221 protein-coding genes, 3 tRNA genes, 1 other RNA gene and 2 pseudogenes (1 of these 227 running past the window's edge) are annotated in these 228,725 nt (G+C 59.2%); 114 read left to right on the plus strand and 113 right to left on the minus strand.

The window, feature by feature from the left end; genetic code table 11:
• The 4 genes and pseudogenes from HGHM_RS21175 to nth all read left to right on the plus strand — a co-directional run.
• Nucleotides 1-199: pseudogene (locus HGHM_RS21175) on the plus strand (ferredoxin--NADP(+) reductase); the annotation flags it as partial.
• A 661-nt stretch (nt 200-860) separates the two neighbouring features.
• Nucleotides 861-2,096: a polyhydroxyalkanoate depolymerase gene (locus HGHM_RS11185; protein ID WP_019141619.1), complete on the plus strand. Its 1,236-nt coding sequence runs from the start codon at nt 861-863 to the stop codon at nt 2,094-2,096.
• A gap of 114 nt (nt 2,097-2,210) precedes the next feature.
• Entirely contained in the window at nt 2,211-2,915 is a 705-nt protein-coding gene (gene rsxB, locus HGHM_RS11190) for an electron transport complex subunit RsxB (protein WP_026075930.1), read from the plus strand.
• A complete protein-coding gene (gene nth, locus HGHM_RS11195) occupies nt 2,912-3,562 on the plus strand; it encodes an endonuclease III (protein ID WP_019141621.1) in 651 nt (216 codons plus the stop codon). The genes rsxB and nth overlap by 4 nt, the downstream gene beginning before the upstream one ends.
• A 34-nt stretch (nt 3,563-3,596) precedes the next feature.
• On the opposite strand, the gene HGHM_RS11200 is transcribed toward nth, so the two are convergent.
• Nucleotides 3,597-4,184 carry a malonic semialdehyde reductase gene (locus HGHM_RS11200; protein WP_019141622.1) on the minus strand — a complete coding sequence of 196 codons (588 nt, stop codon included), beginning with the start codon at nt 4,182-4,184 and terminating at the stop codon, nt 3,597-3,599.
• A gap of 109 nt (nt 4,185-4,293) precedes the next feature.
• Between HGHM_RS11200 and HGHM_RS11205 the strand changes: the two genes are divergently transcribed.
• A complete protein-coding gene (locus tag HGHM_RS11205; protein WP_019141623.1) occupies nt 4,294-4,719 on the plus strand; it encodes a DUF1841 family protein in 426 nt (141 codons plus the stop codon).
• A gap of 69 nt (nt 4,720-4,788) precedes the next feature.
• Here HGHM_RS11205 and HGHM_RS11210 read toward each other — a convergent pair whose 3' ends face one another.
• Together HGHM_RS11210 and HGHM_RS11215 are read right to left on the minus strand one after the other, a co-directional pair.
• Complete coding sequence (locus HGHM_RS11210) at nt 4,789-5,142, minus strand: c-type cytochrome (RefSeq protein ID WP_019141624.1); 354 nt, start codon at nt 5,140-5,142, stop codon at nt 4,789-4,791.
• Between the two features lie 10 nt (nt 5,143-5,152).
• Nucleotides 5,153-5,473 (minus strand): c-type cytochrome, encoded by a 321-nt coding sequence (locus tag HGHM_RS11215; RefSeq protein WP_019141625.1) that lies wholly within the window; start codon nt 5,471-5,473, stop codon nt 5,153-5,155.
• A gap of 278 nt (nt 5,474-5,751) precedes the next feature.
• Between HGHM_RS11215 and HGHM_RS11220 the strand changes: the two genes are divergently transcribed.
• The 5 genes from HGHM_RS11220 to parC all read left to right on the plus strand — a co-directional run bounded on the left by HGHM_RS11220 (nt 5,752) and on the right by parC (nt 13,015).
• The gene (locus tag HGHM_RS11220; RefSeq protein ID WP_019141626.1) at nt 5,752-6,606 is read left to right on the plus strand and encodes an AAA family ATPase; all 855 of its coding nucleotides are present in this window, start codon (nt 5,752-5,754) and stop codon (nt 6,604-6,606) included.
• 25 nt (nt 6,607-6,631) lie between these two features.
• Nucleotides 6,632-7,219, plus strand: a complete 588-nt coding sequence (locus HGHM_RS11225; protein ID WP_019141627.1) for a GNAT family N-acetyltransferase — start codon at nt 6,632-6,634, stop codon at nt 7,217-7,219.
• A gap of 9 nt (nt 7,220-7,228) precedes the next feature.
• Nucleotides 7,229-8,398: a vWA domain-containing protein gene (locus HGHM_RS11230; protein ID WP_019141628.1), complete on the plus strand. Its 1,170-nt coding sequence runs from the start codon at nt 7,229-7,231 to the stop codon at nt 8,396-8,398.
• A gap of 282 nt (nt 8,399-8,680) precedes the next feature.
• A complete protein-coding gene (locus HGHM_RS11235) occupies nt 8,681-10,669 on the plus strand; it encodes a DNA topoisomerase IV subunit B (protein ID WP_019141629.1) in 1,989 nt (662 codons plus the stop codon).
• A gap of 33 nt (nt 10,670-10,702) precedes the next feature.
• Entirely contained in the window at nt 10,703-13,015 is a 2,313-nt protein-coding gene (gene parC, locus HGHM_RS11240; RefSeq protein ID WP_019141630.1) for a DNA topoisomerase IV subunit A, read from the plus strand.
• A gap of 162 nt (nt 13,016-13,177) precedes the next feature.
• Here parC and HGHM_RS21180 read toward each other — a convergent pair whose 3' ends face one another.
• The 5 genes from HGHM_RS21180 to HGHM_RS11265 all read right to left on the minus strand — a co-directional run bounded on the left by HGHM_RS21180 (nt 13,178) and on the right by HGHM_RS11265 (nt 16,860).
• Nucleotides 13,178-13,477, minus strand: coding sequence for a DUF1272 domain-containing protein (locus tag HGHM_RS21180; protein ID WP_019141631.1), 300 nt, complete (start codon nt 13,475-13,477; stop codon nt 13,178-13,180).
• A 12-nt stretch (nt 13,478-13,489) separates the two neighbouring features.
• On the minus strand, nt 13,490-14,683 hold the full coding sequence (locus HGHM_RS11250) for an aminotransferase-like domain-containing protein (RefSeq protein ID WP_026075931.1): 1,194 nt from the start codon (nt 14,681-14,683) through the stop codon (nt 13,490-13,492).
• A 123-nt stretch (nt 14,684-14,806) separates the two neighbouring features.
• Nucleotides 14,807-15,265: a RidA family protein gene (locus HGHM_RS11255; protein ID WP_019141633.1), complete on the minus strand. Its 459-nt coding sequence runs from the start codon at nt 15,263-15,265 to the stop codon at nt 14,807-14,809.
• Nucleotides 15,266-15,359: 94 nt separating this feature from the next.
• Entirely contained in the window at nt 15,360-16,229 is an 870-nt protein-coding gene (locus HGHM_RS11260; RefSeq protein ID WP_020693842.1) for a DMT family transporter, read from the minus strand.
• Between the two features lie 40 nt (nt 16,230-16,269).
• Nucleotides 16,270-16,860, minus strand: a complete 591-nt coding sequence (locus HGHM_RS11265; RefSeq protein WP_019141635.1) for a LysE family translocator — start codon at nt 16,858-16,860, stop codon at nt 16,270-16,272.
• Nucleotides 16,861-16,967: 107 nt separating this feature from the next.
• On the opposite strand from HGHM_RS11265, the gene HGHM_RS11270 reads away from it, so the two are divergent.
• Both HGHM_RS11270 and htpG read left to right on the plus strand, forming a co-directional pair.
• Nucleotides 16,968-18,431: an aminotransferase-like domain-containing protein gene (locus tag HGHM_RS11270; RefSeq protein WP_019141636.1), complete on the plus strand. Its 1,464-nt coding sequence runs from the start codon at nt 16,968-16,970 to the stop codon at nt 18,429-18,431.
• A gap of 117 nt (nt 18,432-18,548) precedes the next feature.
• Nucleotides 18,549-20,459 carry a molecular chaperone HtpG gene (htpG, locus tag HGHM_RS11275; RefSeq protein ID WP_019141637.1) on the plus strand — a complete coding sequence of 637 codons (1,911 nt, stop codon included), beginning with the start codon at nt 18,549-18,551 and terminating at the stop codon, nt 20,457-20,459.
• 54 nt (nt 20,460-20,513) lie between these two features.
• Here the strand turns inward: htpG and HGHM_RS11280 are convergent, their stop codons facing one another.
• Nucleotides 20,514-21,422 carry an alpha/beta hydrolase family protein gene (locus HGHM_RS11280; RefSeq protein WP_019141638.1) on the minus strand — a complete coding sequence of 303 codons (909 nt, stop codon included), beginning with the start codon at nt 21,420-21,422 and terminating at the stop codon, nt 20,514-20,516.
• A gap of 66 nt (nt 21,423-21,488) precedes the next feature.
• On the minus strand, nt 21,489-21,806 hold the full coding sequence (locus HGHM_RS11285) for a DUF1330 domain-containing protein (RefSeq protein ID WP_019141639.1): 318 nt from the start codon (nt 21,804-21,806) through the stop codon (nt 21,489-21,491).
• A gap of 110 nt (nt 21,807-21,916) precedes the next feature.
• Here HGHM_RS11285 and HGHM_RS11290 point away from each other — a divergent pair, with 110 nt between their 5' ends.
• Nucleotides 21,917-22,501: a TetR/AcrR family transcriptional regulator gene (locus tag HGHM_RS11290; protein WP_019141640.1), complete on the plus strand. Its 585-nt coding sequence runs from the start codon at nt 21,917-21,919 to the stop codon at nt 22,499-22,501.
• A gap of 94 nt (nt 22,502-22,595) precedes the next feature.
• On the opposite strand, the gene HGHM_RS11295 is transcribed toward HGHM_RS11290, so the two are convergent.
• Nucleotides 22,596-23,633 (minus strand): 2-dehydropantoate 2-reductase, encoded by a 1,038-nt coding sequence (locus HGHM_RS11295; protein WP_026075932.1) that lies wholly within the window; start codon nt 23,631-23,633, stop codon nt 22,596-22,598.
• 38 nt (nt 23,634-23,671) lie between these two features.
• A complete protein-coding gene (locus HGHM_RS11300; protein WP_019141642.1) occupies nt 23,672-24,430 on the minus strand; it encodes an SDR family oxidoreductase in 759 nt (252 codons plus the stop codon).
• Nucleotides 24,431-24,652: 222 nt separating this feature from the next.
• Here HGHM_RS11300 and HGHM_RS11310 point away from each other — a divergent pair, with 222 nt between their 5' ends.
• The 5 genes from HGHM_RS11310 to HGHM_RS11330 all read left to right on the plus strand — a co-directional run bounded on the left by HGHM_RS11310 (nt 24,653) and on the right by HGHM_RS11330 (nt 30,165).
• Complete coding sequence (locus HGHM_RS11310) at nt 24,653-25,480, plus strand: spermine/spermidine synthase domain-containing protein (protein ID WP_019141644.1); 828 nt, start codon at nt 24,653-24,655, stop codon at nt 25,478-25,480.
• A 67-nt stretch (nt 25,481-25,547) separates the two neighbouring features.
• Entirely contained in the window at nt 25,548-27,335 is a 1,788-nt protein-coding gene (locus HGHM_RS11315) for a GspE/PulE family protein (protein ID WP_019141645.1), read from the plus strand.
• A 184-nt stretch (nt 27,336-27,519) separates the two neighbouring features.
• Entirely contained in the window at nt 27,520-28,980 is a 1,461-nt protein-coding gene (locus HGHM_RS11320; RefSeq protein WP_019141646.1) for an alpha/beta hydrolase family protein, read from the plus strand.
• A 120-nt stretch (nt 28,981-29,100) separates the two neighbouring features.
• Nucleotides 29,101-29,173: transfer RNA gene (locus tag HGHM_RS11325), tRNA-Lys, on the plus strand.
• A 116-nt stretch (nt 29,174-29,289) separates the two neighbouring features.
• Nucleotides 29,290-30,165, plus strand: coding sequence for a metal-dependent hydrolase (locus HGHM_RS11330; RefSeq protein WP_019141647.1), 876 nt, complete (start codon nt 29,290-29,292; stop codon nt 30,163-30,165).
• 539 nt (nt 30,166-30,704) lie between these two features.
• Here the strand turns inward: HGHM_RS11330 and HGHM_RS11335 are convergent.
• The 7 genes from HGHM_RS11335 to HGHM_RS11365 all read right to left on the minus strand — a co-directional run bounded on the left by HGHM_RS11335 (nt 30,705) and on the right by HGHM_RS11365 (nt 37,658).
• Nucleotides 30,705-31,670, minus strand: coding sequence for an NHL repeat-containing protein (locus HGHM_RS11335; RefSeq protein WP_019141648.1), 966 nt, complete (start codon nt 31,668-31,670; stop codon nt 30,705-30,707).
• A 555-nt stretch (nt 31,671-32,225) separates the two neighbouring features.
• Nucleotides 32,226-32,531, minus strand: a complete 306-nt coding sequence (locus HGHM_RS11340; protein WP_019141649.1) for a hypothetical protein — start codon at nt 32,529-32,531, stop codon at nt 32,226-32,228.
• Between the two features lie 131 nt (nt 32,532-32,662).
• On the minus strand, nt 32,663-33,055 hold the full coding sequence (locus tag HGHM_RS11345) for a TssQ family T6SS-associated lipoprotein (RefSeq protein ID WP_019141650.1): 393 nt from the start codon (nt 33,053-33,055) through the stop codon (nt 32,663-32,665).
• Between the two features lie 70 nt (nt 33,056-33,125).
• Nucleotides 33,126-34,793 carry a serine/threonine-protein kinase gene (locus tag HGHM_RS11350; RefSeq protein WP_148415483.1) on the minus strand — a complete coding sequence of 556 codons (1,668 nt, stop codon included), beginning with the start codon at nt 34,791-34,793 and terminating at the stop codon, nt 33,126-33,128.
• A gap of 74 nt (nt 34,794-34,867) precedes the next feature.
• Complete coding sequence (locus HGHM_RS11355; RefSeq protein WP_019141652.1) at nt 34,868-35,653, minus strand: PP2C family protein-serine/threonine phosphatase; 786 nt, start codon at nt 35,651-35,653, stop codon at nt 34,868-34,870.
• Nucleotides 35,646-36,473: a type VI secretion system-associated FHA domain protein TagH gene (gene tagH, locus HGHM_RS11360; RefSeq protein WP_075111711.1), complete on the minus strand. Its 828-nt coding sequence runs from the start codon at nt 36,471-36,473 to the stop codon at nt 35,646-35,648. Before tagH ends, HGHM_RS11355 begins: the two co-directional genes overlap by 8 nt.
• A 279-nt stretch (nt 36,474-36,752) precedes the next feature.
• Nucleotides 36,753-37,658 (minus strand): SDR family oxidoreductase, encoded by a 906-nt coding sequence (locus tag HGHM_RS11365; RefSeq protein WP_051155292.1) that lies wholly within the window; start codon nt 37,656-37,658, stop codon nt 36,753-36,755.
• 12 nt (nt 37,659-37,670) lie between these two features.
• On the opposite strand from HGHM_RS11365, the gene HGHM_RS11370 reads away from it, so the two are divergent.
• Nucleotides 37,671-38,699: a CDP-6-deoxy-delta-3,4-glucoseen reductase gene (locus HGHM_RS11370; RefSeq protein ID WP_019141655.1), complete on the plus strand. Its 1,029-nt coding sequence runs from the start codon at nt 37,671-37,673 to the stop codon at nt 38,697-38,699.
• Between the two features lie 240 nt (nt 38,700-38,939).
• The gene (locus HGHM_RS11375; RefSeq protein ID WP_019141656.1) at nt 38,940-40,142 is read left to right on the plus strand and encodes an acetylornithine transaminase; all 1,203 of its coding nucleotides are present in this window, start codon (nt 38,940-38,942) and stop codon (nt 40,140-40,142) included.
• Nucleotides 40,143-40,207: 65 nt separating this feature from the next.
• Here the strand turns inward: HGHM_RS11375 and lpdA are convergent, their stop codons facing one another.
• From lpdA to aceE, 4 genes are all read right to left on the minus strand, one after another.
• Nucleotides 40,208-41,983 carry a dihydrolipoyl dehydrogenase gene (gene lpdA, locus HGHM_RS11380; RefSeq protein ID WP_019141657.1) on the minus strand — a complete coding sequence of 592 codons (1,776 nt, stop codon included), beginning with the start codon at nt 41,981-41,983 and terminating at the stop codon, nt 40,208-40,210.
• A 44-nt stretch (nt 41,984-42,027) separates the two neighbouring features.
• Nucleotides 42,028-42,594: an Ntn hydrolase family protein gene (locus HGHM_RS11385; RefSeq protein WP_019141658.1), complete on the minus strand. Its 567-nt coding sequence runs from the start codon at nt 42,592-42,594 to the stop codon at nt 42,028-42,030.
• Nucleotides 42,595-42,702: 108 nt separating this feature from the next.
• A complete protein-coding gene (gene aceF, locus HGHM_RS11390) occupies nt 42,703-44,358 on the minus strand; it encodes a dihydrolipoyllysine-residue acetyltransferase (protein WP_019141659.1) in 1,656 nt (551 codons plus the stop codon).
• Nucleotides 44,359-44,500: 142 nt separating this feature from the next.
• Nucleotides 44,501-47,197: a pyruvate dehydrogenase (acetyl-transferring), homodimeric type gene (aceE, locus tag HGHM_RS11395; RefSeq protein WP_026075934.1), complete on the minus strand. Its 2,697-nt coding sequence runs from the start codon at nt 47,195-47,197 to the stop codon at nt 44,501-44,503.
• Between the two features lie 242 nt (nt 47,198-47,439).
• Between aceE and folD the strand changes: the two genes are divergently transcribed.
• The 6 genes from folD to HGHM_RS21185 all read left to right on the plus strand — a co-directional run bounded on the left by folD (nt 47,440) and on the right by HGHM_RS21185 (nt 53,370).
• Nucleotides 47,440-48,285 (plus strand): bifunctional methylenetetrahydrofolate dehydrogenase/methenyltetrahydrofolate cyclohydrolase FolD, encoded by an 846-nt coding sequence (gene folD, locus HGHM_RS11400; protein ID WP_019141661.1) that lies wholly within the window; start codon nt 47,440-47,442, stop codon nt 48,283-48,285.
• 4 nt (nt 48,286-48,289) lie between these two features.
• Complete coding sequence (locus tag HGHM_RS11405) at nt 48,290-50,359, plus strand: M3 family metallopeptidase (RefSeq protein ID WP_019141662.1); 2,070 nt, start codon at nt 48,290-48,292, stop codon at nt 50,357-50,359.
• Between the two features lie 23 nt (nt 50,360-50,382).
• Complete coding sequence (locus HGHM_RS11410; RefSeq protein ID WP_026075935.1) at nt 50,383-51,015, plus strand: glutaredoxin family protein; 633 nt, start codon at nt 50,383-50,385, stop codon at nt 51,013-51,015.
• An 84-nt stretch (nt 51,016-51,099) separates the two neighbouring features.
• Nucleotides 51,100-51,525 (plus strand): DNA polymerase III subunit chi, encoded by a 426-nt coding sequence (locus HGHM_RS11415; protein WP_019141664.1) that lies wholly within the window; start codon nt 51,100-51,102, stop codon nt 51,523-51,525.
• Complete coding sequence (locus HGHM_RS11420) at nt 51,522-51,917, plus strand: hypothetical protein (protein WP_019141665.1); 396 nt, start codon at nt 51,522-51,524, stop codon at nt 51,915-51,917. Before HGHM_RS11415 ends, HGHM_RS11420 begins: the two co-directional genes overlap by 4 nt.
• A gap of 136 nt (nt 51,918-52,053) precedes the next feature.
• Entirely contained in the window at nt 52,054-53,370 is a 1,317-nt protein-coding gene (locus tag HGHM_RS21185) for a D-amino acid dehydrogenase (protein WP_019141666.1), read from the plus strand.
• A gap of 135 nt (nt 53,371-53,505) precedes the next feature.
• On the opposite strand, the gene HGHM_RS11430 is transcribed toward HGHM_RS21185, so the two are convergent.
• Nucleotides 53,506-54,015, minus strand: a complete 510-nt coding sequence (locus HGHM_RS11430; RefSeq protein ID WP_019141667.1) for an Lrp/AsnC family transcriptional regulator — start codon at nt 54,013-54,015, stop codon at nt 53,506-53,508.
• 143 nt (nt 54,016-54,158) lie between these two features.
• Between HGHM_RS11430 and HGHM_RS11435 the strand changes: the two genes are divergently transcribed.
• Nucleotides 54,159-55,304 carry a branched-chain amino acid ABC transporter substrate-binding protein gene (locus HGHM_RS11435; RefSeq protein ID WP_019141668.1) on the plus strand — a complete coding sequence of 382 codons (1,146 nt, stop codon included), beginning with the start codon at nt 54,159-54,161 and terminating at the stop codon, nt 55,302-55,304.
• A gap of 142 nt (nt 55,305-55,446) precedes the next feature.
• Here HGHM_RS11435 and HGHM_RS11440 read toward each other — a convergent pair whose 3' ends face one another.
• Nucleotides 55,447-55,755, minus strand: a complete 309-nt coding sequence (locus tag HGHM_RS11440; protein ID WP_026075936.1) for a c-type cytochrome — start codon at nt 55,753-55,755, stop codon at nt 55,447-55,449.
• Between the two features lie 153 nt (nt 55,756-55,908).
• Between HGHM_RS11440 and HGHM_RS11445 the strand changes: the two genes are divergently transcribed.
• A complete protein-coding gene (locus tag HGHM_RS11445; protein WP_019141670.1) occupies nt 55,909-56,130 on the plus strand; it encodes a TIGR04438 family Trp-rich protein in 222 nt (73 codons plus the stop codon).
• A gap of 54 nt (nt 56,131-56,184) precedes the next feature.
• Here HGHM_RS11445 and ilvD read toward each other — a convergent pair whose 3' ends face one another.
• A complete protein-coding gene (gene ilvD / locus HGHM_RS11450; RefSeq protein ID WP_026075937.1) occupies nt 56,185-57,858 on the minus strand; it encodes a dihydroxy-acid dehydratase in 1,674 nt (557 codons plus the stop codon).
• A gap of 140 nt (nt 57,859-57,998) precedes the next feature.
• Here ilvD and HGHM_RS11455 point away from each other — a divergent pair, with 140 nt between their 5' ends.
• The 3 genes from HGHM_RS11455 to HGHM_RS11465 all read left to right on the plus strand — a co-directional run bounded on the left by HGHM_RS11455 (nt 57,999) and on the right by HGHM_RS11465 (nt 61,317).
• Complete coding sequence (locus tag HGHM_RS11455) at nt 57,999-58,895, plus strand: LysR substrate-binding domain-containing protein (RefSeq protein WP_019141672.1); 897 nt, start codon at nt 57,999-58,001, stop codon at nt 58,893-58,895.
• On the plus strand, nt 58,896-59,693 hold the full coding sequence (gene lgt / locus HGHM_RS11460; protein WP_019141673.1) for a prolipoprotein diacylglyceryl transferase: 798 nt from the start codon (nt 58,896-58,898) through the stop codon (nt 59,691-59,693).
• 97 nt (nt 59,694-59,790) lie between these two features.
• Nucleotides 59,791-61,317 carry a malonate--CoA ligase gene (locus tag HGHM_RS11465; protein ID WP_019141674.1) on the plus strand — a complete coding sequence of 509 codons (1,527 nt, stop codon included), beginning with the start codon at nt 59,791-59,793 and terminating at the stop codon, nt 61,315-61,317.
• Here the strand turns inward: HGHM_RS11465 and HGHM_RS11470 are convergent.
• The 5 genes from HGHM_RS11470 to HGHM_RS11485 all read right to left on the minus strand — a co-directional run bounded on the left by HGHM_RS11470 (nt 61,310) and on the right by HGHM_RS11485 (nt 63,503).
• Complete coding sequence (locus HGHM_RS11470) at nt 61,310-62,113, minus strand: sulfite exporter TauE/SafE family protein (RefSeq protein WP_019141675.1); 804 nt, start codon at nt 62,111-62,113, stop codon at nt 61,310-61,312. The two genes, HGHM_RS11465 and HGHM_RS11470, sit on opposite strands and share 8 nt — an antisense overlap.
• A gap of 15 nt (nt 62,114-62,128) precedes the next feature.
• The gene (locus HGHM_RS11475) at nt 62,129-62,590 is read right to left on the minus strand and encodes an EVE domain-containing protein (RefSeq protein ID WP_051155293.1); all 462 of its coding nucleotides are present in this window, start codon (nt 62,588-62,590) and stop codon (nt 62,129-62,131) included.
• A 71-nt stretch (nt 62,591-62,661) separates the two neighbouring features.
• Nucleotides 62,662-62,842, minus strand: a non-coding RNA gene (gene ssrS / locus HGHM_RS22650) — 6S RNA.
• A gap of 46 nt (nt 62,843-62,888) precedes the next feature.
• Complete coding sequence (locus HGHM_RS11480; protein ID WP_019141678.1) at nt 62,889-63,200, minus strand: cell division protein ZapA; 312 nt, start codon at nt 63,198-63,200, stop codon at nt 62,889-62,891.
• A 15-nt stretch (nt 63,201-63,215) separates the two neighbouring features.
• Nucleotides 63,216-63,503 carry a DUF904 domain-containing protein gene (locus tag HGHM_RS11485; RefSeq protein WP_322785770.1) on the minus strand — a complete coding sequence of 96 codons (288 nt, stop codon included), beginning with the start codon at nt 63,501-63,503 and terminating at the stop codon, nt 63,216-63,218.
• Nucleotides 63,504-63,592: 89 nt separating this feature from the next.
• On the opposite strand from HGHM_RS11485, the gene HGHM_RS11490 reads away from it, so the two are divergent.
• Together HGHM_RS11490 and HGHM_RS11495 are read left to right on the plus strand one after the other, a co-directional pair.
• A tRNA-Ala gene (locus tag HGHM_RS11490) sits at nt 63,593-63,668 on the plus strand.
• 126 nt (nt 63,669-63,794) lie between these two features.
• A complete protein-coding gene (locus HGHM_RS11495; protein WP_051155294.1) occupies nt 63,795-64,436 on the plus strand; it encodes a YitT family protein in 642 nt (213 codons plus the stop codon).
• Between the two features lie 183 nt (nt 64,437-64,619).
• Here the strand turns inward: HGHM_RS11495 and trhA are convergent, their stop codons facing one another.
• Nucleotides 64,620-65,237 (minus strand): PAQR family membrane homeostasis protein TrhA, encoded by a 618-nt coding sequence (trhA, locus tag HGHM_RS11500; protein WP_026075939.1) that lies wholly within the window; start codon nt 65,235-65,237, stop codon nt 64,620-64,622.
• Nucleotides 65,238-65,424: 187 nt separating this feature from the next.
• Nucleotides 65,425-66,613, minus strand: a pseudogene (locus tag HGHM_RS21190) (NAD(P)H-dependent flavin oxidoreductase).
• Between the two features lie 210 nt (nt 66,614-66,823).
• On the opposite strand from HGHM_RS21190, the gene HGHM_RS21195 reads away from it, so the two are divergent.
• Nucleotides 66,824-67,303 (plus strand): hemerythrin domain-containing protein, encoded by a 480-nt coding sequence (locus HGHM_RS21195; RefSeq protein WP_019141682.1) that lies wholly within the window; start codon nt 66,824-66,826, stop codon nt 67,301-67,303.
• 340 nt (nt 67,304-67,643) lie between these two features.
• Here HGHM_RS21195 and HGHM_RS11525 read toward each other — a convergent pair whose 3' ends face one another.
• Both HGHM_RS11525 and HGHM_RS11530 read right to left on the minus strand, forming a co-directional pair.
• Nucleotides 67,644-70,964: a UvrD-helicase domain-containing protein gene (locus HGHM_RS11525; protein ID WP_019141683.1), complete on the minus strand. Its 3,321-nt coding sequence runs from the start codon at nt 70,962-70,964 to the stop codon at nt 67,644-67,646.
• Complete coding sequence (locus HGHM_RS11530) at nt 70,964-73,666, minus strand: PD-(D/E)XK nuclease family protein (protein ID WP_026075942.1); 2,703 nt, start codon at nt 73,664-73,666, stop codon at nt 70,964-70,966. The genes HGHM_RS11525 and HGHM_RS11530 overlap by 1 nt, the downstream gene beginning before the upstream one ends.
• 437 nt (nt 73,667-74,103) lie before the next feature.
• On the opposite strand from HGHM_RS11530, the gene trxA reads away from it, so the two are divergent.
• The 6 genes from trxA to HGHM_RS11560 all read left to right on the plus strand — a co-directional run bounded on the left by trxA (nt 74,104) and on the right by HGHM_RS11560 (nt 80,180).
• Entirely contained in the window at nt 74,104-74,430 is a 327-nt protein-coding gene (trxA, locus tag HGHM_RS11535; RefSeq protein WP_019141685.1) for a thioredoxin TrxA, read from the plus strand.
• Nucleotides 74,431-74,528: 98 nt separating this feature from the next.
• Nucleotides 74,529-75,794 (plus strand): transcription termination factor Rho, encoded by a 1,266-nt coding sequence (rho, locus tag HGHM_RS11540; RefSeq protein ID WP_034348502.1) that lies wholly within the window; start codon nt 74,529-74,531, stop codon nt 75,792-75,794.
• A 203-nt stretch (nt 75,795-75,997) separates the two neighbouring features.
• Nucleotides 75,998-76,264, plus strand: coding sequence for a type B 50S ribosomal protein L31 (locus HGHM_RS11545; protein WP_019141687.1), 267 nt, complete (start codon nt 75,998-76,000; stop codon nt 76,262-76,264).
• Between the two features lie 126 nt (nt 76,265-76,390).
• Nucleotides 76,391-78,103 carry an ArnT family glycosyltransferase gene (locus tag HGHM_RS11550; RefSeq protein WP_019141688.1) on the plus strand — a complete coding sequence of 571 codons (1,713 nt, stop codon included), beginning with the start codon at nt 76,391-76,393 and terminating at the stop codon, nt 78,101-78,103.
• An 11-nt stretch (nt 78,104-78,114) separates the two neighbouring features.
• Nucleotides 78,115-79,482, plus strand: coding sequence for an MATE family efflux transporter (locus tag HGHM_RS11555; RefSeq protein WP_019141689.1), 1,368 nt, complete (start codon nt 78,115-78,117; stop codon nt 79,480-79,482).
• A 479-nt stretch (nt 79,483-79,961) separates the two neighbouring features.
• Nucleotides 79,962-80,180: a hypothetical protein gene (locus HGHM_RS11560; RefSeq protein ID WP_019141690.1), complete on the plus strand. Its 219-nt coding sequence runs from the start codon at nt 79,962-79,964 to the stop codon at nt 80,178-80,180.
• A 482-nt stretch (nt 80,181-80,662) separates the two neighbouring features.
• Here HGHM_RS11560 and HGHM_RS11570 read toward each other — a convergent pair whose 3' ends face one another.
• The 3 genes from HGHM_RS11570 to HGHM_RS11580 form a co-directional block, all read right to left on the minus strand.
• Nucleotides 80,663-80,911 (minus strand): hypothetical protein, encoded by a 249-nt coding sequence (locus HGHM_RS11570; RefSeq protein ID WP_019141692.1) that lies wholly within the window; start codon nt 80,909-80,911, stop codon nt 80,663-80,665.
• A 65-nt stretch (nt 80,912-80,976) separates the two neighbouring features.
• Nucleotides 80,977-82,875: a hypothetical protein gene (locus HGHM_RS11575; protein ID WP_148415489.1), complete on the minus strand. Its 1,899-nt coding sequence runs from the start codon at nt 82,873-82,875 to the stop codon at nt 80,977-80,979.
• Nucleotides 82,876-83,061: 186 nt separating this feature from the next.
• Entirely contained in the window at nt 83,062-85,023 is a 1,962-nt protein-coding gene (locus tag HGHM_RS11580) for an APC family permease (RefSeq protein WP_019141694.1), read from the minus strand.
• A gap of 130 nt (nt 85,024-85,153) precedes the next feature.
• On the opposite strand from HGHM_RS11580, the gene HGHM_RS11585 reads away from it, so the two are divergent.
• From HGHM_RS11585 to HGHM_RS21210, 4 genes are all read left to right on the plus strand, one after another.
• Nucleotides 85,154-85,240: transfer RNA gene (locus HGHM_RS11585), tRNA-Leu, on the plus strand.
• Between the two features lie 161 nt (nt 85,241-85,401).
• Nucleotides 85,402-86,316: a 5'-nucleotidase gene (locus HGHM_RS11590; protein WP_019141695.1), complete on the plus strand. Its 915-nt coding sequence runs from the start codon at nt 85,402-85,404 to the stop codon at nt 86,314-86,316.
• A 241-nt stretch (nt 86,317-86,557) separates the two neighbouring features.
• Nucleotides 86,558-87,688, plus strand: a complete 1,131-nt coding sequence (locus HGHM_RS22310) for a PEGA domain-containing protein (RefSeq protein WP_026075943.1) — start codon at nt 86,558-86,560, stop codon at nt 87,686-87,688.
• A gap of 15 nt (nt 87,689-87,703) precedes the next feature.
• Nucleotides 87,704-88,474 (plus strand): TssQ family T6SS-associated lipoprotein, encoded by a 771-nt coding sequence (locus HGHM_RS21210; RefSeq protein WP_019141696.1) that lies wholly within the window; start codon nt 87,704-87,706, stop codon nt 88,472-88,474.
• Nucleotides 88,475-88,574: 100 nt separating this feature from the next.
• Here HGHM_RS21210 and HGHM_RS11605 read toward each other — a convergent pair whose 3' ends face one another.
• A complete protein-coding gene (locus HGHM_RS11605) occupies nt 88,575-90,887 on the minus strand; it encodes an NADP-dependent malic enzyme (protein WP_019141697.1) in 2,313 nt (770 codons plus the stop codon).
• A gap of 273 nt (nt 90,888-91,160) precedes the next feature.
• Between HGHM_RS11605 and HGHM_RS11610 the strand changes: the two genes are divergently transcribed.
• The 6 genes from HGHM_RS11610 (at nt 91,161) to HGHM_RS11635 (ending at nt 95,262) form a co-directional block, all read left to right on the plus strand.
• Nucleotides 91,161-91,637 carry a rubrerythrin family protein gene (locus tag HGHM_RS11610; RefSeq protein WP_019141698.1) on the plus strand — a complete coding sequence of 159 codons (477 nt, stop codon included), beginning with the start codon at nt 91,161-91,163 and terminating at the stop codon, nt 91,635-91,637.
• A gap of 51 nt (nt 91,638-91,688) precedes the next feature.
• A complete protein-coding gene (locus HGHM_RS11615) occupies nt 91,689-91,853 on the plus strand; it encodes a rubredoxin (RefSeq protein ID WP_019141699.1) in 165 nt (54 codons plus the stop codon).
• A 76-nt stretch (nt 91,854-91,929) separates the two neighbouring features.
• Nucleotides 91,930-93,126, plus strand: coding sequence for an FAD-dependent oxidoreductase (locus HGHM_RS21215; protein ID WP_019141700.1), 1,197 nt, complete (start codon nt 91,930-91,932; stop codon nt 93,124-93,126).
• A gap of 49 nt (nt 93,127-93,175) precedes the next feature.
• The gene (gene thiL / locus HGHM_RS11625; protein ID WP_019141701.1) at nt 93,176-94,144 is read left to right on the plus strand and encodes a thiamine-phosphate kinase; all 969 of its coding nucleotides are present in this window, start codon (nt 93,176-93,178) and stop codon (nt 94,142-94,144) included.
• The gene (locus HGHM_RS11630; RefSeq protein WP_019141702.1) at nt 94,141-94,665 is read left to right on the plus strand and encodes a phosphatidylglycerophosphatase A family protein; all 525 of its coding nucleotides are present in this window, start codon (nt 94,141-94,143) and stop codon (nt 94,663-94,665) included. Before thiL ends, HGHM_RS11630 begins: the two co-directional genes overlap by 4 nt.
• A 111-nt stretch (nt 94,666-94,776) precedes the next feature.
• Entirely contained in the window at nt 94,777-95,262 is a 486-nt protein-coding gene (locus HGHM_RS11635) for a CinA family protein (RefSeq protein ID WP_019141703.1), read from the plus strand.
• Nucleotides 95,263-95,330: 68 nt separating this feature from the next.
• Here HGHM_RS11635 and pyrF read toward each other — a convergent pair whose 3' ends face one another.
• The gene (gene pyrF / locus HGHM_RS11640) at nt 95,331-96,158 is read right to left on the minus strand and encodes an orotidine-5'-phosphate decarboxylase (RefSeq protein WP_019141704.1); all 828 of its coding nucleotides are present in this window, start codon (nt 96,156-96,158) and stop codon (nt 95,331-95,333) included.
• A gap of 186 nt (nt 96,159-96,344) precedes the next feature.
• On the opposite strand from pyrF, the gene HGHM_RS11645 reads away from it, so the two are divergent.
• From HGHM_RS11645 to HGHM_RS11655, 3 genes are read left to right on the plus strand one after another with little or no spacing between them, the layout of a single operon-like run.
• Nucleotides 96,345-96,938 (plus strand): LemA family protein, encoded by a 594-nt coding sequence (locus HGHM_RS11645; RefSeq protein ID WP_019141705.1) that lies wholly within the window; start codon nt 96,345-96,347, stop codon nt 96,936-96,938.
• Between the two features lie 15 nt (nt 96,939-96,953).
• Nucleotides 96,954-97,769: a TPM domain-containing protein gene (locus HGHM_RS11650; protein WP_019141706.1), complete on the plus strand. Its 816-nt coding sequence runs from the start codon at nt 96,954-96,956 to the stop codon at nt 97,767-97,769.
• A complete protein-coding gene (locus tag HGHM_RS11655) occupies nt 97,769-98,269 on the plus strand; it encodes a TPM domain-containing protein (protein ID WP_019141707.1) in 501 nt (166 codons plus the stop codon). Before HGHM_RS11650 ends, HGHM_RS11655 begins: the two co-directional genes overlap by 1 nt.
• A gap of 40 nt (nt 98,270-98,309) precedes the next feature.
• On the opposite strand, the gene HGHM_RS21220 is transcribed toward HGHM_RS11655, so the two are convergent.
• The 5 genes from HGHM_RS21220 to dacB form a co-directional block, all read right to left on the minus strand.
• Entirely contained in the window at nt 98,310-99,398 is a 1,089-nt protein-coding gene (locus HGHM_RS21220; RefSeq protein ID WP_019141708.1) for a M48 family metallopeptidase, read from the minus strand.
• Nucleotides 99,395-100,636, minus strand: a complete 1,242-nt coding sequence (locus tag HGHM_RS11665; RefSeq protein ID WP_019141709.1) for a YjgN family protein — start codon at nt 100,634-100,636, stop codon at nt 99,395-99,397. Before HGHM_RS11665 ends, HGHM_RS21220 begins: the two co-directional genes overlap by 4 nt.
• Before the next feature lie 32 nt (nt 100,637-100,668).
• On the minus strand, nt 100,669-101,391 hold the full coding sequence (locus tag HGHM_RS11670; protein ID WP_019141710.1) for a site-2 protease family protein: 723 nt from the start codon (nt 101,389-101,391) through the stop codon (nt 100,669-100,671).
• 23 nt (nt 101,392-101,414) lie between these two features.
• Nucleotides 101,415-102,380 (minus strand): DUF2167 domain-containing protein, encoded by a 966-nt coding sequence (locus HGHM_RS11675; RefSeq protein WP_019141711.1) that lies wholly within the window; start codon nt 102,378-102,380, stop codon nt 101,415-101,417.
• 151 nt (nt 102,381-102,531) lie between these two features.
• Entirely contained in the window at nt 102,532-103,782 is a 1,251-nt protein-coding gene (dacB, locus tag HGHM_RS11680) for a D-alanyl-D-alanine carboxypeptidase/D-alanyl-D-alanine endopeptidase (RefSeq protein WP_020693844.1), read from the minus strand.
• 468 nt (nt 103,783-104,250) lie between these two features.
• Between dacB and HGHM_RS11685 the strand changes: the two genes are divergently transcribed.
• The gene (locus HGHM_RS11685) at nt 104,251-104,871 is read left to right on the plus strand and encodes a phosphatase PAP2 family protein (RefSeq protein ID WP_245549204.1); all 621 of its coding nucleotides are present in this window, start codon (nt 104,251-104,253) and stop codon (nt 104,869-104,871) included.
• Nucleotides 104,872-104,974: 103 nt separating this feature from the next.
• Here HGHM_RS11685 and HGHM_RS11690 read toward each other — a convergent pair whose 3' ends face one another.
• A complete protein-coding gene (locus HGHM_RS11690; protein WP_019141714.1) occupies nt 104,975-105,844 on the minus strand; it encodes a Kdo hydroxylase family protein in 870 nt (289 codons plus the stop codon).
• Nucleotides 105,845-106,116: 272 nt separating this feature from the next.
• Between HGHM_RS11690 and groES the strand changes: the two genes are divergently transcribed.
• Both groES and groL read left to right on the plus strand, forming a co-directional pair.
• Nucleotides 106,117-106,407 carry a co-chaperone GroES gene (groES, locus tag HGHM_RS11695; protein ID WP_019141715.1) on the plus strand — a complete coding sequence of 97 codons (291 nt, stop codon included), beginning with the start codon at nt 106,117-106,119 and terminating at the stop codon, nt 106,405-106,407.
• Nucleotides 106,408-106,440: 33 nt separating this feature from the next.
• The gene (gene groL / locus HGHM_RS11700) at nt 106,441-108,090 is read left to right on the plus strand and encodes a chaperonin GroEL (RefSeq protein WP_019141716.1); all 1,650 of its coding nucleotides are present in this window, start codon (nt 106,441-106,443) and stop codon (nt 108,088-108,090) included.
• A 143-nt stretch (nt 108,091-108,233) separates the two neighbouring features.
• Here the strand turns inward: groL and ylqF are convergent, their stop codons facing one another.
• The gene (gene ylqF, locus HGHM_RS11705) at nt 108,234-109,151 is read right to left on the minus strand and encodes a ribosome biogenesis GTPase YlqF (protein ID WP_026075945.1); all 918 of its coding nucleotides are present in this window, start codon (nt 109,149-109,151) and stop codon (nt 108,234-108,236) included.
• A 106-nt stretch (nt 109,152-109,257) separates the two neighbouring features.
• Complete coding sequence (locus HGHM_RS11710) at nt 109,258-110,199, minus strand: histone deacetylase family protein (RefSeq protein WP_019141718.1); 942 nt, start codon at nt 110,197-110,199, stop codon at nt 109,258-109,260.
• A 281-nt stretch (nt 110,200-110,480) separates the two neighbouring features.
• Between HGHM_RS11710 and HGHM_RS11715 the strand changes: the two genes are divergently transcribed.
• From HGHM_RS11715 to mltB, 4 genes are read left to right on the plus strand one after another with little or no spacing between them, the layout of a single operon-like run.
• Entirely contained in the window at nt 110,481-111,401 is a 921-nt protein-coding gene (locus HGHM_RS11715) for an AAA family ATPase (RefSeq protein ID WP_019141719.1), read from the plus strand.
• Nucleotides 111,402-111,405: 4 nt separating this feature from the next.
• Nucleotides 111,406-112,395: a DUF58 domain-containing protein gene (locus HGHM_RS11720; RefSeq protein WP_019141720.1), complete on the plus strand. Its 990-nt coding sequence runs from the start codon at nt 111,406-111,408 to the stop codon at nt 112,393-112,395.
• Nucleotides 112,392-114,434, plus strand: coding sequence for a transglutaminase TgpA family protein (locus HGHM_RS11725; RefSeq protein WP_019141721.1), 2,043 nt, complete (start codon nt 112,392-112,394; stop codon nt 114,432-114,434). The genes HGHM_RS11720 and HGHM_RS11725 overlap by 4 nt, the downstream gene beginning before the upstream one ends.
• A complete protein-coding gene (gene mltB, locus HGHM_RS11730) occupies nt 114,425-115,537 on the plus strand; it encodes a lytic murein transglycosylase B (RefSeq protein WP_019141722.1) in 1,113 nt (370 codons plus the stop codon). The genes HGHM_RS11725 and mltB overlap by 10 nt, the downstream gene beginning before the upstream one ends.
• A gap of 234 nt (nt 115,538-115,771) precedes the next feature.
• On the opposite strand, the gene HGHM_RS11740 is transcribed toward mltB, so the two are convergent.
• Nucleotides 115,772-116,320 (minus strand): YaeQ family protein, encoded by a 549-nt coding sequence (locus tag HGHM_RS11740; protein WP_019141724.1) that lies wholly within the window; start codon nt 116,318-116,320, stop codon nt 115,772-115,774.
• Between the two features lie 141 nt (nt 116,321-116,461).
• Here HGHM_RS11740 and HGHM_RS21225 point away from each other — a divergent pair, with 141 nt between their 5' ends.
• Nucleotides 116,462-117,097: a DUF1415 domain-containing protein gene (locus tag HGHM_RS21225; RefSeq protein ID WP_051155336.1), complete on the plus strand. Its 636-nt coding sequence runs from the start codon at nt 116,462-116,464 to the stop codon at nt 117,095-117,097.
• A gap of 382 nt (nt 117,098-117,479) precedes the next feature.
• The gene (locus HGHM_RS11750) at nt 117,480-117,824 is read left to right on the plus strand and encodes a hypothetical protein (protein ID WP_245549205.1); all 345 of its coding nucleotides are present in this window, start codon (nt 117,480-117,482) and stop codon (nt 117,822-117,824) included.
• 32 nt (nt 117,825-117,856) lie between these two features.
• Here HGHM_RS11750 and cysM read toward each other — a convergent pair whose 3' ends face one another.
• From cysM to gyrA, 15 genes are all read right to left on the minus strand, one after another.
• Nucleotides 117,857-118,759: a cysteine synthase CysM gene (gene cysM, locus HGHM_RS11755; RefSeq protein WP_019141727.1), complete on the minus strand. Its 903-nt coding sequence runs from the start codon at nt 118,757-118,759 to the stop codon at nt 117,857-117,859.
• Between the two features lie 146 nt (nt 118,760-118,905).
• Nucleotides 118,906-119,361: a ComEA family DNA-binding protein gene (locus HGHM_RS11760; RefSeq protein WP_034348508.1), complete on the minus strand. Its 456-nt coding sequence runs from the start codon at nt 119,359-119,361 to the stop codon at nt 118,906-118,908.
• Between the two features lie 110 nt (nt 119,362-119,471).
• Nucleotides 119,472-120,401, minus strand: a complete 930-nt coding sequence (rfaE1, locus tag HGHM_RS21230) for a D-glycero-beta-D-manno-heptose-7-phosphate kinase (RefSeq protein WP_019141729.1) — start codon at nt 120,399-120,401, stop codon at nt 119,472-119,474.
• Nucleotides 120,402-120,403: 2 nt separating this feature from the next.
• Entirely contained in the window at nt 120,404-121,777 is a 1,374-nt protein-coding gene (locus tag HGHM_RS11770) for a UDP-glucose dehydrogenase family protein (protein ID WP_019141730.1), read from the minus strand.
• A gap of 46 nt (nt 121,778-121,823) precedes the next feature.
• Nucleotides 121,824-122,999, minus strand: a complete 1,176-nt coding sequence (lapB, locus tag HGHM_RS11775; RefSeq protein ID WP_019141731.1) for a lipopolysaccharide assembly protein LapB — start codon at nt 122,997-122,999, stop codon at nt 121,824-121,826.
• A 22-nt stretch (nt 123,000-123,021) separates the two neighbouring features.
• Complete coding sequence (locus HGHM_RS11780) at nt 123,022-123,342, minus strand: LapA family protein (RefSeq protein ID WP_019141732.1); 321 nt, start codon at nt 123,340-123,342, stop codon at nt 123,022-123,024.
• 222 nt (nt 123,343-123,564) lie between these two features.
• A complete protein-coding gene (locus HGHM_RS11785) occupies nt 123,565-123,870 on the minus strand; it encodes an integration host factor subunit beta (protein WP_019141733.1) in 306 nt (101 codons plus the stop codon).
• A gap of 12 nt (nt 123,871-123,882) precedes the next feature.
• Nucleotides 123,883-125,592, minus strand: coding sequence for a 30S ribosomal protein S1 (rpsA, locus tag HGHM_RS11790; protein ID WP_075111712.1), 1,710 nt, complete (start codon nt 125,590-125,592; stop codon nt 123,883-123,885).
• Between the two features lie 140 nt (nt 125,593-125,732).
• Nucleotides 125,733-126,410, minus strand: coding sequence for a (d)CMP kinase (gene cmk / locus HGHM_RS11795; RefSeq protein ID WP_019141735.1), 678 nt, complete (start codon nt 126,408-126,410; stop codon nt 125,733-125,735).
• 94 nt (nt 126,411-126,504) lie between these two features.
• Entirely contained in the window at nt 126,505-127,824 is a 1,320-nt protein-coding gene (gene aroA, locus HGHM_RS11800; RefSeq protein WP_019141736.1) for a 3-phosphoshikimate 1-carboxyvinyltransferase, read from the minus strand.
• Complete coding sequence (locus tag HGHM_RS11805) at nt 127,824-128,720, minus strand: prephenate dehydrogenase (RefSeq protein ID WP_019141737.1); 897 nt, start codon at nt 128,718-128,720, stop codon at nt 127,824-127,826. The genes aroA and HGHM_RS11805 overlap by 1 nt, the downstream gene beginning before the upstream one ends.
• 10 nt (nt 128,721-128,730) lie before the next feature.
• Nucleotides 128,731-129,837: a histidinol-phosphate transaminase gene (gene hisC / locus HGHM_RS11810; RefSeq protein ID WP_019141738.1), complete on the minus strand. Its 1,107-nt coding sequence runs from the start codon at nt 129,835-129,837 to the stop codon at nt 128,731-128,733.
• 68 nt (nt 129,838-129,905) lie between these two features.
• The gene (gene pheA / locus HGHM_RS11815; protein WP_019141739.1) at nt 129,906-130,979 is read right to left on the minus strand and encodes a prephenate dehydratase; all 1,074 of its coding nucleotides are present in this window, start codon (nt 130,977-130,979) and stop codon (nt 129,906-129,908) included.
• 195 nt (nt 130,980-131,174) lie between these two features.
• Nucleotides 131,175-132,281, minus strand: coding sequence for a 3-phosphoserine/phosphohydroxythreonine transaminase (serC, locus tag HGHM_RS11825; RefSeq protein WP_019141741.1), 1,107 nt, complete (start codon nt 132,279-132,281; stop codon nt 131,175-131,177).
• Complete coding sequence (gyrA, locus tag HGHM_RS11830; RefSeq protein WP_019141742.1) at nt 132,278-134,890, minus strand: DNA gyrase subunit A; 2,613 nt, start codon at nt 134,888-134,890, stop codon at nt 132,278-132,280. Before gyrA ends, serC begins: the two co-directional genes overlap by 4 nt.
• A gap of 236 nt (nt 134,891-135,126) precedes the next feature.
• Here gyrA and HGHM_RS11835 point away from each other — a divergent pair, with 236 nt between their 5' ends.
• The 4 genes from HGHM_RS11835 (at nt 135,127) to HGHM_RS11850 (ending at nt 138,313) form a co-directional block, all read left to right on the plus strand.
• Nucleotides 135,127-135,804: an OmpA family protein gene (locus HGHM_RS11835; protein WP_019141743.1), complete on the plus strand. Its 678-nt coding sequence runs from the start codon at nt 135,127-135,129 to the stop codon at nt 135,802-135,804.
• 293 nt (nt 135,805-136,097) lie between these two features.
• Nucleotides 136,098-136,766 (plus strand): outer membrane protein OmpA, encoded by a 669-nt coding sequence (gene ompA, locus HGHM_RS11840; protein ID WP_019141744.1) that lies wholly within the window; start codon nt 136,098-136,100, stop codon nt 136,764-136,766.
• Between the two features lie 112 nt (nt 136,767-136,878).
• A complete protein-coding gene (gene ubiG, locus HGHM_RS11845; RefSeq protein WP_019141745.1) occupies nt 136,879-137,574 on the plus strand; it encodes a bifunctional 2-polyprenyl-6-hydroxyphenol methylase/3-demethylubiquinol 3-O-methyltransferase UbiG in 696 nt (231 codons plus the stop codon).
• A 70-nt stretch (nt 137,575-137,644) separates the two neighbouring features.
• Entirely contained in the window at nt 137,645-138,313 is a 669-nt protein-coding gene (locus tag HGHM_RS11850) for an HAD family hydrolase (protein ID WP_019141746.1), read from the plus strand.
• A gap of 176 nt (nt 138,314-138,489) precedes the next feature.
• Here the strand turns inward: HGHM_RS11850 and selD are convergent, their stop codons facing one another.
• On the minus strand, nt 138,490-139,548 hold the full coding sequence (gene selD, locus HGHM_RS11855; RefSeq protein ID WP_019141747.1) for a selenide, water dikinase SelD: 1,059 nt from the start codon (nt 139,546-139,548) through the stop codon (nt 138,490-138,492).
• 62 nt (nt 139,549-139,610) lie between these two features.
• Nucleotides 139,611-140,576 (minus strand): selenoneine biosynthesis selenosugar synthase SenB, encoded by a 966-nt coding sequence (senB, locus tag HGHM_RS11860; protein WP_245549261.1) that lies wholly within the window; start codon nt 140,574-140,576, stop codon nt 139,611-139,613.
• Between the two features lie 165 nt (nt 140,577-140,741).
• Here senB and senA point away from each other — a divergent pair, with 165 nt between their 5' ends.
• Together senA and mnmH are read left to right on the plus strand one after the other, a co-directional pair.
• On the plus strand, nt 140,742-141,929 hold the full coding sequence (senA, locus tag HGHM_RS11865) for a selenoneine synthase SenA (RefSeq protein ID WP_019141749.1): 1,188 nt from the start codon (nt 140,742-140,744) through the stop codon (nt 141,927-141,929).
• Between the two features lie 51 nt (nt 141,930-141,980).
• Nucleotides 141,981-143,090 carry a tRNA 2-selenouridine(34) synthase MnmH gene (gene mnmH / locus HGHM_RS21235; RefSeq protein ID WP_019141750.1) on the plus strand — a complete coding sequence of 370 codons (1,110 nt, stop codon included), beginning with the start codon at nt 141,981-141,983 and terminating at the stop codon, nt 143,088-143,090.
• Here mnmH and HGHM_RS11875 read toward each other — a convergent pair.
• From HGHM_RS11875 to HGHM_RS11885, 3 genes are read right to left on the minus strand one after another with little or no spacing between them, the layout of a single operon-like run.
• Entirely contained in the window at nt 143,056-143,655 is a 600-nt protein-coding gene (locus tag HGHM_RS11875) for a histidine phosphatase family protein (RefSeq protein WP_019141751.1), read from the minus strand. The genes mnmH and HGHM_RS11875 overlap by 35 nt on opposite strands.
• Before the next feature lie 32 nt (nt 143,656-143,687).
• A complete protein-coding gene (locus HGHM_RS11880; RefSeq protein WP_019141752.1) occupies nt 143,688-144,692 on the minus strand; it encodes an aldo/keto reductase in 1,005 nt (334 codons plus the stop codon).
• A complete protein-coding gene (locus tag HGHM_RS11885) occupies nt 144,693-146,108 on the minus strand; it encodes an NTP/NDP exchange transporter (protein ID WP_019141753.1) in 1,416 nt (471 codons plus the stop codon).
• A 99-nt stretch (nt 146,109-146,207) separates the two neighbouring features.
• Between HGHM_RS11885 and pncB the strand changes: the two genes are divergently transcribed.
• Nucleotides 146,208-147,395: a nicotinate phosphoribosyltransferase gene (gene pncB, locus HGHM_RS11890; protein WP_019141754.1), complete on the plus strand. Its 1,188-nt coding sequence runs from the start codon at nt 146,208-146,210 to the stop codon at nt 147,393-147,395.
• Nucleotides 147,396-147,428: 33 nt separating this feature from the next.
• Here the strand turns inward: pncB and trxC are convergent, their stop codons facing one another.
• Nucleotides 147,429-147,863: a thioredoxin TrxC gene (trxC, locus tag HGHM_RS11895; RefSeq protein WP_019141755.1), complete on the minus strand. Its 435-nt coding sequence runs from the start codon at nt 147,861-147,863 to the stop codon at nt 147,429-147,431.
• A 331-nt stretch (nt 147,864-148,194) separates the two neighbouring features.
• On the opposite strand from trxC, the gene HGHM_RS11905 reads away from it, so the two are divergent.
• Nucleotides 148,195-149,262, plus strand: coding sequence for an NAD(P)-dependent alcohol dehydrogenase (locus HGHM_RS11905; protein ID WP_019141757.1), 1,068 nt, complete (start codon nt 148,195-148,197; stop codon nt 149,260-149,262).
• Nucleotides 149,263-149,408: 146 nt separating this feature from the next.
• Here the strand turns inward: HGHM_RS11905 and HGHM_RS21240 are convergent, their stop codons facing one another.
• Nucleotides 149,409-149,657 (minus strand): hypothetical protein, encoded by a 249-nt coding sequence (locus HGHM_RS21240; protein WP_148415493.1) that lies wholly within the window; start codon nt 149,655-149,657, stop codon nt 149,409-149,411.
• 180 nt (nt 149,658-149,837) lie between these two features.
• Here HGHM_RS21240 and HGHM_RS11915 point away from each other — a divergent pair, with 180 nt between their 5' ends.
• Nucleotides 149,838-151,031, plus strand: a complete 1,194-nt coding sequence (locus HGHM_RS11915; protein ID WP_019141759.1) for an HPP family protein — start codon at nt 149,838-149,840, stop codon at nt 151,029-151,031.
• A gap of 37 nt (nt 151,032-151,068) precedes the next feature.
• Here HGHM_RS11915 and HGHM_RS11920 read toward each other — a convergent pair whose 3' ends face one another.
• Nucleotides 151,069-151,263 carry a hypothetical protein gene (locus HGHM_RS11920; RefSeq protein ID WP_148415495.1) on the minus strand — a complete coding sequence of 65 codons (195 nt, stop codon included), beginning with the start codon at nt 151,261-151,263 and terminating at the stop codon, nt 151,069-151,071.
• 75 nt (nt 151,264-151,338) lie between these two features.
• Nucleotides 151,339-151,512 carry a hypothetical protein gene (locus HGHM_RS23185; RefSeq protein ID WP_019141761.1) on the minus strand — a complete coding sequence of 58 codons (174 nt, stop codon included), beginning with the start codon at nt 151,510-151,512 and terminating at the stop codon, nt 151,339-151,341.
• A 358-nt stretch (nt 151,513-151,870) separates the two neighbouring features.
• Here HGHM_RS23185 and HGHM_RS23725 point away from each other — a divergent pair, with 358 nt between their 5' ends.
• The 3 genes from HGHM_RS23725 to thpR all read left to right on the plus strand — a co-directional run bounded on the left by HGHM_RS23725 (nt 151,871) and on the right by thpR (nt 154,088).
• A complete protein-coding gene (locus HGHM_RS23725) occupies nt 151,871-152,326 on the plus strand; it encodes a hypothetical protein (protein ID WP_245549207.1) in 456 nt (151 codons plus the stop codon).
• A gap of 112 nt (nt 152,327-152,438) precedes the next feature.
• Entirely contained in the window at nt 152,439-153,392 is a 954-nt protein-coding gene (locus HGHM_RS11935) for a metallophosphoesterase family protein (protein WP_019141763.1), read from the plus strand.
• Nucleotides 153,393-153,524: 132 nt separating this feature from the next.
• Complete coding sequence (thpR, locus tag HGHM_RS22320; protein ID WP_019141764.1) at nt 153,525-154,088, plus strand: RNA 2',3'-cyclic phosphodiesterase; 564 nt, start codon at nt 153,525-153,527, stop codon at nt 154,086-154,088.
• Between the two features lie 129 nt (nt 154,089-154,217).
• On the opposite strand, the gene tcdA is transcribed toward thpR, so the two are convergent.
• The gene (gene tcdA / locus HGHM_RS11945; protein WP_019141765.1) at nt 154,218-155,108 is read right to left on the minus strand and encodes a tRNA cyclic N6-threonylcarbamoyladenosine(37) synthase TcdA; all 891 of its coding nucleotides are present in this window, start codon (nt 155,106-155,108) and stop codon (nt 154,218-154,220) included.
• A 96-nt stretch (nt 155,109-155,204) separates the two neighbouring features.
• On the opposite strand from tcdA, the gene HGHM_RS21250 reads away from it, so the two are divergent.
• The 4 genes from HGHM_RS21250 to HGHM_RS11965 all read left to right on the plus strand — a co-directional run bounded on the left by HGHM_RS21250 (nt 155,205) and on the right by HGHM_RS11965 (nt 158,815).
• Nucleotides 155,205-156,356: an MFS transporter gene (locus HGHM_RS21250; RefSeq protein ID WP_161603779.1), complete on the plus strand. Its 1,152-nt coding sequence runs from the start codon at nt 155,205-155,207 to the stop codon at nt 156,354-156,356.
• Nucleotides 156,357-156,363: 7 nt separating this feature from the next.
• A complete protein-coding gene (locus HGHM_RS11955) occupies nt 156,364-156,897 on the plus strand; it encodes a hemerythrin domain-containing protein (RefSeq protein WP_019141767.1) in 534 nt (177 codons plus the stop codon).
• A gap of 12 nt (nt 156,898-156,909) precedes the next feature.
• Entirely contained in the window at nt 156,910-157,545 is a 636-nt protein-coding gene (pdxH, locus tag HGHM_RS11960; RefSeq protein WP_019141768.1) for a pyridoxamine 5'-phosphate oxidase, read from the plus strand.
• A 70-nt stretch (nt 157,546-157,615) separates the two neighbouring features.
• Complete coding sequence (locus tag HGHM_RS11965; RefSeq protein WP_019141769.1) at nt 157,616-158,815, plus strand: SAM-dependent methyltransferase; 1,200 nt, start codon at nt 157,616-157,618, stop codon at nt 158,813-158,815.
• A 45-nt stretch (nt 158,816-158,860) separates the two neighbouring features.
• Here HGHM_RS11965 and msrA read toward each other — a convergent pair whose 3' ends face one another.
• Nucleotides 158,861-159,397: a peptide-methionine (S)-S-oxide reductase MsrA gene (gene msrA, locus HGHM_RS11970; RefSeq protein WP_019141770.1), complete on the minus strand. Its 537-nt coding sequence runs from the start codon at nt 159,395-159,397 to the stop codon at nt 158,861-158,863.
• A gap of 242 nt (nt 159,398-159,639) precedes the next feature.
• Here msrA and HGHM_RS11975 point away from each other — a divergent pair, with 242 nt between their 5' ends.
• The 4 genes from HGHM_RS11975 (at nt 159,640) to HGHM_RS11995 (ending at nt 163,603) form a co-directional block, all read left to right on the plus strand.
• A complete protein-coding gene (locus HGHM_RS11975; RefSeq protein ID WP_245549208.1) occupies nt 159,640-160,422 on the plus strand; it encodes a helix-turn-helix domain-containing protein in 783 nt (260 codons plus the stop codon).
• 108 nt (nt 160,423-160,530) lie between these two features.
• Nucleotides 160,531-161,040 (plus strand): flavin reductase family protein, encoded by a 510-nt coding sequence (locus tag HGHM_RS11980; RefSeq protein WP_019141772.1) that lies wholly within the window; start codon nt 160,531-160,533, stop codon nt 161,038-161,040.
• A gap of 180 nt (nt 161,041-161,220) precedes the next feature.
• Nucleotides 161,221-161,493 carry a SemiSWEET family sugar transporter gene (locus HGHM_RS11985; RefSeq protein ID WP_019141773.1) on the plus strand — a complete coding sequence of 91 codons (273 nt, stop codon included), beginning with the start codon at nt 161,221-161,223 and terminating at the stop codon, nt 161,491-161,493.
• 406 nt (nt 161,494-161,899) lie between these two features.
• Nucleotides 161,900-163,603, plus strand: a complete 1,704-nt coding sequence (locus HGHM_RS11995; RefSeq protein WP_019141775.1) for an ArnT family glycosyltransferase — start codon at nt 161,900-161,902, stop codon at nt 163,601-163,603.
• Nucleotides 163,604-163,649: 46 nt separating this feature from the next.
• Here HGHM_RS11995 and HGHM_RS12000 read toward each other — a convergent pair whose 3' ends face one another.
• From HGHM_RS12000 to HGHM_RS12045, 10 genes are all read right to left on the minus strand, one after another.
• Nucleotides 163,650-164,969 (minus strand): alpha/beta hydrolase family protein, encoded by a 1,320-nt coding sequence (locus HGHM_RS12000; protein ID WP_019141776.1) that lies wholly within the window; start codon nt 164,967-164,969, stop codon nt 163,650-163,652.
• Nucleotides 164,970-165,133: 164 nt separating this feature from the next.
• Nucleotides 165,134-166,171, minus strand: a complete 1,038-nt coding sequence (locus HGHM_RS12005) for an L-threonylcarbamoyladenylate synthase (protein WP_019141777.1) — start codon at nt 166,169-166,171, stop codon at nt 165,134-165,136.
• Nucleotides 166,172-166,187: 16 nt separating this feature from the next.
• Nucleotides 166,188-167,381: a 5-(carboxyamino)imidazole ribonucleotide synthase gene (locus HGHM_RS12010; RefSeq protein WP_019141778.1), complete on the minus strand. Its 1,194-nt coding sequence runs from the start codon at nt 167,379-167,381 to the stop codon at nt 166,188-166,190.
• Nucleotides 167,378-167,884 (minus strand): 5-(carboxyamino)imidazole ribonucleotide mutase, encoded by a 507-nt coding sequence (purE, locus tag HGHM_RS12015; RefSeq protein WP_019141779.1) that lies wholly within the window; start codon nt 167,882-167,884, stop codon nt 167,378-167,380. The genes HGHM_RS12010 and purE overlap by 4 nt, the downstream gene beginning before the upstream one ends.
• Before the next feature lies 1 nt (nt 167,885).
• Entirely contained in the window at nt 167,886-168,782 is an 897-nt protein-coding gene (locus HGHM_RS12020) for a phosphoribosylaminoimidazolesuccinocarboxamide synthase (RefSeq protein ID WP_019141780.1), read from the minus strand.
• A 156-nt stretch (nt 168,783-168,938) separates the two neighbouring features.
• Nucleotides 168,939-170,003, minus strand: coding sequence for a class II fructose-bisphosphate aldolase (gene fba, locus HGHM_RS12025; RefSeq protein WP_026075951.1), 1,065 nt, complete (start codon nt 170,001-170,003; stop codon nt 168,939-168,941).
• A gap of 76 nt (nt 170,004-170,079) precedes the next feature.
• A complete protein-coding gene (gene pyk, locus HGHM_RS12030; RefSeq protein WP_019141782.1) occupies nt 170,080-171,513 on the minus strand; it encodes a pyruvate kinase in 1,434 nt (477 codons plus the stop codon).
• Between the two features lie 78 nt (nt 171,514-171,591).
• A complete protein-coding gene (locus HGHM_RS12035; protein ID WP_019141783.1) occupies nt 171,592-172,782 on the minus strand; it encodes a phosphoglycerate kinase in 1,191 nt (396 codons plus the stop codon).
• Nucleotides 172,783-172,868: 86 nt separating this feature from the next.
• Nucleotides 172,869-173,192, minus strand: a complete 324-nt coding sequence (locus tag HGHM_RS12040) for an AzlD domain-containing protein (protein WP_019141784.1) — start codon at nt 173,190-173,192, stop codon at nt 172,869-172,871.
• On the minus strand, nt 173,189-174,202 hold the full coding sequence (locus HGHM_RS12045; RefSeq protein ID WP_322785771.1) for an AzlC family ABC transporter permease: 1,014 nt from the start codon (nt 174,200-174,202) through the stop codon (nt 173,189-173,191). Before HGHM_RS12045 ends, HGHM_RS12040 begins: the two co-directional genes overlap by 4 nt.
• Here HGHM_RS12045 and HGHM_RS12050 point away from each other — a divergent pair.
• The 5 genes from HGHM_RS12050 (at nt 174,135) to HGHM_RS12070 (ending at nt 177,529) form a co-directional block, all read left to right on the plus strand.
• A complete protein-coding gene (locus HGHM_RS12050) occupies nt 174,135-175,055 on the plus strand; it encodes a branched-chain amino acid transaminase (protein WP_019141786.1) in 921 nt (306 codons plus the stop codon). The genes HGHM_RS12045 and HGHM_RS12050 overlap by 68 nt on opposite strands.
• A 17-nt stretch (nt 175,056-175,072) precedes the next feature.
• Complete coding sequence (locus HGHM_RS12055) at nt 175,073-175,279, plus strand: zinc-finger domain-containing protein (protein WP_026075952.1); 207 nt, start codon at nt 175,073-175,075, stop codon at nt 175,277-175,279.
• A gap of 237 nt (nt 175,280-175,516) precedes the next feature.
• Nucleotides 175,517-175,948: a YybH family protein gene (locus HGHM_RS12060; RefSeq protein ID WP_019141788.1), complete on the plus strand. Its 432-nt coding sequence runs from the start codon at nt 175,517-175,519 to the stop codon at nt 175,946-175,948.
• Between the two features lie 11 nt (nt 175,949-175,959).
• On the plus strand, nt 175,960-176,934 hold the full coding sequence (locus HGHM_RS12065) for a YheT family hydrolase (RefSeq protein WP_019141789.1): 975 nt from the start codon (nt 175,960-175,962) through the stop codon (nt 176,932-176,934).
• The gene (locus HGHM_RS12070) at nt 176,927-177,529 is read left to right on the plus strand and encodes a DUF2946 family protein (RefSeq protein WP_019141790.1); all 603 of its coding nucleotides are present in this window, start codon (nt 176,927-176,929) and stop codon (nt 177,527-177,529) included. Before HGHM_RS12065 ends, HGHM_RS12070 begins: the two co-directional genes overlap by 8 nt.
• A gap of 11 nt (nt 177,530-177,540) precedes the next feature.
• Here HGHM_RS12070 and HGHM_RS12075 read toward each other — a convergent pair whose 3' ends face one another.
• Nucleotides 177,541-179,115 carry a M48 family metalloprotease gene (locus tag HGHM_RS12075; protein WP_148415497.1) on the minus strand — a complete coding sequence of 525 codons (1,575 nt, stop codon included), beginning with the start codon at nt 179,113-179,115 and terminating at the stop codon, nt 177,541-177,543.
• Nucleotides 179,116-179,140: 25 nt separating this feature from the next.
• On the opposite strand from HGHM_RS12075, the gene moaC reads away from it, so the two are divergent.
• Nucleotides 179,141-179,647, plus strand: a complete 507-nt coding sequence (gene moaC / locus HGHM_RS12080; RefSeq protein WP_019141792.1) for a cyclic pyranopterin monophosphate synthase MoaC — start codon at nt 179,141-179,143, stop codon at nt 179,645-179,647.
• Nucleotides 179,648-179,651: 4 nt separating this feature from the next.
• Here moaC and HGHM_RS12085 read toward each other — a convergent pair whose 3' ends face one another.
• The 10 genes from HGHM_RS12085 to recA all read right to left on the minus strand — a co-directional run bounded on the left by HGHM_RS12085 (nt 179,652) and on the right by recA (nt 188,697).
• Nucleotides 179,652-181,379, minus strand: a complete 1,728-nt coding sequence (locus HGHM_RS12085; RefSeq protein ID WP_187370974.1) for a PglL family O-oligosaccharyltransferase — start codon at nt 181,377-181,379, stop codon at nt 179,652-179,654.
• A gap of 80 nt (nt 181,380-181,459) precedes the next feature.
• On the minus strand, nt 181,460-181,963 hold the full coding sequence (locus HGHM_RS12090) for a pilin (protein ID WP_019141794.1): 504 nt from the start codon (nt 181,961-181,963) through the stop codon (nt 181,460-181,462).
• 304 nt (nt 181,964-182,267) lie between these two features.
• Nucleotides 182,268-183,110 (minus strand): Stp1/IreP family PP2C-type Ser/Thr phosphatase, encoded by an 843-nt coding sequence (locus tag HGHM_RS12100; protein WP_026075954.1) that lies wholly within the window; start codon nt 183,108-183,110, stop codon nt 182,268-182,270.
• Between the two features lie 166 nt (nt 183,111-183,276).
• Complete coding sequence (locus tag HGHM_RS12105) at nt 183,277-184,014, minus strand: TerC family protein (protein WP_019141797.1); 738 nt, start codon at nt 184,012-184,014, stop codon at nt 183,277-183,279.
• Nucleotides 184,015-184,110: 96 nt separating this feature from the next.
• A complete protein-coding gene (sucD, locus tag HGHM_RS12110; protein WP_019141798.1) occupies nt 184,111-184,992 on the minus strand; it encodes a succinate--CoA ligase subunit alpha in 882 nt (293 codons plus the stop codon).
• A gap of 15 nt (nt 184,993-185,007) precedes the next feature.
• Nucleotides 185,008-186,174, minus strand: coding sequence for an ADP-forming succinate--CoA ligase subunit beta (sucC, locus tag HGHM_RS12115; protein WP_019141799.1), 1,167 nt, complete (start codon nt 186,172-186,174; stop codon nt 185,008-185,010).
• A 44-nt stretch (nt 186,175-186,218) separates the two neighbouring features.
• Nucleotides 186,219-186,794: a DUF2889 domain-containing protein gene (locus HGHM_RS12120; RefSeq protein WP_019141800.1), complete on the minus strand. Its 576-nt coding sequence runs from the start codon at nt 186,792-186,794 to the stop codon at nt 186,219-186,221.
• 157 nt (nt 186,795-186,951) lie between these two features.
• Entirely contained in the window at nt 186,952-187,146 is a 195-nt protein-coding gene (locus tag HGHM_RS23190; protein WP_148415499.1) for a hypothetical protein, read from the minus strand.
• Nucleotides 187,133-187,588: a recombination regulator RecX gene (recX, locus tag HGHM_RS12125; protein WP_026075955.1), complete on the minus strand. Its 456-nt coding sequence runs from the start codon at nt 187,586-187,588 to the stop codon at nt 187,133-187,135. Before recX ends, HGHM_RS23190 begins: the two co-directional genes overlap by 14 nt.
• A gap of 65 nt (nt 187,589-187,653) precedes the next feature.
• Nucleotides 187,654-188,697: a recombinase RecA gene (gene recA / locus HGHM_RS12130; RefSeq protein WP_019141802.1), complete on the minus strand. Its 1,044-nt coding sequence runs from the start codon at nt 188,695-188,697 to the stop codon at nt 187,654-187,656.
• Between the two features lie 210 nt (nt 188,698-188,907).
• Here recA and HGHM_RS12135 point away from each other — a divergent pair, with 210 nt between their 5' ends.
• The 4 genes from HGHM_RS12135 to HGHM_RS12150 are packed head-to-tail and all read left to right on the plus strand — an operon-like array spanning nt 188,908 to nt 193,472.
• Nucleotides 188,908-189,609, plus strand: a complete 702-nt coding sequence (locus HGHM_RS12135; RefSeq protein WP_019141803.1) for a response regulator — start codon at nt 188,908-188,910, stop codon at nt 189,607-189,609.
• 5 nt (nt 189,610-189,614) lie between these two features.
• Nucleotides 189,615-191,174 (plus strand): sensor histidine kinase, encoded by a 1,560-nt coding sequence (locus HGHM_RS12140; RefSeq protein WP_019141804.1) that lies wholly within the window; start codon nt 189,615-189,617, stop codon nt 191,172-191,174.
• A gap of 23 nt (nt 191,175-191,197) precedes the next feature.
• Nucleotides 191,198-191,458 (plus strand): DUF4212 domain-containing protein, encoded by a 261-nt coding sequence (locus HGHM_RS12145; protein WP_034348511.1) that lies wholly within the window; start codon nt 191,198-191,200, stop codon nt 191,456-191,458.
• Entirely contained in the window at nt 191,448-193,472 is a 2,025-nt protein-coding gene (locus HGHM_RS12150; RefSeq protein ID WP_019141806.1) for a sodium:solute symporter family protein, read from the plus strand. Before HGHM_RS12145 ends, HGHM_RS12150 begins: the two co-directional genes overlap by 11 nt.
• A gap of 31 nt (nt 193,473-193,503) precedes the next feature.
• Here the strand turns inward: HGHM_RS12150 and purM are convergent, their stop codons facing one another.
• The gene (purM, locus tag HGHM_RS12155) at nt 193,504-194,547 is read right to left on the minus strand and encodes a phosphoribosylformylglycinamidine cyclo-ligase (protein ID WP_019141807.1); all 1,044 of its coding nucleotides are present in this window, start codon (nt 194,545-194,547) and stop codon (nt 193,504-193,506) included.
• Nucleotides 194,531-194,725: a hypothetical protein gene (locus tag HGHM_RS12160; RefSeq protein WP_019141808.1), complete on the minus strand. Its 195-nt coding sequence runs from the start codon at nt 194,723-194,725 to the stop codon at nt 194,531-194,533. Before HGHM_RS12160 ends, purM begins: the two co-directional genes overlap by 17 nt.
• Nucleotides 194,726-194,797: 72 nt before the next feature.
• On the opposite strand from HGHM_RS12160, the gene hda reads away from it, so the two are divergent.
• The 7 genes from hda to panB are packed head-to-tail and all read left to right on the plus strand — an operon-like array spanning nt 194,798 to nt 199,801.
• Nucleotides 194,798-195,481, plus strand: coding sequence for a DnaA regulatory inactivator Hda (gene hda, locus HGHM_RS12165; RefSeq protein ID WP_026075957.1), 684 nt, complete (start codon nt 194,798-194,800; stop codon nt 195,479-195,481).
• On the plus strand, nt 195,481-196,152 hold the full coding sequence (locus tag HGHM_RS12170) for a histidinol-phosphatase (RefSeq protein WP_019141810.1): 672 nt from the start codon (nt 195,481-195,483) through the stop codon (nt 196,150-196,152). The genes hda and HGHM_RS12170 overlap by 1 nt, the downstream gene beginning before the upstream one ends.
• Nucleotides 196,145-197,509 carry a polynucleotide adenylyltransferase PcnB gene (pcnB, locus tag HGHM_RS12175; RefSeq protein WP_019141811.1) on the plus strand — a complete coding sequence of 455 codons (1,365 nt, stop codon included), beginning with the start codon at nt 196,145-196,147 and terminating at the stop codon, nt 197,507-197,509. The genes HGHM_RS12170 and pcnB overlap by 8 nt, the downstream gene beginning before the upstream one ends.
• Entirely contained in the window at nt 197,506-197,991 is a 486-nt protein-coding gene (gene folK, locus HGHM_RS12180; RefSeq protein ID WP_019141812.1) for a 2-amino-4-hydroxy-6-hydroxymethyldihydropteridine diphosphokinase, read from the plus strand. Before pcnB ends, folK begins: the two co-directional genes overlap by 4 nt.
• 3 nt (nt 197,992-197,994) lie before the next feature.
• Nucleotides 197,995-198,342, plus strand: a complete 348-nt coding sequence (locus HGHM_RS12185; RefSeq protein ID WP_019141813.1) for a DMT family protein — start codon at nt 197,995-197,997, stop codon at nt 198,340-198,342.
• Nucleotides 198,339-198,980 (plus strand): deoxynucleoside kinase, encoded by a 642-nt coding sequence (locus tag HGHM_RS12190; protein WP_026075958.1) that lies wholly within the window; start codon nt 198,339-198,341, stop codon nt 198,978-198,980. Before HGHM_RS12185 ends, HGHM_RS12190 begins: the two co-directional genes overlap by 4 nt.
• A 2-nt stretch (nt 198,981-198,982) precedes the next feature.
• On the plus strand, nt 198,983-199,801 hold the full coding sequence (gene panB, locus HGHM_RS12195) for a 3-methyl-2-oxobutanoate hydroxymethyltransferase (protein ID WP_019141815.1): 819 nt from the start codon (nt 198,983-198,985) through the stop codon (nt 199,799-199,801).
• A 3-nt stretch (nt 199,802-199,804) separates the two neighbouring features.
• Here panB and can read toward each other — a convergent pair whose 3' ends face one another.
• The 8 genes from can to HGHM_RS12245 form a co-directional block, all read right to left on the minus strand.
• The gene (gene can, locus HGHM_RS12200) at nt 199,805-200,476 is read right to left on the minus strand and encodes a carbonate dehydratase (protein WP_019141816.1); all 672 of its coding nucleotides are present in this window, start codon (nt 200,474-200,476) and stop codon (nt 199,805-199,807) included.
• Nucleotides 200,477-201,491: 1,015 nt separating this feature from the next.
• On the minus strand, nt 201,492-202,100 hold the full coding sequence (locus tag HGHM_RS12210; RefSeq protein ID WP_034348514.1) for a chalcone isomerase family protein: 609 nt from the start codon (nt 202,098-202,100) through the stop codon (nt 201,492-201,494).
• A 186-nt stretch (nt 202,101-202,286) separates the two neighbouring features.
• Nucleotides 202,287-203,417 carry a molecular chaperone DnaJ gene (dnaJ, locus tag HGHM_RS12215; protein ID WP_019141819.1) on the minus strand — a complete coding sequence of 377 codons (1,131 nt, stop codon included), beginning with the start codon at nt 203,415-203,417 and terminating at the stop codon, nt 202,287-202,289.
• Nucleotides 203,418-203,517: 100 nt separating this feature from the next.
• Nucleotides 203,518-205,452 (minus strand): molecular chaperone DnaK, encoded by a 1,935-nt coding sequence (dnaK, locus tag HGHM_RS12220; RefSeq protein ID WP_019141820.1) that lies wholly within the window; start codon nt 205,450-205,452, stop codon nt 203,518-203,520.
• Nucleotides 205,453-205,536: 84 nt separating this feature from the next.
• Entirely contained in the window at nt 205,537-206,094 is a 558-nt protein-coding gene (gene grpE / locus HGHM_RS12225) for a nucleotide exchange factor GrpE (RefSeq protein ID WP_026075960.1), read from the minus strand.
• Between the two features lie 445 nt (nt 206,095-206,539).
• A complete protein-coding gene (gene hemH / locus HGHM_RS12235; RefSeq protein WP_019141823.1) occupies nt 206,540-207,646 on the minus strand; it encodes a ferrochelatase in 1,107 nt (368 codons plus the stop codon).
• A gap of 78 nt (nt 207,647-207,724) precedes the next feature.
• A complete protein-coding gene (gene recN / locus HGHM_RS12240; RefSeq protein WP_019141824.1) occupies nt 207,725-209,374 on the minus strand; it encodes a DNA repair protein RecN in 1,650 nt (549 codons plus the stop codon).
• A gap of 69 nt (nt 209,375-209,443) precedes the next feature.
• Nucleotides 209,444-210,361 carry an NAD kinase gene (locus HGHM_RS12245; RefSeq protein WP_019141825.1) on the minus strand — a complete coding sequence of 306 codons (918 nt, stop codon included), beginning with the start codon at nt 210,359-210,361 and terminating at the stop codon, nt 209,444-209,446.
• 82 nt (nt 210,362-210,443) lie between these two features.
• Between HGHM_RS12245 and HGHM_RS12250 the strand changes: the two genes are divergently transcribed.
• Complete coding sequence (locus HGHM_RS12250) at nt 210,444-211,154, plus strand: HAD family hydrolase (RefSeq protein WP_019141826.1); 711 nt, start codon at nt 210,444-210,446, stop codon at nt 211,152-211,154.
• Nucleotides 211,155-211,231: 77 nt separating this feature from the next.
• A complete protein-coding gene (hrcA, locus tag HGHM_RS12255) occupies nt 211,232-212,251 on the plus strand; it encodes a heat-inducible transcriptional repressor HrcA (RefSeq protein WP_026075962.1) in 1,020 nt (339 codons plus the stop codon).
• Between the two features lie 30 nt (nt 212,252-212,281).
• Here the strand turns inward: hrcA and fur are convergent, their stop codons facing one another.
• Entirely contained in the window at nt 212,282-212,710 is a 429-nt protein-coding gene (gene fur, locus HGHM_RS12260) for a ferric iron uptake transcriptional regulator (RefSeq protein ID WP_019141828.1), read from the minus strand.
• A 76-nt stretch (nt 212,711-212,786) separates the two neighbouring features.
• Between fur and HGHM_RS21255 the strand changes: the two genes are divergently transcribed.
• From HGHM_RS21255 to HGHM_RS12325, 13 genes are all read left to right on the plus strand, one after another.
• Nucleotides 212,787-213,359, plus strand: a complete 573-nt coding sequence (locus HGHM_RS21255; RefSeq protein ID WP_245549210.1) for an outer membrane protein assembly factor BamE — start codon at nt 212,787-212,789, stop codon at nt 213,357-213,359.
• A 15-nt stretch (nt 213,360-213,374) separates the two neighbouring features.
• The gene (gene dapB / locus HGHM_RS12270) at nt 213,375-214,181 is read left to right on the plus strand and encodes a 4-hydroxy-tetrahydrodipicolinate reductase (RefSeq protein ID WP_026075963.1); all 807 of its coding nucleotides are present in this window, start codon (nt 213,375-213,377) and stop codon (nt 214,179-214,181) included.
• 35 nt (nt 214,182-214,216) lie between these two features.
• Nucleotides 214,217-214,954 (plus strand): energy transducer TonB, encoded by a 738-nt coding sequence (locus HGHM_RS12275; protein ID WP_019141831.1) that lies wholly within the window; start codon nt 214,217-214,219, stop codon nt 214,952-214,954.
• Between the two features lie 19 nt (nt 214,955-214,973).
• Complete coding sequence (locus HGHM_RS12280; RefSeq protein ID WP_019141832.1) at nt 214,974-215,651, plus strand: MotA/TolQ/ExbB proton channel family protein; 678 nt, start codon at nt 214,974-214,976, stop codon at nt 215,649-215,651.
• Nucleotides 215,652-215,672: 21 nt separating this feature from the next.
• Complete coding sequence (locus tag HGHM_RS12285) at nt 215,673-216,104, plus strand: ExbD/TolR family protein (RefSeq protein ID WP_019141833.1); 432 nt, start codon at nt 215,673-215,675, stop codon at nt 216,102-216,104.
• A gap of 10 nt (nt 216,105-216,114) precedes the next feature.
• Nucleotides 216,115-216,441, plus strand: coding sequence for a barstar family protein (locus tag HGHM_RS12290; RefSeq protein ID WP_019141834.1), 327 nt, complete (start codon nt 216,115-216,117; stop codon nt 216,439-216,441).
• Nucleotides 216,442-216,534: 93 nt separating this feature from the next.
• On the plus strand, nt 216,535-219,183 hold the full coding sequence (gene leuS / locus HGHM_RS12295; protein WP_019141835.1) for a leucine--tRNA ligase: 2,649 nt from the start codon (nt 216,535-216,537) through the stop codon (nt 219,181-219,183).
• Between the two features lie 18 nt (nt 219,184-219,201).
• A complete protein-coding gene (locus HGHM_RS12300) occupies nt 219,202-219,711 on the plus strand; it encodes an LPS-assembly lipoprotein LptE (RefSeq protein WP_019141836.1) in 510 nt (169 codons plus the stop codon).
• Between the two features lie 9 nt (nt 219,712-219,720).
• Nucleotides 219,721-220,737: a DNA polymerase III subunit delta gene (gene holA, locus HGHM_RS12305; protein ID WP_019141837.1), complete on the plus strand. Its 1,017-nt coding sequence runs from the start codon at nt 219,721-219,723 to the stop codon at nt 220,735-220,737.
• Nucleotides 220,738-220,775: 38 nt separating this feature from the next.
• On the plus strand, nt 220,776-222,041 hold the full coding sequence (locus tag HGHM_RS12310; RefSeq protein ID WP_019141838.1) for a glutamate-5-semialdehyde dehydrogenase: 1,266 nt from the start codon (nt 220,776-220,778) through the stop codon (nt 222,039-222,041).
• Nucleotides 222,042-222,094: 53 nt separating this feature from the next.
• Nucleotides 222,095-222,517, plus strand: coding sequence for a CopD family protein (locus tag HGHM_RS12315; RefSeq protein WP_019141839.1), 423 nt, complete (start codon nt 222,095-222,097; stop codon nt 222,515-222,517).
• Nucleotides 222,518-222,537: 20 nt separating this feature from the next.
• A complete protein-coding gene (locus HGHM_RS12320; protein ID WP_019141840.1) occupies nt 222,538-223,140 on the plus strand; it encodes a 2-hydroxychromene-2-carboxylate isomerase in 603 nt (200 codons plus the stop codon).
• Nucleotides 223,141-223,213: 73 nt separating this feature from the next.
• A complete protein-coding gene (locus HGHM_RS12325; protein WP_019141841.1) occupies nt 223,214-224,419 on the plus strand; it encodes a THUMP domain-containing class I SAM-dependent RNA methyltransferase in 1,206 nt (401 codons plus the stop codon).
• A gap of 37 nt (nt 224,420-224,456) precedes the next feature.
• Here HGHM_RS12325 and HGHM_RS12330 read toward each other — a convergent pair whose 3' ends face one another.
• The 6 genes in view from HGHM_RS12330 to cyoB are tightly spaced (at most 42 nt apart) and all read right to left on the minus strand, a layout consistent with a single transcriptional unit that may run on beyond the window.
• Nucleotides 224,457-224,993: a response regulator transcription factor gene (locus HGHM_RS12330; protein WP_019141842.1), complete on the minus strand. Its 537-nt coding sequence runs from the start codon at nt 224,991-224,993 to the stop codon at nt 224,457-224,459.
• Nucleotides 224,983-226,332, minus strand: a complete 1,350-nt coding sequence (locus tag HGHM_RS12335; RefSeq protein ID WP_019141843.1) for an ATP-binding protein — start codon at nt 226,330-226,332, stop codon at nt 224,983-224,985. The genes HGHM_RS12330 and HGHM_RS12335 overlap by 11 nt, the downstream gene beginning before the upstream one ends.
• Before the next feature lie 42 nt (nt 226,333-226,374).
• Entirely contained in the window at nt 226,375-227,199 is an 825-nt protein-coding gene (locus tag HGHM_RS12340) for an SURF1 family protein (protein WP_019141844.1), read from the minus strand.
• Nucleotides 227,196-227,606 carry a cytochrome o ubiquinol oxidase subunit IV gene (gene cyoD / locus HGHM_RS12345; RefSeq protein WP_019141845.1) on the minus strand — a complete coding sequence of 137 codons (411 nt, stop codon included), beginning with the start codon at nt 227,604-227,606 and terminating at the stop codon, nt 227,196-227,198. The genes HGHM_RS12340 and cyoD overlap by 4 nt, the downstream gene beginning before the upstream one ends.
• The gene (gene cyoC, locus HGHM_RS12350) at nt 227,603-228,238 is read right to left on the minus strand and encodes a cytochrome o ubiquinol oxidase subunit III (protein WP_019141846.1); all 636 of its coding nucleotides are present in this window, start codon (nt 228,236-228,238) and stop codon (nt 227,603-227,605) included. The genes cyoD and cyoC overlap by 4 nt, the downstream gene beginning before the upstream one ends.
• Nucleotides 228,231-228,725 carry the final stretch of a cytochrome o ubiquinol oxidase subunit I gene (gene cyoB / locus HGHM_RS12355; protein ID WP_019141847.1) on the minus strand. 1,509 nt of this gene lie beyond the right edge of the window, so only the last 495 of its 2,004 coding nucleotides appear in the window; the start codon falls outside the window, past its right edge — the gene reads right to left on this strand; the stop codon is at nt 228,231-228,233. Before cyoB ends, cyoC begins: the two co-directional genes overlap by 8 nt.

Consider the following 228,725-nt stretch of genomic DNA (forward strand, 5'->3'; position numbering starts at 1 on the left):
GGGTATTTTTGCCGTTGGCGATATCAATACCTATCCGGGCAAGAAGAAACTCATCCTTTCCGGCTTCCATGAAGCTGCACTGGCTGCGTTTGGTGCCGCACCATACATCTTCCCGGAAAAGAAAATCCACATGCAATACACCACCACTTCGCCGAAGCTGCACAAGATTCTTGGCGTGGAAACTCCGGTGTTCGACTGAAACCAACACCGGCTTTCTGAAAAGCGCTTCTTGCCAACAGGCAGAAGCGCTTTTTTGTTGCTATTCATAATTTTCCCGCCTCCCCCGTCCTTTTGATTTCTTCCTTTAGCCAGCCTGCAGTCTCCGCCTGAACGCAAGGCATTGATGAACAGGAAAAATTCAGCTGGAATCCCCGGTAAAAATTACAAGGCACTCTTGGGCGGTTTGCAGTTTCTGGCGTTTTTGACAATCCACCAAGCTGGTACACGACCGCGGTCGCCCGCCATTCCCGCCTCTAGCCGCCATTGGAATGTGTGGCATGCTTCCTGCATTCTATGAAAGCACGTGCGTCATGGAATTTTGAGCCTGGCGCAAGAGGAACCGATGTCTCGTAATCGCGACGTTTCAAACTTCACGACATAAGGAGATTCTGCAAGCGCTCAATCCAAGTACTTCTTCGAAGAAAAGTTTTATGGCTGGAAAATCAAGGCATTGTCATGACATATTTCATGTAAAACCCATGCAGGTTCAGAAATAGACATAAGGGGAGCACGGATCAGTCGAGCTTTGTTGAAGTAAATATTTTTCGGTTTGGTACTGAAAATTGCATTTGATGCATTGCAGCAATTAGTTTTTATCAGGAAAATCTGCTGGTCGCGATGCCACTTGAAAGAACACGAACATGCTTTATCAATTTCATGAACTGAACCGCACCTTTCTCGGCCCCTTCGTCCAATGGGCCGAGGCTTCCGCCAAATTGTTTTCCAATCCGGTATCGCCACTCGCCCACACGCCATTTTCCCAGCGGATTGCGGCAGGATATGAATTGATGTACCGGCTTGGCAAGAATTATGAAAAGCCGGAATTCGGAATCAAGGCCGTAAACGTGCAGGGCAAATCCGTAAGCGTATTCGAGGAAGTCGCGGAAAAAAGGCCCTTCTGCACCCTGCTGCATTTCAAGAAAGACTTGAGCGATCCGCAATTCGCCGGCACGAAGCAGCCAACCGTCCTGCTGGTCGCTCCGCTTTCCGGCCACCATGCCACCCTGCTGCGCGACACCGTACGCAGCATGCTGGAAGAGCATGATGTGTACATCACGGACTGGACCGATGCACGCATGGTGCCGGCATCGAAAGGCGCGTTCCACCTGCATGACTACATCTATTACGTGCAGGATTTCATTCGCCGCCTGGGGCCCGACGTGCATGTGATCTCGGTTTGCCAGCCGACCGTGCCGGTGCTGGCTGCGATTTCGCTGATGGCGACTGCCAACGACCCGAAATTGCCGAAAACCATGACCATGATGGGCGGCCCCATCGATCCGCGCAGATCCCCGACCCAAGTCAACGACCTGGCCACGACCAAACCTTTTTCCTGGTTCGAGAATACGGTGATTTACAGTGTGCCGGCGAACTATCCGGGCTTCGGCCGCAAGGTGTATCCCGGCTTCTTGCAGCACGCCGGATTTGTCGCCATGAACCCGCGCCGCCATGCACAGAGCCACTGGGATTTCTACATGCACCTGCGCGAAGGCGACAACGAGTCCGCGGAAGAACATCGCAAGTTTTACGACGAATACAATGCGGTGCTCGACATGCCCGCAGAGTATTACCTGGAAACCATCAAGATCGTGTTCCAGGAATTCCGCCTGCCGCGTGGCACATGGGAAGTGGAAGGCAAGCCGGTGCGTCCGCAGGACATCAAGGGCGTCGCCCTGTTTACCATCGAAGGCGAACTGGATGACATCTCGGGAGCCGGCCAGACCCAGGCGGCACAGGATCTGTGTCCGAACATCCCAGCCTCGAAAAAGCAGCATTTCACTGCGCCGAAATGCGGCCATTACGGCATCTTTTCGGGACGCCGCTGGCGTGAAGTCATCTGCCCAAAGATCGGTGAATTCATCAAGGCGAATTCCTGATCGTCTTCATTCGGCATGACAAAGCCGTTCTCTCGGTAGGGAGAACGGCTTTTTTCATTTGAAGCAGGGCCGGTTTCCCCGGATAATCCTCCTTTTCCCCGTCATATTCCCGTTGTGTCCAGTTCCACACTTAAAACTCTGGCCGACCAGATAGAAGATCTGCTGCCGCAGACCCAGTGCACGAAATGTGGTTATCCAGCTTGCCGTCCCTACGCCGAAGCGGTGGCGAATGGAACGGCCAGCTACAACCAGTGCCCGCCTGGAGGGGCGGAAGGCGTTGCGCGACTGGCAAAGCTGCTTGGCAAACCGGTCATTCCGCTCAATCCCGTCAATGGCGTTGAGCGCGCGCGTCCGGTGGCGGTGATCGATGAATCGGCCTGCATCGGTTGCACGCTCTGCATCCAGGCTTGCCCGGTGGATGCGATCGTGGGTGCAGCAAAGCAGATGCACACGGTGCTGCCGGAGTTGTGTACCGGCTGCGACTTGTGCGTTGCGCCCTGCCCGGTCGACTGCATCTCCATGGTCGAAGTCACGCCCGGCAAGACTGGCTGGGCCGCATGGTCGCAGGAACAGGCAGATGCGGCACGCGAACGTCATGAATTCCGCACTATGCGGCTGCGTCGCGAACAACAGGAGAATGAAGCCCGCCTGGCGGCCAAGGCGGCGGCCAAACTGAAGCAGGTCGAAGCCGAAGCAGCGTCGTCGCCGGAAGCAAGAGCCGAACAGGAACGCAAGAAAGCCATCATCCAGGCTGCGCTCGAACGGGCACGCCAGAAGCGGGAACAGATGGCCGCAAAGGAAGGCGGCAAGCAAGCATGAACGCCGAGAAACGTATCGAGATATTCCGAAGGTTCCATTCGGCCAATCCGCACCCGACCACCGAACTGGAATACACCACGCCTTTCGAATTGCTGGTCGCAGTGATCCTGTCGGCGCAAGCGACCGATGTCTCCGTCAACAAGGCCACACGCAAGCTGTTCCCGGTAGCGAATACGCCGGCGGCGATATATGCGCTCGGAGTCGAGGGATTGATGCAGTACGTCAGCACGATCAACCTGTACCGCAACAAGGCGAAATACGTCATCGAAACCTGCCGCATCCTGCTTGAGCAGCATGAAGGCAAAGTCCCGCGCTCCCGCGAGGCTTTGCAAGCCCTGCCCGGCGTCGGTCGCAAGACGGCGAATGTCGTGCTCAATACCGCGTTCGGCGAGCCGACCATCGCCGTCGACACGCATATCTTCCGCGTCGCCAACCGGACCAATATCGCGCCGGGGAAAACCGTCGAGGAAGTGGAAAGCAAGCTGCTGAAGGTCGTGCCGCAGGAGTACCGGCACGATGCCCATCACTGGCTAATCCTGCACGGGCGCTACACCTGCATCGCCCGCAAGCCGCTGTGCTGGAACTGCATCATCGCCGACCTGTGCGAATTCCAGCCCAAGACACCCCTGCCCGAGAAAGGCGTGTAATCCATCTGCGGGCGGGACTTGCTTCCGCTGGCGCTCAGATAATCCTGCAGGCTTCGTCGAAGGATAGCCGCGGGGAACGCGGATTCATTTGGCTCTTGTCGCCGTAGCCGAGGTTGCAGACGAAGTTGGCCCGAATGGAAGTGCCGGCAAAAAATGCCGCGTTGATCTTGTCCGCATCGAAGCCCGACATCGGGCCGCAATCCAATCCAAGGGCGCGGGCTGCCATGATGAAGTAGGCGCCCTGCAGCGATGAATTGCGCAATGCGGTTGCTTCGATCAGCGCCTGCTTTCCCACAAACCAGGAACGCGCATCGGTATGCGGGAACAACTGCGGCAGCTTGTCATAGAACTGCATGTCCATGCCGATGATCGCGGTCACTGGTGCAGCCCTGGTCTTGTCAACATTCCCGGGCCCCATGCAGGCAAGCAGCTTTTCCTTGGCTTCGCCCGATTTGACGAACACGATGCGGGCGGGACTGCTGTTGGCCGAAGTCGGTCCCCATTTCATCACTTCATAAATCCGGTGCAATTGCTCATCGGAGATTTCTTTGTCGAGCCAGGCACTGTGGGTCCGGGCCTGATTGAACAGGATATCGAGTGCAGCATTGTCCAGCATGATCATTCCGTCTTTGTTGGTGGGATAAAATTGAAAAACACAGCCAGCAAGTTTAATCCACTCTGTCTTTTCCTTCCGGACAGCTGCCTATCCTGATTCTTCTTTAGCCGATACGATGTTTTCTCCATCCCAACATGATGTCCGCAGGTTCTTCTGTGAAACTCACCGCAAATCCAATGCAAATGAGATCCTGACTCCGCTGGAAGCGATCGCGCGCGACTGGATCGTCCAGCACCCCGAATACGCGGAAGCATTACGCGATCAGGATGCGGCTCTTGCCGCCGATTACTCCGTCAAGCGGGGGCAAAGCAATCCCTTTCTTCACCTGTCCATGCACCTGTCGATCGCGGAACAAATCTCGATTGACCAGCCGCCCGGCATCCGGGCGGCGTTCCTCAGTCTCGCGCAACGGCTGAACTCCGAACATGAAGCGCACCATCAGATCATGGAATGCCTGGGGCAGATGATCTGGAATTCGCAGCGCAGCGGCCTGCCCCCTGATGGAGAGGCCTATATCGAATGCATCAAGCGCCGGGGATGACGACCTGGACGGCCCCAAAAAAAAGCCACGGCGGCCCGTGGCTTTTCATGACTCGAAAATCCCGAGGGATTATTTGCGCAATACCAGCGAGCCAGGCAGGCTGTGCAGATAAGCGGCGATATCCTTGATTTCGGTCTGGGAGAGAGGTTTGGCCTGCGCACCCATGATCGCATTGCCGCGACCATTCGGGCCATCGCCACCACGCTGATAGGCGACCAGCGCATGCTCCAGATAATCCTCATGTTGTCCAGCCAGTTTCGGATAGCTGGGATCGATCGGAGTATTGAAATCCTTGCCGTGGCAGGCGGCGCAATTGTATTTTTCCGCCGCTTTCTTGCCGGTGTCGACATTGCCGCCAGCCACCGCATTCAAGGAAACTGCCGAGGCAAACAGGACCACAGCCGCTGCGAAAATCTTCTTCATTTCGTATCCCTTATTTTTGCTGTGAGTAATAGGCAGCAAGGTCAGCGATATCCTGATCCGACAAACCGGCTGCAATGCCGCGCATGCTCGGATGCTTGCGTTCGCCCTTCTGATACGCCTTGAGCGCATTCTCGATGTACTTCGCCGATTGGCCGCCGATCATCGGCACCTGATACACCTCGGGGAAAGAAGCTTTGTAACCGGGGATGGCATGACAACCGATACACATCGAAGTCTTGTTTTCGGCCGCCTTGGCGTTGCCGACGATGTCCGCAGCAGCGGCAAGGTTGGCACTACCCGCAAGTGCGATAAGCACGAATATTTTTTTCATGATGGCTAGGATAAGTAATGCGAAACTGGCTTAATGCGAAACTTGGCTGCTACGGTAGCGGGCGATCTTTCGTGACGTATTCAGATTGTTGCCTCGCCGCACCAAAAGCGATTAATTCTAACCCAAGACTCCCTGGCAGTCCACGACGGGGCAGAAACCGAAATCGACGGCATGTGTAGACATCCCGCCCGTACAGGACGTTCCAGTTTTCTGGCAAAGCGGCAGCCTGTGAATTTGTTCTCGCTTATACTTGATTTTATTTTTCAATGACAAGAGCCATGCAACAGCAAACACGATTTGAAGGATCCCGGGAGTATGTCGCCACCGATGACTTGAAGCTTGCAGTCAACGCTGCTCTGACGCTGCAACGCCCGCTTTTGATCAAGGGCGAGCCCGGCACCGGCAAAACGATGCTGGCCGAACAGGTTGCTGCGGCGCTCGGCATGCCCCTGTTGCAGTGGCACATCAAGTCCACCACCAAGGCCCAGCAAGGCTTGTATGAATATGACGCCGTGTCGCGCCTGCGCGATTCCCAGCTCGGCGACGAGCGCGTCAAGGACATCCACAACTACATCGTCAAGGGTGTGCTCTGGCAGGCATTCCAGGCCGATCAGCAGGTGGTGCTGCTGATCGATGAAATCGACAAGGCCGATATCGAATTCCCGAACGACCTGCTGCGCGAACTCGACCGCATGGAATTTTATGTCTACGAGACGCGTGAAATGGTGCGCGCAAAGCACCGGCCGCTCGTCATCATCACCTCGAACAACGAGAAGGAGCTGCCAGACGCCTTCCTGCGTCGCTGCTTCTTCCACTACATCAAGTTTCCTGACAGAGACACGATGTCGCAGATCGTCGGTGTTCACTTCCCAAGCCTGAAAAAGGATTTGCTGGCGCAGGCGCTGCAAACCTTTTATGAAGTGCGTGAGGTGCCCGGCCTGAAGAAGAAGCCGTCGACTTCCGAATTGCTGGACTGGCTGAAATTGCTGCTGGCGGAAGACATTCCGCCGGAAGCGCTGCGCAGCAAGGACGCGAAGGCCGTGGTGCCGCCCCTGCATGGCGCCCTGCTGAAAAATGAACAGGACGTTCACCTGTTCGAGCGGCTGGTATTCATGTCGCGCACAAATCGTTAGTCTTTACGAACAAGGCTGGAGCAAGATGGCTTTCATCGAACCAGTCACGCTCAAGGGACGGCTCGCCGTCCTTGAACCGCTGACAGCTACGCACCATGATGCCCTGGTTGCGGCAGCTTCGGATGGCGAATTGTGGAAGCTGTGGTACACCTCGGTGCCCGCGCCGGCGAAAACCCGCGATTACATTGAGACCGCGCTCGACATGCGCGATCGGCATGGCGCCATGCCATTCGTCATTCGCGACAACCGCAATGGCGATGTCGTCGGCAGCACCCGCTACTTCAATGTCGACGCCGCCAACCGCCGCCTCGAGATCGGCCATACCTGGCATGCCCGGAGCGCACAGCGGACCGGCATCAACACTGAATGCAAATTGATGCTGCTTGCGCATGCCTTCGAGACGCTCAAGTGCATTGCGGTCGAATTCCGTACCCATTGGATGAACCAGCAGTCGCGCGCAGCGATTGCCCGCCTCGGCGCGAAGCAGGATGGCATCCTGCGCAATCATCAGATTGCGTCGGATGGCTCATACCGGGACACCGTAGTGTTTTCGATCATCGAATCCGAATGGCCGGCAGTAAAGCGCCACCTGCAATTCAAACTCGAACGCTGAGAATTTGCCGTGTTAATCGATTTCTTTTTTACGCTCAAGGACGCCAAGATTCCAGTTTCGATCAAGGAATTCCTGATCCTGCTCGAAGCCATGCAGAAGAACGTCATCAGCCCTTCGCTTGACGACTTCTATTACCTTGCACGCACGACGCTCGTCAAGGACGAAGCGCATTACGACAAGTTCGACAAGGCGTTCGGCCTGTACTTCAAGGGAATCGATGCAATTTTCGAGAAAACTCCCGAGATTCCGCTCGAATGGCTGATGAAGCGCATGGAGCGCGAACTGACGCCGGAGCAGAAGGCCGCCATCGAAAAGCTCGGCTACGACAAGCTGATGGATCGCCTGAAGGAATTGCTGAAGGAGCAGAAGGAACGCCACGAGGGCGGCAACAAATGGATAGGCACCGGCGGCACCTCCCCCTTCGGCCACGGCGGCTACAATCCGGAAGGTATCCGCATCGGTGGCGAAGGCGGCAATCGCTCAGCAGTGAAAGTCTGGGAAGAGCGCAGCTACCGGGACTATGACGACGAACGCGAGCTCGGCACGCGCAACATCAAGGTGGCATTGCGCCGGCTGCGCAAGTTCGCGCGCGAAGGCGCAGAAGAAGAGCTGGCGCTCGACGACACCATTCGCGCCACAGCCAACAACGCCGGCTACCTCGACATCAAGATGCAGCCGGAGCGCAAGAACAACATCAAGGTGCTGATGCTGCTGGACGTGGGCGGCACGATGGACGACCATATTGCGCAGACAGAGGAATTGTTTTCGGCGGCGAAGTCCGAATTCAAGAATATGGAATTCTTTTATTTCCATAACTGCGTCTACGATTATCTCTGGAAGAACAACCGGCGCCGCCATGCCGAGCGCTTCCCGACCTGGGATATCCTGCGCAAGTACACGCCCGATACCAAGCTGATCTTCGTCGGCGACGCCACCATGAGCCCCTATGAAATCCTGCAGCCCGGCGGTTCAGTGGAGTACAACAACGAGGAAGCGGGCGCGGTGTGGCTGCAGCGCTTCACTTCCACCTTCCCGAGCTTCATCTGGCTTAATCCCGAGCCGGAAGGCCTGTGGCAGTATCGCCAGTCGATTTCAGTGATCCGGCAGATCATGAACAACCGGATGTTCCCGGTGACGATAGAAGGACTGGAACGCGCCATGCGCCTACTCAGCAAGTAATGCGTCCCGCCCTTGTCTTGCCGATTCTACAAGACACTGTTTTTCGCCTGACCCATTGTTGAAATGCGTGCTGGCCCCCATATTCAAAGAACACGACTAGGAGCCAGCAGCAATCGAAATTCTCCGAACAGCAACGCCGGACTTGCAAAGTCAATCAGTTTTCGGGCAATCTCCCCGGACCAGAGGCTTAACCCATCGATTCCCCTGTTTTTTCATTAGAATGCAAAAAATTTTGGTCTGAACGCATTTCAACAAGCATTCATTACTGGCATCTCCAACCGAATGGCAACTAGAAAATCCTCCGTCTCCGATTACAGCGAAGCCTCAATCCGCGTCCTCAAGGGACTGGAACCGGTCAAGCAGCGCCCGGGCATGTACACCCGCACCGAGAATCCGCTGCACATCATTCAGGAAGTGATCGATAACGCTTCCGATGAAGCGCTCGGCGGCCACGGCAAGAACATCCTGGTCACGCTCAATACCGATGGCAGCGTCAGTGTGGAAGACGATGGCCGCGGCATTCCGGTCGGCCTGCATCCGGAAGAAAAGGTGCCAACGGTGGAAATCGTGTTCACCCGCCTGCATGCCGGCGGCAAGTTCGACAAGGGCTCGGGCGGAGCGTATTCCTTCTCCGGCGGCCTGCACGGGGTAGGCGTGTCGGTCACCAATGCGTTGTCGTCGCGACTCGAAATCACGGTATGGCGCGAAGGCGGCATGCACCAGATCGCCTTTGCTGACGGCGACGTAGTACAAAAGCTGAAGTCGCGGCCGCTGGCACGCGACGAAAAGAAGTCCGGCACCCGCGTCACTGTCTGGCCGAATCCGAAATACTTCGACTCCGCCACCATTCCGCAGGCGGAACTGCAGCGTCTGCTGCGCTCCAAGGCGGTGCTGCTGCCGGGCGTGAAAGTCACCCTGGTCAACGCGAAGAATGGCGACACGCAGACCTGGCAGTACGACCAGGGCTTGCGCGGCTATCTGGTGGAATCACTGGCGCAGGCTTCCCATGCGGAGCCCCTGATCCCTCTGTTCGAAGGCCAGCAGTATGCGAGTGCCGATACCGAAGGATTTGCCGAAGGCGAAGGCGCGGCATGGGTGGTTGCCTGGACCGAGGAAGGCAACGTGGTGCGCGAGTCCTACGTCAACCTGATCCCCACTCCGGCAGGCGGCACGCATGAAGCGGGTTTGCGCGAAGGCTTGTTCGGCGCGGTCAAGAGCTTCGTTGAGATGCATGCGCTGCTGCCGAAAGGTGTCAAGCTGCTGCCTGAAGACGTGTTTGCACGCGTGTCTTTCGTGCTGTCGGCCAAGGTGCTCGACCCGCAGTTCCAGGGCCAGATCAAGGAACGCCTGAATTCGCGCGATGCAGTGCGGCTGGTGGCCAGCTTCACCAGGCCGGCGCTCGAACTGTGGCTGCACCAGCATGTGGACTTTGGCAAGAAGCTGGCGGAACTGGTGATCAAGCAGGCCCAGTCGCGCCTGCGTTCGGCGCAGAAAGTCGAGAAGAAGAAATCCTCCGGCGTTGCGGTATTGCCGGGCAAGCTGACCGATTGCGAATCGGACGATATTTCCCGCAACGAGCTGTTCCTGGTCGAGGGCGATTCGGCCGGCGGCTCGGCGAAGATGGGACGCGACAAGGAATTCCAGGCGATCCTGCCCCTGCGCGGCAAGGTGCTGAACTCGTGGGAAACCGACCGTGACCGCCTGTTCGCCAACAATGAAATCCATGATATCGCGGTAGCAGTCGGCGTCGATCCGCACGGACCGAACGATACGCCGGACCTGAGCGGTCTGCGCTACGGCAAGATCTGCATCCTGTCCGATGCCGACGTGGACGGCTCGCACATCCAGGTCTTGTTGCTGACCCTGTTCTTCAAGCATTTCCCGCAACTGATCGCGCGCGGCCATATTTACGTCGCGCGGCCACCGCTGTACCGCGTGGATGCGCCGGCCCGCGGCAAGAAGCACGCGCAGAAGCTTTATGCGCTGGACGATGGTGAACTGGAAGCCATCGAGGACAAGCTGCGCAAGGATGGCGTCAAGGATGGCGGCTGGACCATTTCCCGCTTCAAGGGTCTGGGCGAAATGAATGCGGAGCAGCTGTGGGAAACCACCATGAACCCGGATACCCGCCGCCTGCTGCCCGTCTCGCTCGGAGACTTCGACCTCACCGCTTCCGAGAACCGCTTCAACATGCTGATGGGCAAAGGCGAAGCCGCAGCGCGGCGCGCCTGGCTGGAAGAGCATGGCAACGAAGCGGAAGCCGATATCTGAGATCGCTCACACCGGACAATTTGCTGAACCACGATGACTGAACAAGCCAATCTTTTCGAAGCCATGCCCGCCGGTGACGGCGAATCCCTGACGCTTGCGACCTTCGCCGAGCGCGCTTATCTCGACTACGCGATTTCAGTAGTCAAGGGCCGGGCCTTGCCCGATGTCTGCGACGGACAAAAGCCGGTGCAGCGCCGCATCCTGTATGCGATGCATGAGCTCGGCCTGAACTCTACCGCCAAGCCGCGCAAGTCGGCGGCCGTGGTCGGCGACGTGCTCGGCAAACTGCATCCGCACGGCGACCAGTCGGTGTATGACGCACTGGTGCGGATGGCCCAGGATTTTTCCCTACGCTATCCGCTGATCGACGGCCAGGGCAATTTCGGCTCGCGCGACGGCGATGGCGCAGCCGCGATGCGATATACCGAAGCGCGCCTGACGCCGATCTCCAAGCTGCTGCTGGACGAGATCGACATGGGCACGGTCGATTTCCAGCCGAACTACGATGGATCCACGCAGGAGCCGAAGCTGCTGCCGGCGCGCCTGCCCTTCGTGCTGCTGAACGGCGCATCGGGCATTGCGGTCGGCCTGGCCACGGAAATCCCTTCGCACAACCTGCAGGAAGTCGCCAAGGCAGCGGTAGCACTGATCCGCAATCCGAAGCTTACGCATGACGAACTGATGGCCATGATTCCCGGACCGGATTTCCCGGGCGGCGGGCAGATCATCACGCCGGCTTCGGCCATCGCGGAAATGTACGAGAACGGCCGCGGTACCATGAAGGTGCGTGCGCGCTGGAAGATCGAAGACCTGGCACGCGGCCAGTGGCAGGCGGTCATCACCGAGCTCCCGCCTGGGACGTCGTCGCAGAAGGTGCTGGAAGAGATCGAGGAGCTGACCAATCCGAAGGTCAAGCTCGGCAAGAAATCGTTGGCGCAGGAACAGCTGGCATTGAAGCAGGCGGTCCTCACGGTGCTCGACAAGGCGCGCGACGAATCGGACAAGGATGCGCCGGTGCGGCTGGTGCTGGAGCCCAAGTCGAAGAACGTGGACCAGGACGAGTTCATGAACACCCTGCTGGCCCATACTTCACTGGAAACCGGCGCCCCAGTCAACCTGGTGATGATCGGCCGAGACGGCCGGCCGCGCCAGAAGGGATTGGGCGACATCCTGCGCGAGTGGATCGACTTCCGCTTCGCCACCGTCACCCGCAGGACGCAGTTCCGCCTGCAGAAGGTGGACGACCGCATCCATATTCTCGAGGGGCGGGAAGCGGTCCTGCTCAACATCGACAAGGTGATCAAGATCATCCGCGAATCGGATGAACCGAAGCCGGCCCTGATCAAGGCCTTCCGGCTGTCCGACCGCCAGGCGGAAGACATCCTGGAAATCCGCCTGCGCCAGTTGGCGCGCCTGGAAGCGATCAAGATCCAGCAGGAGCTCGACGAGCTGCGCAAGGAAAAGACCGTACTGCAGGACCTTCTCGACAACCCTGCCTCGATGAAGAAGCTGGTGATCAGGGAAATCGAGACGGATGCGAAACAGTATGGCGATGCGCGCCGCACGCTGATCGAGGAAGCCGAGAGGGCCGTAGTCGAGCAGAAGGTGATCAACGAGCCGGTCACCGTCGTGATCTCTCAGAAAGGCTGGGTGCGTGCACGTACCGGCCACGGCCACGACGCGGCGCAATTCACCTTCAAGGCGGGCGACAGCCTGTACGGCGCCTTCGAATGCCGTACCGTCGACACCCTCCTCGCCTTCGGTTCGAATGGCCGCATCTATTCAGTGCCGGTATCGGCCCTGCCCGGCGCGCGCGGCGACGGTGTACCGGTCACCACCCTGGTCGAGCTTGCGAGCGGCACACATTTGCTGCATTTCTTCGTCGGACCGGCCGACACGATGTTGATGCTCGCCTCCACCTCGGGATATGGCTTTACCGCGAAAGCAGGCGATATGGTGAGCCGCGTCAAGGCGGGCAAGGCGTTCATCACGGTTGACGAAGGCGCCGAGCCGATCGTGCCGCGCGTAGTGCCCGCGAATGCCAGCTCACTGGCCTGCCTGTCCGAGAAAGGCCGCCTGCTGGTCTTCAGCCTCAGCGAAGTCAAGACCCAGTCCGGCGGCGGCCGCGGCGTGATCCTGATGGAGCTGGAAAAGAATGAAAGGCTGATTGCAACGCAGCCGATCGGCAAGAGCGGGCTGACCATCATTGGCACAGGTCGCGGTGGAAAAATCCAGGAGCTTGCTTTTGGTGCAGCGGACTTGAAGCCGCACGTCGGTAAACGTGCACGCAAAGGCACGGCGCTGGACGCGAAGATCAAGCCTTACGGTTTGATGGCAAAGGAGTAGGAAGCGCCAGAGCAGTTTCCAAAAGTCTGGAAGGAAAGGAAGTGGAGTGTGCTGCACGCGCCATGCGGTTCCGGTGCGCATGGCACACCCTACTTTTCTTTGGCAATTTGAAATTCTCTAAGCATTTCACCCTGCCATGCATGGTGAAATGCTTTTATGGTTTCAGCGCTTGGCCGGGTCTATACCGCGATAGCGGCTCACATATGCGGCATGTTTCTCCAGCCGTGCTCCCGTCAGCGGCTTGTAGACGCGCTCGGTCGATGCGGGAGAGTTGACACGCTTCTCTGCAGGACGAACCGGCCGCCGCACCAGCTCGCCGCCGCAATTCGGGCAGGTGTTCTGCAATACGCCCTCGGCACAATCCCTGCAAAAAGTGCATTCGAAGCTGCAGATCATCGCGTCGGCAGAATCCGGTGCCAGATCCCTGTTGCAGCATTCGCAGTTTGGTCGCAGTGCAAGCATGCGCTCTCCCTCTCAAAGCTTGGAAGCGATCAGCTTCCCCAGTTTCGCAATCCCCTCGCGTATCCGTTCCGGCGGCACCGTCACGAAACTCAGGCGGAGCGTATTGTGCTCGACCGCATTGGCGTAAAACGGCGCTCCCGGAACAAACGCGACGTTTTGCGCAATCGCTTCTTCCAGCAGCTTCATGCTGTCGATGTGCTTGGACAAAGTCACCCAGATGAACATGCCGCCTTCCGGCCGGGTCCAGCTCGTGCCGGCAGGGAAATGCTCGGCGAGCGCAGCCAGCATGGCCTCGCACTGATTCGCATACAGGCGACGTATGGTCGGCATATGCTCATCCAGGAAGCCATCCTTCACCACTTCATGCACCACCATCTGGGTCAGCTGCGCGGTGTGAAGATCGGCTGCCTGCTTTGCCTGCTCCAGCTTGCCGACCAACTGCAGCGGCGCCACCACGTAGCCGAGCCGGATGCCGGGCGTCAGCACCTTGGAAAACGATCCCATGTAAATCACGCCGCTCGGGTTCATCGTAAGCATCTTCGGCAAGGGTTCGCCACGATAGCTGAGCGCGCCGTAAGGGTCGTCCTCGACCAGCGGCAATCCGAGGCGGGCGCAGGTTTCAACCAGTGCAGCGCGGCGCTCAATTGGCAACGTGCGTCCTGTCGGATTCTGGAAGTTGGGCAAGGCATATAGCAAGCGCGCGCCCTGGCGCAGCGGCGCAATCGCCTCCGGCACCAGCCCATGCTCGTCGGTGGGTACCGACATGAATTCCGGCCGGTACAAGGAGAACGCCTGCAGCGCGCCGAGATAGCTGGGTGTTTCGACCAGTACCCTGCTGCCTTCATCGATCAGCACCTTGCCGAGCAAGTCCAGCGCCTGCTGCGAGCCCGATGTCATCAGCACCTGCTCGGGCAGGATCCTCGCGCCATCCGATGACAGCGAATCCGCAATCCACGCGCGCAGCGGTGCGTAGCCATCGCTCGGCCCGTATTGCAGCGCCACTTTCCCCTGGCGCGACAGCACGGCGTCGAATGCCGAGCGCATACGTTCCACCGGGAAGGCTTCCGGCGAAGGCAAGCCACCTGCGAAGGAAATGACTTCCGGGCGCACCGTGACTTTCAGGATTTCGCGGATGACGGAGCTTTGCAATTGTCCGGCGCGTTCGGCGCACTGCCATTGCATGGGACTAGGGTTTTCAATTTTCATGGTTGGTTCGCTTAACTCGATTCTGCGCCACGTTTTCGCCCGGCCTTCCAGCCGGCTCCGAATTACATCTGCCACTTGCATTCCCGGTCGCAAAGTCCCGCGCAGCAGAGACTGCGCCGGCGCTTACGCGATCTCGGCGATCAATTCAATTTCCACGCAGGATCCCATCGGAAGCTGTGCCACGCCGAAAGCGGAACGCGCATGCTTGCCCTGCTCGCCGAACACCTCGCCGAACAATTCGGAAGCGCCATTGGTAACGAGGTGCTGCTCGGTGAAATCGCTGGTCGAGTTCACCAGGCTCATGACCTTGACGATGCGCTTGACCCGGTTCAGGTCGCCGCCGCAAGCCGCCTGCAGGGTTGCCATCAGGTCGATCGCCACTGCTCGCGCCGCCTGCTTGCCTTCGTCAGTCGTCATATCCTTGCCAAACTGCCCCACCCAGGGCTTGCCATCCTTTTTCGCGATATGGCCGGAGAGGAAGACGGTATTGCCGATTTGCGCATGCATCACATAGGCGGCGGCCGGCGCGGATACGGCGGGCAATGTGATATTCAGTTCCTTGAGCTTCTGATAGAAAGACATGGCTTGCTCCAAAAAAAATTAGTTAGTCCGGGAAAAATCGGGAAAGGCCGTGAATCGACGGGCCGGCCGATTTTACCCTTATCGACTCCTAGGCTTAACGGCGGATTGCAGCACGGCGGCCGACCACGACAACGATCAGGACAGCTGCCGCGAACAACAGGTTGCGCAATTCCAGCGACTCGCCCAGGAGGAGGGCCGCCCCGACCAGGGTCAGGAAAGGCTGCAGCAGCTGCACCTGCCCTACGCGAGCGATGCCGCCCAGCGCCAGGCCCTTGTACCAGAAGAAGAAGCCGATGAACATGGAAAACAGCGACACATAGGCGAACCCGAGCCAGGCGCGGGGCGAGGCACTCATGCCGTAGCGCCAGCCCAGCCAGGCAGTGATCGGGATGAGCAAAGGCATGGACAGCACCAGTGCCCATGAAATCACCTGCTGCCCGCCCATGGACTGCGACAGACGCGCGCCTTCCGCATATCCCATGGCGGCCGCCAGCACCGCGACAAACAAGGCGAGATCGGCCAGCTGCAACTCCCCTCCCCCCTGCCATAGCGCAAATCCGATCACGATCACGCTGCCGCATACGGCTGAAATCCAGAACCCCGTCGACGGCCGCTCGCCGAAGCGCAGCGCACCGACCATCGCGGTGGCAAGCGGCAGAATGCCGAGCACAATCGCGCCATGCGAAGCAGGCACATAGCGCATGGCGATCGAGGAAAACACCGGGAACCCGACCACCACGCCGAGCGATGTGATCATCAACGCCTTCATCTGGGCCGGCGTCGGACGGGCCGCGCCGCTCCACCAGAGCAGGAGCGCCGAGGCTCCGGCAGCCACCACGGCACGTCCCAGCGCGACCAGCACCGGATTCAGCTCCGCTACCGCCATGCGGGTAAATGGCAAGGTCAGGCTGAACATGGCAACGCCGATCAAGCCCAGCCACATACCCTTGGTTTCCTGCGTCATCGTTCCGCTCACTTTTTCTGCCCGGGTTGATTGCTTGCGGCTACAGCCAGATGGCGATTGCCGAATACACCGTCAGCAGCACCATCACGGCACTGAACAGGCGCTGCCACGCCGATTGCGTCAGGTAGCGGCGCAGCGCGGCGCCGGTACCGGCCCACACGCTGATGCAGGGCAGATTGACGAGGCAGAACACGAAGCAGAACAAGGCAATCGACAGCCAGACCGGCTGCACCACCGGCAGGAAAGCCGAGGCACCGGTCACGGCCATGATCCATGCCTTGGGATTGGCGAACTGGAAGGCTGCCGCGCCGAGAAAGGACATCGGCCGGGCGCGCCCGCCCTCGTCCTGTCCGAATGCCATGCTGCGCAGCTGCCAGGCCAGATAAAGCAGATAGGCGGAACCGGCGATCTTCAGGATCGCGTGCATCGCCGGCACGGCAAGAATCAGGCTGCCTATTCCTGCGGCGCACAAGGCCAGCAGCACACCGAAGCCGATCGTGATGCCGAGCATGTGCGGGATCGAGCGCATGAATCCGAACAGGATGCCGGATGAGGTCAGCATGATGTTGTTCGGCCCGGGCGTGATCGACGCCACGAATGCAAACAATGCCAATGGCAGCAGGGATTCCATACGTTTTTGAAATTTGTTAGGTATTGATGGATGAGCTATGCTAATCGACGAAACCAGTACAGTACCAGTACAATTCCACAAATAATCTGACTTACTGTCATGGCAATATGACCAATACAGCCTTGCGAAAAAACGGCGCCCGCCCCGCGCTTGCCTCAGTGCCCCAGGTCCTGTCGCGCGATTCGGGCCAGTCCCTCGTCGAGCAGATCGTGCGTTCGGTGCAGGCGCGCATCGACGACCGGCTCCTGCGCAGCGGCACGCGCATGCCTTCGATCCGCCAGTTTGCCGACCTGCACGGCGTGTCGCGCTTCACGGTGGTGGAAGCCTACGACCGGCTCGTGGCACAAGGATTCCTGGAATCGCGGCGCGGCTCGGGTTTCTATGTGCGCGAGCGCTCGTCCATGACAGCCGCCACCGATCGGCAAGCGGCCGATTCCAAGCCGCAGCAAATCGATGTGGTCTGGCTGGTGCGCAACATGTTCCGCCAGTATCCGGCGGAGAAGATGCCGGGCTCCGGCCTGCTGCCGAACAGCTGGCTCGACGGTGAACTAGTGGCGAACGGATTGCGCGCCATCAGCCGGCAGAACCAGAACCTGCTGCTGGGATATGGCAATCCGCAAGGCTTCCTGCCCTTGCGCCAGCAGCTGCAGCTGAAGCTCGCCGAGATGGAGATTGCGGCCGCGCCCGGCCAGTTCGTGACGACATCCGGCGTGACGCATGCGCTGGACCTGATCGCGCGCCATTTCACCCAGCCGGGCGACACGATATTCGTCGACGATCCGGCGTGGTTCCTGATGTTCGGTTCGTTTGCCACCCTGGGCGCGAAAGTAGTTGGCATCCCGCGCCTGCCGGACGGGCCGGATATCGCGAAGCTGGCCGAACTGGCGGCAGTGCACAAGCCCAAGCTGTTCGTGATCAATTCGGTGCTGCACAATCCGACCTCCACCTCGCTGTCGGCAGCCAAGGCCTTCCAAGTGCTCAAGATCGCCGAGCAGCACGGCTTCACCATCGTGGAAGACGACATCTACTGCGATATGCATCCCGGCAGCGCGATCCAGCCCGCCACCCGCATCGCCGCGCTCGACCAGCTGAACCGCGTGATCTACCTCGGCGGCTTTTCCAAGACGCTGGCGGCAAACCTTCGCGTCGGCTTCATCGCCACCTCGGAAGAGCTGGCCAAGCAGCTGTCCGACCGCAAGATGCTGTCGGCCCTGACGACCACCGAAATCGGTGAACGCGTGGTGTACAAGATCCTGTCCGAAGGCCATTACCGCAAGCATGTCGAGCGCCTGCGCGGCAAGCTCGATCACGTGCGCGACAAGACTGTCAAGCAGCTGGAACGCATCGGCCTGAACGCCGATCTCGCCACGCCGGCCGGCATGTTCCTCTGGCTCGACACCGGCCGTGATACCAATGTGCTGACGGAAAAGGCGATGGAACAGGATATCCTGCTCGCGCCGGGCAGCCTGTTTTCGCCCAGCCAGCTGCCGTCAACCCGCATGCGCGTCAATATCGCCAATATGGCGGACCCGGGCGTGCTGCGCTTCCTGGAACGGGAAATCCGGGGCTGAACCGGCGCGGCGAGGACTTGAAAAAGTTTTTCCTGATCCCCATTTATTCGCGAGTTGCCAATCCGACCAGCCGGTCGCCGGCATAAATTCCTGCCCTTATTCATTCTTGAGGTAAAAATGGCCGTATCCGAAAAGCAAACCCTGGGTTTTCAGGCAGAAGTCAAACAGCTCCTGCAGCTGATGATTCATTCCTTGTATTCCAACAAGGAGATTTTCCTCCGGGAACTGATTTCCAATGCTTCTGATGCCGCGGACAAAATGCGCTTCGAAGCCATCAACAACACTTCGCTGTTCGAAAACGATCCGGACTTGAAGATCAGGGTCACCTTCGACAAGGCAGCGCGCACCATCACCATTGCCGACAACGGCATCGGCATGAGCCGCGACGAAGCCGTCGAACACCTCGGCACGATCGCCAAGTCCGGCACCAAGGAATTCTTTTCCAAGCTGTCCGGCGACCAGCAGAAGGATGCGGCCCTGATCGGCCAGTTCGGCGTCGGCTTCTATTCCGCCTTCATCGTCGCCGACCGGATCACCGTCGAAAGCCGCCGCGCCGGCCTTCCCGCAGGTGAAGGTGTGCGCTGGGAATCGACCGGCGAAGGCGATTTCACCGTCGAGACCATCAATAAGCTCGGCCGCGGCACCGACATCATCCTGCACCTGCGCGAGGGCGAGGATGAATTCCTGTCGACCTGGAAGCTGAAGTCCATCATCCGCAAGTACTCCGACCACATCTCCCTCCCCATCCTGATGAAGAAGGAAGAATGGGATGAAGAGAAGAAGGAGACGGTGGTCAAGGATGAATTCGAAACCGTCAACCAGGCAAGCGCACTGTGGGCGCGCAGCAAGGCCGACATCACGCCCGAGCAGTACAACGAGTTCTACAAGCATGTCGCGCACGATTTCGAGGACCCGCTCGCCTACACCCACAACCGCGTCGAAGGCCGCAGCGAATACACCCAGCTGCTGTACATTCCCTCGCGTGCCCCGTTCGACCTGTGGGACCGCAACAAGCGTGGCGGCATCAAGCTGTACGTGAAGCGCGTGTTCATCATGGACGATGCCGAGCAGCTGATGCCGGTCTACCTGCGCTTCGTCAAGGGCGTGATCGATTCCGCCGACCTGCCGCTGAACGTCTCGCGTGAAATCCTGCAGGAGTCGCGCGACGTGAAGGTGATCCGCGAAGGATCGACCAAGCGCGTGCTCGGCCTGCTGGAAGAACTGGCCAACAGCGACGATCAGGCGCAGAAGGACAAGTATGCGACCTTCTGGAAGGAATTCGGCCAGGTGCTGAAGGAAGGCATAGGCGAAGACCCGACCAACAAGGACCGCATCGCCAAGCTGCTGCGCTTTGCTTCAACCCAGAACGACAGCGACGCCCAGAACGTGTCCTTCACCGACTACATCGGCCGCATGAAGGAAGGCCAGGACAAGATTTACTACATCACCGCAGAGTCCTACGCCGCGGCAAAGAACAGCCCGCACCTGGAAATCTTCCGCAAGAAGGGCGTGGAAGTCCTGCTGATGACCGACCGTGTCGACGAGTGGATGCTGTCCTTCCTGCATGAAGTGGAAGGCAAGGAACTGGTCTCGGTAGCCAAGGGCGATCTCGACCTCGGCAAGCTGGAAGATGAAGCCGAGAAGAAGCAGCATGAGGAAACCGAGGCGCAGTACAAGGACCTGGTGGAAAGGATGAAAGGCGCGCTGAACGACAAGGCCAAGGATGTGCGCGTGACCTTCCGCCTGACCGACTCGCCTGCCTGCCTCGTCGCGGATGAAAACGAGCTTTCCGGCAACCTGCTGCGCATGCTGAAAGCCGCGGGCCAGAATGCGCCGGAGGCCAAGCCCATCCTGGAAATCAATCCGGATCATCCGCTGGTGCAGCGCCTGAAGAAGGAAGACGCGAAGTTCGACGACTGGTCGCATATCCTGTTCGACCAGGCAATGCTGGCCGAAGGCGGCTCGCTGAACGATCCGGCAGGTTTCGTGAAGCGGCTGAATGACATGCTGCTGGGAATGGCGGGATAAGACTTTTCGCCAAATTGAAGACCGCTGCGTTGCCCCTGGCCCGCAGCGTTTTTTTTATAGGCCCCCGGCGCCTGCCATGGCAGGAAGCGGCGCATTTTCAGGCTGAGCGCATTGCTCCAGCCAATCCGCTGCCTGCCTCCACAAGCTCGGCTGAAACTCCGGGCGGAAGAATCCGAAGTGGCCGATACGCTTGGCCTGTACCTCCTGCGGCGCGATATGCCTGCGCTCAACCTGCGCATTCCTGTAGTAATCGTGCAGGCAGTCGGTGCCGCGCCGGCTCATCATTTCATCGTCCGTAAAGCTCATCGAGAGCAGCGGAACGCGGATCTTCTCGAAGCCGTCTCGCATCGGCCTGCCCGCGCGATCGACGACATAGTGCGGGTTCCTGCACCATTGCGCCCACTGGTAGATCACGCCCTTCGGCAGATCGCCGACCATGTTGAGCTTCTTGCCCGGGAAATAGCCGAACAGGGGCGTGAACAAGGGCACGAAGACGTACCACATGAGCCAGACGATGCGCTTCAATTGCGGCGCATTGTCGCGCCAGTAGCCGGTGCCGGCGGCGACGGTGAGAATGCCGTCGATCAGATGGCTGTCCGCCAACAGGCCCGGCAACTGGGCGCCGAGGGAATGTCCGACGACCAGCAGCGGCAGGTGACGCTGCCATGCGCGGGTTGCGCGTACGGCAGCGTTGTAGTCCGCGGCCCAGTCGAACAGATCAGCCTTGAAACCGCGCAGGGAACGATTAAACTTTTGCGGCACCGAGGTGCCCGATCCGCGATAGTCGAAGGTCAGTACTGCAAAGCCTTGCTGCGCGAGGAACTGCGCGAATGGGAAATAGAAGCTCTGCTTCACGCCCATCGCGGGCGCCATCACGACCACCGCTTTTGCCTTTCCCGGCGGAGCGAATCGATTGGCGACCAGTCGGTAGCCGTCCTTTGCATTGATTGTGATCTGTTCCATTGTCTGTCCCGGAAAAAGGGTTAAGCACATGTCGGCGGGCCGCACAGCCAGCCTTCAAACAAGCATTCAGGAAATGCGGGCCAGCTTGCTGACATCCTCGCCTGCAATGAGGGCGAAGTCGTTTCGGGCGCCCTGCATGCGGCTGTCGCGGTACGGCCGGTATTCCTCGCTTTCATAAAAGGCCATCGCCGCAATCCTCGACGGCCATTCGATGATCAGGAAGATACCGGGCGCCTTTCGTTCGCCTTCGATCTTTTCGATATTCGATGTGCGGGCCAGATAGCGGCCGCCATGCTGTTCAACCAGCCGGGTTACGTTCTGCACATAGGCCGGAACCCAGCTTTTGTCGGTGATATCGACTTCGGCAACTGAGTAATACTTCATGTAACGCTCCTGAACGATGGTGGAAACACGTCCTACTCGGCCAAGCCTTCGCGACAGCTTACTAGAATATTATTCTAGAATATAATTCTAGTCAAACAGGATGAACCGACATGGCCACGAACAGGAAAAGCAGGAAACAGGAAATCCTCGATGCAGCATTGAGTTGCTTCACGGAACACGGCGTCGAGGCCACTACCATCGACATGATTCGGGAGCGCTCCGGATCCAGCGTGGGCAGCATGTATCACCACTTCGGCAGCAAGGAAAGCATCGCCGCTGCGCTCTATGTCGATGCGCTCGCCGGCTATCACGCCTACCAGCAGGAACTGCTGTCGGCTGCAAACGGCGCGGAAGAAGGCGTGAAAGCGATTGCCTGCGCCTACATCGACTGGATCGCGGCCAATCCGGACAAGGCGCGCTTCGTGCTGTACGGCCGTGGCGTGCTGGCGAAAAGCGAATTGGCGGGCGAACTGAAGGAGCGCACCCGGCGCAGCATGGCTGAATTGCAGGCTTGGTTCCGCCCGCATATCGAGGCCGGCCGGCTGAAAACGCTGCCGATGGAGGTAGTTGGTTCGCTGATCACCGGCCCCGCGCACGACTATGCGCGACTATGGTTGTCAGGCCGCGTCAAAACCAATATCAGGACTTACCGGGAAATCTTCGCGGAAGCGGCGTGGAATGCGCTGAAAGCCTGAAGTGGCAAGGAGCTACAAAATTCGGCCGTCAGCAAGGCTGGTGCTGCACCTGAAAAGGTGCAACAACGGCGCACTTTGAAGGTTCAGCCGTTCGTCATCCCGCTCCGCGCTCCGCATGCATGCCTGCCGCCGGGGCTGACAGCAGCCGGTACAGCGCCTCCCCTTTCATTCCTGCAGGCCTGTTCCATTCCGCGAGATGGATCAGGTCGAGAATGCGCTGGTTGGCCGGTGCCTGCCTACCGATCGAGCGCGCCAGGTCGACCACTGCGCCATTCAGGTAATCGACTTCGGTACGCCGTCCCGCCTGCAGGTCTTCCCACATCGACGAACGTGCTTCCGGATCGATGCGCAGCATCGATGCCGCAAGTCGCGTGAACAGTGGATCGGGCAGGCGCAGCAGGAAAGGCAGCAGGCGCGGTGCGACACGTGCAATCTTTGCCGGCGCAATCCCGGCAGCGTGCAAGACTGCAAGCGCCTCTTCCATCAGCAAGGCGAGACAGCGGCGGTAGGCGCGCTGCGACAACTCGGTCTTCAGCGGCAGGTCGGATAAGGCATTGACCGGATTGTTCAGGTTCAGCAGCAGCTTGCCCCACTGCACCGCGGCAAAGTCCGACCGTTCCACCAACGGCAGGTGCGCGGCTTCGAAGCTTGCACGCCAGCGATCGATTCCGGGCGTCGCCTCTACCATCAACTCGCCTTCCGTCCCGCGATGAAAGCGCCCTTCTTCCATCTGCACCACATTGAAGGGCACCATTCCGGCTGCCACTGTCCATCCGGGCAGCCGCGCCCGCAACGCTTCTGCATTGCCGACGCCATTCTGCAGGCTCAGTACCAGCGCCGTTGGCTTGGCATGAGCATGGATCGCCTCCGCTGCAGCAGCGGTATCGGCGCTCTTGACGGTGACAAGAATCAGGTCGGCATCGGAGAGCGCGGCAGGATCCTGCGTGTACGGCACGCTTGCGGCATCGAGCCGCAAACGCCGGCCGTACAGATCGGTGAGCGAGAGACCGTGGCGCGCGATCCGCTCGCCCATCCGCGCCCTGCCGATCAGACGCACGTCGGCACCCGCCGCAAGCAGCGAACCGCCGACAAACACACCGATCGATCCGGCGCCGAAAACAGTGATGGTCATGGTCATATTCAATTCAGCAGGCAAGCTTCACGCCGCCCTCATCGTCCGCCCGTCACATCGAGCAGCGCACCGGTGGCGTACGAAGCCTGATCCGACAGCAGCCAGAGGATTGCACGCGCGACTTCGATCGCCTCTCCGCCGCGCTGCATCGGCACCGCATGTCTGACGCGCTCCACGCGGCCCGGCTCGCCACCACTTGCATGAATCTCTGTATCGATTACCCCGGGACGTACCGCATTCACGCGGATGCCTTCCGCAGCCACTTCCTTCGCCAGGCCAATCGTCATCGAATCGATCGCGCCCTTGGATGCGGCGTAATCCACATACTCGCTAGGTGCACCGAGGCGGGACGCGATCGAGGACACGTTGACGATCGCGCCGCCGCTTCCGCCATTCTTGGTCGACATGCGCCGCACCGCTTCGCGCGCACACAGAAAGCTGCCGGTGATGTTGGTGGCGAACATGCGGTTCAGCCGCTCCACATCCATATCCTCGACCCGTGACTGGCGCTGGACGATACCGGCATTGTTGACGAGCGCATCTATCCGTCCGAAGCGGCGATCCACCGTTTCGAACAGCGTGAGTACATCCTTTTCCAGGGCGACATCGCCCTGCACCGCGATCGCTTCTCCACCTTCCCCGCAGATCTCGTCGACCACTGCATCTGCCGCCACCCGATTGTGCAGGTAATTGATGCAAACGACATAGCCATCTTTGGCAGCAAGCCGGGCTGTGGCGGCGCCGATGCCGCGTCCGCCGCCGGTAATGATCATCACTTTTCTGTTATTCGCGTTCATGTATTTCTCCTCCCGCACATTGAGCCATGGCTTCGCGCATCGCCGACGGATTGCAGCAGTACTTGCACGTCCGCAAAAATATAGCATGCGAGGCTACTTGCCTGAACCGCAACTGCAGCCACGTAGCCTGCAATCCGCATTTCGTCACTGGCTGCAAAGCCATTCTGTAGAATTGCGGAAATCCGGCAAGCACCGGGTCCATACTCACTTTCGTAGATCCTCATGCTCATCAAGCGCAAATCCATCGAAGCCCAAGCCAACCGAAAATCAGGCCCGGGCAATCCCCGGTCCTCCAGCCCCCAAAAGCCCGCACGCAAGCCGAAGTTTGCTCCAGTCACATTGTCCGAGCAGGATGGCGTGCGCTTCCTGCATTTCGGGACCGAATGGGTACAGGGCGCGATGCGCATCAGGAAGCCCGACTGGATCGAACTGGAATATGCGCAGCAGATGATGGCCTGGATGCTATTCCTGCAACAGCCGCGCCACATCGTGCAGCTCGGCCTCGGAACCGGCGCCCTGACCAAGTTCTGCTATCGCCAGTTTCCGCAGGCACGGGTAACGGCGGTGGAATTGAACCCGTCGGTCATCGCCATCTGCGAATCGATGTTCAAGCTGCCGCCCAATGACGAACGCCTGTCCGTGCTCGAAATGGATGCCATGGATTTTGTCAGCGACGACGCCTACCGGCAATCCTTCGATGTGCTGCAGGTGGATTTGTATGATGCCACCGCGCGCGGCCCGGTGCTGGACACGCCGGAATTCTACGAAGCCTGCGCGGCATGCCTCGCCCCCGGTGGCATCATGACGGTCAACCTGTTCGGCGACCATCCCAGTTATGCAAAGAACCTGAAGGCGATGCGCCCTGCCTTCGCCAAAGTGCTCTGCCTGCCCGAAGTCCATGAAGGCAATATCGTCGCGATCGCCTTCCGCGACGCGCCGGACCTGGATGTCGCCGCCCTCTATGAGCGCGCTGCCCTGATCACCGAAGCCACGCGTCTGCCCGCCAAAACCTGGGTCAATGGCTTGAAAGCCGCGCAGCAGAATCGATAGACAGGGGTTGCGCTGTGTTAACATCGGCGCCTATGTCCACCCGCATCCCCGACCGAGGCTGCCTGCAATGAACACGAACAAAGCCGCGCCCAAGGCGCTCGACCTGCATCAGATCTTCACCTGGCTGCTGGCAGACGGGATTGTCGACAAGGCGGACGTGAAGGCGCATTACAACCAGGCGCAGGCGATTATCAGGAATGCAACGATCCAGATCCATCCGCTGACGGCAGTAGCCCAGTGCAAGCTGCATTCAGCCAAACCGCCGCAAAAGCTGCTGACGCTCGACTGGCTCTCCGAATGGCTGGCCGCCAAGGCCAGGATGCCTTTCCTGCGGATCGATCCGCTCAAGGTGGACTTCACCAAGGTGGCCGATGTGATGTCGGCCACTTATGCCGCGCGCTTCAACATCCTGCCGATCGAGTTGACACCCACCGAGATCGTGATCGCAACGGCGGAACCCTTCATCACCGAATGGGAAGCGGAAATTTCCAAGGTGGCGCGGCGCAACGTGAAGCTGGTATTCGCCAATCCGCTCGACATTGCGCAATACACCTCGCAATTCTTTTCGCTGGCAAAGTCGATCAAGGGCGCGCACAAGGTGAACGGCCAGGACCTGTCGCTGCGCAACAATTTCGAGCAACTGGTCGAGCTTGGCAACAGCAACAAGCAGGTCGATGCCAACGACCAGCACATCATCAACATTGTCGACTGGCTGTGGCAATACGCATTCGATCAGCGCGCGTCCGACATCCACCTGGAGCCCAAGCGTGACTTCGGCGTGATCCGCTTCCGCATCGACGGCATCCTGCACCAGGTGTACCAAGTGCCGGCCGTGGTGATGATCGCGATGACGGCGCGCATCAAGCTTCTGGGCCGCATGGACGTGATCGAAAAGCGCCGCCCCCAGGATGGGCGTATCAAGACGCGCACCACCGGCGGGCAGGAAATCGAACTGCGTCTGTCGACCCTGCCGACCGCCTTCGGCGAAAAGCTGGTGATGCGTATCTTCGACCCGGAAGTCGTGGTCAAGACCCTGCCGGAACTCGGCTTTCCGCCCGACGACGCAGCGCGTTGGGATGCACTGGTTGCGCGCCCGCACGGCATCATCCTGGTCACCGGTCCGACCGGCTCCGGCAAGACCACCACCCTCTACACCACGCTGAAAGCGCTCGCGACTTCGGAAGTCAATGTCTGTACCGTCGAAGATCCGATCGAGATGGTGGAAGCCTCGTTCAATCAGATGCAGGTACAGCACGGCATCGACCTGTCATTCGCCGACGGCGTGCGGGCGCTGATGCGGCAAGACCCGGACATCATCATGATCGGCGAAATCCGCGACCTGGAGACGGCGGAAATGGCGATCCAGGCCGCCCTGACCGGTCACCTGGTGCTGTCGACCCTGCATACCAACGACGCGCCTTCCGCCGTCATGCGCCTGCTGGAACTCGGCGTTCCCTACTATCTGCTGGAAGCGACGCTGATCGGCATCATGGCCCAACGCCTGGTGCGCACCTTGTGCCCGGCATGCAAGGCGCCGGGCGCGGAAATGCACGACGATATCTGGAACAGCCTGGTCGAAGGCTGGCAGATTCCGAAGCCGGGGTCACCATATCGTCCGGTCGGCTGCCCGGAATGCCGCCAGACGGGCTATCGCGGCCGCGTCGGCATCTATGAACTGTTGACCGTCACCCAATCGTTTTCGAAGCTGATGCAGCCTGAGATCGATCTCCACGCGCTGAAGCAGCAGAGCATCGCGGACGGCATGAAACCCCTGCGTGTGGCAGGCGCGCTCAAAGTCGCAGAAGGCGTGACGACCGTCGATGAAGTACTGAAGGTGACATCGGCGCTGACCTGAGCTGCGTCCGCGCATCGGCGTTCGCATCTGCGAAAGCCATTCCTGCCCCTCCGTTCCTTTCCATTTGGACAGATCAATACTCTGCGGTTTGATCTAGATCGAGAGGCATGCATTTAGTCATGCCCGTTGCCCGAACGGGACCCCGCAATGCGAATCAAAAGGAGCAACTCGTATCGGGGAAAACATGACGAAAATCAAACCGGGCATCGCACTCCTCCTAGCCCTTGCAAGCCTGCTTCTGTCCGCATGTGGCGGCGGTTCGGATTCCGGCGACAAAGTTGCGGCGAGCGGCGATCCGGCGGTGAGCACAAACGTCCCAGCGCGTATCCAGGACACCCGCACCTTCTCGCTCGACCCGGCCTCGCTCCCGTTCACCGCCCTTTCCGGAACCACAGTCGAAACCGATCGCTGGACAGGTATCCTCAATGGCGCCGGCTACCGGATTGAAGTGCCGAAGAACTGGAACGGCGTGCTCGTGATGTATGCGCACGGCTATAACGGCCCCGATGCGAAGCTCGAACTCATGAATCCGCCATTCCGCCGCTATCTCATCGAAAACGGCTATGCATGGGCGGCATCCACCTTCAGCAGGAATTACTACGATGTGCGCGCGGGCGTGGAAGACACGAATGCGCTCGCCTTGTCCTTCAACCGGATCGCAGCCCAGAACCAGAGGCCGCTGCCCGCTCCATCCAGGGTCTACATCGTCGGCGCTTCGATGGGCGGCCATGTCGCCGCTGCAGCCGTCGAACAGGAGACCCTCGCGACCGCTGCGAACAAGATGCGCTACAACGGGGCGGTTCCGATGTGCGGCGTTGTGGGAGATACCGAACTCTTCAACTATTTCAGGGCATACGAATCAGCCGCCGAGTATTACGCCGGCGTCCCGGTAACTACAGCACCAACCGATTTCACCGCCAACCGCGGCAAGATGGAGGATGAACTATGGAGGATCTACCCGCTTGTCACCACTTCGCGCGGCGACAAGGTGAAATCCATCGTCATGCACCTGACCGGCGGCCCGCGTCCGATCTTTGATGAAGGCTTCGCGATCAAACCTATCCAGGATGCGATCTGGGATACCTTCGATGACGATGGCACGCTCTATGGCATCGTGGCCAAAAACATCGTCGACACTACGCAAATCGTCTACCAGCTCGATGACGATCCAGCCTTGTCCCCGGAAGAAGTGGCCCTGAACAATGCCATTCCACGCGTCAGCGCGGCAGCGGATGCCAACCCCTTGCGTGCCGACGGCGTGCGCTGGGTGCCGAGAGTCAATGGGCAGTTCAACGTTCCGGTCGTCACCCTGCATACGCTCGGCGACTTGTACGTACCTTTCAAGATGGAACAGATTTATCGGCAGAGGGCGATCGCCAACGGCAGTGATGCATGGCTGGTGCAGCGCATGGTCCGTTCGCCTGCACACTGCGATATCACCATTGCCGAACAGATTGCGGCATTCCAGGCCATGGTCGATTGGGAACAACGCGGAATCAAGCCTGCGGGGGATGACGTCCTCACGCCTGCCGTGGTCGCTGACCGGGATTACGGATGTGCATTTACCGACAACACCGTTGGTCAGGATGATCAGTCGGGCCTTGCCGCCATTCGGGCGATCATGCCATCCTGCTCGGGCAGCTGAAGCACGAACATCGCCGCAGGAATTTTTTGAGTCATGAAAGGGTCTTAGGAACATCGTTGACCGAGTGGATGGCCCGTGCAAGTCGGGCAGATTACGCTCGAGAACACGAAATTGCCTGGCGGGTCGTTAGCTCAGCTGGTAGAGCAGCGGACTCTTAATCCGACGGTCGTAGGTTCGATCCCTACACGGCCCATCCTTCCGGCAACCGCGTTACCCGGTAGCGGAAGTGTTTGTTCTTTCCTGACTGCTTCAGGCTTGGCCTGGGCAGACGCAATAAACAAGACTAACTGGATCAGAAAGAACCACAGTATGGCGAACAAGAAAATTTTCCAGGCATTGACTTCAACGGTAGCCGTCTTGATGCTTGCAGCATGCGCAAGCAAGCCTCCGGCCCCGCCCGCTCCTGCGCCCGCCGTCATCGCGCCCGATCCGCAAAACCGGCAAGTTCTGGTGCAATGGCTGGGCCAGTCGGCAACCAAGATCGTGACGCCCGGCGGCAAGGTGATCATCATTGATCCCTGGCTGACCACCAATCCGAAGACACCGGAACAATTCAAGCGGCTGGAAGCCCTGGGCAAGGTAGATCTGATCCTGGTCAGCCACGCCCACCCGGACCATGCTGCCGACGCCCCGGCGCTTGCCAAGTTGAACAATGCGCCGGTGTACGGACCGGCGGGAATGAACCAGTCGATGATCACGCTCGGCATCCTGCCGTCCTCGCTTTCGCAACGTTTCGGCAAGGGCGGCACCATCATGCCTCTCGGGCCGGGCATCAAGATTACCGCCACCCATGCCGAGCACAGCTCGGAACTGGTATGGCACAACCCGGCCACCGGCAAGGATGAAACCCATGTCGGCGGCGAACCAGTCGGCTTCATCATTGAAATGGAGAACGGCTTCAAGATCTACCACATGGGCGACACTGCATTGTTCGGGGACATGAAGCTCATCGCCGAACGCTACAAGCCGGACCTGATCATGATCCCTATCGGCGGCTATTTCGTGATGGATCCGCAAGATGCAGCCCTTGCCACCCGTGATTTCCTGAAGCCGAAATATGCGATCCCGATCCATTACGGCACCTCGCCCCAGCTCAAGGGCACACCGCAGGAATTCATTTCCGCCCTCGGCAATGCGCCGATCAGGGTGGTGCCAATGAAACCGGGGGAGGCATTCAGGTTTTGATGTGTCTTTCCGACAGTACTCTTCGAGATGTGTGGCGGAGAAAAACCTAAACTGGCCAGCTTGAACCCGCGCAGGTCGCTTTCTATACTGAATTTAAAGTCGACTTGCCGGGGGTGTTATGAAGCAACTTTCCCTCGCCGCATTGCTCATTTCTCTGTTGTTGCCGGGATGCGCAATCGTTCCCTATGATGATCCCTATGCGGGGTCTTACGGCACGTATACTGGCGCACCTCCGTTGACAACCGCCTATCCGGCGTACCCGGTCCCAATCGTCCCCATGTATGGCGCGCCTCCGCCTTGGTACCTTGGCCCTCCGACTCTGGGGCTGGGGTTGGGCTTCGGCTACCATCCTTGGCGGCATCACTACTGGGACCGAGGCAACTGGGGAAGGAGGGGATATCCCGGCCACCATCGTTGAAAGCTTTCAGCAAGCTGTAAAACAGAAAGCCCAGCGTCTGTCCGCTGGGCTTTCCTTTAACCGCACTGAAGTTGAACGAGCATGGTCGACAAGATCACGCTCATTCAGACCAACAAGTTTCTTACGGGGTTACCTTAAGAACATTGTTGCCGGTAGCGTCAGTGACATACAGGTCGTTACCAGTAAGGGCAGTTGTCACGCCGCTCAATTGCTTGGCCGCGACCGACTTGGTCGTCTTCGCACCGGTATTGGTCAGCGTAGTCACACGCTGAGGCTCAATCACGTACAGGTTGCTGCTAGCGCTGCCTGCAACGATACCTGTTGCATTGGTGAACCCGGAACCGCCGCTGACGTCAGCTGCAGGAGCAGCAGTGGTCAGGTTCGCTGCGCCGGCAATCTTCTTGACTGTCGTTGCACCGTTTGCACCAACTTCCGTAACGAACAAATTGCCCTCGCTGTCTACTGCCAGGGAAGTCGGGTTGTTGAGGCCGGTAGCAATGACTGCCGTATGGCTTTCCGTGTCGAACCATCCCCTTGTGATCGTGCCGGAACCGGCAGTGCCGTCGCCTGCGTCAGCAACGAATACATTGAAACCTGCATCGACAGCAAGGCCTTTCGGGTTTTGCAGGCCGGGAATAACAACGACCACACTGCCATCGTTGATCAGGCGAACGGACGTGCCGTCGACCACATAAACCGCGTTTCCTGCCGCAGCAATGCTGCGCAGATCAGAGAAGGTGGCTGCAGTCCGAGGTTCGACATCCGCAGGTGCGCCATTACCCTGGACACCTTCGGTGCCGGCGTACAGGGTAGCTGCCCCCCCAGCTGCGTCGATCTTGCGAACGGTGAAGGTGCCGGCATCTGCAACGTAGAAGCTGCCGTCTTCGGCACGTGCGATACCTACGGGCTTGTTCAGGCCGGTCGCAAATACGCTGGACGCTGCTTGGCTAACATTCGTGTTATTGGTCGGGGACTGTGTTCCAGTCGAGTCGTGTCCGCCGCCGCCACCGCCGCAGGCAGCAAGAGCTACGCACAGCAGTGCAGCGGTAAGAGCAGCCAGAGGAAAGCGGGCATTAGCTTTTGACATTGTCATACTCCTTGAAATAATAATCATCGTGTGACTTGCTTATGGCTTTTCAGAACGATTAACCACGCCCACATCTTTCCTTAACGACGCATTCGAATTCTTGAGCACCGTCAATTTCATCCGGGCGTTCGCACGCTCTTTTGAGAGCTATCAATGGGGCACGCCTCAGGAATATTTCCCATGCGTCAGAGATGAAATGCTTTGTCACACTTTCAGCAGTAAATCGTCGTGTGGAAAGATTGAAAGGCAGCCAAGCGCCGGGAAAGTGCGCCCTGGATTCACTTGCGAGCTCGGGGCTGCATGAGGCGGCCGCAAGAAAAAGCGGAGCGAGTTCACATACGCTGCGAACTCGTTCGATTTACAGGATGGAATAGTTGATCGACGAATAAAAAACGCTCCACCAAGGGAGCGTTTTTACGGGGACAGAAAGTCCCTCGTTACGGATGCGATTTGCAACTCATGTGAAGTGAAACCGGCGGATGCAGGCTCGCAGGAATGCGGGCAGGCGCATGCATGGGAACATGGCATGCGGAGATGCAAGGCATGATGAGCGGATCAGAAATATTTTCGGTTTTCAAAACGTATGATGGTATTGGCTTCCATGCTTCTCCTCCTCAGCGTGCGCTTCCACAGCCTGTAGACGATGGCCAGCACAAATAGGCTGATGGCAAGCCGGATATATATCGGCTCACCAATGAAAGCCAGGCAGGCAATGACGGCGATCACACCTGCGATTGCATGAGCTAACCCAAGCCGCGTGCGCAAACCTGGAATGATCCTGAAACCAAGCAGCCACACGATGACAGGCAACAGTGCCATCCCGAACTGGCCCGCCAGCCTGCTGAAGTCGTCAGTTAGCATATCCCCTCCCTCTTCTGCCTTTCCCTTGTGATGCCATCGATGCACGTTCAGTCCAAGCAGTCTGATATTGGCGTGCACCTAAGCCGCGTGTCATTCACGCTTTTGCGGCCAGCCTCATCACTGGGGCCGGATCATTTCGATCTTTTCGCGCTCTCGAAGATGCGCCCCCACAGCGGGTGCCCTTTTTCGCCCGGTTCGAGATCAAAATCCGGGTCCAGCCTCAAGGCCTTTTCAAACTGCTGCTTGCACAATGCCTGTCTTGAAGTCACGCAGTAGCTGAAGGCCATGTATTTCAGGGCCTTGGTCTGCACGGGAATATTCCGCTCCGGCGACCAGATTTCCGGGCTGTTGGAAAGATGCTTGATCGCGCCGTTGAAGTCGCCTTTCTCGTACAAGTCGACGCCTTCCTTCAAGGCGGTCTGGGCAGGGCTGCGCGAGGAACTGGAATTCAGCGGATGGTTGGCTATCGCTTTCTGGATATCGGTTTTTACCCGTTCAATGACTTCGCAACCTGCGAGAAGCATCACGCAAGCAGCAACGCATGCATAGGAAATGCGGCAAGGGGAAAAGCGGGTCCATCCATCTCGGCCGTGTTTATTTCTTGCGCGGAGAAAAATCATATTCAATCTTGACTGCCTTATTTTTCTTTACATCAACCTCGATTATATAGTTAGGAGAACTCGGGTTCGTAAGTTTGATGTAATGCTTCCCTTCCGGCAGAACCAGTTGCTTCAAAGGCGGGCTGACCCCTTTCGATACGCCATCCACATCGACCGTGCCCCAGGGCTTGACGTTCAGCTTCACCACGCCACTTGCCGGCTTGGCAGCGGAAGGCTTCGAACGCATTGGCTGGGCCTGCTTCACCGCGGCTGGAGCAGCAGCCCGGGCGACCGGTTGGGCCGCTGTCGCTGTGCTCTGAAAGGCTGCCAGTCTTGCGCGCGCGGCCTCGGCATGTTTGCCTTCCGGGTATTTCCCGATGAAAGCGGTGAAGTCGTCGGCTTTGGCATTCGGATTGTTCGCCAATGCCACCCATGCAGCGGTTTCCTCATCCGGCTGAGCTTCCGCCACTGCAGCGGGCAGGCCCGCACCGGGTTCACTTGATGCGGAATTTGACTCGGATGCGCCGGTAACCACTGCAACGGGCTGTGCCGGCTTTTGCTTGAAGAGGAAATAACCGACAGCACCAAGGCCGCACACGACGCCGGCGATCGAAATCGCCAGCAGAACATTTGCTGGTTTCCTGTTTGTCCGTGCCTTAACACGTGCAGGCTTCGCATCCACCGTGCCGCCGGAAGATGGGGACCTGAACATGTCGGGCGCAATCGCGATGGGGATCGGCATTGCCCCCTCCAGCTTCAGCAACTGACGGAATTCTTCTATCGACTGCGGCCGGTCTTCCGGCTTGACCGACAAGCCCTTGTCGATGGCAGCCAGGAATTCCTTGCTGAATCCCGGGTAATCGCCATTTTGCAAAAGCTCGATCGGATCCTTGATCGACCGTGCTACCGAAGTCGGCGGCAGCTTTTTTGCAATCACCGAATAGATCACGGCGCATAGCGAATAGATGTCAGTCCACGGCCCCTGCTTCATCCCGGCATCGTCGGCGTACTGCTCAATCGGCGCATAACCGGGCTTCAGTATCACGGTGAAGGCATGTGCCATGTCGCCGATGATCTGGCGCGCAGCGCCAAAATCCAGCAGCACTGCTTCGCCGGTGTTCTGGATCATGATGTTGTCCGGCGAGATGTCCCGGTGCAGGACGTTCACGCGATACAAGGTCTCGAGTGCTTCGAGGATAGGCTTCAACACGCTTTTCAGCCAGGCTTCGGTGACACGCGCAGGGTCCTTTTTGACGACGTTCTTGAGGGTCTGCCCTTCGTAATACCGCATCGCCATGTAGCCGGTATTGTTCTCTTCCCAGAACCGGTAAACCTTGATCAGGGCAGGATGGTCGAACTGCGCCAGCAGGCGTGCTTCATTGATGAAGCTTTTCAAACCGGTGCCGAAGGTTTCCTGGTCGCGCTGCGAGCGGACGATGACGCTCTTGTCGGCACCGCGGCTGGCGAACATGCCGGGCATGTATTCCTTGATGGCGACCGTGCGCTGCAGCGAGTGGTCGAATGCGAGATAGACGATGCCGAATCCGCCTTCGCCGATGATGCCAGTGATTTCGAAGTCGGCCAGGCGGGTTCCTACAGGCAGGCAATTCTCGGAGCCGGCGCTGATCGTGTCCTGTTGCAGAAGCGGCAGGGTATTTTGCATGGTCAATGACGGCTCTGTGTTAGTGGGATCGTGCGGCTATGCCTCGCGCACTCTTGTCGCGAATCGCAATCCCGCTACTGTTTTGTATCCTCGACATAAATCGTGAACGCAGTATAGTTATCGGGCGCTACAGATGAAAGCGTGCCGTTTCTGTCAACAATGGCGACCATGGCTGCCAGCCACTGCTCGGCGGAAGTTGACGATTCGAGGACCTTCTCCATCTCCTGTTCGGTGATCCACTCCCAGAATCCATCGGTACAGATCAACACGGCATCGCCCGTCTGGAGCAATACCGGCGCAGCGCTCACCTCCGCCTTGTGCTCCCCCGCGACACCGAGTGCCGCACACAAGGTGCTGCGTTGCGGATGTCCGCGCAACTGGCCAGCTTCGCAATAACCCGCGTCGACCAGCTGCTGCACGAGACTATGGTCCTTTGTAACATGCCGCACCTGATTCTCGCGGAACAGGTAGACCCGGGTATCGCCGACGTGGCCCCACAAAGCCGAGCGGCTCGCGCAATCGATCAGCAGCAGCGCCACTGTCGCGCTCATCCCATCCAGTTCTTGCTGCTCCGACTGGCGCCGCGCCAGTTCGGCCGCTGCGTTCTCGATATAGGAATGCAGTGCCTGCGGGCCGAAAGCGGCTTCCCGAACAAAGCTGCCGATAACTGCCTCAATCACAGTCTGCGACGCGATCTCCCCGCCCTGCAATCCGCCGACGCCATCCGACACCACGAAGCAGGCCAGCTGGCCTGCATAGCTGCTGCCGAGGGCATCCTGATTGGACGGGCGGCCGCCGGCATGGGTAAGCTGGGCAACATCCAGGAGGAGATTGCCACAGGCAGCCGCGACGTCAGCCATTTTGCGGCTTGTTCTTGAAGCGTTCGATTTCCTTTTCATAGGCCTGGAGGAAAGCCGGGCCAAACAGCATCTGGAAATCGTCCTGCGCTTCCACATTGACCTTTTTGAAAAGACCGATATAGGTATCCCAGAGTCTGGCCTTGCGCCGCGACGGGATCAGCGAATCGAGGAATCCCCCGGCTTTCACACGCCTTTCCACCCGCTCGGGATTGAACCGACGCAGCACATCCGCCATGGCTGCGCGAACGCCGGCGACAACACCGAGCTGATGTGCATGCAAATCTTCATAGGCATCCTGCATCGCTTCGACCGGCCCCATGAAACCGGGCATCTTCTTCCGGAACATCTGCGTCAGGACGGTTTCCCCATCCTGGAAGAACTTCAGAGGGTTGTTGTTCCTGACGACTACCATCGTCACGTCTGCATTGACCTCGCGCTTGACCAGCGCCCGCAATGCATTCAATCCTATCGTCCCCTGCACTGAGGTCGCCAGCATCATGCCGATCATTTCCATGACTTCCGGCGTCAACCCCTGCGGGAGCGCCGCAGGCGGAAGTCCTACGCCTCTCAGGAAAGCGTGAATAAGCGCTTCAGGGTCGGAATTCTGCATTGCCGGAACGGCATCCGCCTGGGCATGCTCGGCAGACGGTTTATGCGCTGCCTGCGGCAGGAGGTCTGCAGATGAGCGATCTGTTGTACTTGTCATAGGCTTGGGTGAATCTGGATTTGAACTGAAATTAAGCCGCTGGGGTGCTGTCTTTCGTAAAGAGCTATCGCGAGATGCAGACGTGTGATTGTCTTTGCTTTCCGGGTCGAGGATTCATGGAAGGCTTGCAGGAGCGTCCGGCAACGAGCATCGAGTCTCTCATGCAGCCATGCAAAACATGCCAGAAGGCATTTTAGCGAATCTCCATAGGCGAGAGAGTTTATTTATCAACATTCAACAGATTCCCGTTGTCTATGTTGCCGACAGAAGACAGGATTGCCTTTATGCTGACGTTTTGTAATCAAACGTTACGGGAGAAGAAATACAGGAAGAAAAGTTTGCGACTGCATCATGAACATGTGTCGGCGTTTCGTGCCTGTTCACCCAAATCCTTCAGCCAGTATTCCTGATACGTTCCAGCGCATCGCTCACCCGCGGATAAAGCAATTCGACGCCGAGTTCCGACTTCATGCGCTGATTCGAAAGCCTGCGCGATTCGGACATGAACGACAGCTGCAGTGGCGAGGCCTGCTGCTCCAGTTCTCTGCGTGACAGACGCGGCGGTCGCGGCAGACCGAGTGCGTCCGCCACCGCATCGAAATACTCGCCCATCTTCATTTCGGAGTCGTCCACGGCATGATAGATGCGACCGGGCAAACTCCTGAAGAGCGCTGCAGCCACTATCCGCGCCAAATCATCGGCGTGGATATGGTTGGTGAAGACGTCATCCTCTTCGCTCAAGGCCGGTGTAGCCTTGTTCAGGCGCTCGACGGGCAGGCGGTCCTGGGCATAGATGCCCGGCACGCGCAGAATGGCGAGGCGCGAACCCGACCGCCTGGCCCAGGCGCGCAACGCCCGTTCGGCATCGACCCGCCTCCTCGCCCTAGCATTCATTGGGCTGACAGGCGCGGTTTCATCTATCAGCGCGCCGGCACGGTTTCCGTACACTCCGCTCGTGCTGACATAAACGAGTGTGGCATGGTCGGGTAAAATGGCGGTCAGATTGCGGGTACGCCGGTCTTTGAGGCCTTCCGGCTGCGGCGGCGCAAGATGCACGATGCATTCCGCCAGTCGCGCAAGCCGGCCCAGGCTGGCAGGCCGGTCGAGATCGGCAATGATGGGAATCGCACCGGCGCCCCGCAATTCGGCACAGCGCGATTCCTGGCTGGTCACGGCGAATACGCGAAAGCGTTCCCGCACAAGAGGCAGGAGGCGCATGCCGACATCTCCGCAACCAATGATCAACAGCCGCCGCCTGGCAAATCGATTGGCGCAATTTTTCAACTGTCTATTTTTCATCTTCGGGATTGTATGAGTTTCCAAGTAACTGTCCAGCCGAGCGGTCGGCAATTCACCTGCGAGGAAGGCGAGACCATTCTGACTGCCGCCATCCGTTCCGGCGTCGGCCTGCCCTACGGATGCAAGAACGGTGCTTGCGGTTCCTGCAAAGGCAAGCTGCTGGAAGGCAGTGTCACGCACGGCGTGCATCAGGAAAAGGCCCTGAGCGCGGCGGAAGAGGACAAGGGCCTGTCGCTGTTCTGCTGCGCGACGCCGCATTCGGATGTGGTGATCGAAGCGCGCGAAGTGCTCGGCGTTGGAGAGTTCCCGGTGAAGAAGCTGCCTACCCGTGTCGCGAAGATCGACCGGGTCGCCGATGATGTCGTGGTCGTTTCTCTGCAGCTGCCGGCCAACGAGCGCCTGCAATACCGCGCAGGACAATATCTCGAATTCATCCTGAGGGATGGCCGGCGTCGCAGCTACAGCATGGCCAATGCCCCGCACATGGACGACCATATCACCCTGCACATCCGCCACATGCCCGGCGGCCTGTTCACCGATCATGTCTTCGCCAACTTGAAAGAGCGCGACATCCTGCGCTTCGAGGGTCCGTTCGGCACATTCTTCCTGCGCGAAGACTCCGACAAGCCGATGGTGCTGCTGGCTTCCGGCACGGGCTTTGCCCCGATCAAGGCCATCGTCGAGCATGCCGCATCGACGAAATCCGAACAGCCAATGGTGCTGTACTGGGGCGGACGGCGTCCGAAGGATTTGTACATGCATGCACTGTGCGAGGAATGGACGCGCAGCCTGCCGAACTTCCGCTACGTGCCAGTGATCTCGGAGGCGCTGCCGGAAGACAACTGGAGCGGGCGCACCGGCTTCGTGCACCGGGCGGTCATGGAAGATCTGCCCGACCTGTCCGGCTATCAGGTCTATGCCTGCGGCGCGCCGGTCATGGTAGATGCCGCCAAGCGTGACTTTACTGCGCAGTGCAAGCTTCCGGAGCAGGAATTTTATGCGGATGCCTTTACTTCGGAAGCGGATCTGGCAAAGACTTGACCTGATATGACAGGCAGCGTTGATAAAACCTTTTGACGCACTGCGCAAAAAATCATAATATTGTTTGCATGAATACGACAGCTATCAGACTCTTGCGACGCCGCACTCCGCTGCCCCAGCCTGCGGAGCCCTGCTTGTAAGCGTCAGCTGATCATCAAGCCACAGGCCCGCCCTGTGGCTTTTTTTTTAATCGCCCTTCGCGGACATCATTCATCAACCGCCCTTGCCAGGAGTTTCGACATGGAATTCAGCCAGTACGACACCAATGCCCTCATGCGCATCACCAATCGCCCGCCGCTCGTCTTTGTTGAAGGACGCGGAATGTGGCTGACTGATCATGCCGGCAAGCGCTACCTGGATTATCTGCAAGGATGGGCGGTGAACTGCCTCGGCCATTCGCCGCAATGCATCGTGGATGCGTTGACCGCACAGGCCGGCAAGCTGATCAATCCTTCCCCCGCCTTCTATAACGCGCCTTCCATCGAACTGGCTTCGCTGCTGACGAAGAATTCCTGCTTCGACCGGGTTTTCTTTGCCAACAGCGGCGCCGAGGCGAACGAGGGCGCGATCAAGCTGGCGCGCAAATGGGGCAAGGTCAACAAGAACCAGGCCGGAGCGGATCGGTACGAGATCATCACCTTCAACCACGGCTTCCACGGTCGCACCATCGCCACCATGTCCGCCAGCGGCAAGGCCGGCTGGGACAGCATGTTCGCGCCGCAGGTGCCGGGCTTCCCGAAGGCCGAGCTGAATGATCTTGCCAGCGTCGAAAGGCTGATCACCGACAAGACCGTCGCCGTGATGCTCGAGCCGGTGCAGGGCGAAAGTGGCGTGCTGCCGGCAACTCGCGAGTTCATGCAGGGCTTGCGCGAACTTACCAGGAAGCGCGGCCTGCTGCTGATCGTCGACGAGGTGCAGGCCGGAATGGGCCGCACGGGTACCCTGTTCGCCTACCAGTTGTCGGACATCGAGCCGGATATCATGACGCTCGGGAAAGGCATCGGTGGCGGCGTGCCGTTGGCTGCCCTGCTCTGCCGTGAAGAGGTCGCGGTATTCGAAGCGGGCGAACAAGGCGGCACCTACAACGGCAACCCGGTGATGACGGCAGTGGGTGTTGCAGTCATCAAGGAACTGCTGAAACCGGGATTCCTGCAATCGGTGAAGGACAAAGGCGCCTACATGCGCGGCGAACTGCTCAAGCTGTGCGCCAAGCATGGCCTCGAAACCGAACGCGGCGAAGGCTTGCTGCGCGCCCTGAAGCTGGGCAAGGATATCGGTCCGCAAATCGTGGATGCGGCACGCGACATGAACCCGGTCGGCCTGCTGCTCAATTCGCCGCGCCCGGACCTGCTGCGCTTCATGCCGGCCCTGAATGTGACGACCGAGGAAATCGATCAGATGATTTCCATGCTCTCGGACATACTGAAAAAGCTGGGAAATTAATACAATCCCGCCAATGAAAAAGGGGCGACGCCCTTAAGCGTCGCCCCTTTTTTATGCTGCCCGAATTATTTCTTGCGCGCCGGCGGAAGATCCGTGCAGACGCCTTCAAACACTTCGGCCGCCATGCCCACCGATTCGCCAAGCGTCGGATGCGGATGGATGGTTCTGCCGATATCAACTGCATCGGCACCCATCTCGATCGCCAGCGCGATTTCGCTGATCAGGTTGCCGGCATCGGTACCGACGATACCGCCACCTACAATGCGGTGCGTCTCGGCATCGAACAGGAGCTTGGTGAAGCCTTCCTCGCGGCCATTGGCCACCGCGCGTCCGCTTGCTGCCCAAGGGAACAGGCCTTTTTCCACCTTGATGCCCTTGGCTTTCGCCTCGTCTTCCGTGATGCCGGCCCAGGCTACTTCGGGATCGGTATAGGCGACGGACGGAATGACGCTCGCATCGAAGTGCGACTTCTGTCCCGCCGCGGCTTCCGCCGCGACATGTCCTTCGTGCACCGCCTTGTGCGCCAGCATGGGCTGGCCGACGATGTCGCCGATGGCAAAGATGTGGGGGACATTGGTGCGCATCTGCGAATCGACATTGATGAAGCCGCGATCGGTTACCGCAACACCCGCCTTGTCAGCGCCAATCTTCTTGCCGTTGGGGCTGCGCCCCACTGCCACCAGCACCATATCGTAAAGCTGCGGTTCGGGAGCCGTGCCGCCGGGCTCGGCGCTTTCGAAAGTCACCTTGACGCCTTCCTTCAGTGCCTCGACCCCGACCGTCTTGGTCTTGGTCATGATCCTGTCGAAACGCTTCTCGTTGACCTTCTGCCAGACCCTGACCAGATCGCGGTCGGCGCCCTGCATCAATCCATCCAGCATTTCGACCACATCGATGCGTGCGCCCAGCGTCGAATACACCGTCGCCATTTCCAGGCCGATGATGCCGCCCCCGATCACCAGCATGCGCTTCGGAATGAACCGCAATTCGAGCGCGCCGGTGGAATCGACGATGCGCGGATCTTCCGGAACGAAAGGCAGCTTCACCGCTGCCGAACCGGCCGCAATGATCGCCTGCTTGAAGCGCACGGTCTTCTTGTTGCCGTCGGCTGCGGCGACTTCCATGTGGTTGGGGCTCAGGAACTGTCCCACGCCCTGTATCACGTTCACCTTGCGCGCCTTCGCCATGCCGGACAAGCCGCCCGTCATCTTGCCGACCACCTTTTCTTTCCAGCCACGCAGCTTGTCGATGTCGACTTCCGGCTTGCCGAAACTGATGCCATGGGCCGCCATCGCTGCCGTCTCATCGATCACGGCAGCCACGTGCAGCAGCGCCTTGGAAGGAATGCAGCCGACATTCAGGCAGACACCACCCAGTGTCGCGTAGCGCTCGACGAGCACGGTTGACATGCCTAGGTCGGCCGCGCGGAATGCCGCAGAATAACCGCCCGGTCCCGCGCCCAGCACCAGCATGTCACACTCGACGTCGCTGCCGCCGCCATAGCTTGCGGCAGCCGGTGCAACGGCGGGAGCCGCAGGCGCAGGAGAAGCCTTGGGTGCAGCGGCCGGCGCGGGCGCTGCGGGAGCGCTCGCTGCGGCGTCTTCCGATGTTTCCAGCGACAGGAGCACGGAGCCTTCCGATACCTTGTCGCCCACCTTGATTTTCAATTCCTTGACCACGCCCGCATGGCTGGAAGGAATCTCCATGCTGGCCTTGTCGGACTCCACCGTAATCAGCGACTGGTCGACTTTGACCGTGTCGCCCGGCTTGACCAGCAACTCGATGACTTCCACATCCTTGAAGTCGCCGATGTCCGGGACTTTGACTTCTGTTAAGCTCATAGCTTTAGCTCCGTTCTCCCCTTTCCCTTCACGGGAATGGTTATTCACTTCATTGGGAAACTGTAAATCCGGAACGGCCCCGACGAACTCTTGTCGAATTCCGCTCCGGCCCGTACGCCGATTTCCGCCACATCTCGCGCGCTTTCTGCGCGTTCATATACGGCATACATGGCGCCAAGCGCGAAATTGCGGCCGCTGCCGATACCCCAGAAACGATCGAAACTGAATACCTCGCGATAGGAATACACGCCGAAAATTCCATAGGGGTTGGCGATCAGGGAAGTGATCTGCGAAGACTCATAGGGATCGTCTTCGTCTTCCTTCGTATTCAGGAAATATTTTTCCTTGAGGATTTCGTGCACTTTCGAGTAAGTCTCGAAGACTTCCTCGCGGTTGCGCAGCTTGCACTCTTCGCCCATCTCGGTAAGCAGCTTGCGCATGACCGGAAAATGGGCGGCGGTGCCGGCCAGCGTGATGTACGACTCACCGACCTGGAAGATCTTCTCGTTGACTTCGTAGGCATGCGACAGGCGGGTGTCGCCGAAGGTGACCAGGGAATCGGACGCTATAGCGACCTCGTAGTTCTTCTTGACGACAACACAGGTAGTCATTGCGAATCTCCGTGGACTAAGCTGGGAAGCGGCGATGCCCGCAGCATGACTTCATCGTCCTGCACGGCATCGCCTGCGCCTGTTGTCCGATCCTCTGGCCGCCAGGCTTCACAGCAGGGACTTGCGCATGTCGCCCAGCACTTCGGCCAGATAAGCGGCGAAGCGCGCACCCATCGCGCCATCGATCACCCGATGGTCGTACGACAGGGACAAGGGCAGCATCAGGCGCGGCGCAAACTGCTTGCCATCCCAGACCGGCTTGATGGACGACTTGGACAAGCCGAGGATCGCCACTTCCGGTGCATTGATGATCGGGGTAAAGGCGGTGCCGCCGATGCCGCCGAGCGAGGAAATCGTGAAGCTTGCGCCCTGCATGTCGGCCGGCTTCAGCTTGCCCTCGCGTGCCTGAGAGGAGAGCTCGCTCATTTCCTTCGCGATCTGCGCGATGCCCTTCTTGTCGGCGTCCTTGATCACCGGCACCACCAGGCCTTGCGGCGTATCGGCGGCAAAACCGATGTGGTAATACTGCTTGAGGATCAGGTTCTCGCCCTTTTCATCGAGCGAGGCGTTAAACGCCGGGAATTTCTTCAGCGCGACGACACTGGCCTTGATCACGAAGGCGAGCATGGTCAGCTTGACGCCGGATTTTGCCAGTGCCTCGTTGGATTCCTTGCGGAAGGTTTCCAGGTCGGTCACATCAGCTTCGTCGAACTGCGTCACATGCGGAATCATGACCCAGTTGCGGTGCAGATTCGGTCCGCTGATCTTCTTGATGCGCGAGAGCGGCTGCAGTTCGGTCGGCCCGAACTTGGAGAAATCGAGCGACGGCCAGGGCAAGAGATCGAGCCCGCCACCGCCTCCCCGGGTTCCGCCTGCTGCCGCCGGAGCACCCGTGGCGCCCGACATTACGGCCTTCACGAAACTCTGGACATCCTGATGCAGGATGCGACCTTTCGGACCGCTGCCTTTCACGCGGACGAGATCCACGCCCAGCTCGCGTGCAAGCTTGCGGACAGAAGGCGACGCATGAGGCTTGCTGCCTTGCGGTTCCACCGGCTCCAGCGCGGCAGTCGGGGACACCCTGGCAGGTGCTGCAGCCGGCGCGGCTGGAGCTGCGGCTGGCGCAGCGGCCGGAGTTTGGGCTGCCGGCGCCGGTGCGGCGGGTGCAGCTGCCGGTGCCGCGCTTTCCGCGCCTGCCGACGCAAGTGTCAGCAGCAAGGATCCTTCGGAAACCTTGTCACCTACCTTGATTTTCAATTCCTTGACCACGCCTGCATGGCTGGACGGAATCTCCATGCTGGCCTTGTCGGACTCTACCGTGACCAGCGACTGGTCGACCTTGACCGTGTCGCCCGGCTTGACCATGACTTCGATGACTTCCACCTCTTTGAAGTCGCCGATGTCCGGCACCTTGACTTCCACAGTAGAAGCCGTTGCAGCGGCAGGTGCTGCCTGCGGTGCAGCAGCGGCTGCCGGTGCAGCTGGCTTGGCGGCGGCCGGTTCATGCACGACGGGAGCGGCAGCGCCTTCGTCTTCCACGAGCAACAGCAAGGAACCTTCACCGACCTTGTCGCCCACCTTGATTTTCAATTCCTTGACTATGCCCGCATGGCTGGAAGGAATTTCCATGCTGGCCTTGTCGGATTCCACCGTGACCAGTGACTGATCAACCTTGATCCGGTCCCCCGGCTTGACCATGACTTCGATGACTTCCACTTCCTTGAAATCGCCGATATCCGGGACTTTGACTTCCGTTAAGCTCATAGCTTTAGCTCCGTTCATTCCCTTCCCTCTCCCGGGAGGACGAGCCAGGAATGGGGGTCCGGGTCGTGCCCGAGGCCCCCATCGTCATTCCTGGCCCTTCGCCTGAGAGAGAAGGGAAATTGTTAGTCTTGTTTATCGAGAGTTACAGCGTAACCGGATTCGGCTTGTTCGGATCAATGCCGTACTTGGCAATTGCCTCCGCGACCTTGGACGCCGGGATGGCGCCTTCGTCAGCCAGTGACTTGAGCGCAGCGACAGTCACATAATAGCGATTGACCTCGAAAAATTCGCGTAGTTTCGCGCGAGTATCCGAGCGGCCAAAGCCATCCGTACCCAGGACTTTATAGCTGCGGCCCTTCGGCATGAATGCACGGATCTGCTCGGCAAAGGTGCGCATGTAATCGCTCGATGCCACGATCGGACCTTTCGTGCCTTCCAGGCATTTCGTGACATGCGCCACGCGCGGCTGTTCGGTCGGATGCAGCATGTTCCAGCGCTCCACATCCTGGCCGTCACGCGCCAGCAAGGTGAACGACGGTGCCGACCAGACATCGGCGCCGATACCCCAGTCGCTCTTGAGCAAGTCGGCCGCGGCGATCACTTCACGCAGGATCGTGCCCGAACCCATCAGCTGCACGCGCTGCTTCGCTTTCTTTTCGCCTTCCTGCAGCAGGTACAGTCCCTTCAGGATACCTTCTTCCTGTCCGGGCTTGATTCCCGGATGGCTGTAGTTCTCATTCATCAGGGTGAGGTAATAGAACACATCTTCCTGCTTCTCGACCATGCGCTTCAAGCCATCGTGCATGATGACGGCGACTTCGTGGGCGAAGGTCGGATCGTAAGGCACGCAGTTCGGGATGGTCGAGGCGAGCACATGGCTGTGGCCGTCTTCATGCTGCAGGCCCTCGCCGTTCAGCGTGGTCCGGCCGGCGGTGCCGCCGAGCAGGAAGCCGCGTGCCCGCATGTCGCCCGCAGCCCAGGCGAGATCGCCGACACGCTGCAGGCCGAACATCGAGTAATAAATGAAGAACGGAATCATGATGCGGTTGTTCGTCGAGTACGACGTCGCCGCCGCAATCCACGAGCTCATGCCGCCCGCTTCGTTGATGCCTTCCTGCAGGATCTGGCCCGACTTGTCTTCACGGTAGTACATCACCTGGTCCTTGTCGACTGGCTCGTACAACTGACCCTGCTGGCTGAAAATGCCGATCTGGCGGAACAGGCCTTCCATGCCGAAGGTACGGGTCTCATCGACCAGGATAGGCACGACGCGCTTGCCGAGATTCTGGTCGCGCAGCAGCGTGGTGATAATGCGCACGAAGGCCTGGGTGGTCGAGATTTCGCGGCCCTCGGCAGTCGGATCGAGCACCGCCTTGAACGCATCCAGTTCCGGCACCGGCAGGTGTTCATCCGCCTTCACGCGGCGCTGCGGCAGGTAACCACCCAGAGCCTTGCGGCGCTCGTGCAGATACTTGATTTCCGGTGCATCGTCGGACGGCTTGAAGAACGGGACTTCTGCCAGCTTGTCGTCCGGAATCGGAATATTGAAGCGGTCGCGCATTTCGCGGATCGCCTCGTCGTCCAGCTTCTTGGTCTGGTGAGCGGTATTGCGCGCTTCGCCGGAGCGGCCCATGCCGAAGCCCTTGATGGTCTTGGCCAGGATCACCGTCGGCTGGCCCTTGTGCTCCTGGGCCTGCTTGAATGCAGCATAGATCTTGTGCGGGTCATGGCCGCCGCGGTTCAGGCGCCAGATGTCATCGTCCGACATCTTGGAAACCATTTCCAGCAGTTTCGGATGCTTGCCGAAGAAATGCTTGCGCACATAGGCGCCGTCCTTGGCCTTGTAGTTCTGGTACTCGCCGTCGACGGTTTCCATCATGACGCGCTGCAGGATGCCTTCCTTGTCACGCGCCAGCAGTTCATCCCAGTAGGAACCCCAGATCACCTTGATCACATTCCAGCCGGCGCCGCGGAAATCGGCTTCCAGTTCCTGGATGATCTTGCCGTTGCCACGCACCGGTCCGTCGAGGCGCTGCAGGTTGCAGTTGACCACAAAGACGAGGTTGTCGAGCTTTTCGCGGCCGGCCATCCCGATCGCGCCCATCGATTCCGGCTCATCCATTTCGCCGTCGCCACAGAATGCCCACACTTTCCGCTTTTCGGTGTCGGCGATGCCACGCGCATGCAGATATTTCAGGAAACGCGCCTGGTAGATCGCCATGATCGGGCCAAGACCCATGGATACCGTCGGGAATTGCCAGAAATCCGGCATCAGCTTCGGGTGCGGATAGGAAGACAGGCCCTTGCCATCGACTTCGCGGCGGAAATTCAGCAATTGCTCTTCGGTGAGACGGCCTTCGAGGAAGGCGCGCGCATAAATGCCGGGAGAGGAATGGCCCTGCAGGTAAAGCAGGTCACCGCCATGGTTTTCGCTCGGCGCATGCCAGAAATGGTTGAAACCGGTGCCCAGCATGTTGGCCAGCGAGGCAAAGCTGGAAATATGACCACCGAGGTCGCCGTCAGCCCGGTTGGCCTTGACCACCATCGCCATCGCATTCCAGCGCATCCAGGAGCGCAGGCGTTCTTCATATTCGAGATTGCCCGGGCTGTGTTCGCCAAGGTGGGCAGGAATGGTGTTGACGTAGGCGGTATTGCTGGAAAACGGAATATGGGCACCACGGCGGCGGGCGAGGTCAACCATGCGTTCCAGCAGATAGTGCGCCCGTTCCGGACCTTCCGCTTCAATCACGGCTTCAAGGGCATCAAGCCACTCTTGCGTTTCCATTACGTCTGGATCATTGGCGGCTTGGGCCAAAACCTGGTCAAGTTGGGCTGACATGTTGCGTCTCCTAATGGGGTACCTGCCGCTTTGACATCACAACAGGCGATTTGTGACAAAACTGAAGCTTATTTACTTCGAAAAACATTCTAGCAACAGTTTCGGTATTTTCAAAATACGAGATTTGATTTTGCAATATGAAATTTGAAAACAAATGTAATTCCTGGCACCTCCGGTCCGGCGGACTGTGCCAGGCGGGCGACTTATAATCCGGTTTTACCCCACTCTTCGATGCTTTTCCCATGTCCGCACAACTCATCAATGGAACCGAACTTTCCCGTCAACTGCGCGCCGAAGTCGCGCAACGCGCTGCAAAACTCACGGCCCTAGGCAAGCAGCCGGGACTGGCAGTAATTCTGGTAGGAACAGATCCGGCATCGCAGGTCTATGTGCGCAACAAGGTAAAAGCCTGCGAAGACAATGGCCTGTATTCGGTGATGGAAAAATATGATGCGGACATGAGCGAGCAGGAATTGCTGGCCCGCATCGACGCCTTGAACAAGGATCCGAAAATCCACGGCATCCTGGTGCAACTTCCCTTGCCGGCGCATATCAATGCACACAGGGTGATTGAAGCGATTGCCCCCGAAAAGGATGTCGATGGCTTCCACATCAGCAATGCCGGACTGCTGATGACCGGCCAGCCTCTGTTCCGCCCATGCACGCCCTACGGCGTGATGAAAATGCTGGAATCGATCGACTATCCGGTTCGCGGCGCGCACGCAGTCATCGTTGGTGCATCGAATATCGTCGGCAAGCCGCAAGCCATGCTGCTCTTGCAGGCGGGAGCGACCGTCACCATCTGCAACTCGAAGACGCGTGATCTTGGTCATCACACGCGGCAGGCAGACATCCTGGTGGTTGCCACCGGCAAGCGCAATCTCGTCACCGCCGACATGATCAAGCCGGGCGCAGTCGTGATCGATGTCGGCATGAACCGCGACGACAATGGCAAGCTGTGCGGCGACGTCGATTTTGCCCACGCCAGGGAAGTCGCCGGCTATATCACGCCGGTGCCGGGCGGTGTGGGGCCGATGACGATTACGATGCTGCTGGTAAACACCATTGAAGCTGCAGAAAGAGCGTAAATCCATGACTACCGACTTGAACAACCCCTTGCTCGATTTTTTCGACCTGCCTCGTTTCGATGCGTTCAAGCCCGAAAACGTCACTCCCGCAATTGACGCGCTGCTCGATGAAAACCGTGCAGTCGTTTCCCGGCTTGAAGCGCCGATGCCTTCGGTGACCTGGGAAAGCTTCGTTGCACCGCTCGAAAACGCTACCGAAAAGCTGGGCCGGGCATGGGGCATCGTCGGTCACTTGCATGCAGTCGACGACACGCCGGAATTGCGCGCCGCATACAACGAAAACCTGCCAAAGGTGACCGAGTTCTGGACTTCTCTGGGCCAGAATCTCGCGCTGTTTGAAAAGTACAAGGCCTTGCGCGCGAGCGCCGGGTTTGAAAGCCTGTCGCCGGAACGGAAGAAAATCGTCGAAAACGCCTTGCGCGATTTTCGCCTGGGCGGCGCCGAACTGCCGCAAGAAAAGAAGACGCGCTTTGCCGAGATCCAGGAAAGGCTGGCCGCGCTTTCCACCAGGTTTTCCGAAAACGTGCTGGATGCCACCAATGATTATGCGTTGTTCGTCGACGATGAATCCGAGCTGGCCGGCTTGCCGGAGGACGTCAAGCAAGCTGCGCGCACGGCGGCAGAGCAGGACGGCAAGCCGGGCTACAAGTTCACCCTGCACTTCCCCTCCTACTTCCCGCTGCTGCAATATGCGGACAAGCGCTCCCTGCGTGAAACGATCTACCGTGCCAATGCGACCAAGGCATCGGAACTGGGCGGCAAGCCGGAATGGGACAATACCCAGATCATCATCGAAATTCTGAAGCTGCGTGCCGAAGAATCGAAACTGCTCGGGTTCAAGAATTTTGCGGAAGTCTCGCTCGTGCCGAAAATGGCGAAGACGCCCCAGGAAGTAATCAGCTTCCTGGAAGACTTGGGACGGCGCGCGCGACCGTTTGCCGAAAACGATCTGGCGGAACTGACTACCTTCGCCAAGAAGCAGCTTGGCATCGACAGACTGGAAGCATGGGACGTCGCTTATGCCTCAGAAAAGCTGCGCCAGCAGCGCTATGCATTTTCCGATCAGGAAGTGAAGCAATACTTCCCTGAGCCGAAAGTCATCGAAGGCTTGTTCCGCCTGGTGCAGAATCTGTTCTCCATCGAGATCAAGCCGGACAGCGCGCCCACCTGGCACAAGGATGTGAAATTCTTCCGCATCGAAAAGAATGGCCAGCTGGTCGGCCAGTTCTACCTCGACCTCTATGCACGCAAGGGCAAGCGGGGCGGCGCCTGGATGGACGATGCCCGCGGCCGCCGGCGCAAGGATGGCAGCGTGCAGACGCCGGTCGCCTACCTCACTTGCAATTTCTCCGAACCAGTGGTCGCCGATGGCAGGGCCCGTCCTGCCCTGTTCACCCATGATGAGGTCATCACCCTGTTCCACGAATTCGGGCATGGCTTGCATCACATGCTGACCCAGGTCGAAGAGCTCGGTGTATCCGGCATTTCCGGCGTCGAGTGGGATGCTGTGGAATTGCCCTCGCAATTCATGGAAAACTTTTGTTGGGAATGGGATGTTCTGCAGCACATGACTTCCCATGCGGAGACCGGCGAGCCCTTGCCGCGCGCTCTGTATGACAAGATGGTCGCTGCCAAGAACTTCCAGTCCGGACTGCAGACTTTGCGACAGGTGGAGTTCGCTTTGTTCGACATGCACCTGCACTTTGACTATGATCCCTATGGCAGCAAGACCGTGCAGGCGTTGCTGGACGAAGTGCGCCACAAGGTGGCGGTGCTGATTCCGCCCTCATTCAACCGGTTCCAGCATTCTTTCAGCCATATCTTTGCCGGCGGCTATGCAGCCGGTTACTACAGCTACAAATGGGCTGAAGTCCTGTCCGCGGATGCTTACAGCGCCTTCGAAGAAGCGGCTGCGGCGACCGGCAATGTGGTATCCGCCGATGCCGGATTGCGCTTTCAGACGGAAATCCTGGCCATGGGCGGTTCCCGCCCTGCGCTGGAGTCGTTCAAGGCCTTCCGCGGCCGCGAACCGAGCATCGATGCCTTGCTGCGCCATAGCGGAATGACGTCGTGAACGAACGAAGGGAGAGACACAACATGCAACGACCCGGCTTTTCATTATTGCCCCTGTTTGCCCTGCTGCTGGCGGCAAGTGCCCACGCCCAGCTCTACAAGTGGGTCGGACCGGATGGCAAGGTGACCTACAGCGACACGCCTCCACCGAGTTCGGCCAAGCGCGTCGAAACCAAATCCTTGTCGGACAATACGGCAAATACCAGCGATTTCCCCTTCGAGTTGGCTCAGGCCACCAAGGGCAATCCGGTCACGCTCTACACCACCAGCAATTGCGCGCCCTGCGATGAAGGCCGCCAACTGCTCACGGGGCGTGGCATCCCCTTCTCGGAAAAAACCGTGACCAGCAAGGACGATATTGCGAAATTCCGCCAACTCGACAGCGAAGGCCGGATGCCTGTGCTCATGATCGGCCGCAGCAAGGAGCGCGGCTTCGAGGCAGGCGCATGGAATACCGCCCTGACCGCAGCCGGCTATCCCCAGACCAGCAAACTGCCTCCAAGCTATCGCCAGCCGGCAGCCCAGGCGCTCGTACCGAACAGCCCGGTTGCCACAGCCCAGAATGGCTCCACTTCGGCTGACAAGCCGACATCCGAGGCAAGGGACAACGACCTGCCGCCGGCAGTCGGCAACGCGCCTCCAGGATTTCGCTTCTGATGCGGGCCTGAACCCGGCTTCTTCATTTGCCCTGCCTGCAGCATGGGACCACCAGCTGCGGCAGGTTACGCTTTTCGGTATGCCATGACCCGGATCGATTTTCACAGCGACGTCTCCAACAAGATTGCCTACGCATGCCGGCTGGTGCGCAAGGCCTATGCCGCCAACTGCCGTATCGTCCTGCTTACCCAGGACCACGCAGACCTGGCAGCGCTCGATCAGGCGCTCTGGACATTTTCCGATCGGGATTTCCTGCCCCATGTGACGGCCGACGATCCGCTGGCAGCAGTTACTCCGGTGATCCTGACCGACGCCGACCATGCGGAATTGCCGCACCACCAGATACTCGTCAACCTGTCGACAAGGACTCCGGCCCATTTCGCCCGGTTCGAGCGCATGTTCGAAATCATTTCCACGGACGAGGCGGATAAATCGGCCGGCCGTGAACGCTTTCGCTTTTACAAGCAGCGCGGCTACCCGCTGAGCCACTTTGTCGCAGAAAAAGCATGAACAATTCCACTCCCGACGCCGGCATCCCGGTATTGACCGAGGTCATTCCGGACTACCAGCCGCTGCAAGATCCGTCTCCGCCAGCCATGGATGCCGCACCCGAAGCGGCAAGGCATGAAACCCCGCTTGAAGCGCGCGCACGCACGGAATGGACGGAAGAACAATGGAGCCGGCTTGAGTCCGAAATCAGGGAACGCATCCTGTATCAGGTGCTCGAGCGAGTCGATTACATGCTGGAGCAGCACGTTCGTGACAGCCTGGCCGACGTCCTGCAAGTCGCAGTCTCCGGACTTGCCGAAGAAATCAGGGGTGGTCTGCGCCATACGATCAAAGACGTGATCACACGCGCGGTTTCACAGGAAATCACGAAACTCAAAACTACAAAAACTTAAATTTTTCGTGCTTTTTTTGTTTTTTCAAACATTTCTCCTTACCTGTCGGCGATTTTATAAATTTCAGCCAACCCGATTGAATACATAAACAAGCGATAACTTTCTACAATTCCGCTATCAAATAACGGAGATCCTCATGAAAGTCATCGTATTGGGTTCGGGCATCATCGGCACCGCTTCTGCGTGGTTCTTGCACAAGGCGGGACATGAAGTCACCGTCCTTGAGCGCCAGCCAGGGCCGGCACAGGAAACCAGTTTTGCCAATGGCTGCCAGATTTCCGTATCACATGCGGAGCCCTGGGCGAATCCTTCGGCACCGATGAAAATCCTGAAATGGCTGGGCCAGGAAGATGCCCCCCTGCTGTTCCGCTTGCGGCCGGAATGGCTCCAGTGGAAATGGGGTCTGAACTTCCTGCGCGAATGCACGCCGGCGCGCACCGCCGACAATATTCGTCAGATCGTGGCCATTTGCGAATACAGCCGCCAGACATTGCAGGCAGTCCGCGCAGAGACGGGCATCTCGTATGACCACCTGACTCGCGGCATCCTGCATTTCTACACCGATGCCAAGGAATTCGAAGACTCCCTGCCTGCAGCCAAGCTGATGCGTGACCTCGGTTGCCCGCGCGAGTCGATCGGCGCTGATGAAGTGGTGAGGATCGAACCGGCTCTGGCCAAGATCCGCGACAAGATCGTCGGCGGCGACTTCACAGAAACCGATGAATCGGGCGACGTCTACAAATTCACGACCGGCCTGGCCAGGAAAGCCGCAGAAGGCGGCGTGGATTTCCGGTTCAACACCACGATCACCCGCCTGCTCACCGAGGGTACCGGTGCTGCGGCCAAAGTCACGGGAGTGGAAATCATCAATCCGGACGGCCGGCACCAGGTGCTGCGCGCCGATGCCTTCGTGATGGCGATGGGAAGCTTCTCCGTACCGCTCCTGAAACCGCTTGGCATTGACCTGATGATCTATCCAGGCAAGGGTTATTCGGCGACTTACAAAGTGCTCGATCCGGATGCGGCCCCGAGCGTTTCCCTGACTGACGATGGCTACAAGCTGGTGGTATCGCGCCTGGGTGACCGTCTGCGCGTGGCAGGCACCTGCGAATTGAATGGCTACACCCGGGAACTGAACACTACCCGCTGCGAAGCCATCACCCGCCGCACCCGGGAATTGTTCCCGGACGCCTGCGACTATGAAAATCCGGTCTACTGGACCGGCCTGCGCCCCCTGACCCCGTCCAATGTGCCGTACATTGGCAAGACCAGGTTCAGCAACCTGTTCCTGAATGCGGGCCACGGCACGCTCGGCTGGACCATGGGCTGCGGTTCCGGCCGCGCTATCGCGGAAATCGTGTCCGGACGCCAGCCGGAAGTGGATTTCGCCTTCACCGGCATGCCGCGCCATGTACGGAATCCGCATCCTGTCACCACTCCGGCCCAGGTATAAGCAGACGCGATCGCAGAACCGCCCGATTAGTCCGCCCCGCCCCGCATTTGCGCTGCTCGCTTCCGCGACGCCGCAGATGCGGGGCGTTTTTCATCGTCGTCCCGCATATATAAGGCTTACACAGGCAGGGTGGCCTTACTTGGAAACCCGCACCGCGAGTTCCGGAACCTTTTCGTCGAAAGCAACATGGGTGGAGAACTTGGCGCGCTTCATCGGAAAACGGGACTGGAAATGGCGGACATTGCCGGAACCCGAGATGACCCGCCGCACAAACTGATAGTAGGCATCCATGTCGATCACATGCACGACGAGGAAGTAGTCGAAATCCCCGGAGACGAAATAGCACTGCATGACTTCGGCTTCCTTCGCCATGCGCGCTTCGAATTCCTGCATATGCTCGTCTGACTGGTTGTTGAGGGACACCTCGAGAAAGGCCATCATGCCGTACCCCAGCGCAAACGGATCCACCATTGCCACCTCGGCGCTGATGATGCCGGATTCCCGCAGTTCGCGGATCCGGCGCAGGCAAGTCGGCTGGGAGATATGCACCTTTTCGGCCAGGACACGCGTCGGGATCTGATTATCCTTTTGCAAAAGATTGAGGATCTTGCGGTCGACCTTGTCTAAGGCATGAAATTTCGGCATATGTAAATCAAGGAAAATTGAAAAAAATACCAGAATCCCTCTTTGCGAAAGGTTGTTTCTGTTGTACCGTCTGCCTGTTCAGAATTCTGAATAGGTGAGTTTTGCAGTAACCCTGTCTTTTTTCAATCTTCGGAGGTGACTTTATGCAAAGCACGATCAAAATGCTGCCGCTGGCCGGAGCAGTGCTGTGGGTGATCGCAGGAGGGGTGCAGGCGCAAGAGCAAGTGGTGAAAATTGGCCATGTGGCGCCGATTTCCGGGCCGATTGCGCACCTGGGCAAGGACAATGAATATGGCGCGCGCATGGCCATCGATGAATTGAATGCCAAAGGTGTCACCATCGGCGGCAAGAAAGTCAAGTTTGAACTGCTGGCTGAAGACGATGCGGCTGACCCCAAGCAAGGCACGGCAGCAGCGCAAAAGCTGGTCGATGCCAAAGTCAACGGCGTCATTGGGCACTTGAATTCCGGCACCACCATTCCCGCCTCGCGCATTTACCACGATGCCGGCATTCCGCAAATCTCGCCCTCGGCGACCAATCCGAAATATACTCAGCAAGGCTTCAAGACCGCGTTCCGTGTGGTCGCCAACGATGGCCAGCTGGGCGGCACCCTGGGTCGTTATGCAGTGCAAACCCTGCATGCCAAGAAGATTGCAGTGATCGATGACCGCACCGCGTATGGTCAAGGAGTGGCGGAAGAATTTGCCAAGGGCGCGAAAAAGAGCGGCGCGACCATCGTGGCCCAGCAATACACCAATGACAAGGCCACCGATTTCAATGCCATCCTGACCGCGATTAAATCCAAGAACCCGGACGTGGTGTTCTTTGGCGGCATGGATGCAGTGGCCGGGCCGATGCTGCGCCAGATGAAAGCCCTGGGCATCAATGCCAAGTTCATGGGTGGCGATGGCGTGTGCACCGAAGCCTTGGGCAAACTGGCCGGTGACGCCGTCGGTGAAGACAAGGTGGTGTGCGCCGAAGCCGGCGGTGTGGAAGAAGCTCAAAAGAAAGGCATGGATGAGTTCCGCGCTGCGTTCAAGAAGAAGTTTGGGGTAGAGGTTCAGCTGTATGCCCCGTACGTCTATGACGCCACCATGGTGATGGCCACCGCCATGCAAAAGGCCGGCTCGGCCGATCCGGAAAAGTATCTGCCGGAATTGGCCAAGATCCAGTACAAGGGCGTGACCGGCCCGATCGCCTTCGACTCCAAGGGCGACATCAAGGATGGCACCCTGACCCTGTACACGTTCAAGGGCGGCAAACGTACTCAGATCGCCGTAACGAAGTAAGTCTCTTTCTGAGTCAGGGAAACGCCCGGTTCAACGAACCGGGCGTTTTTCATTGGGGGCATACTTAATGCGGCCCAAATCTAAATGGCCAAAAAAAAAGCGCTCTTGGGAGCGCTTTTTGTATCCGATCGAAGAAGCCAGCTTATTTTTGGGACAGGACCCACTTCACCAGCGTACGGGCTTCCGCCTCGCTGACCTGCGCATTCGCGGGCATGGGCACTGCGCCCCATACCCCGCTACCACCCTTCAGAACCTTTTGCGTCAATTTGTCTTCCGCATCCTTCTGGCCGGCATATTTTGCCGCCACATCCTTGAATGCAGGGCCAACGACCTTGTTCGAGACCGAGTGGCAGGCCATGCAATTCTTCGCCTTGGCCAAGTCGGCATTTGCCATCGCAGCATTGGAAACAAGACCGCCCACCATCAAACAAACCAGCAAAGCACGTTTCATTGTTTTCTCCAAAATGATAACTACCCGATTCTACCTGCTATTGCTGCAAAATTATTGCAGCATGCTTCTACAACACTCGGCCATCAAAATCGTTGACACCCCTTGCCGGCCATTACAATCTTTCACCGGATCTCAACAAACAGGAAAGCTGCCATGCCCTTAATCATTGTCATTGTCTTGCTGTCTCTGCTGCGTTACCTGGAAATCGGACCGTTTGCATCGATTTCCTGGGGCTGGATCGCAGGCCTTTTTATAGTGGCATTCGTCTGGTTCGAATTCCTTGAAAAAATGTTCGGACTCGACAAGCGCAAAGCCCATGAGCAGCTGGAAGAAATGCGCAAGGAGCGCGTCAGGAAAACATTCAACAAGAAATAAGACTGTCTTCCCGCGCAAGAAAAAGGCCGGATCCACTCCGGCCTTTTTTGCGTCTTAACCAGTCACCGCGCCTTTATTGGCAGGCAGAGCCAATGCCGCGAATTTGGCCAGCACGCCACGGGTATACCGCGGTTCAGGCGCCTTCCAGTTTGCACGTCTGCGCGCAATCTCTTCATCCGGCACGTTCAACTGGATCAACTGATTGTGCGCGTCGATCGTGATGCTGTCGCCCTCCTGCACCAATGCGATGGTGCCGCCGACATAGGCTTCCGGCGCCACGTGACCGACCACCATGCCCCAGGTCCCGCCGGAGAAGCGGCCATCGGTAATCAGGCCGACCGATTCGCCCAGGCCCTTGCCGATGATCGCGGACGTCGGCGCCAGCATTTCCGGCATGCCGGGCCCACCCTTCGGGCCGAGATAGCGCAAGACCAGTACATCACCCGCCTTGATCTTGTCGGCGAGGATGGCATCCATGGCGGAATACTCGTCGTCGAACACCCGTGCCGGGCCGGTAATCACCGGGTTCTTCAGGCCGGTAATCTTGGCGACGCAGCCGTCCGTCGCGAGATTTCCCTTCAGGATGGCCAGGTGGCCCTGGTCGTACAAAGCCTTGTCGATGGTACGAATGACGTCCTGGTCTGCGCGCGGCACGTCAGGCACATGCGCCAGTTCTTCGGCGAGGGTGCGGCCGGTGATCGTGATGCAGTCACCGTGCAGCAGGCCTGCGTTCAGCAGGACTTTCATCACTTGCGGAATGCCGCCCGCGCGGTGCAAATCGGTCGCGACGTATTTGCCGGAAGGCTTCAGGTCGCAGATCACCGGCACCTTGCGGCGCATCCGTTCGAAATCGTCGATGGTCCATTCCACTTCAGCCGCATGCGCGATGGCCAGGTAATGCAGGATCGCGTTGGTCGACCCGCCGGTTGCCATGATGACGGCGACCGCATTTTCGATCGACTTGCGGGTGATGATGTCACGCGGCTTCAGGTCGTGCTTGACTGCCTCGACCAGCACGCGCGCCGACTGGGCAGCGGAGCCAACCTTTTCGTCGTCCGGATTCGCCATCGTCGAGGAGTACAGCAGGGCCATGCCGAGTGCCTCGAACGAAGACGCCATGGTATTGGCGGTGTACATGCCGCCGCAGGAACCCGACGAGGGGCAGGCATTGCGCTCGATTCCTTCGAAATCTTCTTCCGACATGCGTCCGGCGGTGAATTCGCCGACGGCTTCAAATGCGGACACGATGGTCAGGTCCTTGCCTTTCCACTTGCCCGGCTTGATCGTGCCGCCATAGACATAGATGCTCGGCACGTTGGTGCGCGCCATCGCCATCATCCCGCCCGGCATGTTCTTGTCACAGCCGCCGATCACGACGCAGCCATCCATCCATTGGCCGTTGACGGCGGTTTCGATGCAGTCGGCGATCACCTCTCGCGAAATCAGCGAATACTTCATGCCTTCGGTGCCCATCGACATGCCGTCGGAAATCGTCGGCGTGCCAAAGACCTGCGGATTGGCGCCGGATTCCTTGATGGTGGCGATGGCGATGTCGGCCAGCTTCTGCAGTCCGGAATTACAAGGGGTGATGGTCGAGTGCCCGTTGGCGATGCCGATCATCGGCTTGTCGAAATCTTCCTTCTGATAGCCCATCGCGTAATACATCGAGCGGTTCGGGCTGCGGGCAACGCCCTGGGTGACGTTTTTCGAGCGGCGGTTGAATGACATGTTGACTCCGGAGTACAGGGATACGGGATAGGCGGCGCACAGGTGAAAGGCAGATTGCGCCATGTTCAAGGACGCTACAGTGCCTTGCACCAAGCCGTATGTCAAATATATGATTTATTCTTCAGTAATATGAATTGCATATGAATATTGAACTGCGGCAATTACGCTATTTCGTCGCCGTCGCCGAGGAAAGCCACTTCGGGCGGGCGGCGGCCCGCCTGCACATGACCCAGCCGCCGCTGTCGCAGACCATACAGTCACTGGAGGCGGCGCTCGGCACGCCTCTCTTCATCCGCACCAAGCGCAGCGTCAGCCTGACGCCGGCCGGCACGGCCCTTCTGCCGGAAGCGCGCCGCATCCTGCAGCAGGCCGGCAACCTGCCCGATCTGGCGCGGCGCGCCGCCTCCGGGGAATCGGGCTTGCTGGCCCTGTCCTTCGTCTCCACCGCCGATTACAGCGTGCTGCCGCCGCTGCTGCGCGAATTCCGGGAGCGCTATCCACAAGTGCAGATCGACCTGCGCGAAGCGACTACCGATGTGCAACTGGAACTCTTGCTGCAGGGCCGGACTGATGCCGGCCTGCTGATTCCGCCCTTGCCCGACAAGTCCAGGACAGACTTCGACTACATGACGGTGCTGTCGGAACCGCTGATCCTGGCCGCCCCCAGGGGCATGAAGGCATTGCAAGGAAATAGCCCCGTCGACCTGAGGCTGCTGGCCGACATGCCGCTGATCGTTTTCCCGCGCCGGATCGCTCCCGCTTTCCACGATGCCATCCTGGCATGCTTTCGCGACGCCGGCCTGACGCCACGCATCGGGCAGGAAGCGATTCAGATGCAGACTATCGTCGGCCTGGTGTCAGCGGGCATGGGCATCGCGCTTGTGCCACAATCTGTCTCGAATTTAAAACGCCCCGGCGTCGACTACAAGCCGCTGGCCGGCAAACCGCCTCTGGTCGAGACCGGCCTGGCCTGGCGGCGTGACAATCAGTCACCGGTATTGCACGCCTTCCTGGAACTACTGCGAAAGAAAAAATAAATGCTGATCCATCCTCTTCCGGACCCGATCGCCATCTCGCTCGGTCCTGTCAAGATTCACTGGTATGGCCTGATGTATCTCCTGGCCTTCATCCAGTTTCTCCTGCTGGGCCGGGTACGGATCCGGCAGCCGCATATTGCAGCTGCCGGGTGGAAGAACGAAGACCTCGACGACATGCTGTTCTATGGCGTGCTTGGCGTGGTAATCGGAGGACGGCTGGGCGAAGTACTGTTCTACAACCCGGCGTTTTATTTCAGCCATCCTCTGGAAATCTTCGCGGTCTGGAAGGGCGGCATGTCCTTTCACGGCGGTTTCCTGGGCGTGCTGATTGCCATGTCGCTGTGGGCACGCAAGCGAGGGCGCAACATCCTGGATGTCTACGACTTCATCGCGCCGATGGTGCCGCTTGGTTATGCCGCCGGCCGCATTGGGAATTTCATCAACGCTGAACTGCCGGGCCGGGTTGCCGATCCCTCATTGCCCTGGGCGATGATCTGGCCGAACGTCGACCAGTTGCCGCGCCATCCTTCCCCGATTTACCAGGCGCTGGTTGACGGTGTGCTGCTGTTCATCATTCTCTGGCTGTTTGCGCGCAAGCCGCGTCCGCGCTTTGCGGTGGGTGCAATGTTCGCCATGTTGTATGGCATGGCACGCTTTTTCACCGAGTATTTCCGCACGCCGGATTACAACGTATCATTTGCCGGCATCACCATTTCGGCTGGCCAGATGCTGTCGCTTCCGATGATTGCATTCGGTGCAATTACGTTGATCATTATTTACACGAAGCGCGCCCGCTAGCTGCCAACGCGCCGCCTCATCCGACAAGGCAGGCGGCGCATGATGCCTATTCCTCCAAGCTTCCAAGAACTCATTTGCAAATCCCGCAGCAATCAAGATGAACGCCAATCTGTACGCTCTTTTCGCTTCACGCTTCCCGCAAGACCGCAGCGCCTGCTGCATCGAAACCCACGACGGACTGTTTTACACCTGGGATGACATTGATCGCGCCTCCGCCAGGATTGCCAACCTGCTGGCAGGACTGAACTTGCCTTCCGACTCGCGCATCGCGGTTCAAGTCGAGAAGTCGCCGGAAGCACTGATCCTCTACCTGGCCACGATCCGTGCCGGCTATGTCTACCTCCCTCTAAATACCGCGTACCGCGTCTCCGAGATGGAATACTTCATCGGCGATGCCGAGCCCGCAGTCGTGGTCTGCTCGCCGGCCAATTTCGGTTGGGTCTCGAAGATTGCTTTTCAGTCCGGCACCCGCCATGTATTCACCCTGGGCGAGCGGCGCGACGGCTCCCTGCTGGCGCGCGCGGCGCACCAGTCGGACAGTTTCGAGCCCGTGGAAAAGCAGCCCGACGACCTGGCGGTCATCCTCTACACCTCCGGCACCACCGGCCGCAGCAAGGGCGCCATGCTCACCCATGGCAATCTCGCATCGAATGCCAAGGTATTGCAGGAATACTGGCGCTGGCAGGATGGCGATGTCCTGCTGCACGCCCTGCCGCTGTTTCACATCCACGGCCTGCTGGTCGCGTCGCATGGCGCGCTGCTGAATGGCAGCAAGATGATCTTCCTGCCGAAATTCGATGCCGGACAAGTGATGCAGTACCTTCCACGCTCGACCATCTTCATGGGCGTCCCGACCTACTATGTGCGCCTGCTTGCCGACCCGGCATTCGGCAAGGAAGTCTGTGCCAACATGCGCTTGTTCGTATCCGGCTCCGCGCCCCTTCTGCTGGACACTTTCAATGAATTCATCCGCCGCACCGGACACACCATCCTGGAGCGCTATGGCATGAGTGAAACCGTGATGCTGGTGTCCAATCCCTATGACGGCCCTCGGGTCGGTGGCACCGTGGGCCTGCCTTTGCCCGGCGTGTCGGTGCGCGTGACGAAGGATGGCCGGGAATGCGCTACCGGGGACATCGGCAATATCGAGGTGCGCGGGCCGAACGTGTTCAAGGGTTACTGGCGGATGCCGGAAAAGACCGCCGAAGAATTTACCGCCGATGGCTATTTCAAGACCGGAGATGTGGGCAGATTCGATGCAAACGGCTACCTGAGCATTGTCGGACGCAGCAAGGACCTGATCATTTCCGGCGGCTACAACGTCTATCCCAAGGAAATCGAATCCCTGCTCGATGACGTGGATGGGGTGGCTGAATCCGCGGTGATCGGACTGCCGCATCCGGATTTTGGAGAAGCAGTCGTTGCAGCGGTGGTTGTTCGGCTGGGAGCCGTTCTGACGGAAGCTGCCCTGATTGCTCATGCCAAGGCCAGCATCGCCAACTACAAGGTGCCGAAGCGGATTTTCTTCGTGTCGGAGCTACCCCGCAACACGATGGGAAAAGTCCAGAAAAACCTGCTCCGCGAGCAATTCAAGGATACATTCCAGGCATTAGCTGCTATCTGAAACCCTTGTAAAGCATGTAGGCTGCCAGGGCATACAGCACGATGGCGAAAATTTTCTTCAGCGTCTGTACCGGCAGCTTGTGGGCCGTTCTCGCGCCGAGCGGGGCAGTAGCAACACTGGCCACTGCGATCACGACCAGCGCGGGAACATAAATGAAGCCGAGCGATCCGGGCGGCAGATCCGGCAGCTTCATGCCGTTGTAGATGTTCGAAAGCGTCCCGGCAAAGGCGATCGGAAATCCGAGTGCCGCGCTGGTTGCAACCGCATTGCGGATGTTCACGTTACACCATGTCATGAACGGCACCGAAACGAAGCCCCCGCCCGCCCCTACCAGGCCGGACAAGACGCCAATGACGCCGCCGGCGGCAAACATCCCGGTCGCCCCCGGCAGGTTGCGGGATGCGGCTGGCTTTTTATTCAGCAGCATCTGGGTGGCGGAAAAGGTGATGAAAATGGCGAAGAACAGGGCAAGCGCGGATGAACTCATTTTTGCGCCGATCCAAGGTCCGATCCAGGAACCGACCAGGATGCCGGGCGCCAGCAGCTTGACGACCGGCCACAAGACGGCTTTGTGCGCATGATGCGCGCGCACGGAGGAAATCGAGGTGAACATGATCGTCGCCAGCGACGTGGCGATCGCCATGTGCACGATATACTCCTGCGGAAAGCTCTTCGCCGTCAGGATCATCGTCATGAACGGCACCATCAGCATGCCTCCTCCGATGCCCAGCAATCCGGCCGCAAATCCGACGACCGCCCCCAAGGCCAACAGGCCGATGATCAAGCTGATGTCCATGTACTGACTTCTTTCTTATTTACGCAAATGCGTAATGATACAGCGCCATTCTCCGGGCGTGACCGGGGTGATGGACAGCCGGTTGCCGCGCTTGAGGATAAGCATGTCGGAGAGTTCCGGCAGGTCGCGCAACTCGGGCAATGTCATCAGCCGCGTCTTTTCGGTGGCTCGCACATCCACCAGCATCCAGCGCGGATTTTCGCGGCCTGCTTTCGGATCGTAGTATCTGCTCGTCGGGTCGAACTGGGTGGGATCCGGATATGGCGTGCTCGCGACCTCCGCAAGGCCCGCTATGCCGGGTTCGGCGCAACTCGAATGGTAGAACAGCACGCCGTCGCCCACGCGCATTGCATCGCGCATGAAATTGCGCGCCTGGTAATTGCGCACACCAGTCCAGGGCACGGTTTGATCGGGAGCGGCGAGAGCATCATCGATGCTGACCTCGTCCGGCTCGGATTTCATCAGCCAATATCGCATGGAATCCAAACAGGCAGCATGCGCTCAAACTGCGCATAAAAAAGCGGCTGCATGAATGCAGCCGCTTTGGAGTTAGTCCCGCCTGTGCCGTCTTTGCCGGCATCCCGAACCTTGCGGTTCAAGGTGGTCACAGTTAGTTCAATTTCGGGTTCATCGGACTAGCGACGCTCACTCCCATCGAACGAATTTCCGCGACCTATGCTCAACAATGGTTCAAGGAATATATGGCAATCGCGAACACGGCAGGAAGCTTTAGTGTACCCCAATCGAGTCACATGTCAAAGACTTTGAGTCGAATTTAAAAAAGGTTTTCCTGAGGAGCCAGCGCTTCATCGAGGATCGAATGCATCGAAGAAATTTTTTGCCTGATTTCGGCAATGCTCATGTCGCCAAACGGACCATCCGTCATTCTGGTCGCAAGAAGTTCTGCCGCGATGCTCAGCGCCGCCATCACCGCGATCCTGTCATTTCCCTTGACCTTGCCGGTATCCCGGATTGCGCTCATCTTCTCGTCCAGGTAGGCGACGGCTTCCTTCAGCGCTGCTTCCTCGCCTTCCTTGCATGCGAGTCGAAACGCTTGCCCCATGATCGTGACGTCAAGCTGAGTCATGCTTTTCCTTGATTTTCATTCCACGGCGGGAATTTTTTCGAGCAGCGCGGAGACGCGTTTTTGGGCCTCCTGCATACGTGCGGCCAACTCTGCATTTTCGCTGCTCAGGGCTGCCAGATTCATGCGCAACTCGGCGTTCTCGCGGCGCAGCGCCTGCGCAAGCTCAGCCAGCTGGCTGACCTTTTCGACAAGTTGGTGAAATTCGGAAATCATCTTGCAACTATAGTGGGCCAATCGAATTTCCGTCAACAGATTCAAAAGCTGGCCGAGGTCTTTTGGACGCGATGCTGATTTTGGCGACATTTGATGCCACAGCGCCCACGTCAGGGCAGGCTTTTCATCCCTCCCGGGCCTTGCGTAGAATCGCGCCAGTCAATAAAATCACTGCGAATGGGGCGGTAGCTCAGCTGGGAGAGCGTCGCGTTCGCAATGCGAAGGTCGGGAGTTCGATCCTCCTCCGCTCCACCATCAACACCGCCGGCGAAGTTTCTGGATTCCCCTCATAGGAACAGGTAACTTGACGGGCCCGGCCTGATTCCCATCCTGAACCAGCTGCGTACCTGCCTTGCTGCGAACTCCGTGACGCCTAGATCCATGTCCTCGAACCCTGAAGTGCTTGTCCAGGAAAGATCAGTGCCTGCAACCCAGCGGCATACACTGCTGGAAGACTTGCAGGCAATCGTCGCCGGAACCATGCTGATGTCGCTCGGCGTGACGCTGTTCGGCAAAGCAGGACTGATCACCGGCGGCGTGGTCGGCCTCGGCTTCCTGCTGCATTACGCGACGGGGATCGGTTTCGGCAAGCTCTTCTTCATCATCAACCTTCCGTTCTATATCCTGGCCTTCAGGAAGATGGGCTGGCAATTTGTACTCAAAACGTTCAGCGCCGTGCTGCTGTTGTCCATCTTTTCTGAACTGATGCCCCTGGTCTTGCGAATTGAAAGCCTGACACCCCTGTATGCCGCGGCCATGGGCGGGCTGTTGACGGGCGTTGCGCTGCTGGTGCTGTTTCGGCACAAGGCAAGTCTTGGTGGATTCAACATCCTCGTGCTCTATCTTCAGGAACGCTTCGGCTGGCGTGTAGGACTGGTTCAACTGGTCCTGGACAGCATGATCCTCCTGCTGTCTACCCTGACGATCCCCTTTTCCGCCGTAGCCATCTCGCTCGCCGGTGCCGCTGTCCTCAACCTCACGCTGGCAATCAATCATCGCCCCGGCCGCTACATCGCAATGTAATCGTCCGCACAGTGGCAATTGCTTGCCGAGGACCTGAAGCAGGGTGACGATGTTTTGCGCGGGCAAGCATGAGCAAGGCAAACAGGCCGACCACGAACATGGTGCACCGGTTGCCGGATCACTTATTAAGGACTGTCACCCCTTTGCGGCTTTTATCTTGATGCGAATTGCGCCAGGTGCGATTCAGGCAACGTAGAACAGGACAGTGAAATAATGGCAGGCGCTGCCACCGAGCACGAACAGATGCCATACACCATGGGCATGCTTCAGGCGCTCGTCCAGCGCATAGAAGACAATGCCCAGGGTATACACCAGTCCGCCTGCAGCCAGCCAGGCAAATCCGTCTTCGCCCAGCGCTGACTTCAGTGGCATGATGGCGACCAATCCCAGCCAGCCCATCACCACATAGATCACCAGCGACAGGATGCGTGCGCCCTTCGCAATCCATATCTCCTGCAGTATGCCGAGCAGGGCCAGTCCCCACACCGTGCCGAACAGCGCCCAGCCAAGCGCGCCGCGCAATGTCACCAGGGTGAATGGCGTATAGCTGCCGGCGATCAGGAGATAGATGGCGCAATGGTCGAACTTGCGCATCACATCCTTGGCCCGGCCGCGCACGCTGTGATAGACGGTGGAAATCACGTACAGACCCAGCAGCATCGTGCCATAGATGCTGAAGCTGACGATCTTCCACGGGTCGCCGAGCCGCGCGGCAAACACGATCAGCAGGACCGCACCGGTCGCTGCCAGTGCCGCGCCAGCAAGATGGCTGATGCTGTTGAAGCGCTCGCCGTAGTACATCAGGCCGACATTGCGCGCATTGTTCGTCTTCCGAAAGCCAGAATCGACGCAGTCCGTGACAATGCCCGCTGCCGCCTGCAACGCGGGCCGGCCGCAGACGCGCACACCAGTTCCTTCATGGCGGCATCGGCTGTGGAAGCGGACTTGTTCATGATATTTCGAAGTTTCCCTGGAGGGCGGCAGGTATTTACGCCACGAGTGCAGCTTGCGGCGCAACCGGGCGGACGCCGGTCAAAAGGTATTCTATCAGTTCACTCACCCGCCGGATCTGATTCCCGAATGGCAGCGGCTCCGATCCGCGGAAGAACAGGCCACGCTTCACGTCGCCCTCGAGCGCGAAGGCGAGCGGAGTATCGATGCAGAACTGGCCATGCTTTGCGATGCCGTCACGCAGGCCACATTCATGCAGGCAGTCGAAGCCGACCGTGCATTGCCTTGTTCTGGCCAGACGTTGCAGCTTGGCCTCCTTGGAGAGCTAGTTGTCCAGCCAGGGCGTGCGTACTGCGCTTGCAGGCAAGCCGGCAACGGTCATGAAAGTCATCGTGTCTTCCGGCTTTGCATCGGCCACCACCTTCTTGAAGTTGAGATGGGCATCGCCCTCCTCGCTGACCGCAAAGGCAGTCCCCAGCTGCACCGCGCTCGCGCCGAGCGTGAACATGTCGCGCAGCACCTGCTCATTATTTTTGATGCCGCCGGCGACGATCAGAGGTATGCGCTCGCGCTCGATGCCCATCTGCTTGAACAATTCCTGCACGCCTTCCAGCACGACGGGGAAAGCAAAGTGCGCCTGATACACATCCTCAGCCTTTGCGGCACGGAGATGGCCGCTGCATAGCGCGGATTTTCGATCACGATGGCATCCGGCAGGCGGTTCTTGCGCATCCATTTCTTCAGGATGAGTGCGATTACGCGTACATCGGACAGAATCGGGATGAGAGCCACTTCCGGATATCAGGCGGCGAGTTCCGGCAATCCAGCGGCAGGCCGGCGCCGACCACCACAGCATCCGCGCTACTGGCGCAGGCCTGGCGGACATAGGAGGCGTATTCGGATACGGCGCGCATGACGTTAACGCCGTTCTGCCCCTTGCCTTCCGCGATCTTTTTAGCAGCCTGGATCTCGCGGTCCAGCGCGACCAGGTTGAGACGGTTAATCAGCTCCTTGTCGCGTAAACATTTTGATTGCGCCATCAAGTCCGCATGATGGCGGCGCAGGTCGACGCTCGAAATGGTGCCAACCGCACCTGCCCGCGCGACATTGCCGGCCAGTCGATGCGCCGAAATGCCGACGCCCATGCCACTCTGAACGATCGGCAGACTTGTCTCGTCCTTAATCTTCAATAATGGATACGCTGCCTTGGGCACACTATTCCTCATTGTTTGTCTTGCAATGAAAGCAGCGTTTGCTTGCGACGCTGCACTTTCACCACCGGGCTCCCCGCATACCAGCGAGTAAAAATTGTGTTTTCCCTGTGAGAAACGTGGGCACTGTAGCTTAGGGGCGATCTGGAAATCCTTGACCTGTATCAAAGATCGCCAACTCCCTGGGGCCAGAATGAGCCAGCGTCAAGCGAGAAAGAGAGCATCATGAATACCATTACCACCTATCTCAGTGGCGACCATAAGCGCTGCGGCGAGTTCTTCACTGAAGCGCAAACATGCGTAAGCAGCAACCACTGGGTACGAGCGGAAGAGCGTTTCCGGCAATTCTGCGAAGCACTGGAACAGCATTTCACAATGGAAGAACAGATCCTGTTCCAGGCCTTCGAACATGCAACCTGCAGCAGTACCGGCGCGACTTCCGTCATGCGCAACGAGCACGAGCAGATCCAAAGCATCGTGCGCCTGCTGCAGGATGCGCTGACGCGCCGCGACAGTGATGCCTTCCTCCGCCATTCGGAAACACTCAACAGCATGCTGCGGCAGCACAACAACAGGGAAGAAAGCCTGCTCTACCTGATGACCGACCGTATCCTTTCGGGCCAGGCAACCGACATCATCGAAGCGATGCAGGACATCGCCGTCACCAACAGAACGCAATGGAACAGGACATCAGTCTCGACTTAACCCGACTGGAGCCGTCCAGCCCCTGGAACGGGTGCTGGAAGCTTGGGTCGCCTGAACACCACCGAACGGCTGTGCAGTTTGATCAATTGAGAGCCGCGTCCGCTGCATGCCATCCTCAAGCGCAACGGATTCGACCACGAGATACGCAATCGGCCCGATTACCGGTACGAAGTCCTGATCTCACATAAACATTGGACTGTGGCGCAAAGGTGCGAGTGCAAGCTTGAGTGCGATCCACCTTCCGCTCGCAGCGCTCGGCGATGTATGGCCGCAAACTCATTGACGCAATGTGCCGGGCCCGTGAAGGCGGGACTGCCCTCCTAGCCGAGGACAATGCCCGTCAGACCATTTCCCGCAGCTGGCCGTCGGCGGTAATCAATGCCGTCCTGAGCTTCTTGCCCGGGAAAACCGCTGCCGCCGCCAACCGGTAACGTGCCAGCTGGGTCTGGTAGGCGAGCCGCTCGCTGTCGAGCAGATCGCGCTTGTAATCGAGGATCCACACCTCGTCGCCGGTGATCACTGCGCGGTCGAAGCGCAGCAATTCGTTGCCGGCCATGACTTCCAGCTCATTGTGCGCAAGCTGGAAATGCGCGGGATTGAAGAAGCGCTCCAGCTGCGGCGCCGACAGTATCGACTGCGCATACTCACGCGCTGCCGCTGCCACATCCTGCGGGCAGGCCAGCCAGCGTGCCAGTGTCGGCACATCGGGTAACTGAACCGGCCAGCGGCGCTCCTGGGTGACGTGTTCCAGCAGCGTGTGCAGGGCAATGCCCTCATCCATAGCATGCGTGCGGAACTGCGTCAGGAATGCGGGTTCAACCGGCGCGAGCGGCGGCGGCATGAATACCGGGAGGCTGAAGCTGTCATCGCCGGCGGCTGTGCTCACCGCGATACCCTCTTCCAGCGCATCCGGCACCAGCTCCGGCGCGGCCAGCAGGCGGTGATACCAGCTGCCTTCCACGCAGCCGTCTTCCAGCGTACCACGCGACCCGGCAACACCGCTGAGGATCAGGACTTCCTTGGCGCGAGTCATCGCGACATACAGCAAATTCCAGTCTTCCTGCCGGCGGAAACCTTCTTCCGCCTCGAACAGGTGATCGCGCGCCGCGCCACGTTCCTGGCTGCGACCGAAAGCCGAAAAATGCGTCGGCGCATGGGCGTCCTGGGGCCAGTCGCACAGGATGCCAAAATCGTCGCGCGCCGGTTCGCTGTGGTTGGCGTCGAGCAGTATCACGATCGGCGCTTCCAGACCCTTGGCGCTATGGATGGTGAGGATGCGCACCGCATCCAGCGCAGCATCGACGGCGGCTTCATCCGGCGCGTCATTGTCCGCACCATCCTTCAACAGCCGCAAGGCATCGATGAATTTCGGCAGACTGGGATAGCGCCCCGCGTCCAGGTTCAGCGCCAGCTCGATGAAAGCTTCGATGTTGCCCACGACCTGGTTGCGCAACAGCGGCGGCGAAGCCTGCGCATAGCGGGCAATCAGGTCGCCCTGATGCAGGATCACGTCCAGCAAGTCGTGTACTGGCAGGCGCGGCGCTGCCTGCAGCCATTGCTCCAGCAGGCCGGCGATGCGCCGCACTGCCTCGGATGCGCCCTCTTTCGCGGCCGCCCGCATGCGTGGCCACCAGGCGCCTTCGCTGCGCTGCGCCAGCATGATCAGGTCTTCGTCGCTGGCACCGGCAATCGGCGACTTCAGCACATGTGCGAGCGCGCGGTTGTCACCGGGCGTGATCAGGAAATTCAGCAGGGCGATCAGGTCCGCCACTTCCAGCGATTCCAGCAAGCCTCCCCTCTTGTCGGACACGAAGGGGATGCCGGCATCGCGCAATGCACTTTCGTACGCCGTGAGATGGCTGCGTTTCCGGACTAGCAGCATCACATCCGACCACGGCACGTCTACGCCGCGCCGCAACTTCAGGTCGTTTCTCGCGTGGATGATGGCCCGCGCCACCGCAGCGCCCTCGTCGCGGCGGCGCGCATCCTGTTCCTCCTCGCGAGGTGCCGTCAGCGGGTCGCGCAGTGTGAACACCGAGGGCGCGTCTCGCTCGCCCTCTTCCTGCCAAATCAGGGGCAAGCGCCAGATTGAACCGCTGCCTGATGCAAGCGTGGTCTGCGGCGCGAACAGCGGATTTGCGGTGAAGCTCGCGTTGAGCGCCTGCACAATGTCTGTCGCATTGCGGCGCGTCTGGTTGGTCCGCAGGACAGCCGCACCGCTGGCTGCAAGCATGTCGCGCGCAGCGGTGAACACGCGCGGCTCGGCGCGGCGGAAACGATAGATAGACTGCTTCGGATCACCGACCACGAACACGCTTGGCGGCTCCACATCGTCGCCATAGGCATCCAGCCAGGCGCGCACGATGCTCCATTGCAGCGGATTGGTGTCCTGGAACTCGTCGAGCAGAATATGCTTGTAGCGGGCGTCGAGCCGGCTTTGCAGATAGGCCGCATGTTCTTCATTGGACAGCAGCCGGTATGCATGCCATTCCAGGTCGCTGAAATCGAATACCCGCTGTTCAGCCTTTACCGCCTGGTAATGATCGAGATAGGCGGCGCCGACCTTGAACAGGGCCTGGTTGAGCGCCAGCACTGCCGGTTCAAAGCTGCGGCGCTGCAATTCCTGCAGGACTTCCGCAACCGCGCCGAACTCCCGTTCGAACACATCGCATCCATCGTCGCCCCACTGCTTCTGCAGCGCCGCCAGCAGCTTGCCGCGCCGATGGTCATTGCCACGGACGGCGCCTTTTTCATCGCAGAACTGCATCAGCAAGCGCGTGAAGTTGTCCGGGCTTGCGCCAGCCGTCAAGGCGCTTTCAATCGCCGTTGCCCGGGCCTGGTTGCGGCTTGCGCCCTGGCCCAGCAGCCGCGCGATATCGAGGATGCGCGCCTTCAGTTCCTCTTCCTCCCAGAGCGACAGTCGCGCGTCGCGCTCGCCATCCTCCCCGCACAGCTCCAGCAGCCATTGCAGCGGCAGGCAAGGTTCCGCGTCCGGCGCACCTTGCATGGCAGCCCACCACTCCGCTCGCTTGGCCGCGAAGGCCTGGATCATTCTGTTGGCATTCCAGTCCCCGACCATTTCATACATCGTGAGCAGTGCAGCACGCAAATCCTCATCGTCGCCTACCGCCTGCATGAAGCGGCCATAGGCTTCCCGTTCTAGTTCGCCGGTCGTCTCCGTCAGTGCATAGCCATGCGGCACGCCGGATGTCAGCGGCGCAATCTGCAGCAGGCGCGCGAACCAGCTGTGGAAAGTATCGATCGACAGGCTTTGCGCACTCGACAGTACCCGGTCGTACAAGCCGCGCGCCGCCGGCAGCAATTCCGGCAGCTCAGATTCCGGCACACCGCGCTCGATCAGCAGTTGACGGACCTCCGGGTCTGGCCGCAGCGCGAGGTCACGCAGCAACTGCAGCAGGCGCTCGCGCATTTCCTGCGCGGCCTTGCGGGTGAAGGTGATTGCAAGGAGTTCCGACGGCTCGGCTCCGGCCAGGAGCAGGCGCAGCATGCGCGCCACCAGCAGCCAGGTCTTGCCGCTTCCGGCACAGGCCTCGACCACGACCGAGCGATACGGGTCGCAGGCGATGCGGGTGAATTCCGGTGCTTCGACAGCCCGGCCGTCGACTTCATAGGCGCGCGGCATGCCGGAAAGCGCCGTCATCACCAGGCCCCCTTGCGGCACAGGCCGCGCACTTCGCAATACACGCAGATCTTCTCGATGCCGGTCGCGCGCAAGGCCGCTCCCCCGGCGATCGCCTGCATGGTGGCGACCAGTTGGGTTTCGAGCGCCTGCTGCCATTCCTCGTAGTTCTGCGCCGGCACGTCGCCAGTCTTGTCCTTGCTCGCTTCCAGCGCCACATAATGCGCAGCCGCAACCGGAAGATCTGACAGCAGCCCATAGAAAGCCAGCTGATGATCCTCGCCCTCCTTCAGCTTGTCGCGCAGCGCCTGCAGGTTTTTCGTCTTGTAATCGAGCACCGCGCGTTCGCCTTCGGCGTTGTGGTCGATGCGGTCGATGCGGCCATGCAGAGTGATCTTTCCGTCAGACCAGTTGATGGTCTTCTCGAAGGAATGCTCGCCGGAGAAGAATTGCCATCCCTGGCTTTCGCGTTCGTTGGCCCAAGCGACATAGGCGGGAATCACCTTGCGCCAGCGGGCGTAATAGCCGAGCGCGGCAGCGCTGCGCTCCAGGGCTTCGCCGAAAATCCTTTCCGAAATTTCCTGCAACAGGAATTCCCGGTCACCCGTCTTTATCCCGCAGTCGCGCACGGTTTCATGGTATTCGGTGAGTATGCGGTGCAGCCAGTCGCCGTAGTCGCGCTTTTCCGGCATGTCCGAAAATTCTTCCAGTCCGGCGAGATTGAGCATGCGTGTCGCGAAGAACTGGTAGGGACAGGCTACCAGGCTGTTGTAGGCACTGGCGGACAGCCGCAGTGGCAGAAGTTGCGGCGCGGACGGCGCCGGCATGCTCACCGGGGTGCGCATCATCTGGCGTGGCTGGATGCAGGTCGCATGTGCCGGAATCCTTCCCGCGCCTGCCCGTTCCAGCGCCAGCTGCAGGCGCTCGATCCAGGGGCTGGGCGGATTGGGTTCGCCATTTTTGTGCGCCTGCCATGACAGGACGACTTCGGTATTGGATTGCAGCACTTCGGCGAAATCGCGCATTTGCGCGCGCTGGCGCATTTCCCGCGTCGCCAGGCCAAGCTCGCGGCGCACGGCATTTGCGAAAAACAGGGTTTCATTGGATTGCGACGGCAGGTGATCGGCGTCGGCGCCTACCATCAGCACGGCGTCGAAGGACCGCAGGCGCGCGCCGTTCAGCTGCAGCATGACCACGCGGTGATCGAAATCCGCCGGCAGGAAGGAAGTCGATTCCAGCTGCAGGTTAAGGAACACGCGCCATTCGGCAAACGAAAACGCCTGACCGAGCATTTGGCAATCCTGCGCCAGCATGTCGAACAGGGCGATTACCTGCGCTCCGGCTGCATCCATCTCCAGCGCGTCGCGCATGCCTACAGCGGCCAATACAGTATTGGTCGCAGCGACCCAATCCTGCAGAGTCTTGCGCCCTGTGAACACGCCTGCCTGTTGCGCGATCCGCTGCAGCAGTTCCTGTGCCGCAGGCTGGTCGCGCAGCACGCCGATGCAGGCATCCCATCCGCCCGGCACATTGGCCTTACGCAGGGCATGTTCAATTGCCATCACGAGATCGGATTTCTCTTCGATCTCGGGAAACAGGAAAGGTGATTTCAGCAGGTCGAGCAGCGCAATCGTTTCGGCGCGGCTAGCGAATACTTCCAGGAGTGCGGCAATGGCTGCAGCGCTGCGCGTGGTGGACAGCTTCCAGCCGGTTTCGTCAGCGACGAACACCTGGGCACGCTCCAGCAATGCACGGATGCGACGCGCGACAACCCGGTCCTGAGCAATGATTGCGACACAGGACTTGCCGGCCTGCAGCCAGTCGATCACGGTTTGTGCGCCGCGCAGCGCTTCTTCTTCCAGGCTGCTGGTCGAGCACAGTGCCAGGCCTGTGGGAGTGGAAACGGCAGCCGCAGGCGCATCGGCAGTCGACGACATGCCCTCGTCGAGCAGCTCCGGCCAGGCGGCAGCATAAGCAGGATGGATCTTACTCGCCTGCCATGACAGCGTAATCGGCAATACCGGCTGATGTTGCGCATACTCTTCGAGGAAAGCCTTTTCCGGCGTATCCGGTTCGGTCGCGCTGATCCATATCAGAGGATCCGCCGCATAGCGTGCCAGGCGCAGCATGCCGGAAAAGCGCTGTGCGATTGCGTCGCTGGTATCGAGCTGCGTTTTCCAGATCGACCAGACCAGTTGCGCCTCGTCCGACAGCATGCTGCGCGCCGGCGCGGACAATTGCTCGAGGGCGGCCTGCCAGCGTTCCTCGGCGGCGTCCGGGCCAGCCTGCATGGTGGGCAGCAGGGCCTGGGTCAGTTCGTCGAACAGCGTCAGCAGGGTTTGCGCCAGTGGCATCAGGTCGGTATTGCGACGCGCAGTGAACAGTTTTTTCAGCCATGCATGCTGGCGCAATTCCGCATACAGCGACATCATGCGCTCGCTGCTCGAGGGCGCAGGGCGTGCCTGCGGGTCGGGCGGCAGGCTGCCGAGCCAGGCGGAGAGTGTGGTGATGCGAGGAGGAATGAAGGCGCTTCCGAGTTCGCGAGCCAATGCGGCTTTCAGTTGTTGAGCATTGGCAAAATTCGGCATCAGCACCCGCACCGCCGAAAAATCATGCGCGCTCATCGCTCCCAGCTCGGCCAGCAGCCCTTGCCTGACCAGGGCGCGCGCGACGCCAGGCCAGAACTCGGAGGAAGGCGGAATCGGCAGCGGGCTATATAGCATGGGAATCAGGAAAACGTGAATGCGGCCGGATTTACGATAGCGCAAAGGAACAGAAGCGCATTCCACCAATACCAGCGCGATGCATTTCTGTCAAACGCCTGCAGCCATGCTGCGTCACAGGCAAGGGGGGCAGCGCATATCGGCTCTGGTCGGCCTTGCCGTTTTCATGTTCGCTGGTGGAAAGCGCATTCGGCAATGCGTTCCGCATTTTATGCGAGCAATACTGAAAATTTGGCGGAGCGCTACACTTTTTTTTAAAATCGGTTATGATTTATCCAATCCCCCGCCGCATTACCTCTTGTTGTCCCAATTAACAATACCTTGAAATGCATGCAATGCACCGGTCTGCCTGACAAACCGGGCATTACCGGCAGGGACACGGCAAAGCAAGCCGTCTCACGCAACGATTGATCCTTTTCCCCTCTGTTGAGGCATCCATGAGCGAAAACATTAAATACGTCACTGATGCATCCTTTGATGCTGATGTCCTGAAATCCGACAAGCCAGTGCTGGTTGACTTCTGGGCGGAGTGGTGCGGTCCATGCAAGATGATCGCCCCGATCCTGGAAGAAGTAGCCAAGGAATACGACGGCAAGCTGCAAATCGCGAAGATGGATGTGGATGCCAACCAGGCAGTGCCGGCCAAATTCGGCATCCGCGGCATCCCGACCCTGATCCTGTTCAAGAACGGCACAGCTGCCGCGCAAAAAGTTGGCGCAATGGCCAAGGGCCAGCTGACTTCGTTCATTGACAGCAATATCTGATTCCGGCATGGCGGCACGTTCGTGCCGCCATCGCCAGGTTGAATTTCTCCACGTAACTCCCTCCCCCACCTGATTTTTCCCGTCCCGGGACACTCACTATGCATTTATCTGAACTGAAGGCCTTACACGTCTCGGCCTTGTTGGACATGGCCATCGGACTTGAAATCGAGAATGCGGCACGCCTGCGCAAGCAGGAACTGATGTTCGCCATTCTGAAGAAGCGCGCCAAGGCGGGCGAACAGATTTTCGGCGATGGCGCCCTTGAAGTCCTGCCCGACGGCTTCGGCTTCCTGCGCTCGCCGGACGCCAGCTACATGGCATCCACGGACGACATCTATATCTCGCCCTCGCAGATCCGCCGCTTCAACCTGCATACCGGCGATTCGATCGAAGGCGAGGTGCGTACACCGAAAGATGGCGAACGCTATTTCGCATTAGTGAAGGTGGACAAGGTCAACGGCGAATCGCCGGAAGCTTCCAAGCACCGCATACTGTTCGAGAACCTGACGCCGCTGCACCCGAACAAGCTGCTGCACCTGGAACGGGAAATGCGCGGCGAGGAAAACATCACCGGCCGCATCATCGACATGATCGCGCCGATCGGCAAGGGGCAGCGCGGTCTGCTCGTTGCGTCGCCGAAGTCCGGCAAGACCGTGATGCTGCAGCACATCGCGCATTCGATCACCACCAATCATCCCGACACCACCCTGATCGTGCTGCTGATCGACGAGCGGCCGGAGGAAGTGACGGAAATGCAGCGCTCGGTGCGCGGCGAAGTGGTCGCCTCGACCTTCGACGAGCCGGCCACCCGCCACGTGCAGGTTGCGGAAATGGTGCTGGAAAAGGCCAAGCGCCTGGTGGAAATGAAGCGCGACGTGGTGATTCTGCTCGACTCCATTACCCGCCTGGCACGCGCCTACAATACCGTGATCCCGGCTTCCGGCAAGGTGCTGACCGGCGGCGTCGACGCGAACGCGCTGCAGCGTCCGAAGCGCTTCTTCGGTGCGGCGCGTAATGTTGAGGAAGGCGGCTCGCTGACCATCATCGCAACCGCCCTGATCGAAACCGGCAGCCGCATGGATGACGTGATCTACGAAGAATTCAAGGGCACCGGCAACATGGAAGTGCACCTCGAGCGCCGCCTTGCCGAAAAGCGTGTCTATCCTGCCATTAACCTGAACAAGTCCGGCACACGTCGCGAGGAATTGCTGATCAAACCCGACCAGTTGCAGAAAATCTGGATCCTGCGCAAGCTTCTGTACGGCATGGATGAGATCGAGGCAATGGAATTCATCCTCGACAAGATGAAGGCGACCAAGAACAATGCCGAATTCTTCGAACTGATGCGGCGCGGCGGCAGCTGAGCCGGTTCCTCTGCGAGGTAGATGGAAAAAGGGCATGTCAGGCGGAACATGCCCCTTGTTTTTTCGTCAGCCGCGGAACTGGCCCAAGCATCTGATTTCATTGTATAATCCGCGTCTTTCCACCGGCAAGTGATTGGCAATCGGGTCAAGAAGCAGGCGGACCGACGAAGTGCTGATTGGCTACCCAACTATCAGAGGCAAACATGAAAGAAGGCATTCACCCGAATTATCGTGAAGTCGTGTTCCACGACCTGTCCAACGACTTCAAATTCATTACCCGTTCGACCATCCAGACCAAGGAAACCATCAATTTCGAAGGCAAGGAATACCCCCTCGTCAAGATTGAAGTTTCTGCCGAATCGCACCCGTTCTATACTGGCAAACACAAGATCGTCGACACCGCTGGCCGCGTCGAGAAGTTCCGCCAGAAGTTCGGCAACCGTGGTTCCAAGACTCAGGCCGCAGGCTGATCCTGCCGCGTTCCTTGCAAAAGGCAGCTACGGCTGCCTTTTTTTTATCCGGCAACTGCGTCCATACCGGATTTTATTGCACAATATCGCCGGTCCGCACAATAAGAAGCCCGCTCTCCCGTCTCCATGAAGCCTGTCCGTCTCCCCGCTTCCGCCACGCTTGCACTTCCGCGCTGGGCCCTGTTTGGCCTGTGCCTGTTGTATATCATCCCAGGCTTGCTGGGGCGCGATCCCTGGAAAACCGATGATGCCACCTCGTTCGGGATCATGTGGACCATGGCGCATGGCGGACTGGACGACTGGCTCTGGCCGAATATCGTCGGTCTGCCGATGGCGGAGAAAGGGCCACTGACGCTCTGGATCGGCGCCATCTGCATCAAGCTCTTCGGCTGGCTGATCAGCGATGCACTGGCCGCGCGCGTGGCCACGGTCGGATTCTTCCTGCTAGGTTCGCTGGCAGTCTGGTACACAACCTATCTGCTTGGCCGGCGGCCTGAAGCCCAGCCGCTCAAGCTTGCGTTCGGCGGGCAGCCCGGACCGAAAGACTACGGCCGCACCCTGGCTGACGGCGCCCTGCTCATTTATCTCGGCTCCCTGGGCTTGTTGCTGCATAGCCATAGCACCAGCACCGAAGCTTTGCTGGTATCCCTGGTGGCGCTTCCCCTGTACGGTGCGGCGCGCCTGTTCGAATCGCATTCGCTGCGGGCTGCAGCCGTGCTTGGCATTGTGTTGGGCTTGTTGACCCTGACCCATGGCTGGGTAGTGCCGCTGGCTCTGTGGCTGAGCCTGATCGTCCTGGCTTCGTTCCGGGAGCGGGCGCTGATTACGCGCCTGCTCCTCGTCACCCTGCCGCTAGCCCTGATTCCCGCGCTGGCCTGGGTAATGGTCAATCACTTCGTGCGTCCGTACAACAGCTCGCCCTACCCGGCCTGGATGCTGTGGAATTACAGCGAGCTTGGCTTTCCTACATGGCAATCACTGGTTTATCTGGTCAAAAACGGCATCTGGTTTGCCTGGCCGGCGTGGCCATTTGCGGGGTGGGCGGTTTATGCCTGGCGCCGCCAGCACCAGGCGCCCCATATCACCCTGCCGCTGACATTTTTCATCGCCTGCGTGGTGCTCGCGATCCTGAATCCCGATCCTTCGGAGAGTAACCTGCTGCCGCTATTGCCGCCCCTGGCAGTACTCGCCGCATTTGGCCTGCCGACCATGAAGCGCGGGGCAATCAATGCGGTGGACTGGTTCTCGGTGATGACGCTGACAACCTGCGCAGCATTCATATGGCTTGGCTGGATTGCCAAGCAGACCGGATGGCCGGCATGGCTTGCCAAAAATGCATTCAAGCTCGCGCCCGGATTCAAACCCGAGTTCAATCTCGTCGCCTTCCTCGTCGCAGCCTGCGCGAGCATCGGTTGGATCGTGCTGGTGCACTGGCGGATTGCTCGCCGCCCTTCGGTCCTGTGGCGCGCAGTCGTCCTGTCGTCGGGCGGCATCATCCTGTGCTGGCTGCTGCTCATGAGCTTGTGGCTGCCCTGGATCAATTACGGCAAGAGCTATGCCGGCGTGGCGCAGCAGCTGGCCAGCAAGCTGCCCTCTTCCGGATATTGCGTCGACGCGAGAATCGGTGCAGCGCAGCGGGCATCGTTCGCCTATTTCGGCAAGATTCCGTTCTCCGGCTTCGGCGGCGAGCGTTGCGATTATCTTCTGCTGCAAGATCATAACAGGCAGCCTGGCGAAAAATTCATCAAGCACAGCAACAGCCAGTGGCAGCTCCTCTGGGAAGGCCGGCGCCCGTCCGACCGGGATGAACGCTACCGGCTCTACCACCGCATCGATTAGAGATCGCAAGAGTGCAACAGCAATCCACGCGTCACGCCTTTCGTATCGCAGCTCTGGCCTGGCCCATTCTTGTCGGTCAGCTGGCAGTGATCGCGAATGGCGTGATCGACACGGCGATGACTTCGCGCTTCTCGGCCACGGACCTGGCTGCACTGGCGGTGGGCGCTTCCATCTATGTCAGCGTCTTCGTCGGCCTGAACGGCGTGTTGCAGGCACTGTCGCCCGTCATCGGGCAATTGTTCGGAGCGCGGCGCTACACAGACATTGCCATGGAGGTAAAGCAGGGCACCTGGCTTGCCCTGTTCCTGTCGGTCGCGGGCTGTGTGTTCCTCCTGTTTCCCCAGCCGCTCCTGTCCCTCGCGCAGGCATCACCGGAACTCACCGAAAAGGCCACCCTGTACCTGCGCATTCTCGCCCTGGCCCTGCCTGCCACTCTCGGCTTCCGGGTCTATGCGTCGCTCAATACGGCAATTGCACGGCCAAAGATGGTGATGGCGATCCAGATCGTTTCCCTCGTGCTGAAGTTGCCGCTCAATGCCCTGTTCATCTTCGGAGGCCTTGGCATTCCGGCATTCGGTGGTCCCGGATGTGCGATGGCAACCGCCATCATTGCATGGCTCGACCTTCTGATCGGCTTGCTCATCCTGCGCTACGGCCCTTCCTACCGGCCATTCCAGTTGTTCGGTACCGGCTTTGTTGCCCCGGCATGGAAGGCGCAACGTGAACTGCTCAAGCTCGGCATCCCGATGGGTTTGAGCTATCTGATCGAGGTCACTGCATTCACTTTTATGGCGCTGTTTATCGCAAGACTGGGCGACACCGTGGTGGCGGGGCACCAGATCACGGCGAATTTCGGCACTGTGCTTTACATGCTGCCGCTGTCGATTGCCAGTGCAACCGGCACCCTGGTCGCGCAGGCAATTGGTGCCCGGCAGATGGAGAATGCGCGCCGCATCGGACGCGCCGGCATCCTCCTGGCCGCGATATCGTCGGTTACCATCGGCTGTATTGTGTGGCTGACGCGCGGACTGATCGTACGCGCCTATACGCCAGATGAAAGCATCATCGGGGCAGCGCTGCCGCTTTTCGTATTCATTGCTTTCTACCAGCTGTTCGATTCTGTCCAGGTCACCGCCGCATTCATATTGCGCGCTTACAAAATCGCCGTCGTCCCCACGCTGATCTATGCATTCGCCTTGTGGGGCATCGGCTTGGGCGGCGGCTATGTCCTCGGCCTCGATCCCTTCGGCGTGGCGCCTGCCGCATTGCGCGGTGCCGCCGGCTTCTGGTTCGGCAACAGCGCAAGCCTCGGCATCGTCGCTGCCGGGCTGCTTTGGTACTTGCGCCGGGTACAGCAGCGCACAAGCCGTCAGAACTGATTCCGCCACACCACTCGCGTATCCAGCAAGGTTTCCCTGCTTAGGCTGGATCAATCAGGGTAGCCAGCAAATACCGAAAGCCTATTTGTACCGGCCCGGCAGCATGCCTATATTGATTGACACACTATATTTTTGTGGGATCGATCGATGAAAATTGTTATTGCTGCAACCATGTTTGCACTCCTCGCCGGCTGTGCCGGCATGAGCAACAGCTCGGGACATAGCCAGAGCGATTCCGCTGCTCAGCAGGACCGTATATTTCAGTCCTACAAAAACTGACAGGCCCAGACCTTGTGGCCTATGCGGGTTTAAGTCTGGCTTAAGTTTCTTTGGCCATAATGTTTTTCGAGGTGAACGTCAGTCATCTCCTCCCCGCCCCCTTCCGGGGAGCAAGCCCGCAGCTGCAAAGCATGCGGGCTTGTTGTTTTTGGGCGTCGATCGTACTGCATGAACAGGACTGAAAGCGCGAAGGAGACGTAATGGAAGACGTCAAGAAAGACGGAATGCGCTTCTTTATCGAGGACGGTCAACTGATCGCGCAAGCGCTGCACGGCGACCAACCGTTAGCGATTGCCAGCGATGTCCTGCGCATCCTCGATGTCACGCATACGGCGGCATCAGACAATTTCTACACTGTCCGGTTTGAGCGGCTCAACGGTGAAATAGCCGTAGAAGACGTGTTGGCGACAGCGATCTGAGACTTGCGCCATCCTTCCAAGCATGAGCATTGCTCTCTCACGCCCGATTGCGCGTCTGCCGTTCCAGACCAAATAAAAAGCCCGCGTGCCTTTCGGCAGCGGGCTAAATTCATCCCCTTGGATGCGTCATGAGTGCTCATAGTTACATATCTGCCATGAATTTGGGATGCCATATTCATGGGATACTGCACAGAGCTTGATTCTCAGCAAATTTCAATACCTTACGAGCCAGCGGACGCGCGCCTTATAGCCGTGCGCGACTCTTCGGTCAGGTCAGCTTGCGGTCCTGCTCGCGCAAATCTTCGCCCCCGGATCGTCCTCGCAGCGCTGGTCAATTACCGCCTTAACGACAAGGGAAAGCACAATGCCGAGGATTAGCAAGAACACCATGACGGTTACGATCGTGAAGCCTTTTGACCACTTCATCAAATCCCTCCCCCTTCAGTATTCCTCAAGACCGCAGTGACTCAGGCATGAGACGGTCATTTCCTGCGCCTCTTTCCCGTCGCCCCGAAGCCTAGAAGAACGGCTCCAGCAACGGATAACAAGCCCGCATAAATCAAATAATTTTGCCGCTTCGCCAGCAGGTCGGGATCCGCGATGGATACTGCAGGCGTGCTGATGCCGAAACCAAGGTTCTTGCTGGGCAGTTCCAGGCCGGTTTTCATGGTGAAGGCGTATATGCCCAGCCCGAGTCCGAGCGCCAGTATGATCGTGCCTATCAATTTCATTTTTTCTCCCTTGCGCCATGCAGGCGTGTCTCGATAGTGACCCGGCATTCTACATGGCGTCGAGATCAATCTTCCCAGAAAACCTCTGATCGTATGCGGGTTCCGAACTGGTTGATGCTGGTGAGCTGCAGGCTGCGGGTCGTGTAACCGGCAAAGCCGAGGAAAGGGCCGATGAGATCGTGATGCGTCGACGGAACGACGCTTGAATTTTTGCTGGATGACGTTGTACCGTCGCTTAATGAAAGAGACGCCTCATAAACCGGCGACGCATCCAGCGGATAGGACCAGTCAATCGGAAAGCTTGGGCCGCCCGCAAACGGCGATGGACCTTTCAGAAGATTCTCCGTCGCTGAGGAGATTACCGGAAACGGCACCTGGTCTAATTCCGCAACTGTGGGCGGGCGACTTCTCAGGCGTTCGTAGTAGGTGACAGAGGGCGAACCATCGGCTTTAGTAAGTTCGATTTTATAGACAGCAAACGGGGAAATGCTCTCTATGCCGCTATCCGACAGCAGCGGCTCACCAATATCGTCAGTCGGTGACACCGGATAGTTTTCCGAATTGAGGTATTTCCCGCTCAGAATGAAGCCGGACGTGCAAGCGCCGGATACAGTGGACAGAAAGGCGCAGTCGGATGTATTGAAAAGATCGACTCCTCCATCCGGCAAGCCCGGGCCAGTGACTTTCGCGAATAGGATCTCGACATTCTCATTAAATTTGGTATCGACATGCACCGTCAGTCCAGTCGCAAGACTACTGTAGCCTTTTTCCCCTGCAACTGATTGATTGAGCGCCTTCCGGCTGCGCGCATCTGCACTCACGAAAATCTTCAGCGGGCGCTGGTTGCCGGTCAAAATCCATTCGTCGCCTGCCGTTCTTTCCGCAACGGTGATCAGCCCCCGGATCTGGCCGTTGGTCTGGCGCGCGACCAACTGCACCAGCAGCTTGTCCTTCGTGTACATCCGCTGCACGGTGGGAAGCATGAACGCTGCCCCGTCCATGTTTGCATCTCCCAGCATTCCGTCGAACTCGTCCGCAGCTTTCTTACCATCATTGAGGTAGGTGCCTGATATGAAGCTGCCGCATGCAGGGAAACTAGTTCGTGGAGCTGAAGCTTGTGCAAAACACGCATTCAGATCTTCCTGCAACTCAGTCAGCACTGTCCGGTCAATATATGCCGTTGAACGCGGCAGCGTTTTTTCGGACGACACCAGATTGCCCTTCCAGAATACGACAGGAGCCGAAGGCTGCGAAGGCTCATCAATACCTGTCCCCGTATCGTCTCCCGCAACCTGCGCCACACTTGCCAAAATTACCTTCCCGCCGGGCTGCACGTCCACTGATATGTTGTCGAGCAGCCTGTCCATCCCCTTTCCATTGGCAGCAAACGCGGTATTGATCAGATTTGATGTGACGGGTACATCGAGATCGGTCATTATCCCGGCCAGCGTAGAACGGATGGCACTTTCGCTGGCATTGATCGCTTCTGGCGTCAGGTTCGCCCTTTCAACGGCGACATTGGCAAACAAATCAATAGGCCTGCCGCTGCTTGCAAGCATGGCGGCGATGGCATGAGTCAGGGGGGTAATGTTGACCGTCGTGGTCTCCACTCTGGGATGAACACTGATGAAGCTTGCGACGCTTGCGCCGACATTGCCATCAACCTTGAAAACCAGTGGCGCGCGAAGGCCGGACACGTTCAACACATAGTTGCCGTAAACGTCGGTTGTCGTCGCCTTAGTTGTGGCATTCGCATCGATGACCGTGACAACGGCATTGACGATTGGCGCTCCAGTCGCCGCGGTGCCAAAGACTATTGCGGTCTGCACATCTCCTGATCCTCCGCCGCCTGCCGACCCACCGCCACCACCTCCGCCTCCTCCGCATGCTGCAAGCAATCCTGCAAGGATGACCGGACCAAGGTACTTCGATACGCGGCTGAACAGAATCTGCGCTGAACTCATCAACGTGTCTCCCTGTTTGTGACCCCGCACGGGCTTCTGCATGAAGCTCTATTCAGCAGTGCGGTTTCCAAGAATGGTTAGCGGACTAAGCCTACAGCAGGCAATATATCACGTTGACAGTTCTTCAACTTTCTGCAGGCAAGCAGCCTGAGGACAAATAAGCGAACAGACAGATAGGTGGGGGCTTCAGACCTTCATCGGCAGAATCACCATCTGAAGGCTTTCGAAATGCAGGCGCCGCTGAATGGCCAGCGCCGCCTGGTTGTGCAGCAGGCGGATGAACCAGTTGTCCTGCTCGAAAATCAGCTTGCTGGTGAAGAAAATCGAATTCGGATATTCCTTGCTGATTTCCTCGCAAAGGCGGGTGACCTCATCCACCACGTCGGTGCCGAAACCGAGATAGGCCGATGACGCCATGCCGTGGCTGTGGCAGAAGTCGACAAAGAATTTCAGGGTTGCGTTGGCTTCCGCGCGCATCTGCTCGACTGCGCCTTCGCCGCCATAGGCATGGGCGTCGACCGTGCGGGCATTGACGAAGATGAAGTTCTTGAAATGTCCCGGGAACATGCGCTGCACCCATAGCAAGGCATGGAGACCGCCGCCGCGCGAACTGCCGACGATGAATACGGCAGTCTGGTCCTGCGGATTGGGCAGGACGGGGCCGACGTGCGGGCCGAAAGGCTGGTTGGCGAAAACCTGGTCGACCAGGTGGATCGCATTCTTCGTTTCACGATAATGGTTGCGGATGTAGATGCACAGGCCGGCAATGACACCAATGATCAGCACTGCCGCCCAGCCGCCGTCGGCAAATTTTTCCACCAGGAGGATGGCCAGGATGCCGGCACAAATCACGAAACCCAGCAGCGACAACAAGAAGCGCCGCAGCCAGTAGTTTTGCCCGTTGCGGTGCTGCCACCAGTAAAGACACAGGCCGAACAGGGAGATGGCGAAGGTGAGGAAGACGGAGATCGAATAAAAGACAACCAGCAGGGTGACGCTGCCGCCGGTCCAGAACAGGATGGCCAGCGCTGCCACGCCCAGGACCAGGATGCCGTTCTGCGTAACCAGGCGAGTCGACAGGTAGCGGAATTTATGCGGCACCCAAGAATCGGCCGCCATGTTCGACAACACTGCAGGTCCGCCAAGGAAGCCGGTATTGGCCGCCACGAACAACAGCCCTGCCTCGAAAACCAGCACCACCGTCAACATCGCTTTGTTCAGCCATGGGCTGCCGAGCCCCATGCTTTCGATGATTGCTCCGAATGTGGATGCGTTAAGAGTCTGCCCTTCCACCGGCTTCGCCTCCCACAGCAGGTACAGCAGGATGATGCCACTGGCGGTGAACGCGAGGGACAGGGCCATGTACAGCATGGTCATTTTCCCGGTATGGACCCGCGGTTCCTTCAGAATATTGACGTTGTTCGACACCGCCTCCAGGCCGGTATAGGTACCGCCACCTTGCGAATACGCCAGCAACAGCATGCCGGAGACCCCAATCCAGCCGATGTTGCTCGCCAGCTGACCGGTTTCATCCAGGGTATTCGGGATCAGTTGCGGCAGGTAAGCGGCATGCGCAAAGATTCCATACACGATCAGCACAAAATGGGTGGCGACGAAGCCGAGGAAAATCGGCAAAAGCACCTGTATCGCTTCCTTCAGGCCACGCAAGTTGAGGATGATCAGCACACCGATGAAGAAGGCTTCGGCCCACAACTTGTAGTGATGAAATCCGAGCGGCAGCAGCGAAGCCAGGGCTTCGACGCCGGCCGCAATTGAAATCGCAATCGTGAGGACATAATCCAGGATCAGCGCGCAGCCCGCTACCAGACCGAGATAAGGTCCGACCAGCTTGCTCGCCACGCGGTATCCGCCTCCGCCCGTCGGGAACAGTTCGATGACCTGGTTATATGCGAGCGCAATGATGAAGACGGTGACGGCCGTGGCGATCGCCATGTACAGGCCGAGGTGGGTATGCTCCCCGAGCGCGCGAAAGGTTTCTTCCGGACCATAAGCGGATGATGACAAGCCGTCCGCGCCCAATCCCACCCACGCCAGGAACGCGACCAGCGCCAGGGAATGGCGCGTCTCGGACTTCATCGGATCCAGCGCTTTCCCTAGGACGATTTCGCGAATTTTTCCGGATTTCATTGTTGCGTTTTTATGCGGCTCGTTTTTGCGAAGTTAGCGATGATACGCTTCCCCTTAATTGAAAGCCAATGCGAACCGGTCCGCCTTTGTTGCCTGGATGGCGCAAATCGGCCATAATAGCGGCTGTGTCGCCGAGATGGCGGAATAGGTAGACGCACGGGACTCAAAATCCCGCGGTGGTGACACCGTGCCGGTTCGATTCCGGCTCTCGGCACCAATCTTGAACACGCACCCTGCAAGGTGCGTTTTTCATTTGCGGCGCATTTTTCTCCCGCATGTCCGATTGCTTATAATGCAAGCGCCCGTGCCATCCGTGCGATAGAGCGTGTTTGAGTGCAATCAGAGCGGATGTTCGGTTCCTCAGAAATAGTCCGAGCCATGCCCGCTTCACTTGATAATCTCCTCGTCGTTGGCATTTCATCCCGCGCCCTGTTCGACCTCGAGGCGGAAGAACAGATATTCCGGACACAGGGCCTGGAAGCCTACCGCCAGCACCAGCTCGACAATGAAAACGAGATCCTGAAGCTGGGTGCCGGGTTTGCCTTGGTGCGCGCCCTGCTCAAGCTGAATGCCCTGACGCCCAATCAGCGCTTCGTCGAAGTCGTCATCATGTCTCGCAATTCGTCTGAGACATCGATGCGCATATTTAATTCCATTCAACATTACGGCCTCGATATCACCCGCGCCGTCCTGTCGGGTGGTGCCCCGCTTGCTCCATACCTGCAGGCATTTAATGTCAGCCTGTTCCTGTCGCTCCATGAAGACGACGTGCAGGCGGCAATCAATTCCGGCGTGGCCTCCGCTCTGCTCTATCAGAAGCCGGGAAATGCATTCGAAGAGCTCGAACAGATCAGGATCGCCTTCGATGGAGACGCAGTAATCTTTTCCGATGAGTCGGAGCGGATTTTCCAGACGCAGGGCATCGAAGCCTTCGAAAACCACGAACGCGAGAATGCGCTCAAGCCGCTGCCGGAAGGCCCGTTTGCGCGGTTGCTCAAGGCTTTGTCCTTTATCCAGAAGAATTTCAGGAATACGGATGGCCGCGCCGCCCCTATCCGTACCGCCCTGGTGACTGCACGTTCCTCCCCGGCACACGAGCGGGTCATCCGGACCCTGCGCGCCTGGGATGTCGCGATCGACGAAACCTTCTTCATGGGCGGCCTGGCGAAATCGGACGTGCTTGCCGCCTTCAAGCCCCACATTTTCTTCGACGACCATCCGGGGCACTGCGACCGGGCGGCACCGCTGGTGCAAACCGGGCGTGTGCCGCTGATTCACAGGCCTGAAGCCTGATCATCCGGCAAGGCAGAGCTCGCGAAGCCTTTATCGCCTCCGCTCAACTTGGCGAAAAAGCGGCAAAAGTCAGCCGCTGTTGGAATTCGCCTATACATTTCTTGTGGAAAATCAAAATTAGCCTGTATAAGTATGGCCTTACATCAATAAAATGCTTCCACAAGGTAAAATTGCATCTTCTCAATAACCAAACTTTCTTTCGAAAAATCCGAATATGAAAGTTGCGTCCTCCTTGCAGTCCATGAATCGCACCTTCATAGGTAGCGTGCTGTTCATCGACATCGTCGGCTATTCACTTCGGACGGTGCCGGATCAGCTCGCAATGAAGGAGCTGTTCAATGAACTGCTCGGCGAGGCCATCCAGAATGTCGCCCCCAGCGACCGCATCATGGTCGATACCGGCGATGGCGCCGCGATCGCTTTCATCGGCGATCCGGAAGATGCCCTGTTCGCCGCTCTGTCCCTTAGAGATGCGATTGCTAGCGGCCGCGCAAGCCACTTGGGCGAACCGGGTTTCGTCCGCATGGGCATCAACCTGGGCCCGTTGAAAGCGGTGCGCGACATCAATGGGCACACCAACATGATCGGCGACGGCGTCAACGACGCCCAGCGCGTGATGAGTTTTGCCGAGCCCGGCCAGGTCATGGTGTCTCATTCCTACTACGACATCATTTCGCGCTTTTCGCACGACTACACGAAGCTGTTCGTGTATGAAGGCACGCGCCACGACAAGCATGTGCGCGAGCACGAGGTATATCGTTTCGGCCCGCTGGAAGATACAGAGGACCTGGCGGAAAAATTGCGGGACAGGTCGCGCGCGCGCCACACCGATATACCTGCCGAACCTTTGCGCGCAAAAGCCCGGCGTCTCATTTCTCCGCAGACCAACGCCGCTGCGGAAATACGCAAGAACAAGGGCTTTCGGATCGGATTGATCAGCCTGCTGGTCGGCGCAGCCACGATGGTCGGCGCAGTTTGGTCATGGACCAGCAAGCCGGAAAAGAAAGCTGCCGCCGTAGCGCCAGAGATCGCTGCACCGGCAGTTTCCCAGCCCACGGCCTCCGCCGCGGACGTCAAGACGGCAAGCACCGCCAGTGCATCCGCCGTTACAACGAAACCGGCAGAGACGGCGGAAAAGGCGGGCAGCGACGAAGCCACTGCAGTCAAGCCGGGCAAGGTGAAGCTTTCCATTCAGCCTTGGGGCGAGATTTATGTCGACGGCAGCAAGCGCGGCATCAGCCCGCCCTTGAAATCCCTGACACTTCCGCCGGGCGAGCACAAGATTGAAGTCCGCAATGGACAATTCGTCCCCTACAGGCAGACCATCGAAGTGAAAAGCGGCGGCGAAGCGACCGTGAAATATGCATTCTGACGCAGAGCATCCTCCATGCAAGATCGCACCAAGAATTCCCTGATCATTCTGGCCGCATTCTCGCTGGCAGCCTGTTCGTTCCTTCCAAGCCAGCCGGGAAATGGCCAGCCCGCCCTATCCGCCACCGAAGTCCAGACGCATTATCAGCAAGGCCTGTCCAACTATCGCGCAAGCCGCTTTGATGCCGCCCTCGCCGACCTCAATGCAGCCGTTGCGAGCGGCCGCCTGAAGTCGTCGGAGGAAATCAATGCGCGCAAGCACATGGCTTTCATTCATTGCGTCAGTAACCGTGAGCTGCAGTGCCGCGAACAGTTCCAGGCCATCCTGAAAAGCGAGCCGAAGTTCGACCTTGCCGCGAATGAAGCGGAGCATCCGATGTGGGGGCCAGTCTGGCGGTCGGTGAAAGGATCGGCGGAAGAGCGGCGCGCTGTCAGTCAAGCGAGCGGCTTCCTGGCCAGCTCGGCACAGAACAAGCTGGCCGACGGCATCAAGGCATACGACGACGGCCGTTTCCAGGAAGCGCTCGATACCCTGCAATCCGCGCTCAAGCTCGGCCTGAAGGCGCCAGCCGACGAAATCCGCGCACGCAAATATTCGGCCTTCATCTACTGTCTTGATCAAAAAACCAGGCTGTGCCGCGGCGAATTCCGCAAGATATTCACCCTCGACCCAAGCTTTGAAATGCTGCCTTCCGAGGTTGGGCATCCCGCATGGACTCCTGCTTATCGCAGAGAAAAAGCGGCTGCCGCAAAACGTGCTGCGAAAAAAGCCGGCAAGGCTGGCTGACGCCCCACCTCGGCAGCAGTCCTAGTCCACTGTCATTCCCCAAATAAAAAAAGCTGTTCGCCCCTCAAGGCGAACAGCTTTTTCAGTAACGCTTGCGCTTTTAGCGATCCGCGACGGCATCCATCACGCACAGCGCGGTCATGTTCACGATCCGGCGCACGGTGGCCGAAGGGGTGAGCACATGGACCGGCTTTGCGCATCCCAGCAGGATGGGGCCGATTGCAATGCCGTTGCCGGCTGCCGTTTTCAACAGGTTGTAGGAAATGTTGGCGGCATCGATGTTCGGCAGGACCAGCAGGTTGGCATCGCGCTTGAGCGGTGAATCCGGCATCTGCGATTTCAGCAGCGCAGGGTCGAGCGCGGTGTCGCCATGCATCTCGCCATCGATTTCCAGCTCGGGAGCCCGTGCACGGATGATCTCGAGCGCAGCGCGCATCTTTTTCGCCGACTCATTATTGGTCGTGCCGAAATTCGAATGTGAAAGCAGTGCAATCCTGGGCGGCACGCCAAAGCGACGCATCTCTTCGGCTGCCAAGATCGTGATCTCTGCCAGTTGCTCGGCCGTTGGATTCTCGTTGACGTGCGTATCAACCAGCACAATCTGGCGATCCGGCAGGATCAGCACATTCATGGCGGCATACACGTTCACGCCTTCGCGCTTGCCGATCACCTGGTCGATGTATTTCAGGTGCAGTTCGGTCGTGCCGTAGGTGCCGCAAATCATGCCGTCGGCATCGCCCTTCTGAATCATCATCGCACCGATCAGGGTATGGCGGCGGCGCATTTCCAGCTTCGCATACTGCTCGCTGATGCCCTTGCGCCGGGTCATCGCCGCGTAAGTCTGCCAGTAATCGCGATAGCGCGGATCGAATTCCGGATTGATAACCGTGAAGTCAACGTCGGGTTTCAGACGCAAGCCGAATTTTTCGATGCGCTTGGCCAGTACTGCCGGCCGACCGACCAGGATGGGTGTGGCGAGCCGTTCATCAACCACCACCTGGACTGCGCGCAGCACGCGCTCTTCTTCCGCTTCGGCGAAGACGATGCGTTTCCGTTCAGGCGCGGCCTTTTTGGCGATCTGGAACACCGGCCGCATGAAGCTGCCGCTGCGGTAGACGAATTGCTGCAGGTGATCGACATAGGCTTCCATGTCCGGGATCGGACGCAATGCGACGCCGGACTCCTGTGCGGCTTTAGCGACCGCAGGTGCGATCTTGCTCATCAGGCGCGGATCGAAAGGCTTCGGAATGATGTATTCAGGGCCGAACGACAGATTACTGATGCCATATGCGGTGGCGACGATGTCGGATTGCTCCGCCTGCGCCAGGTCGGCAATCGCATGCACGGTGGCGATTTCCATCTGGCGCGTGATGGTGGTAGCACCGGAATCGAGCGCACCGCGGAAAATGTAGGGGAAGCACAGGACATTGTTGACCTGGTTCGGATAGTCGGTGCGGCCGGTCGCGATCACGGCATCGTCGCGCACCGCCCTGACCTCTTCCGGCAGGATTTCCGGTGTCGGGTTTGCCAGCGCGAGAATCAGTGGACGGGCTGCCATGGTCTTGACCATTTCGGGTTTCAGCACGCCGCCGGCGGACAAGCCAAGGAAAATATCGGCATTGGGAATCACTTCAGCCAGTGTGCGGGCAGCGGTGTCCTGCGCAAAGCGTTCCTTGTCCGGATCCATCAGTTCGGCGCGGCCCTTGTACACGACGCCAGCCAGGTCGGTGACGAAAATGTTCTCGATCGGGAAGCCAAGGTCGACGATCAGGTCCAGGCAGGCGAGTGCCGCTGCACCCGCGCCGGATACCACCAGCTTGCATTCCTTGATGTTCTTGCCGACGACCTTCAGGCCGTTGAGGATGGCTGCGCCGACGATGATCGCCGTGCCATGCTGGTCATCGTGGAAGACCGGGATTTTCATCCGCTCGCGCAGCTTGCGCTCGATGTAGAAGCATTCCGGCGCCTTGATGTCTTCCAGGTTGATGCCGCCGAAGGTCGGCTCCAGCGAAGCGATGATGTCGCACAGCTTGTCCGGATCGTTTTCGTTGATCTCGATATCGAATACGTCGATGCCGGCGAATTTCTTGAACAGGACGCCCTTGCCTTCCATGACCGGCTTGGATGCCAGCGAACCGATATTGCCAAGGCCGAGTACAGCGGTGCCGTTGGTAATGACACCGATCAGGTTGCCTCGGGCGGTGTAGCGGAAGGCATTGGCGGGGTCGGTGACGATTTCTTCACAGGCAGCGGCTACGCCCGGCGAATAGGCCAGGGCAAGGTCGCGCTGGTGGGTAAGCTGCTTGGTGGGAGTGACGCTGATTTTCCCCGGCGTCGGAAACTCGTGGTATTCAAGCGCCGCCTGGCGCAATTGCTGCCGAATTTCTTCTTTTCGGTCGATAGGGGATTTCATTTCTGCGGCCCTCCTCAATCACTTGCGGGAAAGCCTCGGATTCTAGCAGAGCGAAAAAGTGGCAATCGTAAGTATTTGTTCTAGGTGCAGGTGACTAAAAATATTAAATCTTGGAAATAAATAAACTATTTCATATTTTTTCAGATTAAATTCATCATGAAATCTATTGATTTCATTTAATCAATCAATTTATTCGATTTATGAATGAAGACTATGATTTCTTCCAAATCGATTTACTAAATAGATAGACATTCTCAATAACAGGAGCGAAACATGGCAGACAAGAATTCCGTGACCATCGAAAACATTGAATCCGCTTTTGCCGGCGAGGCGATGGCCCACATCAAATACCGTTATTTCGCGAAGATCGCGCGGGAAGCAGGCGCTGAAGAAGTCGCGAAGATTTTCGAGGAAACCGCGGAACAGGAAGTGATGCATGCCTTCGGCCATCTCGACCTGCTGTATCCGAAAGCGAAAATGACCCCGGCCAAAGCACTCGAGATCGCGATCGAAGGCGAGACCTACGAATACACGGAAATGTATCCGAAGTTCCGCCACCTTGCGGTTCAGGAAGGCAATCAGGCCGCAGTTGCCGAGTTCGACGGACAGATCGCCGAATCGAAAGAACATGCCGCCGCCTTCAAGCGCACTCTGGAAATGGCCGCCAAGCGCTTTGCCGCCCTCACCAAGGTGGAAGAGCGTCACGCCAACCAGTATCGCGCCGTGCTAGCCGCAACCCAGAAGGCGTGATCGCATTCGCACGCGTTTGGCAAGAATCAACCAACAAGGAAAAGGAACACCATGAAGACCTATCAATGCGTCGTTTGCGGTTTCATCTATGACGAGGCGGCAGGCATGCCGGAAGAAGGCATCGTCGCCGCCACGAAATGGGAAGACATTCCCGACGACTGGTCATGCCCTGACTGCGGTGTCGCCAAGGCAGATTTCGAGATGGTGGAAATCTGATTGACCATGACCGGCGGCTGCTTCCTTCGAAACGCGGCCGTCGATACGTCAATACAACCCCAATGAAGGGAGCACCATGAAACCCGTCATCATCATCGGCAGCGGGCAGGCCGGCTACACCGTTGCGCGCGAATTTCGCAAGCTCGACAAGACGACGCCCATGTTCATCATCACGGCCGATGACGGCGGCTTCTATGCGAAGCCGATGCTGTCCAATGCGTTCGCGCAAAACAAGCAGCCTGATCAGCTCGTCAACCAGACCGCCCTACAGATAGCCGTGCAGCTGGATGCACACATCATGACGGGAACGCGCGCCACCGGCATCGATACCAAAGACCAGCTGGTTGCGACCAGTGCCGGTTCATTCGCATATGGCAAGCTGGTCATCGCCGTCGGCGCCCAGCCGATTCGTCTCGCGATCGACGGCGATGCCGCCAGCGAAGTACTTTCGATCAATCACATTGCAGACTACGCGCACTTCCGCTCCCGCCTTACCGGGCAATCCCGCGTAACCATTCTCGGCGCAGGCCTGATCGGCTGCGAATTCGCGGATGACCTTGCCGGCGCGGGTCACGCCGTGACGCTGGTCGACCCAGGTCCGCTGCCGCTTTCTTCCCTAGCGGCTCCTGCACTTGCGCAGGGATTGCGCCATGCTTTGGAAGACAGGGGCGTGGCAATGCACCTCGGCACCACGGCAGCCCGCATCGACCGCAATACCGGCGGAATCAGGGTAGCGCTGGCCGACGGCTCGGTACTGGAAACCGACATCGTGCTGTCCGCCGTGAGACTGCGGCCGGACCTGCGGGTAGCACAGCAGGCAGGGCTTTCGACCAATCGCGGCATCCTCATTGATGCATTCGGCCGCACAAGCGCAGCAAACGTGTATGCATTGGGCGACTGCGCGGAATACACGCTGCACGGCGAAACCCGCCCCATGCCATACATTGCGCCCCTGATGGCCGCCGCACGTGCAATCGCCCGCGCCCTCGCGGGCGAACATACCGCGATCGAGCTGAAGCCTTCGCCCGTCATTGTGAAAACACCGAGCTTTCCGCTGGCACTGCTGCCGCCCCCACCACATGCCCTGGCATCCGGATACTGGGAGACCAGCCTGGAAGAAGAGCGAATGATTTGCCGCTTCTACGACCCTCGGGAAGTGATGACCGGATTCGGGCTGGCGCCGCAGGAAGCCACCCTGCGCCAGGAATTGCTTGCTGCCCTAGGAAAACCAAGGATTTCCGACTTGCAAAATCCGCAGACCCTGGCAGCGTAGGTAATGCATCATCCCGCTACGCGCTGTTGTCATTCGGTACAATCGCGGGATGCTGTCCGAATTCGACCTGATCGCACGTTACTTTACCCGCCCCGCGCGCAATACCGAGCGTGTGGCACTGGGGGTGGGCGACGACTGCGCCCTGCTCATGCCGGCTGCCGGAATGCAGCTGGCGATTTCCACTGACATGCTGGTCGAGGGCCGGCACTTCTTTCCGAATGCCGATCCAGCCAAGCTGGGCCACAAATGCCTGGCGGTCAACCTGTCGGATCTGGCAGCAATGGGCGCGAAGCCGCTGGCTTTCACGCTCGCCCTTTCGCTGCCGGCGGCCGACCGCGAATGGCTGGCCGCTTTTTCGCAAGGCATGCTGCGCCTTGCCGATGCCCATCAGTGCGAACTGATAGGCGGTGACACCACCAAAGGTCCGCTCAACATCTGCATCACCATATTCGGCGAAGTCCCCGCCGGACAGGCTTTGCGCCGCGATGGGGCGCAGGCCGGGGACGATATCTGGGTATCCGGAACCTTGGGCGACGCGCGGCTGGCGCTTGCCGGCTACCGCCATGAAACCGCGCTCGACCAGGCCAGCCAGGAGGCCGCCAGCAAACGCATGCATGCGCCGACGCCGCGCGTCGAACTCGGCTTGGCGCTGCGCGGCATTGCCCATAGCGCAATCGATATCTCGGATGGCCTGGTTGGTGACCTCGGACATATCCTCGATCGCTCCCGCGTCGGCGCAAGGCTCGAAGCAGACCGGCTTCCCGCCGGCACGATACTGGCACGGCAGGAACAGGACCTGCGGCGCCGCTTCACGCTTGCCGGTGGCGACGACTATGAATTGTGCTTCACTGCATCCCCTGCACGGCGGGACCAAGTGCTCGCCGCCGCGGCATCATGCGCAACGACCGTGACCCGTGTCGGACGCATCGAGCGGGGAAGTGGCTTGCGCATCGTGGATGCCAGCGGCAAGCCCATCGATTTGCAACTTGCTTCCTTCGACCACTTCAAATCTTCATGAACACACCCGAACCCGGACAAGCCGCCCGCATCGGCCGGCCGAGCGCACGTTTCATGCTGGCCCAGCCCGCGCATCTGATCGCGCAAGGATTCGGCAGCGGCCTGTCGCCGATCGCGCCGGGCACCGCCGGCACGCTTCTCGCATGGCTGATCTTCAACACTCTGTCAGTGCGCTGGCCGAGCGTATTTACCTCACTGAACTGGGCAATCATCATTGCGGCAGGCTTTGCCATCGGCATCTGGGCTTGCCACGAAACCGGACGCGATCTCGGTGTTCCGGACCATGGCAGCATGGTCTGGGATGAAATTGTCGCGTTCTGGCTGGTCCTTCTGTTTCTGATGCCTGCCAGCTTCAGCACGCAGCTCTGGGCATTTTTTTGGTTCCGCTTTTTCGATATGGTGAAGCCGCCGCCCATCCGGCATGTCGACCGCCGCTTCAAGGGCGGATTCGGCGTGATGGCTGACGACATCGTTGCCGCGTTTTTCACGCTCCTGCTGTTTGCACTGTGGCGCGCGATTTGACGCCCGGCCGGCATGACTCCTGAGTGGCGTCAAATCCAGGCGGAAAATCATCTCCCGTCCGGACTGGAATTGGTTTAGTGTTGCTTCATGCAACCATAATCGGGGAAAGACATGGAAGACATCCTTGAACTGGCGAGGCGCGCAGGCCGTGCACTGCAGGAAAGAGGCTTGCTGCTGGCAACCGCGGAATCCTGTACCGGTGGCGGGGTGGCCCACGCCATCACGGAAATCGCCGGCTCGTCGGAATGGTTCGACTGCGGTTTCGTCACTTATTCCAATGCATCGAAAACCGAGCTGCTGGATGTACCGGCTGCGATGATCGCGCAGTTCGGCGCCGTCAGCGAAGAAGTGGCTGGGGCGATGGCGGAAGGCGCGCTCGCCAACAGCAACGCGCATGTCGCGCTGTCGACCACCGGCATCGCCGGCCCCGGTGGCGCTGTCCCGGGAAAGCCGGTGGGCACCGTGTGCTTCGGCTGGTCCCGCGACGAGCGCACCTATACCGAACGCCTCGTATTTTCCGGCGACCGCCAGGCAGTGCGGGAGCAAACCGTGGTTCATGCATTGCAAGGCTTGCTGCGCCTGCTGGAGCACGCCTGAGACCGCACCCGCGCGTGCACCGTTCGTCCTTCAGTATGCGGGGCGGCCGGGCATAAGCGCCCTATTCCTCATCCGCGGAAGCGATTGATCGCATCACGCGTTTCAATCGCCGCGCGCCGCGCTGCGGCAGCAAAATCCTCGCCTTTCTGCTCATCGGTCTTCGCGTACAGGATGGCTCGCGATGAATTGATCATCATGCCGCTGCCATTGGCGGTCCTGCCTGCGGCCACGGTTGCCTGCACATCGCCTCCCTGTGCGCCGATTCCCGGAATCAGCAGAGGCATGTCGCCGACGATGGCGCGCACCTGTGCGATCTCGGCAGGAAAAGTCGCCCCGACCACCAGGCCGCACTGGCCATTCGTGTTCCATTTTTCGGCAACCAGCCGCGCCACATGCTGGTATAGCGGCTTGCCCTCGACGTTCAGGAACTGCAGGTCCGACCCGCCAGGATTGGAAGTGCGACACAAGACGATTGCACCGCGATCTTTCCACTCCAGATAAGGCGCCACCGAATCGAAACCCATGTAGGGATTGACCGTCACCGCATCGGCGCCATAACGCTCGAAGGCTTCGCGCGCATATTGCTCAGCGGTGGCGCCAATGTCACCGCGCTTTGCGTCGAGCACGACCGGGAGCGCCGGGTAAGTTTCGCGCAGATAGCGGCAAATGGCTTCGAGCTGGTCTTCGGCGCGCAGCGCGGCAAAATAGGCGATCTGCGGCTTGAAAGCGCAGGCAATGTCGGCAGTCGCATCGATGATCGACTTGCAAAAGCGGAAGATAGCGTCCGGCTGGCCTTGCAGATGGGCAGGAAATCTTGCGATGTCGGGATCCAGCCCCACGCACAGCAGCGAATTACTTGCCTTCCAGGCGGCGGCCAGCTTGTCGATGAAAGTCACGAAAAATAACCTCTAGATGTCAGACAAGACGCATTGTAACTTGCCATGCTATCGTCCCGGCGGAGCTTCTGCAGCCTCGGATACTGATTCGAGTTAGAGCGACAGTTGAAAGCGGTGATATGCGTCCATAGATAATTTGCACCTCGTGCTTAGTCTTCGGGAACATCTTTATCAAAGGAAATTCTGATGAAAACATGGCTGAAATGGTTTTCAATCGTCGCATTTGTATCGATGCTGAGCGCCTGCGGCTACAACGAATTCCAGGCAAAGGATGAACAGGTCAAGGCCGCCTGGAGCGAAGTCGTCAACCAGTATCAGCGCCGCGCCGATCTGATTCCCAACCTGGTCAATACCGTAAAGGGTTATGCCTCCCACGAAAGAGAAACCCTGGAAGCGGTGACCCGAGCCCGCGCTGCGGCGACCAGTTTCCAGATTACGCCGGAAGTGCTGAACAATCCGGAAGCATTCCAGAAATTCCAGCAGGTGCAGGGCGAGTTGACTTCCGCCCTCTCGCGCCTGATGGCGGTATCGGAAAATTATCCGCAACTGAAGGCCGACACCAGCTTCCGCGATCTCCAGTCGCAACTTGAAGGGACGGAAAACCGGATTACCGTTGCCCGCCAGCGCTATATCAAGGCGGTCCAGGAGTACAACGTCCTCGCGCGCAGCTTTCCGACCAACCTGACAGCCATGGTGTTTCATTATGAAGTGAAACCTTCCTTCACGGTGGAGAATGAGCGAGGGATTTCGAACGCGCCCACAGTCAATTTCGGCAAGTAAGCTGCCGTCCGCGGGATGAACATCGTGCGCAGCCTGATCACCCTGCTTGCGGCGCTGTGGCTTGCAACTGCCGGCGCACAGGATTTCGTTCCGGTACCGAAGTTGAACGCGCGTGTAACCGACCTCGCCGGCATGCTCGCCCCTGCCCAGCGCGCAACGCTGGAAAACGTTCTAAAGGATTACGAAGCGCGCACCGGGAACCAGATTGCCATCCTCCTCGTCAACAGCACCGCGCCGGAAGCGATCGAGCAGTACAGCATCCGCGTGACCGATGAATGGAAGCTCGGCCGCCAGGGCATCGATGACGGAGTGCTGCTGCTGGTGGCCAAGGACAATCCTCCTGCGCTACGCCGCCTGCGCATTGAAGCGGGACGCGGCGTGCAGGGCGTGCTCACCGATGCTCAGTCCAAGCGCATCCTGCAGGACGTGATCGCCCCGCATTTCCGCCAGAATGATTTTTATGGCGGATTGAGCGCCGGTGTGTCGGCCATTACCACCCTCCTCGACAGGGAACAGTTCCCGGCACCCGGGCGCAAGCCCGAGCCACAGGAGGAGCCGGATACGGCCGGCGCCTCGCTCTTTCCCTTCCTGGTGTTCGCCCTGATTTTCATCTTCATCCTCGCGTCGCGTGCCCGCTCGCCGCGCAACCGGCTTGGCCATGCTGGCTGGGGCCGTTCCGCCCCCGGCGTCATCCTTGGCGGTGGTTTCGGCAGTGGCGGCTTCGGGAGCGGATACGGAGGATTCGGTGGGTCGCGCGGGGGGGGATTTGGCGGAGGATTCTCCGGCGGTGGCGGCAGTTTCGATGGCGGCGGCGCATCGGGGAACTGGTGATGAAAACGATATCCCGTCTGCTCAGGCATCTCTGCACGAACTCCCGCTCCGGACAGCGGGCCTTTCCTGCACCAACGCTGAAGGCCATCGAAGCCGCTATCGCCGAAGGCGAAACGCGACACCGCGCTGAAGTTCGTCTGATCATTGAAGCCGCGCTGAATGCCCAGGCCGTACTGGGCGGCATGACAGCACGCGAACGCGCGCGCGAGCTCTTTGCACATTACCGGATCTGGGATACCGAGGAAAACTGCGGCGTGCTCGTCTACATCAATCTTGCAGACCATCAGGTGGAAATTGTGGCCGACCGCGGAGTCGGGCGGGCAATCGCGGCCAACGACTGGCAGGGGATCTGCCGAATGATGACAGCCGGATTCGCCCGCGGCGACTTTCACCACAGCGTGCTTTCGGCGCTCGGCCATCTGCACGATTTGCTGGCGGCTCATTTTCCGGATGACGGATCAAGCCGCAACCAGCTTCCTGATCGGCCTGTGATCCTGTAGCGTCCCGCAGTGCGGGACCAGTTGGAAGCAGGCTTTCCGTCTACTTTCCGTCATCCGCCGCCTTGAGCCGGGCGATACGCTCGTCGTCACTCGGATGGGAACTCATGTAATCGAGCCAGGTATTGCGCTGCTTGCTGCCGCGTCGGTTGACCGGTGCTTCTTCCTCATCCTCGTCGTCTGCGTCGTCCTCGCCAGCTTCTGCCGACGCATGTCGATTTGCGCTGCGCGCTTCGCCCATTTTCACGAACAGGTCCGCCATCGGCGATAGCGGGACCTCGTTAGCCTGCATCATCTCGATCGCATACTGGTCCGCTTCACGCTCGAAATCACGTGAATATTTCTGATCGATCAGGAAAGTTGGCAGCGCCGCAAGCGCACTCGATACGTCGCCAATGAACATGTGCATGACCACGCCAACACCGGCGGCCTGCAGCAGCCGGCGCAGGGAATGCCTGCGATGAAGATGGCCAAGTTCATGTCCGAGCACAGCCATCACCGCACGGTCATCCTGTGCGAGCTGGACCAGCTGGTCGGTCATCACGATCACGCCGTTAGGCAAGGCAAAGGCATTGGGGCCGATGCGGCTGTCACGGAACTCGAGTCGATAGTCAACCTTCTCGCCATACGGCTGCTGCAGCTTGGCAAACATCCGGCGCAAGCGCACCTGCTCAGCCGGGTCCAGCTTCGAGGCTTGCATGTAGCGCTCATCAATCAGCGTCATTTGCCCCTCGCCAATTTTCTTTTCGATCGATGCCGGCAGATGCTGAGCGAAATTGTCCGCTGCCCACGGCAATCCCCACTGGTACCCGGCAATCAGAGCGGCCAGGAGCGACACCAGGGCAAACAATGAAAGCGGCCAGTTCTGCTGCCAGCGGACCACCCAGGGGTCTCGATAGCCATTTGCACGCAGCAACCGGTCGAGCCCGGGATCATTCACTTCGAGGCAAGCGCCATCCGGCATGCGCAGCAGGCGCGGCGCATGGGCCAGCCTTTCAGAGATATCGAGCCGGGAAAGCTTGATGCTGCGACGCACCTCCTCACCATGGAATGCCGCAACCCCCTTGTGCAGCATCAGCGTGACCGGATGGCGTCGCGCCGAGATTCCGTCAAAATAAATGGCGTCTATCATAGGGCTATGTCGATGTCGAACAGGTCACCGGCTTCCTGCCCGATGGCACCTGCATTGTCGGCGGATTGGTCCGCGAGGAATTCTTCCAGGCTGCCGGCAGGGATCAGAGTCATGCTCTCGACCCGGTACTTCGCGAGACGGACTGCGCCGAAGGGCTTGTACAGCCCGAAGGTCAGCGTAATCAACGTCAGGTTCGATGCATGAATCCACAATAACCGGCGTGCCCTCACCCCGCTCTCGAAGCGGTGCTCTCCCAGTTCGGTGTGGTTCCAAACCAGGTTCTGTATCCGGCTCTCAAGGTAGGGCCGCACGAACAGGTAAAACGCGTAAGAGAACAGCAGGCCATAGATGATCGCAAACAGCCAGCCGAACATGGTCGACGCCAGCCACTTGTATGCCTTCGTAGTCAGGAAGGCGAACAGTGCCGCCGGAATCGTGCCAAGGATGACCATGGCAATCGCCTTGCCATAGACCTTGAAGAACTGCGTGCCGCGTGCATGGAAGAAGAACGGCGTGTGCCCGAAATCGGCATTGTCATGCTGATAGCGCTTGAGAAAGTAATGCGCAAGCGGCACTGCGCTGCCCATGACTCCTATCGGCAGCAGCACGGCCAGCAAGACGACGCCCATGCTGGGCGCACGCGAGAACGAAGTCACCAGGGTCCAAACAAACAAACCGGTCGTTGCAAGAATGATCGGAAACAGAACCAGCATTCGGTAGGCTTGCCCTACCGTGCCGCGAAAATGAAAACGCACGCCGCGGTAACTCGAATTTGCCAGCTTGAAGCGGAAGGCGCGCGCGAGCAGCCAGGGCATGATTGCGGCAAGAACGAGGGCGACGATGATTGCAGCCACTGCTGAGACGTCGTAGGAGATCTTGTACGCGGCAACCAGGACCAGGGCCAGGATGCGGCCCTTGAGGATCGCTTTCGGATTGCCGTGATAATCGAAGACCGAACCGGCCACGCGGGTATTGCGATAGAAATATTGCAGCCGGCGCACCTTGGCCCATGCAGAATAGATGCCGAAGGTCAGAATGGTGAATAGCAGATTGACCACCCAGATTCGGAAATATTCCGCGCCCGTACCCGTGAATTCGAAACGCTGCGGACCGATATCCTCCGGGTCAGGCGATGTCTGAACCGATGTCGCATGCGACGAATTGCGGTTCACGGATGCCTTGTTCGCATGGCCGATTCGTTGCGTGCCCGCCTTGTCTTCAATGATGGCCCCGGCCATGTCCTGTCCCCGCTCGTATGATTCACTGTTGCTTATTTAAAGGCCGCAAGCTGTTCGTGCAAATCGAAACTCAGTAGCGCCAGGAATGCCACCAGCACTAGGTAGTACAAGCCGTACTCGACCCGCGTGCTCAGCGGCGCCCTGTAATAGTCCGCACCGTTCCCCTCATGCCGGTTGCGCCATACTGCCCACACCTGAGGCGCTGCCAGGACGCCGATCAGGATCAGCATCGGGCTTGGACGATAGACAAAGAGCGCAATCAGTATCGGCATTCCCAGCAGCCAGATGCGCGGGGACAGGATGGCTGTTATGCGCCCGCCATCGAGTGGCGATAACGGTATCAGGTTGAACAGATTCAGCATGAATCCTGCATAGGCGAGCGCAAGCAGCAAGGTGCTGCCGTAATTCTTCGCGAGGAAGAAACATGCGAGCGCCCCGGCTGTTCCGGCAACCGGGCCGGCAATCCCGACGTAGGCCTCCGTCTCGACATCCATCGGTTGTTGCTTGAGTTCGACCCATGCGCCCACAAACGGAATGAAAGTCGGCAAACCGACATCCAGCCCGCGCTGCCGCGCCGCCAGATAATGTCCGGCTTCATGAATCATCAGCAGCCCGACAAAACCGGCGGCATAGCGCCAGCCAAAGACCAGAGAATAGGCGAACACCGACAGGATCATGCTTCCGCCGGAGAACAATAGCTTCGATAGCTTCGCGAATTTCAGGCCGCTGAACAGCAGCAGAAGCAGCTTGGTCATTCAGAAATGCCTGGGCCGGATTGTCAGGAGGAGCTGCCCGGCTGCTGGTCGGAAGCCGCAACAGCGACAGGAGCCGTAGCATCCTTTTTGCGCTTGAAGAATTTTCCGAGGAACGCAAATGCACCGGCGCCTGCCAGGATGATCACCTTGGCGAATTTCGCGAAAAATGCCGCCGCCACCGCGAGCAGTCCCACTTTCTTTGCAGCGGCGCCGGCAATCAGGGCGGTCAGGCCATAGGCGGCCACGTTGTCGGTTGAAGCGTTGAAATCCTTGTAGGCCTTGCCCTCCCTGTATTCCAGTGCAGAGAGGAGTTTCAGTGCATGCGGCTTGTGCTGTTCGATCTCATTCAGACCAGTGACCAGGTTGAGACTGAAGTAGCCTTCCCGGCCCAGGGCGTAAGTGTTGTAGTTGATGCCCTGGTCGGCGGATGATGTACTGCCCTTGTCCTTGGAAGAGATGGCCCAGACCAGGCGGTGCGCAGCAGCGTCGTAATGAGGCTTTTCGACCCAACCAACGATTTCCATTTCGGGTATGCCCTGCTCGCGGCGAAAACTGTTAGATGCTTCCGTGCCTTCCTTGATGGACTCGAACAGCTCGTCGGCTTTCCAGTCCTTTGCATCGTCGTCCTTGATGTAGCCCGCCTTTTCAAAGCGCACCGTGGTGAACCAGTTCCCATCCGGCCCGACGACGAGGCCCATCACGTCATCGACATGGGGATTGCCGAACTTGCGCAGCAGATCGCGCGCCTCCTCGCCTTCAAGATAGGCGTAATTCTGCGGCAGTTTGAGTACAGCCTGTTCGAGCAAGGTGATGTCGCGCGGGCCTTCCTGCCAATTGAGGCGTCCCGCCTTCTTTTCCCCGTCCTTGCCGGCCTGGGATGCCGAGTCGGCGTTAACTGAGGGAGCTGCATTGTCTTGAGCAAGAACCGGTACGGTGGCCGTCATAGCGGCAAACATCACGGAAAGCAGGAAGGTGCGCGGGAAAGGCATCGGAAGGCTCCCTTTGATTTTTATCAAGAAAAGGCATCATACCAACAATCGGTTATCGCCCCTGAAAAAAACCAGGCTCAGAACCTGCAAATTTGCTAATCCACCACAGTAGATTGCCGTGCCTGCGGGAGCGCGTGCCGGCAGTTCTGCCCTACCCCTTCTCGAATATCCATTGCAGGAGTACGTCCAGCGCTTCCTGCGAGCGGGACGCATTCGCATGATTGATCATGCACACCACCACGTAGCTCTTTCCGGAAGCGGCCAGGACATAGCCGGCGATTGCGCGCGCATCGTTGAGCATCCCGGTCTTGATATGGCCGCGGCCGGTCACCGGCTGGTTTCTCAGGCGCTGCCGCATGGTCCCGTCCAGACCGATCAGCGGCATGGAAGACAGGAATTCCGGCATCAGCGGCGACCGGTAGACGTTCGCCAGCAGACGCGCCATGGTCAAGGCGGGGATGCGCTCCACACGCGACAGTCCGACGCCGTTGTCCATGACGAGTCTGGATGTATCGATACCCTTCTTGTTTGCGAGCCACATGTGGACGATGGCAGCACCCCGGTCCGGCGTTGCCGGAAGCTGCAAGGCTTCGGCTCCGATCGTCAGCAGCAGCTGACGTGCCATCACGTTGTTGCTGAACTTGTTGATATCCCGAATCACTTGCGGCAAGGGCGCTGATTCCCATTCCGCCACCATTCGCGCATCGGGAGGAACAATGCCGTCCACAACTTCGCCCTTCAGGCATCCGCCCAACTCTTTCCAGATTTGCCGAAACACCATGGCGAAATATTGCGTTTGCGAGATCTGGTACGGATGTAGATACAACGTCCGCTCGCCGCACAACGCGGAGTAGCTGCCGCCGAAGCGGGCACCGCTTGCGTCGATCACCGGCTGCAGCCGCCCGCGCCAGTCACCGCATTCGTCATTGGTCATGGACGGAGCGAGGATGGGATATCCGGCAAGCGGCGGGTCGGTCGCCACCGTCACCCTGCCCTCTGCCGCGTCGGGCAGGAAGCGAAAGCCGAGCACCTTGTAATTGAGGAGCAAGGCATCCGCTCCCACGTTGTACGGCTTTGCCGGATCGCCATCGAAACCGGCCGGATCAAAAACCGCTTGTTCGAACACGCTGCGATCCAGCACGAGATCCCCCTTGATTTCCCGTATGCCTCTGGCGCGTATGCGGCGCAGGAGTTGCCACAGGTGTTCCACCATGAAGGCCGGATCACCGCTGCCCTTGATGACCAGGTTGCCGCGCAATACGTCACCCTGCTGGATGCCGTCGACGTACGCCCGTGTTTTCCATGTATAGGTCGGCCCCAGGAGCTCCAGTGCTGCGCTGGTGGTGACAAGCTTCATCGTCGATGCCGGAGCAAGCGGGATGTCCTGGTTCATCTCTGCCATGACTGGTCCGCCTATCTCCTGTACGTATGCGCCGACTGCAAAGGGGGGAATTTCTGCGCGAGACAGGGCATCGACTACTTGAGGAGGCAAGCCTTCGGCGCGTGCGGCAACGAGGAATAAGAACAGGAAACAGACAGTGAAAACCGATTGCAGAATGCGCATGGCGAGCGGAATTTGTATCAAGTTGTGTCGGTGCGGCGCATTATCCCATGTCGCGCGATAGGCACATGGCCGTGCTTCTCATTCGCTTTTCGCACCACGAATGAATTAGAAATCGCAGAGGAACTTTGAAACCCCGAGCTGTTTGAATTTAATCAACCGGCCTATTTTCAAACTGGACTTTAATAAGAACAGACACGCGGAACTGCCGCACTTGCGATTGCTCTTCCATCAACTTGCAGCACAGGCAGAAGAAAAAACTGAAGAGCATGCAATCTACCAAACCGACGGAGTTCTATGATTCCCTGGATGACAATAACGAATCTTGCCGATACCTTTGTAACCGTTCCTGCCGCAATTGCAATCATTATCTGGCTCATCGCCGGCCGCGCGTGGCGCATGGCATTCTGGTGGACACTCTTGTTCAGCTTCGGGCTGCTACTGGTCGCGGCTACGAAGATCGCCTTCGTTGGCTGGGGCATCGGCATTCGATCACTGGATTTCACTGGAATAAGCGGCCATGCCATGCGTGCAAGCGCCGTGGTGCCAGTGCTTTTTTATCTCATGCTGCAGCAATCCTCACTGCCCAAACGGGCGGCAGGCGTTGTACTGGGCCTTCTGTTCGGCGTGCTGGTCGCAATTTCCCGGCTTGCGATTCATGTCCACTCGGTTTCGGAAGTAATGTTCGGATTCTTCCTGGGTGCGGCAATCAGCCTGGGATTCATCCGGATCGCCAGTACGTCATGCATTCCAGTGAGCCGGCGGCTTATCGCGGCCGGCTTGATTGCCCTGCTGCCGACTGCCTATGCAAATCCGGCACCGACGAGCCGCTGGATCGATGAGCTGGCGCTTTATCTTTCCGGGCATGACAAGCCATATGTACGCACTGCCTGGCGAATGCCGCACTCATCCCGGACCGGAAATTTGTAAGCAGGGACGGCGTTATGCCGTCCCCGATATAAATGAATAATGAGACCCAGGCTTACCTATGGCTCCCCGACTGTGCGAGCAATCGATGCGAGCCTGCCCGGATTCAAACCAGCTTGTGCCCCTTCAATCGGGTCAGAATCGCCAGCGGGCTGGACTGCGGATCGTACTGGTCATCGACCGAAATGTGCAGGGTCTGCTCCATCATGAATTGGCCTGACATCGCTGCATGCGAGGCCTGATCGGAAAAGCATACCCAGGTACTACCGGAAGCAAACGGAATCGTGACCTGCTTCGCGGTTTTCTGATACTCCGGGTCGGCTTTCATGCAGTCATGCAATTGCAACATCAGGTGGTCGTATTCGCTACGCACTTTCTTGGTCTTGAATTGCGCCCGCAACCAATATGCATGCCATCTGCTGTAAGGTTCCGTGCGCGGGAGGAAGCGGCGTGCAACTTCTTCAAAGGGTTCCCCAACGCGCCAAACGCGCGGAATGCCGTTCGGATTAATGTTGGTAAATACGCGCAAGATGCGCTCGCCATGATTCGGCCGCCCGGCAAATGCGTCCACATGCAGCCGCTTGTCATCGGAACGCCAAGATTGCACCCGGGTTTCCACTTGCAACGGGCGGTAGCTGGTGGTCGCCATCTTCAGTGTGTTCTTGTAGGCGGGCAAAAGGCTGTGCACCAAGTCTTGCGCTTGTGCACGAAAACGCCCGATCATTCCCGCAATGACTGCCTGTTGTCCAGGATCACCTGCCGCACCCTTGAAACGGCCGCGCGCGTCGAGGGTGATGCTGCGGGTACCCGGTGCTTGCGCCGCCGGGGTCAGAATTTGCTTTTCCGCTTCGTCCAATGCAAATTCCATCTGCGGAAAATGCAGCACCTTGCCTGCTTCCAGAGCGGCAATCCACTTGGCATCGGTGGAGTCGAGCCGCCAAGTCCGCGCTTCGATATCGATGATCTGCTGATCCATTTCAAATCCAACTTACTTTAAAGACGTATTGTAAAAGTTTCGTCTTGGCGGGCGCCATTACAGCAGCGAATCGAATAATTAACAAGTAAATACCCCTGCCGCCTTGAAAAATGCAATATGCATCCATATACTTAGCACTCGCTAGGGGAGAGTGCTAATAATTCTCTCTGGCCATCAACTATTTCCCATGTTGCAGTGTTGCACTTTGGAATTAACCATACGGGCGCAACATTGCCTAAAAAATATAACCCATTGAATATAAAGGAGTTTGTATGAACCTTCGTCCTTTGCACGATCGCGTCATCGTCAAGCGCCTCGACCAGGAAACCAAAACTGCGTCCGGCATCGTCCTTCCCGAAGCTGCTGCGGAAAAACCGGATCAGGGCGAAATCCTGGCGGTCGGCAATGGCAAGATCCTTGAGGATGGCAAAGTACGCCCGCTCGAAGTAAAAGTCGGCGATCGCGTTCTGTTCGGCAAATATTCTGGCCAAACCGTCAAGGTCAGTGGCGAAGAACTGCTCGTCATGCGCGAAGAAGACATCATGGCAGTCGTCCAGAAGTAATACGAATATCCAACGAACTAAGGAGTAACAAACATGGCAGCTAAAGAAGTCATTTTTGGCGATAACGCCCGTGCCAAGATGGTTGAAGGCGTGAACATTCTCGCCAACGCCGTCAAAGTCACCCTGGGCCCGAAAGGCCGCAACGTAGTCCTCGAGCGCTCCTTCGGCGCCCCGACCGTCACTAAGGACGGCGTATCTGTCGCCAAGGAAATCGAACTGAAAGACAAGCTCATGAACATGGGCGCGCAAATGGTCAAGGAAGTCGCTTCCAAGACTTCCGACAACGCCGGTGACGGTACCACTACCGCAACCGTGCTGGCCCAGGCCATCGTGCGCGAAGGCATGAAGTACGTTGCCGCCGGCATGAACCCGATGGACCTGAAGCGCGGCATCGACAAGGCCGTGACCGCCACCGTCGAGGAACTGAAGAAGATCGCCAAGCCCTGCACCACTTCCAAGGAAATCGCCCAGGTTGGCGCCATTTCTGCCAACTCCGACCAGTCCATTGGCGAGCGCATTGCTGAAGCCATGGAAAAAGTCGGCAAGGAAGGCGTAATCACCGTGGAAGACGGCAAGTCGCTGAACGATGAACTCGAAATCGTCGAAGGCATGCAGTTCGATCGCGGTTACCTGTCGCCGTACTTCATCAACAACCCGGACCGTCAGGTTGCCATTCTGGAAAACCCGTTCGTCCTGCTGTTCGACAAGAAGATCTCCAACATCCGTGATCTGCTGCCGGTTCTCGAGCAAGTTGCCAAGGCTGGCCGTCCGCTCCTGATCATCGCCGAAGACATCGAAGGCGAAGCGCTGGCTACCCTGGTGGTCAACAACATCCGCGGCATCCTGAAGACCTGCGCAGTGAAAGCTCCGGGCTTCGGCGACCGTCGCAAGGCCATGCTGGAAGACATCGCTATCCTGACTGGCGGCCAGGTGATCGCTGAAGAAGTCGGCCTGACCCTCGAGAAGGCAACCCTGAACGACCTCGGCCAGGCCAAGCGCGTCGAGATCGGCAAGGAAAACACCACCATCATCGATGGCGCTGGTCAGGCTTCCGCAATCGAAGCGCGCGTCAAGCAGATCCGCGTGCAGATCGAAGAAGCGACTTCCGACTACGACCGTGAAAAGCTGCAGGAACGCGTGGCAAAGCTGGCCGGCGGTGTGGCAGTGATCAAGGTCGGCGCCGCAACCGAAGTCGAAATGAAAGAGAAGAAGGCCCGCGTGGAAGACGCCCTGCACGCAACCCGCGCTGCAGTTGAAGAAGGCATCGTCCCGGGCGGCGGCGTGGCACTGTTGCGCGCTCGCGCCAGCCTGAACCTGAAAGGCGACAATCCTGACCAGGACGCCGGTATCAAGATCGTGCTGCGCGCGATCGAAGAGCCGCTGCGCATGATCGTCACCAACGCCGGCGAAGAAGCTTCCGTCGTCGTCAACAAGGTCCTGGAAGGCAAGGGCAACTTCGGCTACAACGCCGCCAACGACACCTATGGCGACATGGTTGAAATGGGCGTGCTGGATCCGGCCAAGGTCACCCGTTCGGCTCTGCAGAATGCAGCGTCGATCGCCGGCCTGATGCTGACCACCGACTGCATGGTGGCAGAGCTGGTTGAAGAGAAACCGGCTGCTGCTGGCATGGGCGGTATGGGTGGCATGGGCGGTATGGGCGGCATGGACGGCATGATGTAATTGCCGTTCGGTGGAATGCCTTCGCATTCCGCTACCAAGGTCCACAAATAAAGAGGCCCGCTTCGGCGGGCCTCTTTGCATTTCAAGCTTCCTGCATGAATCCCTGCGCGGGTCGTCATGCCGGATACACAAAACTGCCGGATTCAGTGCTCGTCCAGATCTTCCTGCTCTTCCCGCGGCTCGCCCAGTGAAGGTTCGGGCTGATAGCTTGCCAGCAGCTGTTCGCGGCTCTCCGGCGTTTCCAGACTGATGCGTCCCAGCGCGCCGCTGCGGTAATCCTGCAGCAGGGTGTGGGCCGCCTTCTCCAAGTCCCAGTCTCCGCCCTTCAGCCTGAATCCGCGGCGCTGGGCGATGGCTTCGATCACGCCGATGCCGTCCATGCCTGCTGTCGCCAGGCCATAGCGGGCGGCGAGCAGTTGCGGGTAGCGCACAAGCAGCTGGTCCGCGAGGAAGCTCGCGACCTCTTCCTCGATGATCGCGTTCACGCCGATCGCATGGCTGGCGGCCAGCATCAGGCCGTCGGTAGGATGCTCGATCTTCGGCCACAGCATGCCGGGCGTATCGATCAGGACGATGTTGTTGCCGAGATAGAGACGCTGCTGCGTCTTGGTGACCGCCGGTTCGTCCCCCACTGCCGCCACCCGCTTTTTCAGCAGTGCGTTCATCAGGGTCGACTTGCCGACGTTGGGAATCCCCATGATCATCATGCGCAGCGGCTTCAATGCCGTGCCCCGATGCGGCACCAGCTTCATTGCGAGAGCCGGGATCTTGGCGACATCCGCCGGCTTCTTGCAGCTCAGGGCGATCGCATGCACGCCTTTTTGCCGGTTGTAATGCTCGATCCAGGCCTTGGTCGCAACCGGATCGGCCAGGTCACCCTTGTTGAGGATTTTCAGACAGGGGCGCTGCCGATGCTTGCGCAATTGTTCGATCATCGGATTGCAGCTGGCCTCGGGCAGGCGCGCATCCAGCACCTCGATCACCAGGTCGGTCTTCTCCATGGATTCCGCCGCCTTCTTGCGGGCGGCGTTCATGTGACCGGGGAACCATTGTATGGACATGCGTGACTTCATTTTGAAAAGAAGGCGCTATTTTACCCGGTGCACGGACAGACTCCGGGAAGAAAGCCAAGGCGCAGCGCCTCTGCAGAAACGGCTTGTGTGCAGCTCAATCCAGCTGTGCCAACGCTTTCAGATGGGCAACGACGCTTCGTCCGAGCGCCGAGAGGTTGTAGCCGCCCTCGAGGCAGCTCACGATGCGGCCCTTCGCATGCTGGCTGGCGACTTCCATGACTCTCTGCGTGATCCAGGCATAGTCCGCTTCGACCAGGCCCAGCTGGCCGAGGTCGTCTTCACGATGCGCGTCGAACCCGGCTGAAATGAAGATCATTTCCGGGCGGTGCGCATGCAGGGCGGGCAGCCACTTCTCGCTCACCAGCCGTCGAATTTCATCGCCCTTGGTATAGGCGGGCACCGGCAGGTTCACCATGTTCGGCAGATCGGTGCGCACTTCGCTGTAGGGATAGAAGGGATGCTGGAAAAAGCTGACCATCAGTACCCGATCATCACCGATGAATGCCTCTTCCGTACCATTGCCATGATGAACATCGAAGTCGACAATCGCCACGCGTTGCAATCCATGCACTTCCAGCGCATGCTTGACCGCGATCGCGATATTGCCAAACAGGCAAAATCCCATCGGCTCCGATGGCCGTGCATGGTGTCCCGGAGGACGTATTGCACAGAATGCATTGTCGATTTCGCCGGCGATCACCGCATCGGTCGCCGCGATTGCCGCGCCGGCGGCACGCAGCGCGGCCTCCCAGCTGTGGCAATTCAGCAGCGTATCGGGATCGAGGGGATAGTAGGCTGTAACGCCCTCCTGCATGAGCGGCACATTGGCGCGCACCCGCTCGATGGCGTCAAGCGTATGGACGCGCGCGATTTGCGTCACGCTGGCCTGGGGCGCTTCCCTGCGTTCGAGCAGGCCGTCGATGCGGCTTGCGATCATCTGGTCTTCGATTGCCTGCAGACGTTCTGGGCATTCGGGATGCCATCCTCCCATTTCATGGCGCATGCAATCGGGGTGGGTGTAGATGGCAGTCGTCATTTCTTTCCACTAAGCAGAGTAGACGGTCAAGTTCTCGAATAGAATCTCGATAGTTTAGAGCGTCTAATAAAAAGGTGCCCGCAATGCGTCTTCTTCTCCTGCCACCGGCACGGTCTGCATTGATGCCTAGCCGGCGGCCGCGACTCCGCTCATCTTGCCAGACGTTCCAGATGAAATATGCACGGTACCGTTGTCATTTTGCCGGCGCTTTCCGATAACCAGATTTGATGTTCCTCAAGCAGGAAATACCAGCAACACCCATCCTAACTCACGGAAGATCCATGTTCTCGAAAGTCCATGCTGTTGCCCAACAAGTCAGCCAGATCGTCGTCGGCAAGGAACTGCAAATCCGGCAATCGCTTGCCTGCCTCTTGGCAGGCGGCCACTTGCTGATCGAGGATGTGCCGGGCGTCGGCAAGACCACGCTGGCGCATGCGCTGGCGATCTCGCTCGGCCTGAGATTCAATCGGCTCCAGTTCACCAGCGACCTGCTGCCGGCGGATGTGGTCGGCGTGTCGATTTTCAATCGGGAAAAGAACGGCTTCGTGTTCCATCCCGGCCCGGTGTTTACCCAGGTCCTGCTCGCGGATGAGATCAACCGCGCGACGCCGAAGACGCAATCGGCGCTGCTGGAAGCGATGGAAGAACGCCAGGTCACGGCCGATGGCATTACCCGCGAGCTGCCGCAACCGTATTTCGTCATCGCCACGCAAAACCCGACGCACCAGATCGGCACTTTCCAGCTCCCCGAATCGCAGCTCGACCGCTTCCTGATGTGCCTGTCGCTCGGCTATCCGGATGCGCAGGCCGAACGCGCCTTGCTGATGGGCGAAGACCGCCGCACCATGCTGAAGTCACTGCCTACCGCGATGCAACCGGAAGAATTGCTGGAAGCGCAAACAGCCCTGAAGCGGGTGCATGCCTCGCCTTCCCTGATCGATTACGTGCAGGCATTGGCGCAGGCTTCGCGCCAGAGCGGCCTGTTTGCGGAAGGTTTGAGCCCGCGCGCCACGATTGCGCTGCTGCATGCTGCGCGTGCATGGGCCGCGCTTGAAGGCCGCAATCATGTGATCCCGGAAGATGTGCAGGCGGTACTGGTGCCGGTCGCGGCGCATCGTCTGCGGCCGCTGAAGTCCACCGCTGGCTCGGCGCTGGGCAGCCGCGACCTCGTGCTGCAGCTGATGCAATCGGTGGCGGTATAGAAAAATGTTGAGCAGGATCGAACACGCTTTGCGCAGGAAAGCCAGCAAATGGCTGTTCCGTCTGCGCGACAGCGAGCCGGGTGAAGTGTTCCTGCACCAGCGGCGCGTGTTCATCATGCCCACCCACCCGGGCATGGGCTTTTGCGTAATGCTGCTCGCTCTGTTCATCGCTTCGGTGAACTACAACCTCAGCCTCGGTTTCGGCCTCACCTTCCTGATCGCCGCCTGCGCTCTGATCGACATGCACCTTACCTTCCGCAACTTGGCTCACCTGCATCTGGCAGCCGGCCGCTCGACGCCGGTGTTCGCCGGGGAAGAGGCACGCTTTGAACTGCACCTGATCAACCGGCGCCGCCACGACCGTTATGCGCTCTGGGTAGACTTTGTGGGTGAAGGCCTGCCCGAAGTGATCCATCACGCCGACGTGGCCGCGCAATCGACGACCACGATCACGCTGTCTGCATTGGCGCAACAACGTGGGTGGATGCCGGCACCGCGGGTACGCCTGCAAACCCGTTTTCCGCTGGGTCTGCTTCGCGCATGGAGCTACTGGCAGCCGGATGCGCGTGCCCTCGTCTACCCGCAGCCGGAACAGAATGCACCGCCGCTGCCGGTGGCGGGCATCGAAGCGAATGAAGGTGAAGGCGGCGCGGGTGAAGAAGATTTTGCCGGCATCCGTGGTTACCAGGCGGGCGATTCGCTGAAGCGCCTCGCCTGGCGCCAAATCGCCAAGGTCGACGTCGACCTTGGCGGCGCCCTCGTCACCAAGCATTTCGAAGGTGGTGCGGCGACCGAGATTGCCCTCGACTTCGCCCAGCTTCCGCGTCTGATGGATGTGGAAGCGAAACTGTCGCGGCTGACGCGCTGGGTGATCGAAGCCGAAGCACGCGGCCTGCCCTATTCCTTCCACCTCGGCGGCACGCATCTCCCCGCGGCTCTCGGCCCGGCACACCGCGAAGCCTGCCTGCGCGCATTGGCGCTGTATCAGCCATGAAGACGTCGCGCCTGCCCCTGCCTTCGCTCACCGGCTCCGCCCGGCGACCGATGTCGCGCGACAAGGCCGACACGCTGCTGCTGCTGGTGTCCTGCGCCATCGTGCTGGTGCCGCATGCCGGACATCTGCCCGGCTGGATCATTCCCGCCTGCATAGGCCTGCTGCTGTGGCGCGGCTGGGTCACCTTCCATGGCATGCAGATGCCGCCGCGCTGGCTGCTGCTGCCGGTAGCCGCGTTGACCATGGGCGGCGTGTACTGGACGCATCGCACTCTCTTCGGCCAGGAAGCTGGGGTGTCGATGCTGGCACTGCTGCTGACGCTCAAGCTGCTGGAAATGCATGCCAAGCGTGACCTGTTCGTGGTGCTGTTCCTCAGCTTCTTCCTGATCCTGGCCAGCTTCTTTTATTCGCAAAGCATCGCTACCGCATGCATGACGATCGTTGCCGTCATCGCGATGCTGACCACACAGCTGTCCTTCCAGTACACCGGCGTGGTGCCACCTCTGCGAAAACGACTGCGGCTGGGCGCGATGATCCTCGGGCTGGCCGTGCCGCTGACGCTGGTGTTGTTCATGCTGTTCCCGCGCATCCAGGGCCCGCTGTGGGGTCTGCCGCAGGATACGGGCTCGGGCCGGACCGGCTTGTCCGACTCCATGTCTCCCGGGAATATCTCCAGGCTCGCGCAATCGGAAGAAATCGCATTCCGCGCAAAATTTGACGGCACGCCGCCACCGAAATCGAAGCTGTATTGGCGCGGTCCGGTACTCGGCAACTACGACGGCCGTACCTGGACCGCTCTTCAGGCGCATGCCCCGTCGCGTCAGCCGATCCGTATTCATCCGCACGGTGCCCCGGTACGCTACCAGGTGACGCTGGAGCCGCATGGACGGCGCTGGCTGTTCGCCCTCGACGTGCCCCAAACTAGGCCCGAAGTGGACAATTTCCAGGTCACCGTTTCGCCCGACCTGGAAATCCTGGCAACGCGGCCTTTGAACGAGCGGGTCCGCTACGATGCCGCGTCCTTTCTCGATTACGCCTTGCAGCCGGAAGAAAGCCGTCATGCCCTGCAAGCATGGCTGGCACTGCCGCCAGGCTTCAATCCGCGCACGCTGGAATTCGGTGCGCAACTGCGCCGGCAACATGGCAGCGACAATGCGGTGATCGATGCCGTCCTGCGCTACTTCCGCAAGGAGAATTTCCGCTACACGCTCGAGCCGCCCCCGCTTGGCAGGGATGTGGCGGATGAATTCCTGTTCTCGACGCGGGCCGGATTCTGCGAACACTATTCCAATGCCTTCGTGATCCTGATGCGTGCCGCCGGCATTCCGGCGCGGGTAGTGACCGGCTATCAGGGCGGGGAGGTCAACCCGGATGACGGCTTCCTGACGGTGCGCCAGTCCGATGCTCATGCCTGGGCCGAAGTATGGCTGGAACATCTTGGCTGGACCCGGGTCGATCCGACTGCGGCGGTTGCGCCCGAGCGCATCGAAACGAATCTCGGCAACGTGCTTCCGCGCCGCGTGCTGGGTGGCCTGGTGACCTTCGATGCCGGGAAGGAATCCTGGCTAAGCAGCCTGTACCGGCTGAGATACAGCTGGGAAGCCCTGAACAATGCGTGGAATCAATGGGTCCTGAGCTACACGCCCGAGCGCCAAAGGAATTTCCTCAAGTGGCTCGGCTTCGAGGATGTCAGCTGGCGCACCCTGGCCATATTGATGACGGCCCTCGGCTGCGCCGTGCTGGCACTGACGATGCTGCCCCTGCTGTTCCAGCGACGGAAGACGGACCCGGTCGATGCCCTGTTTCAGACGCTCTGCAAAAACATGGCGCGACGAGGCATTGCCAGAGCGGTCCACGAAGGGCCGCGCGCCTATGCGGCTCGCCTGACGGCGCAGGAATCCCCCCTGCCGCCGAACCAGAAAGCCGCTGCCGCAGGCTTTCTGACGTTGTATGAACATCTGCGCTACGGTTTGCCGGACGAGAAGGCAACCGACGGCGCGCTCACCCAACTCAAATCCTTGTTAGCGGAATGCCGATGACATTTTTCACTTTCACCAAATACTGCGCATGCCTGCCCCCGCTCCTGCTCGCATTGACAGCCTGCGTATCGGATGCCAAACAGACGAGCCATGCTCCAGCGGGAATCAAGGCGAAGAAGGCCGTCGATACGCAGGAGACGGGCGAATTCGCCAACTTCAACCAATGGAAGGATGTCTCCGATTTCATCGACGAGATGGTTGCGAAGCACGGCTTCGACCGGAGCGAACTGGAAGCGATTTTCCGACAGGCGCGCTATGTAGATACGACGATCCAGCTGATCAAACCGGCGCCGCCCGGCAAGCCGAAGAACTGGCAAGCCTATCGCGCGCGCTTCGTCGAACCGGTGCGCATCAACGCCGGCGTCGCTTTCTGGGATAGTTATGCGGATGCACTCGCGCGGGCTGAGGCGGAATATGGCGTTCCTGCCGAAATCATCGTCGGCATTCTCGGCGTTGAAACCATTTATGGCCGCAATACCGGCAATTTCCGCGTACTGGACGCGCTGACGACGCTCGCGTTCAGTTATCCCGACACGCCTAACCGTGCGGCACGCATGAGCTTCTTCCGTGGCGAGATAGCGAACACGCTGCTGTTTGCGCGTGATGCGAAAATCGATCCCTTCTCGCTGCTCGGGTCCTATGCAGGAGCGATCGGCTGGCCGCAGTTCATGCCGGGCAGCATACGCAGGTACGCCGTCGATTTCGACGGCGACGGCAAGGTCGACCTGCGCAATTCGCCGGTGGACGCCATTGGCAGCGTCGCCAGCTTCCTCGTGCAGCATGGCTGGAAACGCGGCGAGCCCATAGTCTTTCCCGCAAGCGTTGCGTCGGCCGGAAACACCGGCTGGGAAATGTTCATCGGCCAGGGACTGGAAGCGAAATTCAGCCTGGAAGAACTGAAAACGGCCGGCGTGACATCGAGCGCCGAACCGCCGGCGGACATGCTGTATGGCCTGGTCGACTTACAGAATGGCACGGACCCGACGGAATACTGGCTGGGTACCGGCAATTTCTTTGCCATTACCAAATACAACCGCAGTTTCTTCTACGCGATGTCGGTCATCGACCTTGGCCGCGCAGTACGCACTGCGCGTGGGCAGTAATTCGCAAGCAAGACTTCGCCGTGTGGCCTGCTGAAGCTGGTGGGCTTTCTGGTACTGCTGATGGTCATCATCATTGCTTTTGCAGGCTGCATATTGGTTAAACTCGGGGACCAGCATCGGCGCAGAGAGGGAAAGACGCGTCGCGCCGGCCTGTCCCATTCGGAACTGGTACCCACTGTTCTGCTCGATTGGATGACACACCTTATTGCGGCGTGACTTCTTCCCGCAATCTGATCAGACGGGATCGGCCTGCTTGAGAATTTCCGGTTCCAGTTCCACGGTCTGTTCGCCGCTGCTTATCCATACCTGGCCTTCCTGCACGGTGCATTGCAGTTGCATGCCGCGCTCGGCCAGCTTTGCCAGTGCGAGCGTGGCACTGACCGGCAGGCGAATCACGCTCACATTCCGGGCACGATCGAGCTTGTTCTTGATCTGTTCCCACCATACCGTGCTGACGCCGCCGTAGCTGTACACCAGCACCTGGCGCGCGCGGCCACAAGCCTTGAGGATGCGCTTTTCGTCGGGCTGTCCGACCTCAATCCACGACTCGATCGCGCCGGTCAGATCTCTGCGCCACAAGTCGGGCTCATCTTCCGTGCTCAAACCCTTTCCGAATGCGAGTGCCTCATCTGCATTGAGCGCAAAGGCCAGCAGCCGTACCATCATGCGCTCATCGGTTTCGGACGGATGGCGCGCTATGGTCAGGCTGTGTTCCGCGTAGTAATGGCGATCCATGTCAGCGACATGCAAATCCGCCTTGAAAATCGTTGCCTTGAGGGCCATGGCTGTCCTGCTCTTAGTTTTGCAGGTCGTGATTATAAGAGGATGAGCGCGAATGATTGCCGGCAGAAGCATGTGCTTGCAGCGCGGGCACCCTGGAACGGCGGCATAATGAATACTTTGCCTCATCCTCCATTCCGCTTCATGACTCCAGCACTCCCTCCCGATGAGCCCAGCAAGGCGAACGCTCACCCGTCCCACGATCCTGATGAAGTAATTGTCACGACCAGAGCCTGGCTGGAGAAGGCCGTGATCGGCCTGAACCTGTGCCCGTTCGCAAAAGCGGTTCATGTCAAGCAACAAGTCCGCTATGTGGTCAGCAACGCCCAGACTCCCGAGGCGCTGCGAGAAGACCTGGTACGGGAACTGGAAACATTGGCGCAGGCGAATGCAAAAGACATCGACACCACCCTGCTGATTCATCCTTCCGTCCTGCTCGATTTCCTCGACTACAACGACTTCCTCGATATTGCGGATGAGACTCTCAGTGAGCTTGGACTGGAAGGCCAGTTGCAAGTCGCAAGCTTCCATCCCCGCTACCAGTTCGCAGGTACCGCACAAGATGACATTGAAAACTACACCAACCGCTCTCCGTATCCGATCCTGCATTTATTGCGCGAAGACAGCATCGAGCGTGCGGTCGAGAGTTTTCCGGATGCCAGCGAGATTTATGAAAAGAACATTGCCACCATGCGCCGGTTGGGACATGAAGGTTGGCGTCGCCTCAACATAAGCTCAGTAGAAACCTCTTCCGAGGAGCCGGGGATGAAAAAGAAATAAGAAAAAAACCTGCTAAGGCAATCCTTCCATCCCCACCAAGTCCGAAAGACGTTGCCTAGCTTTTCATATGGCTTCCATCGGAAGCGTATACCGCGCGAAGATGTTGGTCATTAAAAGAATTTAGCCTGCTTTAGCTTCAGTTTTGTGGCCTTTTCTTTTTGGCCCGTATGGAAGCCGAATGTTAGTAAGCGTTCACAGAAAAAGATTGAAACAAATTTAACATTGCATTTCTGAAATTTTTTTAATATATTTCTTAAGTGCAAAAAATTGCATGTTAGTCAAATAAATTGAGTCGGCATGCAATCTAAATAAATCGCTCCAATCACGGCCATTATTGGCATTTTCACAAGTTTCACTGCTTATTCAGCAAGGGAATCGCAACATGGAATATCAATCAATGAATGAGGAATCAGGTAATGCCAGCAGCAACCGTCTCGCCGATCAGGTTGCTTATGATCCCAACAATTTGCTGGATGCCTTGATTGAAAAGCTGAATCTGAAAAATGACGCGGCGCTCTCGCGTGCGCTGGAAGTAGCGCCGCCGGTGATCAGCAAGATCCGCCACCGCAGGTTGCCGGTGGGCGCATCCCTGCTGATTCGCATGCACGAAGTGAGCGACTTGAGCATCAAGGAACTGCGCATGCTGATGGGCGACCGGCGCGACAAATTCCGAATCAGCGACAAGCAGTTCAAACCCAAGGACAAAGTTTCCGGCAAGGACGAATAAGTCCTCCTCCCGCCTTGCTTCCCTGTCTGAGCTCAGGCAGGGAAGACGCCAGTGGAGAGGTAGCGGTCGCCGCGATCGCAGACAATAAAGACTATCGTCGCGTTTTCCACGGTTTCGGAAATGCGGAGCGCCACTTCGCATGCGCCACCGGAGGAAATGCCGCAAAAAATCCCTTCTTCCTTCGCCATGCGCCGTGCCATCTGTTCGGCAGCAGCCTGGCTTACAGGCTCGACCTGATCCACTCTGGCGCGGTCGAATATCTTCGGTAGATAAGCTTCCGGCCATTTCCGGATGCCAGGGATCTGCGATCCCTCTTCCGGCTGGGCGCCGACAATCCGGATGTTTTCATTCTGTTCCTTCAGGTACTGTGATACACCCATGATAGTGCCGGTCGTTCCCATGGCGCTCACGAAATGTGTCACCCTGCCCTGGGTGTCGCGCCAGATTTCCGGTCCCGTTCCTTCGTAATGGGAGCGCGGGTTGTCCGGATTGGCAAACTGGTCGAGGATGGTGCCTTCCCCATTCTTTTGCATCTGCTCGGCCAGATCGCGCGCATACTCCATGCCCCCGGTTTTTGGGGTCAAAATGATCTTGGCACCATAGGCCGCCATGCTTTGCCGACGTTCCTCGCTCAGGTTTTCCGGCATCAGCAGAACCATCTTGTAACCGCGCATGGAAGCCGCCATTGCGAGAGCAATTCCGGTATTGCCGCTGGTCGCTTCGATCAAAGTATCGCCAGGCTTGATCACGCCACGCTCTTCAGCACCCTTGATCATGGACAACGCAGGCCGGTCCTTGACCGACCCGGCAGGGTTATTCCCCTCGAGCTTGCCCAAAATAATATTATTGCGACGGCGTGCGCTTTCGCTGGGAATCCGCTTCAGCTGAACCAAAGGTGTATTGCCGACTGTGTCTTCGATAGTGAGATAAGGCATGACGTAAGTGAGGAGCTTCAATCAAAACATCATTTTAATCGGAGACGCAGTTGGGCGTACGAGCCCGTTTGATGGCAGGTAGGGCATTCTGGAAATAAAAAACCCCGCGGCGTGTGCCAGCGGGGTTGAGTCGAAAGGAAGACAGCTTACTTCGAGGCCTTGTCTTTCTTGGCGTCTTTTGCGTCGGAAGCCTTCGTGCTCCTATCAGCAGATTTGGCGTCTGCCGCCTTGGACTCCTTCTTGCCCGCGTCGGCTGTCGGCTGCGCTTCCTTCGTGTCCTTGGCTGCGGCGGCCTTCTGCTTGTCCTTGGCGGCTGATGCCGAAGTGCCGGGCTTGGATTGCCCATTGACGGTCAATCCGGACTCAGACAGCTTGGCTGCATTCTTGTCACCGATGCCCTTTACCCGCTTTTCGAAATCGGCCCAGTCCTTGAAATCCCCGCCCTTCTTGCGTTCATCGAGAATGGCTTTGGACGTTTTCGGTCCGATGCCCTTGACGCTGTCTAAGGCTGCCTGGTCCGCCTTGTTGACGTCGACTTGCGCGAATGCAAAACCCATTGTCGCAACCAACGTCGCAACTGCCAGCAAGAGTTTCCTGAACATTGATCTCTCCTAAAGTAGTTAGGGATGCGTTTCAAGCGCGGAGAAAACCGACGCTAAGATCTCTAACGGCCTGATGCTGTAGCGGTTGACAACGAGGCGTGACATCCATATCAGCCGAATAATTCCTCCCGGGTAACAGTTGCCGTACCCAGCTTGCCCACCACGATACCACCGGCACGATTGGCGATCGAAACTGCTTCCTTCAGATCCATACCCGTACCCAGCATGGTCGCCAAGGTTGCGATCACGGTATCGCCGGCACCTGACACGTCGTAGACTTCGCGAGCCATCGTGGGGAAATGGTGCACTTCCTCCGCCGTGTACAGCGTCATGCCTTCTTCGGAACGCGTCAGCAGCAAGGCTTCGAGCTCGAGTTCCGCCCGCAGCCGCTGCGCCTTTTCCGTCAACTCCTGTTCGCTTTTCCATGAACCCACGACCTGCTTGAGTTCCGACTTGTTCGGGGTCAGGATCGATGCGCCCTTGTAGCGCAGGAAATCATCACCCTTCGGATCGACCAGTATGCGTTTTCCAAGCTGCCTTGCCGCTTCGATCATGTGCACCACATTCACCAGGCTGCCCTTGGCATAGTCCGACAGCACGATCACTTCATACTCAGGCAACAGGGCATTGAACTGCGTCAGCTTGTCCCGCAACACGGTGTCGGTAGGAGGCGCTTCAAAATCAATGCGCAGCAATTGCTGCTGCCTGCCGATCACGCGCAGCTTGATGATGGTCGATACCAACGCATCCCGGTTCAGGTAGCTGTTGACATTCAGTGCGGCGAGCAATTGCTCCACCGTATCGCCTGCCTCATCCTTGCCGACGACGCCGAGCAGGCCGGCACGCGCGCCGAGCGCGACCGCGTTGCGCGCAACGTTCGCAGCGCCGCCAAGGCGCTCTTCGCGCCGCTCGATGCGTACCACAGGCACCGGCGCCTCCGGCGAGATCCGGCTTACATCACCGAACCAGTAGCGGTCGAGCATCACATCCCCGACGACCAGGATGCGCGGCGCATTCTTCGAATTTTCGGAGGTGGTCATGTTCAAACCCTGGTCAGCACCGAGCGGCCGATACCGTGATATTCGAACCCGGCATCCGCCATGAATTCCGGTTCGAACAAATTGCGGCCGTCGAATACGATCGGAGTCTTGAGCAGGGATTTGACACGGTCGAAATCGGGGCTGCGGAAAGCCTTCCATTCGGTCACGATTACCAGCGCATCGGCATCATGCAGTGCATCCATCGGACTCTCGCTGAAGCGGATGCGCTCAAGCGCATCAGGCTTGTCCGCAAAGTCGAGGGCAAGCACCCGCCTTGCTTCGTCCATCGCAACCGGATCATGCACTGCCACCGTGGCGCCGCGGCGCAGCAACTGGCTCAGCAGGACGCGGGACGAGGCTTCTCGCATGTCGTCGGTATTCGGTTTGAAAGCCAGGCCCCAGACAGCGACGTGCCGACCCGACAAATCTTCGCCGAAGCGGGCAACGATCTTCTTGCCGAGTACCTGCTTCTGATGATGATTGACGGCTTCCACCGCGCGCAGGATCAGGAGTTCCTGATCATATTCGCGCGCAGTGCGCTCCAGCGCCTGCACATCCTTCGGGAAGCAGGAGCCGCCGTAGCCGCAGCCTGCGTACAGGAAGCTGTAACCGATGCGCGGATCCGAGCCGATGCCCTGACGCACCGCTTCGATGTCGGCCCCGACCCGGTCGGCCAGATTGGCAAGCTCGTTCATGAACGAAATGCGGGTCGCCAGCATGGCATTTGCCGCGTACTTGGTGAACTCGGCGGAGCGCACGTCCATCCAGAAGGTACGCTCATGGTTTCGGTTGAAGGGCTTGTAGAGCTTCTTCATCAGCTCCTGCGCCTGGTGACCTTCCGGCGTTTCCTCGCAACCGATGACGATGCGGTCGGGCCGCATGAAGTCCTCAACTGCTGCGCCCTCCTTCAGGAATTCCGGATTCGAGACGACAGAGAACGGCAGCTCTTTGCCGCGCGCCTGCAATTCCTCGCGGACGGCTGCACGCACCTTGTCCGCGGTCCCCACCGGAACCGTGGATTTGTCCACGACCACCTTGAATCCGCTCATATGCTTGCCGATGTTGCGGGCTGCGGCCAGCACATATTTCAAGTCGGCCGAACCGTCTTCGTCGGGCGGCGTGCCTACGGCGATGAACTGGATATCGCCATGGGCCACGCTGGCAGCGATATCCGTCGAAAATTTCAGGCGGCCGGCTGCGTGGTTGCGCGCGACAATATCGGACAAGCCTGGCTCATGGATCGGAATTCCTCCGCTGTTCAGAATATCGATCTTGGCCTGATCGACGTCGAGGCAAAAGACATCGTTGCCCACTTCCGCCAGGCAGGCGCCTGTGACTAGACCGACATAACCTGTGCCGATAATCGTTATCTTCATGATGGTAGTTTGATTGAATGCCGGCACCCGTGAGCGCCGGACGGGTTTAAGTCATGACGTTGAGTTCTTCGGTGCGTCGCGGCGGATAGGTTTCCCACTGGCTGCAGCCCGGGCATTGCCAATAGAACTGGCGTGCCTTGAAGCCACAGTGGCTGCACTGGTAGCGCGCCAGCTTCTGGGTATAGCCGTGCACCAGGTCTTTCACCAGCGAGAGTTCCGGCCGCACTTCCGGCGAGGCATTCAGCAGACGCCCTTCCAGCATCTTGTCGAGTCCGAGCAGGGTCGGGGTCCGCCGCAATTCATTGCTGACCAGCTGGTTCGCGGCTTCGACACCGTCCATTTCCAGCACGGCCTTGAAAACCACTTCGAGCAGGTCGATGGACGGTGCCTCCGTCAGATAGAACTTGAGCAGGTTCACGCCTTCCAAGGGCCGGCCGACTGCCCGGTATCCATCCATGAGGCGCTGGGCGACCAGCGCCACATGCGGCACGCTCTGGTGCTCGACGCGCCGCCATGCCAGCAAGGCTGCTTCGATGTCGCCCCTGGCAAGTTGGGCATCGCCCATGAGGATGCTGGCACGGGCATTCTTGCGGTCGGCGTGCAGCGCCTTTTCCAGCAAGTCCAGAGCCGCGTCTGGATGCGTATGCACCAGTTCGTCCTGAGCCAGCTCGCAGTAGAACTGGGATATTTCCTTTTGCCGCCCGCCGGCACCGGATTCCTGCAGGGCACGGGCAGCGTCGATGGCGCGGGTCCAGTCCTTTTCGCGCTGGTAGATTTCGAGCAGAGCCCTGCGCGCCTGCGCGCCATACTGAGTGTCGACCAGCAGGTTGAAAGTTTCCTCGGCCCTGTCGAGCAAACCGGCTTTCAGGTAATCCTGCCCGAGTTCGTATTGGGAATGGACTTGGTATTCCAGCGGCAGGTCGGGCCGGGCCAGCAGATTCTGGTGCACGCGGATGGCGCGCTCGATCTCGCCACGGCGGCGAAACAGATTGCCGAGCGCGAAATGCAGCTCGACGGTTTCCGGATCCAGCGTGACGATTTCGATAAAGGCGTCGATCGCTTTGTCGGGCTGCTCGTTCAACAGGAAATTCAATCCCTTGAAATATCCTTTAGGGAGACTGCGCGATTCGGATACCAGCTGCTTGATATCAATGCGCGCTGCAATCCAGCCAAGGCTGAAAAAGATAGGGATGCTGAGCAGCCACCAGGTTTCGAATTCCATGCAGTTGTATAAATCGTTGCAGTTACTTGTTGATATTGATGATGCTATCGGGCGGCGGGGGCTGGAGGCGGGACATGCGCTCGGCTTCGGTTTCTTTTTGCATCGTCTCGATGGTTTTCTTGTGCCGGTTCAGGTTGCGCCGGTGACGGAATACGGTTGGCATCATGCCAAGCACCCCGAGCGCTGCGCCAGCGACAAAGAAGCCGAGCAGCAGCAGCACCAGAGGCCCACGCAGTTCGTAGTCAAAGAAGAACCTGAGCGCGACTTCCTGCGTATTCTTCAAGGCAAAGCCAAAGAACACGAGAAAAAGGATGACCGCAACAATTCTCGAAATGATTTTCATGGCTCCGATTCCTTATCGATCGTTTTGCCTGTGCATTGCATGCTCCCTCCAGCAGGCAGGACGTGCCGGATGACAGAAGGTGAAATTGTACGTGAAACGAAGTTCGGGTGACGAATGGTGTTGCCCCAATTCAAGCGGTGTGCGTACGATTCGCCATCAAAAATGCAGCTCAAAAAAAACGGCATCCGTAGCGGATGCCGTTCCGATTTGCGCAGCAACGACTCAATCTTCCTTGATTGGCTGCCCGACCATGGCGTCGACGCGCTCCCGCAATTCCTTGCCAGGCTTGAAATGTGGCACCCGCTTTTCGGGAACCATCACCTTGTCGCCTGATTTCGGATTGCGACCGATGCGCGGCGGACGGCTGTTCAGGGCAAAGCTGCCAAAGCCACGAATCTCGATGCGCTGGCCGCTTGCCAGCGCATCGGCCATTGCATCGAGAATTGTCTTGACCGCGTAATCCGCATCTTTTGCCACCAGTTGCGGATAACGCTCGGCCAGACGGGCAATCAGCTCCGACTTAGTCATTTGACGCTCGACTTACTGCTTGTTGTCGAGCTTCGCCTTCAACAGCGCGCCCAGGCTGGTGGTGCCGGAAGCCGCATTGGCATCAGCCGACATCTTCTGCATGGCTTCCTGGGTTTCGACGTTGTCTTTGGCCTTGATCGACAACTGGATGCTGCGCGACTTGCGGTCGATGTTGATGATCATTGCCTCAACCTTGTCGCCAACCTTCAGGTGAGTGCCGGCATCTTCCACGCGGTCGCGGGAGATTTCGGACGCACGCAGATAGCCTTCGACTTCGTCGGTCAACTGGATCACTGCGCCCTTCGGCTCGACCGACTTGACGGTGCCGGAAACGACCGCACCCTTGTCATTCATTGCAGTGAAGTTGTTGAACGGATCGCCTTCGAGCTGCTTGACGCCCAGCGAAACGCGCTCGCGCTCCACGTCGATGGCCAGCACGACAGCTTCCAGTTCGTCGCCCTTCTTGAACTTGCGCACGGCTTCTTCGCCAGCTTCCGTCCAGGACAGGTCGGACAGATGCACCAGGCCGTCGATATTGCCCGGCAGGCCGATGAACACGCCGAAGTCGGTGATCGACTTGATCGCGCCCTTGACCTTGTCGCCCTTCTTGTGGGTGGCGGCGAAGTCTTCCCACGGATTCGGCTTGCACTGCTTCATGCCGAGGGAGATACGGCGACGCTCTTCGTCGATTTCCAGAACCATGACTTCGACTTCGTCGCCCAGCTGGACAACCTTGCTCGGAGCCACGTTCTTGTTGGTCCAATCCATTTCGGATACGTGCACCAGGCCTTCGATGCCCTGCTCGACTTCAACGAATGCGCCGTAGTCGGTCAGGTTGGTCACCTTGCCGAACAGACGGGTGCCCGGCGGATAGCGACGGGACAGGCCGGTCCAGGGATCGTCACCCAATTGCTTGACGCCCAGCGAAACGCGGTTCTTTTCCTGATCGTACTTGAGGACCTTGGCAGTGATTTCCTGGCCGACGGACAGCACTTCGGACGGGTGACGGACACGGCGCCACGCGAGGTCGGTGATGTGCAGCAGGCCGTCGATGCCACCGAGGTCGACGAACGCGCCGTAGTCGGTAATGTTCTTGACGACGCCGGTCACCACGGTGCCTTCCTTCAGGGTTTCCATCAGCTTGGCGCGCTCTTCGCCCATTGATGCTTCGATAACGGCGCGACGCGACAGCACAACGTTGTTGCGCTTGCGGTCAAGCTTGATGACCTTGAATTCCAGGGTCTTGCCTTCGTACGGCGTGGTGTCCTTGACCGGACGGGTATCGACCAGCGAACCCGGCAGGAAGGCGCGGATGCCGTTGGTCAGGACGGTCAGGCCGCCCTTGACTTTGCCATTCACTGTACCGGTGACCAGCTCGCCGGACTCCATCGCCTTTTCCAGCGAGAGCCACGATGCGAGGCGCTTGGCCTTGTCGCGCGACAGGATGGTGTCGCCGAAGCCGTTTTCGAGTGATTCGATGGCAACGGTGACGAAATCCCCTACGTTGACTTCGAGTTCGCCGTTATCATTCTTGAATTCGTCGATTGGAATGAACGCTTCGGATTTCAGGCCGGCGTTGACGACGACGAAGTTGTAGTCGACGCGAACGACCTCAGCCGAAATCACTTCGCCGGAACGCATATCCTGGCGCGACAGCGATTCCTCGAAGAGAGCGGCAAAACTTTCGTTACCAGAGGTAGAGGAAGCAGGAACTGTAGACATAAAAGTAAAAGGGTTAGCCAATTTGCCAGCGGGATGTGGCAAACATTGGGTTAGGTTAATCAACACCCGGCGGGATGCTGCGCGCATCTACCGGGCACCAACGGCACAACTGACAACAAATCGAATGACACTCTTGCGCATCAACGCGCGCCATGCCTCGCAGCGGTGAACCAACTGAGCACTTGTTCGACTGCCTCGTCGGCAGTCATCGCGGAAGTATCCAGCACGAGCGCCCCTTCTGCGGGCTTGAGCGGGGCAACAGCACGATTGGCGTCGCGCGCGTCACGCTCCTTCAAATCTTTTAGAAGGTCGTCCATATTAGCAGGAAAACCCTTGTCAATCAATTGCTTATAGCGCCTGTCGGCACGTGCTTCGACGCTTGCTGTAAGAAAAACCTTGAGCAGTGCGTTCGGGAAAATCACAGTGCCCATATCCCGCCCGTCCGCGACCAGTCCCGGCGCCTTGCGAAAGCCGAGTTGCAAGCCATACAAGGCTTGGCGCACGGCGGGCAGGGCTGCAATCCTGCTCGCGGCATTCCCGACGTCTTCCGCCCGGATGGCATTCGTCACGTTTTCATGAGCAAGCCAGACCTCATCGCCTATGAACTGGCATGGCAGGCTGGCTGCCAGCTTTGCGAGACCATGTTCGTCATTCAGCAGGACGTTCTTCCGCAATGCCGACAGGGCCGTGAGCCGGTACAGCGCTCCGGAATCCAGGTAGTGAAAGCCGAGACGCAGCGCGACGCGCTGCGCAACCGTACCCTTGCCGGAAGCGGTCGGACCATCAATGGCGATTACGGCAATATTGGAAGTATTCATTTCTTTAATATCAATGGTTGGCCTGCTGCCGGCTGCGTGCCAGTCGGCACACATCCCGGCAATCGTTCCGGTCCATCACCCGCTTGCCGAAATGTCAGCCCTTGCCGGCGATTTTTGTGAAAACCTCGAAATACTCCGGGAAAGTCTTGGCAACGCATTTCGGATCGTTGATGCGGACCGCCGTCCCCTTGCGCGCTGCACCATTAAGCGCGGCAAGCGAAAAGCACATCGCCATGCGGTGGTCGTCATAGGTATCGATGGCGGCCGGACGCAACTGTGCGGGTGGGGTGATGCGCAAATAATCCTCGCCCTCTTCCACGTGCGCGCCCAGCTTGCGCAATTCGATAGCCATGGCTGCAATCCGGTCGGTTTCCTTGACCCGCCAGCTTCCGATGTTGCGCAAGGTGCTGGTGCCTTCCGCGTACAGCGCAGCAACCGCGATCGTCATCGCCGCATCCGGAATATGGTTGAAATCAGCGTCGATGGCTTTCAGGGCGCCACTGGACGACGCCTCGATCCAGGTGTCTCCCATGCTGATGTTTGCGCCCATCTGCTCCAGTGCCTCGACGAAGCGCACATCGCCCTGGATGCTGTCGCGCCCGACGCCTTCCACCCGCACCGGTCCGCCGGCAATGGCGCCCGCCGCGAGGAAATAGGAAGCGGAGGAGGCATCGCCTTCGACATGAATGGTGCCCGGGCTCGCATATTGCTGGCCGGCTCGTACGGTAAAGGATTGCCAGCCATTGCGCTCGACCTGGACGCCGAAGCGCTGAATCAGGTTGAGCGTGATTTCAATATAGGGCTTCGAGATCAGCTCGCCGATCACATCGATGACAACAGCTTGCTCCCTTGCCATCAGGGGTGCAGCCATCAGCAAGGCAGTGAGGAACTGGCTGGAGACATTGCCGCGCACCTGCATGCGTTCGGCATGGATCTGTCCGCGTTGTATGTGCAGGGGCGGATAACCGGGCTCGCCGGTGTACGCAATCCGGGTGCCTACTGCATTCAATGCATCGACCAAGTCGCCGATCGGGCGTTCATGCATGCGCGCCACGCCGTGCAGCGTGTAGTCGCCGCCGGTGACCGCAAGCGCCGCCGTCAGGGGCCGGATGGCGGTGCCGGCATTTCCCATGAACAGGTCCGCATGATGTACCGGAAAAGCGCCACCCGCACCATGCACGATATATTCCTGGCTCGCGTCCACCTGTTCCCATTGCACGCCCAGCTTTTGCAATGCCATCAGCATCACGTGCGTATCGTCGGAAGCCAGCAATTCCATAATCCGCGTCGTGCCTTGCGCCAGCGCGGCGAGCAGCAGAGTGCGATTGGAAATGCTCTTCGATCCCGGAAGGCGCACCGTGCCCTGCACATGGCTGACCGGCTTCAGGTCGAGATGATGGGGATAGTGTTTCATCAGTCGCCGCCTAGCTTGTTAGGTTTTTCCGCTGTCTCGATGGTTCGGATCCAGCTCTGCCGCGCCCGCTGCGCATTGGCATACACGCCTTCCAGCGCGCCGCCGTCTCCAGCTGCCAGCATGCCGCGCAAACGTGTCAGCTGAGCGAGGTAGGCATCGAGTTCGGCCAGCAATGCCGCCTGATTGGCCAGGGAGATATCACGCCACATTTCCGGGGACGAGCCGGCAATTCGGGTGAAGTCGCGAAACCCACTGGCGGCATACTGGAACAGCAGGTCGGCATGCGGCTTGTTCGCAATGTCATCGACCAGGGCGTAGGCAAGCAGGTGAGGCAGATGGCTGACCGCCGCGAACACCCGGTCGTGCTCCTCGGCAGTGAGGGTGTGAATGACGGCGCCGCAATCCCGCCAGGCCTGCGCCACCCGTGCCACATACGCTTCCGGATTTTCCGGCAGAGGCGCCAGCACGACCTTCTTGCCGATATACAAATCGGGAATCGCCGCATCCGGCCCGTTCCTCTCACGCCCCGCAATCGGATGGCCGGGTACGAACTGTGCGATCTTGTCACCAAGCGCCTTGCGCGCGGCCCGCACCACATCCGACTTCGTGCTGCCGGCATCGGTCACCACAGTACCCGGCTGCAAATGGGGCTTGATCGATGTGAGTATCGCTTCCGTTTGTGCCACGGGGGCGGCGATCAGAACCAGGTCCGCATCGCTCACCGCGTCAGCCGGCGTCGCATTGATCTGGTCGATGATGCCAAGTTCCTTGGCACGCACCAGGGAAGCGGCGCTGCGCCCGAAACCCGCGATCTGCTCTACCGCTTCCGCATTGCGCAGGGCCAGGGCGAACGACCCGCCGATCAGGCCGACACCGAATATGCTGACTTTCTTCAACACGGAAATCTCAGGCCAAGGCTTTTTTCAAGGCGTCGATGAACGCGGCATTTTCCTCGGGCAAGCCGATGGAAATGCGCAGCCATTGCGGCAAGCCATAATTGCCAACCGGCCGCACGATCACGCCCTGCTTCAGCAAGGCCAGGTTCACCCGTGCACCAGCGCCGTCATCGTTCCCGACGCGAACCAGCACGAAATTGCCGAACGAAGGCACATATTCCAGATCCATCGCCTCGAAAGCCTGAGTCAGCTGGCGATAGCCCTCGGCGTTCACGCGTGCGCTTTTCTTCAGGAATTCCTCGTCGTTCAATGCGGCGATCGCTGCGGCCTGCGCCAGCGAATTGACATTGAATGGCTGGCGAATGCGGTTGAGCAGATCGGTGACGTGCGGCTGAGCGATCCCGAAGCCGACGCGCAGACCGGCCAGCCCGTAAGCTTTCGACAGCGTGCGCGACACCAGCAGGTTCGGATATTTCCGGACCCAGGCAATCGAATCGTATTGCAATTCCGGCGCCAGATATTCGTTGTACGCCTCGTCCAGCACCACGACCACGTTCTGCGGCACGGTTTGCAGGAAGGCTTCGATTTCCTTCGCCGGCAGGAAGGTGCCGGTCGGGTTGTTCGGATTGGCGATGAACACCAGCCGGGTATCTTCCGCGATCGCCTTCGACATCGCTGCCAGGTCATGGCCGAAATTCTTCGCGGGCACCACGATGGCGCGGGCGCCGACCGCCTGGGTAGCGAGCGGATATACCGCGAATGAATACTGGGCGAAAACCACCGACTGTGCCGGCTGCACGAATGCGTGGGCCGCGAGTTCCAGGATATCGTTGCTGCCGTTGCCGAGCGTGATCCAGTCCTGCGGCACGGCGTACTTTGCGGTGATCGCTGCCTTCAGTTCAAAACCGTTGGAATCCGGGTAACGCCCGATATCGCTCATCGCCTTGAGCATCGCCTGCTTGGCCGAGTCCGGCATGCCAAGCGGATTTTCATTCGAGGCAAGCTTGGTAATTTTCGCCTCGTCGAGGCCGAATTCACGAGCGACTTCCGCGATCGGCTTGCCGCCCTGGTAAGGGGCAATGGCGCGCACGTAATCGGGTCCGAATTGATTAGACATAGTGGAGTTCCAAAGCTAGACCGCCATGCAGCAATAGGCGACAGACACCCGGCTGCAGACGTTGTTAATCACAAACTGAACGGGTATGACCCCAGCAACTTGAAGAAGGCAGCGTTTTCCTTCAGCTCGGCCAGCGCCTTTGCCACCTTCTCATCCCTGGCATGGCCTTCGATGTCGACGTAGAAGTAATACTCCCACGTGCCCATGCGCGCGGGGCGCGATTCGAAGCGGGTCATCGATACGCCGTGCCTGGCCAGGGGTGCAAGCATGCTGTAGACCGCGCCAGCCTTGTTGGGCACCGACAAGATCAATGACGTCTGGTCCTTGCCGCTCGGCGCCGTCTGCAGACGGCCGATGACGGCAAAACGCGTGCGGTTATGCGGATCGTCCTGCACATGCGCCTTGACGACCTGCAGGTTGTATTTCTCGCCTGCCACCTCGCCGGCGATCGCGGCCACGCCTGCATCCTCGCTCGCCATGCGGGCGGCTTCACCATTGGAAGCCACTGCCTGCCGCTCGATGTTCGGGTAATTCTGATTCAGCCAGGCCTGGCACTGGGCAAGCGCTTGCGAATGGGCGCAGATGCGATGCACGCCATCCATCGATCCGCTTTTCGTCATCAGGCTGTGGTGCACGGGAATGGACACTTCACCGCTGATGACAAGCGTGGTTTGCAGCAGCAGGTCGAGAGTGCGGTTGACCGCGCCTTCGGAGGAATTTTCGACCGGGACCACGCCGAATTCCGCGGTGCCGGCTTCGGCTGCGCGGAATACTTCATCGATCGAGCTGCAGGGCAAGACTTCGACCGCATGGCCGAACTGCTGGTATACCGCCTGCTCGCTGAAGGTACCGGCCGGCCCGAGATAGGCAACCGTTACCCTCCTTTCCAGTGCACGGCAAGCGGACATGATTTCCCGGAAGATGGTTTGCACGTCGGTACCGTGCAAGGGGCCCGGATTCCTGTTGGCGACGCCAAGCAAGACCTGCGCCTCGCGCTCGGGGCGGAACACCGGCGCATTGGTTTCCGCTTTCACATGGCCGACCTGCTCGGCGATGAGGGCGCGGCGATTCAGCAAATCGAGGATTTGTGCATCGATTGCATCGATTTGCTCGCGCAGGGATTTAAGTTTGTCGTCCGTCATATCTTCTTCACGCGCTCACTCTTTGATTCTCCCTCTTCGGGAGATGAGGCAAGGATTTCGCAAAGCACCGCTGCCTCGCGCTTGCCGTCGCGTTGCCCTGCAAGGCGCAACGCGGAAAATCCGGAATGGGGAATACGGCCGGTCTGGAAGCTGTCGCATTTCGAATGCAGCATCCCTGCCGGCCGAGAATCGCCTTCAACCGTACTTCTTCTCAAACTCTTTCAGGAAATCGATCAATGCTTGCACACCTTCCATCGGCATGGCGTTATAGATCGATGCCCGCATGCCGCCGACCGACTTGTGTCCCTTCAACTGCAGCAGGCCACGCGCCTTCGCCTCCGCCAGGAAAGTATCGTTGAGGCTTTCATCGCCCAGGAAGAAAGGTACGTTCATGCGCGAACGCGATTCCTTCGCGATGTTGTTGCTGTAGAAATCGGTGGAGTCCAGATAGTCGTACAGCAGCGTCGCCTTTTCGACATTGCGCCGTTCCATCGCAGCGACACCACCCTGCTTCTTCAGCCACTGGAACACCAGTCCGGCAATGTAGATGCCATAGGTTGGCGGCGTGTTGTACATCGAGTTGTTGTCGGCGACCAGTTTCCAGTCGAAAGCCGACGGGCAGATCGGCAAGGCGTGACCGAGCAGGTCGTCGCGCACGAGCACCAGGGTCACTCCGGCGGGGCCGATGTTCTTCTGCGCACCCGCAAATATCACGCCATATTTCGAGACATCGACCGGGCGCGAGAGGATATGCGAGGACATGTCGGCAACCAGCGGCGCATTGCCGGTGTCGACAGCCACGTCCGGCGTGTATTGGAATTCCACGCCGTCGATGGTTTCGTTGGTGCAGATGTGCACATATGCGGCGTCCTTCGACAGCTTCCAGCTGTCGCGCGGCGGGATCGCCTTGAATTTCACCTCTTCGGAAGACGCTGCGACATTGACCTTGCAATACTTTTTCGCTTCCTTGATCGATTTCCCCGACCAGGAACCGGTATGCACGAAGTCGACGACGGCCGGCTGCGGCTTCCTGCCGATCAGGTTCAGGGGAACGATGGCATTCTCGCCGATGCCGCCGCCCTGCATGAACAGGATTCTGTAATTGGATGGAACCGCCAATAGCTCGCGCAAGTCGCGCTCTGCTGCTTCATAGATGGAGATGAATTCCTTGCCGCGATGGCTCATTTCCATTACGGACATGCCGCTGCCATGCCAGTCGAGCATTTCGGCCGCGGCCTGCTGCAGCACCTCTTCCGGCAGCACCGCCGGGCCGGCGGAAAAATTGTAGACGCGTCGTGTCACTCTTCCTCCGAGCCGTTGGTTTCCTCTTCGACGTCGGATTCGACGATGCGCTGCAAGCCCGAAAGGCGGGTTCCGTCTTCCACCGCGATCAATGTCACGCCCTGGGTGGCGCGGCCCATTTCGCGGATCTCCGAAACACGGGTACGGATCAGCACGCCGCCGGTCGTAATCATCATGATTTCATCGGCCGGCTCGACCAGGGTTGCGGCGACCACCTTGCCATTGCGCTCGCTGGTCTGGATCGCGATCATGCCCTTGGTGCCACGGCCATGACGTGTGTATTCGGTGATCGGCGTGCGCTTGCCGTAACCGTTTTCGGTTGCGGTCAGCACCGACTGCTGTTCGTTCTCGGCCACCAGCAAGGCAATCACCTGCTGGCCTTCTTCCAGGTTCATGCCGCGCACGCCGCGCGCCGTGCGGCCCATCGGACGCACATCGTTTTCGTCGAAACGCACCGCCTTGCCGGCGTCGGAGAACAGCATCACGTCATGCTTGCCATCGGTCAGCGCCGCGCCGATCAGGAAGTCGCCCTCATCGAGGTCGACCGCGATGATGCCGGCCTTGCGCGGATTGCTGAATTCGGTCAGCGGCGTCTTCTTCACGGTACCAAGGGAAGTCGCCATGAAGACATAATGGTCTTCCGGGAAGCTGCTGTTTTCGCCGGACAGCGGCAGCACGACGGTAATCTTCTCGCCGTCCTGCAGCGGGAACATGTTGACGATGGGCTTGCCGCGCGAATTGCGCGAACCTTGCGGCACTTCCCATACCTTCAGCCAGTACATGCGACCGCGGTTGGAGAAGCACAGGATGTAATCGTGCGTATTGGCGATGAACAGCTGGTCGATCCAATCGTCTTCCTTGGTCGCCATAGCCTGCTTGCCGCGGCCGCCACGCTTTTGCGCACGGTATTCGGATACCGGCTGCGATTTCATGTAGCCGGTATGCGAGAGCGTCACCACCATGTCCTGCGGCGTGATGAGATCTTCGGTGCCGAGATCGGTCGGATTCAGTTCAATCTGCGAACGACGCTCGTCCTTCGCACCCGTGCCGTACTCATTCTTTGCCGCGGTCAGTTCGTCATGGATGATGGCAGTGACGCGCTCCGGCTTGGCCAGGATATCGAGCAAGTCCGCAATCTGCGCCATGACGTCCTTGTACTCGTTGACGATCTTGTCCTGTTCCAGACCGGTCAGGCGCTGCAGACGCATCTGCAGGATTTCCTGCGCCTGGTCGTCGGACAGCTTGTACAGGCCGTCGGTCTGCAGGCCGTAATGCTTGGGCAGATTCTCGGGGCGGAAGGCTTCGATGCCGCCGGCGCTTTCAGCGCCCGTGCGCGCCAGCATTTCCCGCACCACGGACGAATCCCAGGCGCGCGCCATCAATTCCGCCTTGGCGATCGGCGGCGTCGGCGCAGCCTTGATGATCGCGATGAAATCGTCGATATTCGCCAGCGCAACTGCCAGGCCTTCGAGCACGTGGCCGCGCTCGCGCGCCTTGCGCAGCTCGAACACGGTGCGACGCGTGACCACTTCCCGCCGGTGCGACAGGAAGCAGTCCAGCATCTCCTTCAGGTTCAGCAGCTTCGGCTGGCCGTCGACCAGGGCCACCATGTTCATGCCGAAGGTATCCTGCAGCTGGGTCTGCTTGTACAGGTTGTTGAGCACCACTTCCGGCACTTCGCCGCGCTTGAGCTCGATCACCACCCGCATGCCGGACTTGTCGGACTCGTCGCGAATGTCGGAAATGCCTTCCAGCTTCTTGTCGCGCACCAGCTCGGCGATCCGCTCCAGCAGCGACTTCTTGTTAACCTGATACGGAAGTTCATCGATGATGATAGCCGTGCGGCCTTCCTTGCCGAATTCCTCGAAATGCGTCTTGGCGCGCATCACGACGCGGCCGCGGCCGGTGCGATAGCCGTCGCGCACGCCGGAGACGCCGTAAATGATGCCGCCGGTCGGGAAATCCGGAGCCGGAATGATTTCGATAAGCTCGTCGACCGAGCATGCCGGGCTGCGCAGCACATGCAGCGCGCCGTCGATCACTTCACTGATGTTGTGCGGCGGGATATTGGTCGCCATGCCGACCGCGATGCCGGACGAGCCGTTGATCAGCAGGTTGGGGATCCTGGTCGGCAGGACGGACGGCTCCTTTTCCTTGCCGTCGTAGTTCGGAACGAAATCGACCGTTTCCTTGTCAATGTCGGCCAGGATTTCGCCCGCGATCTTGTCCATGCGGCACTCGGTGTAACGCATCGCGGCAGCATTGTCGCCGTCGATCGATCCGAAGTTGCCCTGCCCGTCCACCAGTGTATAGCGCAGCGAAAAATCCTGCGCCATGCGCACCAGGGTGTCGTAGATAGCCTGGTCGCCGTGCGGGTGGTACTTACCCATGACCTCGCCGACTACGCGTGCGCACTTGACGTATGGGCGGTTCCATACGTTGTTCATCTCGTGCATGGCATAGAGAACCCGGCGATGCACCGGCTTCAAGCCATCGCGCACGTCCGGCAGCGCACGCCCCACGATCACGCTCATCGCGTAATCGAGATAGCTCTTGCGCATCTCTTCTTCGAGTGAAATCGGGATGGTTTCTTTTGCGAATTGATCCATGGGCGAGCGGCCTGTTCAGACTGGAGTTGGCTGATTAGCGATGAACGACACAGCAGCTCTGCATCATTCACCAAACCCTGTATTTTACCATGCCACCCCCTACCCTTCCCGGGCTTCTCAAGGCTTCCTCAGGTTATGCAACTTGTAAAACTGGTGCTGAAAGCACTTGAAAGTATGATTAAATCCTTCCCCTTGCCCACTGCAATTCCGTTTTACAAACCCAATCAAGTGTCAAGATGTCAAACAAACTGGCCCTGGGCCTTATTCTGGGCCTGACCGCCGCCGGCGCAGTTGCCCAAACCTTCCCGAGCATTCAAGCCGATCCCGTTTCCAGCGCTTACCTGCAAGACTCACGCGGTGTCATTCTGCGCAGCGAGACCGGCCTGTGCTGGCGCACTGGGAGCTGGGCATCAGCTGATGCAGCGCCCGGTTGCGACGGCGAACTGATTCCGCCGGTTGCAAAACCGACAGCCCCCGCAATCGTTGCGCCGCCACTGGCACAAATACCCGCTGCGCCCGCAGCTCCGAAGCGCTGCGACTTCACCGTGACTTTAAGCGGCGACCAGGCTTTCGCCTCCGGCAAGGCGGTCTTGAATCGTGCAGCGAAAAAGCGGCTTGACGAAGATGTCATCCCGGGCATTGCCGGCTGCAGGAAAGTGGAGGCCGTTCTCGTGACCGGCCATACCGACCATCTCGGCTCAAGGCAGCAGAATCAGCGCCTGTCGGAACAGCGTGCCAATGCGGTAGCCGCTTATCTGAAAGACAAAGGAATCACCGCGCCGGTCACCACCACCGGAGCAGGGCCTGCGCAGGCACTTTCTCAATGCAGCGGCAAGCGACCACGCTCAAAGCTGGTGGATTGCTTGGCACCGAATCGCCGGGTAGTCATCGAAATCCGCGGGATTTCCGGATGAATTCGCTCAAGCAATAAAATTCCATTTCCGCAAGATTTTTCTGCAAAAACGCGGATTTTTCTGATTTTTTTGCAGACTAATTACAACAAAACGGGCTAAAAGGACGCAGCAGCATTTGGCGACATTCGCGCTAAATCAAGCATATGGCAAAATATAGTTAACAAATGAGCATTGCAAAGGAACAACCTCGTAAAATGGCCATCTAACGGCGTGTAGTGATGTCTACATGAAATTTAGACAACCATTTTTTGTTGCGCAGTTCATCTGCGGATCTATCAACCAAGAGGAAAAATATGAATAACTTAGCAAAACTCATCTTTGCTGCGTCCGCAGTCGCTTCATTTTCTGCATCAGCACAGCAAGCCGTCCAGGCACCACCGAGCACCGCATACTTGACGGACAGCCGCGGCGTTGTCGTGATGAGCGGATCCGGCAACTGCGTGCATAGTGGTTACTGGACTCCGGCCGATGCCACCGTTGTCGGCTGTGATGGCGTGGTAGCAAAAGCTCCGGCCCCGGTAGCAGCTCCGGCGCCTGCCGAACCGCCGCCTCCGCCCCCCGCTCCGGCCCCGGCTCCGACTTCCGAGAAGGTCTCGCTCTCCACGGATACCCTGTTCGATTTCGACAAGGCTGTCCTGAAGCCTGAGGGCAGGGAAAAGCTGGATGACCTCGTTTCCAGACTGCAAGGCATGAATCTGGAAGTGATCATTGCTGTCGGCCACACCGACTCCATCGGCTCGACGGCATACAACCAGAAACTGTCGATGCGCCGCGCAGAAGCGGTGAAGGCATACCTGGTATCCAAGGGTATCGAAGCCAACCGTGTCTACACCGAAGGCAAGGGTGAAAGCCAGCCGGTGAAAACCGATTGCAATCCGAAGCAGGCGCGCAAGCAACTGATCGAGTGCCTGGCACCGAACCGTCGTGTCGAAGTTGAAGTCGTCGGCACCCGTACCCGGTAATCGGTGTCAATCAAGGCCAACCCCGCTTCGGCGGGGTTTTTTTATGGAGCCTTACATCACGATTGGAGATTAGTCGCAGCGCGGCGCCTCCTTTACCGTTATCATTCGACCTATGAATGCCGACCCATTAGAACTTCAGAAATTCAGTGATCTTGCCCACCGCTGGTGGGACCCGACCTCCGAATTCCGCCCGCTTCATGAAATCAATCCATTGCGTCTGGAATGGATCAATTCGCGTGCTCCGCTGGAAGGAAAGACCGTAGCCGATATCGGTTGCGGCGGCGGCATACTTGCCGAATCGATGGCGAAAAAGGGAGCCGAGGTTACCGGGATCGACCTCTCGGAAAAGGCGCTGAAGGTTGCCGATCTTCATAGCCTGGAATCCGGAGTCCAGGTTCGATACGAGCTGATCTCGGCTGAGGAGCTGGCGGCACGCGAGCCTGCCCGCTACGACGTCGTCACCTGCATGGAAATGCTGGAGCACGTGCCCGACCCCGCAGCGGTTGTAAAGGCTTGCGCAACCCTGGTGAAACCCGGTGGCCACGTCTTCTTTTCGACCATCAATCGCAATCCGAAGTCCTACCTGTTCGCCGTCATCGGTGCCGAATACCTGCTGCGCCTGCTGCCGAAGGGCACGCATGACTATGCCAAGTTCATCACGCCCGCCGAACTTGCCCAATTCATCCGCAACGCCGGATTGACGCTCGATGCCCTCAAAGGCATGGGCTACAACCCGCTGACGAAAATGTATTCCCTGAACCGGGATACCGACGTCAATTACCTGGCCGCCTGCACCCGCCCGGCCTGATTTCTGCCTCTGCACGGCCTGCACACGCAGGCCGTGCAGAGGCCTTTTGCAAGAACAACGACTGGATTTCATGAAGCTGACTGCTCCCCGCGCCATACTCTTCGACCTTGACGGCACGCTGGCCGATACTGCACCCGACCTGGCTGCAGCCGTCAACCAGTTGCGCGTTGCGCGCGGCCTCCCGGAAGCGCCTTACGAGTCCCTGCGGCCGGTCGCCTCTGCCGGCGCGCGCGGCCTGATCGGCGCCGCCTTCGGCCTCAAGCCGGGGGACGAGGAATATGAAACCCTGCGCGTCGCCTTCCTCAACAATTACGAAGCGGCGCTGGCTGTGAAAAGCCGGCTGTTCGACGGCATTCCCGAGCTTCTGCACAAACTGGAGGAAGCCGGCATGCAATGGGGGATCGTGACCAACAAGGCTGCGCGATTTACCGAACCGCTGGTGCCGCAAATCGGTCTGCTGCATGCGCGGTGCGTCATTTCCGGAGACACCACGCCGCATCCCAAGCCGCACCCGACGCCGCTGCTGGAAGCGGCGCGCCGCCTTGGCCTGCCGCCGGCCGACTGCTGGTATGTCGGCGACGATGTGCGCGACATCCAGGCAGGAAGCGCCGCCGGCATGCCGACGATAGGCGCGGCGTGGGGCTATTGCGGCCATGCCGAACCGGTCACCTGGGGTGCCGACGCATTGGCCGAAACGCCGCGCCATCTGCTCGAACTGATCGCACACGCCAGATCCTGAGCCGTCATCTGGTCTGCATGCAGGGACTGGTCGCCAAGACTGCGGGCAGCGCGGACATGACGGTATAGCAAGAGAAGGAAACGTCGCCACATGACTAGCGCTGTGCCTGCCCGACAAGCTCGACGAAACAGCGGTTCCGGCAACGCGTCGTCGATTACGATGCGTTGCGCATTTTCTCAGGCAGTCACTTCCACCCGGGCCGGGCCGTTCACCATTTCGCCGATGACCGCAGCATGCACGAAGCCTTCGCGCTTGAACAAGGCCAGCACTTCATCCACGGCGCTCGCCGCGCAAGAAACCAGCAGGCCGCCCGAGGTCTGGGGATCCGTCAGCAAGGCCTGCTGCACCGGGGTGATGCCATCGGCCAGCACAACCTCATGGCCGTAGCCCGCCCAGTTGCGGCCCGAGGCACCGGTGACGAAGCCACGCTCGGCGAACTGCTGCACATTCGGCAACAGCGGAATGCGCGGCATCTCCAGCCTCGCAGTCAGGCCGGCACCGCGGGCCAGTTCGAGCAGATGCCCAAGGAGTCCGAAGCCCGTCACATCCGTCAGCGCGTGAACGCCCGGCAGATCCGACAGTGACTTGCCGGGCTTGTTGAGTTTGGTGGTGTTTTCGATCATCGCCGCATAGCCGCTGGCATCGAGCGCATCCTTTTTCAATGCGGCGGACAGGATGCCGACGCCCAGCGGTTTTCCGAGGATGAACTTGTCGCCGGCGCGTGCATCCGCATTGCGCTTGACTTTCGACGGATGCACCAGGCCCATCACCACCAGGCCGTAGATCGGCTCGACCGAATCAATCGTATGGCCGCCGGCAATCGGGATGCCGGCTTCGGCGCAGACCGATTCGCCGCCCTGCAGGATCTTGCCGATCACGTCCAGCGGCAATTTGTTGATCGGCATGCCGACCAGCGCCAGCGCCATGATGGGCGTGCCACCCATCGCATACACATCCGAGATCGCATTGGTCGCGGCGATGCGGCCGAAATCGTAGGGATCGTCGACGATGGGCATGAAGAAATCGGTAGTCGCGATCAGCGCCTGTTCATCGTTCAGCTTGTAGACCGCCGCATCGTCGGCAGTCTCGATACCGACCATCAATTCCTTCGGCACCGGGAAGCCGCTCGATTTTTTCAGGATCTCGGCCAGCACGCCGGGCGCGATCTTGCAGCCACAGCCGCCGCCATGGGAAAACGAAGTCAGCTTGATATTCAGGTCGGTTGGTGCATTCATGTTGGCTTGTCGGTGTAAGACGAGGATGGGTGCGGGACCGTCGGCACGGATGCTGCTTGGGCTCAACGTGTTTTAGGGGCTAAATTATCCAACAATTGCAGCACTGCCGCTTGCTCGCGCTCGGGAGCAAACAGCGCCGCCCTCGCCTTGCACTGGTCCTGGAGGAGCGCATGAAACGCCGAATCCGCCAGCGCCTTGTCGATCAGGGCAGCCAGTGCCTTGCTGTCGCCCACTGGGAAGTAGCCTGCGTAATCCGCGCCCAGCATGCCACGGTTGCCCGGTATGTCGCTGGCCAGCACCGGCACGACGCTGGTGACGGCTTCGATGATGACATTCGCGCCTCCTTCGATTTTCGAGGCGATCACCATCAGCCGGCTGCGTCGCAGACGCTCCCGCGTGGCGTCATGCGGCAGGCTGCCAAGCCAGCGGTAATGCGGCACCGCCTGCTGTGTCGCCATGGCCTGTTCGCCCAGCGCCGGATCGAGCGCGCCGCCGATATGGGTCATGCGCAAACCGGGAGCTTTCACCATAGCAGCCGCATGCATGAAGACGAGCGGATCCTTTTCATCACGCAGATGGCCGATCATCACCACCTCGGCATCGCCGGGCTCGTGGCAGACGACGGGCGCGAGCGCTGGAGCGGACTGGTAAATGACGCGAGCCTTGGCACGTCCCTCTTCAGGCAATTCCTGCAGGCCGGCTTCCTGCAGGACAACCAGGCGTGTCGCAAATTGCAGGGAACGCTGCGCTTCGGCATCGGCATGGATGTCGCGATACAGGTCGGTGCCGGTCAGGACCAGGATGCAGGGACGTTCGGGAAAGGCAGCGGCGAATGAAGCGATCGAGGAAGCCGAGCGCCGGGCGTGCAAGGCTATCACGGCGTCGCAGGCGATGCCGTTCCAGCGTTCAAGAAGCGTAACCCGGTAGCGTTCGCCGAGGAACCGCGCCCAGCGCCGGGCAGTCTGCCAGTTGCCATTGTTGGCTTTTGCCATGGCCGGGCTGATAATGACGACATGCCTTTTGGCCAACACTGCTTCTCCACGCATCTTTAGAGCGACTATCAAAATGCCGCTGGCGACCATGCGTCTTCTTGCCTTACCTCATGGACTGTCGACACGCCTTGCCAGCGACCGCAAACCTGTCAGTTTGCCCATTTTGCCAGACGCTCTTGACACCATAGCCGGACAAAGCCGATGAATTTTTCCTTTCGAAATGCCAACCGGCATGAACTTGCCGGCGCCCTGCAGGATGCGCGGGATTATACGCTTGCCCTGTTCAACTGCTTTGCCGAAGCCGGCCTGGACGATCCCGCCAAAGTGCCCAGGCTTTCCATCCTGAATCCGCCCTTGTGGGAGCTTGGCCATATCGCCTGGTTTGCGGAGTGGTACATCCTGCGGGAGGCGCGATCGAGCACACCGGATGCTGCGCAGCAGCCTTCCATGCTGACGAAAGGTGACGACTGGTTCGATTCGAACACGGTGGCGCATCGCGCGCGCTGGACCCTCGGTTTGCCATCCGCCGGCGCACTCAAGACTTATTGCCATGAAGTGCTCGACCGCGTGCTGGACAAATTGAACAGGACGGAACAAAGCGACGCAGCGCTGTATCCCTATCGCCTCGCGCTCGCACATGAAGACATGCATGGCGAAGCATTCGCTTACACCTTGCAGACCCTCGGGCTGCCCCTGCCCCAGCGATTCCACGGTCGCGCGATCCGGCCCTGGGCCCAGGGCGAAATCCGCTTCGCCGGCGGCACCATCGAAATGGGCAGCCGGCCTGGGGAAGGATTCGTGTTCGACAATGAAAAATGGGCGCATGCAGTGTACGTCCCGCCTTTCGTGATGGATTCAACCCTGGTGTCGAATGCGCAATACCGGGAATTCATCGCCGATGGCGGTTATCAGCGTCCCGAATTCTGGAGCACGGCCGGGCGCATCTGGCTGATGCGGCAGGAACGCTCTGCGCCCGAGGGCTGGCAGCGCGAAGACCATGCCTGGCGCGCCTGGCGCTTCGGCAGACCGGTGGTGCTGACTCCACTGGAACCGGTGCGGCACGTCAGCTTGTATGAAGCGCAAGCCTATTGCCAGTGGGCCGGTCGCCGGCTGCCGACCGAAGCCGAATGGGAGTATGCGGCCCTGTCCGGCCATCCCGCCTTGCGCTGGGGCGATTTGTGGGAATGGACCTGCACCCCGTTCGAGCCCTATCCCGGCTTCGCGCCCGATGCTTACCGGGAATACTCCAAGCCGTATTTCCAGACCCATCAGGCGGTGCGGGGCGCCTCGTTTGCCACTCGGCTGCGCCTGCAGTCACCGAAATTCCGCAACTTTTATCTGCCCGAACGGGATGACCTGTTCATCGGTTTCCGCACCTGCGCGCTGTGACTGCGCGGCCTTTTGCGGTGCCGCCGGCTGGAAAGAACGTACAATGTGCGCATGTACGATTTCCATTCTTATGACTTGATCATCGATGCGCGCAGCCCGCGCGAATTCGAAGAAGATCATATTCCCGGCGCGGTCAATCTGCCGGTCGTCGACAATGAAGAATATGCCGAGGTCGGGACGCTGCACCGTACCGACCCGATGGGCGCCTACCTCATTGGCGTGCAGTATTCATTGAAGAACATCGCACGCCACCTCGACGAATATGTTTCGCAATATGGCCGGAAAAGCAAAATCCTGGTGTACTGCTTCCGCGGCGGCAAGCGCAGCCGGCTCTGGTTCGATGCGCTCGATACCATCGGCTACCGCGTCGAAAAACTGAAAGGCGGCTGGAAAGGCTATCGCCGCTGGGTCAATGATCAATTGCAGACTGCTCCCGGTGATTACCGCTATCTCGTGCTCTCCGGCCCCACCGGCTGCGGCAAGACGCGCGTGCTGACCGCATTGGAAAAAGCAGGCGCGCAGGTGCTGGACCTCGAAGGCATTGCAGTGCACCGCGGTTCGGTAATCGGCGCGGTTCCGGGCAGGGAGCAGCCGACCCAGAAACTGTTCGACAGCCAGTTGCTGCAGCGGCTGAGGGAATTCGATCCGGCCAAACCCGTCTGGATCGAAGCCGAGAGCAAGAAGATCGGCAATGTCCAGTTGCCGGATGCGCTCTTGGCCGGCATGCGCAAGGGCGTGACGATTGCCGTCGATGCACCGATGCCGCAACGGGTGCTGTTGTGGCGCGAGGATTATCGCCATTTCGAGGAAGACCCGGAAGCGCTGATCGGGCGACTGTCCCACCTGCGCTCGCTGGTCGGCGGCGAAGAGTTTGCCGAGTGGGAGAAGCTGGCGCAAGCCCGGCAAGTGGTGGAACTGTTCGAACGCCTGATGCGCAAGCATTACGACCCTGCATACCGGCGCTCGATCCTGCGCAACTATCCGGCGATTGATTCTTCGCCGAAGGTCGTTCTGGAAGACCTCTCCGCAGACGCCTTGTTGCCGGTGGCGCAACGCATGCGCTCGGAGTTCGAGACGGCTATGCCCCCCGCATGTACCGATGCACCTGGCGAGTCCGGCGCACTCGTCATCGAGGGACAGTCAAGCGCCCGACCGGCTTGAGCGTGCCGTCCTTCTGAGCCGACACGATCACCATTTCACCGGCACCGGGTGAAATGCCGGTCAGCGTGCGGATGTTCACATTGTGGGTCACCCAGATTCGATTGCCCGCAGCCGGCCTCTCTCGTGCGGCGGCGGATACGGCGCGGACCTTTGCCTGGATGCGATCGTCGTCATCATCGAACATGGAATCGAGCATGGCAGCCGGCCTGGCCGTACCGAAAGCGAGCCGGGCCGTGTCGATGCACCGGCACCAGCGGCTCGACAGCACGTCGGCAACCGGAATCCGCTGCTTGCGGAAGGCTTCGCCGAGGCGTTGCGCATGGCTGCGTCCCTCGGCCGAGAGATTGCGCTGCGTGCTGCAGTTGTCCAGAACGAATCCAGGCGGATCGCCGGTTCCGGGTTCCGTCTCGGCATGCCGAATCAGCACGATATAGCCGCCGGACTGCAAGGCGGACCACAGCGATTCGTTGGAAGCCGTGTCGGCAGCATGCACGGCTTGCGATACCAGCAGCATGGCAAGCGCAAAGAGCCGCACCGCATGCCGAATCAGATGGTCAGGTTTCATGCTCTCGAGCCCGGACTAAAGCATTTGCAGGATCAGCGCTTGTCCCAGAACGCCGCCATTCGCTTTCGCATGGCTTCATCCGGCAGCACGCCCAGGCCGGCGCGGCAATTCTCCTGCATGTGCTGCGGGCGGCTGGTGCCGGGAATGGCGCAGGTGACGGCCGGATGGCTGACTACATACTTCAGCAGGATTTGCGCCCAGCTTTCGCAACCGATGTCGCCCGCCCATGGCGGCAGCGGCGCCTGGGCCAACCGGCGCAGCAAGCCGCCGCCGCCGAAAGGCTGGTTCACCAGCACCGCAATGCCGCGGTCGGCGGCAAGCGGCAGCAGGCTGCGCTCGGCCTCGCGCTCATCGAGTGAATAATTCAGCTGGACGAAATCCAGCTGCTCGTTGCGCATGATGGCTTCGAGCTCATCGTAGGCGCTGGCCGTGTAATGGGTAATGCCGAGATAGCGGATGCGCCCTTCTTCCTTCCACGCGCGCAGCGTCTGCAAGTGAGTGCGCCAGTCGATGAGGTTATGGATCTGCATCAGTTCGATGCGAGGATCCTGCAGCAGGCGCATCGATTCCTGCATCTGCCGGATCCCTTCCTGCCGGCCGCGGGTCCATACCTTGGTGGCGACGAAGGCCTTGTCATGCGCCTTCAGCTCCGTCAGCAAATCGCCCACCACCGCTTCCGAACGGCCGTACATCGGTGAACTGTCGATCACCGACCCGCCGGAAGCAAACAGGATGCGCAACACGTCCAGCAAGGGTGCGCGCTCTTCCTGACCCGGCCCCACGTCGAAAGTCTGCCAGGTGCCGCAGCCGATGACGGCCAGGAGTTCACCGCTCGACGGAATGGCGCGTGTGTGCATGCGTTCGCTCCTGCCGGGCTCAGGGTTTGGCCCCGAAACCGCTTGCGTCGTGCCGCCAAAGCTCAGCGTGACGGCGGTGGCCATTGCAAGCCGCAGGAATTCGGCGCGGCTCATTGCATTGCCTGCCGCATGGAGGCGACGTGCGCCCCCGTCCTGATGCTGATGGGTACCCTGTCTCATTCAACATTCCTCCTGTCTCGTTCCCGATTGTCCGTTGCGCTGCGCGAGCTCATGCGTGATGACGCCTGCATTGCCACCGGCTCGCGCTCCGGCTTTCTTCGCCCGGCCTTCCTGTTGCCGGGCAAGCCAGGCTGACAACCAGATCCAGCATGCCGTCAACGGCAGGGAAAGCGCGGCCACGCCCGCAAAGCCGATGCCGGCTGCGGCCAGTCCCGTAAAGACCCAAGCGCTCACCGCGTCGCCGCCACGATACACCACGGTTTCGATCACGCTTTTCGCCTTGTATTTTGCTTCCCGGCTAATCACGGTAAACAGCACTTCGCGCCCGGGCCGGGAAACCGCAAAGTCGACAGCGCGCCTCATGCTCTGCGCCGCCACCAGCATGAAAAGCGTCGGCCACGCGGCGATGCCGACAAAGGCGAACATGCCGGCAACAGGCAGCAAGGCGAGTGCTGTGCTCACGCCAAACCGGCGAATCAGCCGCCCGGTGACGAACAGCTGCAAGGCGATCGTGAGGCAGGATGTGGCGAAATCGGCGATCGCGAACAGCCGGGTGCGCGAAGCGGTATCGGCAAGCGTCGACGCAACGATGCGGCCCTGCTCGAAATACAGGAAGGTCGAAGCGAAGGTGTGCAGCAGCAGGTACAACACGATGCCCAGCAGATAGCGTTCCTTCAGGATCAGCATGATCCCACCGAGGACACTGCCGCCTATTGCATCGTCCCGCGCCACAGGCTTTCTCGCAAGCGGCAGCGCCTGCTGCCCGGCATTGCCTGCATCAGCTGCAAGCGCAATTCCGCGGAAGCATCGCACGGCGAGTTCGAGCAAGCCGGCCGCCAGCACCGTCAGCGTCGCCACACCGAGCTGCACCGACAGCACCGCAGCCAGTGCGGGGCCGGCAAGCGCGCCTGCCGTGCCGCCAGCGGCAATGAAGCCGAACAGGCGCCGCCCCTGCTCGCTGCTGAAATGGTCGGCAAGCACGCTCCAGAAAATGCTGACGACGAACAGGTTGAACACGCTGATCCAGACGAAGAAGATGCGCGACACCCAGAGTTCCTGCACCCCGGTCGCAAACAGCGCACCGAAGCCCAGGATGTTCAAGGCGAAGAAGCGATAGATGAGAGGAACGAAGCGGTGCGGTGGCCAGCGTGCAGCGAGCATGCCGAAGACCGGGACCAGTGCCAGCATCGTGATGAAAGTGGCGGTGAACAGCCATTGCAGCCGGTTCGCGCCGCCCACGAGGCCAAGCGCATCGCGCAATGGACGCATCAGATAATAGCTGCACAGCAGGCAGAAGAAATAGGCAAAGCCGCATGCCACCGCAAGCGTTTCTTCGGAACGCAGGTCGACCACCCGCGCCAGCACGCGGTGCAGCCCGGAAAGTGCATCGGACCGTATTTTTGCGGGAACAGGCATGGTCGGCGTGAATTAGTGCAGAGAGTTATCATCTGTTCGACTGATGGCGTCGCAATGCGTTTCGATGTCAGCATGTCGCCCGCCTTTTGAGGAGACTGGATGGAACCGATCGTGCGCAGCCTGCTGGAAACCGACCTGTACAAATTCACCATGTGGCAGGCGCTGCTGCACAGCCATCCGGGCGCACAGACGGAATATGTCTTTACCTGCCGCAATACTCCGGCCTATCCGCTCGCGGAACTCGCCAGCGAGGTGGAGCGGGAACTGGATCATCTCTGCTCGCTGTCCTTTCGCGACGAAGAACTGGCTTACCTGCGCAGCCTGCGCTACATCAAGAGCGACTTCGTCGATTTCCTGACCATCTTCCGCTTCCAGCGCAAATTCATTACGGTCAGCACCGAGGGCCTGGAGCTGCGCATCCGTGCATGCGGGCCGCAGGTGCACGTGATGGGCTTTGAAATTTTTGTGCTGTACATCGTCAATGAACTGTATTTCCGGCGGTTCGACCGGGAAGCCGCACTGAGCGAAGCGCGCAAGCGGCTGGCCGGCAAGATCGCCATGCTGCGCGAATTCGCGAACGAACCGCCGAAACGCAATCCCTTTGAGTTCTCCGACTTCGGCACGCGCCGCCGCTTTTCCGGCGACTGGCAGGATGAAGTGGTTTCCACGCTCGCGCGCGAAGTGCCGCAATGGTTCAAGGGGACGTCGAATGTCTACCTGGCATGGAAGCATGGCTTGGTGCCGATGGGAACCATGGCGCATGAATACCTGCAGTCCTACCAGGCCTTCGGCGTGCGCCTGCGCGACTTCCAGAAGGCGGCGCTGGAGGACTGGGTGCAGGAGTACCGCGGCGATCTTGGGACAGCCCTGACCGACGTGGTGGGCATGGATGCCTTCCTGGCGGATTTCGACTTGTATTTCGCCAAGCTCTTTGATGGCTTGCGGCATGACTCGGGCGATCCGGTGGCATGGGGTGAAAAGGCCCTCGCCCATTACGCGAAGCTGCGCATCGATGCCAACACCAAGCGCCTGGTGTTTTCCGATGCGCTCGATTTTCCGCGCGCCTTTTCCCTGTACCGCCATTTCGCCGACCGCGCCACGACGGTGTTCGGCATCGGTACCAATCTGACCAACGACACCGGCATACCGGCCCTGAACATCGTGATGAAACTGGTTGCTTGCAACGGCCAGCCGGTGGCCAAGCTGTCCGACACACCGGGCAAGACCCAGAGCACCGATCCCACTTTCATTGCCTACCTGCGCCAGGTCTTCCACCACAGCAGCTGAGCTTTCGGTTCGGAAAATACCTGCTGAACGCGCTCAGGCTCGCGTCTCTGCCCATGCAACGATGTGGGGCGCATCCATTGCGCCCGCCTGGCGCGCGACTTCGCTGCCGCCTCTGAACAACGCGAGCGTGGGAATGCTGCGGATGGCATAACGCGCCGCCACGTCCTGCGCCTCCTCGGTATTCACTTTGACCACGCGCACGGCAGGCTCCAGATGTTGCGCCGCCTGTTCATAGGCAGGCGCCATCATGCGACAGGGGCCGCACCACGGCGCCCAGAAATCCACCAGTACGGGAATGCCGCTGCGCGCGATGTGTTTCATGAAGCGAGGGCCGTTCAATTCCACTGGATGGCCAGTGAACAAAGCGTGCTTGCACTTGCCGCAGGTCGGTTTGTCATTGAGTTTGCCGTCCGGAACACGATTGACCGCATCGCAATGCGGGCAGACAACATGCAGGGAGTCTTCCATGGGATTCCTTCATGAAAATGCACAGCTGATTCCTTCGAATCGTTCGACAACCAGCAAGCGGGAATTTTCCTTTTGCTGCAAAACGAAGCCCGGCACGCCTCCGGCATCGACTGCTTGCCGAGGAATAGGAAAGGATCACGCCGGGAAGTTGAACATCGTTGCCCGAAGGCCTTCTAAACCAGTCATGAATTAACGAAGCCCGTCCCGGGACTTCTCCCGATGCGAAAGCAAGCGCATCAAGCTCCCGCGGACTTCTGCACCGGCACAGGGCAAGGAACCGCGACTTCCCCTTTCAGTCAACAGGATTTCCATCTTCGACAGGAGCACCATCATGCTGCGTTCATTCGGTTACGGCGCCACTTCTGCAACATCGCCACTTGCCATGCTGCGCTTCGAGCGCCGCGAACCCGGGCCGCAGGATGTGCAGATCGAGATCCTGTACTGCGGCGTCTGCCATTCCGACCTGCACACCGCGCGCAATGAATGGGGCAACACGCTCTATCCCGTTGTTCCCGGCCATGAAATCATCGGGCGCGTGACCAAGGTCGGCAGTGAAGTCACGCGCTTCAAGGAAGGCGATATGGCGGGCGTGGGCTGCATCGTCGATTCCTGCCAGCACTGCAGCGCCTGTGCCGAAGGCCTGGAGCAATACTGCGAAAACGGTTTCGTCGGCACCTACAACGGTGAAGAAATGCATACCGGCGGCATGACTTACGGCGGCTATGCCAACAATATCGTGGTCAAGGAACACTTCGTGCTGAAGGTGTCCGACAAGCTGGACCCGGCCGCGGCGGCGCCGCTGCTGTGCGCCGGCATCACCACCTATTCCCCCCTGCGTCACTGGCAAGTCGGCAAGGGCAAGAAGGTCGGCATCGTCGGCCTTGGCGGACTTGGCCACATGGGTCTCAAGCTTGCGCATGCGATGGGCGCGCATGTCGTGTTGTTCACCACTTCGCCGGACAAGCGGGAAGATGCGCGGCGGCTCGGCGCAGACGAAGTCGTGGTATCGAAGAATGCGCAGGAAATGGCTGCACATGAAAACAGCTTCGATTTCATCCTGGATACGGTAGCGGCAGCGCACAGCCTGGATGCCTACCTGGTGCTGCTGAAGCGCGAAGGCACGCTGACCCTGGTCGGCGCGCCCGAACATCCGCATCCCTCGCCGCAAGTATTCAACCTGATCATGAAGCGGCGCAGCCTTGCCGGCTCGCTGATCGGCGGTATCCGGGAAACCCAGGAAATGCTCGACTTCTGCGCGGAGCGCGGCATCGTCTCCGACATCGAATTGATCCCGATCCAGAAAATCAACGAAGCCTACGAGCGCATGCTCAAGAGCGACGTGAAATATCGCTTCGTGATCGACATGGCCTCCCTGAACAACGAAGCCAAGGCAGCCTAGCGCCTGCTCGTACCATCTCCGCATGCCTGTTCCGCTTACCCACATTTATTGTGGCCAATTCTGTGGATAACCGAGAACAAGCTTGCTTATCTACATGATCCGAAAGGAAATTTCACCCTTGATGAAAATCAAGGCATTGTTCTCGCTCATGGCCAGGGCATGGGGTTGGTAGGGATGAATGGCTCCGATTCGTTGGGGGCTGGCGGCGCTTCGGCTTCGCCGTCACCCAGTTTCGGTCCCAGGATTTCGCCCAGTTCGCGCCGGGATTGGCGGAAATCGGAATCGAGCAAGGGGAATTCCGGTTTCGGCCAGTTTTCGATTGCCCATCTGACCATGTCGTCGAAACGTTGCGTCAGTTCGGCTGCATATTTATCGCATTCCTCTTTTGTTGCCATTGCATTCATCCTGTTTCAAAACGGATAAGTAGGACTGCGTTTTGCGTGCCACGTTCGCGTGAAATTTGCACATCAGCGGTGTCGGTCGGTCGCCACGCCGTACCGGCTCTCCGACATGGAAAGTCTTAATGCGTGTAAACTCCTGCATCTTTTATTTCGGCGATCCCGTCGAATTTCAGCATGCAAGTATTTCGCACAAAACCGCTTGCCCATTGGCTGCAAGGATTCCTGCCCCATTCAATCTCAGTTGGCATCACTGAAAGAATCCGCGCCGGCTGCGGCGCATTAATTGGCATTTTCTTGACAGGACTGCTCAGCGCACTGGTTTTCGGTCCTTCGACAGCCCTGCCCTTGCTGATTGCCCCGATCGGCGCGTCCGCCGTCCTCCTGTTTGCCGTGCCGACAAGCCCATTGGCCCAGCCTTGGTCCATCATCGGCGGCAACATGGTTTCGGCCGCGGTCGGCGTGACTTGTGCCAGCCTGATCCATGACCCGAGTTTTGCCGCAGCGGCGGCGGTTGCATGCGCCATTGCGGCGATGTTTGCCCTGCGCTGCCTGCACCCGCCGGGCGGTGCCATCGCACTGAGTGCCGTCCTGGGGGGACCGGCAATCCACTCCATGGGTTACCGCTTCATTATTTCTCCGGTAGGAATCAATTCCCTGCTGCTGCTGACTGTGGCGATCCTGTTCAACAATGGCACCCGTCGGCGTTATCCCCATGCACCGCATCTCGACCACAAGAATACGCACGGCACTGCCGATGCCAAGTCCGCTGACCGCATCGGCTTTACGCCTGCCGACCTGGAAGACGTGCTCAAGCAATACAACCAGGTCCTGGATGTAAGCCGCGACGAACTCGAATCATTGTTCATGCAGACGGAAATGCATGCCTACCGCCGCCGCTTCGGCGAAATCACCTGCGGCGACATCATGTCGCGCGACCTGGTTGCGGTCGAATTCGGCACCCCGCTCGCGGAAACCTGGTCGCTGATGCGCAAGCATCATCTCAAGGTGCTGCCAGTGATCGATCAGGCGCGCAGGGTCATAGGCATGATTGGCATCGACAATTTCCTGAGCCATGCCAGTCTGGACATGTACGACGGCTTCGAAGCGAAGCTGCGCCGCTTCATCCGAGGCAGCAGGCGCTTGAAGGCGGTCAAGCCGCAAGTGGCGGGCCAGATCATGACGAAGCCGGTCATCACCGCCGGCATCAACATGCATGTCGTGGAGCTGGTGCCGATATTGACGGATACCGGCCTGCACCACATTCCCATCATTGACGAGGAAAGGCGGCTTGCAGGAATGGTGTCGCAATCGGATCTGATTTCCGCCCTCTACCGAGGTCCCCTGCTCGACTCCCGCAAGGCAGCCTGAGCGGAACTGGAAGGAACGGCAGACCGGCTGGTGCGGGTCAGGGCTTATTGCCTTGCGGCTTCTGTTCCAGCTTGCCCGGATCGGGCCTGATCTCGTTGAGCTGGCTCACTTCATTGGCTGGCATGCCGGAGGGCATGCCGATATCGTCGATGCCGATCGGATTGTCTTCAGTCCGGGCGGCTTGCTGGTCCGCCTTGCCCAGTTCCTCGATAGGCTTGTGGTGCTGATTCATGCCCGTCTCCAAAAAATGTCGATGCATTGCCGCCACGATGTTCCGGCCCTTTTTTCCGGCACTTGCACCGGACAATCAGACTGGCTCTTCCGCAGGCATCCGGATCTGCTCGCAGATGACCGGATCGGGATGCGGCGGAGGTTCCTCGTCAGGCTCCTCGGGATCTTCTCCCGGCAGCGGCTCTTCTTCCGGAATGGGTGCCTTGTGTCCACGCAAGACATCTGCCGGCTTGATCCATCCTGTGCTCATTGGCTTGCTCCTTCCAGCTGTGCGGAAAACATGCGCAGACGTACCTATGTGAGTGCCGCGCCCGGGCGGGAGTTCAATCCGCCCTGACCGACATCTGCTTGCACGACCCGCGCAGATTTCAGTTCCGACTTGCAAGTGCTGCCACCGCACATCTTGCGCAAGGGAACATGTCGGGCGGACTGATTGCTTTACGGGTTTTGAAACCTTGCCAGAACTATCGGAGGCACGGCCTATCATATTGATACATCCTTTTCCACAATGGACATCAGGCCCGACTGTCGATAAACGCACATCCCGGGAGACGGCCTTCTGCATGAAGAATGGCCGCATCGATATGCAACGCCGAAAGGAGATTGGCATGGCACAGGAACCAAGACACTTAATGGAAGAAGCCGATATCGGAAGCGGAGAAAAATCACCTGGACAACGAGATATCGAGCAAGCGGAACAATCCCTCAGCAAACCGCCCGAAGAGCCGCCGCTGGACGGCAGCCATCTTCACCAGGTGATCGAGGAACAGAAATATGCTGACCAGCGGCCGACGCAGGAAGAACAGCGGCCAAGGCGCGCAGGTGCAGGCGATGGGGAATCGAATCTGCCGGGGCGCATCTTGCAGAGCGGGACGCATATCGCGCGCATTCTTGCCATGAAGCAGCCGGACGAAACGTATGAAGCCCAGGTATTCGTGCGCCTCACGCGCGAACCCGAGGTCGCGGAAACTTATATTCCTGCCGGCACCTTCGGTTCGGAATCCGATGCATGGGCAGCTGCCGAACAAAGGGCGAGACGCGCCTTCGCCGAACATGAATTCTGACGCGAAGCCAGGATCAGACACCCATTCCTATTGAAAAGATGCCGGTCATCAGCCGCCGCATTGCCAGAGGCCGCTGAAGCTTCTATCCTTTTGGCAAAAAAGGAGAACAAGCATGACCGGCATCGACTGGCGCGGCTTCCCTCGCACTTCCTCGGTTTTTCTAACTGCTGCAGCCGCCCTGCTGACGCTGGGCCTTGCCGCCTGTGTCGGCGGCCGGCCCGGGCATACCGATTCGGCTTCCCTGCCGGGCCCGGGCATCACGATCTACGCCGCCGGCGATATCGCCGATTGCAAGAAGGTGCCGCCGGAACACAGCGGGGCGGCAAAGACTGCAAAACTGATCGAGGCCGGACTGGCGAAGGACAGGGACGCCGCAGTGCTGTCACTCGGCGACCATACCTATCCGGTGGGCCTGGCGGCGGAATTCGAGGATTGCTACGAACCCACCTGGGGCCGATTCAAGTCCCGCACCTATCCGACGCCCGGCAACCACGAGTACTACACGCCGCAGGCGGTAGGCTATTACGACTATTTCGGCGACCGTGCCGGGCCGGACCGGCGCGGTTATTACAGCTTCAATCTTGGCTCCTGGCACATCGTCTCCCTCAACAGCAATCTCAAGCCGCAGGCAAATGCCGCGCAACTCGCGTGGCTGAAGGCCGACCTGGAACAGAACAGGACGCAATGCACGCTCGCCTTCTGGCATCACCCGGTATTCAGCTCCGGCGGTCACGGCAGCAATCCGAACATGGCCGAGGCATGGAAGCTGCTGCAGGCAGCCGGTGTCGAGGTGGTGCTGGCGGCACATGACCATGACTATGAGCGGTTCGCGCTGCAGGATGGCGGCGGCAGGCGTGATGACGAACACGGCATGCGGCAGTTCGTGGTGGGCACCGGCGGCGCCCAGCTGACACCCTTCCGGTTTCCCAAGTCGAACAGCGAGGCCGCCCATAATTTCACCCATGGGGTGCTGAAAATGGTGCTGAAGGAAAAGGGTTACGAATGGGAATTCCTGCCCGTGAATGAGAATGCATTTGCCGACCGCGGCGCGACGCTTTGCCATTGACCTTGAGGAATCATTCCGCGGTTTCGCTGTCTGTCATTGGCGTCCGCTGGCCGCAGGAGCGCGAATATCGCTCTGGTATCCGGCGCATATGCTTGCCGGACAAGCCGCAGCAAACGGAGAGACGGGACATTCATGGAAACCAAGCAGGCAGAACAGCTGCGCCTGTTTTACGCACTATGGCCGGACGATGCCGTGCGTTCGGCTGTGATGAAAGTTCAGGCGCCCATGCGCGGCCGGCTCATCCCCTATGCCAACCTGCATGTGACGCTGGCTTTTCTGGGATCGCAGCCCGCCGATCTGCTGCCCGCCCTCGAATCGATACTGATGCATCTTCCGAAAGCGGACATTTCTCTGAGTCTCGACCGGGTCGGTTATTTCACCCGCAAGCGCATTGCATGGATCGGGACGCATCAGATGCCGGAGACCCTGGCCGTGCTGCACAAGCGGCTGAGCGAAGCGCTAGCGCAACAGGGCATCAGCTTCGACAACCAGCTCAGCTTCAAGCCTCACATCACGCTTGCGCGAGATGCGCCGCCCCCGCCTGACACGCCCTTCACGCCGATTCCATGGCGGGCAAACCAGGTGGCACTGGTGCAATCCAAGACCGGACCGGATGGCGCTGCGTACCAGGTGCTGGCAATGCGCAGCCTGGATGAGGATGTATGGCTGCCGGATGCATCCGGTATCGGGAATTAAGAGCGCCTGGCAATATGCCGCTGGCGGCGTTGCATCTCCTTGTCGCACGTCATGTACTGCCTGCGCCGATGCGCCTTGCCAGCGACCGCAAACCTGTCGGTTTGCTCAGTTTGTTAGACGCTCTAAGGCTCAGGCAGCGACGGCAGCAGGCTCGTCTGCGCCAACCGGTTCCGGCTGTTTCACGTCGTCCTGTGCAAGCTTGCGCAACACCTGCGCTGCCGCCACCAGCCCGAAGGATGCCGTCACCGCCATCGACGATCCGAAACCGGCACAATTCAGGCCGCTTATGCCGGATGCATCCCCGCCATTCACCGCACAGGATTCTGCCGTTTCCGGAAAGCGCAAGGGTTCGGTGGAAAACACCGCATCGATGCCGAACTTGTTTTTCGGACCGCGCGGAAAACCGTGATGGGCACGCAAGCGCTTGCGCACCTTGGCCAGCAGCGGCTCCTGCTCTGTGCGCGACAGGTCGCGGATCTCGATCCTGGTCGGATCGATCTGGCCGCCGGCTCCGCCTATGGTGATCAGCCTGATGCCCTTGTCGCGGCAATAGGCGATCAGGGCCGTCTTGGCGCGCACATCGTCGATGGCATCGACCACATAGTCAAAATTGCGCGCGCCGATCATTGCATCGAGATTGTCCGCCGTCAGGAAATCCTCGACTTCGGTCACGCGGCAAAAGGGATTGATCTGCGCGATGCGTTCCGCCAGCGCCGTCACCTTGGCCTTGCCCAGCGTGTCGCTCAAGGCATGGATCTGCCGATTGATGTTCGATTCCGCCACGTTGTCGAGATCAATCATGGTGATGTTGCCAATGGCGCTGCGCGCCAGGGCTTCCACGATCCAGGAACCGACGCCGCCCACGCCCACGACGCATACATCCGCAGAGCGAAAGCGCGCGAGCGCGGTACTGCCGTACAGGCGCGCGATACCGCCGAAACGCCGATCGAAATCGATCTCGTCTTCGGCACGAGACAGGGAGGAATTCAGGGAAGGATTCAGGGAAATAACCGTGCTCATCCCCTTATTTTAACGGAGAGCAATGGGGTATGTTTTCCTCTAGAATCTTTTTATCAGTCATGCATGTTGCCGAACTGTTTCCCGGATGGCCTTCTTGTGTTTCCTTCATTTCTCCTGCTGCAACTCATCCTGCTGTCGGTATGTGCCCATATTGCATTGGCCGGCGCGCGCATCACGACTTCGCTTTATGCCCTGTCCCTGCATGCCCCCGAATCCACGATCGGCGTCCTGATCGCGCTGTTTTCCCTGTTTCCCATGCTGTTCGGCGTGACGGCCGGACGCCTGGTCGACCGGATCGGCATCGCCACACCAGTCACCTGCGCCTGTGTCGCCATCACTGCCGGCTGCGCCCTGCCCGTTTTTATCAGCGGCCTGCCTGTGCTTTATCTCGCCACCCTCTTCATCGGCACCGGCTTCATGGTGACCCAGGTCGCCTCCCAGCATACGGTGGGCGCAATGAGCACACTCGAAAACCGCTCGTCGAACTTCAGCTGGCTCGCGCTGGGTTACTCGGTCTCGGGATTCTGCGGACCGGTCATCGCCGGATTCGTCATCGATCATGCCCGGCACCGCATTTCCTACCTGGTGTTCTGCGGCTTTGCACTGGCCGCGCTGTCGGTGGCGGTATTCGGCCGCCTGCGCACCATCCAGCCTGCAGCTCACGCCCAACCCAGGCAAAAAGGAGGCATGCTGGAACTGCTGCGCGATGCGGAGCTGCGGCGCATCTATCTGATCGGCATCCTGCTCTCCGGCGCCTGGGACCTGTTTACCTTCGTCACCCCCATCCACGGCTCGCATCTTGGCCTGTCCGCTTCGGCCATCGGGCTGATCCTCGGCTGCTTTGCAGTCGCCACCTTCTCGGTCAGGCTGGCCATGCCGTGGATTTCGCGACGCTGCACCGAATGGCAAGTGCTCTCCGGTGCGCTGATACTGGCGGTATGCTGTTATGCGATCTTTCCCTTCATGCGACAGCCGGCCGCGCTGATGGCGGTTGCCGCCGTGCTGGGCCTGGCGGTAGGCTCGAGCCAGCCAAACATGCTAGCCTTGCTCCATCATTGCGCGCCTCCCGGCCGGGCCGGCGAAGCAGTCGGTATCCGCGTGACCATGGGCAATGCGGGCCAGGTGATATTGCCTCTGGTATTTGGCGCAGCCGGTGCAACGCTCGGCTTGCCGGTCGTGTTCCTCGCCATGAGCGCGATGATCGGTTCGGGCGTGCCCATCGCCTGGCGCAAGGCATCAACCAAGTGAGACCATCATGAAGAATCTCTTACCCGATCCGGTTCCCGGATTCGACCAGCCCATTGCAGTGCTGAAGCATTGCCATGACCGGATACGCAAGCAGCTCAATACGCTGCACAAATTGCTCACCCATCTGCCGGTATCCGGTACGGATCTTGATGCAAAACAAGCAGCAAATGCGGTGATGAAGTATTTTAATCAGGCTGCCGGCAATCACCACGCCGACGAAGAGCAGGACTTGCTGCCCATGCTGCAAGCCACGGCGCGCGGCGACGATGCGGCCCTGCTCCATGCGCTGCTTCCAGACATCCTGCGCGAGCACGGAGAGATGGAAGCGCTGTGGCAAGCCCTCGACCGGCAATTGCATGAGATCGCTTCGGGCACGTCGGCGCAGCTCTCGGCAGATGACGTCGCACGGTTTTCGGCCCTGTACCTCGCACACATGAAAAAGGAAGAATCCCATATCGCGCCGATGGCAAAGCGTCTGTTCAGCGATGCCCAGATGGCACAATTGGGGGATGCCATGCGTGCACGACGCAATGTTCAATAAGCAGGGAACGACATGCTGATAGCCGATCTGCGAAAAGAATACAGCCGCGCCAACCTGTCCGAAGAGGGCATCCAGCCCGATCCGATTGCCCAGTTCGGCAAATGGTTCGACGAAGCGCTCAAGGCACAGGTGCCGGAAGCGAATGCAATGAGCCTCGCCACCGTGTCCGCCGACGGCAGGCCGTCCTGCCGCATTGTGCTGATCAAGGATTTCGATCAGCGCGGCTTCACCTGGTTTACCAACTACGACAGTCGCAAGGGCCGCGAGCTGCAACACAATCCGCATGCAGCCCTGCTGTTCCACTGGATCGAGCTGGAACGGCAGGTGCGCATCGAAGGCAGGGTGGAACGGATTTCCGCGGGAGAAAGCGAGCGCTATTTCCAGAGCCGCCCGCTGAAGAGCCGCATCGGCGCGATCGCCTCGGCACAGAGCCGGCCGATCGACAGCCGCATCAGCCTGGAAGCGCAATACATGCAGGCGGAACAACAGTACGGCGAGCATCCGCCGCGTCCCGACCACTGGGGCGGATACCGGCTCGTCCCGGATTACCTGGAATTCTGGCAAGGCCGCAATTCGCGGCTGCATGACCGCATCGCATACCTCTTGCAGGCGGACGGCAGCTGGCGGCGGCAGAGGCTGCAACCTTAAGCCTTGTTCGGCCCGCAGCCATCCGGAAGTTTCCAGAACTCGTTTATTCGCAGGCAATGGAGGATATATCGTGTTTTGGGAAAAGAAGCTTGGAGAGTGGGCCAACGAGGTTCGCGAACGCAGCGCCCTGCCGCTGCGACTGGAACTCTGGAACGGGCAGCAGCTGGATTTCGGCGCCTCTCCGGAGGTAACCGTCAAGGTGCCGCAAGCCTCCGCGCTGAGCTACCTGCTTTCGCCTTCGCTCGACAGCCTCGGCGAAGCCTATGTCGAAGGCAAGATCGAGGTCGAAGGCGGCGTCAAGGACATCATTTCGATCGGCACCACGCTTGCCGCCAACATGCCGAAGGCAGATGGCAAGCTGGAGCGCATTGCGCGCGTCTTCAACCACACCAAGGAGAAGGACGAGGAGGCGATACGCTACCACTACGACGTGTCGAACGCCTTCTACCAGGCGTGGCTGGACGAGAACATGGTGTATTCCTGCGCCTATTTCGAGAATGGCGATGAAGACCTCGGCACTGCGCAGCTCAAGAAGATCGACCACATCCTGAAGAAGATCCAGGTGCGTCCGGGCGATTCCCTGCTCGACATCGGTTGCGGCTGGGGCGCCCTGGTGATCCGTGCTGCGCAGAAATTCGGCGCCAGATGCGTGGGCATCACGCTCTCGCAGAATCAGTACGAACTCGCGAAGGAGCGCGTGCAGCGCGCTGGCCTCGCGGACCGCGTGGAAATCCGCCTGGAAGACTATCGCGATGTCAGCGGAACGTTCGACCGCATCACCAGCGTCGGCATGTTCGAACACGTCGGCATGAAGAACCTGCCCATCTATTTCCGCAAGATCCATTCGCTGCTCGCGGACGACGGCATGGTGATGAATCATGGCATCACGACCACCGACATCAACAACGGCGAAAGCGCCTATGGTGGCGGCAAGTTCATCGACCGCTATGTCTTCCCGCACGGAGAACTGGAACACATCAGTCTCGTGCTGAGAACGATGGAAGAAGGCGGGCTGGAAGCGCTGGATGTGGAAAACCTGCGCCGCCATTATGCAAAGACTTGCGCGACCTGGGCCGAGAATTTCGAAGCGCGTGCTGACGAAATCAGGCAGTTGGTCGACCCCAGGCGCTTCCGCATCTGGCGCGTGTACCTGGCCGGCTGTTCCTATGCCTTCGAGCAGGACTGGGTATCGCTGCACCAGGTCTTGTGCACCAAGGCCAGACCCGGCGTGTCGCACCTGCCCTGGTCGCGCCGCTACATGTACGAATGATGCGGCGGACGGCCCCGTCTTATTGCGAGACTTCGGCGGCGCAACTCATTGCGCCGCATTCACCTTATCCGTAAACATCTTCCTGAACTTCGCGACCTTTGGCGCGACGATGAAGGCGCAGTAGCCCTGCAGCGGATGCTGACGGAAATAGTTCTGGTGATAATCTTCCGCCTTGTAATATTCCTGCAGCGGTTTCAATTCCGTCACGATGGGCGCATCCCAGACGTTCGCCATTTCGGCGATCACATGCTTGGCCGTCTCCTGCTGCTCCGGCGTCTGATAGAAGATTACCGAACGGTATTGGGTACCGACGTCATTGCCCTGACGGTTGAGCGTCGTGGGATCGTGGATGGTGAAAAAGATCTCCAGGATTTCACGGTAGCTGACCACTTCCGGATCAAATGTCAGCTTCACCACTTCCGCATGACCGGTCGTGCCTTCGCACACCTGCTCATAGGTCGGGTTCGCTACATGTCCTCCGCTGTAGCCGGATTCAACCTGCTGCACGCCATTGAGTTCCTGATAGACGGCTTCCAGGCACCAGAAGCAACCGCCGCCCAGTGTCGCTGTTTCAGTCGCCACGATTCATCTCCTGTGGATGTGATGCTATTACTTTAGCGGAAAGGGGCAAGGATGCCTATGCGGTTTGCATGACCCCCTGCCCGCCGTTGAGAGAAGTCAATGCAAATACTGTCCCGCGTTTCGGCAAATGCACACGCATATTGCACAGAAGCAGCCAGAATGCTTCGCGTTGCGCGACACATGCAGCAATACTTCATGACGAAGCAAGTGCAGCCTGGTGTATCATTTTTGACACTTTTTCCGTGACGACATTTATGGCCGCGAGCACTCTTCTCATCGATTCCCTCAAGCGCGAACTCAAGGCGCGCGGCATTACCTATGCCGACCTCGCATTACGCATCAACATGTCCGAGGCCAGCGTCAAGCGGATGTTCTCCCAGAAGAATTTCACCTTGCAGCGCCTCGATGACATCCTGCAGGCAGCCGACATCGATTTCCGGGATATTGCGCTGGCCGGTCATGATGAATCGAAGCTTGTTTCGGAACTGACATTTGCGCAGGAAAAGGAAATCATCAGCGATGCCAAACTGCTGGTGGTCGCAGTATCCGCGCTGAACCTGCTCAGCGTCGAGCAGATCGTCGATATCTATGCACTCACCGACGCCGAAGTCGTGAAGTACCTGGTGCAGCTGGACAGGATCGGCTTCCTGGAACTGCTGCCGAACAATCGCATCAAGCTGCGGGTGTCACGCACCTTCCGCTGGATTCCGGATGGACCGATCCAGACTTATTTCCGGGAACTTGCCCTGCGCGATTACCTTGAATCGAAATTCGACGGCGAGCATGAACTGATGCAGGTGGTGAACGTAATGCTGTCGAAGCAATCGATCATCGTTCTGCTCAGCCGCCTCAAGCAGCTGGCAAGGGAGTTGTCGCAGCAGCACCAGGAAGATGCGAAGCTGCCCTATGCGGAAAAATTTTCCATCAGCTTCATGCTCGCCGCGCGTCCCTGGATGCCTAAGGCATTCGAAGCTTTGCTACGCCAAAAACCGCAAGCCGCGATCCGTACCATACGAAGAAAATAACAGGCTGCCGGTACTTGGAATAATGGCGGGCACGAGCTTGCCGCATACCAGCCAATCGCGCCTCTCTGCGGTTTTTTCGGCATAATTGTCAAAAATTCCGGATTTTCGATGTCACTACCAATTTCGCGCGCGGAACCGCCCAGCTTCGATACGCGCCATTTCCGAGATGCCCTGTCGCAGTTTGCCACCGGGGTTACGGTCATCACCACCCGCCTGCCCAACGGCTCTTTCCTGGGCCTGACAGCCAGTTCCTTCAATTCGGTTTCGCTCGATCCGCCGCTGGTGCTGTGGAGCTTGTCACAAACCGCCAGCAGTCTACCGGTATTTACCGGAAACTCGCATTACGTGATCAATGTGCTGGCAGGCGATCAGGCGCCGCTTGCAGAGCGTTTTGCCATGCGCATCGAGAATCGATTCGAAGGCGTGGAGTTCGAGCTGTCGCGCACCGGACTGCCCATCATCAAGGGCGTGGCCGCCTGGTTCGAATGCCATAACCGCAGCCGCTATCCGGAAGGCGACCATGTGATTTTCGTTGGCGAAGTGGAGCGCTGCGAAGTGCTGCCGCGCCCGGCTCTGGTATTCCACGCCGGGCAATTCGTCTCGACCCATCCGCGCTGAAGCCTTGCATTGCCGTACCTTGCTGCTGCTTGCAGCAATTCTTCCGGCTTGCCAATACTGCCAGACGCAAGAAGGCCGCTTAGTTTTGTGCGGCTGAGCAAAACTTTTTCTGCAGCAAACTTGTCCTCAGACACTCCTTTCCGGGCATTCATTTTCACTCCCCTTCATGAGGAATGTTTAATGGCTTCAAGCTTCCTGCAACACTTCGAGGCACTGATCGGCGCCATTGCTGCCATGCTGACCACCGCCGCCTGTATTCCGCAAGCCTGGCTTACCCGGAAAGCGCGCCGCGCCGACGAGGTGTCCCTTGGCATGTACACCATCTTCACTACCGCCGTCGGCCTTTGGCTGGCATACAGACCGATGATCAGCGCATGGCCGGTCATCATTGCGAACGGACTCACGCTGGCGCTTGCGCTGTTCATCCTTTCAATGAAGCTGCGTTTCGGCTAAATACGCCAGCGCCATCCACTCTTTGCCGCGGCAACTGGCCAATCCCTCCATTGGCCACATCGCCCGGCCGATGCATTCACGCTCCAACCGCACATCCTCAACTCAAGGCGGGACTGAACCATGACCTGGCTCAGTCCCCGCGTCAAACTTTTTCAAGCTGAAGTGCTCAATCTGAATTGAAGTGGAACTTCGGCTGGCGTCATGCCGCTGCTATTGTCGTGGAAAACTTTGTTGTTCTATTGCTCCTTATCATCGGAGCCGCAATTGTTGCCGGACTAATCATTGCGCGAATCATTCGCTGGATGAACCTGGACGACTGGGACAGATAAGCTCCCACCAAGGCGGGCTCGAATTTCCTTGCTCTGGGACCTCTGGCAGGGTTTGCAACTGCTGAAGGGTTCCTTTCATGGCCGATACCGCTTCCGCCGCACCCCGAACCGGTCATCCGAAGATCGCTTCCGCCGTACTGCCGCATGCCCTCGTCACAGTCTTCGTTGCCAATTTCTGCTTTCTCTATGGTCTGGGCGGACGTCCGCTATTCGATACCAACGAAGGCTTGTACGCGGAAGTCGCACGGGAAATGCTGGAAACCGGCAACTATCTCGTGCCGCATCTGCTCGGCGTGCCCTACCTCGAAAAGCCCCCGCTACTCTACTGGCTGATGGCGGCCTCGTTCCGGGTGCTTGGCCGCTCCGAGGCAAGCGCCCGGCTGGCCTGCGCTCTTCCCATGCTATGCCTGACGATGGGATTGCTCGTGTTCCTGGCAAGGCACGGCCGGCCTCGTGCAGGGTGGCTTGCAGCACTGATCCTGTCGACAATGCTGCCTGTTGCATTGCTGTCCCATTCCATTCTGTTTGATCCCTTGCTGACCGCATTGCTAAGCGGGTCGCTTCTCGCCTTTCTGCACGCCTGTCTGACAGGGAGCCGGAACTGGGTCAGGACCGGCATGGTATTGCTCGCATTCGCGACTCTCGGAAAGGGGTTGGTTGCCGTGATTCTGGCAACAGGCATCGGCGGATTGTTCATCCTGTTCATGCGCGAGCGGCGGTTCATCCGCATGCTGACGGACCCGGCAGGCCTGCTGCTGTTTGCGCTCGTTGCCGTGCCATGGCATGTCGCCGCCAGCTTGCAGCAGCAAGGTTTTGCCTGGTTCTACCTGATCAATGAACATATCCTGCGCTTTCTTGGCTTGCGCGAACCGCATGATTACCATTCTGGCCCCGCGTACTACTACATACTGCGCCTGCTTGTCATGCTGCTTCCCTGGGCTCCGCTGCTGGCCTTGTTCTTCCGGCGAAACGGTGCAGCCGAAAGCAGCGCCGATACGCTACGGAACTTTTGCAAAGCATGGATACTGTTCCCCTTGCTGTTCTTCTCTGCCTCCCAGGCAAAAGCCCATTATTACCTGATCGTGGTTGCGCCTGCGGTGGCGCTCTGGGCCGGCGTGGAAATCGATTCATGCATGCAAAGGCATGCACACCGGCTGCTGGCCCAATGCCTCGGTGCATCGCTGGGCCTGGCCATGCTGGGAACAGGCCTGATCTGGCTGGTACCGCGTCTGGCCTGGTTGTCGCCATCCGAGTCATTGGCTGTCGGCCTGGCGACATTGCTGGTCTCCAGCATCGGATGGCATCTGGCAGTGCGCGGGTGTCGCTCGCCCCGGTTCCGGCAGAACTGGCCGGAGCGGATTGTCATCATGGTCGGAATATTGTCAGTGCCGGCCTTGATGGGCGCGTTGACCACGATGCATGCGCGCTCGTCGCGCGACAGCAGCCAGGCCATCGCCCAACTTATCGTGGCCCTGAACATCGGGGATCGGCCCGTCTTTGCCTATCGGGATTTCGAAGACGTTTTTTCTTCACTGCCCTTCTACATGGGAAAACGCATCCGCATCATAGACAGCGCCAGCAGGGATTTACATTTTGGATGCGAGCACGCTGCTCAGGGAAAGAATGCCTGCCTTTCCATGAGCGAGTTCGCGACACAAAACCTGCAGGATAAGGTCGTCGTGGTAAGCACGCAGGCACGGCTGGAGCAGTTCCAGCAAAGTACGTCAGAGGTGCACTGGCATCTGCAACAGGCCGGCAGCAGATGGGTCCTGTTCAATTAGCCGGGGAGCTGTTACGCGACGGTCCGAGTGCTGCCGATCTCCGCCCTCACCTGAGTGGATTGAATAACTGATCGCGCAAGGCCGTCATGCACAGTGGCGGCACCAGCGTTCCGTGATAGGCGGCAAGGTCTACCGGTTTATTTGCGAGATCGGCGGCACTCTGGATGATCGGATCCACGTCGATCGCCTGCACCGTAATGCTACGCGCCGCGAAATCGGCCTGGGCCTGCCTGGTGTTGATCGAATAATTGACGGTCGGATCTTGCGAGCCGCCGCACAGGGCCATCCTGGCCCTGGGATTCCAGCCGAGCAGATCGTTTCTCCTGGCATCGATCACTGTCGGGCTGTTGGGATTAGTCTGGATATCCTGCAGAAAGGCCGGCTGGAACAGCACCGGCAGGTAATTCGTATCAGCCGGCAGCTTGCCATTTTGAATCGCCGTGGTGAAGGTGAAAGGCCCGGGGAACAGGCTTTCGATGCCAGTGGCAAATGGCTCCCTGAACACCTGGGTCGGCGTGCTGTAGATATTGCCGTACACTTTTTGCCAGGCAGTGATGAAGAATGGCACGAAGAACTGGCCGTTAACGATTGGCAAGCTGGCTTCACTGACAATGGACTGTGAAAGATTGTAGGGGCCGGACATGTGGCCGCCGGCCACCAGGTTGAATTCCACCGGATTGTCGCGCTCGATGGCGCGCTGGGTTGCCATCGATGCATGGCCGCCCTCCGAATAGCCGGCGACCATCACCTTGCCGGATAAGACAACGCCCCTGCCGGTGGCGGCGGCACGGGCAGCGCGGATCGAATCGATGACCGTGCTTGCTTCGGAATCGGCATGCAGATAGGGATGGAAGGAATACTGCGAACCTGCAAAGCCGAGGTAATCGGTCGCCACGACCGCATACCCCTGCGCCGCAAATATCGCAGCCAGCGACAGGGTTTCCGGGTCGACCGGGTTGGCGCTGGCCAGGCTGCGCGCCTTGAAGATATCGGTTCCCCGCGCATAGGCCAGCAAAGGAAGCGGGCCTGCCGGGCAGGTGGTGCCCGAGGGAAGCAAAAGGACGCCGGTCGCGTTCGTCACTTCATTCGCCCGCGCCCCGATGGTCTGGTAATCCACGCTGACCAGAGTCACATCGCATTTCGCTGGCCCGCTGAGGAGAAGCAGCCCCGATGACCGTGCCGCATCATCTATGGCGGCAGTGGAGAGCGTCCGTACCGTGCTCGCGCTCCTGAGGGCGCCGCGCTGCACGCTTGCATTGTTCTGGACGGTAGCGGTTCCGGCCGGAGTGGAATCTCCACCACCGCCGCCACAGCTCGCCAGGCCGATTATCGCAAGCATGGCAGCTGCAAATTTGATCCGGTCCATGTCGTCTCCTCTTGAAATCCATTTTTTGAAATTAAAAGAATGCCTTTTTATCGGCTTGACAAGTTAGGGAGCCTAAACGGCAACTAGTTGCCGGATTTGCGCGGCATCAAAGCATGACGCGCATAGCCGCCGTGCAGGCAGCCATGGCGAAGAAAGAACTCGGGCTATTGGCCTCTCTTGAGCAGGCGCGAAAGTATGCCTGCGGAATCATGCGCCGCACGGCGCAGACGGTCATTGACGCCCTGCCAGGCGCCTTCGGCAGGAAGCGTTTCGACCAGGATGACGTCCGCCCCGGCTGCATCCATCGCGCGCAGTGCGGCATACAGGCCATGCGCATAGCCGGCGGGCGATTGTGGCAGCGATAACTGCGCCGCCGCTTCGGCCTGGGCGGGAGCGAGGCGGCCGATGATGGCGGCACGCTGCCCGGCAGTGGCGAGCTGGCGCACCGTGGCAGGCAGTTGCTCGAGTGTGACCAGGGCCACCGGCGTGCGGGGAGCATAGTGTGCATCCAGCGTGCCGGATGCGCGCGGCGCCGCTGCATCCGGCAGCCTCGGCGCGGCACCGATCACATCGGCAATTTCCTTCACGCCGATGTGCCCGGGGCGCAGCAGCACCGGACCGTGCGTCGCGATCCGCGACAGGTCGATGATGGTCGATTCGATGCCGACTTCGCTCTGTCCTCCATCGAGCACGCAGGCCAACGGGCTGCCGGGTCCGGTGCCGAATTCATCGCGCACGTGCTGGGCTGTCGTTGGACTGACGTGGCCGAACTTGTTGGCGGAAGGCGCGGCCACGCCACCCTTTCCATTCTTGAAGGCGCCGAGCAAGGCTCGGGCTACCGGATGCGAAGGACAGCGCAGGCCGATCGAATCCTGTCCGCCCGACACGGAGTCAGGAATATGCTGCGCGCGCTTGAGGATCAGCGTCAGTGGGCCGGGCCAGAAGGCCTCGATCAGTTGTCGTGCTTCCTGCGGAATCGATTGCGCCCAATAGGCGATGTCGGCGCCGGGCGCGAGATGCACGATCACGGGGTGGTTGGAAGGACGTCCCTTGGCCGCATAGATCCTGGCGACCGCCGCCGGATTTTCCGCGTCCGCGCCCAATCCGTACACCGTCTCGGTCGGGAATGCGACCAGCTCGCCCTGCTCCAGCAGGCGTGCCGCCGCCTGGATGGCGGGCAAGTCGAGGTTCAGTTCCGGCATGGCAGGTTCGATGGCCTCACAAGGCAATGCCGAGGATGGCACAGGCCGCATGCAGGCTGGCTTGCGCCTGTTCCAGGGTGGGCGCGACGAAGGTGACATGGCCCATCTTGCGGCCGCGCCGCGGGTCGTCCTTGCCGTACAGGTGCAGGTTTGCGCCGGGCAGCGCCAGCACCTTGTTCCAGGCCGGCTCACGCGCCTTGTCGGAATCGCCGTCGAACCAGATGTCGCCGAGGATATTGAGCATGACCGCCGGCGAATGCTGGCGCACGTCGCCCAAAGGCAGCCGCGCCATGGCCCGCACCTGCTGGGCGAACTGGCTGGTCACGCAGGCGTCGATGGTGTAATGCCCGCTGTTGTGCGGACGCGGCGCCATTTCGTTGACCACGAGAGAGCCGTCCTGCAGGACGAAGAATTCGATGCAGAGCACGCCGACGTATTCCATCCGGGCGATGACGGCCAGCGCCGCATCCTGGGCCTTGTGTGCGCATTCTGCGGAAACGTTTGGCCCGGGCACGGTCGTGGTGAACAGGATGCCGTCGCGGTGGACGTTTTCGGCAATCGGATACACCACCGACTGTCCGTCGGCGCCACGTGCAGCCAGCACCGAGATTTCATAGGCCAGCGGCAGCATCTTTTCCAGTACGCAGGCGACACCTTTCATGGCAGCAAACGCAGCACGCGCCTCTTCCCGCGTGCGCACCCGCACTTGTCCCTTGCCGTCATAGCCAAGGCGCGCCGTTTTCAGAATGCCCGGCAACAAGTCGTCCGGAATGGCTTCGATATCCGCTTCCGAGGCGATCACCTTGTGCGGCGCCGGCAGCACGCCGGAGGTCGCCGCGCATTCGGTGAAGAACCGCTTTTCCAGCATGCGGTCCTGTGCGATCGACACGCAATTGGCCGAGGGCGCAACGAAACTGCGCTCGGCCAGGAAGGCAAGGCTTTGCGCCGGAACGTTTTCGAATTCGGTGGTGACTGCCGCGCATTGCAAGGCAAGCTCGTCGAGCGCCGCTTCATCGGTATAAGCGGCGCTCAGCAAATGGTCAGCCGCATGGCCCGCCGGGCAATCGCGCGCCGGCTCCAGCACGGCGACCTTGTAACCCATGGCCTGTGCGGCATGGGCAAACATGCGGCCGAGCTGGCCGCCGCCCATCACGCCGAGCCAGGTCGGCGGCACTGCGGAGGGTATGGAGGAAGACCGCTTCTCGCTCATGCCGGCAAACTCATTGCGAGGGCCGCCTCGGTCTGGCGGGCTCGGAAATCCTGCAGGCGCGCCGCCAACACGTCGTCGGTGGCGGCCAGCATGGCAATCGCGGTCAATGCCGCATTCGCCGCACCCGCTTCGCCGATCGCAAAGGTGGAGACCGGTATGCCCTTGGGCATCTGCACGATCGACAGCAGCGAGTCTTCGCCGCGCAGGTATTTCGACGGCACCGGCACGCCCAGCACCGGGACGATGGTTTTCGCCGCCAGCATGCCCGGCAGGTGAGCCGCGCCGCCGGCGCCGGCGATAATGGCACGCAAGCCGCGCTGGCGCGCCGATTCCGCATAGGCGAACATCTGGTCCGGCATGCGGTGCGCCGAAATCACCTTGGCCTCGTACGGGACGCCGAAATCCTTCAGCATCGCGACTGCATGCTGCATCACTTCCCAGTCAGACGAGGAACCCATCACCACGCCTACCAGGGGCGTGCCTGCAAGCGCTTGCTCTGCCATGTCAGTCCTTCAGGTCCTTGCCCGTCAGGCGCGTCAGCGCTTCGCGGTATTTCGCGCCGGTCTTTTCAATCACGTCGGGCGGCAAGGCCGGAGCCGGGGCGGTCTTGTTCCAGCCGGTCACGGTTTCGAGATAATCGCGCACGAACTGCTTGTCGAACGACGGTGGCGACATGCCGGGCGCATAGGAATCGGCCGGCCAGAAGCGCGAGGAATCGGCGGTCAGCACCTCATCCATCAGATGCAGGGTGCCCTGCTCGTCCAGTCCGAATTCGAACTTGGTGTCGGCGATGATGATGCCGCGCGTAGCCGCATAATCAGCCGCGGTCTGGTACAGCTTGATGCTGACGTCGCGGATCTTGGCTGCCAGTTCCTTGCCGATGCGTTTTTCCATCTCGGCGAAGCTGATGTTTTCATCATGTTCGCCAAGATCAGCCTTCGCTGCCGGCGTGAAGATCGGCTGTTCCAGCTTGTCGGCCTGGCGCAGGCCCGGCGGCAGGGCAATGCCGCAAATCGTGCCGGTCGCCTGATAATCCTTCCAGCCGGAGCCGCTGATATAGCCGCGTACCACTGCTTCCACCAGGATAGGCTTGAGCCGCTTGGCCACAACTGCCCGCTCCCTCACCTGCTCCACTTCGTCCGGCTGCACCACCGATTCCGGCGCGATGCCGGTCAAGTGGTTGGGCACGATGCCGGCGAGCTTCTCGAACCAGAAATCCGACATCTGGTTCAGGACCTTGCCCTTGCCGGGGATCGGCTCATTCATGACGACATCGAAGGCGGACAGGCGGTCGGTCGTCACGATCAGGATCTTGTCGTCGCCGACGGCATAGTTGTCGCGCACCTTGCCGCGTCCAAGCAGCGGGAGGGAACGGATGGTGGATTGGTAGAGGCTGTTCATGAAGTTTCCAAAAAAGCCAAACCGGCGGGTGTCTCGACACGCCGCCGGTCAGTTTAGTGCCGGCCGATATTTCTGCCGGACTTATCTGGGATGGTGAATTCCCGCTTGCACGGGAATGACAGGCCTGAATGCGATCAAGTTTCCTAGCCCGTGATTTTACTGCACGATCTGCGCAAGCTCACCTTTTTTGTACTTTTCCGCCATTTTTTCCAGCGGAATCGCCTTGATCTTGCCGGCCTGGCCTTCGCAGCCGAAGGCGAGGTAGCGCGACTTGCAGACCTGCTTCGCGGCTTCACGCGCCGGTTTCAGGTATTCGCGCGGGTCGAACTTCGACGGGTTCTCGGCGAAGAAGCGGCGAATCGCAGCCGTCATCGCGAGGCGGATGTCGGTGTCGATATTGATCTTGCGCACGCCATGCTTGATGCCTTCCTGGATCTCTTCCACCGGCACGCCATAGGTTTCCTTCATGTCGCCGCCGAATTGGCGGATCTCGGCCAGCAATTCCTGCGGCACCGACGACGAACCATGCATCACCAGATGGGTGTTCGGGATGCGCGCGTGGATTTCCTTGATGCGCTCGATGGCGAGGATGTCACCGGTCGGCTTGCGCGAGAACTTGTAGGCGCCGTGCGAGGTGCCGATGGCGATCGCCAGCGCGTCGCACTGCGTCTGCTTGACGAAGTCGGCGGCCTGGTTGACGTCGGTCAGCAGCTGTTCGCGGGTCATGGTGCCTTCCGCGCCGTGGCCGTCTTCCTTGTCGCCCTTCATGGTTTCGAGCGAACCGAGCACGCCGAGTTCGGCTTCAACCGTCACGCCGATCGCATGCGAGAACTCGACCACCTTGCGCGAAACTTCGACGTTGTATTCATAGCTCGCCACCGACTTGCCGTCTTCCTGCAGCGAGCCGTCCATCATCACCGAGGTGAAGCCGGACTTGATCGCGGCCATGCAGACGGCTGGCGACTGGCCATGGTCCTGGTGCATCACCACCGGAATGTGCGGGTAAGCCTCGACTGCCGCCTCGATCAGATGGCGCAGGAACGCTTCGCCGGCGTATTTGCGGGCGCCTGCCGACGCCTGCATGATGACCGGAGCCCCGACCTCGTCGGCCGCCTGCATGATGGCTGTCACCTGCTCCAGGTTGTTGACGTTGAATGCCGGCAAGCCGTAGCCGTTTTCGGCGGCATGATCCAGCAGTTGGCGCATAGATACGAGAGGCATGATGATTCTCCAAAACAATAAAAATAACGGTGCGGCAGTATGAAATGAAGCATAACGGATACCTGCCGCTGCATATTCAATGGTCGCCGACCTTCATGATCTTGAGGGCATTCGTTCCACCAACCTGCCCCATCGGTTCGCCCCAGGTGAGCACAATCATGTCACCTTTTTGCACGACACCTTTAGCCAAGAGCAAATCCTCTGCTGCTTTCAGCACCGCCTCCCGGTCGGTGGAATGCGGCAGTTCGAAAGTGGTTACGTTGCGATAAAGGGCGGCCTTGCGCTGCGTGCCCAGCATTGGCGTCATCGCATAAATCGGAATGTCGATGTTGTGGCGGCTCATCCAGAGCGCGGTCGAACCGGATTCGGTCAGCGCAACGATTGCCTTGACCCGCAGGTGGTAGGCGGTGAACAGCGCGCCGTAGGCGATCGACTGGTCGATGCGGGTGAACATGACATTGAGGAAATCGGCGTCGAGCTTGTACGCGTCCGACTTTTCCGCCTCGATGCAGATCGCCGCCATCGCTTCCACGGTTTCGACCGGATATTTGCCGGAGGCGGTCTCGGCCGAGGTCATCACCGCATCGGTGCCGTCGAGCACCGCATTCGCGACGTCCGACACTTCCGCGCGGGTCGGCACCGGGTTGACGATCATCGATTCCATCATCTGGGTAGCCGTGATCGCCAGCTTGTTGGAGGCGCGTGCCATCCTGATCATGCGCTTCTGCAGCGCGGGCACCGCCGCGTTGCCGACTTCCACTGCGAGGTCGCCACGCGCCACCATGATGCCGTCGGATGCGTCCAGGATTTCCTGCAGCACCGGAATGGCTTCGGCGCGTTCGACCTTGGCGATCATCTGCGGCTTGTGCTTGTGCGCCTCGCCGGCGATGTTCGCAAGCTGGCGCGCCATGATCATGTCGGTGGCGCTCTTCGGGAAGGACACCGCGACGTAATCCGCCTGGAAGCTCATCGCCGTCCGGATGTCTTCCATGTCCTTGGCCGTCAGCGCCGGCGCCGAGAGGCCGCCACCCAGCCGGTTGATGCCCTTGTTGTTGGACAGTTCGCCACCGATCTTCACCGTGGTATGGATGGCGCTGCCGACCACCTTGTCCACTGCGAGGACGATCAGGCCGTCGTTCAAAAGAAGAATATCGCCTGCCTTCAGGTCGCGCGGCAGCTCCTTGTAATCCAGTCCGACCTGCGCCTGGTTGCCGAGCTCGCAGGCGGCATCGAGAATGAACTTGCTGCCGTTCTGGAGATTGATCTTGCCGTTTTCAAATTTGCCGATGCGGATCTTCGGCCCCTGCAGGTCAGCCATGATCGCCACTTCCCGTCCGCACTCGGCGGCGACTTCGCGCACCAGTGCAGCGCGATCGATATGGTCTTGCGCCTTGCCGTGCGAAAAGTTGAGCCGGACCACGTTGACGCCTGCCTGAATCATTCTGGTCAGCGTCTCGCGGTCACTGGAAGCGGGACCGATGGTTGCGACTATCTTGGTAGCCCTGGGCATAGATGAAAGATCCTTCATTTACAAGCGGGATAGGCGGAAGCGCTCATGCTCCCGCCGCAGGAAAAGCCCGGCATATTGCTACTGGGCGCGTTGCATCAGGATGTCGACCGCGGGCAGTGTTTTGCCTTCCAAGAATTCGAGGAAAGCGCCGCCGCCGGTGGAAATGTAACCGACCTTGTCGGCAATGCCGTACTTGGCGATTGCCGCCAGCGTATCGCCGCCGCCAGCGATGGAGAACCCCTTGGAATCGGCGATGGCTTTCGCCAGTGTCTTCGTACCTTCGCCGAACTGGTCGAATTCGAACACGCCGACCGGGCCGTTCCAGACGATGGTGCCGGCCTTCAGGATCTGCTGTGCCAGCATGTCGGCAGTTTTCGGGCCGATATCGAGGATCATGTCGTCGTCGGCTACATCCTCGACGTCCTTCACGGTGGCTGCGGCAGTCGGGGAAAATTCCTTCGCGCATACCACGTCGACCGGGATCGGCACCGATGCGCCGCGCTTGGCCATCAGGTCGATGATCGCCTTCGCCTCGTTCACCAGATCCGCCTCGGCCAGCGATTTGCCGATCTTCAGGCCGGCAGCCAGCATGAAAGTGTTGGCGATGCCGCCGCCGACGATCAGGTTGTCCACCTTCTCTGCCAGCGATTTGAGAATGGTCAGCTTGGTCGACACCTTGGAGCCGGCCACGATCGCCACCAAGGGGCGTGCCGGATTGCCGAGCGCCTTGCCGAGGGCATCGAGTTCGGCAGCCAGCAGCGGACCGGCGCAGGCGATTGGCGCGAATTTCGCGATGCCGTGCGTAGTCGCTTCAGCGCGGTGCGCGGTGCCGAAGGCGTCGTTGACATATATGTCGCACAGCTTGGCCATTTTCTGCGCCAGTTCGTCGCTGTTCTTTTTCTCGCCCTTGTTGACGCGGCAGTTTTCCAGCAGCACGACCTGGCCCGGCGCGACATCCACGCCCTCGACCCAGTTCTGCTTCAGCTCGACCGGCTTGCCCAGCAGCTCGGAGAGTCGCCTGGCGACCGGCGCGAGGGAGTCTTCCGGCTTGAGTTCGCCTTCCGTCGGCCGTCCCAAGTGCGAAGTCACCATCACGGCAGCACCGGCGTCGAGGGCTTGCCGAATCGCCGGCACGGAAGCACGGATGCGGGTGTCTTCGGTGATATTGCCGGCGTCGTCTTGCGGCACGTTGAGATCGGCACGGATGAAAACGCGTTTGCCTTGCAGTTGCTTACTCTGGATCAGGTCGCTCAGTCGTTTGAATTGCATGGGTGACAGACAATATTGGAAGGATGGAAAGTGCGTTATTTTACCCCAGCGACCCAGGCGGAAACACGGTTTTGCATGCCAAAGTACTACCAGATCAAACGCAGCACGGTAAACAGCGCCATGCCCGTCACGATCGTGCCAAGCAAATGCCGCGTCAGCAGGAAAAATGCCGCCGCGCCGATGCCTGCCACAAGCTTCGGATTCGTCCAGGACAGGCTGAGCGCGCTGCCATCCAGGACCAGATCGGGCACCACGATCGCGGCCATTGCCGCGGCCGGCGCATAGCGCAATGCATGCTGGAGCCTGGGCGGCAATTTGACCGCATTACCGGTAAAGAAGAAGGAACTGCGCGTCAGGATGGTCGCGACCGTCATCAGGGCAATGGTGAGCCAGGTATCGAAGGCATTCATTGTTTTTTTGTGTCTATAAAAACATCAACCAGCATGGCCGCCGCCATCCCGAGAATGACTGCCGCCAGCAAGCCGAGGCGGTAAGGCATGCCGGCTGCCGCAATCGCGACAATGCCGGCAACGATAACACCGGCCAGGGCTGCGACATTGATGATGAGCGGGATCATGACCGCCAGCAGGGCGAGCGTGCCGGCGTAGCCTATTCCCCAGCTCGGCGGGATACGGCTGGCCAGCAGGATGCCGGCCACCGAACCGGCTTGCCAGGCGCACCAGTTGGGATAGCCGATGCCGAGGAAGAAGCCGTTTTTTTCTTCGTTGCGGTGTGCCCTACTGCTTGGAAAACGCTGCGGGAAAAAGCCCATGGTGATGTCGGCGTTGAAATAGCCGTACCAGATACGCCGGTACCACGGCAGATGAGCGAAGTGCGAGCCAATGCTTGCTGCAAAAATGACAAAGCGCAGATTCACCACCAGCGCGGTGAGAAAAACCACCCAGATCGGCGCATTCGCCGCAATCAGCGGCAGCGACGCGAGCTGCGCCGAGCCCGCAAAGACGATGAAGGTCATGCCGAGCGATTGCCACACCGTCAGTCCTGACTGCGTCATCGCGATGCCGGTCACCATACCCCAGGCAAAAATGCCGGGCATGGTTGCGATGCAGGCCTTCAGGCCTTCCCGAAAGGCCTGCCTTTCGGTGAGGGTGGTATCGAAAGAGGATGCGCCGGCAGTTTGGTCGGAATTGTGCATGACTGAAGGTTCAAGTTGCTTCGGTTGCGATGCCAGAACTGCAAGTTGAACTGCATGCGGCGGGATATTGGACCATGCGGCGCAATCGGACGGAAGAAAGTGGAAGAATTCGGTCGGCCGGTATTCTACCGATGAATGTTCTCGTCCGGCTGAATCCGTTAAAATCGTGGTTTTGGAACAAATTGGAGAAATTGACATGTCGATGGCGGACCGCGACGGCAAAATTTGGAAAGATGGCGAACTGATCGAGTGGCGCGACGCCAAGGTGCACGTGCTGACGCACACCCTGCATTACGGAATGGGCGTATTCGAAGGGGTGCGCGCCTACAAGACGCAGGAAGGCACCGCGATCTTCCGTCTGAAAGAACATACCCAGCGCCTGTTCAATTCGGCCAAGATCTTCCAGATGAAGGTCCCGTTTGACATGGAAACCATCATGCAGGCGCAGCGCCAGGTGGTACGCGAGAACAATCTCGAATCCTGCTACCTGCGCCCGCTGGTCTGGATCGGCTCCGAAAAGCTCGGCGTATCCGCCAAGGGCAACACTATCCACGTCGCAATCGCGGCCTGGCCCTGGGGCGCCTATCTCGGCGAAGACGGCATGACCAAGGGCATCCGCGTGAAGACGTCCTCCTTCAGCCGCCACCATGTCAATGTCTCGCTGGTGCGGGCCAAGGCTTGCGGTTATTACATCAACTCCATCCTCGCCAATCAGGAAGCCCTGGCTGACGGCTACGACGAGGCGCTGCTGCTCGACACCGAAGGCTATGTCTCGGAAGGTTCCGGCGAAAACGTCTTCGTCGTCAAGAATGGCAAGATCTATACGCCCGACCTGGCCTCCTGCCTGGACGGCATCACCCGCGACGCCGTGCTGACGATGGCGCGCGACCTCGGCATCGAAGTGATTGAAAAGCGCATCACCCGCGACGAAGTGTACTGCTGCGACGAAGCCTTCTTCACCGGCACTGCCGCTGAAATCACGCCCATCCGCGAACTGGACAACCGCCAGATCGGCGAAGGCAAGCGCGGCCCGATCACCGAGAAGCTGCAGACCCTGTTCTTCGACGTGGTGGCAGGCAAGGCGCCCCAGTACAAGCACTGGCTGACCCTGGTCTAATCCCTTCGGAGCATGCAATGAGTGAAGTGACGAAAAAACCGCCGATGAGCTTCGTCGAGATCGATGGCAAGGATTTGCCCGCGTTTTGCCCCAACCCGGCTATGCCCGTCTGGTCTTCCCATCCAAGGGTCTTTCTCGACCTGGCGCACAAGGGTGAAGGCAAGTGCCCGTATTGCGGAACGGTGTACCGGCTCAAGCCGGGGAGCGTGGTTGCCGGCCATTGATGCCAGCTTGAGGCAAGAAGCCTCTTCCATAACTCGGCAGCGAAAGTAATGCAGCCCGGATGGAACGCAGTGGAATCGACCGGCACTTCCGGGTTTCACGGCGCTCTTCCGGGCTGTGTTCATTGCAGCAATACAAGCGCTATATCCCGCCGCCTCCGCAGGCAGGCTTGCCCTATACTGTCCTATCCGCGAGTGGTTCCATGACCATTCTGCACGGAAAAGGAGATGCCTCACACCATGTCTATTTCCAGCAAGATTTTCAACACCGCAGAAGAAACGGAATCCGCCTTCTATGACGCCATCCGGCGCGCTGATCTCGACGCCGTCATGGCACTCTGGGCGGATGAGGAAGACATCGTGTGCATTCATCCGGGTGCGCGGCGCCTGATCGGCCATGCGGCCATTCGCGCTTCCTGGGAATCCATGTTCGAGCAAGGCGGGATCGATATCCGTCCGATTCAGCTGCACGTGACGCAGAACATGCTGACCTCGGTGCACAGCATCATCGAAGATGTGCAGCGGGCGGTCGCGCCGCAGTCCGACATTCATATCCTCGCGACCAATGTCTATGCCAAGACGGCGGCCGGCTGGCGCCTCGTCGCGCATCATTCCTCGGTCGTGCCCGGCGAAGCCCCTTCCGACCGGGCCGTTGCGGCATTGCTGCATTGAAGGGCGCTGCGATGACTTACTCCGCTCCTCGCTGGCTTCCCGGCGGTCACCTGCAAACGATTTATCCTGCCACCTGCATCGCCAAGCCGCGGGTGGCGTACCGGCGCGAGCGCTGGGACACGCCGGATGGCGATTTCATCGATATCGACTTTGTCGACGGCAAGCCGGGGCAGCCTTTCATCGTGCTGTTCCACGGTCTCGAAGGCTCGTCCGACAGCCACTATGCGCGCTCGCTGATGGCGCACATCGCCGCACTTGGTTGGTCGGGTGCCGTGCCGCATTTCCGCGGCTGCTCAGGAGAACTGAATCTCGCGCCCCGCTTTTACCACTCGGGCGATGCGGCAGAAGTGGACTGGATCGTGCGGCGCCTGGCTGGACAACGCAAGGCCGGTCCGGACGCGAAAATCTATGCAGTGGGGGTCTCGCTGGGCGGAAATGCCTTGCTGCGCTGGCTGGGCGAATCGCAGCATCAGGCGGAGATCGTCGATGCTGCCTGCGCGATTTCGGCGCCGCTCGATCTCGCGGGTGGCGGAGCAGCCCTGTCGCGCGGCGTGAACATGATCTACACCCGCGTATTCCTGCAGACGCTGAAACCGAAATGCCTGCAAAAGCTCACGCAATTCCCGGACTTGTTCGACGCCGAGCGCATGCTGCGTGCCCGTAACCTTTACGAGTTCGACAATGTGGTGACAGCGCCGCTGCATGGATTCCGCGACACGGATGACTACTGGCATCGCGCCAGTTCCAAGCATGTGCTGTCGGATATCACGGTCCCGACGCTGGTACTCAATGCGCAGAACGATCCCTTCCTGCCGGCACAGCATCTGCCGCGCAGCGCCTCGCCCTTCGTGACGCTTGATTATCCGCGTGAAGGCGGCCACGTCGGCTTTGCCATAGGCGGCCCGCCCGGGCGCATCGACTGGCTGCCGCGGCGCATACTTCGTTTCCTTGGAGGTGAGCATAGCGGGGAGCTGGCCCATGGATGACATCGTCAGGCAGGCCATGGCGAAATGGCCGAACGTGCCACATTGCTACGACTGGCTTGCACTGGATGCACGCGGCGGATGGCGCATGCGCGACGAGCGCGCTCAGGCTCTGAAACTGCCCGGCGACAGGATCAACAACGCGGCCCTGCTTGGATTCATCAATCGCAATTACCTGCATGACGAGCGCGGCTGCTGGTATTTCCAGAACGGCCCCCAGCGTGTGTATGTCAACCTGGAAGCGACACCTTATATCGCGCGCACCGATCCTGAACAGGGTTTCGTACTGCATACCGGTGAGGCCGTGCCGCAGCTCGACGGCGCCTGGTTCACCGAAGACGGCCAGCTCCTGATCCAGTCCGGGCAAAAGATCGCACTGGTGGACGACCGCGACATGGCGCAATGCCTCGAGGCCTTGCACATGGATGGGAGCGCGATCAATGACGACCAGTTGCTGGAATGGCTCGATGATGCGGCAGGAAGCAAGCGCCTCACGTTTTCCTATCGCGGCCGCGAAGTGCCGGTCGGGCGCATGCAAAGGCAGGAGATTGCGGACCATTTCGGCTTCGTGCAGAAACCTCAGCAGGATCGTGCATAGACTGCCAAGCACTACCGCCTCGCCTGGCTATCCTTCATTTCCTCTTTCCAGCTCGCCTGCAGCTCCCGCTCGCGCGCATCGATCACTGTCTGATCGTAGAAGGTAGCATCGGGTGCGCGGCGCGCGATGCCGAGCTGATCGATTGCCGCCGGCAGGCTGCCTGAAATCGCGTAGTACTCGGCCAGTGCGATATGCTGCAGCGCCTGCTTGCCTTGCGCGGCATAGGCTTTCGCCAGGCGCTCCTGCAATTCCGGTTCGTGCCGGTACAACTGGGCCTGGTCACGCAGATAGCGCACTGCCTCGTCATAGCGCCCCGTCGCGACCAGCGCATCAGCATACTGATGGGCGATTCCGCGCGACAGGGGGAACTTTGCACGGGCTGCATCGGCTTCCTTCAATGCCTCAACCGGGCGATTGGCGGCAAGCTTGATGTCGATCGACAAGCCGGTCAGCACCGGATTCTGCAGCTTTTCCGAAGACCCCGGGGCCGCGGCGCTGGATTCCTGCAGCAAGGTCTGCGCTTTGTCTGTCGCGCCCTGACGCAGTGCGATAAACGCCAGACCGTACTTGGCCGCTGCAATTTGCGTCCTGCCTTTTTGCTGCAACTGGTTTTCAAACACCGCCGCGGCATCGCGCATTCCCTGCGCGGTAGGATTTTGCAGCACTCGCAAGCGGGCGCGGATCAGATGGAAATCGAGGCTGTCGACATGCTGCTTGTAGCGCTGATCGCGGATGCGTGCCTCGATATCGGCCATCCGCTCCGTGGTCAACGGGTGCGAGCGCAGGTAAGCAGGCGCCATATCGGAATAGGACCGGGTTGCATTCTGCATGCGGCCGAAGAATGCGATCATTCCCGACGTATCGAAGCCGGCATCGTCGAGAATCTGCAAGCCCACCCGGTCCGCCTCGCGTTCGGCATCGCGGCTGAAGTTGAGCTGCCTCTGGACCGCCATGCCCTGCCCGCCCAACAGCAGCGCTGAAGTCGCATCCGGGCTGGAGCGCGACGCCAGTGCCGCCAACACTACTGCGGCCAATGGGATCAGGGAATCCTGGCGCTGCCTGCCCAGCATGCGTGCGATATGGCGCTGCGCCACGTGGCCGATTTCATGGGCCAGAACCGATGCCAGTTCCGACTCATTCTGCGCCGCAAGGACCAGCGCCGAATGCACGCCGATGAATCCCCCGGGCAGCGCAAACGCATTGAGGGTCGGATCGCGCACTGCGAAAAAGAAGAAGTCGTATCCCGCCTCGCCACGCGCTTCCGGACGCGCCGCCACCAGACTGGCACCGAAATTGTTCAGGTATTCAAGCACCACCGGATCATCGAGATAATCGCGGTCGCGCCGGATATCGCGCATCACCTGCTCGCCAAGCTTGCGCTCCATCAATGGCGAAAGCTCCTCGCGTTCACTATCACCGAGGCTGGGCAAATTCTGTTCCGCATAGGCCATGGAAGGCGCGACTGCCGCCTGCAACATGCAAAGAATGGCAAGCGCCGTAGCGCCGAGCGCTCTTCGGAATGGACGATGGGAAAGAGAAGAGTTTATCGATTTCACGGTGCTATGATACCTGCACACGACAATCATTGAAGCCCTTCTGAAATCCTTGCCCATGAACACGAAGAACACGACCGGCGCATCCGAGCCCGGCGAACTGACGCATTTCGACCAGTCCGGCCAAGCCCATATGGTGGATGTCGGCACGAAGAATGAAACCCATCGGAGCGCTATTGCCACCGGTACCATCCGCATGAAGCCCGAGACACTTGCCATCATCCAATCGGGCACCGCTAAAAAAGGCGACGTGCTGGGAATTGCGCGCATCGCCGCCATCATGGGCGCGAAGAAGACTAGCGACTTGATTCCGCTTTGTCATCCGCTGGCGCTGACGAGAGTTGCAGTCGATTTTGATATCGACACTGAACAGTCAAGCGTGATTTGTAGGGCCCGGGTTGAAACCTATGGCAAGACCGGCGTGGAGATGGAAGCGCTGACGGCGGTGCAGGTGGGGTTGCTTACTATTTATGACATGTGCAAGGCGGTTGATCGGGGGATGGTGATCTCAGATATACATTTGCTGGAAAAACATGGGGGAAAGTCTGGAAGTTGGGCAACCTAGCTTTTTATTTCAAACTATTTGGCGAATTAGGTTTGGGAAGTCTCTCAAAAAGAGCCATGTATCTTGCTGGAGATGCGACAGCCATGCTTTGCCACACTCGGTAGGCTGCAAGATAATCGTTTGGATGCAATCGATTGATCGTAAGCATGGACCTTATTGCCTCCTCCTGACGATCATTCGATCCATACACTAATGACATACGCATCATAACTGGCGCATAACCAAAGCGTTTTGCGACATGCTCCATAAAACTAATATCCTCTGGAGACATACCTTCACGAGGCTTCATTTTCGCAAACCGGAAATAATCATAAAAATACGGAAACAAAGTAAAGTTTGGTTTATCAGTCGTACCTTCGTCCGCTTTAAGGCCTAACCTTTCCCATCCCATTGCGCGGAAATCCACGACGACACGTCGATAGTCCATGGCGACAGTAATCAAGCCCATCGACATAACGCAATAGAGAGCAACAATATAGGTACGGGGCACTTGTATCATTTTCGACCCAAACTGCTCTTGATGAACCATGCCCATGAGTAGAGCCATTGGTAATAGCACATACGCATACCAGAGCGGGAACTCCACCATGCTATGTACGAGCACCGCCATAAAAAAGAGCGTTGCAAAGCCCACTTCTTTAGATGAAGCACGCCGTAGGCATCCAAAATAAAACCAATAGGCCAGCGCACCGAATATCAGAATGGTGACCGGCCATCCCAATTCCGCAGCAAAATTCAGCACGATGTTGTGGGCATGCTGTACATAGATGCTTGGTTCGAAGTCTGCGCCAATCATTATCTGTTGCGGCCCGAATTCATACCATCCAGCGCCGAACCAGGGATGCGAGAAACTGACTTCAAGCGCCTGCTGAATCAAAGCAATGCGTTCGGAATGCGTACCGACACGTTCTGCTGCGGAAGCTGCCGACACACCTAACGCTGCGGCAATCGTGGGCAGCACAATGATCAACACAACATAGCAGGCGACTAATGCAGTCAGCACTTTGGCGGGTATGTTTTTGTATCCTTCCCTGTTCCGCCAGGACCAGGTAAACCATGCAAAAATTGGCATGATTAGCCAGCCAATTCTTGATTGAGTGAGAACCAATCCGACCATTAAGAGCAGCACGATTCCAAATGCGACGCTCTTGGACAATTTTCCAGCTTGATATAGCCACCAAGCAGATGCAATGGAAATGCAAAAAAGGAGGGCAAGCTGATTGGGTTGCCCGACATTTGCATAAGGACGAGTCCCTAGCCTGCGTGGCATTCCCATCATAAACGGCAGGTATTCCACGCCCAGGAACTGGCAGCATGCAATTACCAACGACACGGCACCCGCTAACAGATGAGCGAATGCCAGTATCTTGCAGAGATGGATGGAACCTAATTGCTTGTTTGCCGTAATACCAGCGCCCAGAACGATGGCTATCGTAGCAATCAGAAGGTAAGCCACTGGCAGAATCGCGTCGCTACTGAATTGCATCATTCCGCCCAAGACCTGCAATATGATCGGCACTGTCAGGCCAGCAGGAACAAGGGCAATCCAGGGAAGTTGGATTCTTGGTTTTATCTCGGTAGCGACACCGAGTAGTGCAATGGATATTCCGAATATGACTAGCCAGTCGTTATAAAACGCATTGAATGGATACACATGGTAGGGCAACAAATACGCGAATACGATTGAGAGCCACAAAAGCACCAAAGATCGTTTCGTTTGTGCGGCGTCCATTGCATTCCAGGTATCGTTCAAAAGGCACATCAAAAAAAGCGCGGCCATATGGCCGCGCTTTTTTAATTTTCTAGATCTTATTACTGGCCGCGGCAAGAACCGGGCAAGTATTTCGCCTCAATAGTGGTGCCAGCGCCGCCGCAAATCCACTTGCCAATCGTCTGATCGCCAGTCGGGGGGTTGGTCAGCGCGGTACCATCAGGTTTCATCGGAACGATTGTAAGGACGTTTTTACCGGCCAATTGCGGAATAGCGGTAGCGTCCGCTGTGATTGTAATAGTACCTGTGCTGCTAACTCTCACAGTTTCAACAAACTTGGAGGCGTGGGCGCCGCCCGAGCTGCCTGCTTCGCAACCCCAGAAATTAGTGGTGCCATCCGGCAGCGAGCCAGAGGAGGACTGCACGACTTCCGTGACGCTCGTACGGCAAGCAGAGCCGGCCAGCATCACTTCGGAGATCTTGGCGCGAACAGTGTAGTCCTGATAAGCGGGCAAGGCGACTGCCGCCAAAATACCAATGATCGCCACAACGATCATCAATTCGATCAAGGTAAAGCCGCGCTGAGCACGTTGAATCATTTTCATGGATTTCATTTATTTCTCCCTTTTGGAAACAGACAGAAAATCTGCCTTGCTCTTCATTGAGCAAAGTGCATGCCAGAAGGAAATACCATAATTAATTAGCTCTTAGATAACTTTGAATGACCAGTTTTGGCAATTTGGCAGGAACTGAGTGCCAGTTTTTGTCACTTTGGTTAAGGGTGTGACGCGAATGGTCTAGAAATAAAGAAAGGCTTTTTATCCACGAGCCGTTTAGTTACGTCAACGAAGCACGATTATCAATATTGCCGCGTGGAGTGGCCTTTTTAGAATCCTGTTAAGTACCAAATCAAGAATTCCAACTTAAAAACCTTCCTAATAATCCGGCAGGCTTAGGATTGGCGGACTTAACGTCACTTGCGCCGACTCTGGTCAATACAACGGAAATGTTGTCACGTCCACCATTCTCATTCGCCATCCTGACCAACGTTGCGCATATCGTTTTCAACGATGGTCCGAATCCTACAATGGTGTCATGGATCCCCTGATCCGAGATCATGTCCGACAATCCATCTGAACATAGCAAATAAATATCCCCCTCCTCGACCTCATGGTCGTGGACTTCGACATCGAGCTTGGGATTGACACCGACGGCGCGGGTGACGAGATTTCGGTGCGAGGAAAAGCGCGCCATTTCCGGGCTGATCTGGCCGGCGTCTATCTGCTCCTGAACCAAGGAATGGTCGCGGGTGATCTGGGTCAGTTCTCCCTTACGGAACCGGTAGGCACGGGAATCGCCGACATGGGCGATGGTGACTTTGTTCTGGTGGAATAGCGCGGCGACCAGGGTGGTACCCATCCCGCGATAGCGGGGCTGCGCGTGGGCGGCTTCGACGATTGCCAGATTGGCTTGCTGGATGGCGTCGACGATCAGTTGCTGGTGCAGCCGGCTTCGGGAACGAAGAAGGTCGGTATTCTTGTTTGGCCGTTTACTGAGGCCCGCTTCCATCGATTCCTTGAAGACGGTAGTCGCGATATTGCTGGCGACTTCCCCTGCGTTGTATCCGCCCATGCCGTCAGCAAGGATGGCGAATCCATACTCCGGACTGAGCGCGATCGCGTCTTCGTTCTGCGAACGGACCAGCCCGGTATCGGTTTTTTCGGCGAATTCAAGCGCAGCGTTGGCAAGCATGCACAAATTATACGTGCGAGCAAATCCGCCGTGAAAAATTTGCTTACATTCTCTTAAGAGAAACAACGACTGCGGTTTTGCAGCATTTCGTCAGCGCCAGAAGAAGTACTGACCGACGATGACATAAAAACCTGCTCCTTATGGCGCAAGAAGAGCAAGCCAGCACTCAAATGTGCTCCTCCTTGGACGAACTTTGCTTCCTCATCAGCCAATGGCCGATCAGAACGACGAGCACTGCGCCTACCATGCCCGGCAGGTTGACGGCAGCGCCGGTTCCCGGGATGGCAAGATCGAGAGCGGGCAGATTGGCCTTGATCCAGGGAGCGAAACCGACATCCGACGTGATCATGCCCCCTGCGAGATAGCCTAATAGCGCCGCGCCGAAGGTGATGATGATGGGCAGGCGCTCCATCAGTTTCAGTACCAGCGTACTGCCCCAGACGATAATGGGGATGCTGACCAGGATGCCGAAGATGACCAGCGCCATCTGGTGTTCGCCGCCTGCCTGCTCCGCCGCGCTCGCTACCGCAATCACATTGTCGATGCTCATCACAAGGTCGGCGACCACGATAGTCTTGACGGCAGCGAGAAGACGATCGCTCGCCTGGATGTCGCCATGACCTTCATCATCGTCAGCCAGTAGCTTGATGCCTATCCAGAGAAGCAGCAGGCCGCCGAGGAACTTGAGATATGGAACTTGCAGCAGGGTGACGGCAAAGGCGATCAGGATGATGCGAATGCCGATCGCGCCGAAGGTGCCCCACAGGATGCCTTTGAATCGCAATTTTGGAGGCAGGTTGCGACAGGCTAGTGCGATCACGATCGCATTGTCGCCGCCTAAAAGAATGTCAATGAGAATGATCTGGCCGACTGCGATCCAGTTTAGGTTGAGCAAAAAATCCATGGAAGTCCGAAAAAGTTATCCGGAAAATAATACGGGGGGCATTAAGCCCCCCGCAAGACAACTTTTTAGGAACGTTTGTTCGGAATTTGCGAGTGATTACAGCACAGACTTCAGCAAACGACCCATTTCCGACGGGTTCTTCGTGACCTTGATGCCGCATGCCGCCATGATGTCCAGCTTGGCCTGAGCGGTATCTTCACCGCCGGAAATCAAGGCGCCTGCGTGACCCATGCGCTTGCCCGGAGGCGCGGTGACGCCCGCGATGAAACCGACGACCGGCTTTTTCATGTTGTCCTTGATCCAGCGTGCGGCATTGGCTTCGTCCGGTCCGCCGATTTCACCGATCATGATGACGGCGTCGGTATCCGGATCGTCATTGAACATCTTCATGACATCAATGTGCTTCAAGCCGTTGATCGGATCGCCACCGATACCGACAGCGCTGGATTGACCAAGTCCGAGCGCGGTCAATTGCGCCACGGCTTCATAGGTCAGAGTGCCGGAACGGGAAACGACACCGATGCGGCCCTTCTTGTGGATATGGCCGGGCATGATGCCAATCTTGATTTCGTCCGGAGTGATCAGGCCCGGGCAGTTCGGCCCCAGCAGGAGCGTCTTGCTACCGGCCTTTTTCATCTTGTCCTTGACGGCCAGCATGTCGCGTACAGGAATGCCTTCGGTAATGCAGATGACCAGATCGAGGTCGGCGTCGACCGCTTCCCAGATCGCGTCGGCTGCGCCTGCGGGTGGAACGTAGATCACGGAAACGGTGGCGCCAGTTTTATCCTTGGCATCCTTGACGTTGGCGAAGATCGGAATGCCTTCGAAATCCTCGCCGGCCTTTTTCGGGTTGACGCCGGCGACGAAGCAGTTCTTGCCATTGGCGTATTCGCGGCACATGCGAGTGTGGAACTGGCCGGTCTTGCCGGTGATGCCTTGGGTGATGACTTTGGTGTCTTTGTTGATCAGGATCGACATGTTTCTTCCTTGCGATTATTTTCCGTTGGCCGCTGCGACGACTTTCTGCGCGGCTTCTTCCATCGTGTCAGCCGAGATGATCGGCAAGCCGGAGTCGGCAAGCATCTTCTTGCCGAGCTCTTCATTGGTGCCCTTCATGCGCACGACCAGCGGCACGCTCAGCGACACCGCCTTAGAGGCAGCGATCACGCCTTCGGCGATCACATCGCAGCGCATGATGCCGCCGAAGATGTTGACGAGAATCGCTTTCAGGTTAGGGTTCTTCAGCATGAGCTTGAAGGCTTCGGTCACTTTCTCCGTGGTGGCACCGCCGCCGACGTCGAGGAAGTTAGCCGGTTCGCCGCCGAACAGCTTGATGGTATCCATGGTCGCCATCGCGAGGCCGGCGCCATTGACGAGGCAGCCGATGTTGCCGTCGAGAGAAATGTAGGCGAGGTCGAACTTCGATGCTTCAATTTCCGCCGGATCCTCTTCAGCGAGGTCGCGATAGGCGACGATTTCCGGATGGCGGAACAATGCATTTGAATCGAAATTGAACTTGGCGTCGAGCGCGATCACCTTGCCCGAGCCGGTCAGGATCAGCGGATTGATTTCCGCCAGCGACGCGTCGGTTTCCCAGTATGCCTTGTACAAACCCTGCAGCTGCTTGCGCGCATCGGGGATCGAAGCTGGAGGAATGCCGATCTTGGCTGCGATCGCATCCGCATCCGCGTCGGTCAATCCCGTTGCCGGATCGATTTCGACCTTGTGGATCAGTTCGGGATGCTTCTCTGCGACTTCTTCGATATCCATGCCCCCTTCGCTGGATGCCATCAGCACGACGCGCTGGCTGAGACGGTCGGTCACCATGCTGACATACAGTTCTTTCTTGATGTCGGCGCCTTCCTCGATCAGCAGGCGGCCCACTTTCTGTCCTTCCGGACCGGTCTGATGGGTCACGAGCTGCATGCCGAGAATGGCCGTGGCATAGTCCTTGACTTGGTCCAAGGATTTAGCCACTTTCACGCCGCCGCCCTTGCCGCGGCCGCCAGCATGGATCTGCGCCTTGACGACCCAGACCGGGCCTCCAAGAGTTTCGGCCGCCTTGACCGCTTCCTCGACGGAAAAGCACGGGATGCCCCGTGGAACCGTCACTCCGAACTTGCGGAGGATTTCTTTGCCCTGATACTCATGGATTTTCATGCGAGCTTCCCTTCAGACACTTTTAAAAGACAAACTGGGTTGGATTAAGTTGTTTCTGTTTCCGCTGGCTTGACCGCCCAGCGCGGATAGAATTTCGCCACCGCCTCGCCATCGATGCGCAAGGCATGGCAACGATCGAGTTGAAAAGGCCGCTCTCGTTGCTTGTCGTCACCGGCACCATCCCGGGTATCGAAGACGTCGCCAGCAAATGCCTGGATCGCCGCAGTTGGCAGGACCTGGGCAAGTTCCGTCAAATGAGTGCACCCCTGGATGCCGGACAGCCGTTCCTTGAGCGCGTTACGAAAACCCTTCATCAGGTTCAATCCAACCAGCTTTTGGTAAGCGGGCGCGATCGTGTCACAGTAGCCGGGATAAGGAACGGAATCAGACACAGCCTCCACTGCCCGTATGGTAAGCAGGGTGTCGACAGTCAATCGCAGCCAGAGGTCATGCAAGGGTGAACCGGATGGCTTGGTGCCAGACGCAAGTGTTACGTCCCGGGTTTTGGTGTCGGTGATGTGGGCCTCGATATCCCAGAAACCATCGTGGCGTGCGAATGCTTGAACCTGGATGGTACGCGTGTGCTTGAGCACGCGGGATGTCGGCGGTGATAAGGGCATAATGACCAATGCCAGCGGGCGGCGGCGAAAAAAAGCCGCATTTGCGAGTCGTTACCGCAGCTTCTACGATAACAGCCGCTCATGCGGCGTTGCAAAAACCGGGAAAGTGTAGCACAGGTCAAAGGGCTTAGCGATCTTGATCCCCGACTATCTTCATTCAACGCATCATAGTGATGATCTCGCCGATCCTGCCGGCGTCGAAAATCGGCACTGAAATAGCGGGATAAGGAAATAAAGAATGAGAGAAAGATTTTTTTGGAAATACGGCAACGCCACCTGCGGTTTTAGGTGAGAACTGCTCTTCGGGGGAATCGGCGCCGCCTTTCCGGTCGTCGAATTCATTCTCCGTCATCAATGTCGTAATTGAGGACGGCCTTTATCGTAGCCGGTGAAAATCCGCGTTGCAAAAGGAAACGTGCCTGCCTTGCGCGCTCCTTCGCATCTTCGGGAAGCGAGCCAAATTTTTTTCGCCAGATTTCGCGAGCACGCACGGTTTCATCCTGTTTCAGGCCGGCCTCGATCGCATCAAGTGCTTCGCCACCGATCCCGTGACTTTGCAATTCCGACAGGATGCGATGATTCCCATACCGTGCCGCGCGGCGATGCACGAGAGACTCGGCAAAACGGGGCTCGGACAAAAGCTTTGCCGCTTCGAGAGAATCCAGCAAGGCGTCGATATCGTCATCTTCCCGTGCATGGCGCGCCAGCTTGCGTGCCAATTCTTGGCGGCTATGTTCTCTTTGCGCCAAATAATTGAGGGCCCGGGCCTTCAGACTCAGCGGTAACTTTGTCATCTGGCGCGGGCCCTGCTCACGTGAAGCCGATCAGGCAATGTAATCGTTCGGAAGGCTCCGATCGATCACTCTTCCACTTCCTTGATGGGGGCGAGTTCGGGAACGCCGAGCGATGCCCGCACCTTGTTCTCGATTTCGCGGGCCAGTTCCGGATGTTCTTTCAGGTAATTGCGCGCATTATCCTTGCCTTGGCCAATCCGTTCGCCGTTATAGCTATACCAGGCGCCAGATTTTTCCACGATCTTCGCTTCCGAGCCGAGGTCGAGGATTTCGCCTTCGCGCGAAGTGCCTTCCCCGTAGAGAATGTCGAAATGCGCCTCCCGGAACGGAGGAGCAACCTTGTTCTTCACGACCTTGACCTTGGTTTCGTTACCGATCACCTCGTCACCGGACTTGATGGAGCCGGTACGGCGAATGTCCAGGCGCACCGAAGCATAGAACTTCAATGCATTGCCACCAGTCGTGGTTTCAGGATTGCCGAACATGACTCCGATCTTCATCCGGATCTGGTTAATGAAAATGACCAGCGTATTGGTGCGGTTGATGCTGCCGGTCAGTTTGCGCAGCGCCTGGGACATCAGCCGGGCTTGCAGACCTGGCAGGGAATCGCCCATTTCGCCTTCGATTTCCGCGCGCGGGGTCAAAGCCGCAACCGAGTCGACCACAACCATGTCCACACTGCCGGAACGCACCAGCGCATCGCAGATTTCAAGCGCCTGCTCGCCAGTATCGGGCTGGGAAATCAGGAGATCCTGCAAATTCACGCCCAGTTTCTGCGCATACACGACATCCAATGCATGTTCCGCATCGATAAAGGCGCAGGTGCCGCCCAACTTCTGCATCTCTGCAATTGCCTGCAGGGTCAGGGTGGTTTTGCCGGATGATTCCGGACCATAAATTTCAACGATTCGGCCACGTGGCAAGCCGCCCACGCCGAGCGCAATATCCAGTCCCAGCGAACCGGTAGAGACCACCTGCACTTCTTCCGCAACGGCGCCATCGACCATGCGCATCACGGAACCTTTGCCGAACTGCTTTTCGATCTGGGCCAAGGCGGCTGCAAGGGCTTTGCTCTTGTCCGGATTCAATGCGGATTTCTTGTCGTCCATAAATGTATTCTTTCGACGGTTGGAATAAAAGATCTGGCGACTGCTTTTGATCTCAGAACCTATACTGTATAAAAAAACAGTGATTTGTGCAAGCGCGATTTTCGAATATTCGAAAGTTGATTAATATGACTATATATCAATGACTTGTCTTCCTGATACCCTTACTGAATCGCAATAGAGTGTTTTGATACCTAATGGATCGAATCGACCATGCGCATCTTGCTCGCTGAAGACGATAACGTACTCGCCGATGGGCTTACCCGTTCATTGCGGCAGTCGGGGTATGCGATCGACTGTGTCAAGAACGGCGAGGAAGCTGATTCAGTTTTGTCGACCCAGGATTTCGACTTGCTGATCCTGGATCTGGGATTGCCGAAAATGCCTGGGCTCGAAGTGCTGCGCCGTCTGCGCATGCGCAATTCACGACTTCCGGTGCTGATCCTGACTGCGGTCGATTCGATCGAACAACGCGTCAAAGGCCTGGACTTGGGCGCCGACGACTATATGGCGAAACCGTTCGCGCTTTCGGAACTGGAAGCGCGGGTGCGCGCGCTGACCCGGCGTGGCGCAGGCGGGGGACCGACCGTCATCCGGCACGGCGCCCTCACTTATGATCAGGTTGGCCGCATCGCGTACCTGCATGACCAGATGCTCGACTTGTCGGCGCGCGAACTGGGCTTGCTGGAAGTCCTGCTACAACGCACTGGCCGCCTGGTTTCAAAAGAACAACTGGTGGACCATTTGTGCGAATGGGGCGAGGAAGTCAGCAACAATGCGATCGAAGTGTATGTGCATCGACTCCGGAAGAAAATAGAAACCGACGGTGTGCGCATCGCCACTGTGCGTGGTCTGGGCTATTGCCTGGAAAAAACTCCTGACCCGAATCCGCATAGCACCCCGCCTTCAGTCTGATAACCATGATGAGCGACGCAAACGACCTGGATGCGCACGCTCCCGCCGTATCCGACCTCCCCTCTTCATCACCCCCCCCGCGCGAGCGGCCCGACAAGCCGCAAGAGCGCATCCAGCGTTCGCTCTTCGGCGAAATCCTTGACTGGATGCTGGTGCCGCTCTTGCTGCTGTGGCCGGTAAGCATTGCCATCACTTATCTGGCCGCAAAATCCATCGCCAATCATCCATTTGATCGCGCGCTCGAAGACAAGACGACCGTAGTAGCACAGCAAGTGAAAGAGGTCGACGGCAGGCTCGTCGCCTCTCTGCCCGCATCCGCCCGCGACATCCTGCGTGCCGACGATATCGATTATGTTTATTTTCAGGTCACTGGCCGAAATGGAGAATTCGTTGCCGGTGACCGCGATATGCCGGCTCCGCCAGCAGAGGATGAGAATTCACAGACAGGCTCCGTCCAGTTTCGCGACGACACTCTGCGTGGCAGCGACGTACGCGTCGCTTATGTGTATGTCGATTTCCACCGCCAGGCCGCAAGGAATGGCGGACAGGAGCCGCGGGTGGCACTGGTGCAGGTGGCAGAAACCTTGGACAAGCGCAGCCAGCTTGCCAATGAAATCATCAAGGGCGTCATCCTGCCCCAGTTCATCATCCTGCCGATCGCGCTGGCCCTCGTATGGTTTGCACTGTCGCGTGGGCTCTCGCCGCTGACCGAACTGCAGCAGCATATCAGTGCCAGGAGGCCGGATGATTTGCGGCCGATCGAGCCGGGCCAGGTACCGGAAGAGATATCGCCGCTGGTGCGTTCTCTGAATGACATGCTGGGGCGACTGGCGCAAACCATCCAGATGCAGAAGCGCTTCATTGCCGATGCCGCGCACCAGATGAAGACCCCGCTGGCCGGCATGCGCATGCAGTCCGAGCTGGCACTGCGCGAATCCGATCCGAAGGAAATCCATCGCTCGCTCGAACAATTGTCGAAAAGCTCGGAATCCGCGACGCGCCTGGTGAACCAGTTGCTGGCCCTGGCGCGCGCAGAAAACCAGACACCGGAAGCGAAGCCTTTCGCGCCCATCGAACTTTCAGAACTGGCGCGTGACGTGGTGCAGGACTGGGTACAAAGCTCGTTCACTCATCGCATCGACCTCGGTTTTGAGCAGCCGGGCCATCCGATCATGGTCCAGGGAAATGCCGTCATGCTCCGCGAAATGCTGAGCAACCTGATCGATAACGCCTTGCGCTATACGCCGGCCGGCGGCAGCGTCACGGTGCGCGTCTACCCGGATGAGGATCAGGGCCGTGCCATGCTGGAAGTGGAAGATACCGGGCCGGGCATTCCGCCCGCGGAGCGGATCCATGTATTCGAGCGCTTCTACCGCATCCTGGGCACCAATGTCGAAGGCAGCGGACTGGGCCTGGCTATCGTTCGGGAGATTGCGCAGCAGCATGGTGCCGAAATCGAGCTTTCCAACAGCCCGCATAGTCAGGACAAGAGATTTCCAGGCACCTTGTTCCGAGTCAGCCTGCCGATGCAACGCCGCTCCGCCTTCATCGAAGATCTTGGCTAAACCACATGAGTAATTCGCAGACCATGCCACGAAACGCTAATGCATACTGGTTACGTACCCGACGCCTCGTCGCGCTACTGATGCTGCTTGGCTTTGGCACAACCTTCGCCACAACTTTTTTTGCGCGCGAACTGGCCGGCCTCACGCTATTCGGCTGGCCATTCCCGTTCTACATGGCTGCGCAAGGCCTGATCTTCCTGTATCTCTTCATCGTCGGCGTGTATGCCTTGTACATGAACCATCTGGACAAGACATGCGAGCGTGAGGCTGCCGATGGCGAATAAGGGGTTCTTCAGGCGCTTGTCCCGCTACTACCTCGGGTACACCATTGGCTTCGGCATATTCCTGATCGCGCTTTCCATTCTCGAACGCGAAGGATTTCCCCGCGCCTGGATCGGCTATCTGTTCCTGTTCTCCACGATCGTCGTGTATGCCGCGATCGGAGTGATGAGCCGCACCTCGGATGTGTCGGAATACTATGTCGCAGGCCGCCGCGTACCAGCGCTCTTCAATGGCATGGCCACCGCCGCCGACTGGATGTCAGCAGCCAGCTTCATCAGCCTCGCTGGCGGCCTCTATATCATGGGATTTGACGGCCTGGCCTATATCCTCGGCTGGACCGGCGGTTTTTGCCTGGTTGCCTTCCTGATCGCGCCCTATCTGAACAAATTCGGGCAGTACACGGTTCCGGATTTTCTGGCAGCGCGCTACGGCGGCAATCTGGTCCGTATCCTGGCGGTGGCAGCGACCGTGGTCATCTCCTTTACCTACGTCGTCGCGCAAATTTACGGCGTGGGGCTGATCACTTCGCGCTTCACCGGCGTCGATTTTTCGGTAGGCATTTTCCTCGGACTGGCCAGCATCCTGGTGTGTTCTTTCCTTGGCGGCATGCGCGCGATCACCTGGACCCAAGTGGCGCAATACATCATCCTGATCATCGCTTATATGATCCCGGTCATCTGGCTTTCAGCCAAGCACACTAGCATGCCGGTGCCGCAGCTTGCCTACGGGTCCGTCCTCGCCAAGCTGGGCGAACGGGAAAAGGAACTCGTCACGGATTCTAAGGAGCAGCAGGTACGGACCATCTATCGGCAGCGTGCCGAAGGCTACGATGCCAAGCTGAACGCGCTGCCGAAATCATGGGAGGATGGCCGGATCGAAGCACGCCGACATGTCGAAGAACTGAAGAGGAGCAATGCATCCTTAATTGAAATCAAGGCCGCCGAGCGGGCGCTGAATGCCTATCCCAGGAATGCGGAAGAAGCTCAACGCAAGTGGACGGAAGCGAGGGCAGCGAATCTGGCGCATGCCGAGCCCGTGGTTGCGCATACCGCCCCTTTCCCCGGCAAGGACAAGGAGACCTCGGATGCGAAACGCAACAATTTCCTCGCCCTGGCGTTCTGCCTGATGATGGGAACGGCTGCCTTGCCGCATGTGCTGGTACGGTACTACACCACGCCGAGCGTGCAGGAAACGCGTGTATCGGTGTTCTGGACCCTGTTTTTCATCATGCTGCTGTACACCGCCGTGCCGGCCCTCGCCGTTCTCGTGAAATACGACATATATACATCACTGGTCGGTACCGAATTTGCGCAGCTGCCGTCGTGGGTATCCTACTGGGCCAGCGTAGACAAAGCCAACCCGCTGGTGACGATTACAGACATGAACATGGATGGCATCGTGCAACTGGCGGAAATCATGATGGACGGCGACATCGTTGTCCTCGCGACGCCGGAAATCGCCGGGCTTCCATATGTAATTTCCGGGCTGATTGCCGCCGGCGGCCTTGCCGCCGCTTTGTCGACAGCCGACGGCTTGTTGCTCACCATCTCCAACGCGCTGTCGCACGACGTCTATTACAAGACGGTCCACCCGGACGCATCCATGCAAAAGCGCGTGACCGTTTCCAAGCTGCTGCTGCTCGGGGTCGCGCTCGTCGCCGCCTATGTTGCCTCGTTCAAGCCGGGCGACATTCTGTCGATGGTCGGCGCCGCATTTTCCCTGGCATCCTCCACGCTCTTTCCTGCGCTCGCGCTCGGCGTGTTCTGGAAACGCGCGAACTGGCAAGGCGCAATTGCCGGAATGCTGGTCGGGTTTGGCGTCTGCGTGTACTACGTCCTGCGGACTTATCCCGCTCTGGGTGGTTCCACTGCCGAACAATGGTTTCACATTGCTCCGGCATCGGCAGGCGTATTCGGGGTGCCTGCCGGGCTGGCCGCGCTGATCGTCGTCAGCCTGCTGACACCGGCACCCGACCAGCGCAGCCAGCTGCTGGTCAAGCACCTGCGCATGCCATGAGGTAAAGGCGGGCTTCATGTGCCCGCCTTCATCACAGGACGATGGTCTGGGCTTCTTCGCCGCGGCGCTCGCGGATTTCACCGATGCGGCTCACTGTCTCGCCGGCAGCCTTCAATTGTGCAATTGCCATGTCCGCATCCTGTTTCGAGACAATGATCACCATGCCGATGCCGCAATTGAACACGCGATGCATTTCCGCATCCGCCACGCCGCCATGTTGCTGCAGCCAGCCGAACAAGGGCGGCATATTCCAGGCATCGCGATGCAATTCCGCCGTCAGGTTGTCACGCAAGACCCGCGGCACATTCTCGACCAGACCGCCGCCGGTGATATGCGCCATGCCTTTTACTTCGATCGCATTCATCAGCGCCAGCAAGGGTTTGACGTATATGCGGGTCGGCTCCATCAATACATCCGCCAGCCTGCGACCGTGGAAGTCGGCGTTCAGGTCCGGTCTGGCGACCGAAATGATCTTGCGCACTAGGGAATAGCCGTTCGAATGCGCACCTGAGGAGCCGAGGCCCAGCACGACGTCGCCTGGTGCAATCGTGCTGCCGTCGATGATCTTCGATTTTTCCACCGCCCCGACCGCAAAGCCGGCCAGGTCATATTCACCGTCCGGATACATGCCAGGCATTTCCGCGGTTTCACCGCCGATCAGGGCGCAGCCGGCAAGTTCGCAGCCTTTTGCAATCCCCTTGATAACGTCCGTGGCAGCCTGCACGTCCAGCTTTCCGCAGGCGAAGTAATCCAGAAAGAACAGCGGCTCCGCGCCCTGCACCAGGATGTCGTTGACGCTCATGGCCACGAGGTCGATTCCCACCGTGTCATGCTTCTTCAATTCGAAGGCCAGCTTGAGCTTGGTACCCACGCCGTCCGTGCCCGATACCAGGACCGGCTCCTTGTATTTCTTGCCGATCTCGAACAGCGCGCCGAAACCGCCGATGCCGCCCAGTACGCCTTCACGCATCGTGCGCTTGGCAAACGGCTTGATCGCTTCGACCAGGGCATCGCCCGCATCGATGTCGACGCCGGCGTCTCGGTAAGACAGGGAATGCTTAGAAGAGGAACTCATGATGTGATTGGGGATAGAGGCGGTAAAATAGTCGGTTGAGGCTCGACGCGCACAACGAAACTGCTATTTTATCAAACCGATTCATCCAGACTTCCTGTTCCATGCCGTTTTCTTCGTCTTCCAGAAGTTTCGACGCCCCCGCGCCAGCCCGCATCGTTGCGGGATTGGCAATTTCCATTACGTTCGCCTGCCTGCAAAAGGCCTTGGAACGGCGTGCGCCCGACGTTAATCGCCGCTATTACAGTGAGTCATGAAGCAATTGGTGCTCGACCTGGGCGCGGAAAAACCGCAAGCCCTCGATAATTTCGTGGTGGGACGGAACGAGGAGCTGCTCCAGCTCCTGCAGCTTTTCGCGCGGCGCGCTTCCCGCTCCGGTTCGGAACGTTCCGCCTATCTCTGGGGTGATGCCGGCTCGGGCAAGACACATCTGCTGCGGGCCCTTGCAGGCCAGCCGGATACGCGTTACATCCCGGCTGAAAGCGGTCCCGAGGCCTATCTCTTTGCTCCGGAAGTCAGGCTATACCTCCTCGATGATTGCGATCAGCTGTCGCCCGCCGAGCAGGTCGCCGCATTCGGCCTCTTCAACCAGGTGCGCGAACATGGCGGCTTCCTGGTTGCCGCCGGTGCGAGCGCGCCTGCTGCGCTGAACCTGCGCGAAGACCTGCGTACGCGCCTGGGATGGGGACTGATCTATCAGGTGCATGGCTTGACCGACGATGAAAAAATCGCGGCCCTGAGCCAGGCTGCGCAGGCACGCGGCTTGGTACTGTCAGCCGGCGTGTTACCCTATCTCATTACCCATTTTCGCCGTGACATGCGCTCCCTTTCGGCAATGCTCGATGCACTGGACGAGTATTCGCTGGAGACACAGCGTCCGATCACCCTGCCGCTGCTGCGCAACCTGTTGCAGGCCGAAGGCGAACCGAAAACATAATGAACCTGGCTTTATTCGATCTTGACCATACCCTGCTTCCGCTCGATTCCGACTACGAGTGGGGCCAATTCCTGGCGCGCATCGGTGCCGTCGACGCCGCCGCTTACGAGAAGCGCAATACTGAATTCTTTGTGCAATACCAGAACGGCACGCTCGACCCAGTGGAATATCTCGAATTCGCGCTCGGCACGCTCGCGCAGTTTCCTCGCAAGCAACTTAATGCCTGGCATGCGCAATTCATGGAAGAGGTAATCCAACCCGCCATCCTGCCCCAGGCACGCAACCTGGTTCAACAACACCAGCGCAACGGCGATCTGGTGGTCATCATTACCGCAACCAACCGCTTCGTCACCGCTCCGATTGCAAGAGCATTTGACGTGGAAAACCTGATCGCGGCCGAGCCGGAGTTGACGCCTGAAGGCGAACTCACCGGCAAGCTGCTGGGTATCCCGACCTCCGGTCCGGGCAAGGTGACCCACCTGCAGGCATGGCTCGATGCACGGGGCAAGTCACTTTCGAGCTTCGACAAATCCTATTTCTACAGCGACTCACAAAACGACATCCCCTTGTTGTCGATCGTCACCAACCCTGTCGCCACCAATCCCAATCCCCGTCTCAAAGCGCATGCCCATGCGCATGGCTGGCCTACTTTGAATCTGTTCGATGATTAAGAAGCTTATCCGTCGCATACTCGGCAAGAATAAAAAGGCCGACAGCCCTACCGAGCCGGCAGTGATCGGCCCGAAAGAACATCGCATCGATCCGCAACTCCTGTCGCCGAACGCAGTACGTGTCACGCAGACCTTGCAGGAAGCCGGCTTCAAGGCCTTCGTTGTGGGCGGCGCAGTGCGTGATTTACTGCTTGGCGTCAAACCCAAGGATTTCGACGTGGCGACCAATGCAACGCCCGAGCAGGTCAAACGCCTGTTTCGCCGCGCATTCATCATCGGCAGGCGTTTCCAGATCGTACATGTCATGTTTGGCCAGGAGATCATCGAAGTCACCACATTCCGTGGTGCGTCATCGGAAGCGGCACCGAAGGATGAGCATGGCCGTGTCCTGCGTGACAACACCTTCGGCGAGCAGCATGAAGATGCAGCGCGGCGCGACTTCACGATCAATGCGATGTACTACAACCCTGCGGACGAGACGGTGCTCGACTACCATCACGGCATAGACGACGCGCGCGACAGGGTGTTGCGGATGATCGGCACGCCGGAGGAGAGATATCGGGAAGATCCGGTGCGCCTGCTGCGAGTGGTGCGCTTCGCGGCCAAGCTCGGCTTCACCATCGATCCGGCAACCCAGGAACCGATCCGCGTCATGGCACCGCTGATCAACAACGTGCCGGCTGCGCGGGTATTCGATGAAATGCTGAAGCTGCTGATGAGCGGCCATGCGCTGGCTTGCCTGCAGCAATTGCGCAAGGAAGGCTTGCACCATGGCCTGCTGCCCTTGCTCGATGTAGTGCTGGAACAACCACTGGGCGAAAAATTCGTCACGCTCGCCCTCTCCGGCACCGACCAGCGTGTCCGTCAGGGCAAGCCGGTGTCTCCCAGCTTCCTGTTCGCCGCCCTGTTGTGGCATCAGGTCCTGGAAAAATGGAATGCCTACCGCGCTTCCGGCGAATACCCCATCCCCGCATTGCATCTCGCTGCGGATGACGTCCTGAACACGCAGACCGAATCGCTGGCCCTGCAACGCAAGATCGCTTCCGACATGCGCGATATCTGGGCCATGCAGCCGCGCTTCGAACGCCGTACCGGCAAGACACCTTACAAATTGCTCGAGCACATGCGCTTCCGGGCCGGCTACGACTTCCTGATGCTGCGCTGCTCCTCCGGCGAGATCGACGCCGAGATCGGCGAATGGTGGACCGCGTTCATGGAAGCCGATGGCCCGGGCCGCGAAGCACTGCTTACCAGGAAGCCCAAAGCCGAAGGGGAAAACGGTGGAGCGAAAAAGCGGCGCCGGCGCGGCGGAAGAAGCAAGCAGAAGGCAACCGGCACCGACGGAGGCAGTGAATGAGCGCAGCCGTGGTCACGTCCTACGTCGGCATCGGGTCCAATCTCGGGGACGCGCTCGGCAATGTGCAGCGTGCCATCCTGCGATTGGGCCAACTACCGGGCACCCGGCTGACAGCCCAATCCAGCCTGTTTCGCACCACGCCCATCGATGCAGGCGGCGACGATTACATCAATGCGGTCGCCCAGCTTGAAACCAGCCTGACGGCCCCGCAGTTGCTGCAGGAACTGCAATCCCTGGAAAACGAATTCGGCCGTGAACGCCCCTACCAGAATGCACCCCGTACACTCGACCTGGATATTCTGCTGTACGGAGAACAGAAAATAACCTCCGAGTCATTGACGGTCCCGCATCCGCGCCTGACACAGCGGGCCTTTGCATTGATCCCGCTTTTGCAAATCGACCCCATGCTAACCATTCCCGGCGAAGGACCTGCGCACAGCTTTGTTCCCGGCGTGGCGGGACAGGCAATCAGGAAAATCTGACGCATGCAAATCCCCGTTATCGTGCAAACTGGCGGGCTGCTCGCTCTCTCCAATATCTTCATGACGGTCGCCTGGTACGGCCATCTGAAAAACCTGGCGAGCAAACCGTGGTGGATCGCCGCAATCGTGAGCTGGTCGATCGCTTTATTCGAATATCTCTTGCAGGTTCCGGCCAACCGTATTGGATACACCGAATTCAGCCTGGCTCAACTGAAAATCATGCAGGAGGTGATCACGCTTTCCGTATTCGTTCCTTTTGCAATGATCTACATGCACCAGCCCTTCAAGCTGGATTATGTGTGGGCCGCACTGTGCCTGCTTGGCGCCGTCTTTTTCATCTTTCGCACATGAGTCTCGATAAATACAGGTATATCGTGGTTGAAGGGCCGATCGGTGTCGGCAAGACGACGCTGGCACGCAAGCTTGCCGAGAGCAGTCATGCCCAGATGCTGCTGGAGCAGCCCCAGGAGAATCCCTTCCTTGAAAAGTTTTATCGCGATGCGGCGCGTTATGCGCTGCCCACGCAAATGTTCTTCCTGTTTCAGCGGATGAATCAGTTGCGTGACCTGGCGCAGGCGGACATGTTCGACGCGCGCATCGTGTCGGATTTCCTGCTCGACAAGGACCCGATTTTCGCCCGTCTGACGCTGGGTGACGACGAACTCAACCTGTATCGCCAGCTGTACGAGCAGCTGCGTCCGCAAGCCCCGGCGCCCGACCTCGTGGTGTACCTGCAGGCGCAGCCGGAAACTCTGATCGAGCGCGTCCGCAAGCGTGGCGTGCCGATGGAGGCGGGCATCTCGGAAATGTACCTGTACCGCCTTTGTGAAAGTTACAGCCGTTTCTTTTATCATTACGACGCCGCGCCGCTGCTGATCGTCAATACCGAGCACCTGAATCCGATCGAGCGCGACGAGGACTTCGACCTGCTACTGAGCCGCATCAGGAACATGCGCGGGAAGCGGGAATTTTTCAATCGCGGAGAATAGTCATGTCGGGATACCTGCAAGAGGCGCGCACCAAGGCGGTGACAGTGCCGTCGCTGTTGGCGATGCGTAACGCCGGCGAGAAGATTGCCATGCTCACCTGCTACGACGCCAGCTTTGCGGCTCTCATGGATCGCTGCGGCGTGGAAGCGCTGCTGGTGGGTGACTCGCTGGGCATGGTTTGCCAGGGACAAACATCGACGCTGCCGGTCACGCTTGCCGATGTCGCGTATCACACTGCAAGTGTGGCTCGCGGCAATCGCACGGCGCTGCTGATCGCCGATATGCCTTTCGGAACCTATGCGACTCCAGAAGCGGCATTCCAGAATGCAGTCCTGCTGATGCAGGCAGGCGCACAAATGGTCAAGATCGAAGGCGGTGGCTGGCTGGCAGATACGGTGCGTTTTTTGACCGAGCGCGCGGTACCGGTATGCGCCCACGTCGGCCTGACCCCGCAATCCGTGCACCAGTTTGGCGGGTACAAGGTGCAGGGCAAGACGTCGGAAGCAGCCGAACAACTGAAGGCGGATGCCCTGGCCCTGCAACGCGCAGGCGCATCCCTGCTGGTGCTGGAAGCGATTCCGTCGGCGCTTGGCAAGGAAGTCACCGACATGCTCGCGATTCCGACCATCGGTATCGGTGCCGGGCCGGATTGTTCCGGTCAGGTGCTGGTCATGCATGACATGCTCGGCGTCTTCCCCGGGCGCAAGGCACGCTTCGTGAAGAATTTCATGGAGGGGCAGCCCAGCATCGACGCGGCAGTACAAGCTTACATCGCAGCGGTCAAGGACAAGTCCTTCCCTGCCCCTGAACACTGCTTCTAACGTCTAGCTTTTTTCATACCGGGCGAGGCTGTCCTGCAGCTTCGCCGTCAATTCCTGTGGATTGCTGACTGTCATGCCCAATTCGCGCAGCAAGCCATCCTGTATTCCGTAGATCCAGCCATGCACGGTCAAGGGCTGGCCGCGTTCCCAGGCATCCTGCACGATCGTAGTCTGGCACACATTGGCAACCTGCTCGACAACATTGAGTTCGCATAAGCGATCATGTTTGGCAGTGGGCGACAGCACATCACCAAGATAGCGCTCATGCTTCAAGCCCACGTCCTGCACGTGGCGCAGCCAGTTGTCCGCGATGCCCACCCGGCGCCCGGTCAAGGCGGCATGGACGCCCGAGCAACCGTAATGTCCGCACACGATGATGTGCTTTACCTTCAACACATCGATGGCGAATTGCAGCACAGACAGGCAATTCAGGTCGCTGTGAACGATCACATTGGCGACGTTGCGATGGACAAAGACATCCCCGGGCAGCAGGCCCAGAAGCTCATTGGCGGGAACGCGGCTGTCGGAACAGCCAATCCACATGTATTCCGGAGCCTGTTGCGCCGCGAGTTTCTTGAAAAAATCCGGTTTTTCGGCAACGACGGAAGCTGCCCATTCCCGGTTGTTTTTAAGCAGATGCTCAAGCAAATTTACGTCTTGGTCGGGTTTTGTCATTTACTGTCGATATAAGAAGTCATGGCACGGCTTGACCCGCGCCTGTACGTATATATGGCGGCGATTTCCCACCATACCTGTCCGAACTTGTGACACCATTTCGTCGCCTGCATCGGACGGAACCGGCACATCAGGCGCTTGAAGATGATGGATCAGAAGGCGGAAAAGGCTTAATTATAAAACTCTCGCTGCGGCAAGCGGGCTTCGTAGCGAAGATCGTGCGATAAAAGACGCTCGAGGCGAGGCAACAACCGGGGATGAAAAAACGAAGGAGAAGACAAGAAGGAAATCCGGCACTTGCAGAGGCGGCCGGTTTGCGCCTTTCGCCTCTGCATGCCTTGATCTCAATGCCGGTTCATGTCGTCTTCAGGTGTTTGAATGAGCAACAAGGGCTTCTAACTCACGCCGAGTGCTCTTGCTCCCAACCACGTTCTGAGCAGGGCGTGGTCGAACGCGATGTCGGGGATTGGTTCGGGAATTTGCCTGGCATTGGTGGAGATGAGTGCCTCGATGCCTGGGATTTAGTGCCCTAGGAGGAACTGTCCTTTATAACCTTCAGGGATTTCACAGAAGATTTCGACCAGCCAAATCAAGCACTGGTCAATTTGGCTTTTTTATTGAGGTTCAGGTTGAGGCTGATCCCGCTCATCTGGCCGAGCTAGGATCCCGGACTGCTGATATCACGCACCGATACTAGCTTGACGCGCCGCAGCCCTGTTGAGTTGAGAACATCCTGAACCGGAGACTTTTCTGTGGGAATTAGAGTGTCGCGACATGCATCTTGAAAGTTGCCTTACGACAAATGCTGCCCTAGTTCAGCTTGAGGTCCTGGTTTGCCACGCGCACCGGGTCTTCAAGGCTGACACCGGCCACGTCTGCCGCGGCCGGTGCATTTTGAGCTTGCACCCATGCTCAATAGCATGAGCATTTTTGAATGCTGTACTTCATTGGCCATCTCCTTTTCAACCTGGCAATGAATGCTTAGGTCTGCAACGGACAAGCTTGCCGGTTCACATTAAAGCGCTTCGTCCGGCTTCTGACCCAGCAGCAAAGGCTTGAGCTTCACATCCAGCGGTTTTTCCCCAAGCCACATCTTGAGAAGCGCGTTGTAGAAGGCGATGTCGGGCAGAGGCTCTACAATCTGCTTGCCATCTACATACATGACGGTACCCGTGTTCGGAATCCAATCTACCAGGACGACATCACCTTTCTTCAATTCCGGAATCTGGGCAAATACTTCGCCCAGCTTGAGAAGCTGGTTGGTAAGCTTGGCTTTTTCTGTACGGTCGAGATTAAGCTGAATCCCGCTCATGAGTCCGCGTCCGAACTCTTCAGAACCGATATCACGCAGCGTCACGATTTTTACGCGCCGGGGGCCGGTCGCGGCAAGGACATCCTGAACTGTGGATTTCTTTTCGCTCAAATACAAACCGGCTACATAGACTTTGAAGATGACCTTATGTCGGATTCCAGCGCCGTTCAGCTTCAATTCCTGGCCGCCAACTTTCACCGTATCTTCAAGCTTGACGCCTGCCACTTCTGCCGCATTGACTTGTGAAACAGCAAAACTTGCAACAAATCCCAGAAATGCCAATGCACGTACAAACTGAATTCCGTATCTCATGACAGCCTCCGCTCCAAGTAAAAAATGCGCGTAAACGGGATTTACAGATTCTTTCTTATTCCCCGTGCAATCAAGCATACACCAAACGTGTAATAAATTGTTACGCAGAAACTTTTTTAGCAACAAAAAACCGCTGGTTTTTTTGAAACCAGCGGTTTTTATAAGCTGCGACGAATATGGCCTGGGCTATTCGAAAAACTCTTTCACTTTGTCTCTCCAGGATTTGCTCTGCGGACTGTGCTTCGACCCGCCCTCAGTCGTCAGCTGGTCGAATTCGCGCAGCAATTCCTTTTGCCTTTCAGTGAGCTTGACCGGTGTCTCGACCACAACATGGCAAAACAGATCCCCTGCATAGCCCGAACGCACGCCCTTGATGCCCTTCCCGCGCAAGCGGAACGTCTTCCCGGATTGGGTTCCCTCGGGAAGTGAAAAGGAAGCCTTGCCATTCAGGGTCGGCACCTCTATCTCGCCGCCCAGCGCTGCCTTGGCAAAGGAAACCGGAATCTCGCAATGCAGGTCGTCGCCGTCGCGCTGGAATACCTGATGGGGCTTGATATGGATCTCCACATACAGGTCGCCCGGCGGTCCGCCATTCATGCCCGGTTCGCCATTTCCGGAAGAACGAATCCGCATGCCGTCATCGATGCCGGCAGGGATTTTGACTTCCAGAGTTTTGTTACGCTTGATACGACCGGCTCCGCCGCAGGTGGAGCATGGCGTCGGAATGATCTTGCCGGTGCCATGGCATTTCGGGCAAGTCTGCTGGATGCTGAAAAAGCCTTGCTGCATCCGGACTTGACCCTGGCCGCCGCAAGTGGAGCAAGTAGTTGGCGAAGTGCCGGGCTTGGCGCCCGAACCGTGGCAGGTTTCGCATTCATCCCATGAAGGCACCCGTATGGTGGTATCAAAACCATGCGCGGCTTGCTCCAGGGTGATTTCGAGGTTGTAGCGCAGGTCCGCGCCCCGATACACCTGGGGGCCGGAGCGACTGCTGCGCCCGCCGCCGCCGAAGATATCGCCGAAGATATCGCCGAAGGCGTCGGAGAAGCCGCCGAAACCTGCGCCCGCCCCAAAGCCTGCACCCATATTGGGGTCGACGCCGGCATGGCCATAACGGTCATAGGCCTCGCGTTTCTGGGCATCGGACAGCATCTCGTAGGCTTCTTTTGCCTCCTTGAACTTTTCTTCCGCTGCCTTGCTATCCGGATTGCGGTCCGGATGGTATTTCATTGCGAGCTTGCGATAAGCCTTCTTGATCTCTTCTTCAGAGGCGTTCTTCGCTACACCCAAAATCTCATAATAATCGCGCTTCGCCATCTTTTAGGTACCTTGTATTCAAGCGAAAACGCCGAGCGGAGATCGGCAGGCGATCGTCCGGCTCGGCGAGTCATTACGGCGTTAGCCGCTGACCAGGTAATTACTTGTCCTTGACTTCCTTGAAGTCGGCGTCAACGACATCTTCTTCCTGAGGCTTCGCACCGGATGAGCCGCCTGCGTCCGCTCCCGCACCCGCAGCCTGCTGTTGCGCCTGCATGTCGGCGTACATCTTCTCACCCAGTTTTTGCGCAGCAGTCGACAGGGCAGCGACCTTGGCATCGATGTCGGCCTTGTCATTGCCTTTCAGCGATCCCTCCAGGTCCTTGATCGCGGACTCGATTTTTTCCTTCTCGCCCGCATCCAGCTTGGAACCATGCTCGTTCAGCGCCTTCCGGGTCGAATGGATCAACGCGTCCCCCTGGTTGCGCGCGTCCGCCAGTTCCTTGATCTTCCGGTCTTCATCCGCATACAGCTCAGCATCCTTCACCATCTTCTGGATTTCCTCTTCCGACAAGCCGGAGTTGGCCTTGATGGTGATCTTGTTTTCCTTGCCGGTGGCCTTGTCCTTCGCGCCGACATGCAGGATGCCGTTGGCGTCGATGTCGAAGGTCACTTCGATCTGCGGCACGCCGCGCGGTGCCGGCGGAATGCCTTCCAGGTTGAATTCGCCGAGCAGCTTGTTGCCGGTCGCGATCTCGCGCTCGCCCTGGTAAACCTTGATCGTTACTGCCGGCTGGTTATCGTCGGCAGTCGAGAACACCTGGCTGAACTTGGTCGGGATGGTGGTGTTCTTCTGGATCATCTTGGTCATTACGCCACCAAGGGTTTCGATACCAAGCGACAGCGGCGTTACATCGAGCAACAGCAAGTCCTTGCGATCACCTGCCAGCACCGAACCCTGGATGGCTGCACCGACTGCCACTGCTTCGTCCGGGTTCACGTCCTTGCGTGGTTCCTTGCCGAAGAATTCCTTGACCTTTTCCTGCACCTTGGGCATCCGGGTCATCCCGCCCACCAGGATCACGTCATGAATATCGGAGACCTTCACGCCCGCATCCTTGATCGCAGTGCGGCAAGGCTCGATCGTCCTTTCGATCAATTCTTCCACCAGCGATTCCAGCTTGGCGCGGGTGATCTTCATGTTCAGGTGCACCGGCGCGCCGTTGGCCATGGCGATATACGGCTCATTGATCTCGGTCTGCTGCGAGGATGACAGTTCGATCTTCGCACGCTCGGCGGAAGCCTTGATACGCTGCAGCGCGATTGCATCCTTCGACAGGTCGAGACCGTTGATCTTCTTGAATTCGTCGATGATGTAATCGATCAGACGCTGGTCGAAGTCTTCGCCGCCGAGGAAGGTGTCGCCATTGGTCGACAGCACTTCAAACTGCATCTCGCCATCGACATCGGCGATTTCGATGATCGAAATATCGAAGGTGCCGCCACCGAGGTCATACACCGCGATCTTGCGGTCGCCCTTGCCGCTCTTGTCCAGGCCAAAGGCGAGTGCCGCCGCGGTCGGTTCGTTGATGATGCGCTTCACATCCAGGCCGGCAATGCGTCCCGCATCCTTGGTCGCCTGGCGCTGGGAGTCGTTGAAGTAGGCCGGGACAGTGATCACGGCTTCGGTGACTTCCTCGCCAAGATAATCTTCAGCCGTCTTTTTCATCTTGCGCAGGACTTCTGCGGAGACCTGCTGCGGCGCGAGCTTCTTGTCGCGTGCCTGCACCCAGGCATCGCCGTTGTCGGCCTTGACGATCTGGTAAGGCATCAGGCCGATGTCTTTCTGCACTTCTTTTTCGTCAAAGCGGCGACCGATCAGGCGCTTGACAGCGAACAAGGTGTTTTTTGGATTGGTGACCGCCTGGCGCTTGGCCGGCGCGCCCACCAGAATTTCGCCATCTTCCTGGTAAGCCACTACGGAAGGCGTCGTGCGCGAGCCTTCGGAGTTCTCGATCACCTTCGGCTGGCCGCCTTCCATGATGGCGACGCAGGAGTTGGTGGTACCCAGGTCAATGCCAATGATTTTGCCCATAGTTTGTTCCTTTTAGAATTACTGGATTTCTGATAATTCGAATATGTGGAAGAAATTCGTTGTTTCAAGAAGCGGTCAAGCCGCTCATGCCTTCCCTTGCGCCACTGTCACCAGGGCAGGCCGCAACAAGCGGTCGGCGATCATATAACCTTTCTGCAGGACCGACACGATGGTATTGGCTTCCTGTTCGGCAGGCACGGTCGAGATCGCCTGGTGCTTCATCGGATCGAGTTTTTCGCCCGGTACCGGATTCACCTCTGCCAGACGATTGCGCTCAAAAGCGCTGTTCAATTGCTTCAGGGTCATCTCGACCCCTTCCTTCAGTGATTCGACTGAGGGCTTGTCCAGTTTCAGCGCCATTTCCAGGCTATCCTTTACCGGTACCAGCGCCTCGGCAAAATTTTCAATGGCGAATTTGTGCGCCTTCGCGACGTCTTCCTGGGCACGGCGCCGAACGTTTTCGGTTTCGGCTTTTGCACGCAAGAATGCATCCTGCATTTCCCGGGCCTTGGCTTCGGCCGCTGCGAGCTTTTCTTCCAGATCAGAAGCAGGAACGTTTTGTGCGGCCTCTTGCGCCACTCCGTTTTCCTGTGCCTGGCCAGCTTGTTCAGCTTGCTCCTGCATTTTTGGTTGGTCTTGCATCACGAAAATCTCCACACAGTCAATGGCTTGAAATCAAAACACTCAATATAAGTAGGGTCGGGTATCGGCTTTTCAAGTCCTGCCGGACAAGAAACTTACTCCTCCAGCAATTAGTTGTTTAAATGAAACCGCCGACCTGGATAGCCTCTACGCAATTGTTTGTTACAGACTTTACGCAGTCTGGAACTTCATTTTTCTCGGTGAGGCACTACCATGTAGATATGAATTTGACTTCGAAGTACAAGGGAAACCTCATGAAACTGCCCTTGATATCTGCATCGGTGATTGTCTATACATTGCTGGCGGTTGTCTGGATTTGCTATGCCGAGTTCAGCCGGATCACGACTTTCAGCGCTCCATTTTTGCATCAGTGAATCTCGTATAGCACTTCTTGCCCGAGCAAGCTCACAGGCAACACGTTCCACAGATATCACCTCTCTCTGAATCAACGCGGTGCTCCCAATTGCACCGCGCGGGTTCGCGCAAGTTCTGATTCTGCTTTCCGCTTTTCCCCGGTATCTGGATTCGTCCTGGTTGGCCAACCCGACATATGCCGTTCCGCAATATTGGACAGGGCGGCGATCCAGCGGGGAGATTCATTCAGGCAGGGAATATAGTGGAATTGTTTTCCACCGGCAGTCAGAAAAGCGTGCTTGCCTTCGATGGCAATCTCTTCCAGTGTTTCCAGGCAATCCGCAACGAATCCGGGGCAAACGACATCGACCCGCCCCACTCCATTCTTTGCCAGCGTTTCCAAGGTAGGCGCGGTATAAGGTTGGAGCCATTCCGCCCTTCCCAGCCGCGACTGGAAAGTGACGACGTACTGCCCCTCCGCGAGCTGCAGGCGCTCGGCAACCAGGCGGGCAGTTTTCTGGCATTCGCAATGATAGGGATCTCCCAGCAGCAAGCTGCGCTTGGGCAATCCGTGGAAGCTCATGACTAGCTGGTCCGGGCGTCCGTGCATGCCCCAGTAATCTCGGATGGATGCTGCCAGCGCGTCAACATAGCCCTCATCATCGTGGTAATGCTTGACCAGCCTTAATTCGGGAACATTACGCACCCAGCGCAAGTGGTCTTGCACCACATCGAAGATGGAAGCGCTCGTCGTCGCCGAATACTGCGGATAGGCGGGCAGCACCAGGATGCGGTCGCAGCCCTCGGATTTGAGCTGCTGCAGGACGCCAGGCAGAGATGGCGCACCGTACCGCATGGCATGAACGACCTGCACCTCATGCCCCTGCTCCCCAAGATAGCCGCGCAAGAGCAATGCCTGCTTTTCGGTATGCACCTTCAGCGGCGAGCCCTCATCGGTCCAGATGGAAGCGTATTTCCTTGCGGATTGCCGGGAACGGAAGGGCAGGATCAGGCCATGCAGGATGAACCACCACACGGCTTTCGGGATTTCCACGACGCGCGGGTCGGACAGGAACTCTTTCAGATAACGCCGTACGGCCGGCGCGGTTGGCGCCTCCGGGGTCCCGAGATTCGCCAGCACGATGGCCGTTCGCGCGACCGTGCCATGGGTGTATGGGGGCTCTGGAAGGAAGCGCATGCTATCAGGTCTGTCGATGTATTGTCGTCGGTTGGCTGTCTGCGCGGACAGGCGTTTCCCGCACTGCCCTGCCGGTGTTCACGATGCCAGCAACTCGCGTGCGTGCTTGCGGGTGGTCGCCGTGATTTCGAGTCCGCCGAGCATCCGTGCCACCTCTTCAATCCTGGCCTTGGCATCCAGCGCATCGATGCGCGACACCGTCTTGCCGTCCTTGGTGCTCTGCTTGCTGACCTGGAAGTGCTGGTTGGCCTGGCTGGCCACCTGCGGCAAGTGCGTCACGCACAATACCTGGCGATCCTGGCCGAGCCGCTTGAGCAAGCGCCCGACGACTTCGGCCACTGCGCCGCCGATACCGCTGTCGACTTCGTCGAAAATCAGGGTCGGCGTGGCAGTCGCGCTTGAGGTAATGACCGAAATCGCCAGCGAGATGCGGGCCAGTTCGCCGCCAGACGCCACCTTTGCCAGCGGGCGCGGCGCCGTACCGGCATGGCCGGCGACCAGGAATTCCACGTGTTCCAGGCCGTAAGCGGCCGGCTCGCATGGATTCAGTACCACTTCGAAACGCCCGCCCGCCATGCTCAGATCCTGCATCGCATCCGTGACTGCGCGGCTGAGTGACTTGGCAGCCTTGGTGCGCGCAGCCGACAGCTTCTGCGCCAGGCTCATGTAATGCGCCTTCAGCTTTTCCTCCTGCGCGCGCAAGGCATCCAGATCGCTGGCATCGGCCAGCTGGCGCAGTTGGGCTGACAGCGTCGCCATCTCCTGCGGCAGGTCTTCCGGCTGCACCCGAAACTTGCGCGCGGTGGAATGGATGGCTTCCAGGCGTGCCTCGACTTCATGCAGACGCTCCGGATCCAGTTCCACCCGGCCCAGGTAATCGTTCAGGGAATAGACTGCTTCCTGAAGCTGAATTCGGGCCGGCTCCAGCGCTTCCAGCACCGGCTTCAGCCCGGCATCGATGTCGGCCAGCTTGTCCAGCTTCTGGGTCAGGGTGGAAAGCCGCGACAGCATCGGATCGTCCGACTCGGAAATCGCGTCCAGGGCTTCCTGCGCACCTTCGATCAGGCTGGCAGCATGCGACAAGCGGCTGTGCTCGTTGCTGATCTCCGCCCATTCGCCAGGCTTGACCGCCAGCTTTTCGAGTTCGCCGACCTGCCATTCCAGGCGCTCGCGCTCCAGCAATACATTCCTGGCATTGGTCTCGAACTCTTCACGCTGCTTTGCGAGCGCCCGCCAAGCCTTGTAGGCTGCGGCCACTGCGCGCGCCTCGTCCTGCAAACCAGCCTGGCCATCAAGGAGCATCCGCTGCGCATCTGCTTTCAGCAAAGACTGGTGGGCATGCTGGCCATGGATGTCGACCAGCATTTCCCCCAATTCGCGCAATTGGGCCGCAGTTGCCGCGATGCCGTTGATGAAGGCTTTCGAACGGCCCGCATTGTCGATCACCCGGCGCAGCAGCACCCCGCCTTCATCAGCGTTGAATTCATGAGCGGCAAGCCAGGCCTCGATTTCATCGCTGGCCGCAAATTCTGCGGTGATGTCGGTTTTGAGCGCGCCTTCGCGCACCACGCTCGCATCGCCGCGTCCGCCCAGGGCAAGCGCCAGCGCATCGATCAGGATCGACTTGCCCGCGCCTGTTTCACCGGTGAAAACAGTGAAACCCGGCGCGAATTCGAGTTCGATGGTATCGACAATGACAAAATCGCGTATGGAAAGTGAACGCAGCATGATGGAATGTTTTATTTCTCAGGCAAGCAAGTCGCTGTTCATTTCAGACATCTAGGACGGAAAGGCGGGCTATTTTAACTGCCCTTCCACCGAAGGATATTCATGCCAGTGCAGTTTTTCCCGCAGGGTGTCGTAATAACTCCAGCCCAGGGGATGGAGGAAGGTAATCGTATGGGCGGAGCGTTGGACCACAATACGGTCACGGTGCTGCAGGCTGGTCAGGGATTGCATGTCGAAATTCGCGCTCACTTCGCGTCCGCCGCGGATTTCGATCACGATCTTGCTGGAATCGGGAACGACGATCGGCCGGTTCGACAGCGCATGCGGCGCAATCGGCACCAGGACCAGACCATTCAGGCGCGGATGCAGCAAAGGGCCGCCGGCAGACAGCGAATAGGCCGTGGAACCTGTCGGCGTAGCAACAATCAAACCGTCCGAGCGCTGGTTGTACATGAAGCGGCCATCGACTTCCACTTGCAATTCCACCATGCCGGAAGTCGGTCCGCGCGATACGACCACGTCGTTAAAGGCGAGCGCATGGAAAATCGGATTACCGTCGCGGATCACGGAAGCTTCGAGCAGGCTGCGCTGCTCGGATTCGAGCTTGCCACTCAACATCTCGGTCAGAACCGGGATCATGACGTCCTGTGAAATATCCGTCATGAAGCCGAGGCGCCCTTGGTTGATGCCGATCAATGGCACATTGTATGGCGCCAACTGGCGTGCGATACCAAGCATGGTACCGTCGCCGCCAACCACGATGGCCACATCCGCCTTCCGGCCGATTTCCACCGGTGCCATCGCCACGATATTGCTGAGGCCGATATTGCGCGCCGTTTCGCTCTCGAAAACGACGTCATAACCAGACTTGCTTAAAAAATCGGCAATCTCGGCCAGGGACTGGTCAATGCCCGCGGCCATATACTTGCCGACAATGGCAATAGTCTTGAAAGCAGGCGGCGCGGCATGTGGTATGGAGGGCAACATGCTGCAGATTAGACCATAATTTGACTGTCTATCACAGGTTACTGGCAACGAAGCGGTCCAACCCTATTTGAATGTCTTGCAGATGGCACCCATCAAGGCAGTTTTTTTCGATCTAGACGACACGCTCTGGCCCATCGTGCCCGTCATCCAGCGCGCCGAAACCATCCTGTACGAATGGCTGACGCGGCATGCACCGAATGTCGCCAGGCGTTTCGATATCGATGTCCTGCGGGAAAGAAGAAAGGCATTGATGGCAACGGATCCGGTGTACCAGCTTGACCTGCGGGCGCTGCGCCGCGCCGGACTGCTCGAAGCCTTTCACAGTGCCGGGGAAGATGTGACCCTGGTCGATGCGGCAATGGAAATCTTTTCAAAGGCACGCAATGAAGTGATGCTCTTCGACGACGTGCATCCCATCCTCGCACGCCTGCGGCAACGCGTAGCGCTTGGCTCGATTTCGAACGGCGTTGCCGATCTCGACGCCATCGGCCTGGCGCCCTACTTCCGGACTTCGCTTGCCGCCCACCGCTTCGGCCTTGCCAAGCCGGATCCGGCCATCTTCCGCGCCGCTTGCGATGCCCTGAACGTGGCACCAGCCGAAGCCGTTTATGTCGGCGACGACCCGGTGCTGGACGTTGAAGGAGCACAGAAGGCAGGTTTGCATGGCGTCTGGCTCAACCGGCCGGGCGTTGAACCTCTGAAAACCTTGCCTGACCATATACGACCGGATGGGGTTTGCGCCAGCCTGCATGAGCTTGATCACTGGCTGGGCAACCGGCTGGTAAAAAGCTGATAACAATCAAATGGATAAATGACGTTGCGAGCGAACATTGCTGGCGCCGCCCGCTGCTGCTCGCATAGAATACCGGTATGCAACTCGATACTCGCGCTCAGACATTGCTGAAAGCCCTGGTTGAACGGTATATCGCCGATGGCCAACCAGTGGGCTCACGTGCACTCTCGAAGATATCCGGCCTGGAACTGTCGCCTGCGACGATACGCAACATCATGGCCGATCTCGAAGAGATGGGTTTGGTTGCCAGTCCGCATACATCGGCGGGAAGGGTGCCGACCCCGCGCGGCTACCGTCTTTTCGTCGACACTCTCCTGACGGTGCAGCCGATCGATGAAACCACGGTGGAATCCAAGCTCCAGCCCAGGCTGCAAAAGCATTCCCCGCAGAAGATCATCGCCAATGCAGCGCAGACATTGTCGTCGCTGTCGCAATTCGCCGGCGTGGTGATGACGCCCAGGCACGAATCGGTGTTCCAGCAGATCGAATTCCTGCGCCTGTCGGAAAGGCGCATCCTGCTGGTGATCGTCTCGCCCAATGGCGAAGTGCACAACCGGTTGCTGCTAACTGAAGTGGACTACACGCCTTCCCAGCTGACACAGGCTGCCAATTACATCAACCAGCAGTACAAGGGTTTCACCTTCGAGGATGTGCGCGCCAGGCTGCAGAACGAACTGCAGCAATTACGCGACGACATGACGCGCCTGCTGCAGGCGGCGGTCGAAGCGGGCAGCGACGCGATGGCCGAGAATGCCGATGAAGTGGTGATTTCCGGCGAACGCAATCTGCTGAGCGTAAGCGACCTGTCTTCCAACATGACGTCCCTGCGCAGGCTGTTCGACATGCTCGAACAGAAGACCAGCCTGATGCAGTTGCTCGATGTTTCAAGCAAGGCCACGGGCGTCCAGATTTTCATCGGCGGCGAATCGCAGCTGGTGCCGCTGGATGATATGAGCGTGGTGACCGCGCCTTATGAAGCGAATGGAAGAATCGTCGGGACCCTGGGCGTGATCGGACCGACACGCATGGCTTATGAACGGGTCATACCGATCGTCGATATCACGGCGAAACTGCTGTCGAATGCGTTGAGCCAGTAGGCAGGAATATCCGGCAGGCGGAAATGCAGCTTAGCGTCGATGCGGACAATTGACTTTCGTGCAATGCCCGTATAGCGCCAGAGCATGCTCGGCAATGGTGAAGCCGCGCTCGTTGGCGACTTTCTGCTGGCGCTTCTCGATTTCGTCATCAAAAAACTCCTCCACCCGCCCGCAATCCAGGCACACCAGATGGTCGTGATGCGAACCTTCGTTCAGTTCGAAGACGGCCTTGCCGGTTTCAAAATGATTGCGGTGCAATAGCCCGGCCTGCTCGAACTGCGTCAGCACCCGATAGACCGTGGCAAGACCGACATCCATGTTTTCAGTCAACAGGATCTTGTACACGTCTTCGGCGCTCAGGTGCCGCACTGCGCTGTTCTGGAAAATCTCGAGAATCTTGAGTCTGGGCAGCGTGGCTTTGAGTCCGCTGGCTTTCAGTTCGGAAGGATTGCTAGGCATGTCAATGGTCAGTATGCGATTATCTGCTTTATCATATAGCGTTTTGCCACAATTGCCCAACCAACCGAGACGTCTCATGCGAATGTTGTTCCCCCGCCCTGATCGCGCGCCAGCCTTTGTCGGCATCCTCTGCGTCAGCCTCGCCTGCCTTGCAGGCTGCGCATCGAAGAATCCGCTGATCGACGAAACGGGCAATGCAGCTCCGTCCCAGGCCCAAGCCGCGGAAGCGCAGGCAGACGGAGGTTCCACTGAATTGAGCGGCATGCACACCACCCGCCCCAAGGGCGTGCAAAAATTGTTCGGCATCCTGTCGCCTTACCGCATTGATATCCAGCAGGGCAACTTCGTGTCCCAGGAAATGGTCGCGCAACTGAAGGAAGGCATGCGCCGTCCGGAAGGCATGACGCGCGAACAGGTGCGTTTCGTCATGGGCACGCCGCTGCTGACCGACATTTTCCATGCGGACCGCTGGGATTACGCGTTCCGCCTGAAAAAGGGCAGCGGCGAAATCATCTCCAGCCATGTCGCCGTATTTTTCGACAATAACCGGCTGGTGCGTATCGAAGGCGGGTCCCTGCCCACCGAGAAGGTTTACCTCGACCTGATCGCCGGCGGCACGCCGCAGGCAAGTTCCGCGGAATCCAAGTAACCCAAAGAAGCTCGCATGAATCGAATGAAAATTGCCATCGCAGGAGCATCCGGCCGCATGGGCCGCATGCTGATCGAAACCGTCCTGAACGCGGAGGATGCAACACTGGCCGGCGCGCTCGACGTTCCCGGCGCGCCCAGCATCGGCAGCGATGCCGCCGCCTTCCTCGGCAAGCCGGCAGGGGTGGCCATCGAGTCCGACCTCGCCAAGGGGCTGGGCAATGCGGAATATCTGATCGATTTCACGCGGCCGGAAGGCACGCTGAAGCATCTCGAATACTGCGCTGCGCATGGCATCAAGATGATCATCGGCACCACCGGCTTCGACGAGGCGGGCAAGGCCGCGATCGCCGCAGCCGCAAAGAAGACGGCAATCGTGTTCGCGCCCAATATGAGCGTGGGCGTCAACGTCACCATGAAGCTGCTGGAGATGGCCGCCAAGAGCTTCTCCCACGGCTATGACATTGAAATCATCGAAGCGCATCACCGCCACAAGGTGGACGCACCCTCCGGCACCGCCATCAAGATGGGTGAAGTCATTGCCCATGCACTTGGCCGCGACCTGAAGGATGTGGCAGTCTATGCACGCGAAGGCGTGACCGGGGAGCGTGATCCTTCCTCCATCGGCTTTGCCACCATTCGCGGCGGCGACATCGTCGGTGACCATACCGTGCTGTTTGCAGGCATCGGCGAGCGCATCGAGATCACCCACAAGTCCGCCAGCCGGGTCACTTATGCACACGGCAGCCTGCGCGCGGCGCGCTTCCTCGCCAACAAGAAGACTGGCCTGTACGACATGCAGGATGTGCTCGGGCTTCACTGACCGGGACGACAAACCAGACCGTCCCGGTGCGCTGCATGGAATCCATTCCGCGCATCGCTGCCATCGCCGCCACACTATTGCTGCATCTCGGCTTGGTGGCGGTGGCCCGGCATGAATTGATCCGTCGGAACGAATCACCCCAGGCCCTGCCGGTCGTGGTCGAACTCCTCCCGCCGCCGGCTCCACCACACAACACCACTCCTCCCGCGCCATTGCCACCGGCGCCCGCTCCTGCGGAATCCGAAAAACAAGCCGCCGAAGCCAAGCCTTCCACCAGGCCCAGGACAAAGCCCCGTGCCGCGGCGGCGCCGCGAAAAAGGGAAAATCCTCTTCCCAAGCCGAAAGACGATTCCACCGGCGCGGCGGCCCCGCTTCCTGCGCCCGCGACCGCGCCTGCTGCACCTTCCACCTCGTCCGCATCAGCCGAGCCTGTCGCGCCGCCAACAGCACCCGCCGCCCCGACTGCAGCGCCTGCTTCCCCAAGCAGAACCGGCGTATCGATCCCGGCCAGCTATGCGACCAGCAACCGCAAGCCCGATTATCCTGCGCTATCGCGCCGCTATGGCGAACAGGGAACGGTCGTGCTGCGGGTGCTGGTGCAGGCCGATGGCACGGCCGGGAAAGTCGAAATAAAAACGTCCAGCGGCTATCCTCTTCTGGATGAATCGGCATTGAATGCGGTGCGGACCTGGCGCTTCCATCCCGCGACCAGCGACGGAAAGCCGGTGGCAGAGTGGTATCAGCTTGCCATTCCGTTTAAACTTCAGAACTGATTCATTTCCTACTGACACCATGAACCAGACACTCGGATTCGCACATTACTGGGCACAAGGCGATGCGGTATCGCATGCGGTTGCCTACCTGCTCCTGGCAATGTCTGTCATCAGCTGGTACTACATCTTTTCGAAAGCCTGGAGTTCCTGGCGCATTCGCAGGAGTGCGGGCGCGCTGGAACATTTCTGGAAGGCGCCGACGCTTGCCGATGCGATCGCGGTGGTGAAAAAGGCCGACAGCGAAAACGTCTATACGCCGCTGGCCACCCAAAGCGCCGAAGCCGCCAGCCTGAAGGAGCAGGCCGGTTCGCTCAATGCCGGCATCGACCTGGGCGAACTGATCACCCGCACCCTGCGCCAGGAAATCAACCGGGTGTCTTCCCGGCTCGAAAATGGCCTGACGCTTCTGGCTTCGGTCGGCTCGACCGCGCCTTTCGTCGGCCTGTTCGGCACTGTATGGGGGATCTATCATGCGCTGGTGGCGGTCTCGACTGCAGGCACGGTACAGATCGACAAGGTGGCGGGGCCGGTGGGCGAAGCGCTGATCATGACCGCACTCGGACTGGTGGTGGCGATTCCGGCAGTGCTCGCCTACAACGCCTTCACCCGGGTTAACCGGGTGACGCTGGCGGAGCTCGATGCCTTTGCGCATGACCTGCATGCATACCTGACCACCGGCGCGCGCGTCGGCAAATAAATTCGGCAAACAGGAGCAGCCATGGCCTTCGGCGGATTCGACGACAACAAGCAGCCGGCACCGATGTCGGAGATCAACGTCACGCCGATGGTGGATGTGATGCTGGTGCTGCTGGTGATCTTCATCATTACCGCGCCACTGTTTACTCATGCCATCAGGCTGGATTTGCCGACTGCACAATCCGCGCCGGCGCCGGAAAAGCCGGAAACGATTTCCCTGTCGATCGATGGCGAGGGCAAAATTTTCTGGAACAACGACGCAATCCAGCAACAGGACCTGGATGCGCGGCTGGCCACTGCTGCCCAGCAGACCCCGCAGCCGGAACTGCAGCTGCGCGCCGACAAGTCGACCCGCTATGAAATCATCGCCCAGGTCATGGCCGCTGCCCAGAACAGCGGCATGAGCAAGATGGGCTTTGTCACCGAACCGCGGGAAACTCCACCAAAGCAATAAGCTTCCGCCGATGCCCACCGCCCACCTGAACGGCCAGTCGATCACCGACTGGGATTCCTTCCATACCGAATCGAAGAAGGCATTCGGCTTCCCGGATTTTTACGGGCGCAACATGGATGCCTGGATCGATTGCCTGAGCTACCTGCGCGACGATGACGGGATGGCAAGCTTCCGGCTGGCGGAGAACGAAGTCCTGCGCATCGAGGTCACGGATGCCGAGAGTGTGCGCCAGCGTGCGCCCGACATCCTTGCCGAGCTGGCGCTGTGCGTCGATGTCATCAACGAGCGCTATGCAGATTACGGCGAACAGCCGGCGCTGGAGCTGGTGCTGCGCTGAGCCGGCCGTCTTTCCCTGCCGAAATCGCGGCGCTATAGGAGTGGGCGAAACAGTATAATCACGGGTTCGCATCCACTTTTCGCTCCATTCGTCATGCAAGAGAAATTTATCCCCGGCGACGTCGAGAAATCGGCGCAGGCACACTGGCAAGCCATCGACGCCTACAAGACCGTCGAAAACGCAAAAGACAAGGCCGGCCGCGACAAGAAGAAGTTCTACGCCTGCTCCATGCTGCCCTACCCGTCCGGCAAGCTGCACATGGGCCACGTGCGCAACTACACCATCAACGACATGATGGCGCGCTTCCTTCGCATGAACGGCTACAACGTGCTGATGCCGATGGGCTGGGATGCCTTCGGCTTGCCGGCGGAAAATGCGGCGTTGAAAAACGGCGTACCGCCCGCGAAGTGGACCTACGACAACATTGCCTACATGAAGAAGCAGATGCAGGCGATGGGACTGGCGATCGACTGGTCGCGCGAAATCGCCACCTGCGATCCGAGCTATTACAAGTGGAACCAGTGGCTGTTCCTGAAGATGCTGGAAAAAGGCATCGCCTACCGCAAGACCCAGATCGTGAACTGGGATCCGGTTGACCAGACGGTGCTCGCCAATGAACAGGTGATCGACGGCCGTGGCTGGCGCACCGGCGCAGTGGTCGAAAAGCGCGAGATCCCCGGCTATTACCTGAAGATCACCGATTATGCGGAAGAATTGCTCGACCATGTGGTGAACAAGCTGCCGGGCTGGCCGGAACGAGTGCGCGTGATGCAGGAAAACTGGATCGGCAAGAGCGAAGGCGTGCGCTTCGCCTTCCCGCACGATATCCGCGATGCAGACGGCCAGCTGATCCAGGACGGCAGGCTCTACGTCTTCACTACCCGCGCCGACACCATCATGGGCGTCACCTTCTGCGCGGTCGCACCGGAACACCCGCTGGCCACGCATGCCGCGGCAACGAATCCTAAACTCGCCGCCTTCATCGAGGAATGCAAGCGCGGCGGCACCACCGAGGCCGAACTCGCGCTGAAAGAAAAGGAAGGCATGCCGACCGGCCTGTTCGTCACGCATCCTCTGACCGGTGAAAAGGTCGAAGTGTGGGTCGGCAACTATGTGCTGATCACCTACGGCGACGGCGCAGTGATGGGCGTGCCGGCGCATGACGAACGCGACTTTGCCTTCGCGAAGAAATACCAGCTGCCGATCAAGCAGGTGGTGGCGGTGCAGGGCGAAACCTACTCCACCGACGCCTGGCAGGAATGGTATGCCGACAAGCAGCGCGGCGTGACCATTCATTCCGGCGCCTACGACGGCCTGAACTACAAGGCAGCGGTGGACAAGATCGCCGCCGACCTCGCCGCCAAGGGGCTGGGCGAAAAGAAAACCACCTGGCGCCTGCGCGACTGGGGCATTTCCCGCCAGCGCTACTGGGGCACGCCGATCCCGATCATCCATTGCGAATCCTGCGGGCCAGTGCCGGTTCCGGAAAAGGACTTGCCGGTGGTACTGCCGCAGGATTGCGTGCCGGACGGCAGCGGCAATCCGCTGAACAAGCGCGAGGACTTCCTGCGCTGCGACTGCCCGCAATGCGGCAAGCCGGCGCGGCGCGAAACCGACACCATGGATACCTTCGTCGACTCGTCCTGGTACTTCATGCGCTACTGCGATCCGAAGAACAGCGAGAAGATGGTGGACGGCGGCACCGATTACTGGATGCCGATGGACCAGTACATCGGCGGCATCGAGCATGCCATCCTGCACCTGCTGTATGCCCGCTTCTGGACCAAGGTCATGCGCGACCTCGGACTGGTGAAGATCGACGAACCCTTCGTCAACCTGCTCACCCAGGGCATGGTGCTCAACCACATCTATTCGCGCCGCACGCCGCAGGGCGGCATCGAGTACTTCTGGCCGCAGGACGTCGAGAATGTCTATGACGACGGCGGCCGCATCATCGGCGCGAAGCTGAAGAAGGATGGCTCGGAAGTCACCTACGAAGGCGTGGGCACGATGTCGAAGTCGAAGAACAACGGCGTCGACCCGCAGGAACTGATCAACCAGTACGGCGCCGATACCGCCCGCCTGTTCGTGATGTTCGCCGCTCCGCCGGAGCAGACCCTGGAATGGAACGATGCCGGCGTCGAAGGCGCGCACCGTTTCCTGCGCCGCGTCTGGGCCTATGCGCATGGACAGGAAACGCGTGTCGCCGCCTCCTCGGAGATCGATTTCTCGGAACTGCCGGAGCCGCACAAGGCCTTGCGCCGCGAGATCCACAAGATCCTGCAGCAGGCCGATCACGACTTCCGCCGCATCCAGTACAACACCGTGGTTTCCGCCTGCATGAAGATGCTGAACACGCTGGAAGGCGCCAAGCTGGAAGACTCGGCGCAAACCAATGGAGTGATCGCGGAAGCCTTCTCCATCTTTCTGCGTGTGCTGTATCCGGTGGCGCCGCACATCGCCCACGTGCTGTGGCAAGAACTCGGCTTTGCAGTGGCCTTCGGCGACATTCTCGATGCGCCCTGGCCGCAGGTCGATCCGGCTGCGCTGGAACAGGCGGAAATCGAGCTGATGGTACAAGTCAACGGCAAGCTGCGCGGTAGCGTGAAGGTGCCCAAGGATGCCGACAAGGCCGCCATCGAAGCGGCGGCGCTGGCGAACGAGAACGTGAAGAAATTCGTCGAAGGCACGCCGAAGAAAGTGATCATCGTGCCGGGCAAGCTGATCAACATCGTCGCCTAATTCATGCAGGGAGTGCAGATGCCTAACAAACGCCAATTTCTGTTCGCGCTAGCCGCCGCGGCGGCGGTCACTCTGACCAGCTGCGGCTTCCAGCTGCGCGGATCGAATGGCCAGACCGGCCTTCCCTTCAAGACGATCTACGTCAATGCGCCGGAAACGTCGACGCTCGGCGCGCAACTGAAGCGTTACATCCGCGTCAGCGGCAACACCGAAGTAGTGAGCGATCCCAAGTCTGCGGAAGCAGTGCTCGACCTGTTGTCGGAGGGCCGGGACAAGGCCGTTCTTTCCAAGAACACCCAGGGGCGCATCCGCGAATACACGATTTTCTACAAGGTGCGCTTTCGCGTCCGGGACGGCGGCAACAAGGATTTGCTGGCGCCCACCGACATCACGCTCAAGCGCGATCTCAGCTTCAATGAATCGCAGGTGATGGCGAAGGAAGCGGAAGAGGAATTGCTGTATCGCGACATGCAGTCCGACATGGTGCAGCAGATCCTGCGCCGCATGGTCGCGCTCAACCCCGCCTGAGGACAAATCGTGCAGCTGCGGCCGGATGCCCTCGACGCCCATCTCGGGAAAACGCTCGCGCCGCTGTACGTGATCACCAGCGACGAGCACCTGCTTGCGCTGGAAGTCGCCGACAAGATCCGCAAGGCGGCGCGGGCACAGGGTTTTTCCGAGCGCGAAGTGCTGGTCGTCGAGCGCAGTTTCAAATGGAGCGAACTGCTTGCCGCGAACCAGTCGCAATCCCTGTTCGGCGACCGCAAGCTGATTGAATTGCGCATTCCTACCGGAAAACCCGGCAAGGATGGCGCGCAGGCGCTGCAGGAATATGCGGCAGCGCTCCATCCGGACAATGTAACGTTGATCGCCCTGCCGAAACTGGATTGGGCGGCACAGAAAACCGCCTGGGTGGCGGCGCTGCAGCAGGCGGGCGTCTACATCGACATCCCGCTGGTGGAACGCGCCCAGCTGCCGGCCTGGATCGGCATGCGACTGGCGGCACAAAACCAGAACGCAGACAGGCAAAGCCTCGATTTCATTGCCGACCGGGTCGAAGGCAACCTGCTGGCTGCCCATCAGGAAATCCAGAAGCTGGCGCTGCTCTATCCCGAAGGCAAGCTCGGCTTCGAGCAGGTACAGGATGCGGTGCTCAATGTGGCGCGCTATGATGTGTTCAAGCTGAATGAAGCCATGCTCGCCGGCGACGCAGCGCGCCTGGTGCGAATGATCGAAGGCTTGAAGGGCGAAGGCGAGGCGTTGCCGCTGGTGCTGTGGGCGATGGCGGAAGAAATCCGCACCCTCCTGAAGCTGAAGTCGGGTCTTGCCCAGGGACGTGCACTCGGCATGCTGCTGAAGGAATACCGGATCTGGGGCCCGCGCGAACGCCTGATGGAACCGGCGCTGAGCCGCCTGCCATTGTCGACGCTGGAAGCCGCGCTGCAGGAAGCAGCGCAAATCGATAAGATGGTCAAGGGCTTGCGTGCGAAGGCGTTTGCGGGCGATCCCTGGGATGCGCTGCTGCAGCTGGGCCTGAAGATCGCATCGGCATAGAACCGAAACCGCATCACTCTCTTTTTGATTTCACCATCATGGACATTAAGCACTACATGAATGAAGTCGGCCAGCGCGCCCGCAAGGCATCGCGCGCCATGGCCAAGGCCGACACCAGCGCCAAGAACCGGGCGCTGACCCTGATTGCGGCGGCGATCCGGCGCGACGCCGACGCACTGCGCGCAGCCAACCAGAAGGACCTGGAAGCAGCGCGCGCCAACGGCCTGGCCGATGCCATGCTGGACCGCCTCACCCTGTCCGACAAGGCGATCGCCACCATGGCCGAAGGCCTGGAACAGATCGCATCCCTGCCCGATCCCATCGGTGAAATCTCGAACATGAAATACCGCCCGACCGGCATCCAGGTCGGGCAGATGCGCGTGCCGCTGGGCGTGATCGGCATCATTTACGAAGCCCGCCCGAACGTGACGGTCGACGCCGCCGGCCTGTGCATCAAGAGCGGCAATGCGACCATCCTGCGCGGCGGCTCGGAAGCGATCCATTGCAACCAGGCGCTGGCGAAGCTGGTGAAGGAAGGCCTTGCGGGCGCCGGTCTGCCGGAAGATGCGGTGCAGATCATCGAAACCACCGACCGCGCCGCCGTCGGCGAACTGATCACCATGCCGCAGTATGTGGACGTGATCGTGCCGCGCGGAGGCAAGGGCTTGATCGAGCGCCTGATGAAGGAATCCAAGGTGCCGATGATCAAGCACCTCGACGGCATCTGCCATGTCTACATCGACGACAAGGCCGACATCGACAAGGCCCTGAAGGTTGCCTTCAATGCGAAGTGCCATCGCTACGGCACCTGCAACACCATGGAAACCCTGCTGGTGGCGCGTGCGATCGCGCCCCAGGTATTGCCGAAGCTGGCTGAGCTGTATGGCGCGAAGGAAGTGGAGCTGCGCGGCGACGAGGAAGCGCTCAGGATCCTGGCCGGCTACCCGCGCCTTGCCGCAGCCACCGAGGAAGACTGGCGCACTGAATACCTCGCGCCCATCCTCGCCGTGCGCATCGTCGACGACGTCGGGCAGGCCATCGAACACATCAACAGCTATTCGTCGCAGCATACCGATTCCATCGTCACCGAGGACTACAGCCGCGCCATGCGCTTCCTGCGCGAGGTGGATTCCGCCTCAGTGATGGTGAATGCGTCGACGCGCTTTGCCGATGGCTTCGAATACGGACTCGGCGCCGAGATCGGCATTTCCAACGACAAGCTGCATGCACGCGGCCCGGTCGGTTTGGAAGGATTGACCTCGCTGAAATACGTCGTGTTCGGGCACGGCGAAGTACGGCAGTGAATGTCCCTTCCCGTTCACGGGAAGGGAAACATCAGCCAACGAAACCAATAATCATGCTCTGGGCCAAATCGCTCCATATCGTATTCGTCGCCTCCTGGTTTGCCGGCCTCTTTTACCTGCCGCGAATTTTCGTGAACCTGGCGATGGAAAAGGATGAGGCCGCCACGGCGCGCCTGCTGCTGATGGCGCGCAAGCTGTATCGCTTCATGACCATGCTGGCCATACCCGCGCTGATCTTCGGGCTCTGGCTGTGGCTGGGCTACGGCATTGGCAAAGGTCCCGGCAATGGATGGCTGCATGCGAAGCTCGCCGTGGTCGTGCTGCTGATCGGCTATCACCATGCCTGCGGCAGCCTGCTGCGCAAATTCGAAAGCGGCAGCAACCGGCACAGCCACCGCTGGTACCGCTGGTTCAATGAATTTCCCGTACTCGCCCTGCTGGCCGCCGTCGTGCTGGTGGTCGTCAAACCTTTCTGATCCATTCCCGGGAGCCTCACTTGGCCAAGACATGCACCTACTTCTTCACGCCGCAGTCGCCGTTCGCCTACCTGGGCCATGAGCGTTTCGTCGCGCTTGCGCGGAAATACGGCGTGCAGGTCGAGGTCAAGCCCTGCGACCTGGGCAAGATTCTGCCGATTTCGGGCGGACTGCCGCTTTCCAAGCGCGCGCCGCAACGCCAGACCTACCGGCTGGCTGAACTGAAGCGCTGGAGCGAATTCCTGAACATTCCACTGAACCCGCAGCCGAAATTCTTCCCGGTGCCCGGCGATCCGGCGGCGAAGCTGATCATCGCCACTCGCCTCGCGCATGGCACCGATGCTGCGCTGAAAGTGACCGGCGGCGTCATGCGCGCCGTCTGGGCCGAAGAGCGGAATATCGGCGACCCCGATACCCTCGCCGCGATCGCACAGGAAGCCGGTTACGACGGCAAGGCCCTGCTGAAGTCATCGGAAACCGCCAGCGTGCAGGCGGAATACGACCGCTACACCGAGGAAGCAATCGCCGCCAATGTATTCGGCGCGCCCTGGTATGTGGTCGATGGCGAAGGATTCTGGGGCCAGGACCGGCTGGATTTCGTCGAGCGGGCGTTGGCGAAGTAATTTGTTTTTAGCGGGAGCGCCGTTCTGACGGCGCTCCCGTCATCGTGTTGTCACTACGGATAAAGGGTTCCCCATGTCACATTCCTACTTTTGCCCCTGCCCGCGCGGTCTTGAAGCGGCGCTTGCCGAAGAGCTCGGCGAAATTGCGCAGCACGGCAAAACCCTGCAAGTTCACAACCAGGTCCCGGGCGGAGTCCACTGCTCCGGCACGCTGGCAGATGCCTACCGCATCAACCTGCATTCCCGCATCGCTTCGCGCGTCCTGCTGCGCATTGCCCAAGGTAGCTATGTCAATGAGAACGACATCTACGACCTCGCGCTGGCCCAGCCCTGGGAAGAATGGTTCGATGTCAACCACACCATCCGCGTCGATCTCACCGCGATCAAGTCGCCGCTGAAAAGCCTGGAATTCACCACGCTCAAGATCAAGGACGGCGTGTGCGACCGCTTCCGCGACCTGTATTCGAAGCGCCCTTCGGTCAACACCCGCACGCCGGACATGCGCATCTTCGGCTTCCTCGATGCGCGCAACTTTACGCTGTATCTCGATACTTCCGGCGAGGCGCTGTTCAAACGCGGCTGGCGCCAGGAAACCGGCGATGCGCCGCTGCGCGAAAACCTGGCAGCCGGCCTGCTGCGCGTCGCCGGCTGGAAGCCGGGCACCGTCCTGTTCGATCCGATGTGCGGCTCGGGCACCATCCTGATCGAAGCCGCGCAAATCCTTGCCGGCATCCCGCCGGGCGCGCGCCGTCGCTTCGCCTTCGAAAAATTCCTCGCGTTCAAGCAGGATGAATGGCTGGCGATCAAGGGGAGCTTCAAGCCCAATCCCCTGCCAACCGAGCCGAGCATTTTCGGCAGCGACATTTCGGGCGACATGATCGCCATGACGCGCAACAATCTGCTCAATGCCGGCATCCAGTTCGAGGTGCCACTGAAACAGATCGAAGCGCAGGAAGTGAAGCCGCCGACCGACGCTCCGGGCATCATGCTCACCAATCCGCCCTATGGCGAACGAATCGGCGTGCGCGGCGACCGCAGCCAGCCCGCGGATGAAATGGCCACTGCCTTCTACAGCGCCTTCGGCACTACCCTGAAGCAGCGCTTCGCCGGTTGGAAAGTGTTCCTGTTCACCGCCGACCTCAGCCTGCCCAAGCTTGTGCGATTGAAGGAATCGCGCAAGACGCCCTTCTTCAATGGCGCGCTGGAATGCCGGCTGTTCCGCTTCGATATGGTGGCGGGATTCAACCGGCGCGAGGAAGCCAGGCCGAAGCAGGTTTAAAGCGGATTTACCGGAATTGCGGGAAAGAGGATGCGGGCTATTTGACGCGCCGCTTTTCCAGCTTGCGCGCAAGCGTGCGGCGATGCATCCCGAGGCGGCGCGCCGTTTCCGAAATATTGAAGCCCGTCTCCCTCAGCACTTCATGGATGCGCTCCCATTCGAGCGTCTTGATCGAGGTCGCGCGGTTGGTAAGTTCGATATCGGTATTTCCGGCGACATGGCCGAAGGCTGCCTCGATGTCATCGGTGTTGGAAGGCTTGGCCAGATACTGGCAGGCGCCCAGCTTGATCGCCTCGACCGCCGTATTGATGCTGGCGAAGCCGGTAAGAACTACGATCAGCATGTCCGGGGCATGCTGGTGCAGCATTTGCACACAAGCCAGGCCGGACGTGTTGTCGCTGAGCTTGAGGTCGACCACAGCATGGGTCGGCGCATGCTCCGTAAGTAACGCGGCCACCTCGTCGATATTCTCCGCCAGCAGCACCTCATAGCCGCGTCGCTCGAATGAGCGGCCGAGCGTGCGGGCGAAAGCCGCATCGTCTTCGACGATCAGCAGCAGGCGGTCAGAGCCCATGTCCTTCTTCCCTTTCGAGCGCGATCGCTGACAGGGGCAGGGTAAGCTGGACAGCCGCCCCGCCCTCCGGGCGATTGCTCGCAGTTACGGTACCGCCGAGCTTGCGCGCGACATTCACTACCAGGAACAATCCCAGTCCGGCCCCGGGACGCCTCTTGGTCGACTGATAGGGTTTGCCGAAATGCTCGAGCATCGACGGCAGGAAACCGGGGCCGGCGTCCGTCACCAGCAGTTTCAGCGAACCGTCCTCGCGGATCGCTTCGAGCTTCACCCATTGGGGCGAGGCTTCGAGCGCATTGTCGAGCACATTGAAAATCATTTGCTTCAGGGCAGAGTCGAATGCGACCGGAAGATCGTCCTGAATCCGGTTCTCGTAGACGAATGAAGGAATCGGCCTGCTGGATCGCCATTCTTCGGCCAGATCATTCAGAAACGTGACGATCGTGGTCTTCACCGAAGATTCGCCGCGCGCTTCACCCGCCGACAGAAGAATACCGCTGACAATGGTCTTGCAGCGCTGCAGTTGTGCCTGCATCTCGGTGATTTCTTCCTGCAGCTCGGGATTCCTGCTGAATTCCGGCATGCGTCGCCAGTCACCCAGAATGACGGAAAGCGTCGCCAGCGGAGTGCCGAGTTCGTGCGCGGCACCCGAGGCCAGCAGGCCCATACGCACGATATGTTCTTCCTCGGCCGCGCGCTGCCGAAGGTAAGCGAGCTGGGCGTCGCCCGCGCGCAGGTTGCGGGTGATGCGGGTGATGAAGAAAACCAGCAAGGAAGCATTGAGCACGAAGCAAATCAGCAAGCCCTGCACATACAGGTCGGAAAAGCTGTGCCCTTGTTCGTGGGGCAATACCAGGGGCATGGAAAACTGCGACAGGACGGCCAGGCAGAGGGCCGTAATCAGGACTATCGTCCATGTGGACCAAGGTTTGAGCAGAACGGCGCTGAGAATGACCTGCAGCAGGTACAGGAATGCGAATGGATTGGCCGCGCCACCGCTGAAATACAGCTGTGCCGTAAGGCTGCCCACATCGACCAGCAGCGCGGAAAACAGGCGCGTGTTGGAAACGGTGCTCTGCTCGTGCCAGCGCAGATGGCTGCTGATGTTGTAGGCGATGAGGCATGCCAGCACGGCAAGCATTTGCGGCAGCGGCAGGCGGATGTCAAACACCAGGACGACGATGGCAATCGTCGTAACTTGCCCGAAGACGGCAAGCCAGCGCAGTTGGATCAACTGCAGCATGTTGTTGTGGCCGGCAGTGTTTTCAATCTTCTCGGTCGCGGGCCATTGCTCTTTGACGCCTTCCCGATTCGCGGCAGTTTCCATTTTGCTTGGCATCGTTACTTTCCGGTTCGACAGGTTCAGTACCGGTGCACCGTGTCATTGCCGCAGCCTGCGCTCCTCGCGCGCGATCCAAAGGCCTGCACCGGCCACCATCAAGGCGAGAGCATACCAAGTAAGCGCATAGACCAAGTGACTGTTGTGAAAGGAGATGACGGTCAGGCCACTGATCGGATAGTCGGGTGCGCCTCCCGACTTGCCGGCCGCAGGCGCCTTGGCATCTGCATCGACGAAGTACGGCGCGACGCGGGACAGGCCACGGGCCGCCGCAATCGCCTGGACATCGCGGGAATACCACCGGTTGGCAGCAGGGTCATTGTGGTGGAGAAAGGCGCCGCCGGGCTCGCTCATGCGCACCAGCCCGGTCACGACGGACTCGGACTGTCCGGGGCCTCGCAGATTGCCGGTTGCGCTGCCGGGGTCATCGCGGACTTGATCGGACGCACCGGAAGGAACGAAGCCACGGTTGACCAGCACGATGCTGTCATCGGCCATGCGAAGCGGCGTCAGCAGCCAGTAGCCGCCGCCATATTCGGTGGAGGCCTGAACCCGGGTCGTGAGTGGATAAAGGAAGGTGCCGGCTACCCGTACGTGGCGGTATTCGTCGGCTTGGGCATTGATTCGCGACCAGTCGGCGGGACCCGGAGCGGGCACGGGCGCGGCATGCACCCGCTGGTTGACGCGTTCAATGAGTGCGAGTTTCCATTGGAGACGATAGAGCTGCCAGGTGCCAAGAGCGACAAAACCCGCAAACGCCAGCGCCAGGCAGACCGCCAGCGCGACCAGCCTGGACAAGGAGCGCGCGCGCGGCTCGGCTTCCTGCATGGAGGTCGAACCGCTGTGCTGCTCCTGCCGGTCCGTCATTGCATGTTGTGCATCTGGTGCATGGTTTCGGGCATCATGCCCGGCATCATGTTGTGATTGAGATGGTACATGACCCATAAGGAGCCACTCAGTACGATAACCACCAGCACGACTGTAAAGATGAGGGCAAGCATGTTCCAGCCGCCTTCGGATTTCGTGTTCATATGCAGGAAATAGACCATGTGAACAACGATTTGCACGGCGGCAAAGCCAAGAATGACCATTGCCGTGGTGCTGGACTTGTCGAACACCTTGCCCATCACCAGCCAGAACGGAATGGCGGTCAGGATTACCGACAGGATGAAACCGATGACATAGCTTTTCAGGCTGCCATGGTCGGCATGATCCTCGTGCTCATGATGGCCGTGATCGGCGCTATGGTTCGAATGGGTGTGATGTTCGCTCATGGCAAGACTCCCATCAGATAAACAAAGGTGAAGACGCCGATCCAGATGACGTCCAGGAAGTGCCAGAACATGGAAAGGCACATCAGGCGACGGCGGTTTTCGGGAATCAATCCGTGCCGCTTGAGCTGGAACATCAGCGTGACCAGCCAGATGATGCCGAAGCTCACGTGCAGGCCGTGCGTGCCGACCAGGGCAAAGAAGGATGTCATGAAGGCGCTGCGCTGCGGGCCGGCACCTTCATGGATCAGGTGCATGAACTCGGTCAATTCGAGGGCGATGAAGCCCGCGCCGAGCAGGCCGGTGATGCCCAGCCACAGCAAGGTAGTGCCGAGCTTCTTGCGCTGCGACTCCAGCATCGCAAAGCCGTAGGTGATCGACGACAGCAGCAGCAGCGCCGTGTTGACTGCCACCAGCGGCAGGTCGAACAGTTCGGCGCCCGAGGGGCCGCCTGCGTAGTTGCGTCCCAGGACCGCATAGGCGGCGAACAGGCATGCAAATACCAGGCAGTCGCTCATCAGGTAGAGCCAGAAACCGAGCAGGGTACTGTTTTCCGGATGGTGCTCGCGCACGTAGTAGCGCTCGCTCGATGCAGCGCTCAGTGCGTTAACAGAGGTTGCAGTGATGTCAGACATAGCTTTCCAGTAATCGGGTGCGATCCTTCTCGGTTCGGACAACTTGCTCGGCCGGGATGTAATAGTCGCGTTTGTAATTAAAGGTGTGGATGACGACGGCGGCCATCATCGCAGCAAAGCCGAGGCCGGCCACCAGCCACATCTGCCAGATCAGGGCGAATCCGACGACCGCGCTCAGTGCGGCGATCACGAATCCGGCAGCCGTATTCTTCGGCATGTGGATCGGAACGAAGCCCTGCAGCGGCCGGCTGTAGCCGTTCTTCTTCATGTCGGTCCAGGCGTCGTTGTCATAGACGCGCGGCGTGAACGCGAAGTTGTAGTCCGGCGGCGGCGAGGACGTCGACCATTCCAGCGTACGGCCGTCCCACGGATCGCCGGTCACGTCGCGCAGTTCGTTGCGGCGCTTGAAGCTGACATAGAACTGGATCAGCATCGAGGCAATACCCAGCGCGATCAGTACCGCGCCGAACGCAGCGATCTGGAACCA

This window comes from Noviherbaspirillum massiliense JC206 (assembly GCF_000312045.1).
Classification (GTDB): Bacteria; Pseudomonadota; Gammaproteobacteria; order Burkholderiales; family Burkholderiaceae_D; genus Noviherbaspirillum; species Noviherbaspirillum massiliense.

Coding starts and splice junctions, on each gene's coding strand:
- HGHM_RS11475 (WP_051155293.1), bottom strand. CDS start 62,590: ATGCGATATTGGCTGATGAAATCCGAGCCGGACGAGGTCAGCATCGAT.
- HGHM_RS11365 (WP_051155292.1), bottom strand. CDS start 37,658: ATGAAAAATAGACAGTTGAAAAATTGCGCCAATCGATTTGCCAGGCGG.
- cysM (WP_019141727.1), bottom strand. CDS start 118,759: ATGCCTTATCTCACTATCGAAGACACAGTCGGCAATACACCTTTGGTT.
- HGHM_RS11665 (WP_019141709.1), bottom strand. CDS start 100,636: ATGGCCGGGGCCATCATTGAAGACAAGGCGGGCACGCAACGAATCGGC.
- HGHM_RS12280 (WP_019141832.1), top strand. CDS start 214,974: ATGAACCAGACACTCGGATTCGCACATTACTGGGCACAAGGCGATGCG.
- HGHM_RS11980 (WP_019141772.1), top strand. CDS start 160,531: ATGTCACTACCAATTTCGCGCGCGGAACCGCCCAGCTTCGATACGCGC.
- gyrA (WP_019141742.1), bottom strand. CDS start 134,890: ATGGATCAATTCGCAAAAGAAACCATCCCGATTTCACTCGAAGAAGAG.
- pdxH (WP_019141768.1), top strand. CDS start 156,910: ATGCTGATAGCCGATCTGCGAAAAGAATACAGCCGCGCCAACCTGTCC.
- HGHM_RS11920 (WP_148415495.1), bottom strand. CDS start 151,263: ATGAATCAGCACCACAAGCCTATCGAGGAACTGGGCAAGGCGGACCAG.
- HGHM_RS21220 (WP_019141708.1), bottom strand. CDS start 99,398: ATGATAGACGCCATTTATTTTGACGGAATCTCGGCGCGACGCCATCCG.
- HGHM_RS11200 (WP_019141622.1), bottom strand. CDS start 4,184: ATGATCATGCTGGACAATGCTGCACTCGATATCCTGTTCAATCAGGCC.
- HGHM_RS11435 (WP_019141668.1), top strand. CDS start 54,159: ATGCAAAGCACGATCAAAATGCTGCCGCTGGCCGGAGCAGTGCTGTGG.
- HGHM_RS11375 (WP_019141656.1), top strand. CDS start 38,940: ATGGAATTCAGCCAGTACGACACCAATGCCCTCATGCGCATCACCAAT.
- rpsA (WP_075111712.1), bottom strand. CDS start 125,592: ATGTCTACAGTTCCTGCTTCCTCTACCTCTGGTAACGAAAGTTTTGCC.
- HGHM_RS11880 (WP_019141752.1), bottom strand. CDS start 144,692: ATGAGACAGGGTACCCATCAGCATCAGGACGGGGGCGCACGTCGCCTC.
- HGHM_RS11385 (WP_019141658.1), bottom strand. CDS start 42,594: ATGACTACCTGTGTTGTCGTCAAGAAGAACTACGAGGTCGCTATAGCG.
- HGHM_RS11220 (WP_019141626.1), top strand. CDS start 5,752: ATGCAACAGCAAACACGATTTGAAGGATCCCGGGAGTATGTCGCCACC.
- pncB (WP_019141754.1), top strand. CDS start 146,208: ATGGAACCGATCGTGCGCAGCCTGCTGGAAACCGACCTGTACAAATTC.
- HGHM_RS11605 (WP_019141697.1), bottom strand. CDS start 90,887: ATGAAATCCCCTATCGACCGAAAAGAAGAAATTCGGCAGCAATTGCGC.
- sucD (WP_019141798.1), bottom strand. CDS start 184,992: ATGTCGATCCTGATCAACAAAGACACCAAAGTCATCACCCAAGGCATC.
- HGHM_RS11215 (WP_019141625.1), bottom strand. CDS start 5,473: ATGAAAAAAATATTCGTGCTTATCGCACTTGCGGGTAGTGCCAACCTT.
- HGHM_RS11985 (WP_019141773.1), top strand. CDS start 161,221: ATGGCTTCAAGCTTCCTGCAACACTTCGAGGCACTGATCGGCGCCATT.
- tcdA (WP_019141765.1), bottom strand. CDS start 155,108: ATGAGCACGGTTATTTCCCTGAATCCTTCCCTGAATTCCTCCCTGTCT.
- cyoC (WP_019141846.1), bottom strand. CDS start 228,238: ATGTCTGACATCACTGCAACCTCTGTTAACGCACTGAGCGCTGCATCG.
- HGHM_RS12250 (WP_019141826.1), top strand. CDS start 210,444: ATGGCACCCATCAAGGCAGTTTTTTTCGATCTAGACGACACGCTCTGG.
- HGHM_RS11610 (WP_019141698.1), top strand. CDS start 91,161: ATGGCAGACAAGAATTCCGTGACCATCGAAAACATTGAATCCGCTTTT.
- HGHM_RS12135 (WP_019141803.1), top strand. CDS start 188,908: ATGCGCATCTTGCTCGCTGAAGACGATAACGTACTCGCCGATGGGCTT.
- HGHM_RS11455 (WP_019141672.1), top strand. CDS start 57,999: ATGAATATTGAACTGCGGCAATTACGCTATTTCGTCGCCGTCGCCGAG.
- mltB (WP_019141722.1), top strand. CDS start 114,425: ATGCCGATGACATTTTTCACTTTCACCAAATACTGCGCATGCCTGCCC.
- HGHM_RS11905 (WP_019141757.1), top strand. CDS start 148,195: ATGCTGCGTTCATTCGGTTACGGCGCCACTTCTGCAACATCGCCACTT.
- HGHM_RS11645 (WP_019141705.1), top strand. CDS start 96,345: ATGAAAACATGGCTGAAATGGTTTTCAATCGTCGCATTTGTATCGATG.
- HGHM_RS11575 (WP_148415489.1), bottom strand. CDS start 82,875: ATGAGTTCAGCGCAGATTCTGTTCAGCCGCGTATCGAAGTACCTTGGT.
- HGHM_RS11300 (WP_019141642.1), bottom strand. CDS start 24,430: ATGAACGCGAATAACAGAAAAGTGATGATCATTACCGGCGGCGGACGC.
- htpG (WP_019141637.1), top strand. CDS start 18,549: ATGGCCGTATCCGAAAAGCAAACCCTGGGTTTTCAGGCAGAAGTCAAA.
- HGHM_RS11545 (WP_019141687.1), top strand. CDS start 75,998: ATGAAAGAAGGCATTCACCCGAATTATCGTGAAGTCGTGTTCCACGAC.
- HGHM_RS11370 (WP_019141655.1), top strand. CDS start 37,671: ATGAGTTTCCAAGTAACTGTCCAGCCGAGCGGTCGGCAATTCACCTGC.
- HGHM_RS12010 (WP_019141778.1), bottom strand. CDS start 167,381: ATGAGCGAGAAGCGGTCTTCCTCCATACCCTCCGCAGTGCCGCCGACC.
- HGHM_RS12035 (WP_019141783.1), bottom strand. CDS start 172,782: ATGCAATTCAAACGACTGAGCGACCTGATCCAGAGTAAGCAACTGCAA.
- HGHM_RS22310 (WP_026075943.1), top strand. CDS start 86,558: ATGAATCGCACCTTCATAGGTAGCGTGCTGTTCATCGACATCGTCGGC.
- HGHM_RS12065 (WP_019141789.1), top strand. CDS start 175,960: ATGACTTACTCCGCTCCTCGCTGGCTTCCCGGCGGTCACCTGCAAACG.
- HGHM_RS21215 (WP_019141700.1), top strand. CDS start 91,930: ATGAAACCCGTCATCATCATCGGCAGCGGGCAGGCCGGCTACACCGTT.
- HGHM_RS11590 (WP_019141695.1), top strand. CDS start 85,402: ATGCCCGCTTCACTTGATAATCTCCTCGTCGTTGGCATTTCATCCCGC.
- HGHM_RS12085 (WP_187370974.1), bottom strand. CDS start 181,379: ATGGACGCCGCACAAACGAAACGATCTTTGGTGCTTTTGTGGCTCTCA.
- HGHM_RS11465 (WP_019141674.1), top strand. CDS start 59,791: ATGAACGCCAATCTGTACGCTCTTTTCGCTTCACGCTTCCCGCAAGAC.
- dnaK (WP_019141820.1), bottom strand. CDS start 205,452: ATGGGCAAAATCATTGGCATTGACCTGGGTACCACCAACTCCTGCGTC.
- HGHM_RS11340 (WP_019141649.1), bottom strand. CDS start 32,531: ATGCTAACTGACGACTTCAGCAGGCTGGCGGGCCAGTTCGGGATGGCA.
- hda (WP_026075957.1), top strand. CDS start 194,798: ATGAAGCAATTGGTGCTCGACCTGGGCGCGGAAAAACCGCAAGCCCTC.
- sucC (WP_019141799.1), bottom strand. CDS start 186,174: ATGAAAATCCATGAGTATCAGGGCAAAGAAATCCTCCGCAAGTTCGGA.
- HGHM_RS11770 (WP_019141730.1), bottom strand. CDS start 121,777: ATGAAGATAACGATTATCGGCACAGGTTATGTCGGTCTAGTCACAGGC.
- HGHM_RS11320 (WP_019141646.1), top strand. CDS start 27,520: ATGACGAAAATCAAACCGGGCATCGCACTCCTCCTAGCCCTTGCAAGC.
- ompA (WP_019141744.1), top strand. CDS start 136,098: ATGAATAACTTAGCAAAACTCATCTTTGCTGCGTCCGCAGTCGCTTCA.
- panB (WP_019141815.1), top strand. CDS start 198,983: ATGTCGGGATACCTGCAAGAGGCGCGCACCAAGGCGGTGACAGTGCCG.
- HGHM_RS11260 (WP_020693842.1), bottom strand. CDS start 16,229: ATGACGCAGGAAACCAAGGGTATGTGGCTGGGCTTGATCGGCGTTGCC.
- HGHM_RS21195 (WP_019141682.1), top strand. CDS start 66,824: ATGAATACCATTACCACCTATCTCAGTGGCGACCATAAGCGCTGCGGC.
- HGHM_RS11290 (WP_019141640.1), top strand. CDS start 21,917: ATGGCCACGAACAGGAAAAGCAGGAAACAGGAAATCCTCGATGCAGCA.
- HGHM_RS11635 (WP_019141703.1), top strand. CDS start 94,777: ATGGAAGACATCCTTGAACTGGCGAGGCGCGCAGGCCGTGCACTGCAG.
- HGHM_RS12060 (WP_019141788.1), top strand. CDS start 175,517: ATGTCTATTTCCAGCAAGATTTTCAACACCGCAGAAGAAACGGAATCC.
- HGHM_RS11205 (WP_019141623.1), top strand. CDS start 4,294: ATGTTTTCTCCATCCCAACATGATGTCCGCAGGTTCTTCTGTGAAACT.
- HGHM_RS12275 (WP_019141831.1), top strand. CDS start 214,217: ATGGAATCCATTCCGCGCATCGCTGCCATCGCCGCCACACTATTGCTG.
- HGHM_RS11350 (WP_148415483.1), bottom strand. CDS start 34,793: ATGCAAAATACCCTGCCGCTTCTGCAACAGGACACGATCAGCGCCGGC.
- HGHM_RS11185 (WP_019141619.1), top strand. CDS start 861: ATGCTTTATCAATTTCATGAACTGAACCGCACCTTTCTCGGCCCCTTC.
- groL (WP_019141716.1), top strand. CDS start 106,441: ATGGCAGCTAAAGAAGTCATTTTTGGCGATAACGCCCGTGCCAAGATG.
- HGHM_RS11935 (WP_019141763.1), top strand. CDS start 152,439: ATGACCGGCATCGACTGGCGCGGCTTCCCTCGCACTTCCTCGGTTTTT.
- HGHM_RS12005 (WP_019141777.1), bottom strand. CDS start 166,171: ATGCCGGAACTGAACCTCGACTTGCCCGCCATCCAGGCGGCGGCACGC.
- HGHM_RS12105 (WP_019141797.1), bottom strand. CDS start 184,014: ATGGATTTTTTGCTCAACCTAAACTGGATCGCAGTCGGCCAGATCATT.
- HGHM_RS11355 (WP_019141652.1), bottom strand. CDS start 35,653: ATGGCTGACGTCGCGGCTGCCTGTGGCAATCTCCTCCTGGATGTTGCC.
- HGHM_RS11995 (WP_019141775.1), top strand. CDS start 161,900: ATGGCCGATACCGCTTCCGCCGCACCCCGAACCGGTCATCCGAAGATC.
- nth (WP_019141621.1), top strand. CDS start 2,912: ATGAACGCCGAGAAACGTATCGAGATATTCCGAAGGTTCCATTCGGCC.
- HGHM_RS12050 (WP_019141786.1), top strand. CDS start 174,135: ATGTCGATGGCGGACCGCGACGGCAAAATTTGGAAAGATGGCGAACTG.
- purE (WP_019141779.1), bottom strand. CDS start 167,884: ATGGCAGAGCAAGCGCTTGCAGGCACGCCCCTGGTAGGCGTGGTGATG.
- HGHM_RS11235 (WP_019141629.1), top strand. CDS start 8,681: ATGGCAACTAGAAAATCCTCCGTCTCCGATTACAGCGAAGCCTCAATC.
- HGHM_RS11715 (WP_019141719.1), top strand. CDS start 110,481: ATGTTCTCGAAAGTCCATGCTGTTGCCCAACAAGTCAGCCAGATCGTC.
- lgt (WP_019141673.1), top strand. CDS start 58,896: ATGCTGATCCATCCTCTTCCGGACCCGATCGCCATCTCGCTCGGTCCT.
- HGHM_RS12145 (WP_034348511.1), top strand. CDS start 191,198: ATGCCACGAAACGCTAATGCATACTGGTTACGTACCCGACGCCTCGTC.
- HGHM_RS11255 (WP_019141633.1), bottom strand. CDS start 15,265: ATGTCTTTCTATCAGAAGCTCAAGGAACTGAATATCACATTGCCCGCC.
- dnaJ (WP_019141819.1), bottom strand. CDS start 203,417: ATGGCGAAGCGCGATTATTATGAGATTTTGGGTGTAGCGAAGAACGCC.
- fur (WP_019141828.1), bottom strand. CDS start 212,710: ATGCCTAGCAATCCTTCCGAACTGAAAGCCAGCGGACTCAAAGCCACG.
- HGHM_RS11315 (WP_019141645.1), top strand. CDS start 25,548: ATGAACACGAACAAAGCCGCGCCCAAGGCGCTCGACCTGCATCAGATC.
- HGHM_RS12300 (WP_019141836.1), top strand. CDS start 219,202: ATGCCTAACAAACGCCAATTTCTGTTCGCGCTAGCCGCCGCGGCGGCG.
- HGHM_RS11685 (WP_245549204.1), top strand. CDS start 104,251: ATGACAATAACGAATCTTGCCGATACCTTTGTAACCGTTCCTGCCGCA.
- HGHM_RS11885 (WP_019141753.1), bottom strand. CDS start 146,108: ATGCCTGTTCCCGCAAAAATACGGTCCGATGCACTTTCCGGGCTGCAC.
- cmk (WP_019141735.1), bottom strand. CDS start 126,410: ATGAATACTTCCAATATTGCCGTAATCGCCATTGATGGTCCGACCGCT.
- aceF (WP_019141659.1), bottom strand. CDS start 44,358: ATGAGCTTAACGGAAGTCAAAGTCCCGGATATCGGCGATTTCAAGGAA.
- HGHM_RS11835 (WP_019141743.1), top strand. CDS start 135,127: ATGTCAAACAAACTGGCCCTGGGCCTTATTCTGGGCCTGACCGCCGCC.
- HGHM_RS11310 (WP_019141644.1), top strand. CDS start 24,653: ATGCTCATCAAGCGCAAATCCATCGAAGCCCAAGCCAACCGAAAATCA.
- parC (WP_019141630.1), top strand. CDS start 10,703: ATGACTGAACAAGCCAATCTTTTCGAAGCCATGCCCGCCGGTGACGGC.
- moaC (WP_019141792.1), top strand. CDS start 179,141: ATGAACACGAAGAACACGACCGGCGCATCCGAGCCCGGCGAACTGACG.
- folD (WP_019141661.1), top strand. CDS start 47,440: ATGTCCGCACAACTCATCAATGGAACCGAACTTTCCCGTCAACTGCGC.
- HGHM_RS11650 (WP_019141706.1), top strand. CDS start 96,954: ATGAACATCGTGCGCAGCCTGATCACCCTGCTTGCGGCGCTGTGGCTT.
- leuS (WP_019141835.1), top strand. CDS start 216,535: ATGCAAGAGAAATTTATCCCCGGCGACGTCGAGAAATCGGCGCAGGCA.
- HGHM_RS11295 (WP_026075932.1), bottom strand. CDS start 23,633: ATGACCATCACTGTTTTCGGCGCCGGATCGATCGGTGTGTTTGTCGGC.
- dacB (WP_020693844.1), bottom strand. CDS start 103,782: ATGGCAGAGATGAACCAGGACATCCCGCTTGCTCCGGCATCGACGATG.
- HGHM_RS11405 (WP_019141662.1), top strand. CDS start 48,290: ATGACTACCGACTTGAACAACCCCTTGCTCGATTTTTTCGACCTGCCT.
- HGHM_RS12170 (WP_019141810.1), top strand. CDS start 195,481: ATGAACCTGGCTTTATTCGATCTTGACCATACCCTGCTTCCGCTCGAT.
- HGHM_RS12150 (WP_019141806.1), top strand. CDS start 191,448: ATGGCGAATAAGGGGTTCTTCAGGCGCTTGTCCCGCTACTACCTCGGG.
- HGHM_RS21255 (WP_245549210.1), top strand. CDS start 212,787: ATGCGAATGTTGTTCCCCCGCCCTGATCGCGCGCCAGCCTTTGTCGGC.
- recN (WP_019141824.1), bottom strand. CDS start 209,374: ATGCTGCGTTCACTTTCCATACGCGATTTTGTCATTGTCGATACCATC.
- HGHM_RS11330 (WP_019141647.1), top strand. CDS start 29,290: ATGGCGAACAAGAAAATTTTCCAGGCATTGACTTCAACGGTAGCCGTC.
- can (WP_019141816.1), bottom strand. CDS start 200,476: ATGACAAAACCCGACCAAGACGTAAATTTGCTTGAGCATCTGCTTAAA.
- HGHM_RS12000 (WP_019141776.1), bottom strand. CDS start 164,969: ATGGACCGGATCAAATTTGCAGCTGCCATGCTTGCGATAATCGGCCTG.
- groES (WP_019141715.1), top strand. CDS start 106,117: ATGAACCTTCGTCCTTTGCACGATCGCGTCATCGTCAAGCGCCTCGAC.
- HGHM_RS11915 (WP_019141759.1), top strand. CDS start 149,838: ATGCAAGTATTTCGCACAAAACCGCTTGCCCATTGGCTGCAAGGATTC.
- HGHM_RS12070 (WP_019141790.1), top strand. CDS start 176,927: ATGGATGACATCGTCAGGCAGGCCATGGCGAAATGGCCGAACGTGCCA.
- HGHM_RS11760 (WP_034348508.1), bottom strand. CDS start 119,361: ATGTTCAGGAAACTCTTGCTGGCAGTTGCGACGTTGGTTGCGACAATG.
- recX (WP_026075955.1), bottom strand. CDS start 187,588: ATGACAAAGTTACCGCTGAGTCTGAAGGCCCGGGCCCTCAATTATTTG.
- HGHM_RS11525 (WP_019141683.1), bottom strand. CDS start 70,964: ATGACGGCGCTTTCCGGCATGCCGCGCGCCTATGAAGTCGACGGCCGG.
- HGHM_RS11270 (WP_019141636.1), top strand. CDS start 16,968: ATGACCAATACAGCCTTGCGAAAAAACGGCGCCCGCCCCGCGCTTGCC.
- HGHM_RS12020 (WP_019141780.1), bottom strand. CDS start 168,782: ATGAACAGCCTCTACCAATCCACCATCCGTTCCCTCCCGCTGCTTGGA.
- HGHM_RS11740 (WP_019141724.1), bottom strand. CDS start 116,320: ATGGCCCTCAAGGCAACGATTTTCAAGGCGGATTTGCATGTCGCTGAC.
- HGHM_RS12325 (WP_019141841.1), top strand. CDS start 223,214: ATGTCACATTCCTACTTTTGCCCCTGCCCGCGCGGTCTTGAAGCGGCG.
- HGHM_RS11580 (WP_019141694.1), bottom strand. CDS start 85,023: ATGAAATCCGGAAAAATTCGCGAAATCGTCCTAGGGAAAGCGCTGGAT.
- HGHM_RS11410 (WP_026075935.1), top strand. CDS start 50,383: ATGCAACGACCCGGCTTTTCATTATTGCCCCTGTTTGCCCTGCTGCTG.
- HGHM_RS12055 (WP_026075952.1), top strand. CDS start 175,073: ATGAGTGAAGTGACGAAAAAACCGCCGATGAGCTTCGTCGAGATCGAT.
- HGHM_RS21225 (WP_051155336.1), top strand. CDS start 116,462: ATGACTCCAGCACTCCCTCCCGATGAGCCCAGCAAGGCGAACGCTCAC.
- HGHM_RS11630 (WP_019141702.1), top strand. CDS start 94,141: ATGAACACACCCGAACCCGGACAAGCCGCCCGCATCGGCCGGCCGAGC.
- HGHM_RS11785 (WP_019141733.1), bottom strand. CDS start 123,870: ATGACTAAGTCGGAGCTGATTGCCCGTCTGGCCGAGCGTTATCCGCAA.
- hrcA (WP_026075962.1), top strand. CDS start 211,232: ATGCAACTCGATACTCGCGCTCAGACATTGCTGAAAGCCCTGGTTGAA.
- HGHM_RS21210 (WP_019141696.1), top strand. CDS start 87,704: ATGCAAGATCGCACCAAGAATTCCCTGATCATTCTGGCCGCATTCTCG.
- HGHM_RS12185 (WP_019141813.1), top strand. CDS start 197,995: ATGCAAATCCCCGTTATCGTGCAAACTGGCGGGCTGCTCGCTCTCTCC.
- HGHM_RS11485 (WP_322785770.1), bottom strand. CDS start 63,503: ATGTCGCCAAAATCAGCATCGCGTCCAAAAGACCTCGGCCAGCTTTTG.
- HGHM_RS11550 (WP_019141688.1), top strand. CDS start 76,391: ATGAAGCCTGTCCGTCTCCCCGCTTCCGCCACGCTTGCACTTCCGCGC.
- HGHM_RS11440 (WP_026075936.1), bottom strand. CDS start 55,755: ATGAAACGTGCTTTGCTGGTTTGTTTGATGGTGGGCGGTCTTGTTTCC.
- HGHM_RS11560 (WP_019141690.1), top strand. CDS start 79,962: ATGGAAGACGTCAAGAAAGACGGAATGCGCTTCTTTATCGAGGACGGT.
- HGHM_RS23725 (WP_245549207.1), top strand. CDS start 151,871: ATGGCACAGGAACCAAGACACTTAATGGAAGAAGCCGATATCGGAAGC.
- senA (WP_019141749.1), top strand. CDS start 140,742: ATGAATTTTTCCTTTCGAAATGCCAACCGGCATGAACTTGCCGGCGCC.
- HGHM_RS11570 (WP_019141692.1), bottom strand. CDS start 80,911: ATGAAATTGATAGGCACGATCATACTGGCGCTCGGACTCGGGCTGGGC.
- HGHM_RS11655 (WP_019141707.1), top strand. CDS start 97,769: ATGAAAACGATATCCCGTCTGCTCAGGCATCTCTGCACGAACTCCCGC.
- HGHM_RS11495 (WP_051155294.1), top strand. CDS start 63,795: ATGTCCTCGAACCCTGAAGTGCTTGTCCAGGAAAGATCAGTGCCTGCA.
- HGHM_RS11345 (WP_019141650.1), bottom strand. CDS start 33,055: ATGCTTCTCGCAGGTTGCGAAGTCATTGAACGGGTAAAAACCGATATC.
- HGHM_RS11850 (WP_019141746.1), top strand. CDS start 137,645: ATGAAGCTGACTGCTCCCCGCGCCATACTCTTCGACCTTGACGGCACG.
- rfaE1 (WP_019141729.1), bottom strand. CDS start 120,401: ATGACCACCTCCGAAAATTCGAAGAATGCGCCGCGCATCCTGGTCGTC.
- HGHM_RS11420 (WP_019141665.1), top strand. CDS start 51,522: ATGAACAATTCCACTCCCGACGCCGGCATCCCGGTATTGACCGAGGTC.
- HGHM_RS11955 (WP_019141767.1), top strand. CDS start 156,364: ATGAAGAATCTCTTACCCGATCCGGTTCCCGGATTCGACCAGCCCATT.
- hisC (WP_019141738.1), bottom strand. CDS start 129,837: ATGTCTAATCAATTCGGACCCGATTACGTGCGCGCCATTGCCCCTTAC.
- HGHM_RS11280 (WP_019141638.1), bottom strand. CDS start 21,422: ATGGAACAGATCACAATCAATGCAAAGGACGGCTACCGACTGGTCGCC.
- HGHM_RS21180 (WP_019141631.1), bottom strand. CDS start 13,477: ATGCTTGCACTGCGACCAAACTGCGAATGCTGCAACAGGGATCTGGCA.
- dapB (WP_026075963.1), top strand. CDS start 213,375: ATGAATCGAATGAAAATTGCCATCGCAGGAGCATCCGGCCGCATGGGC.
- HGHM_RS12285 (WP_019141833.1), top strand. CDS start 215,673: ATGGCCTTCGGCGGATTCGACGACAACAAGCAGCCGGCACCGATGTCG.
- HGHM_RS12245 (WP_019141825.1), bottom strand. CDS start 210,361: ATGTTGCCCTCCATACCACATGCCGCGCCGCCTGCTTTCAAGACTATT.
- rho (WP_034348502.1), top strand. CDS start 74,529: ATGCATTTATCTGAACTGAAGGCCTTACACGTCTCGGCCTTGTTGGAC.
- recA (WP_019141802.1), bottom strand. CDS start 188,697: ATGGACGACAAGAAATCCGCATTGAATCCGGACAAGAGCAAAGCCCTT.
- HGHM_RS12335 (WP_019141843.1), bottom strand. CDS start 226,332: ATGCCAAGCAAAATGGAAACTGCCGCGAATCGGGAAGGCGTCAAAGAG.
- HGHM_RS12315 (WP_019141839.1), top strand. CDS start 222,095: ATGCTCTGGGCCAAATCGCTCCATATCGTATTCGTCGCCTCCTGGTTT.
- folK (WP_019141812.1), top strand. CDS start 197,506: ATGAGCGCAGCCGTGGTCACGTCCTACGTCGGCATCGGGTCCAATCTC.
- HGHM_RS11480 (WP_019141678.1), bottom strand. CDS start 63,200: ATGACTCAGCTTGACGTCACGATCATGGGGCAAGCGTTTCGACTCGCA.
- HGHM_RS12140 (WP_019141804.1), top strand. CDS start 189,615: ATGATGAGCGACGCAAACGACCTGGATGCGCACGCTCCCGCCGTATCC.
- hemH (WP_019141823.1), bottom strand. CDS start 207,646: ATGCGCTTCCTTCCAGAGCCCCCATACACCCATGGCACGGTCGCGCGA.
- HGHM_RS11780 (WP_019141732.1), bottom strand. CDS start 123,342: ATGAAAATCATTTCGAGAATTGTTGCGGTCATCCTTTTTCTCGTGTTC.
- HGHM_RS11285 (WP_019141639.1), bottom strand. CDS start 21,806: ATGAAGTATTACTCAGTTGCCGAAGTCGATATCACCGACAAAAGCTGG.
- thiL (WP_019141701.1), top strand. CDS start 93,176: ATGCTGTCCGAATTCGACCTGATCGCACGTTACTTTACCCGCCCCGCG.
- trxC (WP_019141755.1), bottom strand. CDS start 147,863: ATGGAAGACTCCCTGCATGTTGTCTGCCCGCATTGCGATGCGGTCAAT.
- HGHM_RS12330 (WP_019141842.1), bottom strand. CDS start 224,993: ATGGGCTCTGACCGCCTGCTGCTGATCGTCGAAGACGATGCGGCTTTC.
- HGHM_RS21185 (WP_019141666.1), top strand. CDS start 52,054: ATGAAAGTCATCGTATTGGGTTCGGGCATCATCGGCACCGCTTCTGCG.
- HGHM_RS11530 (WP_026075942.1), bottom strand. CDS start 73,666: ATGCTATATAGCCCGCTGCCGATTCCGCCTTCCTCCGAGTTCTGGCCT.
- HGHM_RS12290 (WP_019141834.1), top strand. CDS start 216,115: ATGCCCACCGCCCACCTGAACGGCCAGTCGATCACCGACTGGGATTCC.
- HGHM_RS11615 (WP_019141699.1), top strand. CDS start 91,689: ATGAAGACCTATCAATGCGTCGTTTGCGGTTTCATCTATGACGAGGCG.
- aceE (WP_026075934.1), bottom strand. CDS start 47,197: ATGTCAGCCCAACTTGACCAGGTTTTGGCCCAAGCCGCCAATGATCCA.
- HGHM_RS11470 (WP_019141675.1), bottom strand. CDS start 62,113: ATGGACATCAGCTTGATCATCGGCCTGTTGGCCTTGGGGGCGGTCGTC.
- HGHM_RS11335 (WP_019141648.1), bottom strand. CDS start 31,670: ATGTCAAAAGCTAATGCCCGCTTTCCTCTGGCTGCTCTTACCGCTGCA.
- HGHM_RS12210 (WP_034348514.1), bottom strand. CDS start 202,100: ATGAGATACGGAATTCAGTTTGTACGTGCATTGGCATTTCTGGGATTT.
- HGHM_RS11710 (WP_019141718.1), bottom strand. CDS start 110,199: ATGACGACTGCCATCTACACCCACCCCGATTGCATGCGCCATGAAATG.
- grpE (WP_026075960.1), bottom strand. CDS start 206,094: ATGCAAGACCAACCAAAAATGCAGGAGCAAGCTGAACAAGCTGGCCAG.
- lapB (WP_019141731.1), bottom strand. CDS start 122,999: ATGGAATTCGAAACCTGGTGGCTGCTCAGCATCCCTATCTTTTTCAGC.
- HGHM_RS12340 (WP_019141844.1), bottom strand. CDS start 227,199: ATGACGGACCGGCAGGAGCAGCACAGCGGTTCGACCTCCATGCAGGAA.
- HGHM_RS21240 (WP_148415493.1), bottom strand. CDS start 149,657: ATGGCAACAAAAGAGGAATGCGATAAATATGCAGCCGAACTGACGCAA.
- trhA (WP_026075939.1), bottom strand. CDS start 65,237: ATGTACTACGGCGAGCGCTTCAACAGCATCAGCCATCTTGCTGGCGCG.
- HGHM_RS12190 (WP_026075958.1), top strand. CDS start 198,339: ATGAGTCTCGATAAATACAGGTATATCGTGGTTGAAGGGCCGATCGGT.
- ylqF (WP_026075945.1), bottom strand. CDS start 109,151: ATGTCCATACAATGGTTCCCCGGTCACATGAACGCCGCCCGCAAGAAG.
- HGHM_RS11875 (WP_019141751.1), bottom strand. CDS start 143,655: ATGAAACCTGACCATCTGATTCGGCATGCGGTGCGGCTCTTTGCGCTT.
- HGHM_RS11210 (WP_019141624.1), bottom strand. CDS start 5,142: ATGAAGAAGATTTTCGCAGCGGCTGTGGTCCTGTTTGCCTCGGCAGTT.
- ubiG (WP_019141745.1), top strand. CDS start 136,879: ATGAATGCCGACCCATTAGAACTTCAGAAATTCAGTGATCTTGCCCAC.
- selD (WP_019141747.1), bottom strand. CDS start 139,548: ATGAATGCACCAACCGACCTGAATATCAAGCTGACTTCGTTTTCCCAT.
- trxA (WP_019141685.1), top strand. CDS start 74,104: ATGAGCGAAAACATTAAATACGTCACTGATGCATCCTTTGATGCTGAT.
- HGHM_RS23190 (WP_148415499.1), bottom strand. CDS start 187,146: ATGACGGAGAATGAATTCGACGACCGGAAAGGCGGCGCCGATTCCCCC.
- HGHM_RS11415 (WP_019141664.1), top strand. CDS start 51,100: ATGACCCGGATCGATTTTCACAGCGACGTCTCCAACAAGATTGCCTAC.
- HGHM_RS11445 (WP_019141670.1), top strand. CDS start 55,909: ATGCCCTTAATCATTGTCATTGTCTTGCTGTCTCTGCTGCGTTACCTG.
- HGHM_RS12040 (WP_019141784.1), bottom strand. CDS start 173,192: ATGAATGCCTTCGATACCTGGCTCACCATTGCCCTGATGACGGTCGCG.
- pheA (WP_019141739.1), bottom strand. CDS start 130,979: ATGACGGACGACAAACTTAAATCCCTGCGCGAGCAAATCGATGCAATC.
- HGHM_RS11250 (WP_026075931.1), bottom strand. CDS start 14,683: ATGAAAATTGAAAACCCTAGTCCCATGCAATGGCAGTGCGCCGAACGC.
- aroA (WP_019141736.1), bottom strand. CDS start 127,824: ATGAAACACTATCCCCATCATCTCGACCTGAAGCCGGTCAGCCATGTG.
- HGHM_RS11225 (WP_019141627.1), top strand. CDS start 6,632: ATGGCTTTCATCGAACCAGTCACGCTCAAGGGACGGCTCGCCGTCCTT.
- mnmH (WP_019141750.1), top strand. CDS start 141,981: ATGTACGATTTCCATTCTTATGACTTGATCATCGATGCGCGCAGCCCG.
- pcnB (WP_019141811.1), top strand. CDS start 196,145: ATGATTAAGAAGCTTATCCGTCGCATACTCGGCAAGAATAAAAAGGCC.
- purM (WP_019141807.1), bottom strand. CDS start 194,547: ATGAGTTCCTCTTCTAAGCATTCCCTGTCTTACCGAGACGCCGGCGTC.
- HGHM_RS11690 (WP_019141714.1), bottom strand. CDS start 105,844: ATGGATCAGCAGATCATCGATATCGAAGCGCGGACTTGGCGGCTCGAC.
- HGHM_RS12090 (WP_019141794.1), bottom strand. CDS start 181,963: ATGAAAATGATTCAACGTGCTCAGCGCGGCTTTACCTTGATCGAATTG.
- fba (WP_026075951.1), bottom strand. CDS start 170,003: ATGCCTCTCGTATCTATGCGCCAACTGCTGGATCATGCCGCCGAAAAC.
- HGHM_RS11675 (WP_019141711.1), bottom strand. CDS start 102,380: ATGCCTTTCCCGCGCACCTTCCTGCTTTCCGTGATGTTTGCCGCTATG.
- HGHM_RS11725 (WP_019141721.1), top strand. CDS start 112,392: ATGAAGACGTCGCGCCTGCCCCTGCCTTCGCTCACCGGCTCCGCCCGG.
- HGHM_RS12075 (WP_148415497.1), bottom strand. CDS start 179,115: ATGATTGTCGTGTGCAGGTATCATAGCACCGTGAAATCGATAAACTCT.
- HGHM_RS12160 (WP_019141808.1), bottom strand. CDS start 194,725: ATGGAAATTGCCAATCCCGCAACGATGCGGGCTGGCGCGGGGGCGTCG.
- HGHM_RS12120 (WP_019141800.1), bottom strand. CDS start 186,794: ATGCCCTTATCACCGCCGACATCCCGCGTGCTCAAGCACACGCGTACC.
- thpR (WP_019141764.1), top strand. CDS start 153,525: ATGGAAACCAAGCAGGCAGAACAGCTGCGCCTGTTTTACGCACTATGG.
- pyk (WP_019141782.1), bottom strand. CDS start 171,513: ATGCCCAGGGCTACCAAGATAGTCGCAACCATCGGTCCCGCTTCCAGT.
- HGHM_RS11265 (WP_019141635.1), bottom strand. CDS start 16,860: ATGGAATCCCTGCTGCCATTGGCATTGTTTGCATTCGTGGCGTCGATC.
- ilvD (WP_026075937.1), bottom strand. CDS start 57,858: ATGTCATTCAACCGCCGCTCGAAAAACGTCACCCAGGGCGTTGCCCGC.
- HGHM_RS11430 (WP_019141667.1), bottom strand. CDS start 54,015: ATGCCGAAATTTCATGCCTTAGACAAGGTCGACCGCAAGATCCTCAAT.
- HGHM_RS12100 (WP_026075954.1), bottom strand. CDS start 183,110: ATGCTTGCCAACGCTGCGCTTGAATTCGCCGAAAAAACCGATACCGGG.
- HGHM_RS11670 (WP_019141710.1), bottom strand. CDS start 101,391: ATGACCAAGCTGCTTCTGCTGCTGTTCAGCGGCCTGAAATTCGCGAAG.
- lpdA (WP_019141657.1), bottom strand. CDS start 41,983: ATGAGCTTAACAGAAGTCAAAGTCCCGGACATCGGCGACTTCAAGGAT.
- HGHM_RS12310 (WP_019141838.1), top strand. CDS start 220,776: ATGGACATTAAGCACTACATGAATGAAGTCGGCCAGCGCGCCCGCAAG.
- HGHM_RS11720 (WP_019141720.1), top strand. CDS start 111,406: ATGTTGAGCAGGATCGAACACGCTTTGCGCAGGAAAGCCAGCAAATGG.
- cyoD (WP_019141845.1), bottom strand. CDS start 227,606: ATGAGCGAACATCACACCCATTCGAACCATAGCGCCGATCACGGCCAT.
- HGHM_RS11750 (WP_245549205.1), top strand. CDS start 117,480: ATGGAATATCAATCAATGAATGAGGAATCAGGTAATGCCAGCAGCAAC.
- HGHM_RS23185 (WP_019141761.1), bottom strand. CDS start 151,512: ATGAGCACAGGATGGATCAAGCCGGCAGATGTCTTGCGTGGACACAAG.